The organism is Bradyrhizobium sp. WBOS07 (assembly GCF_024585165.1).
Taxonomy (GTDB): Bacteria; Pseudomonadota; Alphaproteobacteria; order Rhizobiales; family Xanthobacteraceae; genus Bradyrhizobium; species Bradyrhizobium japonicum_B.
This window is the reverse complement of record NZ_CP029008.1, coordinates 5,001,535-5,228,451: the sequence shown is the minus strand read 5'-3', so window position 1 is coordinate 5,228,451 and position 226,917 is coordinate 5,001,535. Positions and strand designations below refer to the sequence as shown.

218 protein-coding genes, 1 other RNA gene and 1 pseudogene (2 of these 220 cut by a window edge) are annotated in these 226,917 nt (G+C 65.2%); 82 read left to right on the top strand and 138 right to left on the bottom strand.

What is annotated here, in order from left to right; translation table 11 throughout:
- Positions 1-703: the 3' end of an iron ABC transporter permease gene (locus tag DCM79_RS24915; RefSeq protein ID WP_257176775.1), read on the top strand. The gene continues 947 nt to the left of window position 1, outside the view; only the last 703 of its 1,650 coding nucleotides appear in the window; its start codon lies off the left edge, out of view; its stop codon occupies positions 701-703.
- A gap of 43 nt (positions 704-746) precedes the next feature.
- On the opposite strand, the gene DCM79_RS24910 is transcribed toward DCM79_RS24915, so the two are convergent.
- From DCM79_RS24910 to DCM79_RS24900, 3 genes are all read right to left on the bottom strand, one after another.
- Positions 747-1,214, bottom strand: a complete 468-nt coding sequence (locus DCM79_RS24910) for an N-acetyltransferase (protein WP_257176774.1) — start codon at positions 1,212-1,214, stop codon at positions 747-749.
- A gap of 190 nt (positions 1,215-1,404) precedes the next feature.
- On the bottom strand, positions 1,405-2,055 hold the full coding sequence (locus DCM79_RS24905) for a CoA transferase subunit B (protein ID WP_257176773.1): 651 nt from the start codon (positions 2,053-2,055) through the stop codon (positions 1,405-1,407).
- An 18-nt stretch (positions 2,056-2,073) separates the two neighbouring features.
- A complete protein-coding gene (locus DCM79_RS24900; protein WP_011089830.1) occupies positions 2,074-2,781 on the bottom strand; it encodes a CoA transferase subunit A in 708 nt (235 codons plus the stop codon).
- Between the two features lie 286 nt (positions 2,782-3,067).
- Here DCM79_RS24900 and DCM79_RS24895 point away from each other — a divergent pair, with 286 nt between their 5' ends.
- From DCM79_RS24895 to DCM79_RS24880, 4 genes are all read left to right on the top strand, one after another.
- Positions 3,068-4,960, top strand: a complete 1,893-nt coding sequence (locus tag DCM79_RS24895) for an AsmA family protein (protein WP_257176772.1) — start codon at positions 3,068-3,070, stop codon at positions 4,958-4,960.
- Between the two features lie 208 nt (positions 4,961-5,168).
- Positions 5,169-6,554, top strand: a complete 1,386-nt coding sequence (locus tag DCM79_RS24890; RefSeq protein WP_028138352.1) for an ABC transporter substrate-binding protein — start codon at positions 5,169-5,171, stop codon at positions 6,552-6,554.
- A gap of 94 nt (positions 6,555-6,648) precedes the next feature.
- Positions 6,649-7,521 (top strand): carbohydrate ABC transporter permease, encoded by an 873-nt coding sequence (locus DCM79_RS24885; RefSeq protein WP_028138353.1) that lies wholly within the window; start codon positions 6,649-6,651, stop codon positions 7,519-7,521.
- Entirely contained in the window at positions 7,518-8,369 is an 852-nt protein-coding gene (locus DCM79_RS24880) for a carbohydrate ABC transporter permease (protein WP_257176771.1), read from the top strand. The genes DCM79_RS24885 and DCM79_RS24880 overlap by 4 nt, the downstream gene beginning before the upstream one ends.
- A gap of 103 nt (positions 8,370-8,472) precedes the next feature.
- Here the strand turns inward: DCM79_RS24880 and DCM79_RS24875 are convergent, their stop codons facing one another.
- Genes DCM79_RS24875 through DCM79_RS24865 form a run of 3 tightly spaced genes read right to left on the bottom strand, consistent with a single transcriptional unit; the run spans position 8,473 to position 11,370 of the window.
- Positions 8,473-9,285: an ABC transporter permease gene (locus DCM79_RS24875; protein WP_257176770.1), complete on the bottom strand. Its 813-nt coding sequence runs from the start codon at positions 9,283-9,285 to the stop codon at positions 8,473-8,475.
- Positions 9,286-9,289: 4 nt separating this feature from the next.
- Complete coding sequence (locus tag DCM79_RS24870; RefSeq protein WP_257176769.1) at positions 9,290-10,204, bottom strand: ABC transporter permease; 915 nt, start codon at positions 10,202-10,204, stop codon at positions 9,290-9,292.
- Complete coding sequence (locus DCM79_RS24865) at positions 10,201-11,370, bottom strand: ABC transporter ATP-binding protein (protein WP_257176768.1); 1,170 nt, start codon at positions 11,368-11,370, stop codon at positions 10,201-10,203. Before DCM79_RS24865 ends, DCM79_RS24870 begins: the two co-directional genes overlap by 4 nt.
- Before the next feature lie 123 nt (positions 11,371-11,493).
- Between DCM79_RS24865 and DCM79_RS24860 the strand changes: the two genes are divergently transcribed.
- Together DCM79_RS24860 and DCM79_RS24855 are read left to right on the top strand one after the other, a co-directional pair.
- Positions 11,494-11,724, top strand: coding sequence for a hypothetical protein (locus DCM79_RS24860; RefSeq protein WP_257176767.1), 231 nt, complete (start codon positions 11,494-11,496; stop codon positions 11,722-11,724).
- Entirely contained in the window at positions 11,621-12,022 is a 402-nt protein-coding gene (locus DCM79_RS24855; RefSeq protein WP_306556717.1) for a type II toxin-antitoxin system RelE/ParE family toxin, read from the top strand. The genes DCM79_RS24860 and DCM79_RS24855 overlap by 104 nt, the downstream gene beginning before the upstream one ends.
- Here the strand turns inward: DCM79_RS24855 and DCM79_RS24850 are convergent.
- Positions 11,971-13,474, bottom strand: a pseudogene (locus DCM79_RS24850) (glycerol-3-phosphate dehydrogenase). The gene DCM79_RS24855 and the pseudogene DCM79_RS24850 overlap by 52 nt on opposite strands.
- Positions 13,475-13,510: 36 nt before the next feature.
- Positions 13,511-16,198, bottom strand: coding sequence for an EAL domain-containing protein (locus DCM79_RS24845; RefSeq protein ID WP_257176766.1), 2,688 nt, complete (start codon positions 16,196-16,198; stop codon positions 13,511-13,513).
- A gap of 202 nt (positions 16,199-16,400) precedes the next feature.
- Between DCM79_RS24845 and DCM79_RS24840 the strand changes: the two genes are divergently transcribed.
- Entirely contained in the window at positions 16,401-17,504 is a 1,104-nt protein-coding gene (locus DCM79_RS24840; protein ID WP_257176765.1) for an NAD(P)/FAD-dependent oxidoreductase, read from the top strand.
- A 128-nt stretch (positions 17,505-17,632) separates the two neighbouring features.
- Here DCM79_RS24840 and DCM79_RS24835 read toward each other — a convergent pair whose 3' ends face one another.
- On the bottom strand, positions 17,633-17,812 hold the full coding sequence (locus DCM79_RS24835) for a YdcH family protein (RefSeq protein WP_028138361.1): 180 nt from the start codon (positions 17,810-17,812) through the stop codon (positions 17,633-17,635).
- Positions 17,813-18,142: 330 nt separating this feature from the next.
- On the opposite strand from DCM79_RS24835, the gene DCM79_RS24830 reads away from it, so the two are divergent.
- From DCM79_RS24830 to DCM79_RS24820, 3 genes are all read left to right on the top strand, one after another.
- Positions 18,143-18,349: a YdcH family protein gene (locus DCM79_RS24830; protein ID WP_008546179.1), complete on the top strand. Its 207-nt coding sequence runs from the start codon at positions 18,143-18,145 to the stop codon at positions 18,347-18,349.
- A 125-nt stretch (positions 18,350-18,474) separates the two neighbouring features.
- On the top strand, positions 18,475-18,693 hold the full coding sequence (locus DCM79_RS24825) for a hypothetical protein (protein WP_026201909.1): 219 nt from the start codon (positions 18,475-18,477) through the stop codon (positions 18,691-18,693).
- A gap of 21 nt (positions 18,694-18,714) precedes the next feature.
- Entirely contained in the window at positions 18,715-18,966 is a 252-nt protein-coding gene (locus tag DCM79_RS24820; RefSeq protein WP_028138362.1) for a hypothetical protein, read from the top strand.
- 3 nt (positions 18,967-18,969) lie between these two features.
- Here the strand turns inward: DCM79_RS24820 and DCM79_RS24815 are convergent, their stop codons facing one another.
- The gene (locus DCM79_RS24815; protein ID WP_257176764.1) at positions 18,970-19,692 is read right to left on the bottom strand and encodes a GGDEF domain-containing protein; all 723 of its coding nucleotides are present in this window, start codon (positions 19,690-19,692) and stop codon (positions 18,970-18,972) included.
- 141 nt (positions 19,693-19,833) lie between these two features.
- Here DCM79_RS24815 and purE point away from each other — a divergent pair, with 141 nt between their 5' ends.
- Complete coding sequence (gene purE / locus DCM79_RS24810) at positions 19,834-20,322, top strand: 5-(carboxyamino)imidazole ribonucleotide mutase (RefSeq protein WP_257176763.1); 489 nt, start codon at positions 19,834-19,836, stop codon at positions 20,320-20,322.
- Positions 20,319-21,425, top strand: a complete 1,107-nt coding sequence (locus tag DCM79_RS24805; protein ID WP_028138365.1) for a 5-(carboxyamino)imidazole ribonucleotide synthase — start codon at positions 20,319-20,321, stop codon at positions 21,423-21,425. The genes purE and DCM79_RS24805 overlap by 4 nt, the downstream gene beginning before the upstream one ends.
- A gap of 37 nt (positions 21,426-21,462) precedes the next feature.
- Here the strand turns inward: DCM79_RS24805 and aqpZ are convergent, their stop codons facing one another.
- Entirely contained in the window at positions 21,463-22,185 is a 723-nt protein-coding gene (gene aqpZ, locus DCM79_RS24800; protein WP_257176762.1) for an aquaporin Z, read from the bottom strand.
- A gap of 259 nt (positions 22,186-22,444) precedes the next feature.
- Between aqpZ and rpsU the strand changes: the two genes are divergently transcribed.
- Both rpsU and DCM79_RS24790 read left to right on the top strand, forming a co-directional pair.
- Positions 22,445-22,741: a 30S ribosomal protein S21 gene (rpsU, locus tag DCM79_RS24795; protein ID WP_008546194.1), complete on the top strand. Its 297-nt coding sequence runs from the start codon at positions 22,445-22,447 to the stop codon at positions 22,739-22,741.
- A 174-nt stretch (positions 22,742-22,915) separates the two neighbouring features.
- Positions 22,916-23,566, top strand: a complete 651-nt coding sequence (locus tag DCM79_RS24790; protein ID WP_306556716.1) for a tetratricopeptide repeat protein — start codon at positions 22,916-22,918, stop codon at positions 23,564-23,566.
- Between the two features lie 27 nt (positions 23,567-23,593).
- Here DCM79_RS24790 and DCM79_RS24785 read toward each other — a convergent pair whose 3' ends face one another.
- From DCM79_RS24785 to DCM79_RS24730, 12 genes are all read right to left on the bottom strand, one after another.
- Complete coding sequence (locus DCM79_RS24785; RefSeq protein WP_257176760.1) at positions 23,594-24,538, bottom strand: hypothetical protein; 945 nt, start codon at positions 24,536-24,538, stop codon at positions 23,594-23,596.
- Positions 24,539-24,630: 92 nt separating this feature from the next.
- Positions 24,631-24,915 (bottom strand): cupin domain-containing protein, encoded by a 285-nt coding sequence (locus tag DCM79_RS24780; protein WP_028138369.1) that lies wholly within the window; start codon positions 24,913-24,915, stop codon positions 24,631-24,633.
- 57 nt (positions 24,916-24,972) lie between these two features.
- The gene (locus DCM79_RS24775) at positions 24,973-26,070 is read right to left on the bottom strand and encodes a calcium:proton antiporter (RefSeq protein WP_257176759.1); all 1,098 of its coding nucleotides are present in this window, start codon (positions 26,068-26,070) and stop codon (positions 24,973-24,975) included.
- Between the two features lie 55 nt (positions 26,071-26,125).
- A complete protein-coding gene (locus DCM79_RS24770; RefSeq protein ID WP_257180839.1) occupies positions 26,126-27,454 on the bottom strand; it encodes a sodium:proton antiporter in 1,329 nt (442 codons plus the stop codon).
- Positions 27,455-27,551: 97 nt separating this feature from the next.
- The gene (locus DCM79_RS24765; RefSeq protein ID WP_257176758.1) at positions 27,552-28,352 is read right to left on the bottom strand and encodes an alpha/beta hydrolase; all 801 of its coding nucleotides are present in this window, start codon (positions 28,350-28,352) and stop codon (positions 27,552-27,554) included.
- A gap of 215 nt (positions 28,353-28,567) precedes the next feature.
- Complete coding sequence (locus DCM79_RS24760) at positions 28,568-29,965, bottom strand: NAD(P)(+) transhydrogenase (Re/Si-specific) subunit beta (RefSeq protein WP_028138373.1); 1,398 nt, start codon at positions 29,963-29,965, stop codon at positions 28,568-28,570.
- A gap of 39 nt (positions 29,966-30,004) precedes the next feature.
- A complete protein-coding gene (locus DCM79_RS24755; RefSeq protein WP_028138374.1) occupies positions 30,005-30,322 on the bottom strand; it encodes a proton-translocating transhydrogenase family protein in 318 nt (105 codons plus the stop codon).
- A gap of 12 nt (positions 30,323-30,334) precedes the next feature.
- Positions 30,335-31,462, bottom strand: a complete 1,128-nt coding sequence (locus tag DCM79_RS24750; protein WP_257176757.1) for a Re/Si-specific NAD(P)(+) transhydrogenase subunit alpha — start codon at positions 31,460-31,462, stop codon at positions 30,335-30,337.
- 138 nt (positions 31,463-31,600) lie between these two features.
- Complete coding sequence (locus DCM79_RS24745) at positions 31,601-31,753, bottom strand: aa3-type cytochrome c oxidase subunit IV (protein WP_018317799.1); 153 nt, start codon at positions 31,751-31,753, stop codon at positions 31,601-31,603.
- A gap of 97 nt (positions 31,754-31,850) precedes the next feature.
- On the bottom strand, positions 31,851-32,246 hold the full coding sequence (locus tag DCM79_RS24740; protein ID WP_257176756.1) for a type II toxin-antitoxin system death-on-curing family toxin: 396 nt from the start codon (positions 32,244-32,246) through the stop codon (positions 31,851-31,853).
- Positions 32,247-32,258: 12 nt separating this feature from the next.
- Positions 32,259-32,483 (bottom strand): AbrB family transcriptional regulator, encoded by a 225-nt coding sequence (locus tag DCM79_RS24735; RefSeq protein WP_035998672.1) that lies wholly within the window; start codon positions 32,481-32,483, stop codon positions 32,259-32,261.
- A gap of 90 nt (positions 32,484-32,573) precedes the next feature.
- Positions 32,574-34,496: a M3 family oligoendopeptidase gene (locus DCM79_RS24730; protein ID WP_257176755.1), complete on the bottom strand. Its 1,923-nt coding sequence runs from the start codon at positions 34,494-34,496 to the stop codon at positions 32,574-32,576.
- A 128-nt stretch (positions 34,497-34,624) separates the two neighbouring features.
- Here DCM79_RS24730 and DCM79_RS24725 point away from each other — a divergent pair, with 128 nt between their 5' ends.
- From DCM79_RS24725 to DCM79_RS24715, 3 genes are all read left to right on the top strand, one after another.
- Positions 34,625-36,121, top strand: coding sequence for a sigma-54 dependent transcriptional regulator (locus DCM79_RS24725; protein ID WP_257176754.1), 1,497 nt, complete (start codon positions 34,625-34,627; stop codon positions 36,119-36,121).
- A gap of 332 nt (positions 36,122-36,453) precedes the next feature.
- The gene (locus DCM79_RS24720) at positions 36,454-38,565 is read left to right on the top strand and encodes a murein L,D-transpeptidase (protein ID WP_257176753.1); all 2,112 of its coding nucleotides are present in this window, start codon (positions 36,454-36,456) and stop codon (positions 38,563-38,565) included.
- 268 nt (positions 38,566-38,833) lie between these two features.
- Positions 38,834-40,456 carry a DUF882 domain-containing protein gene (locus DCM79_RS24715; protein ID WP_257176752.1) on the top strand — a complete coding sequence of 541 codons (1,623 nt, stop codon included), beginning with the start codon at positions 38,834-38,836 and terminating at the stop codon, positions 40,454-40,456.
- Between the two features lie 116 nt (positions 40,457-40,572).
- Here the strand turns inward: DCM79_RS24715 and DCM79_RS24710 are convergent, their stop codons facing one another.
- From DCM79_RS24710 to DCM79_RS24700, 3 genes are all read right to left on the bottom strand, one after another.
- Complete coding sequence (locus tag DCM79_RS24710; protein WP_257176751.1) at positions 40,573-40,998, bottom strand: DUF1801 domain-containing protein; 426 nt, start codon at positions 40,996-40,998, stop codon at positions 40,573-40,575.
- Between the two features lie 155 nt (positions 40,999-41,153).
- Entirely contained in the window at positions 41,154-41,426 is a 273-nt protein-coding gene (locus tag DCM79_RS24705) for a DUF2312 domain-containing protein (protein WP_008546273.1), read from the bottom strand.
- Between the two features lie 190 nt (positions 41,427-41,616).
- Positions 41,617-41,922, bottom strand: coding sequence for a DUF1244 domain-containing protein (locus tag DCM79_RS24700; protein WP_257176750.1), 306 nt, complete (start codon positions 41,920-41,922; stop codon positions 41,617-41,619).
- Between the two features lie 174 nt (positions 41,923-42,096).
- Here DCM79_RS24700 and DCM79_RS24695 point away from each other — a divergent pair, with 174 nt between their 5' ends.
- Positions 42,097-42,678, top strand: a complete 582-nt coding sequence (locus DCM79_RS24695; RefSeq protein WP_257176749.1) for a DUF1036 domain-containing protein — start codon at positions 42,097-42,099, stop codon at positions 42,676-42,678.
- Positions 42,675-44,111, top strand: coding sequence for a pyruvate kinase (gene pyk / locus DCM79_RS24690; protein WP_257176748.1), 1,437 nt, complete (start codon positions 42,675-42,677; stop codon positions 44,109-44,111). The genes DCM79_RS24695 and pyk overlap by 4 nt, the downstream gene beginning before the upstream one ends.
- A 150-nt stretch (positions 44,112-44,261) precedes the next feature.
- Here the strand turns inward: pyk and DCM79_RS24685 are convergent, their stop codons facing one another.
- The gene (locus DCM79_RS24685) at positions 44,262-44,942 is read right to left on the bottom strand and encodes a TetR/AcrR family transcriptional regulator (protein ID WP_257176747.1); all 681 of its coding nucleotides are present in this window, start codon (positions 44,940-44,942) and stop codon (positions 44,262-44,264) included.
- 507 nt (positions 44,943-45,449) lie between these two features.
- Positions 45,450-45,614 (bottom strand): Flp family type IVb pilin, encoded by a 165-nt coding sequence (locus DCM79_RS24680; protein WP_126258786.1) that lies wholly within the window; start codon positions 45,612-45,614, stop codon positions 45,450-45,452.
- A 415-nt stretch (positions 45,615-46,029) separates the two neighbouring features.
- Here DCM79_RS24680 and DCM79_RS24675 point away from each other — a divergent pair, with 415 nt between their 5' ends.
- The 4 genes from DCM79_RS24675 (at position 46,030) to DCM79_RS24660 (ending at position 50,916) form a co-directional block, all read left to right on the top strand.
- Entirely contained in the window at positions 46,030-47,535 is a 1,506-nt protein-coding gene (locus DCM79_RS24675; RefSeq protein WP_257176746.1) for a hypothetical protein, read from the top strand.
- 32 nt (positions 47,536-47,567) lie between these two features.
- Positions 47,568-49,070 carry a hypothetical protein gene (locus tag DCM79_RS24670; protein ID WP_257176745.1) on the top strand — a complete coding sequence of 501 codons (1,503 nt, stop codon included), beginning with the start codon at positions 47,568-47,570 and terminating at the stop codon, positions 49,068-49,070.
- A 158-nt stretch (positions 49,071-49,228) separates the two neighbouring features.
- Entirely contained in the window at positions 49,229-50,224 is a 996-nt protein-coding gene (locus DCM79_RS24665) for a glycosyltransferase family 2 protein (protein ID WP_257176744.1), read from the top strand.
- An 8-nt stretch (positions 50,225-50,232) separates the two neighbouring features.
- A complete protein-coding gene (locus tag DCM79_RS24660) occupies positions 50,233-50,916 on the top strand; it encodes a class I SAM-dependent methyltransferase (RefSeq protein ID WP_257176743.1) in 684 nt (227 codons plus the stop codon).
- 2 nt (positions 50,917-50,918) lie between these two features.
- Here the strand turns inward: DCM79_RS24660 and DCM79_RS24655 are convergent, their stop codons facing one another.
- From DCM79_RS24655 to DCM79_RS24590, 14 genes are all read right to left on the bottom strand, one after another.
- A complete protein-coding gene (locus DCM79_RS24655) occupies positions 50,919-52,364 on the bottom strand; it encodes a hypothetical protein (protein WP_257176742.1) in 1,446 nt (481 codons plus the stop codon).
- 134 nt (positions 52,365-52,498) lie between these two features.
- The gene (locus DCM79_RS24650; RefSeq protein WP_257176741.1) at positions 52,499-53,731 is read right to left on the bottom strand and encodes an APC family permease; all 1,233 of its coding nucleotides are present in this window, start codon (positions 53,729-53,731) and stop codon (positions 52,499-52,501) included.
- Between the two features lie 9 nt (positions 53,732-53,740).
- Positions 53,741-54,580: a universal stress protein gene (locus DCM79_RS24645; RefSeq protein ID WP_257176740.1), complete on the bottom strand. Its 840-nt coding sequence runs from the start codon at positions 54,578-54,580 to the stop codon at positions 53,741-53,743.
- A gap of 258 nt (positions 54,581-54,838) precedes the next feature.
- A complete protein-coding gene (ftsH, locus tag DCM79_RS24640; RefSeq protein ID WP_097659839.1) occupies positions 54,839-56,764 on the bottom strand; it encodes an ATP-dependent zinc metalloprotease FtsH in 1,926 nt (641 codons plus the stop codon).
- 275 nt (positions 56,765-57,039) lie between these two features.
- Positions 57,040-58,098 carry a tRNA lysidine(34) synthetase TilS gene (gene tilS / locus DCM79_RS24635; RefSeq protein ID WP_257176739.1) on the bottom strand — a complete coding sequence of 353 codons (1,059 nt, stop codon included), beginning with the start codon at positions 58,096-58,098 and terminating at the stop codon, positions 57,040-57,042.
- An 82-nt stretch (positions 58,099-58,180) separates the two neighbouring features.
- Positions 58,181-59,275, bottom strand: a complete 1,095-nt coding sequence (gene ybgF / locus DCM79_RS24630) for a tol-pal system protein YbgF (protein ID WP_257176738.1) — start codon at positions 59,273-59,275, stop codon at positions 58,181-58,183.
- Positions 59,276-59,479: 204 nt separating this feature from the next.
- On the bottom strand, positions 59,480-59,968 hold the full coding sequence (gene pal / locus DCM79_RS24625) for a peptidoglycan-associated lipoprotein Pal (RefSeq protein ID WP_018317777.1): 489 nt from the start codon (positions 59,966-59,968) through the stop codon (positions 59,480-59,482).
- A 265-nt stretch (positions 59,969-60,233) separates the two neighbouring features.
- Positions 60,234-60,974: a hypothetical protein gene (locus DCM79_RS24620; protein WP_049820397.1), complete on the bottom strand. Its 741-nt coding sequence runs from the start codon at positions 60,972-60,974 to the stop codon at positions 60,234-60,236.
- Positions 60,975-61,117: 143 nt separating this feature from the next.
- Positions 61,118-63,448, bottom strand: a complete 2,331-nt coding sequence (locus DCM79_RS24615) for a bifunctional diguanylate cyclase/phosphodiesterase (protein WP_257176737.1) — start codon at positions 63,446-63,448, stop codon at positions 61,118-61,120.
- A 239-nt stretch (positions 63,449-63,687) separates the two neighbouring features.
- Positions 63,688-65,037, bottom strand: a complete 1,350-nt coding sequence (gene tolB, locus DCM79_RS24610) for a Tol-Pal system beta propeller repeat protein TolB (RefSeq protein WP_257180838.1) — start codon at positions 65,035-65,037, stop codon at positions 63,688-63,690.
- Between the two features lie 41 nt (positions 65,038-65,078).
- On the bottom strand, positions 65,079-66,038 hold the full coding sequence (locus tag DCM79_RS24605) for a hypothetical protein (protein ID WP_028138398.1): 960 nt from the start codon (positions 66,036-66,038) through the stop codon (positions 65,079-65,081).
- Between the two features lie 3 nt (positions 66,039-66,041).
- Positions 66,042-66,491: a protein TolR gene (tolR, locus tag DCM79_RS24600; protein WP_220008967.1), complete on the bottom strand. Its 450-nt coding sequence runs from the start codon at positions 66,489-66,491 to the stop codon at positions 66,042-66,044.
- A 43-nt stretch (positions 66,492-66,534) separates the two neighbouring features.
- On the bottom strand, positions 66,535-67,251 hold the full coding sequence (gene tolQ / locus DCM79_RS24595; protein WP_028138400.1) for a protein TolQ: 717 nt from the start codon (positions 67,249-67,251) through the stop codon (positions 66,535-66,537).
- Between the two features lie 599 nt (positions 67,252-67,850).
- Positions 67,851-68,618, bottom strand: a complete 768-nt coding sequence (locus tag DCM79_RS24590; protein WP_257176736.1) for a serine acetyltransferase — start codon at positions 68,616-68,618, stop codon at positions 67,851-67,853.
- A 305-nt stretch (positions 68,619-68,923) separates the two neighbouring features.
- On the opposite strand from DCM79_RS24590, the gene DCM79_RS24585 reads away from it, so the two are divergent.
- Positions 68,924-70,087 (top strand): acyl-CoA desaturase, encoded by a 1,164-nt coding sequence (locus tag DCM79_RS24585; RefSeq protein ID WP_257176735.1) that lies wholly within the window; start codon positions 68,924-68,926, stop codon positions 70,085-70,087.
- A gap of 161 nt (positions 70,088-70,248) precedes the next feature.
- On the opposite strand, the gene DCM79_RS24580 is transcribed toward DCM79_RS24585, so the two are convergent.
- The 4 genes from DCM79_RS24580 to DCM79_RS24565 all read right to left on the bottom strand — a co-directional run bounded on the left by DCM79_RS24580 (position 70,249) and on the right by DCM79_RS24565 (position 72,619).
- Entirely contained in the window at positions 70,249-70,740 is a 492-nt protein-coding gene (locus DCM79_RS24580; RefSeq protein ID WP_257176734.1) for a DUF2852 domain-containing protein, read from the bottom strand.
- A 120-nt stretch (positions 70,741-70,860) separates the two neighbouring features.
- Positions 70,861-71,601 (bottom strand): TetR/AcrR family transcriptional regulator, encoded by a 741-nt coding sequence (locus DCM79_RS24575; protein ID WP_028138405.1) that lies wholly within the window; start codon positions 71,599-71,601, stop codon positions 70,861-70,863.
- Positions 71,602-71,790: 189 nt separating this feature from the next.
- On the bottom strand, positions 71,791-72,156 hold the full coding sequence (locus DCM79_RS24570; protein ID WP_257176733.1) for a YciI family protein: 366 nt from the start codon (positions 72,154-72,156) through the stop codon (positions 71,791-71,793).
- Positions 72,157-72,214: 58 nt separating this feature from the next.
- Positions 72,215-72,619 (bottom strand): YciI family protein, encoded by a 405-nt coding sequence (locus tag DCM79_RS24565; protein WP_257176732.1) that lies wholly within the window; start codon positions 72,617-72,619, stop codon positions 72,215-72,217.
- A gap of 199 nt (positions 72,620-72,818) precedes the next feature.
- On the opposite strand from DCM79_RS24565, the gene DCM79_RS24560 reads away from it, so the two are divergent.
- The 3 genes from DCM79_RS24560 to DCM79_RS24550 all read left to right on the top strand — a co-directional run bounded on the left by DCM79_RS24560 (position 72,819) and on the right by DCM79_RS24550 (position 75,068).
- Entirely contained in the window at positions 72,819-73,607 is a 789-nt protein-coding gene (locus tag DCM79_RS24560; RefSeq protein ID WP_257176731.1) for an SDR family NAD(P)-dependent oxidoreductase, read from the top strand.
- A gap of 126 nt (positions 73,608-73,733) precedes the next feature.
- Entirely contained in the window at positions 73,734-74,168 is a 435-nt protein-coding gene (locus tag DCM79_RS24555; RefSeq protein ID WP_257176730.1) for a hypothetical protein, read from the top strand.
- Between the two features lie 540 nt (positions 74,169-74,708).
- On the top strand, positions 74,709-75,068 hold the full coding sequence (locus tag DCM79_RS24550; RefSeq protein WP_257180837.1) for a hypothetical protein: 360 nt from the start codon (positions 74,709-74,711) through the stop codon (positions 75,066-75,068).
- 106 nt (positions 75,069-75,174) lie between these two features.
- On the opposite strand, the gene DCM79_RS24545 is transcribed toward DCM79_RS24550, so the two are convergent.
- The 4 genes from DCM79_RS24545 to DCM79_RS24530 form a co-directional block, all read right to left on the bottom strand.
- The gene (locus tag DCM79_RS24545) at positions 75,175-75,585 is read right to left on the bottom strand and encodes a VOC family protein (protein ID WP_257176729.1); all 411 of its coding nucleotides are present in this window, start codon (positions 75,583-75,585) and stop codon (positions 75,175-75,177) included.
- Positions 75,586-75,615: 30 nt separating this feature from the next.
- Positions 75,616-76,155, bottom strand: a complete 540-nt coding sequence (locus DCM79_RS24540) for an SRPBCC family protein (protein ID WP_257176728.1) — start codon at positions 76,153-76,155, stop codon at positions 75,616-75,618.
- Between the two features lie 114 nt (positions 76,156-76,269).
- Positions 76,270-77,571, bottom strand: coding sequence for an RNA polymerase sigma factor (locus DCM79_RS24535; protein WP_257176727.1), 1,302 nt, complete (start codon positions 77,569-77,571; stop codon positions 76,270-76,272).
- Complete coding sequence (locus DCM79_RS24530; protein ID WP_028138414.1) at positions 77,568-77,936, bottom strand: YciI family protein; 369 nt, start codon at positions 77,934-77,936, stop codon at positions 77,568-77,570. Before DCM79_RS24530 ends, DCM79_RS24535 begins: the two co-directional genes overlap by 4 nt.
- A 141-nt stretch (positions 77,937-78,077) precedes the next feature.
- Between DCM79_RS24530 and DCM79_RS24525 the strand changes: the two genes are divergently transcribed.
- Positions 78,078-79,043, top strand: a complete 966-nt coding sequence (locus DCM79_RS24525; RefSeq protein ID WP_257176726.1) for a glyoxylate/hydroxypyruvate reductase A — start codon at positions 78,078-78,080, stop codon at positions 79,041-79,043.
- A 203-nt stretch (positions 79,044-79,246) separates the two neighbouring features.
- The gene (locus DCM79_RS24520; RefSeq protein WP_257176725.1) at positions 79,247-81,214 is read left to right on the top strand and encodes a methyl-accepting chemotaxis protein; all 1,968 of its coding nucleotides are present in this window, start codon (positions 79,247-79,249) and stop codon (positions 81,212-81,214) included.
- Between the two features lie 176 nt (positions 81,215-81,390).
- Here DCM79_RS24520 and DCM79_RS24515 read toward each other — a convergent pair whose 3' ends face one another.
- Complete coding sequence (locus DCM79_RS24515; RefSeq protein ID WP_257176724.1) at positions 81,391-82,035, bottom strand: TetR/AcrR family transcriptional regulator; 645 nt, start codon at positions 82,033-82,035, stop codon at positions 81,391-81,393.
- A 103-nt stretch (positions 82,036-82,138) separates the two neighbouring features.
- On the opposite strand from DCM79_RS24515, the gene DCM79_RS24510 reads away from it, so the two are divergent.
- Positions 82,139-82,783 (top strand): glutathione binding-like protein, encoded by a 645-nt coding sequence (locus DCM79_RS24510; protein ID WP_257176723.1) that lies wholly within the window; start codon positions 82,139-82,141, stop codon positions 82,781-82,783.
- A 115-nt stretch (positions 82,784-82,898) separates the two neighbouring features.
- On the opposite strand, the gene DCM79_RS24505 is transcribed toward DCM79_RS24510, so the two are convergent.
- From DCM79_RS24505 to DCM79_RS24410, 20 genes are all read right to left on the bottom strand, one after another.
- A complete protein-coding gene (locus tag DCM79_RS24505) occupies positions 82,899-85,049 on the bottom strand; it encodes a methyl-accepting chemotaxis protein (RefSeq protein WP_257176722.1) in 2,151 nt (716 codons plus the stop codon).
- A 1,091-nt stretch (positions 85,050-86,140) separates the two neighbouring features.
- On the bottom strand, positions 86,141-87,445 hold the full coding sequence (locus tag DCM79_RS24500) for a TRAP transporter large permease (RefSeq protein WP_257176721.1): 1,305 nt from the start codon (positions 87,443-87,445) through the stop codon (positions 86,141-86,143).
- 31 nt (positions 87,446-87,476) lie between these two features.
- Positions 87,477-88,070, bottom strand: a complete 594-nt coding sequence (locus tag DCM79_RS24495) for a TRAP transporter small permease subunit (protein ID WP_257176720.1) — start codon at positions 88,068-88,070, stop codon at positions 87,477-87,479.
- 10 nt (positions 88,071-88,080) lie between these two features.
- The gene (locus DCM79_RS24490; protein WP_257176719.1) at positions 88,081-89,082 is read right to left on the bottom strand and encodes a TRAP transporter substrate-binding protein; all 1,002 of its coding nucleotides are present in this window, start codon (positions 89,080-89,082) and stop codon (positions 88,081-88,083) included.
- A gap of 34 nt (positions 89,083-89,116) precedes the next feature.
- Positions 89,117-90,775 (bottom strand): hydantoinase B/oxoprolinase family protein, encoded by a 1,659-nt coding sequence (locus DCM79_RS24485; protein WP_257176718.1) that lies wholly within the window; start codon positions 90,773-90,775, stop codon positions 89,117-89,119.
- A 2-nt stretch (positions 90,776-90,777) separates the two neighbouring features.
- On the bottom strand, positions 90,778-92,862 hold the full coding sequence (locus DCM79_RS24480) for a hydantoinase/oxoprolinase family protein (protein ID WP_257176717.1): 2,085 nt from the start codon (positions 92,860-92,862) through the stop codon (positions 90,778-90,780).
- 139 nt (positions 92,863-93,001) lie between these two features.
- On the bottom strand, positions 93,002-93,808 hold the full coding sequence (locus DCM79_RS24475; protein WP_257176716.1) for an NAD-dependent protein deacetylase: 807 nt from the start codon (positions 93,806-93,808) through the stop codon (positions 93,002-93,004).
- 37 nt (positions 93,809-93,845) lie between these two features.
- On the bottom strand, positions 93,846-95,648 hold the full coding sequence (locus DCM79_RS24470) for a cation:proton antiporter (RefSeq protein ID WP_257176715.1): 1,803 nt from the start codon (positions 95,646-95,648) through the stop codon (positions 93,846-93,848).
- 118 nt (positions 95,649-95,766) lie between these two features.
- Entirely contained in the window at positions 95,767-96,603 is an 837-nt protein-coding gene (locus DCM79_RS24465) for an SDR family oxidoreductase (RefSeq protein WP_257176714.1), read from the bottom strand.
- Positions 96,604-96,668: 65 nt separating this feature from the next.
- Positions 96,669-97,988, bottom strand: coding sequence for a solute carrier family 23 protein (locus DCM79_RS24460; RefSeq protein WP_257176713.1), 1,320 nt, complete (start codon positions 97,986-97,988; stop codon positions 96,669-96,671).
- 420 nt (positions 97,989-98,408) lie between these two features.
- Complete coding sequence (locus tag DCM79_RS24455) at positions 98,409-100,022, bottom strand: ABC-F family ATP-binding cassette domain-containing protein (protein WP_257176712.1); 1,614 nt, start codon at positions 100,020-100,022, stop codon at positions 98,409-98,411.
- A 169-nt stretch (positions 100,023-100,191) separates the two neighbouring features.
- Complete coding sequence (locus DCM79_RS24450) at positions 100,192-100,539, bottom strand: RidA family protein (protein WP_028138431.1); 348 nt, start codon at positions 100,537-100,539, stop codon at positions 100,192-100,194.
- A gap of 223 nt (positions 100,540-100,762) precedes the next feature.
- Positions 100,763-101,890 carry an FAD-binding oxidoreductase gene (locus DCM79_RS24445; protein ID WP_257176711.1) on the bottom strand — a complete coding sequence of 376 codons (1,128 nt, stop codon included), beginning with the start codon at positions 101,888-101,890 and terminating at the stop codon, positions 100,763-100,765.
- The gene (locus DCM79_RS24440) at positions 101,887-103,305 is read right to left on the bottom strand and encodes an FAD-dependent oxidoreductase (protein ID WP_257176710.1); all 1,419 of its coding nucleotides are present in this window, start codon (positions 103,303-103,305) and stop codon (positions 101,887-101,889) included. The genes DCM79_RS24445 and DCM79_RS24440 overlap by 4 nt, the downstream gene beginning before the upstream one ends.
- Positions 103,302-103,598, bottom strand: a complete 297-nt coding sequence (locus tag DCM79_RS24435; protein ID WP_257176709.1) for a (2Fe-2S)-binding protein — start codon at positions 103,596-103,598, stop codon at positions 103,302-103,304. Before DCM79_RS24435 ends, DCM79_RS24440 begins: the two co-directional genes overlap by 4 nt.
- A 32-nt stretch (positions 103,599-103,630) precedes the next feature.
- A complete protein-coding gene (locus DCM79_RS24430) occupies positions 103,631-104,767 on the bottom strand; it encodes an FAD-binding oxidoreductase (RefSeq protein WP_257176708.1) in 1,137 nt (378 codons plus the stop codon).
- 8 nt (positions 104,768-104,775) lie between these two features.
- Positions 104,776-105,582: an ABC transporter permease gene (locus DCM79_RS24425; RefSeq protein WP_257176707.1), complete on the bottom strand. Its 807-nt coding sequence runs from the start codon at positions 105,580-105,582 to the stop codon at positions 104,776-104,778.
- The gene (locus tag DCM79_RS24420) at positions 105,579-106,454 is read right to left on the bottom strand and encodes an ABC transporter permease (RefSeq protein ID WP_257176706.1); all 876 of its coding nucleotides are present in this window, start codon (positions 106,452-106,454) and stop codon (positions 105,579-105,581) included. Before DCM79_RS24420 ends, DCM79_RS24425 begins: the two co-directional genes overlap by 4 nt.
- Positions 106,451-107,491 (bottom strand): ABC transporter ATP-binding protein, encoded by a 1,041-nt coding sequence (locus DCM79_RS24415; protein ID WP_257176705.1) that lies wholly within the window; start codon positions 107,489-107,491, stop codon positions 106,451-106,453. Before DCM79_RS24415 ends, DCM79_RS24420 begins: the two co-directional genes overlap by 4 nt.
- A 23-nt stretch (positions 107,492-107,514) precedes the next feature.
- Entirely contained in the window at positions 107,515-108,549 is a 1,035-nt protein-coding gene (locus DCM79_RS24410; RefSeq protein ID WP_257176704.1) for an ABC transporter substrate-binding protein, read from the bottom strand.
- A 271-nt stretch (positions 108,550-108,820) separates the two neighbouring features.
- Here DCM79_RS24410 and DCM79_RS24405 point away from each other — a divergent pair, with 271 nt between their 5' ends.
- Together DCM79_RS24405 and DCM79_RS24400 are read left to right on the top strand one after the other, a co-directional pair.
- Entirely contained in the window at positions 108,821-109,747 is a 927-nt protein-coding gene (locus DCM79_RS24405) for a LysR substrate-binding domain-containing protein (RefSeq protein WP_257176703.1), read from the top strand.
- 80 nt (positions 109,748-109,827) lie between these two features.
- Positions 109,828-110,541 carry a type 1 glutamine amidotransferase gene (locus tag DCM79_RS24400; RefSeq protein ID WP_257176702.1) on the top strand — a complete coding sequence of 238 codons (714 nt, stop codon included), beginning with the start codon at positions 109,828-109,830 and terminating at the stop codon, positions 110,539-110,541.
- Positions 110,542-110,743: 202 nt separating this feature from the next.
- Here the strand turns inward: DCM79_RS24400 and DCM79_RS24395 are convergent, their stop codons facing one another.
- The 7 genes from DCM79_RS24395 to DCM79_RS24365 all read right to left on the bottom strand — a co-directional run bounded on the left by DCM79_RS24395 (position 110,744) and on the right by DCM79_RS24365 (position 116,287).
- Positions 110,744-111,211, bottom strand: a complete 468-nt coding sequence (locus DCM79_RS24395; protein WP_257176701.1) for a nuclear transport factor 2 family protein — start codon at positions 111,209-111,211, stop codon at positions 110,744-110,746.
- Between the two features lie 78 nt (positions 111,212-111,289).
- Entirely contained in the window at positions 111,290-111,739 is a 450-nt protein-coding gene (ybgC, locus tag DCM79_RS24390) for a tol-pal system-associated acyl-CoA thioesterase (protein WP_257176700.1), read from the bottom strand.
- A 70-nt stretch (positions 111,740-111,809) separates the two neighbouring features.
- Positions 111,810-112,730 (bottom strand): metallophosphoesterase, encoded by a 921-nt coding sequence (locus DCM79_RS24385; protein WP_257176699.1) that lies wholly within the window; start codon positions 112,728-112,730, stop codon positions 111,810-111,812.
- 128 nt (positions 112,731-112,858) lie between these two features.
- Positions 112,859-113,893: a Holliday junction branch migration DNA helicase RuvB gene (gene ruvB, locus DCM79_RS24380; RefSeq protein WP_257180836.1), complete on the bottom strand. Its 1,035-nt coding sequence runs from the start codon at positions 113,891-113,893 to the stop codon at positions 112,859-112,861.
- 148 nt (positions 113,894-114,041) lie between these two features.
- Positions 114,042-114,659: a Holliday junction branch migration protein RuvA gene (gene ruvA, locus DCM79_RS24375; RefSeq protein WP_035998377.1), complete on the bottom strand. Its 618-nt coding sequence runs from the start codon at positions 114,657-114,659 to the stop codon at positions 114,042-114,044.
- 142 nt (positions 114,660-114,801) lie between these two features.
- The gene (ruvC, locus tag DCM79_RS24370; protein ID WP_257176698.1) at positions 114,802-115,329 is read right to left on the bottom strand and encodes a crossover junction endodeoxyribonuclease RuvC; all 528 of its coding nucleotides are present in this window, start codon (positions 115,327-115,329) and stop codon (positions 114,802-114,804) included.
- A 211-nt stretch (positions 115,330-115,540) separates the two neighbouring features.
- The gene (locus tag DCM79_RS24365) at positions 115,541-116,287 is read right to left on the bottom strand and encodes a YebC/PmpR family DNA-binding transcriptional regulator (protein WP_028138448.1); all 747 of its coding nucleotides are present in this window, start codon (positions 116,285-116,287) and stop codon (positions 115,541-115,543) included.
- 221 nt (positions 116,288-116,508) lie between these two features.
- On the opposite strand from DCM79_RS24365, the gene DCM79_RS24360 reads away from it, so the two are divergent.
- The 3 genes from DCM79_RS24360 (at position 116,509) to DCM79_RS24350 (ending at position 121,229) form a co-directional block, all read left to right on the top strand.
- Positions 116,509-118,257 carry a methyl-accepting chemotaxis protein gene (locus tag DCM79_RS24360; protein WP_257176697.1) on the top strand — a complete coding sequence of 583 codons (1,749 nt, stop codon included), beginning with the start codon at positions 116,509-116,511 and terminating at the stop codon, positions 118,255-118,257.
- A gap of 107 nt (positions 118,258-118,364) precedes the next feature.
- Positions 118,365-119,789, top strand: a complete 1,425-nt coding sequence (locus DCM79_RS24355; RefSeq protein ID WP_257176696.1) for a methyl-accepting chemotaxis protein — start codon at positions 118,365-118,367, stop codon at positions 119,787-119,789.
- A 303-nt stretch (positions 119,790-120,092) separates the two neighbouring features.
- On the top strand, positions 120,093-121,229 hold the full coding sequence (locus DCM79_RS24350; RefSeq protein ID WP_257176695.1) for a DSD1 family PLP-dependent enzyme: 1,137 nt from the start codon (positions 120,093-120,095) through the stop codon (positions 121,227-121,229).
- Positions 121,230-121,613: 384 nt separating this feature from the next.
- Here DCM79_RS24350 and DCM79_RS24345 read toward each other — a convergent pair whose 3' ends face one another.
- From DCM79_RS24345 to DCM79_RS24315, 7 genes are all read right to left on the bottom strand, one after another.
- Positions 121,614-122,294 carry a Fic family protein gene (locus tag DCM79_RS24345; RefSeq protein WP_257176694.1) on the bottom strand — a complete coding sequence of 227 codons (681 nt, stop codon included), beginning with the start codon at positions 122,292-122,294 and terminating at the stop codon, positions 121,614-121,616.
- Positions 122,295-122,301: 7 nt separating this feature from the next.
- Positions 122,302-122,475, bottom strand: coding sequence for a hypothetical protein (locus tag DCM79_RS24340; protein ID WP_257176693.1), 174 nt, complete (start codon positions 122,473-122,475; stop codon positions 122,302-122,304).
- Between the two features lie 279 nt (positions 122,476-122,754).
- On the bottom strand, positions 122,755-123,579 hold the full coding sequence (locus tag DCM79_RS24335) for a TIGR00282 family metallophosphoesterase (RefSeq protein ID WP_257176692.1): 825 nt from the start codon (positions 123,577-123,579) through the stop codon (positions 122,755-122,757).
- On the bottom strand, positions 123,557-124,153 hold the full coding sequence (locus DCM79_RS24330) for a 5-formyltetrahydrofolate cyclo-ligase (RefSeq protein WP_257176691.1): 597 nt from the start codon (positions 124,151-124,153) through the stop codon (positions 123,557-123,559). Before DCM79_RS24330 ends, DCM79_RS24335 begins: the two co-directional genes overlap by 23 nt.
- Before the next feature lie 190 nt (positions 124,154-124,343).
- Positions 124,344-124,504, bottom strand: a non-coding RNA gene (ssrS, locus tag DCM79_RS24325) — 6S RNA.
- A 238-nt stretch (positions 124,505-124,742) separates the two neighbouring features.
- A complete protein-coding gene (locus DCM79_RS24320; protein ID WP_028138455.1) occupies positions 124,743-125,126 on the bottom strand; it encodes a cell division protein ZapA in 384 nt (127 codons plus the stop codon).
- On the bottom strand, positions 125,123-125,443 hold the full coding sequence (locus DCM79_RS24315; RefSeq protein ID WP_257176690.1) for a DUF4164 domain-containing protein: 321 nt from the start codon (positions 125,441-125,443) through the stop codon (positions 125,123-125,125). Before DCM79_RS24315 ends, DCM79_RS24320 begins: the two co-directional genes overlap by 4 nt.
- Before the next feature lie 374 nt (positions 125,444-125,817).
- Here DCM79_RS24315 and tkt point away from each other — a divergent pair, with 374 nt between their 5' ends.
- From tkt to DCM79_RS24275, 8 genes are all read left to right on the top strand, one after another.
- Positions 125,818-127,803 (top strand): transketolase, encoded by a 1,986-nt coding sequence (gene tkt, locus DCM79_RS24310; RefSeq protein ID WP_257176689.1) that lies wholly within the window; start codon positions 125,818-125,820, stop codon positions 127,801-127,803.
- A gap of 148 nt (positions 127,804-127,951) precedes the next feature.
- Positions 127,952-128,959, top strand: coding sequence for a type I glyceraldehyde-3-phosphate dehydrogenase (gene gap, locus DCM79_RS24305; RefSeq protein ID WP_257176688.1), 1,008 nt, complete (start codon positions 127,952-127,954; stop codon positions 128,957-128,959).
- 156 nt (positions 128,960-129,115) lie between these two features.
- Entirely contained in the window at positions 129,116-130,312 is a 1,197-nt protein-coding gene (pgk, locus tag DCM79_RS24300; RefSeq protein ID WP_028138459.1) for a phosphoglycerate kinase, read from the top strand.
- 54 nt (positions 130,313-130,366) lie between these two features.
- Positions 130,367-131,434: a class II fructose-bisphosphate aldolase gene (fba, locus tag DCM79_RS24295; protein ID WP_257176687.1), complete on the top strand. Its 1,068-nt coding sequence runs from the start codon at positions 130,367-130,369 to the stop codon at positions 131,432-131,434.
- Positions 131,435-131,694: 260 nt separating this feature from the next.
- Complete coding sequence (locus DCM79_RS24290) at positions 131,695-132,720, top strand: class I fructose-bisphosphate aldolase (protein WP_257176686.1); 1,026 nt, start codon at positions 131,695-131,697, stop codon at positions 132,718-132,720.
- A 3-nt stretch (positions 132,721-132,723) separates the two neighbouring features.
- Positions 132,724-133,413, top strand: coding sequence for a thiamine phosphate synthase (locus DCM79_RS24285; protein WP_257176685.1), 690 nt, complete (start codon positions 132,724-132,726; stop codon positions 133,411-133,413).
- 8 nt (positions 133,414-133,421) lie between these two features.
- The gene (locus tag DCM79_RS24280; RefSeq protein WP_257176684.1) at positions 133,422-134,495 is read left to right on the top strand and encodes a tetratricopeptide repeat protein; all 1,074 of its coding nucleotides are present in this window, start codon (positions 133,422-133,424) and stop codon (positions 134,493-134,495) included.
- 129 nt (positions 134,496-134,624) lie between these two features.
- Complete coding sequence (locus DCM79_RS24275) at positions 134,625-135,416, top strand: inositol monophosphatase family protein (protein ID WP_028138464.1); 792 nt, start codon at positions 134,625-134,627, stop codon at positions 135,414-135,416.
- Positions 135,417-135,588: 172 nt separating this feature from the next.
- On the opposite strand, the gene DCM79_RS24270 is transcribed toward DCM79_RS24275, so the two are convergent.
- The 3 genes from DCM79_RS24270 to DCM79_RS24260 form a co-directional block, all read right to left on the bottom strand.
- The gene (locus DCM79_RS24270) at positions 135,589-138,750 is read right to left on the bottom strand and encodes a multidrug efflux RND transporter permease subunit (protein WP_257176683.1); all 3,162 of its coding nucleotides are present in this window, start codon (positions 138,748-138,750) and stop codon (positions 135,589-135,591) included.
- Between the two features lie 6 nt (positions 138,751-138,756).
- Positions 138,757-139,950, bottom strand: coding sequence for an efflux RND transporter periplasmic adaptor subunit (locus DCM79_RS24265; RefSeq protein WP_257176682.1), 1,194 nt, complete (start codon positions 139,948-139,950; stop codon positions 138,757-138,759).
- Positions 139,951-140,182: 232 nt separating this feature from the next.
- Complete coding sequence (locus DCM79_RS24260; RefSeq protein ID WP_257176681.1) at positions 140,183-141,202, bottom strand: cyclopropane-fatty-acyl-phospholipid synthase family protein; 1,020 nt, start codon at positions 141,200-141,202, stop codon at positions 140,183-140,185.
- 167 nt (positions 141,203-141,369) lie between these two features.
- Between DCM79_RS24260 and DCM79_RS24255 the strand changes: the two genes are divergently transcribed.
- The 3 genes from DCM79_RS24255 to DCM79_RS24245 all read left to right on the top strand — a co-directional run bounded on the left by DCM79_RS24255 (position 141,370) and on the right by DCM79_RS24245 (position 144,023).
- Positions 141,370-142,389, top strand: a complete 1,020-nt coding sequence (locus DCM79_RS24255) for a flagellar motor protein MotA (protein WP_257176680.1) — start codon at positions 141,370-141,372, stop codon at positions 142,387-142,389.
- Between the two features lie 159 nt (positions 142,390-142,548).
- Positions 142,549-143,577 (top strand): peptidoglycan -binding protein, encoded by a 1,029-nt coding sequence (locus DCM79_RS24250; RefSeq protein WP_257176679.1) that lies wholly within the window; start codon positions 142,549-142,551, stop codon positions 143,575-143,577.
- Positions 143,577-144,023, top strand: a complete 447-nt coding sequence (locus DCM79_RS24245; RefSeq protein ID WP_257176678.1) for a GNAT family N-acetyltransferase — start codon at positions 143,577-143,579, stop codon at positions 144,021-144,023. The genes DCM79_RS24250 and DCM79_RS24245 overlap by 1 nt, the downstream gene beginning before the upstream one ends.
- Before the next feature lie 166 nt (positions 144,024-144,189).
- On the opposite strand, the gene DCM79_RS24240 is transcribed toward DCM79_RS24245, so the two are convergent.
- Positions 144,190-146,040, bottom strand: a complete 1,851-nt coding sequence (locus tag DCM79_RS24240; protein WP_257176677.1) for an ABC transporter ATP-binding protein/permease — start codon at positions 146,038-146,040, stop codon at positions 144,190-144,192.
- Between the two features lie 197 nt (positions 146,041-146,237).
- Between DCM79_RS24240 and rpmE the strand changes: the two genes are divergently transcribed.
- The gene (gene rpmE, locus DCM79_RS24235) at positions 146,238-146,465 is read left to right on the top strand and encodes a 50S ribosomal protein L31 (RefSeq protein WP_011084323.1); all 228 of its coding nucleotides are present in this window, start codon (positions 146,238-146,240) and stop codon (positions 146,463-146,465) included.
- Positions 146,466-146,674: 209 nt separating this feature from the next.
- On the opposite strand, the gene DCM79_RS24230 is transcribed toward rpmE, so the two are convergent.
- Entirely contained in the window at positions 146,675-147,184 is a 510-nt protein-coding gene (locus tag DCM79_RS24230; protein WP_028138473.1) for a DUF1465 family protein, read from the bottom strand.
- A 591-nt stretch (positions 147,185-147,775) separates the two neighbouring features.
- A complete protein-coding gene (locus DCM79_RS24225) occupies positions 147,776-147,967 on the bottom strand; it encodes a DUF1192 domain-containing protein (RefSeq protein WP_257176676.1) in 192 nt (63 codons plus the stop codon).
- Between the two features lie 117 nt (positions 147,968-148,084).
- On the opposite strand from DCM79_RS24225, the gene DCM79_RS24220 reads away from it, so the two are divergent.
- Positions 148,085-149,083, top strand: a complete 999-nt coding sequence (locus DCM79_RS24220) for an NAD(P)H-quinone oxidoreductase (RefSeq protein ID WP_257176675.1) — start codon at positions 148,085-148,087, stop codon at positions 149,081-149,083.
- A 139-nt stretch (positions 149,084-149,222) separates the two neighbouring features.
- A complete protein-coding gene (locus tag DCM79_RS24215) occupies positions 149,223-152,099 on the top strand; it encodes an EAL domain-containing protein (protein WP_257176674.1) in 2,877 nt (958 codons plus the stop codon).
- 127 nt (positions 152,100-152,226) lie between these two features.
- Here the strand turns inward: DCM79_RS24215 and DCM79_RS24210 are convergent, their stop codons facing one another.
- Complete coding sequence (locus tag DCM79_RS24210; RefSeq protein ID WP_028138477.1) at positions 152,227-152,490, bottom strand: hypothetical protein; 264 nt, start codon at positions 152,488-152,490, stop codon at positions 152,227-152,229.
- 154 nt (positions 152,491-152,644) lie between these two features.
- Between DCM79_RS24210 and DCM79_RS24205 the strand changes: the two genes are divergently transcribed.
- Positions 152,645-154,141: a diguanylate cyclase gene (locus DCM79_RS24205; protein ID WP_257176673.1), complete on the top strand. Its 1,497-nt coding sequence runs from the start codon at positions 152,645-152,647 to the stop codon at positions 154,139-154,141.
- A gap of 211 nt (positions 154,142-154,352) precedes the next feature.
- On the opposite strand, the gene DCM79_RS24200 is transcribed toward DCM79_RS24205, so the two are convergent.
- The gene (locus DCM79_RS24200) at positions 154,353-155,228 is read right to left on the bottom strand and encodes a UTP--glucose-1-phosphate uridylyltransferase (RefSeq protein ID WP_257176672.1); all 876 of its coding nucleotides are present in this window, start codon (positions 155,226-155,228) and stop codon (positions 154,353-154,355) included.
- Between the two features lie 222 nt (positions 155,229-155,450).
- Here DCM79_RS24200 and DCM79_RS24195 point away from each other — a divergent pair, with 222 nt between their 5' ends.
- Positions 155,451-156,845 (top strand): lytic murein transglycosylase, encoded by a 1,395-nt coding sequence (locus DCM79_RS24195; RefSeq protein ID WP_257180835.1) that lies wholly within the window; start codon positions 155,451-155,453, stop codon positions 156,843-156,845.
- Positions 156,846-157,015: 170 nt separating this feature from the next.
- Positions 157,016-158,725, top strand: coding sequence for a DUF459 domain-containing protein (locus tag DCM79_RS24190; RefSeq protein ID WP_257176671.1), 1,710 nt, complete (start codon positions 157,016-157,018; stop codon positions 158,723-158,725).
- 174 nt (positions 158,726-158,899) lie between these two features.
- Here the strand turns inward: DCM79_RS24190 and DCM79_RS24185 are convergent, their stop codons facing one another.
- The gene (locus DCM79_RS24185; protein WP_028138482.1) at positions 158,900-159,268 is read right to left on the bottom strand and encodes a CsbD family protein; all 369 of its coding nucleotides are present in this window, start codon (positions 159,266-159,268) and stop codon (positions 158,900-158,902) included.
- Positions 159,269-159,351: 83 nt separating this feature from the next.
- Positions 159,352-160,089: an SDR family NAD(P)-dependent oxidoreductase gene (locus tag DCM79_RS24180; RefSeq protein ID WP_257176670.1), complete on the bottom strand. Its 738-nt coding sequence runs from the start codon at positions 160,087-160,089 to the stop codon at positions 159,352-159,354.
- Positions 160,090-160,185: 96 nt separating this feature from the next.
- On the opposite strand from DCM79_RS24180, the gene DCM79_RS24175 reads away from it, so the two are divergent.
- A complete protein-coding gene (locus DCM79_RS24175; RefSeq protein ID WP_257176669.1) occupies positions 160,186-160,965 on the top strand; it encodes an SDR family NAD(P)-dependent oxidoreductase in 780 nt (259 codons plus the stop codon).
- Between the two features lie 98 nt (positions 160,966-161,063).
- Positions 161,064-161,951, top strand: a complete 888-nt coding sequence (locus tag DCM79_RS24170; RefSeq protein WP_257176668.1) for a TauD/TfdA family dioxygenase — start codon at positions 161,064-161,066, stop codon at positions 161,949-161,951.
- 165 nt (positions 161,952-162,116) lie between these two features.
- Here DCM79_RS24170 and DCM79_RS24165 read toward each other — a convergent pair whose 3' ends face one another.
- A complete protein-coding gene (locus DCM79_RS24165) occupies positions 162,117-162,761 on the bottom strand; it encodes a YqgE/AlgH family protein (RefSeq protein WP_028138486.1) in 645 nt (214 codons plus the stop codon).
- 142 nt (positions 162,762-162,903) lie between these two features.
- Here DCM79_RS24165 and DCM79_RS24160 point away from each other — a divergent pair, with 142 nt between their 5' ends.
- From DCM79_RS24160 to DCM79_RS24150, 3 genes are all read left to right on the top strand, one after another.
- On the top strand, positions 162,904-163,743 hold the full coding sequence (locus DCM79_RS24160) for a protein-disulfide reductase DsbD domain-containing protein (protein ID WP_257176667.1): 840 nt from the start codon (positions 162,904-162,906) through the stop codon (positions 163,741-163,743).
- A gap of 116 nt (positions 163,744-163,859) precedes the next feature.
- Positions 163,860-165,227, top strand: coding sequence for a flippase (locus tag DCM79_RS24155; RefSeq protein ID WP_373568112.1), 1,368 nt, complete (start codon positions 163,860-163,862; stop codon positions 165,225-165,227).
- Positions 165,228-165,424: 197 nt separating this feature from the next.
- On the top strand, positions 165,425-166,249 hold the full coding sequence (locus DCM79_RS24150) for a sulfite exporter TauE/SafE family protein (RefSeq protein WP_257176664.1): 825 nt from the start codon (positions 165,425-165,427) through the stop codon (positions 166,247-166,249).
- Between the two features lie 133 nt (positions 166,250-166,382).
- On the opposite strand, the gene DCM79_RS24145 is transcribed toward DCM79_RS24150, so the two are convergent.
- The 12 genes from DCM79_RS24145 to cysG form a co-directional block, all read right to left on the bottom strand.
- Positions 166,383-167,171 (bottom strand): 3-hydroxybutyrate dehydrogenase, encoded by a 789-nt coding sequence (locus tag DCM79_RS24145; RefSeq protein ID WP_257176663.1) that lies wholly within the window; start codon positions 167,169-167,171, stop codon positions 166,383-166,385.
- Positions 167,164-168,348, bottom strand: a complete 1,185-nt coding sequence (locus DCM79_RS24140) for a patatin-like phospholipase family protein (protein ID WP_257176662.1) — start codon at positions 168,346-168,348, stop codon at positions 167,164-167,166. Before DCM79_RS24140 ends, DCM79_RS24145 begins: the two co-directional genes overlap by 8 nt.
- 77 nt (positions 168,349-168,425) lie before the next feature.
- Complete coding sequence (locus DCM79_RS24135) at positions 168,426-168,926, bottom strand: CAP domain-containing protein (RefSeq protein ID WP_257176661.1); 501 nt, start codon at positions 168,924-168,926, stop codon at positions 168,426-168,428.
- A gap of 123 nt (positions 168,927-169,049) precedes the next feature.
- Positions 169,050-170,084 (bottom strand): sulfate/molybdate ABC transporter ATP-binding protein, encoded by a 1,035-nt coding sequence (locus DCM79_RS24130; RefSeq protein ID WP_257176660.1) that lies wholly within the window; start codon positions 170,082-170,084, stop codon positions 169,050-169,052.
- Entirely contained in the window at positions 170,074-170,982 is a 909-nt protein-coding gene (cysW, locus tag DCM79_RS24125; protein WP_257176659.1) for a sulfate ABC transporter permease subunit CysW, read from the bottom strand. The genes DCM79_RS24130 and cysW overlap by 11 nt, the downstream gene beginning before the upstream one ends.
- Before the next feature lie 9 nt (positions 170,983-170,991).
- Complete coding sequence (cysT, locus tag DCM79_RS24120) at positions 170,992-171,828, bottom strand: sulfate ABC transporter permease subunit CysT (protein ID WP_257176658.1); 837 nt, start codon at positions 171,826-171,828, stop codon at positions 170,992-170,994.
- 38 nt (positions 171,829-171,866) lie between these two features.
- Positions 171,867-172,880: a sulfate ABC transporter substrate-binding protein gene (locus DCM79_RS24115; protein ID WP_257176657.1), complete on the bottom strand. Its 1,014-nt coding sequence runs from the start codon at positions 172,878-172,880 to the stop codon at positions 171,867-171,869.
- A gap of 108 nt (positions 172,881-172,988) precedes the next feature.
- Positions 172,989-173,720 (bottom strand): phosphoadenylyl-sulfate reductase, encoded by a 732-nt coding sequence (locus DCM79_RS24110; RefSeq protein ID WP_257176656.1) that lies wholly within the window; start codon positions 173,718-173,720, stop codon positions 172,989-172,991.
- Positions 173,717-174,232 (bottom strand): DUF934 domain-containing protein, encoded by a 516-nt coding sequence (locus DCM79_RS24105; protein ID WP_257176655.1) that lies wholly within the window; start codon positions 174,230-174,232, stop codon positions 173,717-173,719. The genes DCM79_RS24110 and DCM79_RS24105 overlap by 4 nt, the downstream gene beginning before the upstream one ends.
- Positions 174,219-175,874, bottom strand: a complete 1,656-nt coding sequence (locus DCM79_RS24100; protein WP_257176654.1) for a nitrite/sulfite reductase — start codon at positions 175,872-175,874, stop codon at positions 174,219-174,221. Before DCM79_RS24100 ends, DCM79_RS24105 begins: the two co-directional genes overlap by 14 nt.
- Positions 175,875-175,885: 11 nt before the next feature.
- Complete coding sequence (locus DCM79_RS24095; protein WP_257176653.1) at positions 175,886-176,203, bottom strand: DUF2849 domain-containing protein; 318 nt, start codon at positions 176,201-176,203, stop codon at positions 175,886-175,888.
- A complete protein-coding gene (cysG, locus tag DCM79_RS24090) occupies positions 176,200-177,624 on the bottom strand; it encodes a siroheme synthase CysG (protein WP_257176652.1) in 1,425 nt (474 codons plus the stop codon). Before cysG ends, DCM79_RS24095 begins: the two co-directional genes overlap by 4 nt.
- Before the next feature lie 245 nt (positions 177,625-177,869).
- Here cysG and cysD point away from each other — a divergent pair, with 245 nt between their 5' ends.
- The 4 genes from cysD to DCM79_RS24070 all read left to right on the top strand — a co-directional run bounded on the left by cysD (position 177,870) and on the right by DCM79_RS24070 (position 183,419).
- A complete protein-coding gene (cysD, locus tag DCM79_RS24085; RefSeq protein WP_028138502.1) occupies positions 177,870-178,664 on the top strand; it encodes a sulfate adenylyltransferase subunit CysD in 795 nt (264 codons plus the stop codon).
- A 21-nt stretch (positions 178,665-178,685) separates the two neighbouring features.
- Entirely contained in the window at positions 178,686-180,602 is a 1,917-nt protein-coding gene (cysC, locus tag DCM79_RS24080) for an adenylyl-sulfate kinase (RefSeq protein WP_257176651.1), read from the top strand.
- A gap of 290 nt (positions 180,603-180,892) precedes the next feature.
- Positions 180,893-183,058 carry a malate synthase G gene (locus DCM79_RS24075; RefSeq protein WP_257176650.1) on the top strand — a complete coding sequence of 722 codons (2,166 nt, stop codon included), beginning with the start codon at positions 180,893-180,895 and terminating at the stop codon, positions 183,056-183,058.
- Between the two features lie 160 nt (positions 183,059-183,218).
- Positions 183,219-183,419: a CsbD family protein gene (locus tag DCM79_RS24070; protein WP_164718867.1), complete on the top strand. Its 201-nt coding sequence runs from the start codon at positions 183,219-183,221 to the stop codon at positions 183,417-183,419.
- 67 nt (positions 183,420-183,486) lie between these two features.
- Here DCM79_RS24070 and DCM79_RS24065 read toward each other — a convergent pair whose 3' ends face one another.
- From DCM79_RS24065 to DCM79_RS24055, 3 genes are all read right to left on the bottom strand, one after another.
- Positions 183,487-183,642 carry a Thivi_2564 family membrane protein gene (locus DCM79_RS24065; RefSeq protein WP_008546817.1) on the bottom strand — a complete coding sequence of 52 codons (156 nt, stop codon included), beginning with the start codon at positions 183,640-183,642 and terminating at the stop codon, positions 183,487-183,489.
- A gap of 106 nt (positions 183,643-183,748) precedes the next feature.
- Positions 183,749-184,396 (bottom strand): DUF2865 domain-containing protein, encoded by a 648-nt coding sequence (locus tag DCM79_RS24060; protein WP_257176649.1) that lies wholly within the window; start codon positions 184,394-184,396, stop codon positions 183,749-183,751.
- Positions 184,397-184,413: 17 nt separating this feature from the next.
- Positions 184,414-185,193 (bottom strand): L,D-transpeptidase, encoded by a 780-nt coding sequence (locus DCM79_RS24055; protein WP_257176648.1) that lies wholly within the window; start codon positions 185,191-185,193, stop codon positions 184,414-184,416.
- A gap of 208 nt (positions 185,194-185,401) precedes the next feature.
- Between DCM79_RS24055 and DCM79_RS24050 the strand changes: the two genes are divergently transcribed.
- From DCM79_RS24050 to DCM79_RS24030, 5 genes are all read left to right on the top strand, one after another.
- Positions 185,402-186,514, top strand: coding sequence for an AI-2E family transporter (locus tag DCM79_RS24050; protein ID WP_257176647.1), 1,113 nt, complete (start codon positions 185,402-185,404; stop codon positions 186,512-186,514).
- 78 nt (positions 186,515-186,592) lie between these two features.
- A complete protein-coding gene (locus DCM79_RS24045; RefSeq protein WP_028138509.1) occupies positions 186,593-186,964 on the top strand; it encodes a YqjD family protein in 372 nt (123 codons plus the stop codon).
- Positions 186,965-187,056: 92 nt separating this feature from the next.
- Positions 187,057-187,512, top strand: coding sequence for a hypothetical protein (locus DCM79_RS24040; protein ID WP_257176646.1), 456 nt, complete (start codon positions 187,057-187,059; stop codon positions 187,510-187,512).
- Between the two features lie 166 nt (positions 187,513-187,678).
- Positions 187,679-188,851 (top strand): OpgC domain-containing protein, encoded by a 1,173-nt coding sequence (locus DCM79_RS24035; protein ID WP_257176645.1) that lies wholly within the window; start codon positions 187,679-187,681, stop codon positions 188,849-188,851.
- An 89-nt stretch (positions 188,852-188,940) separates the two neighbouring features.
- Positions 188,941-189,555, top strand: coding sequence for a TetR/AcrR family transcriptional regulator (locus DCM79_RS24030; protein ID WP_257176644.1), 615 nt, complete (start codon positions 188,941-188,943; stop codon positions 189,553-189,555).
- On the opposite strand, the gene DCM79_RS24025 is transcribed toward DCM79_RS24030, so the two are convergent.
- From DCM79_RS24025 to urtA, 16 genes are all read right to left on the bottom strand, one after another.
- Entirely contained in the window at positions 189,552-191,210 is a 1,659-nt protein-coding gene (locus DCM79_RS24025; protein WP_257176643.1) for an HWE histidine kinase domain-containing protein, read from the bottom strand. The genes DCM79_RS24030 and DCM79_RS24025 overlap by 4 nt on opposite strands.
- Before the next feature lie 288 nt (positions 191,211-191,498).
- The gene (ureG, locus tag DCM79_RS24020; RefSeq protein WP_257176642.1) at positions 191,499-192,122 is read right to left on the bottom strand and encodes an urease accessory protein UreG; all 624 of its coding nucleotides are present in this window, start codon (positions 192,120-192,122) and stop codon (positions 191,499-191,501) included.
- 40 nt (positions 192,123-192,162) lie between these two features.
- Complete coding sequence (locus DCM79_RS24015) at positions 192,163-192,891, bottom strand: urease accessory protein UreF (RefSeq protein ID WP_257180834.1); 729 nt, start codon at positions 192,889-192,891, stop codon at positions 192,163-192,165.
- Entirely contained in the window at positions 192,872-193,501 is a 630-nt protein-coding gene (locus DCM79_RS24010; protein WP_257176641.1) for an urease accessory protein UreE, read from the bottom strand. Before DCM79_RS24010 ends, DCM79_RS24015 begins: the two co-directional genes overlap by 20 nt.
- 11 nt (positions 193,502-193,512) lie before the next feature.
- Complete coding sequence (locus DCM79_RS24005; protein ID WP_257176640.1) at positions 193,513-193,812, bottom strand: putative quinol monooxygenase; 300 nt, start codon at positions 193,810-193,812, stop codon at positions 193,513-193,515.
- A 127-nt stretch (positions 193,813-193,939) separates the two neighbouring features.
- On the bottom strand, positions 193,940-195,655 hold the full coding sequence (ureC, locus tag DCM79_RS24000) for an urease subunit alpha (protein WP_257176639.1): 1,716 nt from the start codon (positions 195,653-195,655) through the stop codon (positions 193,940-193,942).
- A gap of 34 nt (positions 195,656-195,689) precedes the next feature.
- The gene (locus tag DCM79_RS23995) at positions 195,690-196,229 is read right to left on the bottom strand and encodes an HD domain-containing protein (RefSeq protein WP_257176638.1); all 540 of its coding nucleotides are present in this window, start codon (positions 196,227-196,229) and stop codon (positions 195,690-195,692) included.
- 64 nt (positions 196,230-196,293) lie between these two features.
- Positions 196,294-196,842, bottom strand: coding sequence for a hypothetical protein (locus DCM79_RS23990; protein ID WP_257176637.1), 549 nt, complete (start codon positions 196,840-196,842; stop codon positions 196,294-196,296).
- Positions 196,843-196,894: 52 nt separating this feature from the next.
- Entirely contained in the window at positions 196,895-197,200 is a 306-nt protein-coding gene (locus DCM79_RS23985) for an urease subunit beta (RefSeq protein WP_025576653.1), read from the bottom strand.
- A 131-nt stretch (positions 197,201-197,331) separates the two neighbouring features.
- Positions 197,332-197,634, bottom strand: coding sequence for an urease subunit gamma (locus DCM79_RS23980; RefSeq protein ID WP_007605424.1), 303 nt, complete (start codon positions 197,632-197,634; stop codon positions 197,332-197,334).
- A gap of 36 nt (positions 197,635-197,670) precedes the next feature.
- Positions 197,671-198,501, bottom strand: a complete 831-nt coding sequence (locus tag DCM79_RS23975) for an urease accessory protein UreD (RefSeq protein WP_257176636.1) — start codon at positions 198,499-198,501, stop codon at positions 197,671-197,673.
- A gap of 31 nt (positions 198,502-198,532) precedes the next feature.
- The gene (gene urtE / locus DCM79_RS23970; protein WP_257176635.1) at positions 198,533-199,228 is read right to left on the bottom strand and encodes an urea ABC transporter ATP-binding subunit UrtE; all 696 of its coding nucleotides are present in this window, start codon (positions 199,226-199,228) and stop codon (positions 198,533-198,535) included.
- A 3-nt stretch (positions 199,229-199,231) separates the two neighbouring features.
- On the bottom strand, positions 199,232-199,993 hold the full coding sequence (gene urtD / locus DCM79_RS23965) for an urea ABC transporter ATP-binding protein UrtD (protein ID WP_257176634.1): 762 nt from the start codon (positions 199,991-199,993) through the stop codon (positions 199,232-199,234).
- Between the two features lie 6 nt (positions 199,994-199,999).
- On the bottom strand, positions 200,000-201,169 hold the full coding sequence (gene urtC, locus DCM79_RS23960) for an urea ABC transporter permease subunit UrtC (RefSeq protein WP_257176633.1): 1,170 nt from the start codon (positions 201,167-201,169) through the stop codon (positions 200,000-200,002).
- A complete protein-coding gene (urtB, locus tag DCM79_RS23955; RefSeq protein ID WP_257176632.1) occupies positions 201,166-202,773 on the bottom strand; it encodes an urea ABC transporter permease subunit UrtB in 1,608 nt (535 codons plus the stop codon). Before urtB ends, urtC begins: the two co-directional genes overlap by 4 nt.
- 84 nt (positions 202,774-202,857) lie before the next feature.
- Positions 202,858-204,180 carry an urea ABC transporter substrate-binding protein gene (urtA, locus tag DCM79_RS23950; RefSeq protein WP_257176631.1) on the bottom strand — a complete coding sequence of 441 codons (1,323 nt, stop codon included), beginning with the start codon at positions 204,178-204,180 and terminating at the stop codon, positions 202,858-202,860.
- Positions 204,181-204,684: 504 nt separating this feature from the next.
- On the opposite strand from urtA, the gene DCM79_RS23945 reads away from it, so the two are divergent.
- Entirely contained in the window at positions 204,685-206,247 is a 1,563-nt protein-coding gene (locus DCM79_RS23945) for a DEAD/DEAH box helicase (protein WP_257176630.1), read from the top strand.
- Positions 206,248-206,271: 24 nt separating this feature from the next.
- Positions 206,272-206,559 carry a translation initiation factor IF-1 gene (gene infA / locus DCM79_RS23940; RefSeq protein WP_008131890.1) on the top strand — a complete coding sequence of 96 codons (288 nt, stop codon included), beginning with the start codon at positions 206,272-206,274 and terminating at the stop codon, positions 206,557-206,559.
- Here the strand turns inward: infA and DCM79_RS23935 are convergent.
- Positions 206,556-206,792 carry a hypothetical protein gene (locus tag DCM79_RS23935; RefSeq protein ID WP_257176629.1) on the bottom strand — a complete coding sequence of 79 codons (237 nt, stop codon included), beginning with the start codon at positions 206,790-206,792 and terminating at the stop codon, positions 206,556-206,558. The genes infA and DCM79_RS23935 overlap by 4 nt on opposite strands.
- A gap of 27 nt (positions 206,793-206,819) precedes the next feature.
- Here DCM79_RS23935 and DCM79_RS23930 point away from each other — a divergent pair, with 27 nt between their 5' ends.
- A complete protein-coding gene (locus DCM79_RS23930) occupies positions 206,820-207,032 on the top strand; it encodes a cold-shock protein (protein ID WP_028138527.1) in 213 nt (70 codons plus the stop codon).
- 92 nt (positions 207,033-207,124) lie between these two features.
- Here DCM79_RS23930 and DCM79_RS23925 read toward each other — a convergent pair whose 3' ends face one another.
- From DCM79_RS23925 to DCM79_RS23910, 4 genes are all read right to left on the bottom strand, one after another.
- Entirely contained in the window at positions 207,125-207,739 is a 615-nt protein-coding gene (locus DCM79_RS23925; protein ID WP_257176628.1) for a TadE/TadG family type IV pilus assembly protein, read from the bottom strand.
- A 23-nt stretch (positions 207,740-207,762) separates the two neighbouring features.
- Positions 207,763-208,338 carry a TadE/TadG family type IV pilus assembly protein gene (locus DCM79_RS23920; RefSeq protein WP_257176627.1) on the bottom strand — a complete coding sequence of 192 codons (576 nt, stop codon included), beginning with the start codon at positions 208,336-208,338 and terminating at the stop codon, positions 207,763-207,765.
- A 229-nt stretch (positions 208,339-208,567) separates the two neighbouring features.
- Positions 208,568-209,065, bottom strand: coding sequence for a pilus assembly protein N-terminal domain-containing protein (locus DCM79_RS23915; protein ID WP_028138530.1), 498 nt, complete (start codon positions 209,063-209,065; stop codon positions 208,568-208,570).
- A 156-nt stretch (positions 209,066-209,221) separates the two neighbouring features.
- Positions 209,222-210,049, bottom strand: a complete 828-nt coding sequence (locus tag DCM79_RS23910) for a sterol desaturase family protein (RefSeq protein ID WP_028138531.1) — start codon at positions 210,047-210,049, stop codon at positions 209,222-209,224.
- A 266-nt stretch (positions 210,050-210,315) separates the two neighbouring features.
- On the opposite strand from DCM79_RS23910, the gene DCM79_RS23905 reads away from it, so the two are divergent.
- From DCM79_RS23905 to DCM79_RS23860, 10 genes are all read left to right on the top strand, one after another.
- Positions 210,316-210,480: a Flp family type IVb pilin gene (locus DCM79_RS23905; RefSeq protein WP_028138532.1), complete on the top strand. Its 165-nt coding sequence runs from the start codon at positions 210,316-210,318 to the stop codon at positions 210,478-210,480.
- Between the two features lie 70 nt (positions 210,481-210,550).
- Complete coding sequence (locus tag DCM79_RS23900; protein ID WP_257176626.1) at positions 210,551-210,697, top strand: hypothetical protein; 147 nt, start codon at positions 210,551-210,553, stop codon at positions 210,695-210,697.
- 122 nt (positions 210,698-210,819) lie between these two features.
- On the top strand, positions 210,820-211,344 hold the full coding sequence (locus DCM79_RS23895; RefSeq protein ID WP_257176625.1) for a prepilin peptidase: 525 nt from the start codon (positions 210,820-210,822) through the stop codon (positions 211,342-211,344).
- Between the two features lie 128 nt (positions 211,345-211,472).
- Positions 211,473-212,270 carry a Flp pilus assembly protein CpaB gene (gene cpaB, locus DCM79_RS23890; RefSeq protein ID WP_257176624.1) on the top strand — a complete coding sequence of 266 codons (798 nt, stop codon included), beginning with the start codon at positions 211,473-211,475 and terminating at the stop codon, positions 212,268-212,270.
- Positions 212,271-212,281: 11 nt separating this feature from the next.
- Positions 212,282-213,757, top strand: coding sequence for a type II and III secretion system protein family protein (locus DCM79_RS23885; protein ID WP_257180833.1), 1,476 nt, complete (start codon positions 212,282-212,284; stop codon positions 213,755-213,757).
- Between the two features lie 20 nt (positions 213,758-213,777).
- A complete protein-coding gene (locus DCM79_RS23880; RefSeq protein ID WP_257176623.1) occupies positions 213,778-214,512 on the top strand; it encodes a CpaD family pilus assembly protein in 735 nt (244 codons plus the stop codon).
- Complete coding sequence (locus tag DCM79_RS23875; RefSeq protein ID WP_028138537.1) at positions 214,509-215,777, top strand: AAA family ATPase; 1,269 nt, start codon at positions 214,509-214,511, stop codon at positions 215,775-215,777. Before DCM79_RS23880 ends, DCM79_RS23875 begins: the two co-directional genes overlap by 4 nt.
- A gap of 20 nt (positions 215,778-215,797) precedes the next feature.
- Positions 215,798-217,267, top strand: a complete 1,470-nt coding sequence (locus DCM79_RS23870) for a CpaF family protein (RefSeq protein ID WP_028138538.1) — start codon at positions 215,798-215,800, stop codon at positions 217,265-217,267.
- A 16-nt stretch (positions 217,268-217,283) separates the two neighbouring features.
- The gene (locus DCM79_RS23865) at positions 217,284-218,261 is read left to right on the top strand and encodes a type II secretion system F family protein (RefSeq protein WP_257176622.1); all 978 of its coding nucleotides are present in this window, start codon (positions 217,284-217,286) and stop codon (positions 218,259-218,261) included.
- 9 nt (positions 218,262-218,270) lie between these two features.
- Positions 218,271-219,245: a type II secretion system F family protein gene (locus DCM79_RS23860; RefSeq protein ID WP_257176621.1), complete on the top strand. Its 975-nt coding sequence runs from the start codon at positions 218,271-218,273 to the stop codon at positions 219,243-219,245.
- Between the two features lie 60 nt (positions 219,246-219,305).
- Here the strand turns inward: DCM79_RS23860 and DCM79_RS23855 are convergent, their stop codons facing one another.
- Entirely contained in the window at positions 219,306-220,121 is an 816-nt protein-coding gene (locus tag DCM79_RS23855) for a tetratricopeptide repeat protein (RefSeq protein ID WP_257176620.1), read from the bottom strand.
- A 182-nt stretch (positions 220,122-220,303) separates the two neighbouring features.
- Positions 220,304-220,507 (bottom strand): hypothetical protein, encoded by a 204-nt coding sequence (locus DCM79_RS23850; protein WP_126259720.1) that lies wholly within the window; start codon positions 220,505-220,507, stop codon positions 220,304-220,306.
- Between the two features lie 200 nt (positions 220,508-220,707).
- Here DCM79_RS23850 and DCM79_RS23845 point away from each other — a divergent pair, with 200 nt between their 5' ends.
- Positions 220,708-222,081: a M17 family metallopeptidase gene (locus tag DCM79_RS23845; RefSeq protein WP_257176619.1), complete on the top strand. Its 1,374-nt coding sequence runs from the start codon at positions 220,708-220,710 to the stop codon at positions 222,079-222,081.
- Positions 222,074-222,916, top strand: coding sequence for a C40 family peptidase (locus tag DCM79_RS23840; RefSeq protein WP_257176618.1), 843 nt, complete (start codon positions 222,074-222,076; stop codon positions 222,914-222,916). Before DCM79_RS23845 ends, DCM79_RS23840 begins: the two co-directional genes overlap by 8 nt.
- Positions 222,917-222,921: 5 nt before the next feature.
- Here DCM79_RS23840 and DCM79_RS23835 read toward each other — a convergent pair whose 3' ends face one another.
- The 4 genes in view from DCM79_RS23835 to DCM79_RS23820 are tightly spaced (at most 4 nt apart) and all read right to left on the bottom strand, a layout consistent with a single transcriptional unit that may run on beyond the window.
- The gene (locus DCM79_RS23835) at positions 222,922-224,559 is read right to left on the bottom strand and encodes an ABC transporter ATP-binding protein (protein WP_257176617.1); all 1,638 of its coding nucleotides are present in this window, start codon (positions 224,557-224,559) and stop codon (positions 222,922-222,924) included.
- Positions 224,560-224,563: 4 nt separating this feature from the next.
- Positions 224,564-225,742: an ABC transporter permease gene (locus DCM79_RS23830; RefSeq protein WP_028138546.1), complete on the bottom strand. Its 1,179-nt coding sequence runs from the start codon at positions 225,740-225,742 to the stop codon at positions 224,564-224,566.
- The gene (locus DCM79_RS23825; RefSeq protein ID WP_028138547.1) at positions 225,742-226,851 is read right to left on the bottom strand and encodes a microcin C ABC transporter permease YejB; all 1,110 of its coding nucleotides are present in this window, start codon (positions 226,849-226,851) and stop codon (positions 225,742-225,744) included. The genes DCM79_RS23830 and DCM79_RS23825 overlap by 1 nt, the downstream gene beginning before the upstream one ends.
- A 2-nt stretch (positions 226,852-226,853) precedes the next feature.
- Positions 226,854-226,917, bottom strand: the end of a protein-coding gene (locus tag DCM79_RS23820) for an extracellular solute-binding protein (RefSeq protein ID WP_257176616.1). The gene runs 1,820 nt beyond the window's last position; 64 of the gene's 1,884 nt are visible here — the last part of the coding sequence; its start codon lies beyond the right edge, outside the window; it ends in the stop codon at positions 226,854-226,856.

Genomic DNA, 226,917 nt, shown 5'->3' with positions numbered 1-226,917 from the left:
CGGTCGCGGACTCCTTGCAAATTTCGACCCGCTGCTGTGGCGCCACACCTTCCATTCGTTTGCCTATGCAGCGCTCGCGACGCTGATGGCGCTGATGCTTGCGCTCGCCACGACGATCGCGCACCGCTTTCGGCCGGATCCCCTGAGATATCTGGCGATGAGCACCGCGCAGGCCGGGTACGCGCTGCCGGGTCTCGTGATTGCCCTCGGCCTGCTGACCCCCGTGCTGGCGGTCGACAGCGCGCTGAGCGCGGTCGCGACCTGGACGGGACTTTCGCTGCCCGGGCTGATCCTGGTCGGCTCGGGGACGGCTGTCGTCATCGCCTACACGATTCGTTTTCTGGCCGTGCCGGTCGGCATGATCAAGGCCGGGTTCGACAGCATTCCGCGCGACTATGACGAGAGCGCGCGCACGGTCGGCGCGGGCCAGGCGGTCATGTTGAGGCAGATCTATCTGCCGTTGCTCCGGCCCGCGATGCTTGGCGCCGTCATCATCATGTTCGTCGACTGCCTGAAGGAGCTGCCGGCAACGCTGCTGTTGCGGCCCCTCAACGTCGAAACGCTGTCGACGTCGATCTACCAGTTCGCAAGCCGCGGCAATTTCGAGGACGGCGCGCTCGCGGCCCTCCTGATCATCGCCGCCAGCATCGGCCCGGTGGTCTGGCTGACCCGGTTCTCCGAGGTGCCGAGCGGCCCCGCTTGAAGGCTCGGGCGCATCGTCTGCGCATTCAAGCCATCAGGGACAATCAAATCGCTCGCGCGAACATGCGAAAGCCGGGAGCGCCGATGATCGCCTCGAACGCGGGATCGCGCTTCTCTTCCACAAAGACAAAGCCAGCCTTGGCGTAGGCGCGCTCGGCGGGTTCGTTGCCGACCAGGAATGATATCGTCGCCCTGGCAAACCCAGCCGCCCGTCCCTTGTCCAGGGCCTGCGCAATCAGCGCCTGCACAAGCCCACGACCGCGATGAACCGGATCGGTCGCGACATGCTCGATCATCCAGTCGCCCTCGCCGCCCTGAACCCAGCAGGCGCGCGTGTAGGTGCCGCGTTTGCGGATCGCTTCCAGTTCCGGCGCGGCAAGCTCCGTCGCGGCCGCGACTTCCTCGATGGCGCGCCAGGCCGCAGGCCCGGTGCCCTCCGCCGGCAAGGCACAAAGCGCCGCCGCCGGCTTGCCGTCGATTTCGGCGACGAGAAATTGCGAGACATGCCACATCGACACCGCATCTGCGGTCGCGATGCGCGCGATGAAGTCAACGCATGGCTGTTCGGGCCAGCCTAGCGCTATATCGAACCAGCCGGATGGCCGGTGGCCTCGCATCGAGGACAAGATAGTCCTTGCGATGAATTCGGCGTCTCCGAGACGCGCAGACCGTATCGTCATGCGCGCCCCATTCTCGAAGACCTCAGGTGTTCTTCAAAGCGACGCGGAATTCGGCTTCGGTCTTGGACTTGACCTCGTCGAGCGAAACGCCGTCGGCGAGCTCGATCAGCGCCATGCCGCCATTGCCATGCTTGTCGATGGTGAAGACGGCGAGATCCGTCACGACCATGTCGACCACACGCTCGCCCGTCAGCGGCAGATTGCACTTCTTCAGCAGCTTCGGGCCGTCCTTGGCCGAATGCTCCATAACCACGATGACGCGCTTGACGCCGGCGACGAGGTCCATCGCGCCGCCCATGCCCTTGACCATCTTGCCGGGGATCATCCAGTTGGCGAGATCGCCGTTCTGGGCCACCTGCATGGCGCCAAGGATGGAGAGATCCATGTGGCCGCCGCGGATCATGCCGAAGGAATCGGCGCTCGAGAAATAGGAGGTCGAGGGCAGCTCGCTGACGGTCTGCTTGCCGGCGTTGATGAGATCGGGATCCTCTTCGCCCTCAAAGGGGAATGGACCCATGCCGAGCATGCCGTTCTCGCTCTGCAAGGAGACGTCCATGCCGTCGGGGATGTAATTCGAGACCAGCGTCGGGATGCCGATGCCGAGATTGACGTAATAACCGTCGCGCAATTCTTTCGCAGCGCGCGCGGCCATCTGTTCACGGGTCCAGGCCATGTGAGTCTCCTGATACGCCTAGGCGGCGGTGCGCGGGCGGGTGTTGCGGAACTCGATACGCTTCTTGGCCGTGCCGACCTCGACGATGCGCTTCACGAAGATGCCGGGCGTGTGGATGTGGTCGGGGTTGAGTTCACCCGCCGGAACCAGATGCTCGACCTCGGCCACCGTGATCTTGGCGGCGGTCGCCATCATCGGGTTAAAGTTGCGCGCGGTCTTGCGGTAGATGAGGTTGCCGGCGGTGTCGCCCTTCCAGGCATGCACGATGGCGAGGTCGGCGAACAGCCCGCGTTCCATCAGATACTTCTCGCCGTCGAATTCCTTCACTTCCTTGCCTTCGGCGATCAGCGTGCCGACGCCAGTCTTGGTGTAGAAGGCCGGAATGCCGGCGCCGCCGGCGCGGATGCGCTCGGCCAGCGTGCCCTGCGGATTGAATTCGAGTTCCAGCTCGCCGGCGAGGAATTGCTGGGCGAACAGCTTGTTCTCGCCGACATAGGACGAGATCATCTTCTTGATCTGCCGCGTTTCCAACAGGCGGCTGAGCCCGATGCCGTCGACGCCGGCATTGTTGGAGACCACCGTCAGGCCCTTGACGCCGGACTCGCGGATCGCATCCGACAGCTCCTCGGCGATGCCGCAGAGGCCGAAACCTCCCGACATGATCATCATGTTGTCTTTTAAGATGCCGTCGAGAGCCGACTTGGCGTCGGGATAGACCTTGTTCATACAAATACCTTCGACTGAACCTTCAGTTTGGAGGCGTCGCGCCGTATTGGCGGCGATTATTAGGCGAAATCCTCCAAAGCCGTCAATGATACGGGGTTCTCCGCACCGCGCCCGGGTGATAGAAGCTGCCCACGCCGTGGGCAGAACCGTCCACGGCCTTGAAAGCGACAAGAAAACCCATCAAGTTGCGGGACTTAACATCATAGGGCTTGGGCGTGGCCACGCAGGTTTTCCGACCCGCCCTTCCGGCTCCAACGACCAACCCGATCAGGACACGCCATTGACCATGGCCCAAGGAATGAAGCGCCTCGGGACGCCGATCGCGGCGCTGCTCGGCGTGGCGCTAATCGCCCTGATCGCGACCTCCTGGCTCATCAACCGCGACGCGCTGCGCAAGGCGGTCGAAGCGCAGATCCGCGACGTCACCGGGCTCGAGCTCAGCGTCGCAGGCAGCATCGACATCTCGGTGCTGCCGGCGAGCTACATCTCCTTCCACGACGTCGGCCTCAAGGGCGGCGGCACCACCGATTCCGCGCTGCACGTCGACGTGCTCACCGCCAATCTGCGGCTGCTGCCGCTCCTGCTGCAGCGGTTCGAGATCGCCGACCTGACGCTGTTGCGGCCGCGCATCCACGTCAGCCTGAAGCCGGACGGTGAGAGCAACTGGACGCCGTTCATCCAGACGATCGCGCGCACCATGAAGCCCGGGGCCGAGAATCAGGTCTCGTTCTCCGAAATCCGGATCCAGGATGGCGTGCTCGACTACGAGGACGCAGCCACCCACGCCACCGAGCGGCTCGGCGACATCGACCTATCGCTGGCCTGGCCCTCGATCTCGCGCTCCTTCGCCGCGACGGGACAGTTCGACTGGCGCGGCGAGCGTGTCGACGGCTCGATCAGCTTTTCCGATTTCGTCGCCGCCCTCTCCGGCGATCGCTCGGGGTTGAAGGCGCGGATCGCCAGCGCGCCGCTCAAGCTCGCATTCGACGGCAGCGTCGCCAACCGCACCAGCCCGATGATGGAGGGCACGCTGACGATCGACAGCCCCTCCTTGCGCAACGCGCTGCGCTGGACCGGGCAGCCGCAGCCCGCCAGCGGCGGCTTCGGCCGTTTCGCGCTGAAGGCGCGCGCCAACGTCGTCGGCCCCTCGATCGCGCTCACCAATGTCAATGTCGAGCTCGACGGCAACGCCGCCGAAGGCGTCATGACCTACGCCAATAACGGCCGGCAGACGCTGCAGGCGACGCTTGCCGCCGACGCGCTCGACTTCACGCCCTATATCTCGACCTTCCGCCTGCTCGCGAGCGGGGCGCGCGACTGGAACAGGCAGCTGTTCGATCTCCAGGGATTGTCGACCACCGACCTCGACATGCGCCTGTCGGCGGCCAAGCTGACGGTCGGGCCCACCAAGCTCGGCCGCACCGCGATCGGTGCCAATCTGCGCAACGGCACGCTGGCGCTCTCGGTCGGCGAGGCCCAGGTCTATGGCGGCATCGCCAAGGGCTCGTTCGGCATCGCGCGATCCGACACCGTCGCCGACATCAAGGCGCAGTTCCAGTTCACCGATGTCGATCTCCAGGCCTGCGCCACCGAATTGTTCGGCCTCAACAAGCTGTCCGGTCGCGGCAACATCAACGTGTCGCTGTTCGCCTCGGGCTCGAGCCCGTTCGGCCTCGTGCAGTCGCTCGACGGCAGTGCCACCGTCACCGGGCATGACGGCGCGATCTCGGGCTTCAACGCCGAGCAGCTCCTGAAGCGGCTGGAGCGGCGGCCGCTCTCGGGCGGCGGCAATTTCCGCAACGGTTCGACGCCGTACAACAATCTCACCATCGCGGTGAAATTCTCCGACGGGATCGCCACCGCGGAGGACATCCGCATCGAAGGGCCGGCGGCGAAGATCACGCTGACCGGCACCGCCTCGGTGCCGACGCGCGAATACGACATGAAGGGCGTGGCGAGCCTCAATACGGCGTCCGGCTTTCAATTGCCCTTCATGGTGCAGGGCCCGTGGGACGATCCGCTGATCTTCCCCGACCCTGAAAGCCTGATCCGGCAGTCGCCCGCGGCGTCGCCCTTCCTCGATCTGTTGAAACAGCGCATCACCGGGGGCGGCAAGCGCCCCGCGCAGGACGGATCGCCGACGGCGGAGAATGCCAAGGAGAATGCGAAGTCCAACTGAGGATCGCGCGATTCACCACCGCTGCCCGGACTTCGCGAATTGATCGGGGCGAATTGATGCGGCGATTGGATCGATGCGCGCGTTAAGCATCGCCCCAGAGCGACACCCGCGACCTAGGTCTGACAACATGCTGCGTTGATTGCGCTACCATCCTGCGCTAGTGTTTTTTCGACCGGTTAAAAACACCGGCCGTTTGAGGGAGAAAAACGTGAAATCCAAGGTTATTGGCGCAGTATCACTGGCGGTTGCTGCGGCCGGGCTGTTTGCAGCCGCTGCACCCGCATTTGCGCAGCAGAAGACGATCACGGTCTGGTGGGGCAAGGGCTTCTATCGCTCCGAAGACGACGCGCTGATCGAGACGATCAAGAAGTTCGAAGCCAAGACCGGCATCAAGGTCGAGCTGTCGCAATACGCGATCCAGGACATGATTCCGAAGACGGTCGCCGCGCTCGACGCCGGCACCGTGCCCGATGTCGCCTATTCCGATTCCTATGACGTCCAGGCGCAGGGCAAATGGGCCTATGAGGGCAAGCTCGAGGATCTCTCCGACGTCATGGAGCCGATCAAGGGCCGGTTCGTGCAGAACACGCTGGATGCCTCGATCCTCTACAACGACGTCGCCAAGAAGAAGGCCTATTACGGCTTTCCGCTGAAGCAGCAGAGCATGCACGTCCAGATCTGGAACGACATGCTGGAGAAGGCCGGCTTCAAGCTGGCCGATATCCCGAACGACTGGACGGGGTATTGGACGTTCTGGTGCGACAAGGTGCAGCCGGCGATCCGCAAGGCCACCGGTCAGCGCCTCTATGCCGTCGGACAGCCGATGGGCGTGGAATCCACCGATTCCTTCCAGTCGTTCTACACCTTCATGGACGCCTATCATGTCAAGCTGGTCGACGACGACGGCAAGCTCACGGTCGACGATCCCAAGGTTCGCGAGAACCTGATCAAGGCGATGAAGGATTACACCGACACCTACATCAAGGGCTGCACACCGCCGTCCTCCACGACCTGGAAGGATCCCGACAACAACGTCGCCTTCCATAACAAGACCATCGTGATGACCCACAACTTCACGATCTCGATCGCGGCGAAGTGGTTCGAGGACTCGCAGAACCAGGCGCTTACCCAGGAGCAGCGCGACGCCGGCAAGAAGGCCTACGAGCAGGACATCATCACGGCGTCCTTCCCCAAGGCGCCGGATGGTTCGACCATCAAGTACCGCTCCGACGTCAAGACCGGGCTGGTGTTCACCGCGGCCAAGAACAAGGCCGAGGCCAAGCAGTTCATCAGCTTCCTGCTCCAGGAAGAGAACGTCCGTCCCTACATCGAGGGCGCGCTCGGCCGCTGGTTCCCGGTGACCAAGGAAAGCCAGGAAAGCCCGTTCTGGCAGGCCGACAAGCACCGCAAGGCCGTCTATACGCAGTTCAAGGGCGGCACCTCTCAGTTCGACTTCACCAAGAACTGGAAGTTCACGATTCTCAACAACGAGAACATCTGGGCCAAGGCGATGAATCGCGTCGTCAGCGAGAAGGTTCCGGTCGAGAAGGCCGTCGACGAGATGATCGCCCGCATCAAGCAGGTCGCGGGTTGATGTCATCCTCACCTCTCCTCGCGTTGCGGGAAGAGGTGTAAGAACAACACCGGCCGCGTTTCGCGGCCGGCTTCTCTTTGATGAGTCCTAAAGAATGGCGATCACCCTCTCTGGCGATCAGGCTATGCCCGGCCCGCCCCTGTCGTCGCGGCTGACCCCGGCACAGGTCTGGGGCATCGTGCTGCTCGCGCCCTATCTGCTGGTTTTCCTCGCTTTCGTCGTCTATCCCGTCTGCTACGGGCTGTGGCTGGCGCGCGCGCCGGAAAACTACGTCGCGCTCTACAACGACCCGATCTTCGCGCGCGCCGCGATCAACACGCTGATTTTCCTGGTCATCGGCATCAACATCAAGATGCTGATCGCGCTGTTCCTGTCCGGCTTCTTCGTGCAGCAACGCACCTGGATCAAATGGCTGTCGGTGATCTTCATCCTGCCGTGGGCGGTGCCGTCGATCCCGACCATCCTGTCGGTGCGCTTCATGCTCAATCCCGAATGGGGCATGATCAACCACTACATCTTCTCCCTCACCGGCGATGACGGCCCGAACTGGCTGAACGATCCGACCGTCGCGCTCAGCATGGCGATCGCCGTGCATATCTGGAAGTCGCTGCCGTTCTGGACGCTGATCCTGATCACCGGGCGCCTTGCGATCTCGCACGATCTGTTCGAGGCCGCCGAGGTCGACGGTGCGAGCTGGTGGCAGAAGTTCCGCTACATCACATGGCCGTCGATGCAGACGCTCTACGTCACCTGCACGCTGCTCTCGATGATCTGGACGCTCGGCGACTTCAACAGCGTCTATCTGCTCACCGGCGGCGGCCCGGCCGACCTCACGCACGTGCTGGCGACGCTCGGCATCCGCTATCTCCGCCTCGACCAGCTCTCGCTGGCGATGGCATCCATCGTCTGCGCGATGCCGTTCGTCCTGCCGCTCGTGTACTTCATGATGAAACGGTTGTCGCGATGAAGCTCCCCTCTCTCCGTGATGTCGCGACCGAAGCGCGGCTGCTGCTGATCGGCGTTCCCGTCTTCCTGTGGACGATGATCCCGATCTATCACATGTTCCTGTTCGCGATCTCCCCGAAGGAGGACGCGTTCTCGGGCAAGCTGTGGCCGGATCACCCGACGCTGCACAACTTTCAGATCGTGTTCAAGCAGCAGCATTACTTCCTGCGCGACTTCTACATCCAGTTCTGGAATTCGACCGTGATCGCCGTCTCCGTCGGCGTGCTGACGCTGTTCATCGCGACATCCGCAGCGTTCGCGATCTCGCGATTGAAGGTGCCGGGCGGACGCACCGTGCTGAACCTTGCGCTGTTCACCTATTTCATTCCCGCGGCGTTCCTCGCCGTGCCGATGTACCGGACCATGGGCAATTACGGCCTGCTCAACAATCACTGGTCGCTGATCCTGGCGATGGTGACGATCGCCTCGCCCTACGCGATCTGGGTGCTGAAGCAGGCCTCGGACAAGCTGCCGGTCGAGCTGGACGAGGCCGCCGTAATGGACGGCGCGACGACGCTGCAGATCTTCCGCCTGGTCTATTTGCCGCTGATGATGCCCTCGCTGGTCGCGATCGGCACCTATGCGGTGCTGCTGGCCTGGAACGAATATCTCTACGCGTTCCTGCTGCTCTCCAACGACCGCGAGATCACCCTCCCCGTCGCGCTCGGCAACTTCCTCGCCGCCGACGATTCGCCATGGGAGCTGCTGATGACCACCGGCTTCATCTACGCGCTGCCGCCGGCCGCGGTCTACTACGCCTTCCGCCGCTACATGGTGGGCGGGCTGACGGCGGGTGCGGTGAAGTCGTAGACTTTTCCTTCGTCATTGCGAACGCAGCGAAGCAATCCGGACTATTCCGCAGAGACAGACTGGATTGCATCGTCGCAAGAGCTCCTCGCAATGATAGCAGAGGCTACAGCGGCGCTGCGCTCTCGCCCTGCGAGCTCGACATTTTCGAGGCGAGCGAGGCGATCACGATGACGACCGCGATCAGGGCGATCACCAGCGTGCAGATGGCGTTGATCTCCGGCTTCACACCCAGCCGCACCTCGGAATAGATCCGGATCGGCAGCGTCGCCGAGCCGGGACCGGTGGTGAAGCTCGCGATGACGAGATCGTCCAGCGACAGCGTGAAGGCGAGCATCCAGCCGGCGACGATCGCGGGTGCGATCAGCGGCAGCGTGACGGCCACGAACGCGCGGACCGGGTCGCAGCCGAGGTCCATCGCCGCCTCCTCCAGCGAACGATCGAGCGAGCCGAGGCGGGATTGCACCACCACGGCGACGAAGCACATCGTCAGCGTGGTATGGGCGATGGTCACGGTCCAGAAGCCGCGCTCGGCGTTGAGCGCCACGAACAGCAGCAGCAGCGACAATCCCGTGATCACCTCAGGCATCACCAGCGGCGCGTAGAGCATGCCGGAGAACAACGTGCGGCCGCGAAACCGCTCGCCGCGCGACAATGCGACCGCGGCGAGCGTGCCGAGCAGCGTGGCGATGGTGGCGCAGGAGACCGCGACCCGCAGGCTCATCCAGGCCGCCTCGATCATGGCGCGGTCATTGAAGAACTCGTGATACCAGCGCAGCGACCAGCCGCCCCAGACGGTCACCAGGCGCGAGGCGTTGAAGGAATAGATGACGAGGATGAGGATCGGCAGATAAAGGAACGCGAGCCCCAGCGCGAGCGAGGCGATATTGAAGCGGGAGAGGCGGGAGGCCTTGCGCATCGTCTCAGCGCCCTTGTTCCAGTTGCCGCTTCTGCAGCCGCTCATACAGCAACAGCGGCACCAGCAGCACGGCCAGCAGCACGATGGCCGCAGCAGAGGCGACCGGCCAATCTTTGTTGGTGAAGAATTCGAGCCAGAGGGTTTGGCCGATCATCAGCGAATTGGAGCCGGCCAGAAGGTCCGGGATGACGAACTCCCCGACGATGGGAATGAAGCACAAAAGCACACCGGCGCCGACGCCAGGCAGCGACAGCGGAAAGGTGACGAGCCAGAACACCTGCCATGGCGGCGCGCCGAGATCGCTGGCCGCCTCCTCCAGCGCCGGCTCCATCTTGGCGAGCGTGGCGTAGAGCGGCAGGATCATGAACGGCAAATAGGAATAGACGATGCCGATATACATCGCGCTGTCGGTGGAGAGCCAGACCACGGGCTGGCTGACCAGGTGCAGCGCCAGCAGGATCTGGTTGAGCAGGCCGTCATGCTGGAGGATGTTGATCCAGGCATAGATGCGGATCAGGAACGAGGTCCAGAACGGCACGATCACCAGCACCATCGCCACCGCCTGCCAGCGCTTCGGCAGCCGCGCCATGCCATAGGCGATGGGATAGCCGATCAGGAGCAACAGTGCGGTCGCCGTCACCGCAACGGTGAGGCTGCGCACATAGGCGAGCAGGTAGATGTCGTCGGAGGCGAGCAGCTTGAAGTTGTCGATCGATAGCGCAGCGAACGCAGCCCTGAGCGCATCCCATCCGGCCACGAGGTCGAACACCGGCTCGTAGGGCGGCTGCGCGATCGCCGTCTGCGACAGGCTTATCTTCAGCACAAAGGCGAACGGCACCAGGAAGAACAGCACCATCCAGACATAGGGAGCGATCGCGGCGAAACGCGCCGGCCTCGCGAAGATGCGGCGGGCGCTCATGATTGCAGCACCACGCAATCGTCGGGCGTGAACCAGGCGACGACATGCTGGTTCAGGCTATAGGCATCGACGTCGGTGCGCGCACTGTTGGCGACGGACGCCTGCACCGTTCCACCGGTGTCGAGCTTCACCTTGTAGGTGGTGGTGCCGCCGAGATAGCAGATGTCGGCGATCACGCCGTCGAGCCGGTTGATCGCCGTCTCACGTCCGGCCTCGCTTACCGGGCCATGCCGCGACAGCTTGACCTTCTCGGGGCGGACCGCCACCGCCAATTTGCCCACGCCGACCGGCTCGCGCGGCTCGGCCACCACCAGCGCTCCCGCATCGCGCGTGCCGATGACCAGACGATGACCGTCGCGCAATTTGGACTCGCCGTCGAACAGATTGACGTCGCCGACGAACTCCGCGATCCAGCGCGAGCGCGGCGCTTCGTAGAGCTCGCGCGGGCTCGCGACCTGAGCCAGGTTTCCGGCGTTCATCACGCCGATTCTATCAGCCATCGTCATCGCCTCCTCCTGGTCGTGGGTGACGATGATGAAGGTCATGCCGAGCCGGCGCTGCAGCTCCATCAGCTCGGCTTGCGTGCTCTCCCGCAGCTTCTTGTCGAGCGCCGCGAGCGGCTCGTCGAGCAGCAGCAATTGCGGGCGGCGTGCCAGCGCGCGGGCGAGCGCGACGCGCTGGCGCTGGCCGCCGGAGAGCTGGTCGGGCTTGCGCTTCTCGAGCCCTTCGAGCTTCACCAGTGCGACCATCTCGGCCACACGGGTGGCGATGTCCGCACGCGCCATGCCTGCGCGCTTCAAGCCGAAGGCGATGTTGTCGCGCACCGACAGATGCGGAAACAGCGCGTAGTTCTGGAACATCATGTTGATCGGCCGCTCATGCGGCAACGCCTGCGCGATGTCCTGCCCCCCGAGCAAAATGCGTCCCTCGTCCGGCGCCTCGAAGCCCGCGAGCATGCGCAGCAGCGTGGTCTTGCCGCAGCCGCTGGGCCCAAGCAGCGCGAAGAACTCGCCGGCCTTGATATCGAGCGAGACGCCATCCACGGCGCGGAACGTCCCAAATGTCTTGGCGACGGCCTCGATGCGCAGCAACGGCTGTCCGGCTGCGGCCGCGTCTCCATTGGCAGCACCTGTCGCGGCGTGCGTTTTCGGCAATTCGTCCGTCATGTTTCCTGCCAACCCCGATTCCGCCGCACGCTAGCGGCCGATCGGCGTTTGCTCAACCGGGTCGAGCGGTGTCGTCACAAATTGGCCTTCATGTGGGACGCCAAAAGGCGTATAGTTACGCATATGACCAAGTTGTTGGATCAGGCCCTGGAGCTCGCACGAAGTCTGCCGGCAGATGCGCGGGACGATATTGCCCGGATCGTCCTGCAACTCGCCGGCGCGGAGACGCCTGCTCACGTCATCCTCTCGGATGATGAGAGGTCAGCGATTGCCGCATCCAAGGAGGCGGCGAAACGAGGCGAATTCGCAACCGAAGCTCAAGTCCGCGCAACTTGGGCCAAGCACGGTCTGTGAAACTCCGCTACACGCTTCCGGCGATCGCCGACCTCGATTCCATCTTGACCCACATTGCGGAAGCGTCGCCTCAGGGAGCAGCGCGCGTCAAAAGCGCATTCATGACGTGATCGGTCTATTGCTGGTGCATCCTGAGATCGGTCTACGAACCGATGATCCGGACATTCGAAGGCTCGCTACGACGCCCTACCCCTTCCTCGTCTTCTACGAGGTCGGGAGCGAGGAGATTATCATCCACGCCGTCCGTCATGGCGCCCGTGATCCCGGCGGGATGCCGGGGACGCGCGGTTCAAGTTGATTCACACCCGCCATAAATGCGGCCAGCGCCTCACGATCCGCGGCCGGCATGGTCAGGCCGAGCTTGGAGCGGCGCCACAGCACATCATCCGGAAAGCGCGCCCATTCGCGGGTCATGAGATGGCACACCTCGGCCCCGGTCAGCTCGGGACCGAAGGCAGGCCCGAGTTCGCCGCGGGTCTTGGCCTCCCCCAGCACGGCGGCCAAGCGCGAACCATAGGCGGCGACCAGGCGCTGCGCCTGCGCTTCGGAGAGAAAGCGCCAGCGCTCGCGCGCAAGATCGACTTCGCTGTCGAAACGCTCCCAGGCGAAATCGCCGCCGGGCAGCGCCGCGCCTGCAGTCCAGGGCGGCGACATCGGATAGAACGGCGTCAGCTTCGTCACCGCCCGCTCGGCGCGCAGGCGCGAGGTGGTGACGTCGCCGCCGAACATCGTGATCAGCGGCGCCTTGCGCCGGCGCGCGTGGAACAAGGTCGTGCCGTCGCGGTGCGGACGCCGGCTTCAAATTGACGCCGGAGACCGTCCGGACCACGTCGGCCGTTTCGATGCGCTCGCGGAAATAGCGACTGGCTGCCTCGCAGAGATAGCTGACATCGGCCCCTCGCATCGTGACGATGGCGGGATCGCCGGTGAACTCGTTCGTGACGGTGCCGATCAGCGTGAACGCCCGCTCGAAAGGAGAGGCGAAGATGAGGCGTCCGTCGCTGTTCTGGAAGACGTAGACGTTGTCGGAATCGAACAGCCGGGGCACGATGATCTGGCTTATCTGCATGGGCACTGCGGCAGGTTGCGGCTGGCGCAGCACGGTCTCCGCGACAATCTCCGCCCACGCCCCGGTGGTGTTGGCCAGCGCCCGGGCCGTGATCGTACGGCGATGGCCGCGATCGACCACCGCGAGCCGCCAGACATCGGTTCTATCGGCCCGCACGCAGCGAGCGCCGGTCCGGATCGCAGCGCCGCGTTCGGCCGCATCCAGCGCCGTGAGCACCACCAGGCGGGAATCGTCGACGACGCAGTCCGAATATTCGAAGGCCGTGCCGAACGGGCGCTTCAGCGCGTTGCCGATCGGATGATGCGTGATGTCGATGGTGGCTGAAGGCGGCAGGCCGCCGCGGTTCGTGAGCACGTCGTAAACATACAGGCCGGCCCGCAGCAGCCAGGGCGGACGCTCGTCGGAATGCGCGGGGATCACGAAGCGCATCGGCCGGACCAGATGCGGCGCGATGGCGAGCCAGATCCGGCGCTCGGCCAGCGCCCGGCGCACCCGCCAGAACCCGCGCCGCTCCAGCACCGACAGATCGCCGTGGATCAGCCGCGGTGTCGCCGAGGATGCCGCGCCGCCGAGATCGCCCTGCTCGAACAGGACGACCCGCAGACCGCGGCCGGCCGCATCGCGCGCGAGGCTGACACCGTTCAGACCGCCGCCGATGATCGCAAGGTCGTAATCCGCCATGGGGCCGTCGAGAAGGAGCGAAGCGCCCCATCATCTCTAGCCGGTCTTGAGCGCAAGCTCCATGACCTCGGCGCGACCGACGAGGCCGGCATATTTGCCGATCGGCAACGGCTTGCCGAGCAGATAGCCTTGCACGCCGTCGCAGCCCTCCTTGGCGAGGAAGGCGAGCTGCTCGATCGTCTCGACGCCCTCGGCGATGATCGACATGTCGAGGCCGTGGCCGAGATCGATCACCGCACGGACGATCGCCGCCGATTGCGGATTGCGGCCGAGATTGACGATGAAGGCGCGGTCGATCTTGATCTTGTCGAACGGGAACGCCTGGAGGTAGCTCAGCGAGGAATATCCGCTGCCGAAATCGTCCATGGAGATGCGGACGCCGAGCGCCTTGAGGCGTCGCAGCAGCGCGAGGCCCCGGTCGAAATCCTCGATCAGCACGCCCTCGGTGATCTCAAGCTCGAGCCGGCCGGGCGCAAGGCCGGTCTCGAGCAGGATCGAATGGACGAGGCCAACCACGTCGCCGTGCATGAACTGCGCCGGCGACAGATTGACCGCGACCTGGAGCGGTTTCGGCCAGGACGCCGCCTCGCGGCAAGTCTCGCGCAGGATCCACTCGCCCATTTCGACGATCAGGCCGCTTTCCTCCGCGATCGGGATGAATTCGGCCGGCGAGACCTGGCCGCGCACCGGATGCTGCCAGCGCGCCAGTGCCTCGAAGCCGATGATCTCGCTCTCGGCGACGCTGTCGCCCGCGGCCCCCTGCGGCTGGAAGGCAAGCGAGAGCTCGCCGTTCTTGATCGCCATCGACAGGTCCTGGTGCAGCACGCGCCGATCGCGGATCTGCTGGTCCATCTCCGGCTGGTAGAGGCTGATCGTGCCGCGGGACTTCTGCTTGGCGCGGAACAGCGCCGCACCGGCATTGGCGAGCAGCGAGGCGCCATCGGTGCCATTGCGCGGGAAGACCGCCATGCCGGTGGTGGCGCCGGCACGAACCGCCCGGCCGTCGATCTGGAATTCCTTCGCAACGGCTTCGCCGAGGTGCTGCGCCAGCGCAAGGCCGGAATCCGGCTGCTTGCCGTCGATGATGAGGCCGAATTCATCGCCGGACAGGCGCGCGACCACGCCGCCGCGGGCGGAGTCCTGAAGCCGCTGGGCCACCTCGATCAGGAGCTTGTCGCCGAGTGCGTGACCGAAGACGTCGTTGACCTCCTTGAGGCCGTCGAGGTCGACGCAGAGGACGGCGAACTCCTCGTCGGTGCCTTCACAGGCCTCGATCATCTGGGTCAACGCCTGAAGGAAGGCCGCACGGTTCGGCAAGTCGGTGAGGCCGTCGTGATAGGCCATGTGGGCCATGCGCGACTCGGTCTGCCGGCGGTCGGTGACGTCCTCGTGGGTCTTGATCAGATATTGCGGCTCGCCGGTGTCGCCGAGCACGGTGGCGCGGCGCGTCAGGAACAGCCGCAGGCCGTCCTTGGTGGAGATCGGATGCTCCTCGGTGATCATCCCGCGTTTCTTGATCGCGGCCTCGTCGCGCGCGATGATCAGCTTGGCTTCCTTTGGGTTGAAGATGTCGGACGCCGTCAGGCCCGTGGCTTCCTCGCGCCGGCGATTGAGAATCGTCTCCGCGCTGCGGTTGGCGAGCAGATAGCGGCCATCCTTGACCTGCTCGACGATCAGGGCCACCGGGATGTTGTCGACCACCAGTTCGAGGAACCTCTTGGTGCTCTCCAGCTCCTTGGACAGCGAGCGACGGTCGGTGATGTCCTCGAACATGAGCATCAGGAATTCGGGCTTGTTGCTCTCGTTGCGGACCACGATCCGGATCGAGGCGACCATGCGCCGCTCGCCGCCGCGGTCGACCTCGAATTCGTTGCGGAACTGGCCGTCCGGCGAATCCAGCGCGGCCCGGTCCGTCGCCTCGATGCTGTCCGCCGAAGCGGATTCGAACAGCTCGCGCGCGTTCTTGCCGACGACGTGGTCGCGCGAGAAGCCCCAGAACCGTTCATAGGCGCTGTTGGCGAAGATATAGCGGCCGTCCTCGATGTTCTTCGCGGCCACGCAGGCCGGAACGTTGTCCAGCACCGTTTCGAGGAACTGCTTGGTCGAGGCCAGTTGCCGCGACAGCTTGCGCTGCTCGCTGACGTCGAGATGCGTCGCCACCGAACCGCCGTTCGGCAGCACGAAATATTTCACCAGGATGGCCCGCCCGTCCGGAAGCTCGGTGATCAGTCCGTTGGGACTGGCCGCCTTCTCATAGAACTCGTCGTCGGAGGCGACGCCGAGCACTCCGCGCTTGCGTCGCAGCTCGAGCAGCTCATAGCCGTTCATGTTGGCCCAGATATCCGAGCGCGTCAGGCCGTAGATCTCGAGATAGCGGTCGTTGCAGAAGATGATGCGACGCTGCGAATCCGTCATCACCACGCCCTGATTGAGATTGTTCATGGCGGAGGAGACGAAGGCGTTGCGCCGCAGCTGCAAGCGTCTGGTCCGGCGCAGCGAGGAATGAATCCACAGCGAGATCGCGACGAGGAAGGCACAGACGACGACGCCCGCGATCAGGGCTTCCCAGACCACGTTGGGATCGAGCTGATCAAAATAGCCCGGCGCGGCGAGGCCGTCCGTCAGCGCGAAGGCGCGCGCGGGCGCAACCGTGCCGGCGAGGCACACAACGGCCTGCACAGCAATCGGAAGCGTGCTGCCCTCGTGCCAGTTCTTCTCAGCCATCAGCCACCCGCGATTTCAACGTCGGATTGTCTGGCCTCACGGGTTTGGATCGGGTAAACGCCTGTACGCACAACAGAAAAATGTGACGTGAAATACGGCAATTGCCCTGACATGATAAATTCTTCCTTAACGGAAAACGCCCCCGCGCCGTCCTTTCCAGGTCTGATGCGACCGGCGCTCCCAACGGACATGCTGCACAACCATGGATAGGGTCGATTGCGTCGTCATCGGAGCCGGCGTGGTCGGGCTCGCGGTGGCCCGAAGGCTCGCGCAGGCCGGGCGCGAGGTCATCGTGCTCGAGGAGGCCGAGGCGATCGGCACCATCACCTCCTCGCGCAACAGTGAGGTGATCCATGCCGGCATCTACTACCGCGCCGGGAGCTGGATGGCGCGCATGTGCGTCGCCGGCAAGCACGCGCTCTACCGCTACTGTGCCGAGCGCGGCATCCCGCACAGGAATTGCGGCAAGCTGATCGTCGCGACCAGCCCGCAGGAGACCGCGAAGCTGCAATCGATCAAGGCGCATGCCGAGGCCAATGGCGTGCTCGACATGCAGTTGCTCGCGGGCGAGGCGGCACGCGCGCTGGAGCCGGCACTTGCCTGCGACGCCGCACTGCTGTCGCCCTCAACGGGCATCATCGACAGCCACGCCTACATGCTGTCGCTGCGCGGCGAAGCCGAGGACGCCGGCGCCGCCTTCGCGTTTCACACCCCGCTGATCCGCGCCAAGGCGGCTGGTGGCATCATCGAGATCGAGGCTGGCGGCGAGGCGCCGATGACGCTGCAATGCAGCCTGCTCGTCAACGCCGCCGGGCTGTCGGCGACGAATGTAGCGCGCAGCATCGAGGGCATGCCGCTGGACCGCATTCCGCCGGCCTATCTCGCCAAGGGAAACTACTTCAGCTGCAACGCCAAGGCGCCGTTCTCACGCCTGATCTACCCGGTGCCCGAACCCGGCGGTTTGGGGGTGCACCTGACGCTGGACATGGCCGGCCAGGCGCGGTTCGGGCCTGACGTCGAATGGATCGAGACGATCGATTACGAGGTCGATCCGTCACGCGCCGAGCGCTTCTATCCGGCGATCCGCAGATATTGGCCGACGTTGCCCGACGGCGCGCTGATGCCGAGCTATTCAGGCATCCGGCCGAAGATCGTCCCGCCCGCGGTGGCCACGCAGGACTTCCTGATGCAGGGACCGCGCGACCACGGCGTTGCAGGCCTTGTGAATTTGTTCGGGATCGAGTCGCCTGGACTGACGTCATCGCTCGCGATCGCAGATCACGTCGCCGAGCTCGCAGAGGTCTAGAGCGCAGGCAAATCCAAGCAGTGCGCAGACATCCTGCGCGATGCTTACCCCGCAGCAGGGACGAGGGCAAAGACTCTCATCCCTGCATGATGAAGGGTGCGATCAACTCTACGCTGTTATGGGGGTTACTAGTGGAGCGTGTCGCCGTGCTTCAGACGCTCGATCTGGTCCTTGACCATCAACTTCCGGCGCTTCAACTCAACAATTTGCAGGTCGTCTGTTGAAAGGTGCACGAGAGCGTCGTGCAATTCGTTTTCGAGAAGTTTGTGCTTCCGTTCCAATTCAACGAGATGTGCCTGAATTGTCATTCGAAACCTCCTCGGTAGGGTTGAACCTCAGGATTCGATCCGGACAACGAAGTCTACATCACCGATTCGTTCTGTCGATGGGTATCCGTCGTCGCAGCTTCATTTTTGAAAATTCATATGTAACGAAGCGTGAGTAAAGGAACCGCGCCGGAAAAATCCGTGATATCAATGCGCTTGCACGGCCGCTACGCCCCCGCAGGAAATATGTTGCGGGAGATCGGCGAGCAGAGGGCGCAGATCGCTTGCGATCACGCCGCGCAAGGACGATAATTTCCACAGGGCATCCACAGCCCAGAGTCTCACGCCTATCGGTTTTCGGCCACCGCAGACATGACCAATGAAGACGAGCGTGAGCTCGAAGCCGAGCTCACCCGGTTGCAGCAGGAACACCGAGATCTCGATGCGGCGATCGATGCACTGCATCAATCGCCCGCCCCCGACCTGTTGCGGTTGCAGCGGCTGAAGAAGCGCAAGCTGTTGTTGCGCGACCGCATCGCGTTCATCGAAGACCAGATCACGCCCGACATCATCGCCTGATCCACAGGCTGCGCGACAAAGCTCACCTGAGATCGAATCCGCTTGACTCGAAAAGAACAAAATAAGAACATTCGAGGTGCAGCAACGCCCCGAACGCCCCTAAGAACACACCCGAGGACACGCAGATGTCGACAGCAGCCCTTCTCGACAACAGCCACTATGAACAGGCGTGCGACCAGGCCATCGCAATGTGCGACGGCAATCTGCGCAGCACCATCAAGGCGCTGATCATGGCCAACGAATACCTGGAGGCCGAGCTGGAGGAATTGCAGGCGGCAATCTCCGCCGGCTGCATCCCCGAGACCTCACGCAGCAAGATGCGGAGCAAGAGCAGCGCCGCCTGAGTTCAACGTCGGAGCAACGCCATGTCGGACGTGACCTATTACGTTGCAATGCCCTTCTTGATCGATGCCGACGGCTCGCCTGTCGCAGGCGCAGCGGAAGAATGCCAGAGTTCGACGGCCGCGTTGCGGCGCGCCGAGGCCTTGTCGCGCGGCGCCGGCCACATCGGTGCCGTCGCGTTCAGCCGCAGCGGCGATCCCATGACCGGCGAGTTCGGGGACGCCACGCTGCTGCGCAGATTCGGCAACGTGCCGGAAGATCTCGCCACACTGTAGGAATCAGCTGCTGACCAGCCTGATCCGCGGCTCGTGCCGCCGATGCGCCTTGCGCACATACATGGCGGCATCCGCCTCCTCCAGGGCACGGCCTGCATCGGATTGCGCCCCCAGCAGCGCGACACCGGCGGAGGCCCCCGCGGTCACGTGCTGGCCGCGAAAGACGAAAGACAATTCGTCGATCGCCTGTTCGAAGGCGGCGGCCTTCGCCTTGGCATCGGTCTCGCTCAGGTTCCAGAGCAGCAGCGCGAACTCGTCGCCTCCGAGCCGCCCGACCACGTCGGAGGCACGGACCTGCCGCGTCAGCGCGGCGACAATCGACTTGAGCACCTCGTCGCCGGCGCCGTGACCAAACGAATCGTTGATCGGTTTCAGCCGATCGACGTCGAGCACGATCAGCGCCCCGCTGGCGCGGTAGCGCTTCATGTAGGCGATGGCGCGCGCAAGCTCGCGCTCGAAACCGCGCCGGTTGGGAATCCCGAGCAGGAAATCGGTATCGGCCGCAGCTTCCAGCTCGGCGACCCGGCGCTGCGCCTGCTTGAGCTTGGCCCGCAAGTCCCGGATCGTCGCCCTGACGGTTTCCTGGGCTTCATCGCCCAACGCGCCGCGCCGCGGCGGCTTCGCCGGACGCTTGGTCGGCCGCTTCGGGGCGGCTTTGGAACGGCCGACGCTGGTCTTCCGGCCCGCCTTGGCCTTCGCAGCACTCGCCCTTTTCGGTTTCTTCATGGGCATCCTGCTCAATGAAGGCTTGCGGGGTTTCACCAAGACAGGATAGTGGATTCCCTTCTCCTTGCCACCGCCTTGCGAGCCGCCGGCCGGAACCGATAATCTGGCCTATCCTTCTGTTTTTCGGGCACAATCAACGCCATGACCGCGCCGATCGCCATCATCATGGGAAGCCAGTCGGACTGGGACACGATGCGGCATGCCGCCGACACGCTCGCCGCGCTCGGCGTTGCAGTCGACAGCCGCATCGTTTCGGCCCACCGCACCCCCGACCGGCTGTTTGCTTTCGCCAAGGGCGCCAAGGCCGCGGGGTACAAGGTCATCATCGCCGGCGCTGGAGGCGCTGCGCACCTGCCAGGCATGGCGGCGGCGCTGACCGAGCTGCCGGTATTCGGCGTTCCCGTCGAATCCAAGACCCTCAAGGGCCTCGATTCGCTCTATTCGATCGTCCAGATGCCCGCCGGCATCCCGGTCGGCACCCTCGCCATCGGCAAGGCCGGCGCGACCAACGCCGCGCTGCTGGCAGCATCCGTCCTGGCACTGTCCGACCCGGCCTTGTCCGATCGCCTCGCCGCCTGGCGCAAGGCTCAGACCGAGGCGGTTGCTGAGCGCCCGGAGGGCAAGGCGTGACTGACACCCGGCACGTGAAGCTGAAGCCCGGTGACACCATCGGAATCCTCGGCGGCGGACAATTGGGCCGGATGCTGGCGATGGCTGCGGCGCGGCTCGGCCTGCGCTGCCAGGTATTCTCGCCCGATCCGGACTCGCCGGCTTTCGACGTCGTCTTGAACGCGACCTGCGCCGAATATGCCGATGTCGAAGCGCTCGAACTGTTCGCGGGCGACGTCGACGTCATCACCTACGAATTCGAGAACGTCCCCTCGGCCGCTGCGATGGTGCTGGATGCGCGCCGCCCGGTGCTGCCCAATCGCAAGATCCTCGAGACCACGCAGGACCGGCTCGCGGAGAAGGATTTTGTCACCCGCCTCGGGATCGGCACCGCAGCCTACGCCGACGTCACGTCCGTCGCCTCGTTGCGCGAGGCGATCGCCAGGATCGGCCTTCCGGCCGTGCTCAAGACCCGCCGCTTCGGTTATGACGGCAAGGGCCAGGCCATCATCCGCGAGGGCGACGACATCGCCAAGGTGTGGACCAGCCTCGCCACCAAATCGGCGATCCTGGAAGCCTTCGTGCCGTTCGAGCGCGAGATCTCCGTGATCGCCGCACGCTCGGTCACAGGCGAGGTCGAGTGTTTCGACGTCACCGAGAACGAGCACCGCGACCACATCCTGAAGATATCGCGCGCGCCGGCCCCGATCCCCGACGCGCTCGCCGAGGAAGCGCGCAGCATCGCCGGAAAGATCGCGAGCGCGCTCGACTATGTCGGCGTGCTCGCCGTCGAGATGTTCGTGCTGGCCAATGGCACCGGACCGAAGGTGCTGGTCAACGAGATCGCCCCGCGCGTGCATAATTCCGGGCACTGGACGCTCGACGGCGCGTCCGTCTCGCAGTTCGAGCAGCACATCCGCGCCATCGCCGGCTGGCCGCTCGGCAAGCCGGTGCGCCACGGTGAGGTCGTCACCATGACCAACCTGATCGGCGACGAGATCAACGACTACGAGAAGTGGCTGGCCGTGCCCGGCGCGACCGTCCACATCTATGGCAAGGGCGCGCCGCGCCCCGGCCGCAAGATGGGCCACGTCACCGAAGTGCGCCCCACCACAGGCAAGTAACGGGATCGCGGCTCCGACCTGCGATCCCGCCACGCGCTCAGGCCGTCTTCACGCCCGCGACAACGCCGGTGGGCTCCTCGCTCAGCCAGCGATAGATCACCCCGCCCAGCGCGCCGCCGATCAGCGGTGCGACCCAGAACAGCCAAAGCTGCGCGGTCGCCCAGCCGCCGACGAACAGCGCGGGGCCCGTGCTGCGCGCCGGGTTCACCGACGTGTTGGTGACGGGGATGCTGACGAGATGGATCATCACCAGCGCGAGCCCGATCGCGAGCGGTGCGAAGCCCGCGGGCGCGCGGCCATGGGTGGCGCCCATGATGATGAACAGGAACATCATGGTCATCACCACCTCGGTGAGGAAGCACACGATCATGCTGTACTGGCCGGGCGAATGCGCGTCATAGCCGTTGGATGCGAAGCCCTTGCCGACGTCGAATCCGGGAGCCCCGCTCGCGATGACATAGAGAAGCCATGCAGCCACGATGGCTCCGGCCACCTGGGCGATCACATAGGGCAGGATCTGCCCGGCGGGAAAACGGCCGCCGGCAGCAAGACCGACGGTGACCGCCGGGTTGAGATGGCAACCCGAGATATGGCCGATCGCATAGGCCATGGTGACGACGCTGAGTCCGAACGCGAGGGAGACACCAACCAGTCCGATTCCCACCTGCGGAAAGCCGGCGGCGATCACCGCACTCCCGCAGCCTGCGAATGTAAGCCAAAAGGTCCCGATGGCTTCTGCAGCGTATTTCTTGATATCCATGTGTAGTCCCCTGCTTTCAAGATTCCGGAACAAAGCCCCGGAAACGGCCCCATCATTGGCGTCAAATCTCCCAAATCAGGGCTGCAAGGAGATATTTTGCCTTATTTAATGGCTGAACTTGGCCCGAATCCCCGCTTGGCCGGTGGACATCCCGGGTTTTGTCTGATACATCCGCGCCCTCAAGGTTAAGGGCTTGCGCGTTTCGCCATCCCCTTCGTCTTACCAGAATTCAAATCCGATCCACTCAAGAGGATGCCGCGTGCAGGTTCTCGTTCGCGATAACAATGTCGATCAAGCCCTCAAGGCGCTGAAGAAGAAGATGCAGCGCGAGGGAATTTTCCGCGAGATGAAGCTCCGCGGTCACTACGAAAAGCCCTCCGAGAAGAAGGCCCGCGAAAAGGCCGAAGCCGTGCGCCGCGCGCGCAAGCTGGCCCGCAAGAAGCTGCAGCGCGAAGGTCTGCTGCCGATGAAGCCGAAGCCGGTGTTCGGCGCCGGTCCCGGCGGTGATCGCGGCGGCCGTGGCGGCCCCGGTGCAGGTCCGCGCGGACCGCGCTGATCTACTGGACCCCGCAAGACTTCAGTTTCCCAAGTCTTCAATTTTCGCAAGTCTTCAATTTCCCAAGACTTCAGTTTCCGATGACGCGGGCCCCTGGCCCGCGTTATTGTTTGTGAGCGGTGCCTTTCTGGGACGGGGCACTACCAGTGCGGCACGAGCGCGAGCGAACCGTAGATGGCTTCCCCTTGCCCCGAGCGCGGCTTGACGCGGCGACGCCTGATCTGGCGGCAGCCGTTCGCGCTGGCTTTGATGGGGATTGCGCTGTGCGGCTGCTCCTTCGATCTGGGATCGTTGATGCCGGAGAAGGATAAGCCGCAGGAGGCGCCGAAGGCGGCCGCACCCGCTGAGAGCGCGGTAAGCCCCGGCAACGTCGCCGAAGCTCAGGCCCATACCGCAAAAGCCCAATCCCTGGCGAAGTCAGGCGAGACCGCGGCAGCGCTCGAGGAGTTCAATCGCGCGGTCGGTCTCGATCCCTACAACGCGCAGGCGCTTTATGGCCGTGCCCTGATCTACCAGGCCAATCATCAGCACGACTCCGCGATCGCCGATTTCAGCGCCGCGAGCGGGCTCAACCCCCAGAAGGCCGAGCCGCTGCTCGGCCGCGCCACCAGCTATCTCGCCCTCGGCAAGATCAAGGAGGCCGCAGCCGATCTGGATGAGGCCTCCGAGGCGGATCCGCATAACCCGCAGGTCTGGACCACGCGCGGACAGGCCTATGAACGACTGGGCGACAAGGCCAAGGCGGCGGCCTCCTACACCAGGGCCGTCGCGCTTCGGCCACGCGACGACACCGCACGCAGCGGCCTTGCCCGCGTCGGCGGTTGACGGCTCGGGCGCAGCGCAGGCGCTGTCTCAGTCGGGGGTGGCGCCCTTCGGCAGAACGGAGTGGAACATCGACTTCATGCCCGACAGCATCTCGTCGGCCACATTCGTCTTCTTCGGCCGCGGCAGGGCGGCGCCGGCATCGGCGCGCAGATCGAGCGGCGGCGCGATCACCGGCACGGGAATGTCCGCCGGCGGCGTCATCCGATTCGGGTCGTCGTTGCCGACCGAGGCCGTATAGGACGGCGAGGAACCGCCATTGCCATAGCTCTCGGGCGAGGGCGTGGACACCGTGATCGGCGGTGGCAGCGGCCTGACCGCCGAGGGCTCCGTCGCGATGACACGCGGGGCCTCGGGGACGCGGGTAGCTTCGCGCACCGCGGGCTCGGGGGTCCGCTCGACCGGCTTGGTCTCGGCAGATTTGGCTTCGGCAGCTTTGGTCTCGGCAGACTTGGTCTCGGCAGCTTTGCCCTCAGGCGACTTGCGAAGACGCTCGATGGCGGCGCGCGCCAGATCGTTGGCGTCGGGAGTCGCAGCCTGGGACGCTCCGGCCGGCGCGGCACTGGCCTCCGCGACCGGGGCAGCGGCTGGCGGGGTCGCCTTCGCGGCGGCCTTCTCGCGCACAGGGGGACGGCCGTGCGAGGGGGCGTCGGCAGGCGCGATGTCTGCAGCCTTGGTCTCATGCTTGTCGGCGGGCTTCTCGGCCGCAGCTTTGTCCGCCGCAGCCTTGTCTGCCGCACCCTTGTCGGAAATGCTCTTCTCCGAGATGCCCCTGGCCTTGACGCCGGGCGCAGGAAGGTTGGCGGTGTCCGTCGGCTTGCCGTCGCTGCCGGCCTGGGAAGGGGCCACCACGGCCGCAGGGGCATCAGCCGCCGGCTTGGCGTTGATGTAGTGGTTAACGATGTACGCCCCGATGATCGTCGCGAGCACCGAGGGGAAAATATCCATCGAAATTTTAGCGAGGTATTTCAGCATTCCGGCCACTCCCCGCGCGATCTGATGCGGGAACTTTGGGGCATTGTAAGGGATCAACTGCGACGGATCGATGGCAAGTGTTAAGGCCGGACTTACGGCTTGAGCTCGATCTCAAGGAACACGATCTCAGTTGAGGTTTCGTTAAGTACGTCATGTTGGACGCCCGCCTTGCGGAAATAGGATTTCCCGGCCGCAAGCTGCGCCTTGGACCGCTCGCCGTTGGGCGCCACGATGGTCATTTCGCCGGCGACCACGGGAACAATCACGTAATCCATGCCGTGGGTGTGATGCCCGGTGGCGCTGCCCGGATCGAGCCGCCATTCGGTCACCCGCACCTGTTCGTTATCGACCTGAACCTCGGATCTGGCGGCAAGCATCGGGACTCTCCTGGGACGCGATCCGGCCCGTGAGGGCGGCGGATGCGCAAAATGGGTTCAGGGCACGAAAACCATGAAGACGTAGACGGCAAATACCACCATATGGACCAGCCCGAACAGGACGTTTGTTCTGCCCGTGCCGAAGGTCAGCATGCTCAGGAAGAAGGTCAGGAGCAGGAGCACGCTGCCCTGGGCGCTGAGGCCGAGCTCGAGCTCCTTGTCGAGCGCGTAGGTGGCAATGCCAACGGCCGGAATGGTCAGCCCGATGGTGGCGAGCGAGGAGCCCAGCGCGAGGTTGATGCTCTTCTGGAGGTCATTCTTGCGGGCCGCGGAGACGGCCGCAAGACCTTCCGGCATCAGAATCAGCAGCGCGACCAGAAGTCCGGTGAAGGCCGGCGGCGCGCCGATCCTGGCTGCGACGGCGTCGACCACCAGCGAGAATTTCTTGGCGAGCAGCACCACCGCCAGCAGCGCGACCAGCAGCAGCACGACGCTGAGCGCCAGCATCCTGCCCGACAGATGCGCCTCGCCGCTGCCGCCGTCTCCCCGATCATGAACGAAGTAGTCCTTGTGCAGCACCATCTGGGTGTAGAGAAACACCCCGTACAGCGCGAGCGTGACGACGTCGACGAAACCGAGCTGAGCTGCCGAATAGACCGGCCCCGGCGTGCTGGTCGTGTAGTTCGGCAGGATCAGCGTGATGGTCGCGAGCGCGAACAGGACGCTGAGATAGACGTTGGCGCCGGAGAGCTGAAAGCCCTGCTCCCGATAGCGCAGGCCGCCGATAAAGATGCAGAGCCCGACGAGGCCGTTGCAGACGATCATGACCACGGCGAACACGGTGTCGCGCGCCAGCGCCGGCGCGGGCTTGTCGCCGAGCATGATCGTGGTGATCAGCGCCACCTCGATGATGGTCACCGAGAGCGTCAGCACCAGCGTGCCATAGGGCTCGCCGACCCGTTCGGCGATCACTTCGGCATGATGAACCGCGGCGAACACCGTGCCGAACAGGATGACGAGCAGCACGGTCGCAAAGACGAGCCCGCCCAGCGACAGCGTGAACACGTAGTCCGTCGCGCTTACGGCTGCGAACAACAGCACGGCCAGCGCCGGAAAGATCCAGGCCGACCGGGGCATCGGGTTATGCGCGCTCATTCACCAATTCCATCTGCTCGGATGAGCAGTAGCAAATCAGGCGCGAGATTCAATGCTAGTGCAGGATCGGCGAGACCGGCAGCAGCGTCAGCAGCACGAACAGCGGGATCAACACTGCGCCGGCGCGCAAGAAATAGCCGAAGAAGCTCGGCATCTTGATGCCGTTCTCGCTGGCGATGCTGCTCACCATGAAGTTCGGTGCATTGCCGATATAGGTGAGCGCACCCATGTAGACCGCGCCCATGGAGATCGAGGCGAGCGTGCCCGAGAGCTGATTCATCAGCACCTGCGGGTCGCCGCCGGCGAGCTGGAAGAACAACAGATAGGTCGGCGCATTGTCGAGGAACGCGGACATCAGGCCGGTGAACCAGAAATAAGCGACCTCGCGCGGCGCTCCGTCCGCCCCCGTTACGGCCGACAGCAGCCAGGCGAAGGCGCCGTGATGGCCGGCGTTGAGCATGGCGATGACCGGAATGATGGCGACGAAGATGCCCGCGAACAGCTTTGCGACCTCGCGGATCGGCTCCCAGGTGAAGCCGTTGGCCAGCCTGTGCTCGTCCGGCGTCAGCCACACCGACAGCGCCGCAATGGCGAGCAGCGCCGAATTGCGCGCGAGATCCTCCAGCTCGACCTTCGTTCCGAGAACGTCGAAGGCGATGCCGGGCTTCCACATCGCCGACATCAGCAGGCAGGCGACGATGGCAGCTATCAGCACGAGATTGACGAGGCCGCGGATGCGGACCGGCTCGGCGGAAACGGCCTCCTCGCGCAAAGGCTCGCTGCGGAACCACCAGACGTCGATGGCGACGAAAATCGCGAGCAGCAATCCGGCGACGAGCGCGGTCTGCAGCCAGATGGTCCGTGTGGTCCAGAAGAAGTCGACGCCGTGCAGGAAACCGACGAACAGCGGCGGATCGCCGAGCGGGCTCAACGCGCCGCCGACATTGGCAACCAGGATGATGAAGAAGACGATGACGTGAGCGTTGTGGCGCCGCGGCCGGTTGGCTCGGATTAGCGGACGGATCAGGATCATCGCGGCGCCAGTGGTGCCGACGATGCTCGCCCCCAGCGTGCCGAGCGCGAGGATGCCGGCATTCATCGCCGGCGTGGCCTTGATGTCGCCGGTGATGAGAATGCCGCCGGCCACGACATAGAGAGAGAACAGCAGCACGATGAAGCCGAGATATTCGGCGAGCATGGCGTGCACGAGCGCCGCCAGCGTCGCCGTGCTGCCGGCAAAAATCACGAGCGAGACGAGCGCCAGGAGCGACCAGGCGGCGGTGATCTTGCCGTAATGATGATGCCAAATCTTCGGATACAGCAGCGGGCCGAGCGCGATCGACAGCAACAGACCGGCAAAGGGCAGCGCATAGGGCCAGCGCATCGCCGCACCATCGAGCCCGGTTGCGGCCCAGGCCGGCTGCGGCAACAAGGTGAGGATGACGAGCAGGAATGCGCCCCTGAGCCGCGTGACGGATCGTTCAATATCCAATGAAGCGCCTTGCCGTTTCGAGCGCACCGAAACTGTCGAGATTGTCATGTCCGCCGCCCGCAAAGCGCACGAACCGCTTCGGTTCATGCGCGAGCGCGAACAGACGCTCCCCGAACAGGATGGAAATGGCAAGATCATTGGTGCCATGCATCACCAGCAGCGGCACCGTGACGCGCGCGATCCGTTCGTCGGAGCGAAACTGGTCGCGCATGAGCAGGCGCACCGGCACGTACCGGAAGGCCAATGCTGCGACGTCGGCCGTCGAGGTATACGGCGCCTCCAGGATCAGCTTTCCGATGGCGTGTTCGGAGGCCAGCGCGACCGCCACGCCCGTCCCGAGCGAAAAGCCCCAGGCGACGATTCGTTCCGCCCCATAGCGCGCGCTGGTGAAAGTGTAGGCGGTGGCCGCGTCGCGCAGCAGGCCCTGCTCGCTCGGCGCGCCGCTCGAGCCGGCATAGCCGCGATAGGACAGCGCGACGAGACCGGTGCCGTCGGCAATCATGGCCTTGAAGCGATCGGTGCGGCCCGCGAGGAAATCGCCGTTGCCAGGGAAATACAGGATCACGGGCCGACCGGGCCTCGCCGGCACGTGCCAGACAATGATATTCTCGCCATCCGGGGTGGTCAGAACATGCTCTTCTGCCTCGGGCAGACCTGCCGCACCGGGTGCAGCGCGACCGACCGGCGGGATCGGAAACAGCATCTCGCGCTGCCGGACATACAGCACGACGAGACCGGCGAGATAGACGGTCACGAGCAGGATGACAGTCCACTTGGCGATGGCGATCATGGCGCGGCCGGCCCCGGTTTGAACTCAGGGCTTGCGACGGCTCCGCAGCAATTTCATGACGTCGGGCCGAAGGCTTGACGGTACGTCGCGACAGCCGCACGCTGCCTTGTGGGAGGCGTGCCACTCGACGCGCTGCCCGCGCGTGGCCTTGGGCGGCATGCGATGGGACCGGTGCCATTCCTTGTTGATGGCCACGGTCCGCTTCCTTCGCGCGCCTACATCGCCTTGACGATGTTCTCGGTGACCTTCTTGGCGTCGCCGAGCAGCATCATGGTGTTATCGCGGTAGAACAGCGGATTGTCGATGCCGGCGTAGCCGGAGGCCAGCGAGCGCTTGATGAACATCACGGTGCCGGCCTTCCAGACCTGCAGCACCGGCATGCCGTAGATCGGCGAGGTCTTGTCCTCCTCGGCCGCCGGGTTGGTGACGTCGTTGGCGCCGATCACGAAGGCGATGTCGGCCTGTGCGAATTCGGAGTTGATGTCCTCGAGCTCAAACACCTCGTCATAGGGCACGTTGGCTTCGGCGAGCAGCACGTTCATGTGGCCGGGCATACGGCCTGCCACCGGATGAATGGCGTATTTCACCTCGACGCCTTCCTTCTTCAGGATGTCGCCCATCTCGCGCAGCGCGTGCTGGGCCTGCGCCACCGCCATGCCGTAGCCGGGCACGATGATGACCTTCTGCGCGTTCTTCATGATGAAGGCGGCATCGTCCGCCGAGCCGAGCTTGGCGGGCTTCTGCTCGCCCGTCCCGCCGCCGGCCGCGGCGGTCTCGCCGCCGAAGCCGCCGAGGATGACCGAGATGAAGGACCGGTTCATCGCGTGGCACATGATGTAGGACAGGATCGCGCCGGATGAGCCGACCAGCGCGCCGGTGATGATCAGCGCGGAATTGCCCAGCGTGAAGCCAATGCCGGCCGCAGCCCAGCCCGAGTAGGAGTTCAGCATCGAGATCACGACCGGCATGTCGGCGCCGCCGATCGGGATGATCATGAGCACGCCGAGCGCCAGCGCCAGAATCGTGATCATCCAGAAGTCGAACGCCCCGCCGGTGAGGACGAGACGGACGATGAAGAACACCAGCGCCACGGCGAGCGCGATGTTGATGATGTGGCGGCCGGGCAGAATGATCGGCGCACCGCTCATGCGCGCGGACAGCTTCAGGAACGCGATCACCGAGCCGGTGAAGGTCAGTGCGCCGATGGCGACGCCGAGCGACATCTCGACCAGGCTCGATGCATGAATGGCGCCGGGCTTGCCGATGTCGAACGCCTCGGGCGCATAGAACGCGCCGGCGGCAACCAGCACCGCGGCCATGCCGACCAGCGAGTGGAAGGCGGCAACCAGTTCCGGCATCGAGGTCATCGGTACGCGGCGGGCGATCACCGCACCAATGCCGCCACCAATGGCGATACCAAGGATCACCAGGATCCAGGCGACGCCGTCCGCCGGCGGATGACTGGCGAGCGTGGTCGCGACCGCGATGCCCATGCCGATCATGCCGAACAAATTGCCCTGGCGCGACGTCGCCGGGCTCGACAGCCCGCGCAGCGACAGGATGAACAGCACCCCCGCCACGAGATACAAGAATGCAGAGAGATTGGCGCTCATCTCAGGTCCCCATTGATCCCTTCAGCCCGAGGTGGCCGCTTACTTGGCTTTCTTCTTGTACATCGCCAGCATGCGCTGGGTGACAAGGAAGCCGCCAAAGATGTTGACGCAGGCGAAGATGAGCGCGACGAAGCCGAAGCCGCGCGCCCAGCCCGAACCGCTCGAAACCATGCCGACGCCGACCGCGAGCAGCGCGCCGACCACGATCACCGAGGAGATCGCGTTGGTCACGCTCATCAGCGGGGTGTGCAGCGCCGGGGTCACCGACCACACCACGAAATAACCGACGAAGACGGCGAGGACGAAGATCGACAGCCGGAAGACGAAGGGGTCGACGACCTGTGCAACATGCTCCATGGCGATCTCTCCTTATGCCTTCGGCTGGAAGTTCGGGTGGATGACGGCGCCGTCTTTCGTGAGCGCGGTCGCCTTGACCAGCTCGTCGTCCCAGTTGACGGCGAGCTTCTTCTCTTTCTTGTCGACCATGGTCTCGATGAAGGAGAACAAATTGCGCGCGTAGAGGCTGGAGGCCGAGGCCGCGACGCGGCCGGCGACGTTGGTGTAGCCGACGATCTTGATGCCATCGAGGTCGACAACCTCGCCCGGCTTCGCGCCCTCGACATTGCCGCCGCGCTCGACGGCGAGATCGACCAGCACCGAGCCGGGCTTCATCGACTTCACCATCTCGGCACTGACCAGCTTCGGCGCCGGCCGGCCCGGGATCAGCGCGGTGGTGATCACGATGTCCTGCTTCTTGATGTGCTCGGCGGTGAGCGCGGCCTGCTTGGCCTGATATTCCTTGGACATTTCCTTGGCATAGCCGCCGGCGGTCTGCGCGTTCTTGAACTCCTCGTCCTCGACGGCGAGGAATTTTGCGCCGAGCGATTCGACCTGTTCCTTTGTGGCGGGACGCACGTCGGTCGCGGTCACGACGGCACCCAGGCGGCGCGCGGTCGCGATGGCCTGAAGGCCGGCGACGCCGACACCCATCACGAACACCTTGGCCGCGGGCACGGTGCCGGCCGCCGTCATCATCATCGGGAAGGCACGGCCAAAGGCCTCGGCGCCCTCGATCACGGCGCGATAACCGGCGAGGTTCGCCTGCGAAGACAACACGTCCATCACCTGTGCGCGGGTGATGCGCGGCATCAGCTCCATTGCGAAGGCGGAGACGCCGGCATCGGCGATCGTCTTCAGCGCGGTCTCGTTGCCGTAGGGATCCATGATGGCGATGACGAGCGCACCGCGCTTGTACTGCGACAGCTCCGAAGCCTCGGGGCGCTTCACCTTGATGATGATGTCGGCATCTTTCAGCGCGTCGGCGCTGACAATGGCACCTGCGGCGGTGAATTCGGAATCCGGCAGGCCCGACTTGAGGCCGGCGCCCGGCTCGACGGCGATCTCGGCGCCCAGCGCCTTGAACTTCTTCACCGTATCAGGCGAAGCGGCGACACGCGGCTCCGATGGATCGATTTCCTTGGCAACGGCGATCTTCATAGGTCCTCCGGCGGCGCGGGACAGCGCGCGCACAAACTTGAGCGTTACTCCCGCGGCGTTCGATACCGGTTTTGGCACCGGCTTGAATGCAAATATTCTGGGCAGCTGCTGCCGCTGGCGTGTGCAGCCGCCGATCGATCAGGTCAGGAAGATCGCCATCAGGATCACGATGAGCGCGACCGAGGCCGTGCCGTACTTCACCAGCTTGATGAAGCCCTCGTAGGTCTGCTCGTGAGCAACGTAGTCGTTGCCGTCGGCGGTGCTGTACGCAACTTCGCTATGGTCAGCCATGGAATGTCCCCAGTCGAAAGTTCAATTCTCGGGCTGGGATACCTTAAAGAATTGGACAGGGCAACGGCACCGAGGCGGGGTTTTCCCGCAAATCGGGTCATTTGGAATTCCAATTGTCCCGAATCCAGCGCGTCAGACTCTCCTCACTGACTTCGCCGGCGGCGAGAGAGAGGATGATCGTTGTCGCTTCCGCGGGATCGGGGCTGAAAGCTACGCCATTCTTGTGAAGAAAGACCATCATGGCCATGAAGGCGATGCGCTTGTTTCCGTCGACGAATGCATGATTTTTCGCAAGGCCGAATGCGTAGGCTGCGGCGAGTTCGTCCAACGGCGCCTGTTCGTAGCGCCATTTGTTGATCGGGCGCTCCAGCGCCGAGCGCAGCATGCCTTCGTCGCGCAACCCCGGCGCACCGCCGAAGCGCCGGAGCTGTCGACCGTGAATTGCTACAGCCTGCTCGTAGGTAACCCAGAGCGGCTCCTGAGGATCGCTCATGCGTATCGCCAACTATTTTGCGAGCGCGGCGAGCGTGTCGCGATACTTATCCATGATCTCGTCGGCTATCTCCATCGTCCGTTCGAAATCGGGGTCGTAGGGCAACAGCTGAAAACCACCACCAGGCAATTCCACCACATGCAATTGCTGGCCGCGCTTGAGATCGAGCCGCTGCATCAGTTCACGTGGCAGCAGCAAACCGTCCGAGTTGCCGATCTTCTTGATCTCGATTTTCATGGCTGACCTCCAGCATGTTATACACATGTATAACATCACAAGAAGGCTGGTTCAACGGATGTTTTACGCACCCCAAGGACGGCGAATGCCTCAGCCCATCGCCTCCAGCTCGTCGATCATCCCGGCGATGACCGAGAGGCCGCCATCCCAGAATTTGGGATCCTTGGCATCGAGCCCGAACGGTCGCAGCAGCTCGGAATAATGCTTGGTGCCGCCGGCGGCGAGCATGTCGAGGTAGCGCTCGGCAAAGCCCTCGTTCGCGTTCTCGTAGACGGCATAGAGCGAGTTCACGAGGCAATCGCCGAAGGCATAGGCGTAGACGTAGAACGGCGAGTGGATGAAGTGCGGGATGTACATCCAGTAGTTCTCGTAGCCCGCCTTGATCTCGATCGCCGGCCCGAGGCTCTCGCCCTGCACCGACAGCCAGATTTCGCCGAGCCGCGTCGCGGTGAGCTCGCCGTTCTTGCGCTCGGTGTGGACCGCGCGCTCGAAGGAATAGAACGCGATCTGCCGCACCACGGTGTTGATCATGTCCTCGACCTTGCCGGCGAGCAGCGCCTGGCGCTGCTTGGCGCTCTTGGTCTGCGCCAGCAGTCGCCGGAAGGTCAGCATCTCGCCGAACACGCTCGCGGTCTCCGCCAACGTCAGCGGCGTCGGCGCCATTAGCGCGCCGTTCTTCGCGGCCAGCACCTGGTGCACGCCGTGGCCGAGTTCGTGGGCGAGCGTCATCACGTCGCGCGGCTTGCCCTGGTAGTTCATGAGCACGTAGGGGTGCGCGGAAGGCGTGGTCGGATGCGAGAACGCACCCGGGGCCTTGCCCGGCCGCACCGGAGCGTCGATCCAGCGATCGGTGAAGAAGCGCTCGGCGATGTCAGCCATTTTTGGCGAGAAGCCGCGATAGGCCGTCAGCACCATGCTTCGGGCCTCCGGCCAGGCGATGACGTCGGTCGCGGCGAACGGCAGCGGCGCATTGCGGTCCCAATAGGCCAGCCGCTTCTTGCCGAACCACTTCGCCTTCAGCGCATAATAGCGATGCGACAGCTTCGGATAGGCCGCGCGCACCGAGGCGACCAGCGCGTCCACCACCTCGCGCTCGACCCGGTTGTTGAGGTGCCGGGAATCCGCGACGTCCTTGAAACCGCGCCAGCGGTCGGAGATGTCCTTGTCCTTGGCGAGCGTGTTGGTGATCAGCGCAAAGGTGCGCTCATTGGCCTTGAACGTCTTCGCCAGCGCTTCCGCCGCGCTCTTGCGCTTTGCGCCATCGCGGTCCTGCAGCAGGTTCAGCGTCGGCTCGATCGCGAGCTCCTTGGACCCGACCTTGAAACGCAGGCCGGAGATGGTCTGGTCGAACAGCCGGTTGAAGGCGGAATAGCCGGTCTGGGCTTTCTCCAGAAAAAGCTGCTCCAGCTTGTCGTCGAGCTGATACGGCTTCTCCTTGCGCAGATCCTCGATCCAAGGACGGTAGTACGCGAGCTCGGGAGCCTGCATGGCGCGGTTCAAAATATCGTCATCGACGCGATTGAGCTCGAGCGCGAAGAACAGAAGATGCGTCGATGCCGCCGTCAGCCGCTCGGAGACATCGCCGTAAAACTTTGAAATCTCAGGGTCCATGCTGTCGCCGGCATGGACGAGACCGGCATAGGAGCCGAGCCGGCCGGCGAGATCATCGATCGCCTCATAGCGTCGCACGGCCTCCGCGAGCCACTTTCCGCCATCTTCGTTTGCTGTCCCTGTCGCCAGCTTGCCCTTGTAGTCGGTCTCGAACGCGACGCAGTCGGCAGCCATCTTTTCGAGATCGCGCGTCACTTCCGGCGCATCGATCCCGGAATAGAGATCCGCCAGGTTCCACTCCGGAAGCTTGCCGGTCTTGCTCGCGGGCTTTGCGCGCGACGTCTTGGAGGGCTTTGCCTTGGCGGCGGATTTCTTGACGGAAGATGTCTTGGCGGCAGACGTCTTGGCGGCAGGCTTGCGGAGAGCAGGCTTCTTGAGAGCAGAGTTGGAGCGCGAATTCATTGTGTGGGAAACCTGTGTTCAACAATCGCGGCGGCGGGCGGGGGGCATCAAGGTTTAAGAGTGCGTTAATCGGCTTCGGCCAGAGTGCCCCGATTCGAGACAGATAGTAGTAGCGTGCGGGGAACACCATGGCTGCCAGTATTTTGATCGCCGACGACGACGCCGTAGCCCGCCGGCTGGTCGAGAACATGGTGCAGAAATGCGGCTATGAGACGGTCGTCGTGGATTCCGGCGATGCCGCGATCGCCGCCCTCACCGCTCCCGATGCTCCGGCCATCGACGGCGTTATCCTCGATCTCGTGATGCCCGGCCTCGACGGCATGGGCGTGCTGGCCAAGATGCGTGAAGCGGGCCTCAGCGTCCCCGTCATCGTGCAAACCGCGCATGGCGGCATCGACAACGTGATCTCGGCGATGCGCGCTGGTGCGGCCGACTTCGTGGTCAAGCCGGTCGGCCTGGAGCGACTTCAGGTTTCGCTGCGCAACGCTCTCAACGTCTCCGCGCTCAAGGGCGAATTGCAGCGCATCCGGCACAGCCGCGAGGGTCGGCTGACCTTTTCCGATATCATCACCCGCGCCGAGGCGATGGCCCCGGTCATGCGCGCCGCGCAGAAGGCGGCGAACTCCTCGATCCCGGTTCTGATCGAAGGCGAGTCCGGCGTCGGCAAGGAAATGTTCGCGCGCGCCATCCATGGCAGCGGCGAGCGCAAGGCAAAGCCGTTCGTCGCCGTCAATTGCGGCGCCATTCCCGACAACCTCGTCGAATCCATCCTGTTCGGCCATGAGAAGGGGGCCTTCACCGGCGCCACCGAGCGGCACATGGGCAAGTTCGTCGAGGCCCATGGCGGTACGCTGTTTCTGGACGAGGTCAGCGAGCTGCCGCTGACCGCTCAGGTCAAGCTCTTGCGCGCGCTCCAGGAGGGTGCCGTCGAGGCGGTCGGCGGCCGCAAGCCGGTCAAGGTCGACGTCCGCATCGTCTCGGCCACCAATCGCAAGCTGCTGGAGCGGGTGAAGCAGGGACACTTCCGGGAAGACCTGTTCTATCGTCTGCACGTGCTGCCGCTGACGATCCCCTCGCTCCGGGCCCGGCGCGAGGACATCCCGCATCTGCTCCGGCATTTCCTGGCGCGCTTTGCCGCCGAGGAGAATCGCCAGATCGCCGGCATCAGTGGCGAGGCGATGGCGCATCTGGCCCAGCTCGACTGGCCCGGCAACATCCGCCAGCTCGAGAACGCGGTCTACCGTGCCGTGGTGATGAGCGACGGCGACCAGCTCGGCCTCAGCGATTTCCCCCTGCTCGCTTCGCAGCCGCAGCCCATCACGGAGATTCCGACCGCCCCGCTGATGCTCGAGCCGGCAGCGACTCCTTCCGTCGTGTCGGGCAATGAAATACCAATCGCGCCGCTTCCGGCCGCCGGAACTCTCGCCATGCTGACCCCGACCGGCGAGGTCCGCCCGCTCGAGGACATGGAGAACGAGATCATCCGCTTCGCGATCTCGCATTATCGCGGCCAGATGTCCGAGGTGGCCCGCCGCCTCAGAATCGGCCGGTCCACCCTCTACCGCAAACTCGACGAAGCCGGGGTTCCCGGCCATGGCGGGAAAAGCGGCGAGGAGACGCACTGAGCCTCGCTGGGCAATGCGAGGGGCGGCTGTAAGCCGTTCCCACGACGACAGAATTCGACTGCTTGTTGAACCGTGACTTGGAAGTGACAGACACAGGGAAAAGCGCGTGGGGCCAGCGCACAATCCGTTGCCAAGAGGCTGCCTTGAAGTCAGTTTGGCGTGAATTGTCCCGGGTAGCGCTGGCTGCAAAACCGGGGCCTGTATATCGTCTGCGTGGGAATCGTTGCGTGCAGGCGTGCAACTTTCGAGAGGCCGGCGCGATTTAGCCGAAGCTCAATAGGCGATAACGAAGCTGTTCCATGAGGGACAGTTCACCCGAGGGGTGCGACACAATGCGGAACTGTTTGAACCACCGTGCGGGCTTTGACCGCGTCTTGATGACGGTCGCGGCCACCTTCCTCACGGTGTCGGCCAGCTCGGCCCTGGCGCAGGACCAGGCGCGCAGCAGCGCGGCCGAGCTCGCGATCGAAGCCGCGATCCCGCGGCCCGAGCCGGCCAACGTTCCGCCCCCGACCGCAGCCGACATCAAGCTCGACACCACCGCCACCGTTCAGGATTCCGCCAAGGAGCCGAAGGAGCCGGTGAAGGCTGACGTCGCCCCCGCGCCGGACAAGGTCGAGACCAAGCCTTCCGAGCTCGCCAACTCGCCCGCCACCGCAACGCCGGCTGCCGCTGCGGCTCCGGCCGCCGAACCGGTCAAGGCCGCGAGCAACGTTCCCGCCGCCGACCAGCCGGTCGCCGACAGGCTCAAGGATATCATCGGCGCCAAGACCTCGCGGCACTTTGACCGCAAGAACGAGCGCGCCGCGGTCGAGAAGTTCTACGGCGCACGCGATTTCGCGCCGGTCTGGACTCAAGGCGGCACTCTCACCGCGGCGGCCAAGGGCGTGATCGCGCGGCTCAAGGACGCCGGCTCCGACGGTCTCAATCCCGCCGATTATCCGGCGCCGGATTTTGCGGCCGCCACCACGCCCGATGCGCTGGCCGATGCCGAGCTCAAGCTCACTGCCAGCATGTTCGACTATGCGCGCCATGCCCAGAGCGGCCGCATGCACTGGTCGCAGGTCAGCGGCGACATTCTTTATCCCGAGCATCCGGTCGACCCCAACGAGGTACTCGCCAAGGTCACGACCGCGGCGGACGCTTCCGCAGCGCTCGACAGCTACAACCCGCCGCACAAGCTCTACAAGCAGCTGAAGGCCAAGCTCGCGGAGCTTCGCGGTCAGGGCAACGGCCCGGTGATCGAGATCGCCGACGGTCCGGCGCTGAAGTACACGGCGGCCACCAAGAAGCATGCCGAGATCGTCGTGGAAGATCCGCGCGTGCCGCAGCTGCGCGCCAAGCTTGGCCTCGCCGAGAATGCCAGCGACACTCGCTACGATGCCGCCGTCGCCGACGCGGTGCGCAAATTCCAGAGCAGCGCCGAGATGAAGCCGACCGGCATCCTCGACGACAAGACCGTCAGCGCGCTCAACACCCCGAAGCGCGACAAGCAGATCGACGTGGTGCTGGTGAACATGGAGCGCTGGCGCTGGCTGCCGCGCGACCTCGGCGCACCCGCGCTGGGCGATGCCTATGTCATCCTCAACATTCCCGATTTCACGCTGAAGGTGATGCAGCGCGGCCAGCAAGTCTGGACCACGCGCGTCGTCACCGGCAAGCCGGGCAAGCATGCAACCCCGCTGCTGACCGAGACGATGAAGTACATCACGGTCAATCCGACCTGGAACGTGCCTCCGTCGATCGTCTACAACGAATACCTGCCGGCCTTGCAGCAGGACCCGACCGTGCTTCAGCGCATGGGCCTCAGGCTCGAGCAGAACCGCGATGGCTCGGTGCACATCTCGCAGCCGCCCGGTGAAGCCAATGCGCTCGGCCGTGTCCGCTTCAACTTCCCGAACAAGTTCCTGGTCTATCAGCACGACACGCCGGACAAGCATTTGTTCGCCAAGGAAGAGCGCGCCTTCAGCCATGGCTGCATGCGGGTGCAGAATCCGGATCAGTACGCCTCCGTGCTGCTCAACATCGTCATGCCGAACGAGAAGTACACGCCCGAGCGCATCCGCAGCATGTACGGCAAGAGCGAGATCGACCTGAAATTCCCGACCCCGATCCCGGTGAACATCACCTATCAGACCGCCTTCGTGGATGACGCCGGCAAGCTGCAATTCCGCAAGGACATCTATGGCCGCGACGCGGCCATGATCAACGTCCTGAAGAACAACCGCGGCAAGGACCTCGAGGCCGTCGTGGCCCATTCCCAGCCCAGCTATTCGCGGCCGGCGACGACGCTGCCCTCAGGCGTGGCGGTGGCCAACAATGGCGGGGGCTTCGGCTCGTCCGGGCCGAATTTCTTCGAGCGGCTGTTCGGGGCGCCGACCCAGGCCGCGCCGCCGGCGCCGGTCGGGCGCCGGCCCCAGCAGCAGCGGGTGTTCACCCGCTGAGCCCGTTTCGGCGGCCTTTTTCGAATCCTGCAACGATATCAACGGCCCCGTCCCAGCGACGGGGCCGTTTAACGTTAACCATTCTCCACCTGCATCCTGGCAGCGGGCGTTTTTTTGCCACAGTCAACCGGTTAGGATCGTATTCTGACTTGGTTTGGGGGCGGGAAGGTCAACCTCGAATTAACCTTCTCGCTTTAAGAAAGCGTTCATCCTCTTTCGCACTGCTAACGGGGTTGGCGGGAGAGTCCATTGAACGCTCGTCGACTGGGTGGGCTCATACGTGCTGACTGGTCTCGCACGCCAATTCGCTGTGCTGTCGTTGTCCCATGCGGGAGTGAAGGCCGGTTCGCGGATCGGCCTCACTGCCGCATTGCTGCTTGCGGGCGCAGGCTCGGTTCATGACGCCGCCGCGCTGAACGAGACCAAGACGCTCTCCTTCCACCACACCCATTCCGGCGAAGACCTCACCGTCACCTTCAAGCGTGACGGGCGCTACGACGAAGCCGCGCTGAAGCAGCTCAACCACTTCCTGCGCGACTGGCGCACCCAGGAGGCGACGGTCATGGACCGCCGCCTGTTCGACATCCTCTGGGAAGTCTATCGCGACGTCGACGGCAAGCAGCCGATCCAGATCATCTCCTCCTATCGCTCGCCCGCCACCAACGCCATGCTCCGCCGCCGCTCCTCCGGCGTGGCGCGCTCCAGCCAGCATATGCTGGGACATGCGATGGACTTCTACATCCCAGGCGTGCCGCTGGAGCAGATCCGCTTCGCCGGCCTGCGCCTGCAGCGCGGCGGCGTCGGCTTCTATCCGACCTCCGGCTCGCCCTTCGTGCATCTGGACACCGGCAGCGTCCGGCACTGGCCGCGCATGACGCATGACCAGCTCGCCCGCGTCTTCCCGGACGGCAAGACCGTGCACCTGCCGACCGACGGCGTGCCGCTGAAGGGTTATGAGGTCGCCAAGGCCGAGATCGAGCGCCGCGGCAGCGGCGACGATTCCGGCAGCAAGCCGAGCTTCTTCGCCGCGCTGTTCAAGGGCAAGTCGGCAGCTCCGGCCGCCAGCGACGAGGATGACGAGGGCGCACCCACCCCGGCCGCGAAGCCGGCGGCACCGACCGTCGTCGCAGCCGCAGCCAAGCCCGCCGAGCCGGTGCCGACGCCGCGCGCGAAGCCGCAAATGGCCATGATCCAGCTCGCCTCGGCCGATGCGCAGCTCGTTGCGCCCCCCAAGCCGAAGCCCGCGCCAGTGGCTGACAAGCCCGCTGCCGCCAAATCCGTCGACGGCAAGCCGGAGACCCCGGCCGACATCATCAATGCCCGCGGCTTCTGGGATGATGTCCCGGCCACGCCGCAGCAGGCGACGCCGGCCCAGGTCGCCGCGCTGAAGGCTCGCCAGGCTCTTGCCGCCGCCACCGATCCGCAACCAACCGCGAGCCTGCCCAACACAGCTCTTCAGGCACTGGCTTACGCGCCGGCCGCCTCCCCGGTCGACCGCGCCAATGTCGTCGCCGCCTCCGCGCCGATCCCGCGTTCGGCCCGCCCCGCATCGCGCAGCCTTGCTCAGGCGACGGAAATCAACACGGTGGTCGGCAAGAGCATCGACGGTATGGTCGCGACCGCGACGCGCCTCTCCGCCGCCAAGGGCGAGAGCGTCTGGCTCAAGGTCGTGATGCTGTCGCCGAGTGCCAGCCATGCGATGTCGGTGACGCTGATGGGCGAGCTCGATACCGCGGCGCTGCGCGCCTATTTCGTCAAGCCGCGCGCCGTGATCGCGATGGGTTTTGCCGAGGATCCGATGCAGGGCCTGTCCTGCGATACGTTCTCCGGCAGCGCCACCGCGAAGCTCCAGACGACCTCATTCGTCGTGCGCACCGCCGCGCTGCGCTGAGCGCCGCTGCTGTTTCCAGAATTTCGCTCTCGTAGCCCGGAAGCGCAATCCGGGAATCATGCCGCATGCAACGACGGTCCGGATTTCTCTGCGCTACATCCGGGCTACGGATGGTGCTACCGCGCCTTCTTCCCCCGCCGGTCCCGATGATAGGTCAGCGCCAACGACAGACAGATCGATAGCTCCCGTTTCGGCAGCTTGCCCGACACCGGCAGCAACAGCGCCCTGGTCTGCCGATATTCGAACCGGTCGGGAAAGCGTTCGCGGAACGTGTCGATCAGGGTCGTCTTGCAGTTGAAGAGAATGGCGGCTGCATCAGAGTCCTTGACGCGGCCAAGCCGGATCGTCGATCCGCTGCCGGTCTCATCGGTCAGATAAGCCGGCTCGCCCCATTTCAGGGTCTCGGTAAGGCGGCCGATATGCTCGTCCGCAGCGGCAGTCGCGAAGATCAGGTCGCGCACCTGCAGCAGCCGCTTGCCGATCGGCGCCGGAAGAGCGCCGAAGGCACGGTTCAATTCGCGCGGCAGCGGTGGCGCAGTCACGGCAGTCTCCGTTCACAAACGAAGTGCAACACGCCAGCCTTGTAGCCCGGATGGAGCGCAAGCGTCATCCCGGGGAATGCGTCCTGCACTGCAAAAGCCCTGATTTCGCTTGCGCTCCATCCGGGCTAGGGCAGCAGGGCTCGAGGCGACACGCCTCAGATCATGCCGAGCGCCTGCATATAGGTCTCGAGGATCGTCTCGGCCTCGGCGCGCTCGTTGGGGTCCTGCTTACGCAGGCGCACGATGGTGCGCAGCGCCTTGACGTCGTAGCCGTTGCCCTTGCTCTCGGCATAAACGTCGCGGATGTCGTCGGAGATCGCCTTCTTCTCTTCCTCCAGCCGCTCGATGCGCTCGATGATGGACTTGAGCTGGTCCTTGGCAAATTTCGTCGCGGGCTCGTCGTCGCGGACGGCGGCGGAGGTGGCCATCTAGGTACTCCCAATGGAACTGGCAAAACGAGGTGACGCCGGCATCCTCACCGCGCGTGCTGGCTAGAACCCTTAGGGTCGGTGCCGACTGCGTTCAAGGCAGCATCGCGCTCGTCCACAGCGCGCCCACACCTTCCTGCTGCGGGGCGCAGAAAGCTGTTGTGTGGTGCGACTCAGGTGTTTCGCGAACTCAGTGGCCATGCGGATGGACCTTCTTCATCGTCTCGAGCTGCTGCGGCGTCGCCGTGCCCTGGTATTTCGCTTTCCAGGTCTCGTAGGGCATGCCGTAGACCGCCTCCCGGCTCTCGTCCTTGCTCAAGGCGACGCCTTGGGCGTCGGCGGCTTCCTTGAGCCAGTTGGACAGGCAGTTGCGGCAGAAGCCCGCCAGATTCATCAGGTCGATGTTCTGAACGTCGGTCCGCGTCTTCAGGTGATCGACCAGGCGCCGGAAAGCGGCCGCCTCGAGCTCGGTCCTGGTTTTGTCGTCGATTGCCATGGCTGTATCCCCTTGGGCCTGCCCCGATGGGGTCACCCTTACGGGATCAGGTGGGCGCTGTCACAGATTTTGCCATATCCCGGCGCAAACCGGCCCGAAGCTGGCCTGCCGCTCTTTGGGGCCGTTCCCGGCCCTACGCCAAATCGTCAATGATCTGGTATAGCTACCGCGACAATGATTGCCGAATCTCCCCGCCCCCCGCTTCGCCTGCTCGCCCGGTTGGTCCCGGTGCTGATGGTCGCCTGGCTGTGCCTTTGCGCCAGCCCGGCCGCCGCCGATTTCCGCCTCTGCAACAACACGTCGAGCCGGGTCGGCATTGCGCTCGGCTACAAGGACGCCGAGGGCTGGACCACCGAAGGCTGGTGGAACATCTCCTCCCGCTCCTGCGAGACCCTGCTGCGCGGAACGCTGGTGGCCCGTTACTATTACATCTACGCGATCGACTATGATCGCGGCGGCGAGTGGTCGGGGCAGGCCTTCATGTGCTCGCGCGACAAGGAGTTCACCATCCGCGGCACCGAGGATTGCCTCGCGCGCGGCTACGACCGGACCGGCTATTTCGAGGTCGACACCGGCGAGCAGCGGGCCTGGACGGTGCAGCTGACCGACGCTAACGAACAGCCGGCGCAACAGCGCGTGCCCGGCCTGCCCGGCCCGGTCGGCCCGGGCGGGGTTCCCGGTTTGCCCAATGGCCCTCCCGGTGCTACGCCCCCCGGCTCGCCCGGCCTGCCACCCCCGTCTGGAAATAAGCCATGAGGCGTCTTCGCCGTATCAAGATTCTCGCGACCCTGGGACCGGCGTCGTCAGACCTCGCCATGATCCGCCGCCTGTTCGAGGCCGGCGCCGACCTGTTTCGCATCAACATGAGCCACACCCCGCATGACAAGATGCGCGAGCTGGTGGCGACGATCCGCAACGTCGAGTCGAGCTACGGCCGGCCGATCGGCATCCTGGTCGATCTCCAGGGCCCGAAGCTCAGGCTGGGTGCCTTCGCCGAAGGCTCGGTCCAGCTCCAGAACGGCCAGACCTTCACGCTCGATTCCGACAAGGCGGCGGGCGATGCCACGCGCGTCCAATTGCCCCATCCCGAGATCCTGGCCGCGCTCAGGCCCGGCCACGCGCTGCTGCTCGACGACGGCAAGGTGCGCCTGATCGCGGAGGAGACCTCGAAGGAGCACGCGGTGACGCGTGTCGTGGTCGGCGGCAAGATGAGCGACCGCAAGGGCGTCAGCCTGCCCGACACCGACCTGCCGGTCTCGGCGATGACGCCGAAGGACCGCGCCGACCTCGAGGCGGCGCTCGTCACCGGCGTCGACTGGATCGCGCTGTCCTTCGTGCAGCGCGCCGACGACGTGCTCGAAGCCAAGAAGATGATCCGCGGCCGCGCCGCCGTGATGGCCAAGATCGAGAAGCCGCAGGCGATCGACCGCCTCGCCGACATCATCGAGGCCTCCGATGCGCTGATGGTCGCGCGCGGCGACCTCGGCGTCGAGCTGCCGCTGGAGCGCGTGCCGAGCCTTCAGAAGCAGATGACGCGCATGGCGCGCCGCGCCGGCAAGCCGGTGGTGATCGCGACCCAGATGCTGGAATCGATGATCCAGTCGCCGGTCCCGACCCGCGCCGAAGTCTCCGACGTCGCCACCGCCGTCTATGAAGGCGCCGACGCCATCATGCTGTCGGCGGAATCGGCCGCCGGAAAATTCCCGGTCGAAGCGGTCTCGACCATGAACCGCATCGGCGAGGAGGTCGAGCGCGACCCGACCTACCGGTCGGTGATCATGGCCCAGCGCCCGGCGCCGGAAGCCACCGCGGGCGATGCCATCGCCGATGCCGCGCGGCAGATCGCCGAGACGCTCGACCTGCCCGCCTTGATCTGCTGGACCTCGTCGGGCTCGACCGCGGTGCGCGTGGCGCGCGAGCGGCCGAAGCCGCCGATCGTGGCGATCACCCCGAACATCACCGCCGGCCGCCGGCTCGCTGTAGTCTGGGGCGTGCACTGCGTGGTGGCCGAGGACGCGCGCGATCAGGACGACATGGTCGCCCGCGCCGGCCAGATCGCGTTCCGCGACGGCTTCGTCCGCGCCGGCCAGCGCGTGATCATCGTCGCCGGCGTGCCGCTCGGCATCCCCGGCACCACCAACATGGTGCGCATCGCCTCGGTCGGCCCCGAGGGCGACGCGAACATGTAGGTCCGCTTGGGCCCGCCAAGCAAAAAATCGAAAAACAACCCCATGCACAGTAGCCGGAGCGTCCGGCGCACCTGCTGTGGTTTCACGAAAAGACTTGCCACGTCAGCGGCTTGAGCGGAATCAGGCCGCCGCCTGCCTCACGCGGCGATTTTACGCGCCAACCAGCGCCTTCGTCGTCGGAAGCAGCGTCTGCTGCACCACCAGGCCGCGGGCGCGGGCGTCCATGACGCCGACCGCGCGCAGCGCCAGCAGCGTCACGGTCTGCACCGCATCGCGCAACTTGGCGGGATCGTCGAGATTGTCGGGCGCCAGCGGCCCGACCAGCGCCTCATGCAGCGCGCCGAGCAAAGCGGTGGCGGCGAGCGCGGTGTCCTGCGCCGGCAGGTGACCGGCCCGCACCGCGGCATCGATGCGGGCGGCCATCTCGCCCGCGATCTCGCGCCGGCTGGCCAGGCGCGAGGCGCTGACATCGACATCGACCGGCTCGGCCAGGATGCCCCAGGCCAGCCTGCGCTGCGACAGGGTATGGACCGCCACGGTCGTCACGGCCGCGGCCAATGCCGAGGACGGGCCCGGGGCGGCGTCGGCCGCCCGCCGGATCGCCGCGAGCTCGTCGCGGGAGACCTCGGCAATGAGTTCAGAGATCAGCTCGGCCTTGGAGGGGAAGTAGCGGTAGACCGTCCCGGCGGCGACATTGGCCCGGATCGCGACCGGCGCGATCTGCACCGCCGCCATGCCGCCTTCCGCCGCGGTCTCCCGCGCCGCCGCCAGTATAGCGCTGCGCCGCGCCGCGAGGCGCTTCACCACTTGATGCGTCCGCCGATAAACCATGGCGCGCTTCCTGTCCCACACGCCAGCCGCACGCCCTGCGGCCGAACGCTTCGTCACGTCAAAGATGCAAATCGTCCCGCAAGGACTGAACAACTATTCAGGGGAGATGACAAGATGGGAAATGCGTGGAGCGTCATGGCGAGCGGACTGGAGCGCCAGCCCTGAAGGCGAAGGCTGATCAGGCCTTGCTCGCTCTACCTCGCTGCGGATCCTGCTTCCCGAAAGTAGCCAAGATGCAGCCCGCGGGCTCCCGGGGATTCGCAGGACGTGATGCCTGGCGCGACAGTCCGAAACAGACGCGTGGGACGTTCCCCAAGCGGCCGCCGCAAACAGATAAAAGGCCCGTGCAGGGTTGTCAGATCGATAACTGCACTCGTTACCGAGCTCATGAAGCGGGCTCGCAACAGTGCGAAGGCCATGCAACTGGCAGGCCCGACGGACAGCCCGCCAAAAAAGGAAGGAGCCCCGTCAAGGACAGGGCTCTCCGAAATTCCGAGGTCGTCCGGCTTACTTGAGGCCGGTCGAGATCGCGGTGAACTTGGTGTTCAGCGTGCTGCCGAGATTGTTGACGACGGTGATAATCGCCAGCGCGATGCCGGCGGCGATCAGGCCGTATTCAATGGCGGTGGCGCCGGATTCATCCTTCACGAAACGCGCAACGAGGTTCTTCATGGAGTGCTCCAAATGAGTACACGAGGCTTACAACTGATCTGGTCTTTCCGGCTTCCCAGCGCCGCCGACCATGAAACCGAACGTAGAGGCAAAGAATTGCGCCGCAGTTAATTCGACTGCGTAAACACCGGGCGGATTGCGTGTGTCGGCCGATGGTAAAATCAAATCTAAAACAATCTGTTAAATTGTCGGGACCTGAGACCGGCATGGCGCTGCGGATTTACCCGAAGTTATGACCGCCGTGATCCAATGCCACCCGCTCGAACTGAAGCGCGACGAGCCGAATCCTTCGTCGCGTTTCACCGTCGTTGCTCGGGCGTGATCTCTCGGAAAACCGCACCACACTTTGCGCGAACGCGGCGCTGCGGGTCCGGATCATGCTCGACCGACAAGGACAACAGGACGACGAGGCGGCATGTCCCTTTCCTTTGCCGACGGCATCGCGGTGCAGAGCCGCGCGAGGGCTCTGGTGCCGCTGTGCGCGGGTGCCGGCGCCTATCTGCTCTTCCTCTATCTCGGCGACACGCGGCTGCAGGATTCCGACACGTTCTGGCAGATCAAGATCGGGCAATGGATCCTCGATCACCGCGCCATGCCCACCATCGACCTCTATTCCTTCACGCGAACGGGCGCGCCGTGGATCTCGACGTCGTGGCTGTCGCAGGTGCTGTTCGCCTCCTCCTATGCGCAATGGGACTGGGCAGGCCCCGTCATCCTCACGGCGCTGGGCGTCGCGCTCGCGGTAGCGATCTTCGTCCATCTTCTCGGCACGCGGATCGAGGCCCCACGCGCCGTGCTGTTCGCGATGCTGGCGCTGCTGCTGTCGGCCCACCACGTGCTGGCGCGTCCGCATATCCTGGCGCTGCCCGTCATGGTGGCGTGGATCGGCCTGCTGATGGCGGCCGCCGACCGCAGGAGCGCGCCGTCCTGGTACTGGCTGCCGCTGATGGCACTCTGGGCCAATCTCCACGGCGGCTTCGTGCTGGGCCTGGCGCTGATCGGCCCGATCTCGCTCGAGGCGGTCGAGCATGCCGAGAAGGGACGACGGCTTCGACTATTCATGCGCTGGGTGCTGTTCGGAATCGGCGCGCTGATCGCGAGTTGCTGCACGCCCTACGGCTGGCGGACGCTCCAGGGCGCGACCAGCATCCTCGGCCTCGGCGAGCTGCTGTCGCTGATCTTCGAATGGATGCCGGCGAACTTCGCCACCTTCACCCCGTTCGAAGGCGCCCTGCTCGGCCTGATCGCGTTCGGCTATTATCGCGGTCTCGTGCTGTCGGCGCCCCGGATATTCCTGATCCTGTTCCTGACCTGGAGCGCGCTGACCCATGTCAGGAGCATCGAGGCATTTGCGTTCCTGGTGCCGCTGGTGCTGGCAAAGCCGCTCGGCGAGATGTTCCCGCGCACGGCGGCTGACGGCGCGGGCGCCGATCGCTGGCCGGCCCGCTATGTCACCGCGACAGCCGCGCTGATGATCGTGGCGGCCAGCTGGACCTCGACGTCGCTCTACATGGCGCACCACCGCTTCAGCTTCACGATGACGCACACCCCGGTTGCGGCGGTCGACCTGCTCGAGCAACGCAAGGTGCAGCGCATCTTCAATGCCTATCAGTTCGGCGGCTATCTGATCTCCCGCGATATTCCGGTCTTCGTCGACGGCCGCGCCGAGCTCTACGGCGAGAAATTCGTGGTGGACTTCTTCAAGGCGACGGAAGGCAAGAAGCCCGAATTGCTGCCGCGCCTGCTCGACGAGTACACCATCGACGCCACGCTCCTGGTCGCCGGTGCGCCGGGCCCGCAGATCCTCGACCAGCTCAAGGGCTGGAAGCGCATCTATGCGGACGATATTGCCGTGATTCATGTCCGAGACCATGCGGAGGCCGCGACCGCTGCGCCTCCGAATCCGACAGGCCGGCCTTGACCATTCCGGCTGCTCCCGGCTCGGACCGATCGGTGGCGATTGCCGTGCTTGCCATGCTGGCGGCCGTCTCGTTTCTTCCAGTGCTGCTGACCCCCATTCCCGCGATGGTCGATTATCCCAATCACCTCGCCCGCATGTACATTCTGAGCCAAAGCGGCACCGCCGATGCCAATCCGCATTACGAGGTGGCCTGGGCATTCTATCCCAACCTTGGCATGGATCTGCTGGTCCCGCAGATGGCGCGGCTGATCAGCGTCGAGAGCGCCACACGGCTATTTCTGCTGCTCAGCCAATTGCTGGTCGTTTCCGGCGCGCTGCTGCTCGAATGGGTCCGGAAGGGACGGGTTCAGCTTGCCGGCTTCGCTGCGCTGGCTTTCCTCTACTGCCTGCCGTTCAGCTGGGGCTTCGTGAACTTCGAGTTCGGCCTCGGCCTCGCACTCTGGGGCATCGCCGTTTATCTGATGCTGGCGGAAGGCCCATGGCCGGCGCGTTTTGTCGCCAATTTGATCTTCGTCGCTGCGCTCTATGTGGCGCATTTCTTTTCGCTCGGCATCTACGGCGCGACGCTTGGCCTTTTCGAGCTGTCGCGCATCCGCCAACGGCAGGTCGCCTATCCCGTCGCGGCCGCGCGGCTTGGCGCGCTGGCGCTCCCCGCGCTGGCGATGCTTGCGATCATGCACGTCGCTGCAGGTTCAGTTGGAAGCGAGGGCACGAGCTGGTTCCTGGGATTTAAGCCGGTCTGGCCGCTCCGCATCATGAACGGCTACAATCTGACGACGGCGGCAGCGACCGGGCTGGCGCTGGCAATCGGGGTGTTTGTCGCCGCAAGACGCGGCGTCCTCAGGCTCGAGCCTTCAGGGATCTGGCTCGCGTTCGGCTTTGCGCTGCTTTATTTCGTCATTCCTTCGAAGCTGTTCGGAACATCGTTCGTCGATCTTCGCGTGATTCCCGCCGCGGCTCTGATCCTGCCCGCCTTCTGCTCGCTGTCGCTGCCGAGCCGGGCGTGGAGGATGGCTGCGCTCGCCGGGATCAGCGGCATCATCCTGCTCAATCTCGCCGTCGTTCTGTCGGTGTGGCTGCCTTACCGCGCCGATTACGCGGCGATCATCGCCTCGTTCCAGAAGATCGATCGCGGCTCGCGCATCCTGGTCGGCAGCGCGGACGACCATGGAGACCCGCCCTTCGCCGACCTCACCTCGTATCCGATGTATTATGCGCCGACGCTGGCCGTGCACTACGCAGGCGCGTTCGTGCCCAACCTGTTCACCGAGGTGGGCAAGCAACCCGTGCGGCCGCGCGAGGCTTTGCGCAAGATTTCCATTCCCTATGGAGGGCCGGTGCCGGCGGGCCTGCTGGCCGCGATCGCGACGGGTCAGCCACCTGCGGACGTTCCGCCATTCGTCCGCACCTGGTACCGGGATTTCGACTACCTCTATGTGCTGGGATCGCCGGCCGCCAATCCGCTGCCGGAGCGGCTGGAGTTGCTGGAGACCTCGCAGCGATTTGCTCTCTACAGGATCCGCCGCAAACCCTAGAGCCGAGCCGGCGCCCCCAAGCGTGGTTAACCGGCTTCCGGCTCTCGGTCCGTCCTCCGCCGATGTCCAGGGCGCTAGACCCTTAACATTTGCGGCAAGGCGACCTTAACCACCGGCTTATAGACTCCCGCCCCTGCAACCCAGTCGGAATCCCTCGCATGGCGGCCAATTCCAGATCGATCCGCTACAGCCTCGTCATCCCCGTGTTCAACGAGGAAGCCGTGCTGCCGGTCCTGCTGCGCCGGCTCGACCAGGTCATGTTCCGGCTCGACGGGCCGGCAGAAGCGATCTTCGTCGACGACGGCAGCAGCGATTCCAGCTCGATCGTGCTGCGGGCGCTCGCCGCGCGCGACTCGCGCTTTCGCTACATCGGCCTGTCCAGGAATTTCGGCCATCAGATCGCGATCACCGCCGGCATGGACGCCGCGCAAGGCGACGCGATCATCGTCATGGATGCCGATCTGCAGGATCCGCCCGAAGTGATCGAGCAATTGATCGCGAAGTGGAAGGCGGGCAACGACATCGTCCACGCCCGCCGCCTGTCGCGCGAGGGCGAAAGCCGCTTCAAGCGTGCGACCGCGCATCTGTTCTACCGGATGCTCGGCAGGATGTCCTCCGTCGGCATCCCCGCCGATGTCGGCGACTTCCGCCTGATCGATCGCAAGGTGCTGGAGGCGCTTCGGCAGATGCCGGAGCAGGATCGCTTCGTGCGCGGCATGATCGCCTGGCTCGGCTTCCGACAGGCCGAGGTGGCCTTCCATCGCCTCGAGCGCGTCGCGGGCGAAACCAAATACCCGCTGTTCAAGATGGTCCGGCTGGCGGTGAACGCCGCGCTCGGCTTTTCGGATCTGCCCTTGCGGCTTGCCATCTGGTGCGGATTGACGGTGTCCGGGCTCGCGCTGCTCTACGGCGGCTGGGTTGTGCTGTTGTGGCTGGGCAAGGACAGTCATCTCGTGACCGGCTGGTCCTCCACGATCGTCGTCGTCTCGCTGCTGTGCGGCATCAACATGCTGATGACGGGCATCGTGGGGCTCTATGTCGGCCGCATCCATGCCGAGGTGAAACGCCGTCCGCTCTATGTGGTGCAGGCACGAATCGGCTTCGATCGCGACGAGACGGCAGCGACGCCGGCGATCCACGCCGTCAACGAGTAGTCCAGCACATGACCGAGCTCTTCGACGGCTATCACGACAATTACCGTGACGTGGTCCAGTCCTCGATCGACTTCTCGGGTCTGCCGCATGATTTCTTCATGCGCGCAAAGGCCGACCTGCTGCGCGATCTGATCACAGAGCGGCTGGACGTCGAGAAGCCCGACATGCTGGACGTCGGCTGCGGCGTCGGCAGCCTTCACCCGCTGCTGCACGGCATGGTCGGCCGCCTCAGCGGCATCGACGTCTCCTCGGCCAGCCTGGCGCAGGCGCGCGCCCGCAATGGCGGGGTCGACTACCGGGAGTATGACGGCCGCACTTTTCCGTTTGCCGATGCCAGCTTCGATCTGGTCACGGCCGTCTGCGTGATGCACCACATCGTGCCGGCGCAATGGGCGCAATTCATCGCCGAGATGCGCCGCGTGACGCGTCCCGGGGGACTCGTCTGCGTGATCGAGCACAATCCGTACAACCCGCTGACGCGGCTTGCCGTCGCGCGCTGTGAGTTCGACCGGGACGCCGTCTTGCTCGGGGCCGGCACGACCCGGAAGCTGATGGCGGCCAGCGGCCTGCGCGAGATAGGCGCGCGGCATTTCCTGCTGCTGCCCTGGGACAGCAAGCCGGCGCGGCGCCTCGAGGACGCCCTCAGCGGCGTCTGGCTCGGGGGCCAATACGCCGCCTTCGGGACTGCTTGAACCTAGCGCTGCGGCGTATCGCGCCGCTTGTGCACGACCGCCACATCGTCGCTGTAGACGCGCTGCCACTGCGGCAGCCTGTCGAGCAGCGCGACCGCCGGCGTACGCGGCGCGAGCAGCGTCGCGCCGATCTTGTACTCGTCGAGCAGCTTCAGAAAGTCGTCGAGGTCGATCAGCGCCAGGGCGCGATTGTAGCGGTTGATGAACGGCCCCCCGTACAATTCGCCGCGACCGTCGATGAAGGTGGGAATGCCGGCAAAGATCAGATAGCCGCCGAAGGAATAATCGTTGAGCACGGGCCCCGCCTCGGCGAGGTTGGCCTGGGCGACGGCGGCCTCGGGGGTGATAGCCGGAGCCGGCCGGACGTCGCGCGCCAAGGCCGCCCCGCTGACTGCGATCAACACACCGAGCCCAACCCAATTCAGGCCGCGCGGCGCGACCGTTGCACCATCCTCGGCCGCTCCGCCGAACCTGCGCCCCAGCGGCGCCGCCAGATAGAGCGGCGCCAGCATGGCCAGCAGATCCGCATTGCGGATTTGCGCCAGCGCGAAATGCAGCAGGCCGATCACCACCAAGGTCCGCACGACCGGCAGCGTGACGCCGCGCGAGAGCGCAAAGATGCCTGCGAGCAGCAGCAATTCGAAGCCACTGACGTGGCTGAAGTCCTGCGGCCGCCATTCTCCGATCCAGGCGAGCGCGGAGCCGAGGCCGAGCGTCGTCAGCGGCATCAGCAGCGGTTCCGGCCCATGCGGCGTCAGGCAGGACGCGGCGACGGCAAGGGCCACAAACGGCAGCCACCGCAGCAGCACGCGCGGCCGTTGGGTGCGCTCTTCGCGCAGCAATGCCTCGAGCACCGCCGGTCCAATCAGGCCAAGCGCCAGCACCACGCTGCCGTGCAGATTGCTCCACAGCACCAGAAGCGGCAGGGCCCAATATGGCGGAGGGCTGCGGCGATCCATGCAGCGGACCAGCGCAGCCGCCCAGGTCACCATCAGCGGCAGCACCAGGACATGTGGCCGTGCCAGCATGTGCGGCGCCAGCAGGACGACGGCCGCGATCACCATGAGCAGCGTCAGGGCCGGCGAAAGCTCGCGCAGCAGGAAGAACGTGAGAAGGCCGAAGGCGAGCGCGATCGCCGCCGCCGCGATGGCGACGACGCCTGGCCAGCCGGACAGCGCGTATATCCCGGCATAGACGACCTCGGACAGCCATTCGAACGTGATCCAGGGCGCGCCATGCCTGGAAAACGAAAACGGGTCGCTCGTCGGCAGGGTGCCGTGTGCGATGATCCAGCGTCCGAGCTCAATGTGAGAATAGCTGTCGGGGTCACCGAGCAGCCGCGGCCCGGCCACCAGCAGCATGGCATAGACGGCGAGCCCCACGACCCAAGGGAGCGCTGCACGTGCCGAAAGCGGTTGAACCGCGCTGTGGACGACCTGATCAGTCATGGCGGGCCAAAGTAGGCCGCAAGCGTTAAGTTCTTCTTGAGTGTTTCAGGCATTGCTCCAACGCACGGTCAGGAGCGCCACGCCTACCCCCGCTTCAGCCGTCGCGTACTTCGTTCGCCGAACCCAAGCGCGCACTATGCGAGGAGGTCGATCAGGAGCAATGCGGCGCTTGTGAACAGTCCTGCAATCGGCACCCAGATGGGCACGAGGAACACGCCGGCTGGAGGCTTTGATTCTCTCGTCTTGATGCGCAGGAGCGCGAGGTTGACCAGGACGAAAGCCCCGAGGGTCAGACGTGAGGTCCATTCGGCCAATCCGGTCAAGGGAATGCCGAGGGCGAGGATCAGGATGGCGCCCACGCCGAACAGGGTTGCAACCACCGGGGAGCCGCTTCTGGCGTTCACCCTGGCGAGAAAGGCGGGAAGGCTGCCTTGGTCCGCAAGCCCGTACAGCACGCGTCCGATCATCAGCATGTGAACGATGATTCCGTTGACCGTCGCAACGATCGCAATGACGCTCAACACCGAGAGCGGAAGACCGGTCAACCGCTGAAAGACCAGTGCAAGCGGAGCCGAGGAGTGCGCGAGCTCCGCCGGAGGCACCGCGACCACCGCAACCCAGGCGACGGTCATGTAGAGGAACGCCGTCACGCCCAAGGTGATGAAGAGCGCCCAAGGCAGAGTCCGGGACGGATTCTTCATTTCCTCGGAGATGTTCACGAGGTGCTCGAACCCGATGAATGCAAACACGGCGAGCAGCGACGTCTGTGCGATCCCGGACCACGCCGCTTTATCGCTCAGGGGAGCCAACAGTTCGGGCAGCCGGGACACCAGGGCGTCGCCCTGAAACAGCCCGGCGCCGACAATGAGCACCAATCCTCCGATCTCCACTACCGTCATCAAGCCGGCGAAGCTGATGGACTGAACCGCGGACAGGCAGGCGACCGCGCCCATCGCAAGCACGACGCCGGCGATGATCCAGCTGGCGGGCAGCGGCACGAACACGCTGATGTAGCCGGCGCTGCCAACGGTGATGGTCGCGCCGGAGATCGTCGCTGCGGCCACCACGAGCAGCCCCGTGGCACCGCTGAGCCATTTTCGATGAAACGCGGCCTGGACATAGGCGGCCTCGCTCGCCGCAACCGGCAGTCGCGTGCCAAGTTCGGCAAAGCTCCCGGCCGTCACGCCCATCACGACCGCCGCAGCGAGGAACGCCAGAGGTGCATGCATTCCGCTCCGCGCGGCGGCCGCTCCCACCAGGACGTAGATTCCGGCACCGATCGTCACGCCGAGCCCGTACAGCACCGCGTGCGTGAGCGTCAGCGATCTGATCAATCTTGTAGACCCGGGCGGCGCCATCTCCTGCATGACCAATCGTCAATGCGAGAACAGAATCGGGATCGGCGGCTTGGACAGCAGGCCCCTGGTCGCGCCGCCGAGCACGAACTCCCGCCATCTCGGCGTTCCGTACGCGCCCATCACGAGGACGTCGATGCCGTGGGATAGCACGTAAGACGTCAGGACCTCGTCGATCGGCTTGCTCTCGGCATCGATCTCGTCGCACACGACCTCGATGCCGTGACGAGCGAGGTTCTTTGCCAGCTCTTCGCCCGAATGTTTGGAATCCAGCGCCTTTTCGTTCGTGACGGTCACGACGCGCACACGTCCTGCGTTTTCGAGCAAAGGAAGCGCAGCGGACACCGCTCGCGCAGCGGTACGGCTGAAGTCCCAGGCCACGCAAACGGCATCGAGCTGGAATGGACGCGATCGGGGAGCGGCGGGCAGGATTAGCGTCGGCCTGCCGGATTCGAAGATCACCTCTTCTGCGTACCATCGATCATGGGAGTCCGGCACCGCCATGATCGTGAGATCGCGGAGCCTTGCATAATCTGCCAGCAGTGCGGCCTCGTTGGCGGATGCACATTGCTCGAAGATGGTCTCGTGCCGAACGCCGGACTTCGCCGCCGAGGCTTCGAATGCCGCGAGCAGCGCTTGCGCATTCTCGCGGCTCTTGGTTGCCTCGCGCGCAACAAGCGCGGGTATGTCCAGGATGACATCCCCGAGCAGGCTTGCGCGCACTTCCGCATGGACCTCGCAGGAAATGGCTGCGAGGTGCGCATCCAGGACGGCGGCTACCGAAACGGCATCGTCGATCACCGAAACCGGCGTCGGTTCCGGATAGCTCGCCAGGGTCAGCAGAATATCCTTGAAAGCCATGTATCCCTCCTTTGACGAGTCGGAGCCTAACGTCCCGGCGGCGCTCGTTATTGATCGACCGCAGCGATTCAGCCGGGATGGCTGTGGCAAAACGGCCTAGGCGAGGACGGCGACGACCGAAACAGAGCGCTCTGGTTCGGCGGTGCTCGCTTTGCCGGAAGCAGCCAGCAGGATGTGGGCTCGCGAACGCGCACTCAGAGAACAGAAAAAAACGCGGCGTTTCCGCCGCGTTTTTCAATTCGGTGTGCCGCTGCTCGATTACGCCTGCGGCTGCGGCTCCAAGCCGGGATCCGCATCGGGCCGCGGGCGCGGCGACTTGCCGGCCGGAGGCACCGCGGAGGCGCGCGGAGTGGTCGGCTCGAGCACGGATTCGCGGTTCGGCTTCTTGCCCTTGAGCAGATCGACGATCTCGTCGCCGCTCAGCGTCTCGAACTCGAGCAGACCCTTGGCCAGCGCCTCGAGGTCGGCATGCTTCTCGGTGAGGATGCGGGTCGCTTCCTTGTAGCCTTCCTCGACCAGACGGCGGATCTCGGAGTCGATCTTCTGCACCGTCGCCTCGGAGGCGTTCTGCGTGCGCGACACCGACATGCCCAGAAACACTTCGTCCTGGTTCTCGCCGTAGGAGACCGTGCCCAGCTCTTCCGACAGGCCCCAGCGCGTCACCATCATGCGAGCCAGCCGCGTGGCCTGCTCGATGTCGGAGGCGGCGCCCGAGGTCACCTTCTCGCGGCCGAAGATCAGCTCTTCGGCGACGCGGCCGCCCATCATGATGGCGAGGCGCGAGGTCATCTGCTCCAGAGACATCGACAGCTTGTCGCGCTCGGGCAGCTGCATGACCATGCCGAGCGCACGGCCGCGCGGGATGATGGTCGCCTTGTGGATCGGATCGGTCGCGGGCACGTTGAGGCCGACGATAGCGTGGCCGCCCTCGTGGTAGGCCGTCAAGAGCTTCTCTTCCTCGGTCATGACAAGCGACTTGCGCTCGGCGCCCATCATCACCTTGTCCTTGGCCTCCTCGAACTCTGCCTGCGTCACCATCCGCTTGTTGCGGCGGGCGGCGGTGAGCGCGGCCTCGTTGACGAGGTTCATCAGGTCGGCGCCGGAGAAGCCCGGGGTCCCGCGCGCGATGGTCTTGAGGTTGATATCCGGCGCCAAGGGCACCTTACGGACGTGAACCTTGAGGATCTGCTCGCGGCCGACGACGTCGGGATTGGGCACCACGACCTGGCGGTCGAAGCGGCCCGGACGCAGCAGCGCGGGATCGAGCACGTCGGGGCGGTTGGTCGCGGCGATCAGGATCACGCCCTCGTTCGCCTCGAAGCCGTCCATCTCGACTAGGAGCTGGTTCAGCGTCTGCTCGCGCTCGTCATTGCCGCCGCCGAGACCGGCACCGCGGTGACGGCCGACGGCGTCGATTTCGTCGATGAAGATGATGCAGGGCGCGTTCTTCTTGGCCTGCTCGAACATGTCGCGCACGCGAGAGGCGCCGACGCCGACGAACATCTCGACGAAGTCCGAACCCGAAATGGTGAAGAACGGCACGTTGGCTTCGCCCGCGACCGCGCGTGCGATCAGGGTCTTACCGGTGCCGGGAGGGCCGACCAGCAGCACGCCGCGCGGAATGCGGCCGCCGAGGCGCTGGAATTTGCCGGGATCGCGCAGGAATTCGACGATCTCCTGGAGGTCCTGCTTGGCCTCGTCGACGCCGGCGACGTCCTCGAAGGTGACGCGGCCATGCGCTTCGGTCAGCATCTTGGCGCGCGACTTGCCGAAGCCCATCGCCTTGCCGGCGCCGCCCTGCATCTGCCGCGACAGGAAGATCCACACGCCGATCAGCGCGATGAAGGGCAGCCAGGAGACCAGCAGCGAGACGAACCACGGCACGTTGTCGCCCGGCGGCTTCGCGGTGATCTGCACCTTGCTGTCGTACAGGCGCTTCACCAGCGTCGGGTCGTTCGGCGCATAGGTCTGGAAGCTGGAGCCGTTGGTGAAGGTGCCATGAATGTCCGGGCCCTGGATCACGACGTCGCGCACATTGCCGCGGTCAACCTCGCTCAGGAGCTGGGAGAAGGCGATGTCCTGCGAGGAGGCCCGCTGACCCGGATTCTGGAAGAGCGTGAACAACGCCAACAGCAGCAAAACAATGATGACCCAGAGGGCGAAATTGCGCAGATTGGCGTTCATCGATCTTCCTTCGTGGTCGCGCGGATCGCGGCCTGGTCCTTCAGGAGTTACTTGGGCGAGCTAGAGAAAATCCCCAAGGAATCCTCTCGGTTACGCATACAATCTAGGTGCCGCCCGGGTCGCTGCCAAGGGAATGAGATGGGACTATTTAGCCCATCTTAGAGCGATTCCCGCTGAAAAAATGGCGCCCGGAGCGGGGTTCTTCCTGCCTGGTTAAGGTGTCCTGACGGTGCGGGGCCGAAATGGCTGGTGTCATGATCCGCCCTCGCCCACGCCTATCCGTCCTTGCGGCGCCTCGCCGGCGCCGGTGCGATGTGGATACGCCCGCCGGCGAGGCTGATCAAGGCTCCTGCAAGCGTCTGCTTCAGGACCGGCTGGCGACTGGCGCGGGCGCGGAGACTTGCCGCAATGGCCTGATCCAGCACGGACATCAGGGTTTCGACCTTGCCGAGTTCCGCAGGCCCTTCATGCCCGAGCGCGTTGATGGCCCGCAGCAGGAGCCGCAGCCGGACTTCATCCGGCAGGGCGGCAAAGGCCGCAGCCTCGAAGCTTCGCGCTCCCGACTGCGGCGCTTCGCCGCGATCCCGCAAACGGAGGAAGCGCTCGGCGCCGTCGGCCAGCACCTCGACCGCCGCATTGGCCCGCGCCAGCCTGGCCGCAAGCCGCGCCAGATTCCTGCTGTCGCCGCCCTCGGCCGCCAGAAGCGGCAGCAGCGCGCGCAGCCGCGGCCGGGTGAAGGCGGTGTCGCGGTTGGTGGGGTCGTCGGCAAAGCCGATCTTGGCCCGCTTCAAGGTCGCGACCAGCTGCGACTTCGGGACGTCGAGCAGCGGCCGCGCCAGCACGATGCCGTCGCGCTCGCTAAGAGGGGCCATGGCCGACAGTCCCGCAAGTCCGCTGCCGCGCAACAGGCGCATCAACAGCGTCTCGGCCTGGTCGTCGCGGGTATGGGCAGTCAGCACGTGGCTCGCGCCGACGGCACGGGCGGCGTCGGCGAGCAGACGGTAGCGCGCCTCGCGCGCGGCCGCCGGCAGCCCCGTCTTCGGCTTGGCGCCACGCCAGCGCAGGGTCCGGTGCGGCAGTCCGAGCTCGGCGGCGAGCCGCTTGACCTCGCGTGCCTCGCGCCCCGCCTCTTGCCGCAGGCCGTGATCGACCGTGACGACCGTGAGCAGCGGCGCGCGCGGAAGGCTGCGCTGCCAGCGCGCCGCAAGCCACATCAGCGCGACCGAATCGGGGCCGCCGGAGACGGCGAGCACCAGCGCCGGCGCGCTCTTCAGGCCGGCGAAGAGGCGGCTCGCCTCGCGGGTGGAGATCGGAGAATTGTCATCGTCTGACATGGCGCGGCCCGGCAATCGCCAGCGAATGGCGAGCGCAATCTAGCGCAGCGCCATCCGCTTTGTCAGTGATCCGCGCGGTGGATCAGCACTTCACCCGCTTCTGCTCGCGGTCCACCGCCGCTTTGACGCCGGCGGAGGCGCGCGGATATTTGCGGCCGACCTCGCCGAAGGCGGCGCAGGCGGCCTCCTTCTCCTTCAGGGCGGCGAGCGACTGGCCGAGCCGGAGCAGCGCATCCGGGGCCTTGGCCGATTTTTCGTATTTGGTGGTGACGGCGAGGAAGGCTTCCGCGGAGTCGCGATATTGCTGGCGCTGGAAGTAGCTCTCGCCGAGCCAATATTGCGCGTCTCCGAGCAGCGGGTCGCTCGGATATTTCTGCGCAAAATTCTTCATGGTCTGCTCGGCGAGCGCATAGTCCTTGCGCTGCATGTAGCCGATGCCGAGGTCGAACTCGTCGCGCGGCGTGGCCGAGGGCGGCAGCGTGGTCAAACCGGGGGCGCCCGCAGGCGCCGGATAACCGGGCTGGGCCGCCGGGGGTGCTGCCTGCGGCTGATAGCGCGGGCTGGTGTTGGCGAGGTCGAGCGGCTCGCCGGCGCCGCGACCGCCGGGCGAGCCGATCTGGCCGCCGGGCGAGCCAATCTGGCCGCCGGGCGCTCCGACCTGGCTGCCTGCCGACATCGGTTGCTGCCCGCCGCCGAGCGCGCGCGGCGCGCCGGGCGCGTTCGGGTTCTGGTTGGGATCGAAGGCATCGCCGCGGCGGCGTGTGCCGGGGGCGCCGGGCGCCGGCTGTTCCTGAACGATCGGCGCGGGAGACGCGATCTGCGGCTGCCCGTAATTCGGCTGCGCGGCCTGCTGCTGCGGCTGGCGATAGCCCGGCGCGACCTGACTTGGTGCGATCTGGGCGGGCGGCATCGCCGCGGCGCTGGGCGCCTGTCCGGGCACGGCCTGCGCGCCGCCCTCGAACGCCCGCAGCCGCTCCTCGAGCTGGCGGTTGCGGTATTGCAGCTCTTCGTTCTGGCCGGTGAGCTGGCGCAGCTGGTTCTCCAGCCGCTCGATCCGCATCTCGGGATCGGCATCATCCGATTGCGCGAAGATCGACTGCGCAAGTGCGGGCGAGCACAAAGAGAGCAGCGCGGCGGTCGCCACGGTGCCGGTAATTGCCTTGAATTTCGATGACATCTTGCCCTGACGACGAAAGCGACGTGGCGCGCGGCGGACCATTCGCCGCGCCACACAATGAGAAAGGGAGTACGCCAAAACTGGGACTGCCACCAAGAGGTTTTAGGTCACGGATTGCTGATACGAAACCGGCGCCCGAGAGGGCGCCGGCATAATCGGTTTCTGAAGATGAACGGCGCCTGACCGACCGTCAGGATCTCGGCGTCAGGAGCTCGCGTTCAGCACGGTGACGGCGCGACGGTTCTGCGACCAGCACGAGATGTCGTTACAGACGGCGACCGGCCGCTCCTTGCCGTAGGAGATCGTGCGCATGCGGTTCGGATCGATGCCGCGCGAGGCGAGGAACGAACGCACCGACTGGGCACGGCGGGCGCCGAGCGCGATGTTGTATTCGCGGGTGCCACGCTCGTCGGCATGACCTTCGACGGTGAAGCTGTAGCGCGGATAGGTCTGGAGCCACTGCGCCTGCTTCTCCAGGGTCACGATCGCCTGCGGCGTCAGATCGGTCTGGTCGCTTTCGAAGAACACGCGGTCGCCGACGTTAACGACGAAATCCTGCTGGCTGCCGGGCGTCGCCGCATTGGCCATCGCATCCGTCGCGGCATTCTTGTTGGCGCAGGCGCCCATCGACAGCGCGACGGCGAGCACCGCGACCAGCTTCAATCCCTGGAGGATACGCATAGGATGTTTCATTCCGGAGCCTCCACGCTCACGTTAGTCCACTGCTGTCCGGTCTACAGGGGGTTGGTTAAGCGAACGTTCCGTCAACCTTGACGGAACCTTGCCTCAGCCGATCAAATGCCCCCAACCGGCGAAAAGCACCCGTCATGGTTAATGGGTTGTAAATGTGGCGCGAGGGTGAAGGCAAGCGTCCGAACCGGCGAAACCGGCCAAAATAAGCCCGGTCCGGGCCTGGCGCTGGACGGCAGCTCGGTTCGAGGGCAGGCCCCGACGGCTCTCAGGAATAGACGACCAGCTTTGGACGTTCGGAGGCCAGTTTGGGCGAGACGCCGCTCAGCGATGACGCACTGCTGGGCCCAAACAGCATGCGTCGCTCGAAGGCACTCGAGCGCATGATCGGAAAACGCGTTAACACTCTTTCCCGCACGGCGCGGAAGTCGGACGCCATCAACGCGACCTTTGCCAAGGCATTCGGGAACAAGCGCGGTTCTGCGATGGTCTCGTTGAGAAAGACGCGCCGATAGAACGCCTCGTGCGCGGGACGGACGAGCGCGAGCCCGGTATCGGCATTGAAATGCTCGCAGGCCAGGAAGACGAGCCGCACCGTCACATAAGGCAGCTCCGGAAAACACTTGGCTTTTTCCGGGCTTGCGACGAAGCGGGCCGGATCGATGAAGACTTCGCCGCGATCGAGGCGGGGGTGAAGAACGTCGCCGAACAAGTCGGTGGTGCAGGACGCCCGCTGTTCTGACGTCAGCACGTGAAGACGGATAGAGCTGCAGAGCTCTCCGTCGACATACACTCCGAAGATCCGGGCATTGGGTGCATCGTCGTAGCTATCGCTGTAGCGCTCGGACTCCGACGGCGGAATCAATCCGCCACGCGTATAGGCCCGATAGCGCATCTGATAGAGCTGATCTTTCTCCTCAGGAGTCTCGATGGATCGGTAGTCGACGCGGTCGAACAGCGCTCCCCCCCGCACAGAGAGCGAAGCGCGCGGTTCGGCTTCGGGCTTCATCCAACATTCCTCGACTGACAAACAACCCTCGCGGGTGGAATAGGATTAACACCTTCTTAACGCCGGTGCAATTGAAGCACCGGGTTAGGGTTAACCCTGCCGGTCGCCGAAAATCAGGGATTTCCCGCAGTTTTACGGAGGTGTCAGGCGATCGATCGCGAGGCGATGGTCAGCTGATCGTCGGGCGAGCGGCGGCCGTGCGAGGCATTCAGCAATTGCCGAACCCGAATGGCGGGCACCGGCCGGCTGAAAAGATAGCCCTGCCCTTCGGTGATGGTGCCGTCGGCGCTGATCAGCTCGAGCTGCTCGTTGGTCTCGATGCCTTCGACCACCACCGACATGCCGAGATCGGCGGCCAGCCGCGCCACCCCGCGCAACAGCGTCAGGGGCCGATCGGTATCGATGCCTTCGAGGAAGGAGCGGTCGATCTTCACCTTCTGCATCGGGAAATTGTGCAGATAGCTCAGGCTGGAATAGCCGGTGCCGAAATCGTCGAGCGAGATGCGCACGCCGAGCGCATGAAGCTGCGAGAGGATGTCGTGCGTGAGCTGGGTGTTGCGCAGCAGCGAGGACTCGGTGATCTCGATCTCCAGCCGATGCGTCGGCAGGCCCGAGACTTCAAGCGCATAGCGGATCTCGCTTAGCACGTCGCGCTGGTGGAATTGCTGAGGCGAGAAGTTGACCGCGACGCTAACGCCGTCCGGCCACTTCATGCACTCCATGCAGGCCCGCCGTAGAATCCAGCGGCCGAGATCGACGATCAGGCCCATGTCCTCGGCGACCGGGATGATGTCGACCGGCGAGACCGTGCCGCGCACCGGATGGTTCCAGCGCAGCAGCGCCTCGCAGGTGGTGATCTTGCCGGTCTTGAGGTTGACCAGCGGCTGATAGAACAGCTCGAATTCCTCGTTGGCGAGCGCCTTGCGCAAGTCCAGCTCCAGGATGCGGCGGGCCTCGACGGTCGCCGCCATCTCGTCGCGGAAGAAGCAGAAGGTGCCGCGGCCGTCGGCCTTGGCCCGGTACAGCGCCATGTCGGCGTTCTTGAGCAGCGTGTCGGCGCTGGCGCTGCCGTCCGGCGAGGTCAGCGCAATGCCGACGCTGGCGCCGATCTCGACGAGGTGATTGTCGATGCGATAGCGCTCGCTGAGGCGCTCGACGATGCGGCGGGCGAGGCTGGCGGCGTCCTCCGGCGAAGAGATGTTCTGCTGGAACACGACGAATTCGTCGCCGCCGAAGCGGGCGACGAAATCGTCGGGCCGCAGCATCTCGCGCAGGCGATTGGCAACCGCGCACAACAGCTGGTCGCCGCAGGGATGGCCAAGCGTGTCGTTGACCTGCTTGAACTGGTCGAGGTCGACGAACAGAAGTGCGGAGAGGCGCTCGGCATGATGCGAATTCGCCAGCAGCCGCTCGATCTCGTCGTGGAAGCTGACCCGGTTGGGCAAGGCCGTGAGCTCGTCGTAGCGGGCAAGATGGGTGATCCTCGCCTCGGCGTTCTTACGCTCGGTGATGTCCTCGATCAGCATGACCGTGCCGCCATCGGCCATTGGCTGGAAGGTCCACGACAGCGCGCGCCCACGCGCGATATCCGGATCCGAGGTCAGGAGCTCGCGGACCCGTCCGTCCTCGATCTCCCGGAGGATCAGGTTGCCGTTCTCGGCCGAGATGGAGCCGCCGCTGACGCAAGCCGCGATGATTTCAGACGCATTGGGGCCGCGCTGGACGAGATCGTCGGGCAAATTCATCATTTCGCTGAAACGATGATTCATCACCGCAAGCTGACCGTCGACACGGAACATGCACAGGCCATGGGGCATGTTGTTCAACGCGCTGTCGAACTGGCCCGCCAGGGCCGCTTCGCGTTCGCGCGCCACGAGCGCCCGCATGAATATCCTGTGCAGATTGGCCGAGATTTGTATGACGGCCACCAGAAACGCGGCGCACAGGACCGACATGACGATGTAATAGGGCGTGCCACGCCACGCCAGCGCGACCACCGTCGAACCGAAGCAAAGCGTAGCCTGCAGCTGGTATATCCATTGCCGTCCGTACGCCCGGCCTGCACCACCCGCCACGAAGCCCGTGGTCGTGGAGAGAGAGATCATATGGGCGACGGCATCGTCGCTGACCAACAGCGTGGTGGTGCTCCAGATGCCGACGGCGGCGGCCTGGATCATCGCCCCGATCTGATGCCGGTTCTTCCATCGCGCCGCTTCGTCGGTGGTCAGCGTCGACTTGCGCATCTGGTACCGCCGCAAGTCGAACGCCCGGATAGCGCCGGCGAGGATCAGGAGCGCCACACACGCCCAGATCAAAGGTTCTCCCGTCTTCAGCGCGGTCGCGGCCGCCGCAACGACGCCGAAGACAAGCCCCGTCAGCAAGGGAGCTGGCGTTTCGAACAGCGAATCGATCAGCGCGGCCGAAATCCTCGGCGACGCTGGCTCAGGTTCTCCGCTCTGGCTTGCGAACTGCATTGGTGTTTGTACGCGCGTCCTGTTTGGCGCGTACTTTTACCCGGCTCAGGTGAAGTCTTTCTGAGGGAACATCGTTAAAGTCGAGTTGTTTTTCGGTAATGCCGAACCAATTCCAGCTTAAAAATCAAGCAATTAGGCAAGCCTTGCCGGGCACAAGGTGAAGAAAGGCTTACCCGCCTGGTCGAAAGTGAGAAAATCGGCGCGATTTTCGAAAAGATCGCGCGTTCCAAACCCGCGTTCTATTGACCCGCCGTCGAGGACAGCAACGGCGACCAGGCCGGGTCGGAGGCGAAGCCCGGCGTCGGCACCTTGAGCTCGTTGCGACCGGAGATGTCGACGCTGTACAGCGAGGGCCCGCCATTGCCGCCGGGGTCGCGGAAGAACATCAGCACGCGGCCGTTCGGCGAGAAGGTCGGACCTTCGTTGTGGAAGCCGGAAGTCAGCAGCCGCTCGCCGGAGCCGTCGGGCTTCATGACACCGATCGCGAACTGCCCGCCGCCTTGCCTCGTGAAGGCGATGTAGTCGCCCTTCGGCGACCACACCGGGGTCGAATAGCTGGCGTTGGTGTCGTCCTTGGAGAAGGAGATCCGCTGCGCCTGCCCGCCGCCCGCCGCCATCACGTAGATCTGCGACCGGCCGCCGCGATCGGATTCGAAGCAGATGCGGGTGCCGTCCGGTGAATAAGACGGCGAGGTGTCGATCGCCGGCGTGTCGGTGAGGCGCGTGGTCGAGCGCGAGCGCAGGTCCATCACGAACAGGTTGGAATTGCCGCCCTGCTGCAGGCTCATGATGACGCGCTGGCCGTCCGGCGAGAAGCGCGGCGCGAAGGTCATGCCCGGGAAGTTGCCGACGATCTCGCGCTGGCCGGTCTCGATGTTGAAGAGATAGACCTTCGGATCGCCCTGGCCGAACTCCATGTAGGTGATCTCTTGCGAGTTCGGCGAGAAGCGCGGCGTCAGCACGAGGTCGGAGCCGCGGGTCAGATAGCGCACATTGGCGCCGTCCTGGTCCATCATCGCCAGCCGCTTGACGCGGCGTTCCTTCGGGCCGCTTTCGTCCACGAACACCACGCGACTGTCGAAATAGCCCTTCTCGCCGGTCATCCGCTCGTAGATCTGGTCGGAGATGATGTGGGCGATGCGGCGCCAATATTCCGGCGAGGTGAAATATTGCTGGCCGGCGAGTTGCTGGCCGGAGATGACGTCCCACAGGCGGAATTCGGCCTTCAGCCGGCCATCGGGCTGCCGCGTCATGCGGCCGGTGACGAGGGCCTGCGCGTTCAGCGTCTTCCAGTTCTGGAATTGCGGCGCGACGTCCATGTTGCTGATGCGCTCGATGAAGGCGGCCTGGTCGATCGGCGCGAACAGGCCCGAGCGCTTCAGATTGTTGGTGATGACCTGCGTGACGCCGTTACCGACGTCGCCGTCGGCGGGTGAGCCGGGCAGGAAGTTGGTGATCGCGATCGGAATCGGCTGGAATGCCGTGGGATCGATGCGCAGGCGCCCATCCTGCCCTTGAGCGAAGGCGCGTCCGCTCCCGAGCATCGCAAGCGTCGATCCGGTCAGCGTCATGAAGCGGCGGCGGTTCATCGATCGGACGTCATTCATTGGAAAATTCTTTTGTTCGGATGTCACAACATGTCTTTCAGGCCGAAAGTCATCGGAATGAGCTTCCAGCTCTCGTACTGCTGCTTCGGCATGAACGAATAGACCTGACACTGCACGATGGCGCGCTTGGCACTCTCGGCAATGGCCTGAGCAATCGAGCGGGACGGTCCACGTACGGCGACGACGATCGGCTCCGAAGCCAGCGATCCGTCGATCTTCATGGGAATGTCGATGTCGGCCTCGTACTGATCGGCATCCTGGCCGTTATAGGTGGGCGTGAAGCAGCGCTTGACTGCGCCCTGGAACGCACCGCGCCAGGTCGCGACATTGTTGGCGGCGGTCCCTGTCGCAGCTCCCAGCGAGGCCGATGCATTCAGCGCCGAGCCGGTCTGCTCGTGCCGGGTCGCGGCCCGCTTGTCGAGATCACGCTGGATCTGGGCCGGATCGAAGGTGCGCTCCTTCGGCTTCGGCTGCTGCTGCGGCTGCACCGCCGCGACCTTCTGCTCCACGGGCTTGGGCGGCGGCTTCTTGGTGTCCAGCTTCTTCTGCAGCTCGGCGATCGGATCTTCCTTGGCCGGATCAGGCTTTTTCTCCTGCGGCTTCGGCTCTTCCTTCGGCTTCGCCTCGGCCACGGGCTTCGGCGGCTCCGGCTTCTTCTCGACCGGCTTTTCGACGGGCTTTGGCGGCGGCTCGGGCTGCGAATTGGTCTTGATCAGCTCTTTCTTCTCGGTGACCTTGCCGACCGCGTCTTCCTCGGGCTTGGCTTCCGCGATCTTCTCGACCTTCGGCTTCGGCTCTTCCTTCTTGCCGGTCTTCTGCCCGGCCATCATCTTGGCGAGCTGATCGGTGGAGATGATGTCGACCGGCAGCGACTCCTCAGGCGCGATGTAGGCCTTGCTGCTGAAGGTGACGAGCCCCCATCCCAGCACGAGGACGTGGAGGGCAATCGACGCAACGAGTGTCTTGTCGACGTTCACCTTCACCGCTTACCCCTGATCCGCTTCCGTGACGAGGGCGAGCTTCTTGAATCCGGCGCCGGACAACAGGCCCATCACCTTGGCCACCGTGCCGTAATCCGCCTTCTTGTCGGCGCGCAGATAGATGCGTTCCTCGAGCCCGCCGCGCGCGTCCGTGATCGCCTTCAGCTTGGGAACCAGCTCGTTGATTGCGATCTCGGAATCGTTGATGAACACCTTGCCCTTGATGTCGACCGACATCTGGATCGGCTTCTGGTCGTTGTTCTCGAGGCTCTTGGCCTGGGTCTGCGGCAGGTCGAGCGGCACGCCGACCGTGAGCATCGGCGCCGACACCATGAAGATGATGAGCAGCACCAGCATCACGTCGACCATCGGGGTGACGTTGATCTCGGCCACGACGGGCTTGCGCCGGCCGCGGCGCCCGCCGCCGCCGGACGAACTCGCAACGTTCATCGCCATGATCGCGTGCCCAAATTGCCCTTCACACTATACATGCCGCCGGTCAGCCCCGCTCGTCGATCTGACGCGACAGAATGGCGGAAAATTCATCGGCGAAGCCTTCCAGCCGCTGGGCCTGCCGGTTCACCTCGGACGTGAACTTATTGTAGAAGATAGTGGCGGGAATGGCGGCGATAAGGCCGACGGCGGTCGCAAACAGCGCCTCCGCGATGCCCGGCGCCACCACCGCCAGAGAGGTATTTTTCGACGCCGCGATCGACTGGAAGCTCGACATGATGCCCCAGACCGTGCCGAACAGGCCGACGAAGGGGCCGGCGGAGCCGACGGTGGCGAGCACCAGCAGGCGGCGTTCCAGCCGCTCGACCTCGCGGGCGATCGAGACGTTCATGACCTTGTCGATGCGCATCTGCAGACCCGCGACCGAGCGGGCATGGCTCTCGAACGACCGTTTCCACTCGCGCATCGCCGCGACGAAGCACGCTGCCATCGAATGCGTCGGCTTGGCCGAGAGCGTGCGATAGAGCTCCTCGATCGATTCGCCGGACCAGAACGCCTGCTCGAAGCGGTCCATCGAGCGGCGGGTGCGGGCAAACAGGAAGATCTTGTCGATGGCGATGGCCCAGACCCAGACCGAGCAGGCCAGAAGCCCCAGCATCACCGCTTTCACGATCCAGTGAGCCTGCCAGAACAGCGCGATCAGCGACACGTCCGCGGAAGCGGCAACCGGAAGGGCTGACTGAGCCACGTCGGCCGGATTCATAAGCAGTATCCTCTCAAGGCGATCGTTACCCGATGTGCCGGCCAGCAAATGGCTGCCGGTTCCCCAATGACCGCGCTACAACCGGCGCGGCCGGCAAGCCCGCTCAAAGCCTTGTCTTTCGGGGGTGCAGGGGCTCGTCCAAAGCCGGCCCCCTGCATTCCCTGCCAAGATGTCAAAACTATGGGCCTTTGGCCCCGGGCCTTGACGGGCCTCGGCTTCGGGCTTTGGGCGCGACTGCCCGCCCTTACCAGAGCCCGGCGTTGGTTAATGCGAGGTTACCAGGGGTGAATTGGGCGGCGGGAAAGGCAGGCGGCGCAGGCCGTTGGCATCCGGACGAGCCCCGTCCGCCTCCCGGACGCACCGCAACGCCTCTGAATTGCGGTGCTGAACCCGGACCCAGAGGGAGATGGTCTACCGGCATCGCGTCGCGGTGCTGGATGCGCCGGACCAGACCAGCTCGGAGCTGGTCACGCCCCAGCACGGCGGCGAGTGCCGCCGCCGCGGGGCCTGAATCAACGACAAGTCGTCGGGGCAGACCTCGGCGACCATGCCTCGGCTCCGGTCGGGCCGCCCGCCACGCCGCTTGATGTGTTCGCGCCTCAAGCCGCCGGCGCGGGCTCGGGGCAGTTGGTCAATCGCGCGGGATTTCCAACCGCGGTGCAGCCAAAGGGAACGTCGGAGGTCACGACCGTGTCGGCGCCGATCCTGGCGCAATCGCCTATCCGGACATCGCCCAAAATGGTCGCGCCCGCACCGATGAACACGCCACGGCCGATGCGCGGCGAGCGTGGCGGCAGCTCATTGCTGCGGCCGATGCTGACATTCTGGAGGATGGTGACCTCGTCGCCGATCACGACGTTGGCGCCGATCACAATGCCAGTGGCATGATCGAGATAGACGGACGCGCCGATGCTGGCCGCCGGATGAATGCTGACCTGCAGGACGTTCGACGCCTCGTTCTGAAACAGCAGCGCCGCATCGCGCTGGTCGCGATGCCAGAGCCAGTTCGAGACGCGCCAGGCTTGCAGCGCGACATAGCCTTTGAAATGCAGCAGCGGCGCCAACAGGCCGGCGATGGCAGGATCGTTGCGTACGATGGCCTGCAAGTCGCGGCCGGCCGCTTCGATCAGCTCCGGCGAAAAGTGAAAAGCATCGCGGGAAAAGGCAGCGAAGCGCGCCTGCCCTGCGGGATTGCCGCCCAGCCTGCGCCCGATGAGATCGGCCAGAGCCGCCGCAAGACCGTCATGCGCGAGGACGGTCTCGGCGAGCGACCTGCCGAAGACCGGATCGGATGCAGCCGCACGCTGCGCCTCACCGCGAATCTGCTGCCACAGGCGATCGTTCGTCGCGGTCACAGCTGCCGTCATCGCCGCCTCCGGTCTGGGGCTTCCTTCAGGTCTCAAACATAGTCCGCGCGCCCCCTCCGCACCATGCCGCTGCAACCTGAGCAGCATGCCGCAGCTCCCCGTGAGGCTACGAGCTTGCATGCCAGGCATTCGCAACCATATAGTCAGTCGAATCGTCGGCCGATGCTGCCTTGGCCGAAATGTCCATGCAAAGCAGCTCGTGCAAGCCCCGCGGTGGTCCGCCATCCGCGGGTTTTTCGTATCCGGCGGCCCTCACTGCTGCCGACACGAATCCCGCATCCCAATACCTGAGGTCACGCCAAGACATGTCGCCCAACGCGCCCGCTGACGACCACCACGACGACATCATGTATCCCTCCGCCGTGCCGTTCCTGCTGGTCCATCTCGGCTGCGTTGCAGCGATCTGGTCGGGCGTCACATGGCAGGCCGTCGCAATCTGCGTCTCGTTGTACATCGCGCGGATGTTCGGCGTCTGCGCCGGCTACCATCGCTATTTCTCGCATCGGGCGTACGCGACCAGCCGGACGTTCCAGTTCATGCTGGCGTGCCTGGCGCAAAGCAGCGCGCAAAAGAGCGTGTTGTGGTGGGCGGCCAAGCACCGGCACCATCATCTGCATTCCGACACCGAGAGCGACGTGCATTCGCCGCGTCATCGCGGCTTCCTGTACAGCCATCTCGGCTGGATCTTCTACCGCCGGCACGATGCGACTGACCTCGTCAAGGTCGGCGATCTCGCGGCCTATCCCGAGCTGATGTGGCTGCATCGGCTCGAGCTGCTGCCGGCGATCGTGCTTGCGGCGCTCTGCTTCCTGGTCGCGGGATGGTCGGGTCTGGTGGTCGGCTTCCTGTGGAGCACGGTGCTGCTCTATCACGCCACCTTCTGCATCAATTCGCTCGCCCATGTGCATGGACGCAAGCGCTACGTGACCGGCGATGATTCCCGCAACAACTGGCTGCTGGCGCTGTTCACCCTGGGTGAAGGTTGGCACAACAATCACCACGCCTACCAGAGCAGCGTGCGTCAGGGCTTCCGCTGGTGGGAGATCGACATCACCTATTACGTCCTCAAAGTGCTGTCCTGGCTCGGAATCGTCTGGAACATGAAAGCGCCGCCCGAACAGGTGCTGCGCAACGAGCAGCCGCTCGGCGCCCGGGTCATCAAGCGGGCGGCCATCGAGCTCGCCGAACGGTTCGATGCCCAGAAGCTGGCGCATGCGATCTCCTCGGCGCGGCGTCGGGCCGATCTCGCCCAGCTGCAACTGCCGACGCTGCACGACATCCTCAATCGCGCGCATGACGGCGTGGACGCACTGACACACCTGCATCTGCCGAAGATACCGACCCGCGATGAGTTTCTCACTGAAGCCAGGGCGATCTTCGCGCGAACACGATCGCTCAACGAGATCGTGGATCACGCCTACGCGCACTTCCTGGCTTCGGTTCAAGCCCAGCTCGTGACAGTGCGCTGAACGCGCCGGGTCATGCGCCTTCGATCAAACGGATCGGGGCCCGTGCCCACGTTCCCAAAGCCAAACCGCCCGCCTGCGGGTTGCGCAGACGGGCGGCTCAGGGCCATCAGGACTTTGGGGGCATGCGCCTGAAGGCTTTGAGAGGTGTCAGGCCTTGAAGGTCAGCCCTGCTGCTGGTCGGTCGGCGGCGGGGTCGGACGGGTCTTGTGCTGCGCCATGAACTGGTCGAACTCTTCCTTGTCCTTGGCGTGACGCAGACGGTCGAGGAAGTTCCTGAACTCGACCTGCTCTTCCTCGAGCCGGCGCAGCGTTTCAGAGCGGTACTCATCGAAGGCGCGGTTGCCGGAGGACGGCGGGCCGAAGCCAAAGCCGAAGCCGCTGCGCTCCATGCGGCCGCGCATGCGGTCCATCTTGTACTGCATCCGCTCCATCTTGTTCTGCCAGCGATCCTGGTTGCTCCAGCACGACATTCTTCTGCTCCCGAGTGTGAAAAAGAGAAGGGCAAGTCCGATCGGCCACCAGATGATGAAGCCGAGGATGGTCACGGCGATCCAGCCGGGATGCCAGGGCGTATCGAGCATGCGGGGACGCTCGTACCGTTGGTATTGGTCCGAAGGGCCGCGCCAGCGATTGACGTCAGCGGTGTAGGCCATTTCCCATCTCCATCACGGCACCAGCGCCGTTGTGAATGTAAATAACATTTACATAGCTAAACCATCCCCCGATTTTGTCAAGCTGGGCGCCAGACACGCCCGCGTGATTATTGCGTCAGTCTATTTCGGCTTGCCCCAGGGCCCCCCGGGCGGCACTCCGGAACCGGAGGATGCCTCCGGTGGCACCGGTGGCGGCTCGGCGCCTTTCGCCGGTGGGCGGCGGTCGGTCGGGAAGCCGAGACCGCGCAGATAGATCAGCACCTCGGCCTCGAGCAGCTCGTCCGGAGACATCGGCAGTTTTCGCCGCGCCGCGTCGCCGCGGGAGAACAGCGAAGCCACGCCATGCGCCATGGTCCAGATGTGCAGCGCCATCATCATCGCCGGCGGCCGCGGCATGCCGGGCGGCGCAAGCGCTGCAAGCCGCTCGGCCGCGGCGCGAATGATGTTGAACGCCCGCTCGCTCGCCGCCTGCAGCGCCGGATTGGCGTCGACCGGCAGACCGGACTCGAACATCGCGTTGTAGAAGGCGGGCTCCTCGCGGGCAAAGGCAAGATAGGCCTTGCCGACGCGTTCGAACGCGGTGACCGTGTCGGGACGGCCGTCGTCCCAGGCCGCGGTCAGGCGCGCCTCGAATTGCTCGAAGCCGCGCTGGGCAATCGAGGACAGCAGCTCGTCACGGTCGCGGAAATGCCTGTAGGGCGCCGCCGCGCTGACGCCGGCCATGCGCGCGGCATCGGCGAAGGTGAAGCCGGCCGCGCCCTTCTCGGCGATCAGCCCGAGAGCGGCCTGCAACAAGGCCTCCTTCAGATTGCCGTGGTGATAGCCGCGCTCGGCGCGGCGCTGTTCCTTGCGCCAGCTCATGTGAACGAGCTTTACATGAGGCGGGCGCGAAGGTCACTAGCGGCGGCCGAGTTTGATAACCGTATCCTCCGCAGTCATTCCGGGGGCGATGCGCCAGCATCGAACTCCGGTGCGCGCTTGCGCAGCTGAGGATCTCGAGATTCCGGGTTCGGTCCTGCGGACCGCCCCGGAATGACGATCCACTCGAACCTACATCTGCGGAATCGGCAAGACGGGCATGACCTCGATCGCCTCGCCCGGGAAGATGGCAAAGTGCGGATGGTTCTCGAACAGCTTGGCAGCCTCCTCTTGCGAGGCAGCGCGCACCACCGTGAAGCCGGTCAGTGCGTTGCTGATCTCGGTGATGCCGCTTCCGTCGATCCTGCGGGTCTTGCCGAGCGGGCCGCCCAGCTCGACGATGACGTCCTTGTGCTTCTCGACCCAGCCATGCCAGGCGGCCATGCCCTCGCGCTCTCTGGCCTTCCGTTCGGCCTCGGGCATCGCGTGCCAGGCCTTCATCTTTTCGCCGCTCATGCTGCCGAGATAGACGGCGAGGAATTTGTGTTCGGTGCTCATCGGTCTCTCCTTTGTTGATACGTTGATGACAGCCGCGATCTGGTCGCGACCGCCGCCGCTATGTCTTCAGGTCGTCGAAACCGGCCGCGGCGGCCTGCACGTCGGGCGGAAAGTCGGCCAGCTCCTGCACCTGCCGGATCTCGATGATTTCGTTCGGCGAGGCCGGGCACTGCTTTGCCCAGGCAATCGCCTCGGCCCGCGAGGCAACCTCGATCATCCAATATCCGCCCAGGACTTCCTTGGCCTCGGCGAATGGGCCGTCGGTGACGATGGGCTCGCCGGTCGCAAACGAAACCCGTGCGCCCATCGACGGCGGATGCAGGCCGTCGAGCGTGATCAGCACGCCTGCGTCCTTCAGCGCCTCGTTGTAGCGCATCATCGCCGCGACCCGCTCGGGATCGAGCTGGACGTCCGGCGGCGCGGCTTCGTAACCGAGCGGGATCATCAACATCATGAATCGCATGGAATGTCCTTAACGCTTCTTCGTCATTTCCGGAGGCGCCGAACGGGGCCGCGCTCCCCTGCAAGACGAACGGTCCCAGTCGGAACCGACACCGGGACGGGAATAATTTTCGTCGGCCAGGTTCCTCATCGAGACCAAAGCGAAGTAAGAAGGGGCCCGCGCTCGCGCGAGCAATTCTCGACAAAGGACCGATCAGCCGATGCCCCCTGCCCTGCAAAAAGTCGCCCTCGTCACCGGAGCCGCGCGCGGCATCGGGGTCGCGACCGCGAAGAAGTTTCTGGCCGAGGGTTGGCGTGTGGCGCTGCTCGACATCGAGGGCGAGCTGCTCGGCCGGGCGGTCGCTGAGATCAACCAGAGCGAGGCGACGCTGGCGCTGACCTGCGACGTCTCGGACGCCGCCGCAGTGAGCGATGCGATGGCGGAGGTCGAGCGCCGGTTCGGCCGGCTCGATGCGCTCGTCAACAATGCCGGCATCGCGGTGTTCGCGCCGCTGATGGAAACATCCGAGGCCGATTGGCGCCGCGTCCTCGAGGTCAACCTCACCGGCCCCTTCGTCTGCACCAAGGCGGCCGTGCCCTTGATGCGCGAGGGCCATGGCGGGGCCATCGTCAACATCACCTCGATCTCGGCGGTGCGCGCCTCGACGCTGCGCTCGGCCTACGGCACCAGCAAGGCCGGGCTCGCGCATCTGACCAAGCAGCTCGCGGTCGAGCTTGCCTCGCTCAACATCCGCGTCAACGCGGTCGCGCCGGGGCCGGTCGACACGGCGATGGCGAAGCAGGTGCATACCAAGGAGATCCGCGCCGACTATCACGACGCCATTCCGCTCAACCGCTACGGCCTGGAGGAGGAGCTTGCGGAAGCGATCTACTTCCTGTGCTCGGCAAGTGCGAGCTACATCACCGGCCAAATTTTGGCCGTTGATGGCGGCTTCGATGCAGCCGGCATCGGCCTGCCGACGCTGCGCGGTCAGAGGCGGAACGGGTAGGTACAGATGTTGTATTTGTAGGGTGGGCAAAGGCGCGCGAGCGCCGTGCCCACCACATCACTGCGGTGGGCACGCTGCGCTTTGCCCACCCTACGGAACTACGAAACCGAGCTGTTGGAGTGCTCCATGCGACGCGCTTTCGTCAAAGCCCTGATGCTCGCATCGGCACTCCTTGCCATCACGCCCGCCGCCGCGGAAATCCGCATCATCCAGTCGCCGGGCGGACAAGTGGGGCCGTTCCTCGATTTGTTCGAGAAGGTGCGCGAGAGTGGCGAGCGCGTGGTGATCGACGGCCCTTGCCTGTCTGCCTGCACACTGGTGCTGAGCGTCGTGCCGGAAGAGCGCATCTGCGTCACCAAGCGCGCCGTGCTCGGCTTCCATGCGGCACGTTCGGTCGACCGGCGCGGGCGCCTTTATGCCGAACCGGAAGCATCGGTCGCGGTGCTTGCCGCCTATCCCGGCCCGGTCCGCGACTGGATCAGCCGCCGCGGCGGCCTCAGCTCGCGATTGCTTCTGCTCAAGGGCCGTGATCTCGCCGCGATCTATCCGCGCTGCCGCTGACGAATTCGCCAGCCGCACCCAGGCGACATGAATAAGTTCTTATGTGAACCGCGTCACATCAAAGGCATTTGGCGTGGCCGGCCCGAGGCCATACGGTGGGTTCCCTGTGCTCACACCCAAAGTGCGCACCGGGTCTCTACGCCATCACGCTTGGGCTGCCGTCAATAAAGCGTCTGAATCACCGGCCCCAGCTTCATGCTGACGCAGATAAGCATTCCCCACAGGGCAAAATTGATCTGTAGCGCCGCCGCCATCGGTCGCTCCCCTTCAAGTGACGTCCACCCCAGCTTTTTAGATTTTATGAATCACCAATAGCGATTCTGACGTGCAGATTACAGCCCAATATTGCGTCAATTGTTGTGCGATGCGGTTCGTCTGGTTTCACGAAGCGGCCTCACTGCTCGCGCAAAGTCATGCGAATCGTGAGTTCATTGCTCGGCCATGCCGGCCAACTCGTTTGCTTTAAGTTCCAATTGACCGACGCTGTGCGAGTCTCCTGCGCGGGGCTTGCGCATTGCGCGACGAAATCTGGGTCCGGCATTGATGCGAAACGGCTTCATCTTGCTCACTTTCTGCACAGCGCTGCTGGGATGTGCAGTCGCGCCGGCGCAGGAGCGTCGCCCGATCGCATGGGATGGCCTCGGCCAAGACCCGAACAAGAGCGCCAGACGCCCTCATATCGCGAAACCGCGCGCCACAAATCCCGCGCCCGCGGCAAGCGATCCCAATCAGGAGCGGCAACGTGTGCTCGACACCTTGCGGCCATACTCCGAGGCGTGGTGGGCGGTTCACGACGAGATCGAAGCGGAGAACGACAGGAAGCTCGGCACCAAGCTCGTGATCTGCCCCCGTTGTGTTCAGCCGCGGCAGGACGACGACGTGACCGGATCGACCCGCTGAGCGAGTTCACGACGGGTTCGATCGTGACGGGCCCGTGCGTCCCCTCTCCCGCACAGATGGAGAGAGGGGATCGCGGCTCAACCGATCATGCATGCGGTCGCGGGCGTCACATTTCTTCCGGACAATTCACCATCCAGGGAATGCCGAACTTGTCGACGCACATGCCGAAGCCCTTGGCCCAGAAGGTCTTGCTGAACGGCATGGTGACGGAGCCGCCCTCGGCGAGCGCGTTGAACTTGCGCTCGCCATCGGCGGGATCCTTGACCGTGAACGAGATCGAAAAGCCTTGCGGCTTGCTGAAATGCTCCGGCGGCACGTCGGACGCCATCAGCACGCTGCCGTCGGGCAGCGACATCCGTGCATGCATGATCATGTTCTCGCGGCCGGGCGCCGCGGGCATGTCCGGCGGCGCGTCCGACGAGCGCATCATCGCGTCGATCTTGCCGCCGAGAACCTTCGCGTAGTGATTGAACGCCGCTTCGCAAGTGTCCTGATAGAACAGATACGGATTGAGCATGGTTTCTCTCCTCTTCATTTGCGGTGAGGCTTAGTGCTTCTCGGTCAGCTGCTTCAGGCTGGCGAGACCGGCCTCGAAATCCTTGCCGATCATGCTGTCCATGTTGATGAAGACCTGCATGATCTTGGATATGAACGGAGCCGGACCGTACATCGCCCATGTGACCAGAGTGGCATCGCCTTGCGGCACAAAGGTGAACTCGGCGGTATTGTGCCCCTCGAACGGCCGTTCGAAATCGAGCTTGATGCGAAGCTTGGACGGCCCGTTCGCCTCGAGGATCTCCATACGGCCGGCGCCGACATTGTTGTTGCCGTCCCAGGCATAGGTCGCGCCCTTGCCTTCCGCAGGTCCACCGAAACTGCGCTTCATGGCGGGATCGCGGTTCTCATAGGGGGACCAGCCGGTCCAGCGGCGGAAATCGGCGACCTCCGGATAGATCGCACCGGCCGGCGCCTTCACCGCGAGGCTACGCTCGACGCGGAGGGTGTCGGGTTTCGTCAGCGCGAAGACGAGGACGCCCGCAAGTCCGGCGACGAGCAGGATGGCGATGATGGCAATGGCTTTCAGCATGAGGGGCTCCGTGGATACGGGCCTAGGACGAACGGGGGTGGCAAGGGCCGACAATTCGGAAACGGATTTTTTGGCAAAGTCCTCACCCCACGTCATGGCCGGAGGCAGATGCGCCTATGTCGCCTTCGCACCCTGCCTCGTGCCGCCGTTGGGTTGCTTCGGCTGGCTGTCCCGGATCAGGCGATCGAGATGCATGCGGATATGGGCGGCTTCCGCCGACGTGTTGGCCAGCGCAATGGCGCGGTCGAAGGCGATGCGGGCTTCGTCGTTGCGGCCGAGCTGCATCAGGAAGGCGCCGCGCACGCCGTAGAAATGGAAGTAATTGGCAAGCTTCGAAGCCAGCGGCTCGATCAGATCGAGCGCGGCTTGCGGCCCCCGCACCTTGGAGACCGCGACCGCGCGGTTGAGGGTGACCACGGGAGAGGGCTGCACGACTTCGAGCGCGCCATAGAGCAGGTCGATCTGCGCCCAGTCGGTCTGCTCCGGTGCCGACGCGCGGGCATGCAGCGCGGCGATCGCGGCCTGGATCTGGTAGGGCCCGCTGCGGCGATGGCGCATCGCCTTGTCGATCAAGGCAAGGCCCTCCGCGATCATGGTCCCGTTCCACAATGAACGGTCCTGATCGTCGAGCAGGATCAGCGTGCCGTCCCCGGCGAAGCGCGCGGCGCTGCGCGCATGCTGCAACAGGATGAGCGCGGTCAGCCCCATGATCTCCGGCTCGCTTGGAAACAACCGCAGCAGCAGCCGTGCCAGCCGGATCGCCTCCTCGCAGAGCGGCTTTCTGATCTCGGCGGTGTCGCCGCTCGCCGAATAGCCCTCGTTGAAGATCAAATAGATCATCGCCGCGACGCCGGCGAGGCGCTCTGAGCGCTCGACCGCGCCGGGCGCCTCGAACGGCGTCCCCGCCTCGGCGACCTTCGCCTTCGCACGGGTGATGCGCTGCTCCATCGCCGCCTCCGAGACCAGGAAGGCGCGCGCGATCTGCTTCACGGTCAGGCCCGAGACGATGCGCAGCGCCAGCGCGATCTGCTGCGTCGCCGGCAATTGCGGATGGCAGCAGATGAACATCAGCCGCAGGATGTCGTCGCGGTAGTGCGAGCCGTCGAGCCGCTCGGCCAGCGCACCCTCGGCGTCGTCGAGATCGGAGATCGCCTGGTCGTCCTCGGGCAGCGGCTGCTGCCTGCGCGTGCGTCGCACCTCGTCGATGGCGACGTTGCGGCCGACCATGATCAGCCAGGCCGCAGGATCGCGCGGCGGACCATTCTGCGGCCAGGTCTTCAGCGCGCGCAGACACGCGTTCTGGAAGGCCTCCTCGGCCGTGTCGAGGTCGCGGAAATAGCGCAGCAGCGCGCCGACCGCCTGGGGTCGCGCCGAGGTCAGCGCAGTCTCGATCCAGGCGGTGTCGGCCTCGCTCACGTCAGGTTTCCTCCGGGCCGGAATACGCCGACGGGGCGCACCTCATAGGCACCGCCGGGATTGGCGGCGCCGAGATCGCGCGCGACGTCGAGGGCCTCGTCGAGATTCTTGCAATCGACGATGTAGAAGCCGAGCAGCTGCTCCTTGGTCTCGGCATAGGGGCCGTCGAGCACCAAGGGCGGGTCCTCCTTGCGCAAGGTCGCCGCCGCCGTGGTCGGCAGCAGCCGCGCCACGGGCCCAAGCCGACCTTGGCTCGTGAGCTTCTCCTGCACCACGGCGAGCTTCTTCATCACGGCCTCGTCCTGCTCCTTGCTCCAGGAGCCGACGAAGTCCTCATCGTGATAGCAAAGGATGGCATAGAGCATGGGCGGCACTTTCCTCGTCTGTTCTGAAGACGCGCCAATATGCCCCGCTCCGACAGCACTGCGGAAAAAATTTGCAAGAAAAATCCGGCAGATCGTGGCAAGGAGGGCCTTCTTCAGCGGAACCTTGACGAGGCACTTCGAATGACCATGGGTACACTGGCCGTCCTGATCAACAGCACGCAGCAGAACTGGCTGCCGGAGCGTTGGAAGGCCCGGTTCGACACGGTCTGCGATGGTCGCCGCGTGGTGCTGCTGCCCGATGCCGGGCTCGATCCGGCCGAGGTGCACTATGCCGCGGTATGGAAGCCGGTGCCGGGCGATCTGGCCGCCTTCACCAATCTGCGGGCGATCTTCAACCTCGGCGCCGGCGTTGACGCGCTGATGGCGGACAAGAGCCTGCCTGACGTGCCGCTGGTCCGCGTCGCGGTGCCCGATCTCACCAACCGCATGACCGAATATGTCGTGCTGCATGTGCTGATGCACCACCGCCAGGAGCTCTATCTCCGGCAATCACAGCGCGAGAAGCGCTGGGAGCCGAAATATCAGTGGCCGGCGAGCGCAGTGACGGTCGGCGTCATGGGGCTGGGAACGCTGGGAGCCGACGCCGCCGACGTGCTGCGGCGGCTCGGCTTCCGTGTCGCCGGCTGGAGCCGCAGCCCGCGCACGATCGACGGTGTCGAATGCTTCCATGGCACTGCGGGCATGGATGCCTTCCTGCGCAAGACCGACATCCTGGTCTGCCTGCTGCCGCTGACGCCGGAGACGCACGGCATCCTCAACCGCGACGCCTTCGCAAAGCTCAACCGCAACAGCCCGCTCGGCGCGCCCGTGCTGATCAATGCCGGCCGCGGCGGCCTGCAGAACGAAGCCGACATCCTGGCCTGCCTCGATGACGGCACGCTGGGCGCCGCCTCGCTCGACGTCTTCGTGCAGGAGCCGCTCGCAGCGGACAGCCGGTTCTGGACCCACCCCAAGGTGGTGCTGACGCCGCACAACGCAGCCGACACCGATGCCGACGCGATCTCGGCCTATGTCGCCGAGCAGATCGCGCGGTTCGAGGCGGGCGGCGCTCTGGAGAACGTGGTGGACCGGGCGCGGGGATATTAGGCACTCGGGATTTTGCCAACGCTGGCGCGGCAAATTCTGTGTCATCCCCGCGCACGCGGGGACGACAGCGTTTGTGGGGCAGGCAGACTGGCGCTCTAACCTCCCTCCCCCACAACCTCCGCGCTCCGCCGGTATCCCGTTCACCCTCTCTTAGCGAGACGTTGATATGAGTCGTTAACCAACGCTCAAACAGCGAGCAGGACATGCGCACGCGCCTCGGCCTCAGGATGCGGATCACGGTTGCCCTCGCGGTGACGGCGGCGGCAACTGCCTTGTTTGCCGTGCTCGGGGCGATGTGGATCATCGCCGGGATCATCGATCGCGCCGATCAGCGCGAGCTGCGCAGCCATTATGATGCCCTTCAGTCGCGCATTGCCGAGGAATCCCGCCGCGCCGCCGCCATGAGCGCCGTCGTGGCCGCGATGCCGGCGACGCAGGACGCGATGGCCAAACAGGACCGCAACGCCCTGGTCGGCCTGTTCGGGCCGGTGTTTGCCGCCACCAAATCCGAGTACGGCGTCGATCAGTTCCAGTTTCATGTGGCGCCGGCGACATCGTTCCTGCGGGTGCATCAGCCAGCCAAATTCGGCGACGACCTCTCCGGCTTCCGCAAGACCGTTCTGCTCGCCAATCAGGAGCATAAGGTGGTAGTCGGGCTCGAAGGCGGCGTCGCCGGGCTCGGCATCCGCGGCGTGGTGCCGATCGCGCAAGGGGCCAAGCATCTCGGCACGGTCGAATTCGGCCTGACCTTCGGCCAATCCTTCCTCGACGATTTCAAGGCGAACCGCCGCGTCGACGTCGCCTTCCATCTTGCCGACGGCTCCGGCTTCAAATTGTTCGGTGGCACGCTGAAGGGCAAGAGCTTCTTCGACGCGGCCGATTATGGCCGCGCCGCCGCTGGCGACTTCACCGTGAGGCAGGCCAAGCTCGACAACACGCCGGTCGCGGCGCTGCTTGGGCCGATCAAGGACTTCTCCGGAAAGCCGCTCGGCGCCGTCGAGCTGGTGATGGACAATTCCGATTACGAAGCTTCGGCCGACCGCGCCTGGCTGCTCGCCATCGGCATCGCCGCGCTCGGCCTCGTGCTGGCCGCGATCGTCGGCTATCTCATCGCCCGCGGCATCTCGCGTCCGATCATCTCCATCACGTCCGTCATGCGCGAGCTGGCCGATGGACACCTCGACGTCGCCATTCCGGCCAGCAAGGCCAATGACGAGGTCGGCGCGATGGTGAAGGCGGTGGCGGTGTTCCGCGACAATGCACTGCGCTTCAACGAGCTTCAGGCCGAGCAGCTGAAGGCCAAGGAACAATCCGAAGCGGAGAAGCGGCGGACCTTCGCCGCGCTTGCCGACAATTTCGAGGCCAGCATCCGCGACGTCGTCACCACGGTGTCCTCGGCTGCGGTCGAGATGGAGCATACGGCGCGTTCGATGTCGGCCATCGTCGAGCAGTCCCGGCAGCAGACGCGCGCGGTGTCGTCGGCCTCGGCGCTGGCCTCGGAGAACGTGCAGACCGTCGCGGCCGCAGCGGAGGAGCTGTCCTCATCCATGACCGAGATCAGCCGCCGCCTCACCCATGCGACCGAGGTGGTCGGCAAGGCCGCCAGCGACGGTCGGCAGTCGAATGCACGCGTGCAGAGCCTGGCGGAAGCCGCACAGAAGATCGGCGACGTCGTCTCCTTCATCAACGGCATCGCCGGCCAGACCAATCTGCTGGCGCTGAACGCGACGATCGAAGCGGCGCGCGCGGGCGAAGCCGGCCGCGGCTTTGCCGTGGTCGCTTCCGAGGTCAAGGCGCTGGCGACGCAGACGGCGAAGGCGACCGAGGAGATCGGCGCTCAGGTCACCGCGGTGCAGGGCGAAACATCGGGCGCGGTGGATGGCATCCAGTCGATCTGCGCGACGATACAGCAGGTCGACGAGATCTCCGCGGCGATTGCCGCTGCCGTCGGCCAGCAGGGCACGGCGACGCAGGAGATCGCTCAGAACGTCCAGCAGGCGGCCGCCCGCACCGGCGAGGTCTCGCAGAACATCGCGGGCGTCACCGACGGCATCGCAGCCACCGGCACGGCGGCGGAGGAAGTGCTGGGTTCGGCGATCGAGCTGTCGAACCAATCGCAGCGGCTGCGGGACGAGGTGGATCGCTTCCTGGCACAAATCCGCGCGGCGTAATTGGACGAAGGCCGGCGCGGCATACTCACTGTCGTCCCCGCGAAGGCGGGGACCCATAATCACAGGAAGCGGTTGTAGCGCTAAGTGGTAACTCCGAGTCCTCGCCAAACTTCTGCTGCGGCGTATGGGTCCCGGATCTGCGCGCGCCTTTGGGCGCGCTTGTCCGGGACGACAGCCTACTCCTTGGCGCCCAGCATCAGATCGATAGCGCCCTTGACGATGGCCTCCAGCTCCTTGCGCGAGACGCGGGCGCGGGAACGGATGGCGATGCTGTGGACGGTGGCTGATGCGATCTGTGCCAGCACGAGCGGATCGGCATTTTCCGGCAGCTCGCCCTTCTCCTTGGCGCGGCGGAAGCAGCTCGCAAAGGCCTTGTCGAGCTCGCTGAGCCCGTCGAGCACCATGGCGCGGATCTCGGGATCGCCGACGGCTTCCGATGCCGCCGTCACCACCGTGAAGCAGCCGCGCGGGCCGGTCTCGCCGGACAGATAGATGTTCAGCGCCGAGGCGAAGATGCGCTCCAGCCGCTGGCGCACCGGCATTTCCTCGCGAAAGATCGCGGCCATGGATGCCCGCGCTTCCTCGCGGTAGCGCTGATAGCTCTTGATGTAGAGCTCCCGCTTGTCACCGAAGGCGCCATAGAGGCTCGGGCGGTTCATGCCGGTCGCTTCGCTCAAATCGTCGAGCGAGGTCGCGGCAAAACCTTGCCTGCGGAACAGGTCCAGCGCCTTGCCGAGCGCGACATCGGGCTCGTAGGCCCGCGGACGGCCGCGGCGCTTCGGCTTGTTGGTCGCAATCGGCGGCTCTGATTTTTGTACCATCTCGCAAAATAATCCTTGACCGGCCACATATTATGCAAGACAGTACAAAAATCAATCTGGCCAGGTTGAGCGAAACCTCAAGAATTGCCCAAGGAGGCTACAGATGGATCTCTATTTCTCGCCGCTCGCCTGCTCGATGGCGACGCGTGTCGCGCTGTACGAAGCCGGCGCCGAGGCGAACTATCTCGAGGTCGACCCGCCGACCAAGACCGTGCTGAGCGACGGCTCCGACTTCCGCACCGTCAATCCGATTGGCCTGGTGCCGACGCTGCGCACCGACGAGGGTCTGGTTCTGACCGAGAATGCGGCGATCCTGCAATACGTCGCCGACCGCTTCCCGCAATCCGGCCTCGGCGCAAGCGCCGGCATCGAGCGCACGCGGCTGCATCAATGGCTCTGCTTCATCGGCACCGAGCTGCACAAGGGTCTGTTCGTCACCCTGCTCGACCGCAAGGCGCCGCAGGACGCCAAGGCCTATGCCCTGGAGAAGAACCTGTCGCGGCTCGACTATCTCGACACTTACCTGAAGGGGCGCGACTTCCTGCTCGATCATTTCAGTGTGGCTGACGCCTATCTCGTCACCATCATCAACTGGACCATGGCGACGCCGCCGATCGAGCTGGCGAAATGGCCGAACGTGAAGGCCTATTACGAGCGCCTGCGCCAGCGCCCCTCGGTCGCAAAGGCGATCGCCGAGGAGTTCGAGCTGTACAAGGCCGAACTCGCACGGAAGAAGGCGGCGGCGTAGGTCGGACCGAACGCGGCATGGCCATGCCGATCGAGTCGTTGTCCCCACGAGGCGGGGACAACGACTGTTTTGATTTTGCCGCTTTTTCCCAGCGACCAGGAAGAGCTGCATTCGTTCAAGCGGCCCGAACGCTGTCGAGAAAGCGGCCGACCTCCGTTCGCAACCGATTGCTGTCGGTTGAAAGCGCTTGCGCCGCGCTGAGCACCTGCGTGGAGGCCGAGCCGGTTTCGGTCGCCCCGCGCTGGACGTCGGCGATGTTCGACGAGACCTGGTGCGTGCCTTGTGCAGCCTGCTGGACGTTGCGCGCAATCTCCTGGGTCGCGGCGCCCTGCTCCTCGACCGCCGCAGCGATGGTCGACGAGATCTCCGACAAGGACTTGATCGTGCTTCCGATCGTCTTGATGGCGTTGACCGAGTCCTGGGTCGCGCCCTGAATGCCGGAAATCTGCTGGGAGATCTCGCCGGTGGCCTTGGCGGTCTGCTCGGCCAGGGCCTTGACCTCGGAAGCGACCACGGCAAAGCCACGGCCGGCTTCGCCGGCCCGCGCGGCCTCGATCGTCGCGTTCAAGGCGAGCAGGTTGGTCTGGCCCGCGATCGTGGTGATGAGCTCGACGACGTCGCCGATCCGCGCCGCAGCCTTGGAAAGCTCGCCGACCTTCTGATCGGTGAGGCGCGCCTGCTCGACTGCTTCATTGGCCATCCGCGCGGATTCCTGGACCTGCCGGCCGATCTCGTTGACGGAGGACGACAGCTCCTCCGTCGCGCTCGCGACGGATTGCACGTTGGTGGAGGCCTCCTCGGAAGCCGTCGCAACCATCGTTGCGAGCTTCTCTCCGCGCTCAGCGGTCGAGGTCAGCGTGTTCGCCGAAGCCTCCAGCTCCGTCGAGGCCGACGAGACGGTCTCGATGATCTCGCCCACCGCGCTTTCGAAACTGCCGGCAAGCTTGTTCATCTCTATCTTGCGCTGGGCCGCCGCCCGCCTCTCGGTCGCCTTCAGCTCGTCGCGATCAAAACGAACGCTGGCCTGCAACGTCTGCAGATTTCGAAGAGCCACGCCGAGCTCGTCGTCTCGCTCGACGACGATGCGGTTGTCGAGCTTACCCTGGTTGATGCTGAGCATGGCATCGTTCAGGCGTTGAAGCGGGCGGACGATGGCACGGATGGTTTGCCGGCTGACGAGCCCGCCGATGGCAATGCTCGCTACCAGCAGCGCAAGCGCAGCGCCGACCAGCCAGCCATATTCGTACTCGGCCACATCGTATTCCGCCTTGGCTTCCTTGACCTGGATCGCCACAAGCCTGTCGAGGTCGGCCCTCGCCGCCTGGTACAGTTCGCGCGCCCGCCCGGCCAGCAGAATAGCGAGCTCATCATACTTGCGCTCGGCCGAGAGCGTCAGCGCCGGCTTCAGGCCTTGCTCGACGTAATTCACGCGCTTGGGCGTGAAGCTGTCGGCAACGCTCTTTTCTTCCGGCGTCAGATAGGTCGCCATGTATTCAGCCCAGGACTTTCCGACCTTCTCCAAGTTGGCATTGACCTTGGCTGCAATCTCCTCGACCGGCTTTCCGGCCCGCCCGTTGGCGGCCGCCTCGAACAGCAGCACCGTGTTGTCTCTCATCCGGTCATTGATCTCAAAGAGCTGGGCCAGCGGCACCGCACGGTCTTCGTAGATCGATTTCAGCCGCGAATTGCTCTGCCGCGTGCCCTGCAGGCCCATGACGCCGATCGCCAGCAGAAACAGCGAGAGGATGGTGACGAGCGTAACCAGGCGCGCGTTGAGTGTGCCGGTGAAGATGGCCAATCGATCGAGAAGGGAACGCCGGCGAAGCATGCCGGCATCCAGCCTGTAATCGTGCGGCTTGTTCTCGCGGATCATCGCATACACCTGCTCCGCCTCGGCGCGCTGGTCGGCGGGCAGCTTGGTGCGGATGGAGCTGTATCCGACGATCTGTCCGTCCTGCCGAATGGGAGAGGCGGTCGCCAACACCCAGTAGAAGTCGCCGTTCTTGCGCCGGTTCTTCACGGCGCCCGACCATGGCTTGCCTTGCTCAAGCGTGGCCCACAGATTTTCGAAGGCCACCGGCGGCATATCCGGATGGCGGATAATGTTGTGAGGCTGCCCCATCAACTCGGCTTCAGAAAATCCGGAGGCTTCGACGAACTGATCGTTGAAGTAGGTCAGCTTCCCTTTCGTATCGGTGTGAGAAACGATGAGGGTATCGTCGGTAACTGGATATTCGATGGCCGTGACCGGAAGATTGGTCCGCATGGGAGCCTCCAAATGGCATTCGCAAAAATCGAACCTGTAAACGTCAAGTAGGCTCCGAAGATTTAATTTGCCTAAATTTCCCGAACCGATCGCACGGTGAAATGATGCTGCAATAGATTATTTTCGGCAAAAGCGCATCCAATGCGGGAGACCGCAGAACGGCAGCAACCGCTGGATGGTCAAGGCCCGTCTCGCAAAGTCACGCGCGTTCGCAGTCGCGCGCCGGCAGCTTTTGATCGCATCGCTCGGCGGCGCTTCTGGTTCGCACTCGCAGTTGGCGCCCGCGGTATGATCGTGGGCAGCGCACCGTCGAAGGGACGCTGCGCTGCGTCCGGGGCACGAGACCGATTTATGGCGATGGACATGGCTGCTCATCCTCGCGGCTTGTTTCGCCCGAGCATTGCTGTCCGCTTCCGCCCTCTTCGAAAGCAAGGGCGCAGGGAAGGCCGGGCGCCGGCTGGCACCCGAAGTCCCGCGTGTGCGAGAGAACGCGCACGGGGTGGACGACAGGTGATGCCGGTCGCCCGGCCTTCCCTGCGCGATGGTTTTCACGGTGTCCTTCGTGCTCTCCTCGGGGAGCGTTGCACTATTGCCCCCGTCGCCATGCAGATGGCTGATGTGCGTGCCCGGTTGGGCCGCGAGCATCACCACATGACTTGACGCCAGAACCCCGGGCGTCAGGACCACACGACTTTTCCGTCCGCGCACATCCCCGTCCGCGTGCCCGACAGCTGGCGTGCGCTCACTGCCGAAACCGAACAAAGGACGCTGTCAGCGCCGTGTCGTATCGCGCCTGTCGCTGCTCACGGTTTCCCGCCCTGCAAGCCCCATCGCGCGCCGACGCCGTCGCGGCCACCGCATCCCGGCCCGCGTCTCGTGACGATCGCGAAACGCCCCTTGTGGCGGGCGGGATGTTCCGGCTTGTACGGCAAAACCGAACTTCTGTAAATTCGAATATTTTTGCCGCTCGCTCTGGACCCAGCACTGGCGTGTTTCGCCCGTCGGGCACCACAACGGATAGTGGGCGGGGTTCTCGAGCGCTGACGCCCCGCAGGGTCGGCTTTCCACCTCTCCCGAAGGGGGTGGAGGAGTTACCCGTACAGCACCCGCGGCAGGATCGTGACGATGCCGGGCCACAGCGTCAGCAGCAGCACGAAGCCGATCATGATCATCAGGTACGGCATCGTGACGCGCGCGATGTAGCCGAGGCCGTCGTCGGTCAGGCCCTGGATCACGAACAGGTTGAAGCCGACCGGCGGCGTGATCTGCGCCATCTCGACGGCGAGCACCAGGAACACGCCGAACCAGACCTCGTCGAAGCCGGCACCCTTGACGATCGGCAGCACGATCGGCAGCGTCATCACGATCATCGAGAAACCGTCGAGGAAGCAGCCGAGAACGAGATAGAAGACGATCAGCACCACGATCAGCATGAACGGCGACAGGCCGAGCCCCTTGACGAAGGCGGCGACCGCCTGCGGGATGCCGAGGAAGGCCGCGGCATTGCCGAGGATCGAGGCCCCCAGCACGATCAGCGCGATCATCGAGCAGGTGACGACCGAGCCGATCAGCACGTCGCGCATCACCTGCTGCGACATCGCGCCCTGCGCCCAGGCCACCAGCGCCGCGCCGAGCACGCCGACGGCGGCGGCTTCCGACGGCGTGGCGAGCCCGCCATACATCGAGCCGAGCACGCAGGCGATCAGGAACAGCGCCGGCGCGAGATCCTTCAACGCCGCGAAGCGCTCGCTCCAGGGCACCTGCGAAAGCTTGGCCTCGGTCTCCGGCACCATCGTGCGATTGAGGCTCGTGTGCAGCATCACCCAGGCCATGAAGGTGGCGGCGAGCAGGAAGCCCGGCAGCACACCGGCCGTGAACAGCTTCAGGATCGAGACGTCGCCGAGCACGCCGTAGATGATCATGATGTTGGACGGCGGAATCAGGAAGCCGAGCGTGCCGGCGCCGGCGAGCGAGCCGATCGCGATGTCGCGCGAATAGCCGCGGCGCAGCAGCTCGTTGAGCGACATGCGGCCGATCACCTGCGTGGTCGCGGCCGACGAGCCGGAGATCGCCGCAAAGATGGTGCAGCCGATCACGTTGACATGCAGCAGGCGGCCCGGCAGCAGGCCGGCCCAGGGCGCCAACCCCTGGAACAGCGAGCGCGACAGGCGGGTGCGAAACAGCAATTCGCCCATCAGGATGAACAGCGGCAGCGCCAGCAGCTCCTGCGTGGTCAGGATGTTCCAGGCGTATTGCGGCAGCAGCTTGTCGAGCGGGATCGAACGGAACATCGCGAGCAGCAGCGTCGCGGTGAGCGCAAGCGTCAGGCCGATCCAGACGCCGCACGCCAGCAGCGCAAACAGCATCGCGAACAGGGCAACGACTTCGATGGTCATGCGAGCTTGAATCCGGCTGCGGGCAAGGCGGTCATTCGACGGGCGAGGCCTTCATGCGGTGATCCTCCAGCGGCAGGCCAAGCGCGGCCTGGATCGCGCGCGCCAGGAACTGGAGCGTGAGCAGCAGCATGCCGAAGGTGACGACGGCTTCCGGAAACCACAGCGGCGTATCGCTGGAAGTCGAGACCTGGCCGCGCGTGTAGGCGGCAAAGGCAAACTTCGCCATGGCCGAGGTCAGGAACGCCATGAAGGCGAAGCCGGCCGCCGCCGAGAGAATCTCGAGCGCGCGCTGCACCGGAACCGGTGCGTTCTTCAGCAGCAGCACGACGCGGATATGGCCGCCGACACGTAGCGTCATGGCCGCGCCGAAGGTGAACGACGCCGCCATCAGATAAGACGAATATTCCCACGCGATCGAGATGCTGGGCGGGAAGAACGGCAGGAAGTTCGACAGGAAGCGGGTTGCGACCTCGCACAGCATCAGCAGGGTCAGCATCAGCAGGCAGAAGCCGCCGATCCAGCCGTCGAGCCGGCCGAGACGGTCGATGCCGTCGAGCAGGATGCGCAGCGGCGCTGGTGCCGCTGCGTTGAGGCTCTGCGGTGCTTCGGACGAAACGCTCACCACGTCTCCGCCCTCAGCCGCGCTTCATGTCGGCGAGATAGGCCCGCACCGGCTTGTCGGCCGCCGGCACGCGCTTGAGGAAGGCATCGAGCTGCGGCGCGGTCTTGGCGCGGATGTCCGTCATCATCGCGTTCGAGACCGGCACCACCTCCATGCCGCCCTCCTTGAGACGGTTGAGGCTGTCGACGTCGGCCTTGAGCGAGTTCGCCCAGAAGCCCGGCTCCATCTTCGCGGCGATGTCCGCGACGAGCTTCTGCTGATCGGCGGGAAGCGCCTTCCAGGATTCGAGGTTGACGGTGAGCATCTGCGACGACCAGACGTGGTTGGTCGGGTAGACGTATTTGAGGAATTCCCAGAACTTGCCGTCGACGCCCGACACCGACGAGGTGGAGACGCCGGCGACCGCGCCGGAGGCCAGCGCGGGAATGGTTTCGCCCCAGGGGATCATCACCGCCGCCATGCCGATCGCATTCAGCATCTCGACCGCATTCTTGTCGGGCACGCGGATCTTGATGTTCTTCAGGCCCTCGACGTCGGTGACCTTGGCCTTGAGGTGCAGATATTGCGTCGGCCACGGCACGATGTAGAGGATCTTCTGGTTGTTGCGCGCGGCGATCTTCTCGTATTCGGGCCGCACGTATTTGTGCAGCACCTTGAGCTCGTCCACCGAGCCGCACAGGAACGGGATGCTCTCGACGCCCATGAAGGGCTCGTCGCCGACCTGCTGGATGTTGAGGACGTCGGCGAGCGGCACCAGGCCGTCGCGCACGGCACGCAAATGCTCGGGCCCCTTGAAGCCGAGCTGGCCGCCGGCTTTCACGGTGATCGCGACCGCGCCGCCCGTCTGCTTCTTCACCTCCTCCGCGAAGGCCATCGCGTTCTGGGTATGGAAATTGCCGTCGGGCCAGACCGTCGACATGTCCCAGCTCGTCGTCGCCGCCCGCGCACGGGTCGAGATATGACCTGCTGCGAGCAGCGTCGCTGCGCCCGCGGTGAAGTTCCGTCGCGTGATCATTGCACCCCTCCGTTGATCCAAGCGCGCTGACACGTCAGCGCGTGTACCCATAAACTGCAGCCGCATTCGCGGCGGACACCAGCCCGCTTTCGATATCGTCCTTGACCGCCGCACGCTCGCGCGTCGCGGGATCGCCGATGCCGGCGCCGCCGGGCGTCAGCACCACCAGCCGGTCGTCCGGCGGCACCTGCTGGAAGCCCTTGCCACGCAGCTTCTTGCCGGACTTGAGGCCGACATAGCCGGCCTCGCCGTTCTTGCCGCCATCGCGGCCGCGCGGCGGATGATCGATGCGGTCGAATGCCGCCAGGATGTCGAACGGCGCGTCGACGCCGCTGCCGACCTCGATGATCTGGCCGAGACCGCCGCGGGTGCGCCCTGCCCCGCCGGAATCCGGCCGCAGCTCCTTGCGCCAGAAGATCAGCGGCGTCTGCGTCTCCGCGATCTCGACCGGGGTGCCGCGCACGCCGCTGGGATAAGCGGTCGCCGACAGGCCGTCCTTGCCGAAGCGCGCACCGGTGCCGCCATTGGAGGTCACCGCCATCGAGAACCCGTAATTGCCGCCGACGCCGCTGCGCGTCTGGCCGCGGACGTTGAGATTCCACAGGCACGAAGTGCCTTCCGCCGGCACGCGCTCCGGAATGATCTGGCGCAGGCAGCCGAACACCACGTCGGGCAGCATCTGGCCGATGATGTGGCGCGAGGCGACCGGCGCGGGCTTCGGCGCATTGAGGATCGCACCCGCCGGCGCCGACACCGTCAGCGGCGAAAGCGAGCCGGCATTGTTCGGAATCTGCGAGGCGACCACGCAGCCGAGGCCGAACACGGTGTAGGCGGTGGTGTAGGACAACGGCACGTTGATGCCGAACTTCGAGGCCGCGGACGTGCCGTCGAAATCGACGTGGATCCCCGCATCCGAGATCGTCAGCGTCGCCGCCAGCGTCACCGGGGCATCATAGCCATCGACCACCATGGTGTTGCGCCAGCTGCCCTTCGGCAGCTTGGCGATCTCGGCCAGCACGGCCTCGCGCGAGCGATCGCAGATATAGTCGCCGAGCTCGTCGAGCGTGTCGATGCCGAACTCGGTCATCATCTCGACAAGGCGCTCGCAGCCGACGTCGTTGCAGCCGGCGAGCGAATAGGTGTCGCCCTCGGTGTCGATCGGCAGCCGCGTGTTGGTGCGGATCATCGCCATCAGCGTTTCGTTGACGACGCCCTGGTCGATCAGCTTCAGCATGGGAATGTAGAGCCCTTCCATGAACACGTCGGTGGCGTCGGGGCCGAAGCCGATGCCGCCGATGTCCATGAGATGGCTGGTGCAGGAGAACAGCGCCACCGGCTTGCCGTCCTTGAAGCAGGGCGTGGTGACGACGAAGTCGTTGAGATGGCCGGTCCCCATCCAGGGATCGTTGGTGATATAGGCATCGCCCTCCTTCATCGTCTCGATCGGAAAGTGGACGATGAAGTGCTTGACCGATTCCGCCATCGAGTTGACGTGGCCGGGCGTGCCGGTCACCGCCTGCGCCAGCATGCGGCCCTGGAGATCGAACACGCCGGCCGAGAGGTCGCCGCATTCGCGCACGATCGGGCTGAAGGCGGTGCGGAGCAGCACCTGCGCCTGCTCCTCGACCACGGCGATCAGCCGGTGCCACATGATCTGAAGGTCGATCAGGCTCGCGCCATTTGCCTTGCTCATGATCAGGCCGCCTTTCGTTCCATGACGATGCTGCCGGCACCGTCGATATGGGCGTCAAAATTGGTGGAGACGAAGGTGGAGGTCTCGTCCTCCGCGATCACGGCCGGACCTGCGATGGTCGCACCCGGCGCCATGTCCTCGCGGCGATAGAGCGGAATCTCGATCACCGCGCCTGCCCGGCCGTCGAAGAACTTCCGGCTGCCGACGGCCTTGCCCGCCGGCTTGCGCGCGACGGCTGCGACCGCGGACGGATTGCGCGCCTCCGTGGTCGCGAGCACCGACCAGCTCAGCACCTCGATGGCGGCGCCCGGAATCGACCGCTCGAACATCGCCGCATAATCGGCCCCGAACTTCCGGCGCAGGCCGGCGAGATCGGCCGCCGTCAGCCGCCGGTTCGGCAGCTCGACGGAGATCTCATGGCCTTGACCGACATAGCGCATGAAGGCGGCCCGACGTTCGCGCACCGGCGCACCCGCCGCGCCAGGCTCGACCAGCGCGCGCGCTTCGGTCACCATGTCCTGCAATAGCTCGGAGACCGCCTCGGTGTCGAAATCGTCGAGCCGGACATGGCGGCTGCGCACCAGCTCATAGGCGATCGGCGCGGCGAGGAAGCCGACGGCCGAGCCGACGCCGGCATTCGACGGCACGATCACCCGGGAGACGCCGATCTTCTCGGCGACACGCGCCGCATGCAGCGGCGCAGCACCGCCGAAGGCGATCAACGTGTGCTGGCCGACGATCTCGCCGCGCTCGACCGCATGGACGCGCGCCGCACTCGCCATGTTCTCGCAGACGACCTCGTGCACCGCATAGGCCGCAGTTTCCGCGGACAGGCCGAGCGGCTCGCCGACATCGCGCAGCAGCGCCTGCTTCGAAAGCTCGGGGTCGAGCTTGATGGTGCCGGCCGCGAACGCGTCGGGATCGATCATGCCCAGCGCAACATCCGCATCCGTCACCGCCGGACGCTGGCCGCCACGGCCGTAACAGGCGGGGCCAGGCTCCGACGAAGCGCTCTCCGGGCCGACAGTGACGCGCTTCATGGCATCGACATGGGCGATCGAACCGCCGCCGGCGCCGATCTCGACCATCTCGATCACGGGAATGCGCACCGGCAGGCCGGAGCCCTTGAGAAAGCGCGCGGCGCGATCGACCTCGAACACGCGCGACGTCTCGGGCTGGTACTTCTCGATCAGACAGATCTTTGCGGTGGTGCCGCCCATGTCGAAGGACAGAACCTTGCTCTCGCCAAGCCTTGCCGCGATCTGCGCCGCGAAGATCGCGCCGCCGGCCGGGCCGGATTCGACGAGGCGCACCGGAAAGCGCCGCGCGGTCTCGATCGACGTGACGCCGCCACCGGAGGTGACGAGGTAGATCGCGCCGCGGAACTGCTCGACCTGCAAGGCATCGGCCATGCGGGCAAGATAGCCGTCGATCAGGGGTTGCACATAGGCATTTGCGACCGCAGTCGATGTGCGCTCATACTCGCGGATCTCGGGACAGACGGCGGAGGACACGGTCACGGAGACGCCGGGCATCTCCTCGCTGATGATCGCGGCCGCGCGGCGCTCGTGCTCGGGATTGGCGTAGGAGTGCAGGAAGGCGATCGCGACGCTCTCGACGCCGAGCTCGCGCAGCTTCGGCGCGAGTGCGCGCACTGACGCTTCGTCAAGCGCCAGGCGGACGGCGCCGTGGGCGTCGACCCGCTCGGGTACGGTAAAACGCAGGCTGCGCGGCGCCAGGGGCCTCGGCTTGTCGATGCTGAGATCGTACTGGTCGTAGCGGCTCTCGGTGCCGATATCGAGCACGTCGCGAAAGCCTTCGGTCGCGATCAACGCGGTCTTGGCACCGCGGCGCTCGATGATCGCGTTGGTCGCCAGCGTGGTGCCGTGAATGAAGACATCGATGTCGCTGATATGGGCACGCGCGTCGGCGAGAATGAGACGCATGCCGTCGAGCACCGCCTGCTCGGGCCGCTGCGGCGTCGTCAGCAGCTTGCGCGTCTTGCGGTCGTGACCCACGTCCAGCACGATATCCGTGAACGTCCCACCGATATCGACGGCAAGCCGCACCTCGGCTCCCTCAAGCATTCCAAATTCTCCGTGCTGGTCGTCAAAGATTGCGAGCGAAAACGCAGCAATTCCCGTGCCATGAGGCATGCAGGAACGCGCGCCCGCTATTCTGCGCGGCACCTATGCAATAGGCAAGGCGTGTTCGCCGCGCGTGAGATCAGAGCAGGAATGCAAGCGCCGTCTCGCAGCGCTCCTCGACCTTGAGCGTCAAGAGATCATCGGCGCGGGTGCGGCCGAGATTGACTGCCGCGATCGGAATGTTGCGCTGCGCTGCAGCCTGTACGAAGCGGAAGCCGGAATAGACCATCAGCGACGAGCCGACGATCAGCATGGCGTCGGCCTGCGCCAGATGATCCTGCGCGGTGGCGACGATTTCGCGCGGCACGTTCTCACCGAAAAACACGACGTCGGGCTTGAGGATGCTGCCGCAGGCTTCGCAGGGGGGCACCTGGAAGGACGAGAAATCCTCGTGCTCCAGATCGGCGTCACCATCGGGAGCATCGGCCGCATCGAGCGTCAGCCATTGCGCGTTGGCGCGGCCGAGCGCATCCTGGAATTCGCTCCGCGGCGTCTTGCGGCCGCAGCCCATGCAGCGGACCAGATCGAGCCGGCCGTGCAGGTCGATCACCTGCCGGTGGCCGGCGGATTGATGCAGCCGGTCGACATTCTGGGTCAGCAGCATCCCGCACCGCCCGTTCGCCTCGAGCCGGGCCAGCGCATGATGCGCGTCGTTCGGCTTGGCCTGGCCGAACCGCCGCCAGCCGATCAGGCTGCGTGCCCAATAGCGCCGCCGTGTCTGCTCGTCCGACATGAAAGACTGGAAGTTGACCGGCTGGGTCCGCTTCCAATTGCCATGGCTGTCGCGATAATCAGGAATGCCCGAATTGGTGCTGCAGCCGGCGCCGGTCAGCACGAACAGTCTTTCGTGCCGGTCGATGAAGTGCTGGAGCGGCGGGTTTGACATGGCCCCTATGTAGTCTGCGCGCCGCGGTCTTGCCAGATCAATGCCGCCGATCGTGGCGGCCTGCGATGGCGGATGGGCGGGATATCTCCGGGTCTGCCTTGCGCGCGGCCTGTTGCAGCGTCAGCCTGAACTCGTCCCGCTTCTCATGCACGGAGGCGATCGCATGCCCGACCGCAACGCCGAGGCCGACCAGCGCGGCTTCCGAGAGCTGCAGGCTCGCTTCGATGGTTTCCGGCACCGCATCGGTTGCGCCGATCGCGTAGAGGTGGCGGGCGTGCTCGGCGTCCCGCGCACGTGAGACGATCAGCACGTCCGGGCGCACCGCGCGGATCCGCTCGACGACGGCATCGATCGCCGGCCGCGACTGGATGGTGATGATCACGCCGGTCGTCTGCATCAGGCCGCAAGCTTCGAGGAAGCCCGGCTCCGTCGCATCGCCGAAATAGACCTTGTGGCCGTCGCGACGGTCGCGTGCCACGGCGACCGCCTCGTGATCGACCGCGATGTAGTTCAGGCCGTGGCCTGTCAGCAGCGAACAGACCACCTTGCCAACGCGGCCATAGCCGATCACGATCGCCTGCGCCCGGTCGCCGGGCGGGCGAACCGCCAGTTCAGGATCGGGCGTGCGCTCGCTGCTCAGCCTCGCGGCCAATCGTCGGCCAAGCATGCCCAGAAGCGGCGTCAGCGCCATCGTCACGGCGGTGACGGCCACGGCGAAGCTCGACACGCGGGGCTCGATCAGGCCTCCGGCCGCGGCCATTCCGATGCTGACGAAGGCGAATTCGCCGACTGGACTGAGCAGGAATCCGATCTCGATCGCCGCGGACCATGACAGCCTGAAGAGGCGGCCGAGGGCGATGAGCACGATCGCCTTGCCGACGAGAATACCGACAACGGCGGCCAGCAGCCAGCCGGGCTCGCGCAGGAACACGCGAAAGTCGATGGCCATGCCGACGGTGAAGAAGAAGATGCCGAGCAGCAGCCCCTTGAACGGCTCGACGGTGGCCTCGATGGCTTTGCCATACTCCGTTTCCGCCAGCATCAGTCCTGCAACGAAGGCTCCGAGCGCCATCGACAGGCCGGCCTGGTGCGCGGCCAATCCTGCGCCGACGATGACGAACAGGGTTGCGGCGACAAACAACTCGGTCGAATGGGTACCCGCAACCATCTGGAACAGCGGACGCATCAGCAGCCGTCCGAGCAGGATGAGGACGGTGACCGCCAGCGCGGCCTTCAGGATCGCGCTGGAGATGTGCGCCAGGACGGAGCCGCCGCTGTCTGCGCCGAGCACCGAGACGAAAACCAGAATGGGAACGACCGCGAGATCCTGGGCAATCAGCACCGCGAAGCTGGCGCGCCCGGTCGTGGTCGCAAGCCGCTTCTCACCGGATAGAAGCTCGAGCACGATCGCGGTAGAGGACAGCGCAAGACTGGCGCCGAGGACGACGGCCATATCGGAGCTCTGCCCGGAGAGAAGCGCCACGCCGGAAATCATCGCGGACGTCACCAGCACCTGCAGGCCACCGAGCCCGAACACCAGGCGCCGCATCGTGACGAGCCGCCGGAAAGACAGCTCGAGGCCGATCAGGAAGAGCAGGAAGACGATGCCGAGATTGGCGATACCCTCGACGTTCTGCGCGTCCGTCACCGTAAACCAGTACAGGAACGGGATTTCGCGAACCAGCGAGCCGAGCCCGAGCGGACCGAGAATGGCGCCGGCGCCGAGATAGCCCAGCACGGGATTGATGCCCCAATGGCGGACAATTGGCACCACGACGCCGGCGGTCCCGAGGACCACCAGTGCGTCGCTGTAGGCGTTGATGTTGATGGTTGTGGTCACGAGCCCTTCATGTGTCGGCACTCGCAATAGCGGTGGCGCCGTCGACGGTCGATAGCACATGGCGCCGCAGACCTCTATCCGGTCCCGATCACCATCCCGGATCGTTCGAAGCCGACGTTCAGCTTGCCCAATTATCCCGGAATTCGGGGAATAGTGTCAGGCCTCCGCACGCATAGAGGGTCTGTCCGGTGATGTAGCTCGCATCGTCCGAGGCGAGGAAGGCAAAAACGGCGGCGATCTCCTCCGGCGTGCCGACGCGGCCCATGGGGATGTGGCTGGTGACCACGCCGCGCTTATCGGGGTCGCCGGTCCAGGCCGCATTGATCGGCGTATCGATCGCGCCGGGGCCGACGGCATTGACGCGGATGCCGCGGCCGGCAAACTCGAGCGCCAGCGTGCGCGTCAAATTGGCCATGCCGCCCTTGCTGATCGAATAAGCGAGATAGAAGGGCTTCGGAATGATCTGGTGCACGCTGGAGCAGTTGATGATGCTGCCGCCGCCGCCGCGCTTGGCGAAATGCGCAAGTGCCTTCTGCGCGCAGAGCACGGCGCCGTTCAGATTGACGTCGATGATGCGGCGATAGGTTTCGACGTCGAGCGCCTCGCTCGGCGATTCCTGCTGAAAGCCGGCGTTGTTGACGAGACAATCCAGACGCTTCCAGCGCGAAAAGATCGCCTCGAACATCGCAGCAATGTCCCGCTCGTCGCCGACATTGGCCTTGACGATGCAGTGATCGGGCTCGCCGTGGCCGCGGTCGCTCGACGCTGCTCGCGCGAGCGCGAGCGTCTCCTCCGCCCGCTCGTCGTTCTCGAAATAGTTGATGGCCACGGTCGCACCTTCCTGCGCGAACCTGACGGCAACGGCGCGGCCGATGCCCTGTGAGGCGCCGGTCACCAGCGCATATTGGCCGACAAGGCGCGAGGGAAACGAAGTCGAGCGATCGGGTTGCGGCATGGGTTCTCTCCGGAATGCCTCATCATCGACGGGAGGCGCTTTTTGTTCCATCCCTACCGCGCATTTCATTCCGCACGGCGCGCGAGTGGCGAAGTCAGGATCTGGTAGAGGATGATGGCGCCGAAGGTTGCGGTGCCGATTCCGCCGATCGTGAACGCGCCGAATTTGAGCGTGAGATCGCCCGCGCCCGCGATCAATGCCACGGCAACGGTGATCAGGTTTGCAGGATTTGCAAAGTCGACCTTGTTCTCGACCCAGATCCGGCCCGCCATCGCCGCGATCAGTCCGAACAGCACGATCGAGAGGCCGCCGATGACGGGACCCGGGATCGACAGGATCAGCGCGCCGAATTTCGGCGAGAAGCCGAGCAGGATAGACACGAGGGCCGCGAAGGCGAACAGCAAGGTCGAATAGACCTTCGTCGCCGCCATGACGCCGATATTCTCGGCATAGGTGGTGACGCCGGTGCCGCCGCCGGAGGCGGCGACGATCGTCGCGAGGCTGTCGGCGAACAGGGCGCGGCCGAGATAGGCATCGAGACTGCGGCCCGTCATGGCGCCGACGGCCTTGATGTGGCCGAGGTTCTCGGCGACGAGGATGATCGCCACCGGCGCGATCAAGAAGATGGCATCGGCCTGGAACGTCGGCGCGGTGAAGTTCGGCAGGCCGAGCCAGGGTGCGGCCGAAAGCTGGGTGAAGTCGATCGGCTTGCCGAAGCCGAGCCCGTTCGCGAACAGCAGATATAAGACATATCCGCCGATCGCGCCGAGGATGATCGGCAGCCTTCGCCAAAGGCCTGGAGCTGCAACGGCCACCACGCCGATGATCAGAACGGTCGCGAGCCCGATTGCCGTGTCGAAGGCGCTGGCGCTCACCGACTTGACCGCAACGGGCGCGAGATTGAGGCCGATGGCGGCGACCACCGCGCCCGTGACGGCCGGCGGCATCAAGCGCTCGATCCAGCCGACGCCCGACCACATCACGATCAGCGCGATCACCCCGTACAGCACGCCGGCGCCGATGATGCCGCCGAGCGCGACCGAAATATTGGGATTCGGCCCCTGCCCGGCATAGCCGGTGGCGGCGATGACGACGGCGATGAACGCGAAGCTCGAGCCGAGATAGCTCGGCACGCGCCCTGCGACGATGACGAAGAAGATCAGCGTGCCGATGCCCGAGAACAGCACCGCAACATTGGGATCGAATCCCATCAGCAGCGGGGCGATGATCGTGGCGCCGGACATCGCGACGCAATGCTGGAGACCGGAGACAATGGTCTGCCCCCAGGCCAGCCGCTCCTCCGGCATGATCACGCCCGAGGTCTTGAGTTTCCACCGCGGAAAATAGCCCTGCGCTTGCCGGTCGAAGTCGGGTGCAGTCGCCATGTTCCCCCCAATTGCGGTGCAGCGATCGATCATCGTGCAAACAGGCAAGAATGTGATTGTCACTTCTTCGGCGGCCATCACATCGTGCAGGTCATGCAAGATCCAGATCCTGCAAGAATGCGTCCCGGGGCCACTCTATGACACAAGTCGCGATCCAGCCAGCCAGCGGCCGCCGGCACCAGCCCCGGTACCGGATTCTCTACGCGCCAGGTGCTGATCGCGATCGCCCGGCGACGCTGCTCTAGCGAAGACGACCGGTTCCCACGCGGTAGTTTCCCGGAGTAGAAAATTGGTGCGGCACGCGTCACAACAATCGCATTGAGATCACGGATTGATACTCATTTTTTCCACCCGACGCGCTGGGGGCAGGGCGTCGGGTTTTTGAGAATCCTACCAAATCCAGACCGCGCTCCGGCGGGATCAGACGATCCCGCCATCGATGGGCAGCGCCCTGGCGGCGACTTCGATCCGTCGTGTGATCGCGATCGCCTGCAGGAACGCTTCGTCATGACTGACGACGAGCAGCGCGCCATCGTAGGCCTGCAAGCCCGCTTCCACGGCTTCGATGGATTCGAGGTCGAGATGATTGGTCGGCTCGTCCAGGATCAGCAGCGACGGCGGGCTCGGCCCGCCGAGCACGCAGGCCAGGCCCGCACGAAACATCTGCCCGCCACTCAAACTTCCGACGACCTGCAAGGCGGCATCGGCGCGGAACATGAACCGGGCCAGTGCGGCGTGGCACTCGTTCGCACCTGCCTTCGGATTGAGACGGCGAAAATTATCCAGAATGGAGAGCCCCGGGTCGAGCAGACTGACTTTCTGATCGAACAGCGCGAAATCCGGCCTGACCCGCACGATCCCCGAGAGCGGACGCAGCTCGCCCGCGATGAGTTTCAGCACCGTCGTCTTGCCGGAGCCGTTGGGCCCGACCAGCGCGACACGCTCCGGTCCGACGACGGCGAACGAGAGACCGCGCAGGACCGGCCGCTCAGGTCGGTAGCCGGCGCTGACGCCCTCGAGCCAAAGCACCTCCCTGCCCGCCGGCAGGCCGGTCGCAGGCAGCTTGACGGAGAGCGGCTGAAGAATCTCGATGCGCCGGCGCGCCGCGGCGGCGGCCTCGAGCGCTTCCGCGCGCTGCCGCTCGGCGATCTGCGCGGTCTTGCCGCCACTATCCTCGCTGCGATCCTTCCGCGCGCCGGCCAGGATGCGCGGCATGTCGCCCTTGGCGCGCTTCTTTCGGCCGCCGCTGTCCTTGCGCGCTTTCCTCTCCGCCGCCTGCTGCGCGTTCCCGTCGATCTCGGACAGGCGCTTCTCGGCCTGCGCGAGATCGTGCCTGACCGCAGCAAGCTCGACGGCATTCTGTTCGCGAAACCTGCTCCAATTGCCGCCATATCGCGTGGCGCCAAGCGACGTCAGCTCGACGATCGCATCCATGGTCTCGAGCAGGCTCCGATCATGGCTGACCACGATCGCACCGCCGCGCCACGCGGCCAGGAGACCGGTCAGGGCCTCGCGTCCGGCCCAGTCGAGATTGTTGGTGGGCTCGTCCAGCAGCAGGAAGTCCGGTTCGGCGAAGACCAAGGCTGCGAGCCGGACCCTCGTGATCTGACCGCCGGACAGACGCGACAGCTCCGTATCGGGAGACAGATCGAAGCCGAGGCGCGCCAGCGCGGCCGCCAGCCGAGCTTCGAGCGTCCAGTCGATCGCGGCGAGATCGTCGATCGACGCGTCGCCCCGCTCGGCACGGCGCATCAGCTCGAGCGCCGGCCCGACGCCGAACAGATCGGCCACGCTCGCCCCTGCGGGCCATTGCGCATCCTGGCGCAGCAAGCCAATGCTGCCATTGACCAGAACGCGTCCGGAATGAGGAAGATGCTCCCCTGAGATCGACGCAAGCAGCGTCGTCTTCCCGACGCCGTTGCGGCCGACGAGACCGGTCCGCTCGGCCGCGAATGTCAGATCGAGATTGGAGACAAGAGAACGGCCGTCAGGCGTGGCCAGCGACAGGTTCGACAGGATGATGGAGGCTGGCATGGAAATCCCCGTGGGCAAGGCGGATGGGCTTTGCGGTCGGGGTCGAATCCATGGCTGCGAATTTCCTGTTTGAGAGCCCTCCAGATATTCCCTTTGAAGGGCGATATCAAGGCACGGCGCGAGGAGGCGACAGCGTGAGAGGCGCTGTCGTCCCCTTTGGCAAGCGCGATCAGCCCTTCAGCGCGGTGACCACGACCTCGATCAGCGCGCCGCCGCCGAGATCGGCGACGCCGACGGTGGCCCGGGTCGGCAGATTGTCGCCGAAGAACTCTGTCCAGGCCGCATCCATCTCCTTCTTCTTGGAGAGATCGGTGACGAAGATCGAGGCGCTGACGACGCGAGACTTGTCGGTGCCCGCCTCCTTCAGATAGCCGGCGATTTTGCCGAGGATATTGCGGGTCTGCTCGCCCATCGAGACCGAGGTGTCGTCGGCGATGGTGCCGCCGAGGAAGACGAAGCCATTGGCCTCGACGGCGCGGTGCATGATGGGCGTGCGGATGCTGCGGGTGATGCTCATGATGTCCTCTTGATGCTAGAGCGTGACGATATTCAGTAGGTCTGAATTGGCGAAGCCGGTGAGCCCCCTCTCCCGCTTGCGGGAGAGGGTCGGGGAGAGGGTGTCGCCACAATGGGGCACTCCCCGAGAGGAGGAAGCCCTCACCCGGCGCTTCGCGCCGACCTCTCCCGCAAGCGGGAGAGGTGGAGCGAGTTCGGAGCAACCGATCGGATTCGACAACATCTCATCCCTGGAGCGTGGAAGGATGGAAGCGGTCGATGCCGAGATCGCTGATCCGGGTCTGGGTGCCGCCGTTGACGATCAGCTCGGCCATCACGGCGCCGGCGCCGGGGCCGAGCTGGAAGCCGTGCAGCGAGAAGCCGAACTGGTGGTAGAGGCCCTTATGACGGCTGCTCGGACCGAACACGGGAATATCGTCCTTCATCTTCGCCTCGATGCCGGCCCAGGCGCGGACGATCGAGGCGCTGCGCATCACCGGAAACAGCTCGAACACGGTCTGCGCGCTGGTCGCGAGGCTCTTCCAGTCGAGCACCGTCTCGTTGCGGTCCTGATACGGCCTCGCCAGATGGCCGCCGCCGATCAGCACGGTGCCGTTCTTGAACTGCTTGAACGAAAGCTTGCGCCCGCGCAGGATCACGACGGGATCGATGAAGTGCGGCACGCGGGAGGTGATCATCAGCATCGGCGCGACGGTCTCGACCGGAACGGGCTCGCCGAGATCGGCGGCGATCTTGCCCGCCCAGGCGCCGGCGGCATTGACCAGCACCGGCGCGGCGAAGGTTTCAGGACCGACATCGACATGCCAGAGTCCGTCACGGTGCCGGATGTTGCCGGCCGCGACACCCTCGCGCACGGTCGCGCCCAGCCGCTCGGCCTTGCGGCGGAATGCGGTCGTGGTCTGCGCCGGATTGGCGGCGCCGTCACGGCGCGACACGATTCCGCCGGGGCAGGTCTCGGCAACCGCAGGCACCAGACGACGCAGTTCAGCAGCGCCGATCAGTTCCTCGTGCGTGAAGCCCAGCGCATTGAGCTCGGCGACGCGGGCGCGGCAGGCCGCCAGCTCCTCCTCGTTTTCCGCGACCAGCACCTGGCCGTAGCTTTCGAAGCTGCAATCGTCGTCGACGAGATCTGCGATCTTCTCCCAGATTCCCATCGAACGGATCGAGAGCGGAATCTCGGGGATGTGCCGTGCCAGCTGGCGAACGCCGCCGGCATTGACGCCCGAAGCGTGGCGGCCGGCATAGTCCTTCTCGATCAGCACCGGCTTCATGCCGGCGAGGCACAGATGCAGCGCAGTCGAGCATCCGTGGATGCCGCCGCCGACGACGATCGCATCCACGTTTTGGGTCATCCGCGAACCACGGCCTTGACGTCCGCCTCGCTCTTGGGAACGGCGGCGAGCTCGGCGAGCGTGATCGGCTTCACCGGCGCGCGCAGCCGGTAATAGCCGATCTCCTGCGGCGTCTTCCCGCGCGCCTGCGCCATCAACTCGGTGACGGTGAGGCCGCAGAGCCGCCCCTGGCACGGGCCCATGCCGGTGCGGCGATAGGCCTTGAGCTGGTTCGGCCCGGTCGCGCCGATCGCGACGGAATCGAGAACGTCCTTTGCGGTGACCTCCTCACAGCGGCAGACGATGGTGTCGCCCGAGGGAATCCGGAACTGCGGCGCCGGACGGAACAGCGTGTCGAGGAAGATGCGGCCGCGCTCGGCCCTGGCGAGATCGGCGCGAAGCGTTGCCATCGCTGGGAGCTTCGCCGCAGCCGCGGGCGACAAGGCCTCCACGGCCGCGCGCGCCGCGATCCGGCCGCGCACCACGGCGGCGCTCGCGCCGCCGATGCCGGCACCGTCGCCGGCGATCGCGATGCCGACGACCGACGAGCTGCCGCTCGCATCGAGCACCGGCGACCAGCACAGCTGCAGGTCGTCCCAGCGATGCTCGACGCCAGCTGCCATCGCCAGATTGACGTTGGGCACGACGCCTTGATGCAGCAGCAGCAGATCGGCGGGAATGGTTTCGCGCTTGCTGCCCGCGACATAGCTGACGCTGGCAAGCTGGCTCTCACCGGATGCCGAGAGCTCGGTGATGCCGGAGACAACCTGCACCTTCGCCTTGACCTCGCGCATCATGGCGAGGCCCTTGGCGAAATAGGGCGAGCTCAGGAAGGCAAAGGCATGCGGAAGCGCCGCGAAATAGTTGCTGCGCTCGGTAGTGTCGAGGATGCGGTCGATGCGGCCTCCGAGCCGCAGGATCTGCGCGGCGAGTAGCCAGAGCAGCGGGCCCTGCCCGGCGATTACCGTGCGGCCGTCGGGCACCAGCGCCGAGGACTTCAGCATGGTCTGCGCGGCGCCCGCGGTCATCACGCCCGGCAGCGTCCAGCCGGGAATCGGAAACGGCCGCTCCAGCGCGCCGGTCGCCAGGATCACGCGCTTCGCCTTGACGAAGGCGGATGCGCCGCCGACCGAGACGGCGATATCGAGGTTGCGATCGAGGCTCCAGACGATGGCACGGTGAATCACCTCGGCGCTGCTCGCGCGCAGCGCCTGCACGAGATCGGCACCGACCCAATAGTCAGCGCCGAGCTGGTTGCGGTCGGTCACGGGCGTGGATGCAATGGCGCGAAAGACCTGGCCGCCGGGACCCATGTTCTCGTCGAGCAGCAGCGTCGAGAGGCCGGCCTCGGCCGAGGTCGCGGCAGCAGCAAGGCCGGCGGGCCCGGCGCCGATCACCACGACGTCATAGTCCTCGCGCCTGGGAGCCACACTCATCTTCCGATCTCCCGCTTGCCCTTCTGGATCTCGATTTGCATGCCTTCGGCCACGGGCACCAGGCAGCCCTGACGGTTGCCGACGCCGTCGATGGTGACGAGGCAGTCGAAGCACACGCCCATCATGCAATAGGGCAGACGCGGTGCGCCGCTCACCGCGGTGGAGCGGCGTGCGTCGACGCCGGAGGCCAGCAGCGCGGCGGACACCGTGTCGCCCTGCCGCGCCGCGACCGCAACGCCGTCGACGAAGATCTGCACCGGTGGACGCTTGTCCTGTTCCGATCTCTTGAACATGGGGATGCCTCGTGGCTCCTTCCTGGGAATCTCTAGTAGCCGCTGTTGTTCGCCGCGCCCGCACCGCCAAAACGGCTGCCCGAGAACGCGCCGACCAGCTCGGGCTCGAGCGCGCCCTGCACCACCATGCGCGCGATCTCGAAAGCGTGGTTGGAGGCGAGCGTCACGCCGGAATGGCAGCAGGCGACGAAGGCGCCGGGATGCGTCTTCGACTGGTCGTAGATTGGAAAGCCGTCCTGCGGCATCACGCGGATGCCGGCCCAGCTCCTGACCACGTTGAGGCGCGACAGGTGCGGGAACATGCGCTGGGCGCGATCGGTCATCACCGCGCTGATCGAATGCTTCAGCGCGCGGTCGTCGAGCTCGTCCTCCTTGCTGTCGCCGATCATCACCGTGCCTTCGTCGGTCTGGCGGATCGTCGTCAGCGGGTGCGGCAGGAACGGCATGGTGCGCTCGGTCACCACGATCTGGCCGCGGGTCGGGCCCATCGGGGCATGGAGGCCGACCATCGGCGCCAGAGTCTGGTTGGCGTTGCCGGCGGCCAGCACCACCTTGGCGGCGCGCAGCTCGCCCTTCGGCGTGGTCAGGCGGAATTCGTTGCCGCTCTTGCCGATCGCGGAGACCGGCCGCTCCGGCAGATAGTCGATGCCGAACGCCTTGAAGCCGGTGTGGAAGGCGCGAAACGTGCGCAGCGAGTTCACATGTCCATCAAGGGGACAATAGCTGCCGCCGGAGACCTCGGGGCCGATCAGCGGCAGCGACTTCTTCACCTCGGACGCCGAGAGCATCTCCATCTTGTAGTCGGCCGCGCCCGTCTGGTTGTGCATGCGCGCGACCAGCTCGGTGCGCTGGCCGAATTCGTCCTCGCCGAGGGTGAGGTGAAAGCCGCCATTCTGCTGGAGGCAGACGTCGAGCCCGGTCTGCTGCTTCAGTTCGGACGCCAGCCGGCCCCAGGCCTGCGACGCCCGCACGGTCCACACCGTATAGGCGGGCATGCCGAGCCCCTTGCTCTGCACCCAGACCAGCGCGAAGTTCGCGCGCGAGGCGCGCTTGGTGATGTCGCCTTCGTCGAGCACGGCGACCGTCTTGCCGAGCCGGCCGAGGCCCCAGGCAATGGCGGAGCCGAGCAGTCCGCCGCCGACGACGGCGACGTCGTAGTCCGTTCGCATAGGTTCTCCTATCGCCCCGTATCGCCCTTACCGGCGAGCACGCGGTCGAGCCCGTAGAAGCGGTCGAGCAGAATCAGGGCGGTCATGGTGATCGCGATCACGCAGGCCGAGACCGACGTGACCAGCGGATCGATGTTGTCCTGGATGTAAAGGAACATGCGCACCGGCAATGTCTCGGTGCCGGGCGCGGCGAGGAAGACGGTCATGGTGAGATCGTCGAAGGACTGGATGAAGGCCAGTGCCCAACCACTGATGACGCCGGGCAGGATCAGCGGCAACGTCACGCGGCGGAACAGGGTCCAGCCGCCGGCGCCGAGCGAGACCGCGGCCATCTCGACCGTGCGGTCCATCCCCGTCGCCGCCGCGAGCGTCAACCGCAGCGCGAACGGAAACACGATGATGACATGGGCGATGATCAGCGCGGCAAAGCTGCCGCCAAGGCCGGCCGAGGTGAAGAAGCGCAGAAACGCGATGCCGAGCACGACATGCGGGATCATCAGCGGCGACAGGAACAGCGCCGCCAGCGCATCGCGGCCGCGGAAGCGATAGCGCGCGATCGCGAGCGCTGCGGGGACCGCGAACAACAGCGCCACCAAGGAGGACAGCGCACCGAGCCCGAGACTGACCCAGAAGGCGTGGATGAATTCGGGATAGTTCGCGATGGTCCTGAACCAGCGCAGCGAGAAGCCGTTGGTCGGCAGCGACAAATATCCCTCGGGCGTGAAGGCGACGAGGCAGACAACCAGGATCGGCGCCACCATGATGACGACGAAGATGGTGTGGAAGATCAACGCGAGGGGGCCGTTCCGTCTCATCGGAACACCTCCGCATAGCGGCGTTCGATCAGCGCGTTGCTGCCGACGACGATCAGCACCAGTGCAGCCAGCAACAGCGTTGCGACGGCGGCACCGAGCGGCCAGTTCAGCGTGTTGAGGAATTCGTCATAGGCCAGCGTCGCGGCAACCTTGAGCCGGCGGCCGCCGATGATCGCGGGCGTCGCAAAGGCGCTGGCCGAGAGCGAGAACACGATGATGGCCCCCGACAGCACGCCCGGCATGATCTGCGGCATGATGATGCGGCGGATGGTGGTGACGGGACCGGCGCCGAGCGACATCGCGGCGTTCTCGATCTGCGGATCGAGCCGCTGCAGCGCCGCCCACACCGACAGCACCATGAACGGCATCATGACATGCGCCAGCGCGATCACCATGCCGGTTTCGGTGAACATGAAGGGAATGGGGGAGCGCATCACCCCGAGCGACATCAGGAGCTTGTTGACGAGGCCGTTGTTGCCGCCGAACAGCAGCGCCCAGCCGAGCGTACGCGCCACCACGGAGATCAAGAGCGGCCCGAGAATGACCAGCAGGAAGAAGCTTTTCCAGCGGCCGCTCATGCGGTTGAGGATATAGGCTTCGGGCGCGCCCAACAGGGCAGTGAGGAGTGTCGTCAGGATCGCGACACGAAACGTCCGCCAGAACATTTCGGCGTAATAGGGGTCGGTCGCGATCTCGTGCCAGTTCTTGAGGATGAAGACCGGCTCGATGCCCTTGTACTGGCCCCAATCGTGGAACGACAGCATCACCGTCATCGCCAGCGGGATCAAGAGCACGCCGACGAACAGCATCAAGGCAGGCGCCGTCAGCGCCCACGGTGCGCGTACGCTGCGCTCCTCGGCGGCCATACTCATGCGGCAGTCCTCGCGCGCACGCTCATGTCCTCGGGCCGCCAGGTGAGACGAACGGCCTCGCCTTCGGCCGGTTGCGCCTTGCCGTCATTCTGGCGGATCACGATCGCCGGACCGCACTCGCTCTCGCACTGGAATAGCCAGTGATTGCCCTGGAAAATCCGCGTGATGATCTTTGCACCAAGACCGGCATCGCCGAAGCCGATCCTCTCGGGGCGAATGCTGACCGTCACGGGGCCGCTCAAGCCCACCGGCGCCGGCGCGCTCCAGGAGCCCGCCACCAGCTGCGCGGGCGCCGCGGTGCGGTCGATCGTCCCGGCAAAATCGTTGGTCTTGCCGAGGAACTGCGAGACGAAGGCGGAGGCCGGCTTCTCATAGGTCTCCTGCGGCGTGCCGATCTGCTCGATCTTGCCCTGGCTCATCACCACGATGCGGTCGGACAGCGACATCGCCTCGTTCTGGTCATGCGTGACCAGGATCGTCGTAGTGCCGACGGTGCGCTGGATCTGGCGCAGCTCGATCTGCATTTCCTCGCGCAGCTTGGCGTCGAGGTTCGACAGCGGCTCGTCGAGCAACAGCACGCTCGGCTTGATCACCAGCGCTCGCGCCAGCGCCACGCGCTGCTGCTGGCCGCCGGACATGCGGCGGGGATGACGATCCTCAAAGCCGGCAAGGCCGACCATCGCGAGCGCGGAGCGAACGCGCTCGGCCCGCTCATTGCGCGGAACGTTACGCATCTCGAGGCCGAAGGCGACGTTCTCCGCCGCGGTCATGTGCGGAAACAGCGCGTAGCTCTGGAACACGATGCCGAGGCCACGCTTGGCCGGATGGATCGCGGTCAGGTCCTTGCCTTCGAGGCGAATGGTGCCGCGCGTGGGATCAAGGAAGCCCGCGATCATCTGCAGCGTCGTGGTCTTGCCGCAGCCGGACGGGCCGAGAAAGGAGATGAACTCCCCCTTCCCGACCGACAGGCTGAAGTCGTCGACCACGGTCTGCGCGCCGAACTGCTTTGCGACCCGATCGAGCTCGAGATAGGCCATGACGCTGTCTCCGCCGCGACCGATCAGCGCTCGACCTCGCGATTCCAGCGCTTGGTCCACTCCTCGCGCTTCTCGTTGATGACGGTCCAGTCCGGATTGTAGAGCTTGGCCGCACGCTCGCCGATCGGCGCCATCTTGCCGAGTTCGGGCGGGATCACCAGCGATTTCAGCACCGGGCCGTAACCGTAGTCCTTCAGCAGCACGAGCTGGATCTTCGGATCGAGCAGCATCTTGACGAAGCTCGCTGCGAGCGGCGAGGCGTTGGGCTTGTTGATCGGACAGGCCGTGGTCAGCAGCGTCGCCGCGCCTTCCTTCGGGTAGACGAAGTCCACCGGGAAACCGGTATTGGCAAAGCTCTGGACACGGCCGGTGCCCCACACCGCGATGACGGCCTGGCCGGACTGGAACAGCTCGGTCATCTTGCCCGGCGACGGCTCGTAGGCGAGCACGTTCGGATTGATCTGCTCCTTGAAGATCTTGAAGCCGGACTCGACGTTGGTCTCGCCGCCGCCGTTCATCTTCGACAGCATCACCAGCGCCTCGAGGCCGTAGGTGTTGTTGATCGGCGGGATGACGAGCTGCTTGGCGTATTTGGTGTCCTTCAGATCATTCCACGAGGTCGGCGGCGCCCACCCCTTCTCCTTGAACACCTTGGTGTTGTACATCAGGCCGGTGGCGACGATGCCGATCGCGACCGCACGGTCGTCCTTGAAGCGGGCGGTATCGTAGAGATCGGCCGGCAGTCCCTCGAGCTTGCTGCAGAAGCCGAGCTGGATCGCCTGGTACATCGGGCCGTCATCGACGATGGCGACGTCGATCTGCTGGTTGCCCTTCTGCGCCTGGAGCTTGGCCAGCGTGTCGGTGGAGTTGCCGGCGACGTACTCGACCTTGACGCCGTTCTCCTTCTCGAAGGCCGGAATCACCTCGTCACGGATGGTCTTCTCGAACGAGCCGCCATAGCCGGCGATATAGAGCGTCTTTTGCTGGGCCGAGGCGGCTGACGGGGCGGCAATGAGCGCTGCGATGCTGACCGCGGTCAGAAGGCGAAAAGTCTTCATGTGGACCGATCTCCATACCGGAATGAGGTGACGTGCCGACAAATCCGGCTGGAGCGCCTTCCGCATTTCCTTCCGCGCAAATCCCCCTCAGATCAGGGCTCCGGCCCCTGTTCGGCGGGTTTTGGCGCGATTTGGAGGTTTGAACGCCTCCAATCTGCCGAAAAAGCGAGCTGGCTCCAGCTCTGATGAAAAAGATCGCAAACCTATACTTCCATCGTCCAATGAATAATGGCACCCTCTGCATGCCGAAATGTTATGATTGGATAATTGGATGGCGCGGATCAATTCGCGGCAGGTGGAGGCCTTCCGCGCGATGATGCTGACCGGCAGCGTCACCGAGGCTGCGAAGCTGATGGTGGTGACGCAGCCTGCGGTCAGCCGCTTGCTGCGCGACTTCCAGGCGCTGTTGAAGATGGAGCTGTTCGAGCGGCGCGGCACCGGCCTGGTGCCGACCGCGGCGGCGATGGCGCTCTACACCGAGGTCGAGCGCTCATTCGTCGGCCTCGAGCGCATCACGGCGGCAGCCGAGGAAATCCGCGGCCGCCGCACTGGCTCGCTGCGCATCGCCGCGCTGCCGGCGCTTGCGAACGGCTTTTTGCCGCGGCTGGCCGGGCACTTCCTGCAGGAGCGGCCGAACCTCAACCTCGCCTTCTTCGGCGTGATTTCGCCGATCGTGGTCGACTGGGTTCTGAACAATCAATGCGACATCGGCTTTGCCGAGGTGCCGATCGCCCATTCCGGCCTGCCGAGCCTGCGACTGCCGGCGCCGGCGCGCGTCGCGGTGCTGCCGACAGGTCATCGCCTCGCGGAGAAGGAAGTGCTGGAGCCGCGCGATTTCGAAGGCGAGACCTTCATCTCGCTGTCGGCGGGATCTTCGAGCCGGCATCTCGTCGACCAGGTCTTCAATCGTCACGAGGTCCGCCGCGTGCTCAGGGTCGAGACCACGTTGTCGGAGATCATGTGCGGCATGGTGTCGTCAGGGCTCGGCGTCGCGATCTGCGACCCCTTCACCGCGCGGGAATTCGCCACCCGCGGCGTGGTCGCGCGTCGCTTCCTGCCGCGCATCGACTTCGAATTCTCCGCCGTCTTTCCGGCACAGCGCAGCCCGTCGCCGGTGGCGCTGGATCTGGTCGAGACCATGCGCAAGGCGCTGGCGGAGTTCGAGGACGAGGTTGCGCAGGATGTTGCGAGCGGCTGACTTTTGCGAGCGGCTGACTTTCCGGCTGACTTGGACGCCGCGCAGCGCCTGCTGTATTCTCTCTGTCTTCGCGAGGGTACATGGCACGCATCACCATCATCGAGACCGGAGCGGTCCCGCAAGAGTACCGCGAGCGCCACGGTTCATTTCCCGAGATGTTCGAGCGCATGATCCGCTCCGAGGACCCCGCCGCCACGGTCGAGGTCGTCAGCATCCCGAACGGCGATGCGCTTCCCGATCCGGGCGAACTCGAGGCCGTCCTGATCACCGGCGCGGCTGCCGGCGTCTATGACGGGCTCGACTGGATCGCGCCGCTGGAAGATCTCGTGCGCAAGGCCCACGTCAACAAGACGCCGATGGTCGGCGTCTGCTTCGGCCATCAGCTGATCGCCCAGGCGCTCGGCGGCACCGTGCGCAAGTCGGAGAAGGGCTGGGGCATCGGCCGGCACGTCTATCGGGTGCTGCCGGAGAACGGGATCATCGAAGGCGAAGCGGTCGCGATCGCCGCCTCGCATCAGGACCAGGTGATCGAGCCCCCAAGCGATGCGCAGACGATCCTGTCGTCGGAGTTCACTCCGCACGCCGGCCTGCTGTACGACAACGGCACGACGCTGACCGTGCAGCCGCACCCCGAATTCGACGTCGCGTTCGCGCAAGTGTGCTGCGATCTGCGCGACGGCAAGGCGCCGGACGAAGTCGTCGCGACGGCACGGGCATCGCTGGCGGAGCCGATGGACAACGCGAAGCTCGGTGCGGCGATTACGAGGTTTCTGGCGCGGCGCGAAGCAACTTAGTCCGCAGCTCTCGCGGCAAGGAATCTTCCCTTCTCCCCTTGCGGGAGAAGGTGGCGCGAAGCGCCGGATGAGGGGTCTCTCTCAACGAGTTCAAGTGAGAGTGGAATCGCGGAGAGGTACCCCTCACCCGTCTCGCCGCTACGCGGCGAGCCACCCTCTCCCACAAGGGTGCAGCGTGCTTGCGGCGCGGTTTTGCAGACCCTCAGAACGGATCGCTTCCCAATCCCGGCACATCGGCCGGCCGCGGTCCCGGCGCTGCCCAGTGAAACCGGCGGTCCTTCTCGGCGATCATGATGTCGTTGATCGACGCCTCGCGCCGCTTCATCAGGCCATGCTCGTCGAACTCCCACTGCTCGTTGCCGTAGGAGCGATACCATTGGCCGCTCGCATCGTGCCACTCGTACTGGAAGCGCACCGCGATGCGGTTGCCGTCGAAGGCCCAGAGGTCCTTGATCAGGCGATAATCCTGCTCCTTCTCCCATTTGCGGGTCAGGAAGGCGACGATCGCCTCGCGCCCCTGAAACACCTCGGAACGATTGCGCCAGCGGCTGTCCTCGGTGTAGGCGAGCGACACGCGCACCGGATCGCGTGAATTCCAGGCATCTTCGGCCATGCGCGCTTTCTGCGCGGCGGCCTCACGGGTGAAGGGCGGAAGCGGCGGGCGCGACATGGTGGCCTCATCGGTTGATCGGGGCCGCAATCTATCGCCGCATTGGACGGAGTCGATAGGCCACAACCTATCGGGCGATCACGAAATCAAATCGGCCTTCATCAGCGCGCGGATCGATTTCGGGATCGGCTGGGCGCGACCGCCGCTGATGAAGGCGACGCGGACCTCGGCCTTCACCAGCACGTCTTCCCCGCGCCGCACCTCCTGCGCCAGCATGATCGAGGCGCCCTTCACCGCGACAGGCCAGGTCACGACGTCGAGCACGTCGTCCATCCGCGCGGGCTTGAGAAAGTCCAGATGCATGGAGCGCACCACGAAGGCGTAGCCTGTGCCTTCCGTCTCGGCCTGCTCGAACAGCGCCTGCTGCTCGGCGCCCATCAAGCGCAGATGATTGGTGCGTCCACGCTCCATGTAGCGCAGATAATTGGCGTGATAGACGATGCCGGAAAAATCGGTGTCCTCGTAATAGACCCGGACCTGCATGTGATGGCGGCCGTCGCGGATCTCGCCGTCGAGATGAGCTGTCACGTCGCGAGCCTCTTCGCTTGTCGGTAACCGGCCCGTTTTTGCGCAAAAACTGCCGGCGGCGCAAGCGGAGCTAGGACACAACCGGCCCTATCCTTCCCAGCGTCACCTCGACGATCTCGGGCGGCACGCCGACGCGGACCGGCATGATGCTGCAACCGAGGCCGCCTGAGACGATGAGATCGCATTTCAGCCTGATGTGGCCGTAGGCGAGCCGGATGCCCTGCTGCTTTGCGACGGCGGGCGACCAGCCGAGCAGGCGAACCTGGCCGCCATGGGTATGGCCGGACAGTTGCAGCGCGACGCGCGCGGGAACGCGCGGCGCGATGTTGGGCTCGTGCGCGAGCAGGATGATGGGCGCATCGTCAGTGACCTTGGCGAGCGTGGCGTTGAGATCGTCGGCGCCGAAGTGCGCCATGCTGCGCAACCGCCGCGCCGGCAGGAAGGCCAGCTGATCACCCAAGCCGGCGAGCCAGAATGGGCGGCCGTCCTTGGTGAGGCGCACCGCGTCGTTCTCGTAGACAGCAATGCCGGCGGCCTCGAGCGCACGATGCGCCATCGTCGGCCCGCGCCCCGTGCGCTGCACGGTCCTGTCGTCCCAATAATCGTGATTGCCCATGACGGCGTGGACGCCGAGCGGCGCCTTGAGGCCGGCGAGCACCCTCGCCCATTCCCTCGACGGAATGATGCGCGTGACATGGTGCAGACCGGCGACATAGTCGCCGAGCAGCACGACGATATCAGGCTTCAGCGCGTTGGTGCGCTCGACGATGCCTTCGATCCGCTCCAGCGACATCCAGGGATCGCAGGCATGGATGTCGGCGATGGCGGCGATCTTCAGCGAAAGATCCGCCGGCCACTGCCGCGGCCTCGGATGATAGCGGGTGACGCGGAGCCGCAGCACCGGCTCGACGCCGACGCCATAGGCCGCGGTGGAGACGCCGAGGGCGGACAGGGCGCCGATGGAACGGATGAAATGACGTCGCGTGATCATGAAAGCTCGATCGGGATGCGCTCTCCTGATGCGGTCCGATTGGAGCGGAATTGGGGTGTTCTCGTGCAGATCGCCTGCACGAGATCACCAGAAATTCATGACCGAGCAGCGCGCCGCGATTGCGCGGATCAGTCGTCGCTCTCGTCCGTCCCGAACAGGCCGAACTGCGCCGCCGCAGCGCGCGAGGGCTCGGCGATGCCGAGATGGCGGAAGGCGTGCGAGGTCAGCAGGCGGCCGCGGGGGGTGCGCTGGAGATAGCCGCACTGGATGAGATAGGGCTCGATGATATCCTCGATCGCGTCGCGCGGCTCGGACAGTGCCGCGGCCATGGTCTCGACGCCGACCGGGCCGCCGCCATAGTTGAGCGCGATGGTCGTGAGATAGCGGCGGTCCATTGCGTCGAGCCCAGCGGCATCGACCTCGAGCGCGCTCAGGGCGTGGTCCGCAATCTTGCGGTCGATCTTGTCTGCATCCGCCGCGGAGGCGAAGTCGCGCACGCGCCTGAGCAGCCGCCCGGCGATGCGAGGCGTGCCGCGGGCGCGGCGCGCGATCTCGTTGGCGCCGTCGGCGGTCATGCCGACATTGAGCACGCGCGCGCCACGGCTGACGATGCTCTCCAATTCCTCGATCGTGTAGAAGTTGAGCCGAACCGGAATGCCGAAGCGATCGCGCAGCGGATTGGTGAGCAGGCCGGCGCGCGTGGTGGCACCGACCAGCGTGAATTTCGACAGCTCGATCTTCACCGAGCGCGCGGCGGGCCCCTCACCGATGATGAGGTCGAGCTGAAAGTCCTCCATCGCGGGATAAAGCACCTCTTCCACCGCCGGGCTGAGGCGATGGATCTCGTCGATGAAGAGCACGTCGCGCTCTTCGAGATTGGTGAGGAGTGCCGCGAGATCGCCGGCCTTGGCGATGACAGGCCCCGAGGTGGCGCGAAAGCCGACGCCGAGCTCCTTGGCGACGATCTGAGCCAGCGTGGTCTTGCCGAGGCCGGGCGGGCCGACGAACAGCACGTGATCCAGCGCCTCGCCGCGCTTGCGTGCCGCCTCGATGAAGATCGAGAGGTTCTTGCGCGCCTGTGCCTGGCCGACGAAATCGGACAGCGATTGCGGACGCAGCGCGGTGTCGCCGACATCGTCGCTGCGGCGCTCGGGTGAGACCATGCGGCTGGCCTTGGGATCGCTCACTTCGCAAACTCCTCGTAGGGTGGGCAGAGCGAAGCGTGCCCACGTCTTTCGAGCGATCGGATGTCTGGTGGGCACGGCGCGAAGGGCGCCTTTGCCCACCCTACGGGACTGACCATTGTCGCGCTCACTTCGCCAATTCCTTCAGGCCGAGGCGGATGAGCTGCGCGGTCTCGGCGCCTTCACCGGCGCTGCGCGAGGCCGAAGCGATCGCCGCCGCCGCTTGCGGCTGGCCGTAGCCGAGATTGACCAGTGCGGAGATCGCATCCGCTACGGGCCGCGGCGCGCGCTGGTCGTCGACGGCACCGGCGAGATGCACCACGGCCGGGTCGACATTGGCGAAGGCCGGCGCCTTGTCCTTCAGTTCGGTGACGATGCGCTCGGCGACCTTGGGGCCGACGCCGGGCGTGCGCGCCACCGCAGCCTTGTCACGCAGCGCAATCGCATTGGCGAGATCGGCCGGCGACAGCGTGCCGAGCACGGCCAGTGCGACCTTGGCGCCGACGCCCTGCACGGTCTGGAGCAGGCGAAACCACTCGCGCTCCTGGTCGGTGCGGAAACCGAACAGCTTGATCTGGTCCTCGCGGACATAGGTCTCGATCGACAACACGGCGGCCTCGCCCGGCGATGGCAGATGCTGCAGCGTGCGCGAGGAGCAGTGCACCTGATAGCCGACGCCGCCGACGTCGAGGATGACGAAATCCTCGCCGTAGGAATCGATCAGGCCCTTGAGCTTGCCGATCATATCGATTCCTCGACTGCGGCCGGCACTTCTCTCTCGTCATGGCCCGGCTCGTCCCGGCCATCCACGGCCTTGGCCTCAGCGAGAAAGATCGTGGATGCCCGGGACAAGCCCGGGCATGACGGCGGCGACATATAGCGAGCGATCATATCCCGACGACCTTCAGCCGGAGCGCTGCGCTCTGGCGGTGATGGGCGTGGGTGATGGCGATGGCAAGCGCGTCGGCGGCGTCGGCTGAGGGCGGCGCGGCCTTCGGCAACAGAATCTTCAGCATCATCGCGATCTGGGCCTTCTCGGCATGACCGGCGCCGACCACGGTCTTCTTGACCTGGTTCGGCGCATATTCGGCGACCGGGATGCCGAACATTGCGGGCGCCAGCATGGCGACGCCACGGGCCTGGCCGAGCTTCAGCGTGGCAACGCCGTCCTTGTTGACGAAGGTCTGCTCGACCGCCGCTTCCATCGGCTGGTGGCTGGAGAGAACGGCCGCGAGCCCTTCATGGATCGCGAGCAGGCGGCTCGACAGCGGCAAATCGTCCGGCGGCTCCACCGAGCCGCAGGCGACGTAGATCAGCCGGTTGCCCTCGGCCTCGATCACGCCCCAGCCGGTGCGGCGCAGGCCGGGGTCGATGCCGATGATGCGGACGGGGCCACGAATCGGGAGCGCAGTCATGGGCCAGTGATAGCGGCTGGCCGCCGGAAGCGAAACAGAAACAGAACAGAAGTAACAGGGGAAAGCCGGTCTCGTGCCCCGGGCGTAGCGCGGCACGGAGTGCTGCGCTGCTGAACCGGGGCCGAGCAGGCGTCCGGACTCCGAGAACGATGGGTCCCGGCTCTGCGCAGCAGCGTTTCACGCTGCAGCGCGTCCGGGACACGGGAGTACCCTACCCGCCCATCTTCGCCATCAGCGCGTCCGACACCTCGAAATTGGCGTAGACGTTCTGAACGTCGTCGTGCTCGTTGAGCAGATCCATCAGCTTGAGCAGCTTCTCGCCGGTCTCGTCGTCGACCGCCACGGTGTTCTGCGGCTTCCAGATCAGCGCGGCCTTGCGCGGCTCGCCGAACTTGGCTTCCAGCGCCTTGGCGACGTCGCGATAGCCTTCGGTCGAGGCGTAGATCTCGTGGCCGCCCTCACCCGAGACGACGTCGTCGGCGCCGGCCTCGATCGCGGCATCCAGCACGGCGTCGTCGGAGGCGACGCTGCGGTCGTATTCGATGACGCCGGTGCGATCGAACATGAAGGAGACCGAGCCGGTTTCGCCGAGATTGCCGCCGGATTTGGTGAAGAAGGAGCGGATGTCGGAGGCGGCGCGGTTGCGGTTGTCGGTCAGCGCTTCGACGATGACGGCGACGCCGCCGGGGCCGTACCCCTCGTAACGGATCTCGTCATAATTCTCGCCGTCGCTACCGAGCGCCTTCTTGATGGCGCGCTCGATATTGTCCTTCGGCATGTTCTCCTGCCGCGCCGCGATCACGGCGGCGCGCAGACGGGGGTTCATGGCCGGGTCGGGCGTGCCGAGCTTGGCGGCGACCGTGATTTCCCGCGCCAGCTTGCCGAACAGCTTCGACTTCTGGGCATCCTGCCGCCCCTTGCGGTGCATGATGTTCTTGAATTGGGAATGTCCGGCCATGCGTGGTCTCTTGGGAAATCGTCAGCCAAAGGTGGAGCGTCGGAAGCGCGGCCTTATAGGCCGCCAACCCGCCGGAATCAAAGGGATCTCCTACTCCTAAGGTAGCACCCTAAAGGTAGCCCTGGGTACGGCCGGGTGCCCAAGGATCGGGCATTGTTAACCCTGATTTCATTCCGGACTGCGAAAATAGCGTCCGACCATTCCCCGACAAGAGAGAGCCGATGGCGTTCGGACTATTTCGGAAGCGTCTACCGGACCAGGCTGCGCCTGCGGCCGCCCCGGCCGCTCCGCAGCCGGCGGCCCATTCCGAGCCCGCTGCCGCGGCCGAGACTGATTCGGCGCGGGAAATCCTGGAGCTGCTGGAACTCGAGCTCGGTGCCATGATCCGGCAGCTCGAACGCGCCGCCAATTCGGTGGCCGGCGGCGCCGAGGCGACCGCGGCGACGCTTGCCGCCATCCGCGACCGCACCGACGCCCTGACCGGCCGGACCAACGCCGCGCAATCGACCGCCTCCACCTTCGCCCATGCCGCCGACAAGTTCACCCAGTCTGCGCTCGGAATCGGGGCGCAGGTTCGCGAGGCCGGCAAGCTCGCCGACGCCGCCAGTGCCGCGGCGCAGGAAGCCCGCGCCAATGTCGACCGCTTACGGGAATCCTCCGCCGCCATCGGCAACGTCGTCAACCTGATCGCGCAGATCGCGCGGCAGACGACGTTGCTCGCACTCAATTCGACCATCGAGGCCGCACGCGCGGGCGCAGCGGGAAAGGGCTTTGCGGTCGTCGCAACCGAGGTCAAGGCGCTGGCGGTGCAGACGCAAGGCGCGACCGAAGAGATCACGAAGAAGATCGACGCGCTGCAGCGCGACGCCGCCGGCTCTGCGGATGCCGTGCACCGCATTTCGCAGGCGATCGAGGCGATCCGCCCGGTGTTCGAGACCGTCAACGGGGCGGTCGCCGAACAGAACGCCACCACCAGCGAAGTCTCCGGCAATGCCGCGAGCGCCTCGGAGTTCATCGTCTCGGTCGGCGAGAGCGCCGCCGAGATCGACGCCGCGACCAAGGCGGCCGAGAGCCACGGCGAGAACGTCGCCAGCGCCGGCAAAGCCGTCACCACCTTCGCACAGAAGCTGAAGTCGCGTTGCGCCGTGCTGCTGCGCCAGAGCGAGCACGACGATCGCCGCAAGACCGAGCGGCTGCCCTGCCATCTCAACTTCGAGAGCGCGCGCGGCGCGATGCCGGTGTACGAGATCTCGATGGACGGCGTGCTGATCGGCGGCGCGGACGCCAGCCGGCTCGCACCGCAAGCGATGATCGAGGGCACCCTCGAAGACGTCGGCGCCTGTCGCCTGCGCGTGGTCGAGCAGTCCAAGGCCGGCGCCCGCGCGCAGTTCGCCAGCCCCAATGCCGAGCTCCGCGAAAAGATCGAGGACAAGCTCTGGTCGATCCACGAGGAGAACACGGAGTTCGTCACCCGCGCCATGGAGGCGGGCAACGCGCTGACCAAGATCTTCGAGCAGGCGGTGGCGCGCGGGGAGGTCAAGATCGACGACCTCTTCGACACCGACTATGCCGAGATCGCCGGAACCAATCCGCAGCAATACCGCACGAAATATCTCGATTGGGCCGACCGCGCCCTGCCGCCGTTCCAGGAAGCCTTTCTGGCAAAAGACAAGCGCATGGCGTTCTGCGCCATGGTCGACCGCAACGGCTTCCTGCCGGTGCACAACAAGATCTATTCGCATCCGCAGCGGCCGGGCGATGTCGCCTGGAATACGGCCAACAGCCGCAACCGGCGGATGTTCAACGATCCGGCGGGGCTCGCCGCCGCGCGCAACCTGCGATCGTACCTGGTCCAAACCTATGCGCGCGACATGGGCAACGGAAACACGGTGATGATGCGCGAGATCGACGTCCCGATCCGCGTGCAAGGCCGGCACTGGGGCGGATTCCGCACCGCCTACAAGCTCTAGTGCGCGCTCAGGCAAGACGCCGGCGGCGAATCATCCTCTAAGTCGCCGTTGGAATGGGAATGCCGCGGAGGGCCGGCGAACGGCCCTGATTGGAGGAAGCCCAGGACATGTCTGCCGCACAACTTGCCGTCATGGACACCGCATCCAACCGCACGCTCGCCGAACGGCTGATCGATCAGCTCGCCGACCGCATCGGCGGCCTCGGCGTGGAACTCGCTGATATTGCCGGCAACGTTCAGGAAGTCGCAAACCGCGTCGCCAACCAGTCGGAACGGTTCCATCATCTGCAGAAGACGGCCGAGACGATGGTCTCGGCCAACCACGACATCGCCAATGCATCGCAGGCGGTGCAAACCACGACGTCGGCTGCGGTCGGCGAGATCGCGCAGTCGCGCAGCGCCGTCGACACCGCGGTCAGCCACATCTCCGAGCTCGTCGCCGCGGTGGAGCGGATCGAGGCGCGCCTCAGCGCGGTCGGCTCGGCGCTGGCGCAGGTGGCGAAAGTGTCCGGCTCGATCGAGGCGATCGCCAAGCAGACCAATCTGCTGGCGCTGAACGCGACCATCGAGGCCGCCCGCGCCGGCAATGCCGGCCGCGGCTTCGCGGTGGTCGCAAGCGAAGTGAAGAACCTCGCCGAAGCCACCCGCCAGGCCACGCACGAGATTTCCGACACGGTGCGCGATCTCGACGGCCAGATCGAAGGCCTGATCGGCGAGAGCAGCGATGCCTCCCAGCGCGCCAAGACGGCGGGCGAAGGCGCGCAAGCGATCTCCGGCATCATCTCGCGCGTGCAGCAGGGTTTCGCATCCGTGGAAGCGGAGATCGGCAGCGTCACGCGCGCGGCGACCTCCAATCTCGGACATTGCGACACCGTCATCAGCGAGCTCAGCGAGCTCGCCAAGGGCGTCGACCTGTCCTCGCACGACCTCAAGAACGCCGACGAGCGGGTGGCCAAGCTGCTCGACACATCCGAAGGCCTGATCGCGCTGATCGCCGACAGCGGCGTGGAAACGTCGGACACGCCGCTGATCCGGATCGTGGTCGACACCGCGAAGCGGATCTCGGCCGAGTTCGAAGCCGCGATCGATCGCGGCGACATCACGCTCGACCAGCTGCTCGACGAGACCTATCGGGAAATTCCCGGCACCGATCCGAAGCAGTATCTCACCAACTACGTCGAGTTCACCGACCGCGTGCTGCCGGCGATCCAGGACCCGATCCAGAAATCGGATCCGCGCATCGTCTATTGCGTGGCCTGGGCGCGGAGCGGCTACCTGCCGACCCACAATCCGAACTACCGCCTGCCGCAGGGCAAGGACCCCGTCTGGAACAACGCCAATTGCCGCAATCGACGCCTGTTCAGCGACCGCACGGTGAAGAAGGTCGCAGGCAGCACCAAGCCGTTCCTGCTCCAGACCTACCGCCGCGACATGGGCGGCGGACAGTTCGTGCTGATGAAGGACCTGTCCTCGCCGATCATGATCCGCGGCAAGCACTGGGGCGCCTTCCGGATGGGATTCCGGCAGGGCTGACGGCGGCCCGCGGGGCAGCTCCTGCTAAAAAGCGCGAAAACAACCCCATGCACAGTAGACGGGGTCAATGAAATCAACGGCTTGCAATGGGGCAGAACGGCTTTGCGATGGGACGTCGGCGAGGCGATTTGGCTTGTCGGGCAAAACGGGGGTAGACTGCTAATATTCCGAACTGTGAGAGGCGTTGCCGTCTTCCCGGCTTTGGAGCTTTGAGCCGCCAACACTGGTGCCCGTGTCGTCGTTGCCATAGAAAGGCCGCCGCGCATTAGAGGCACGCCCCCGAACACAACAAGCTGGTTTTCGATGTCCTGTCCACCCGCCCAAATCGGCGTGCCGTTCGCCGAGATCGATACACCGGCGCTGATCATCGACCTCGACGCCTTCGAGCGCAATCTCGATACGATGGCGGCGGCTGTGAGCAAGCTCGGCGTTCGCCTGCGTCCGCACGCGAAGACCCACAAATCGCCGATCATTGCGGCCAAGCAGATCGCGCGCGGCGCAATCGGCCTATGCTGCCAGAAGGTCGCCGAGGCCGAGATCCTGGTGGCGGGCGGGGTCAGCGACGTGCTGGTCAGCAACGAGGTGGTGGGCCTGCGGAAGCTGGAACGGCTCGCCGCGCTGGCGCGCCATGCGCGCATCAGCGTGTGCGTCGACGATGCCCTGGGGGTCGAGCAACTGGCGCAGGCCGCGGAGCGGGCCGGCTCGCACATCGAAGTCCTGGTCGAGATCGACGTCGGCGCGGGTCGCTGCGGCGTCAGGCCGGGGCCGGCGGCGGCCACCTTGGCGCGGCAGGTCGCGGGGTCACGCTTCCTGTCGTTCGGCGGCTTGCAGGCCTATCACGGCTCGGCCCAGCATTTGCGCACGCCGGAGGAACGGCGCGCGGCCATCGCCGGCGCCGCGAACGCGACCGTGGAGACGCTGCGCGTCCTCAAGGAGGCCGGCTTTGAATGCCGGACGATTGGCGGCGCGGGCACCGGCACCTTCGAGCTCGAAGGCGCGAGCGGCATCTGGAACGAATTGCAGGCCGGCTCCTATATCTTCATGGACGCCGACTACGCCAAGAACTTCGCCGACGGAGCGCGCAACGCCAATCCGTTCGAGCATGCGCTGTTCGTGATCGCGACCGTGATGAGCACCGGCGCCGGCGAGCGCGCGGTCATCGATGCCGGCCACAAGGCGCTGTCGAACGACAGCGGATTTCCGGTCGTGCTCGGCCGGCCCGATTTGCGCTATCACCGGCCCTCCGACGAGCACGGCCTGCTCGATTTCGACGGCGCGTCGTCACGGCCTTCGGTCGGCGACAAGGTGACGCTGATCCCCGGCCATTGCGATCCGACCGTCAATCTCTACGACTGGTATGTCGGCGTGCGCGGCTTCAACACGCCGGATGCCCGCGTGGAGGCACTTTGGCCCGTCGCGGCGCGTGGCGCGGTCACCTGAGACAGGGTACCACGCACAAGGCAATGGCCTAAATCGCGGCGAAGAACCGTTCCAAATATCTCCGCTTCTGCATCCACTTCGCTCAAAAAGTTGTCCTGCTCCCAACGTCGCGTAGGTCGTGCTGTCAGGCGCCAAGTCCCGCACGCCGGACCGCACATTCTCCATGTCGGCCTTCAGCACGCGTATAACGAGATCGAGATCACGGCGCTGGCGAATTACTCCACGGCGCGGTTCGCGGGCGAAGAGTTCGAAGTAGACGGTCAAGGGTGTCGCAAAGCAAAGGGGACAAACGGTGGCGTCATCGCGTGGTAAGCGAAGAAGATCGTAGCTAGTACTGCCGTAGTTGCTGCCCCAAAATGTCGCGGCTTGTCGCCGTGCCACCGATCAGTGATAGTTGCGCGTCTCCGGGAGCGCGACTTCGCCGCTGGCCTGCTTCGCGGCGCTCAGCAGCTGCTTGGCCAGCATCGCGTTGAGCATGTCTTCCAGCTCGCTGACGTCGATCTTGCCCTCTTTGTAATGCTCATCAGCTTTTTCAAGCGCTGCATAGTAAGGCGCTTTGTTCGCGGAAATCTGCTCCGGAATAGTTGGCGCACCTGGCAAAAGGCTATCGAGCTTGGCGCTCATCACGACATAGGACACTGTACGCGCAGTGCGACCATTGCCATCCGCGAATGGATGAATCCAATTCAGCTTCCAAAGCACATAGGCACCGAGATGATCGGCGTTCCTTTCCCAGTTGCTGTTCACGTACTCGCACATATCCTGGATCTCGTCTGAGACGAAAGCGGCCTCCGGCGGGACGTGTTTGCTTTTCCCGATTGAGACCTTGGTATTACGCCATGTTCCGGCGAGCGGATGAATGCCGTCGAGTGCGGCTTGATGCAGCTGCAGTATCAGGTTTGCGCGCAGCCGAAACGGCCGCTCTTTGTCCTTGACAAAAGATCGAATCATCTCAACAGCGAGATCGAATTGACGAATGCCGTTTTCGGCTTCGCGCAGTGCGATCTCGTTTGGGTCATTAAGAATTGCAGCGGTTTCGGCAACACTGTGCCGATCATCGGTCACGGCGCGGCTACTCGCCTTGATGCAGTTTTTTGTCGAGGCTAGCGATCATCTCGCGGGTGATCAGCTCGTTCTCGATCTGGGTGTTACCATAAGCGAAGCTGCGGCGCTGCTCACCCAGCTCGGCTGGCGACATTTCGATTTGGCGAGCCCGCTCAATCAGTTCCTTGAGATCATTGGTCATGAGCTTCTCCCCTTGCAAGGCGATCATAGCGAACCGCCGAGCTTCCTGTAAAGTTCCTAATATCACGTGAAGGCACGAAGCTTGCGTTAGTCGACTCGCACCGCGATGTCGACCCGAAACGGCCCCATCCAAAGAATTGGATCGTCTAGGCGACCGGCGCGACGAGTTCTCAGGCCAGGCGGCAATCGATAATCGCTTTGGCCAGTTCGCCGGGGGACATTTACTCCATCGCTGGTTACTTGCGCAGCGTGCCACCGATGCCTGTCGCGCCGCGCTGCTTCAACTCAACCAGAACTTCGGCGTCGCCGGCTCCAGCCGGCCACCCATGCGCACCGGTGCAATCTTCAGCGCGAGCCCCGTCGCGTCGTCCGTCTCCACCGCGACGCCGCTCAGCGTGGCCGCGCCCGCCGCCGGCTCGAAGCGGCCGGACGGGATTCCCGAGGTGAACCGGCGCAGCGGCTCTTCCTTCTGCATGCCGATGATGGAATCGTAGTCGCCGGTCATGCCGGCATCGGTCATGTAGGCGGTGCCGCCGGACAGGATCTGGTGGTCGGCGGTCGGCACGTGGGTGTGGGTGCCGACGACGAGGCTGGCGCGGCCGTCGCAGAAGAAGCCGATGCCCTGCTTCTCGCTCGAGGCCTCGCAATGGAAATCGACGACGATGGCGTCGGCGGCAACGCCGAGCGGGCAGGCGCCGAGTTCGCGCTCCAGCGCGGCGAAGGGATCGTCGAACGGAGTCATGAAGACGCGGCCGAGCGCGTTGACGACGAGCGCGTGCTTGCCGTTCTTGGTCTCGACCAGCGCGGCGCCGCGGCCCGGCGTGCCGCGCGGATAGTTCGCCGGGCGCACCAGGCGGTCGGCGCGCTCGATGAACACCAGCGCCTCGCGCTGGTCCCAGGAATGGTTGCCGAGCGTCACCGCGTCGGCGCCGGCCTCGAGAAACTCCTGGTAGATCGCTTCCGTGATGCCGAAGCCGCCGGCGGAATTCTCGCCGTTGACGACGACGAGATCGAGCGACCAGTCCTTGACCATGCCGGGCAGATATTCGGCGACGGCCTCGCGCCCGCTGCGGCCGACCACATCACCCACGAACAGAATGCGCAACTTCAGAACTCCGGAAATCGAACACGTCCGATTCCGTTAGCACATAATCCAGCGCCACGTCGTGCGATAGTGCCGGAACCGCCTTGATCTCCTGCGCTGCGAAAGCAAGCCCGATGGCGACGATCTGTTTGGCTTTGCGCAAATGCGCGAAGGTGAAATCGTAATGCCCGGCACCGTAGCCGATGCGATGGCCGAGACGATCGAACGCCGCCAGCGGCGTCAGCATGACGTCCGGAATGACTTCGGCGGCCGCCGGCGACGGCTCGGGAATGCCGAGCGGGCCGAGCATCAGACGATCGTTCGGATGGAAAATGCGGAAGATCAGCGCCTGGCCGCGTGCGGTGACGCAAGGCAGCGCCAGCTTTACGCCCTGCTCCGCAAGCGCCTTCATCAGCGGCATCGGATCGATCTCGCTGCGGATCGGCGAATAGCCCGAGACGATGCTGCCGGGCAGCAGCTCGAACGGCAGCCCGCGCTTGGCGAGCTTTGCGGCGGCGGCGCTGCGCTTCTTCTCGCTCAGCGCGTCGCGCGCCGCCAGGGCTTTGGCGCGGAGCTCGGCTTTGGTGTTGGGCATGCGCGTTTTCTCCGAAGGCAAAGCTAGCTGCCGTCATCGTCCGCGAAGGCGGACGATCCAGTATTCCAGAGACGCAAGTGATCTAACATCGACGCCGCGGCGTACTGGATGCCCCGGTCAAGCCGGGGCATGACACTGCCGGTTCGTCGTAGACCCCACCCGACAAGAACGCACTGCAAGCAAACGAAAGTGCGAAGCCGCGTACGCCGTTGAAGCACTCGATCCCGGAGTTCCCTACGAAAGTAGGTGGGCACCATATGTCCGGGCCCACGGGCCCGGCCAGGGACAGTTCCCTAAAGGATCGATAAGGCCCCGGGGATATATGGCTCCTGACGCACGTCGCAGCCTCGCCGGGGCAATGTAACAACGATACTGACGAATCGCCAGTGCGGCGAAAGTGTCGGGCTTCGGTGTAGTGGAGCGGGCGGCGAGCCACGACGGAGGTGAACTCCCTCTCCTGCCTGCGGGAGAGGGTTGGGGAGAGGGCTCTCACCTCTCGGGGGTTCTCGCCCAGCGGAGACACCCTCTCCCCAACCCTCCCCCGCAAGCGGGGGAGGGAGCGCACTGGCCGCATGGCTACTATCGAGCTTCACCCGATCGCAATCCCATTCCCGACGGTGCGGTTCAGCACCTGGGTCGACTTCTCGATGCGCTCGGCGGCGGCGTTCAGCGCGTTGACCACGGCGGTCTGCGTCAGCCGGGCGCGCTCGACGGCGGCGTTGCGGAAATCCCTGAGCTCGGTCAGCTCCTGCTCCATGGTGCGAACACGGTTGCCGGCGTCGACCAGCTCGTCGCAGACGGTCAGCGCCGCCATCACGGTGAGGCGCGCATCGCCGATCTCGCCGAACTTTCCGCGCAGCGACTGGATGCGTGTCTCCAGGCTCTCGGCGAGCTTGAGCAGCCGCACCTCCTGGCCCTCCTCGCAGGCCATGCGGTATTGCCGGCCATTGATGGTGACGTTGATGTGGCTCATCCATCCTCTCCGGTATCGAGCACCGAGCGTATCGTGACGATGGCCGAATCCAGCCGGTCGGAGATCTCGCGGTTGGTGCGCTCGAGCTTGCGCGCCTTCACCAGCGCGCCATCGAGCTCGTCGGCAAGCCGCGAACGGTCCGTACCCAGCGCCTGAATGCGCGCCGCGAGCTCGTTCTCGTCGCGATCGGCATCGCGCCGCCGCTCCACCGCGCTTTCGAGCGCGTCGAGCGCCGCCGTCAGCCTGCGGGTCGCGATCTCGATCTCGACCGCGGAGGATTCCGTCATGGCGGCACTGTTGGACACGCGATCGTTCATGTAGTTAGCGGCGGAACCTGCGGCCTTTGCCCAGTGGCCTTTTCCTGGGGCTTGCCGCCCGGCAAAAGACTCGGTTCGGCAAGCGGTTAGAAGCAGAAATTTACGTGGCAAGCTAGCCAAGCGCAACGCCGCCGCGAAACTATGCACCGATCAATGGGGGACGGACGTCATCCCGATCCGTGAGTTCCGCCGCGAACGCATCCAGCGGAAAACCGATCTCCACAGAGGCAACTTTTGCGGCCAAATCGGCGTTTGACTGCCTTGGACTCCCGGAACCGAGGTGCTATCCCAGCCCCGACCTTCAGTGGCCGCCAGGCTCCTCCCGCGCGGGCGTACATCGCCTCCAAGCGCCTCATTTCAGACGGATTTCAGACATGACGCAGGTCGATCACACCCGTATGGCCAACGCGATCCGCGGCCTTTCGATGGACGCTGTCGAGAAGGCGAAATCGGGTCATCCCGGCCTGCCGATGGGTGCCGCCGACATCGCCACGGTGCTGTTCACGCAATTCCTGAAATTCGACGCCACGGCGCCGGCCTGGCCGGACCGCGACCGCTTCGTGCTGTCGGCCGGCCACGGCTCGATGCTGCTCTATTCACTGCTGTACTTGACCGGCAATGCCGAGATGACGCTGGACCAGATCAAGCAGTTCCGCCAGGTCGACTCGCTCACCCCCGGGCACCCGGAGAATTTCCGCACCAAGGGCATCGAGACCACGACCGGTCCGCTCGGCCAGGGCATCTCGACCGCGGTCGGCATGGCGCTGGCCGAGAAGATGCTCGCCGCCGAGTTCGGCAAGAAGATCGTCGATCACCACACCTACGTCCTCGCCTCCGACGGCGACCTGATGGAAGGCGTGTCGCAGGAAGCGATCGCGATGGCCGGGCACTGGAAGCTCAACAAGCTGATCGTGCTCTACGACGACAACGGCATCTCGATCGACGGTCCGACCTCGATCGCCGATTCCGTCGACCAGGTGAAGCGCTTCAAGTCGGCGGGCTGGGCCGCCGAGAAGATCGACGGCCATGACCAGGCGGCGATTGCCGACGCGATCACGCGCGCGAAGAAATCGAACAAGCCGACGCTGATCGCCTGCCGCACCACCATCGGCTTCGGCGCACCGACCAAGGCTGGCACCTCGAAGGTGCATGGCGAGGCGCTGGGCGCCGACGAGCTCAAGGCCGCCAAGGAGAAGCTCGGCCTCTCGCTCGAGCCGTTCGCAATCGCCGAGGACGTGCTGAAGGCGTGGCGCGCGGCCGGCAGCCGTGGCGCAGCGGCACGGCAGGAATGGGAAACGCGGCTCGGCGAGCTCGGCAGCCGCAAGCGCGCCGAGTTCGAGCGCCGTCTACGCCATGAGCGTCCCGCTTCTCTCGCCAAGGCCGTGCGCGCCTACAAGAAGGAGCTGCTGGAAAAGCCGATGACGGCGGCCACCCGGAAATCCTCGGAAGCCGTCATCGAAGTGATTGCCGGCGCGATGCCGATGGAATTCCTGGCAGGCTCGGCCGACCTCACCGGCTCGAACAACAACAAGGCGAAGTCGGCGACCGCGTTCTCGGCCAAGACGCCGAAGGGCCGCTTCATCCATTACGGCATCCGCGAGCACGGCATGGCCGCCGCGATGAACGGCATTTTCCTGCATGGCGGCTTCGCGCCGAACGGGGCGACCTTTCTGGTGTTCACCGACTACGCCCGTCCCGCGATGCGCCTCGCAGCGCTGATGGGCGCCGGGGTGGTCTATGTGATGACGCACGATTCCATCGGCCTCGGCGAAGACGGTCCGACCCATCAGCCGGTCGAGCACCTCGCCGCGCTGCGCGCCATTCCCAACATGCGCGTGTTCCGTCCCTGCGATGCCATGGAGGTCGCCGAGTGCTGGGAGCTCGCGCTCAACCGCGTGGACGGTCCGACCGTGCTGGCGCTGACGCGGCAGAACCTGCCGCAGCTGCGGACCACCGCACCGAATGACAATCCCTGTGCGGCCGGTGCCTACGAGCTGGTCGCCGCCCAAGGCGAAGCCAAGGCGACGCTGTTCGCCTCCGGCTCCGAAGTCGAGATCGCGGTCGCTGCCCAGAAGCAGCTCGCGGAACGCGGCATCGCGTCGCGCGTTGTCTCCGTTCCGTCACTGGAGCTGTTGTTAGCGCAACCAGAGGCCAAGCGCGCCGCCATCATCGGCAATGCGCCGGTGAAGGTGGCGATCGAGGCTGCCGTGCGCTGGGGCTGGGATGCCGTGATCGGCCAGGATGGTGAATTCATCGGCATGCATTCCTTCGGCGAAAGCGGCCCTGCAAAGGAGCTTTACAAGCACTTCGGTATTACCGCCGAGGCTGCGGTTAACGCTGTGCTGAAGCGCGTTACCTGAGAGTTGAGCTTGCCGCAAAAAAGGACTACGTAATCTCTCATATGATCAAGCACCGCCCGGCCGAACCGGGCGCCCGCCCCTAAAAAACCCTCGCAGGCGCGCACAGCGCGTTGTGCGGGATGACAACGGTCATTGAAGGAGACGAAACATGGCAGTCCGCGTCGGAATTAACGGCTTTGGCCGCATCGGCCGCAACATCCTGCGGGCTATCGCCGAGTCAGGCCGCAAGGACATCGAGGTCGTCGGCATCAACGACCTCGGTCCGGTCGAGACCAACGCCCATCTGCTCCGTTTCGACAGCGTCCATGGCCGCTTCCCCGGCACCGTCACCGTCGACGGCGACTCGATCAACCTCGGAGGCGGCAAGATCAAGGTGACCGCCGAGCGCGATCCCTCGAAGCTGCCCTGGAAGGATCTCGGCGTCGACATCGCGATGGAATGCACCGGCATCTTCACCTCGAAGGACAAGGCATCCGCGCATCTGACCGCCGGCGCCAAGCGCGTGCTGGTCTCCGCGCCCGCCGACGGCGCCGACGCCACCATCGTCTACGGCGTCAACCACGAAACGCTGACCCGGGATCACCTCGTCGTCTCCAACGGAAGCTGCACCACCAACTGCCTCGCGCCGGTCGCCAAGGTGCTGAACGACCTCGTCGGCATCGAGACCGGCTTCATGACCACGATCCACGCCTATACCGGCGACCAGCCGACGCTCGATACGATGCACAAGGATCTCTACCGCGGCCGCGCGGCCGCGATGTCGATGATCCCGACCTCGACCGGTGCGGCCAAGGCGATCGGCCTCGTGCTGCCCGAGCTGAAGGGCAAGCTCGACGGCGTCGCGATCCGCGTGCCGACCCCGAACGTCTCGGTGGTCGACCTCAAGATCGTCGCCAAGCGCGCCACCGACGCCAAGGAGATCAACGCGGCGATGAAGCGCGCCAGCGAGCAGCAGCTCAAGGGCATCCTCGGCTACACCAATGCGCCGAACGTCTCGATCGACTTCAACCACGACCCGCATTCCTCAACCTTCCACGAGGACCAGACCAAGGTGCAGAACGGCACGCTGGTGCGCGTGATGTCCTGGTACGACAACGAGTGGGGCTTCTCGAACCGCATGGCGGACACCGCCGCCGCGATGGCGAAGGTGATCTGAGCCACGGTCTCGTGTCCCGGACGCGGTGCAGCGCATAGCGCTGCTCCGCAGAGCCGGGACCCATTCAACCGCGGGACTCGCTTGTGATGCGGGTCCCGGTTCTGCAGCGCACCGCTCCGCGGCTAGCGCAGCGCCCGGGACAAGAGAGAGCGTCCGATGACCAATAAATTCCGCACCCTCGACGACGTCGACGTGAAGGGCAAGCGCGTGCTGCTGCGCGTCGATCTCAACGTGCCCATGGACAATGGCCGCGTCAGCGACGCGACCCGGCTCGAGCGCGTCGCGCCGACCATCGCCGAAATCTCGGACAAGGGCGGCAAGGTCATCCTGCTCGCGCATTTCGGCCGGCCGAAGGGGCGCGATGCCAAGGACTCGCTCAAGCCGGTCGCCGAGGCGCTGTCGAAGGTGGTGAAGAAGCCGGTCGCCTTCGCCGACGATTGCATCGGCGAGCCCGCGGCCAAGGCCGTCGCCGCCCTGAAGGACGGCGACATTCTCTGTCTCGAGAACACACGCTTCCACAAGGAAGAGGAAAAGAACGATCCAGCCTTCGTCGCGGAGCTGGCCAAGCTCGGCGACATCTGGGTCAACGACGCGTTCTCGGCCGCGCACCGCGCCCACGCCTCGACCGAAGGCCTCGGCCACAAGCTGCCGGCCTATGCCGGCCGCACCATGCAGGCCGAGCTCAACGCGCTGGAGAAGGCGCTGGGCTCGCCGACCAAGCCCGTCATCGCCATCATCGGCGGCGCCAAGGTCTCGACCAAGATCGACCTGCTCGAAAACCTCGTGACCAAGGTCGATGCGCTGGTGATCGGCGGCGGCATGGCCAACACCTTCCTGCACGCCCAGGGCGTTGCGGTCGGCAAGTCGCTGGCCGAGAAGGATCTGGCCGCCACCGCGCTGCGCATCATGGAGAAGGCGGACGCCGCCAATTGCGCCATCATCCTCCCCGTGGACGCCACCGTTGCCTATCACTTCGCCGCCAACGCGCCCTCGCACGCCTATGGGCTCGACGCGATCCCGGCCGACGGCATGATCCTCGACGTCGGCCCGCAATCGATCGCCCGCGTCCACGCCGCGATCGACGACGCCGCGACGCTGGTCTGGAACGGCCCCCTGGGCGCGTTCGAGATGCAGCCGTTCGACCGCGGCACGGTCGCGGCCGCCAAGCACGCTGCCGAGCGCACCAAGGCCAAGAAGCTGATCTCGATCGCGGGCGGCGGCGACACCGTCGCGGCGCTCAACCAGGCCCATGTGGCCGGTGACTTCACCTATGTCTCGACCGCCGGTGGCGCGTTCCTCGAGTGGATGGAAGGCAAGCCCCTGCCCGGCGTCGAGGTGCTGCGCGTCAAGTAACTCAAGTCGGCAAACATCGCGGCCTCGAAAGGCCCCAACGGGAGAAAAAGACAGATGGCTCGGATCACGTTACGTCAACTGCTCGACCACGCGGCGGAGAACGATTACGGCGTACCGGCCTTCAACATCAACAACATGGAGCAGGCGCTGGCGATCATGGACGCGGCCAACCAGGTCGACGCGCCCGTCATCATCCAGGCCTCGCGCGGCGCGCGCTCCTACGCCAACGACGTCATGCTCAAGCACATGATGGACGCGGTGACCGAGATCTATCCGCACATTCCGGTCTGCGTGCATCTCGACCACGGCAACGAGCCGGCGACCTGCATGACCGCGATCCAGGCCGGCTTCACCTCCGTCATGATGGACGGCTCGCTCAAGGCCGACGGCAAGACCCCCGGCGACTGGGCCTACAATGTCGACGTCACCAAGACCGTGACCGACATGGCCCATCTCGGCGGCATCTCGGTCGAGGGCGAGCTCGGGGTGCTCGGCTCGCTCGAGACCGGCATGGGCGACAAGGAAGACGGCCACGGCGCCGAAGGCAAGCTCAGCCACGACCAGCTCCTGACCAACCCGGACGAGGCTGTGAAGTTCGTCAAGGAGACCAAGGTCGACGCGCTCGCGATCGCGATGGGGACGTCCCACGGCGCCTACAAGTTTACCCGCAAGCCCGACGGCGACATCCTCGCCATGAACGTGATCGAGGAGATCCACCGCAAGCTGCCGAACACGCACCTCGTCATGCACGGTTCGTCCTCGGTGCCGCAGGATCTCCAGGACATCATCAACGCCTATGGCGGCAAGATGAAGCCGACCTGGGGCGTGCCCGTGAGCGAGATCCAGCGCGGTATCAAGAACGGCGTGCGCAAGATCAACATCGACACCGACAACCGCATGGCGATGACCGGCCAGATCCGCAAGGTGCTGAAGGACAGCCCGGAAGAGTTCGATCCGCGCAAGTACCTGAAGCCGGCGATGGAAGCCATGACCAAGCTGTGCAAGCAGCGCCTGCAGGAGTTCAACACCGCAGGCCAGGCCGCCAAGATCAAGCGCGTCCTGACCACCGCCGAAATGGCCAAGCGCTACGCCAAGGGCGAGCTGGATCCCAAGGTCGCGTAAGCGACGGCGAACGTGGCGTAAGTCCGAGATACTCTCTCCGTCATTCCGGGGCGCCGCAAAGCGGCGAGCCCGGAATCCATAACCACGGCCTGGGGTTATGGATTCCGGGCCTGCGCCTTTCGGCGCATCCCGGAATGACAGTTTTGTTGTGGCACGGTACTTCCTCCCCCCTACCCCTGCGACGAACGTTAACTCGGCAATTGCCCGAGAACGGTCTATTTTCACGGGCAAGGGCAGAATCGTTTTGGGAGGACCTCTCGATGAATCTGACTGAGCTCAACAGGATCGCGACCGCCATGGTGGCACCCGGCAAGGGTATCCTCGCCGCCGACGAATCCTCCGGCACCATCAAGAAACGCTTTGACGCGATCGGCGTCGCCTCGACCGAAGAGAACCGCCGCGACTATCGCGAGATGCTGTTCCGCGCCAAGGACGCCATGAGCCAGTACATCTCCGGCGTGATCCTCTATGACGAGACGATCTGGCAGAATGCTGCGGACGGCACGCCGCTGATCAAGCTGATCGAGAGCAGCGGCGCCATTCCCGGCATCAAGGTCGACGAGGGCACGCAGGCCCTGCCGATGTGTCCGGGCGAGCTCGTCACCGTCGGGCTCGACAAGCTCGCCGAGCGGCTGAAGAAATATTACGAGCGCGGCGCGCGCTTCGCCAAATGGCGCGCGGTGATCGACATCGGCAGCGGCATCCCCTCCATGACCGCGATCAGCGTCAACGCCCACGCGCTGGCGCGCTATGCCGCGCTGTGCCAGGCCGCACAGATCGTGCCGATCGTCGAGCCGGAGGTGCTGATGGATGGCGACCACGACATCGACCGCTGCTATGAGGTGACGGGACGGGTGCTCAACAAGACGTTCCAGGAATTGCGCGTCCAGCGCGTCGCGCTCGAAGGCATGGTGCTGAAGCCCAACATGGCGATCTCAGGCAAGAAATGCGCGAAGCAGGCCTCCGTCGAGGAGGTCGCGGAGAAGACGATCCGGCTGCTGAAGGCCTGCGTGCCGGCGGCCGTGCCCGGCATCGCCTTCCTCTCCGGCGGCCAGTCGGACGAGGAGGCAACCGCGCATCTCAACGCCATGCACAAGCTCGGTCCGCTACCCTGGGGCCTGACCTTCTCCTATGGCCGCGCGCTGCAGGCCGCGCCGCAAAAGGCCTGGTCCGGGAGGCCTGAGAATGTCGCGGCCGGCCAGCGCGCCTTCAGCCATCGCGCGCGAATGAACGGCCTTGCCGCCAAGGGTGAGTGGCAAAGCAGCCTGGAACAGAAGGCAGCCTAGATCTTGTCGAACAAACCGCCTCCGCCGCGCCCGGCGCCGCGCCTTTATCTCGCGACGCCTGTGGTCGATGATCCCGCTGCGCTTGTCGCCGAGCTCCCGGGCCTGCTCGCGGTCGCCGACATCGCGGCCGTGCTGCTGCGGCTGAAGGAGACCGACCACCGCACCATGATCTCGCGCATCAAGGCCTTAGCGCCGCCGGTGCAGAAGGCGGGCGCAGCGCTGCTGGTCGAGGGCCATGCCGAGCTGGTTGCGCGCGGCGGCGCTGACGGCGCGCACCTGCCCGGCATCGCCGCGCTGAAGGAGGCGCTGCCGTCGCTCAAGCCCGATCGCATCGCCGGCGTCGGCGGGCTGACGACGCGGCACCATTCCATGGATGCGGGCGAGATGGGCGCCGACTACGTGCTGTTCGGCGAGCCCGATGCGAAAGGCCAGCGTCCCCAGGCGCAGGCGATCGCCGAGCGGCTGGACTGGTGGGCCGAGCTGTTCGAGCCGCCCTGCGTCGGCCTTGCCACCTCGCTCGAGGAAGCCCACGACTTCGCCCTCAGCGGCGCCGATTTCGTGCTGGTCGGCGACTTCATCTGGTCCGATCCGCGCGGTCCCAAGGCCGCGCTGGTCGAGGCGGATGCCGCGATCAAGAAGGCGCACGCGACGGCGACGGCGAGCCAGAATGCTGCCGGCGACGAGCACGGCTAGCGCCCGACATGAAGCTCCCCTGCATCACCATGCTGGCTACGCTGCTGCTCACGGCACCGGCGGCCGCGCAGCTTCAGATCACCCCGCCGGCCACCATACCGAGCACGACGCCAGAGAAGCAGAAGCCCAAGCCCCCCGCGCCGGCCAAGAAGGAGGCTGCGCCGAAGCCTTTGGCCTCGCCTAAGCCCGCCCCCTCCGCCAAGCCGACGCCGGCCCCGACCGTGATCCCGGCGCCGCCGACCGACAATTCCAACGCCGATCTGGTGTACGGCGCCTATCAGCGCGGCCAGTACAAGACGGCGTTCGAGCTCGCCACCGCCCGCGCGCAAGCCGGCGATCCCAAGGCGATGACCATGCTGGGCGAGCTCTATTCCAACGCCATGGGCATTCGCCGCGACTATGCCAAGGCGGCCGAATGGTACAAGCGCGCGGCGGACGCCGGCGATCGCGAGGCGATGTTCGCGCTCGCCATGCTGCGCATTTCCGGCCGCGGCGGCCCGGTCGACAAGGGCGAGGCGGTCAAGCTAATGGCGTCAGCCGCCAAGCTCGGCGAGCCCAGGGCGGCCTATAACCTCGCTCTGCTCTATCTCGATGGTCAGACCCTGCCGCAGGACGTCAAGCGCTCGGCCGAGCTGCTGCGCCAGGCCGCCGATGCCGGCCTGCCCGAGGCGCAATACGCGCTCGCGACGTTCTACAAGGAAGGCACCGGCGTTCCGAAGGATCCGGAACGCGCGGTGCGGCTGCTGCAGGCCGCCTCGCTCGCCGACAATGTCGACGCCGAGGTCGAATATGCCATCGCCATGTTCAACGGCACCGGCACGCCGAAGAACCAGCCGGCCGCCGTCGCCCTGCTCCGCAAGGCCTCCCGCCAGGGCAGCGCGATCGCGCAGAACCGGCTGGCGTGGGTGCTGATCAACGGCGTCGGCACCACCATGGACAAGGTCGAGGGCTTCAAATGGCACCTGGTGGCCAAGACCGCCGGCAAGGGCGACCCCGAGCTCGACAAGCAATTGTCCGACCTACCCGCCGAGGAGCGGGCCAAGGCGGAGGCCGCCGCCAAGAAGTGGCTTGGCAACAAATGACTTGACCCCAAATAACCCGACCCCAAATGACCTGATCCAATGACTTGACGCCAGCGCCCCTGCAGGGCACCCAAGGCGTCAAACAGGCGCGATGTCCCGCCCTTCTCCCCCGATCAAGACCGAAAGCTCATGCTGTATTCCGCCACTATCAACGTCATGGTCAAGGCTGCGCGCCGTGCCGGCCGCAGCCTCAAGCGCGATCTCGGCGAGATCGAGCATCTCCAGGTCTCGCTGAAGGGGCCGGCGAATTTCGTCTCGCTTGCCGACAAGCGCGCCGAGGAGATGCTGTACCAGGACCTCGCCAAGGCCCGCCCCGGCTACGGCTTCATCGGCGAGGAAGGCGGCACGCGGGAAGGCAGCGACAAGAGCCATACCTGGATCGTCGATCCGCTCGACGGCACCACCAACTTCCTGCACGGCATCCCGCAATTTGCGATCTCGATCGGGCTGTCGCGCGAGGGCACCATCATCGCGGGCGTGATCTACAACCCCGCCAATGACGAGCTCTACATCGCCGAGCGTGGCAAGGGCGCCTTCCTCAACGACCAGCGCCTGCGGGTGGCCGGCCGCCGCCAGCTCAACGAATGCGTGGTGGCCTGCGGCCTGCCCCATATCGGCCGCGGCGATCACGAGGAATTCCGCCGCGAGATGACGGCGATCCAGGACCGCGTCGCAGGGCTACGCCGCTTCGGCGCCGCCTCGCTCGACCTCGCCTTCGTCGCCGCCGGCCGCCTCGACGGCTATTGGGAGCGCAATCTGCAATCCTGGGACATCGCCGCCGGCATGCTGATGGTGCGCGAAGCCGGCGGGACGGTCAGCGACATCAGCACGCCGGGCGATGCGCTGGTGACCGGGGACGTCGTGTGCGGCAACGAGTTCGTGCACGGCGAATTGGTGAAGATCTTGCGGAAGGCGGCGTAAGGCGGAAGCCCGCGCTTCACATTCAGCTGTCATTCCGGGGCGCGCCGCTTGGCGCGGGCCCGGAATCCATTCAGCCGCATCATTGTAGCCCGATGGATTCCCAGATGCGCAATTGCGCATCGTAGCTCGCGCGGCGCGCGCTACGCGCGTCCAGGAATGACGGAAGAACGCCTCAATGGCTCGTGCGCGCCCGCGCCGGCGGACCGTGGTGCTCGCGCTCCCGCGCCGCCGTCGGTTCCCGGTCCCCGCCCAGCACGCGCTGCACCGAGACGAAGAACACCGGCACCATCAACAGCGCCAGGATCACCACCGCGATCATGCCGCCCATCACGACCGAGCCGAGCGCCTGCTGGCTGGCGCCGCCGGCGCCGTGGGCGATCGCCATCGGCAGCACGCCGCAGATGAAGGCGAGGCCGGTCATCAGGATCGGGCGGAAGCGGAGGCGGCAGGCTTCGATGGTGGCTTCCACCAGCGGCTTGCCTTCTTTCCGCAGATCCTTGGCGAACTCGATGATCAGGATCGCGTCCTTGGCGGCAAGGCCGATGATGGTGATCAGGCCGACGGTGAAATAGACGTCGTTGGGCAGGCCGCGCAGCATCGCCGCGGTCACGGCGCCGACGATGCCGAGCGGCACGGTCAGCAGCACCGCGAGCGGAATGGTCCAGCTCTCGTAGAGCGCGGCGAGACACAGGAACACCACGAACACCGACAGCGCCAGCAGGAAAGGCGCCTGCGAGCCGGACAGCTTCTCCTGCAGCGACTGCCCGGTCCATTCATAGCCGAAGCCGCGCGGCAATCTGTCGGCAAGCTGCTCCATCTCGGCGATGGCGTCGCCCGAGGTGAAGCCGGGCTTGGCTTCGCCGGAGATGCGCACCGCCGGATAATAGTTGAAGCCGGCGATCTGCGTCGGCCCACGCGCCCATTCGACCGTGGCGAAGGACGAGAACGGCACCAGCTGGCCGCGGCTGTTCTTGACGTTGTAGTTGAGGATGTCCTCGGTCCGCATGCGGTCGCGGGCGTCCGCCTGCACCACGACGCGCTGCATGCGGCCGCGGTTCGGGAAGTCGTTGATGTAGTTCGAGCCGAGATTGGTCGAGATCGTGTTGTTGATGTCCTCGAAGGTGACGCCGAACGCGCCGGCCTTCTCGCGGTCGATCATGAGATTGACCACGCCTGCCTCGGGCAGGCCTTCGATATAGACCTTCTGGAGCACCGGGCTCGCATTGGCCGCCGCGATCAGCTGGTCGGCCGCGCGCATTAGGGCCGGATAGCCCTTCTGGCCGCGGTCCTGGAGACGGAACGAGAAACCGGAGGAGTTGCCGAGATTGTCGATCGGCGGCGGCTGCAGCGCCGAGATCTTCGCATCGCGGATCGACGAGCCGAGGTCGCGATTGACGTCGTTGACGATCGCGGCGGCGGAATCCTTCGGGCCGCGTTCCGACCAGTCCTTCAAGGTGATGAAGGCCTGCGCGGTATTCATGCCCTGGCCGGAGAAGCTGAAGCCGGTGAGGAAGGTGACGTTGTCGACGCCCGGCCGCGCGGCCAGATATTTCTCGACCTTCTCGATCACGGCCTCGGTGCGGGCATAGGACGAATCCGACGGCGTCTGCACGTCGGTGGTGATGAAGCCCTGGTCGTCGACGGGCAGGAAGCCGCCGGGCAGATTGATGAAGGCCCAGGACAGACCAACCAGCAGCGCGGCATAGACCAGCATCAGCCGGCCGGTGCGCTTCAGCGAAAAGCCGACGGTGCGCCCGTAGCGGAATCGCGCGGCCTCCAGCATGTGGTTGAACCGGCTGAACACGAAGTTGGTCGAATGGCCGTGCCCCTTGGCGATCGGCTTGAGCAGCGTCGCGCAAAGCGCCGGCGTCAGCGACAGCGCCAGGAACGCGGAGAAGCCGATCGCCGCGACCATGGTGACGGAGAACTGGCGGTAGATGATGCCGACCGAGCCCGGGAAGAACGCCATCGGCACGAACACTGCCATCAGCACCAGCGTGATGCCGATGATGGCGCCGGTGATCTGCGACATGGCCTTGCGCGTCGCTTCCTTCGGCGGCAGGCCTTCCTCGGCCATGATGCGCTCGACGTTCTCGACCACGACGATGGCGTCGTCGACGAGGATGCCGACCGCGAGCACCATGGCGAACATCGAGAGCATGTTGATGGAATAGCCGGCGAGCAGCAGCGCGGAACAGGCGCCGAGCAGCGCCACCGGCACCACGATGGTCGGAATGATGGTGTAGCGGATGTTCTGGAGGAACAGGAACATCACGACGAACACCAGCACCACGGCCTCGACCAGCGTCGTCAAAACCTTCTTGATCGAGGCTTCGACCACGGGCGTGATGTTGTAGGGGATCTCGTAGGTGATATTGGCCGGGAAGAAGCGCGACAGCTCCTTCATCTTGGCTTCGACCGCACTCGCGGTCGCCAGCGCATTGCCGGTCGGCGACATCAGCACGGACAGGCCGGCGGTCGGCTTGCCGTCGAGGCGGGTGTTGAACTGATAGCTGAGACCGCCGACCTCGACGCGCGCGACGTCGCGCAGGCGCACGGTCGAGCCGTCGGCATTGGCGCGCAGGATGATGGTGCCGAACTCGTCCGGCGAGGAGAGCTGGCCCTTGACCAGCACCAGCGCGGAGGTGCGCTGGTTCGAGGTCGAGGGCTCGGCGCCGATGCTGCCCGAGGCGACCTGCGCATTCTGCGCGGCAATGGCCTTGTTGACGTCGTCGGCGGTGAGCCCGTAGCCGACCAGCTTGGCCGGATCGACCCAGACGCGCAGACTTCGCTCGGTGGAGTACAGCGTGGCGCGGCCGACGCCGGGAATGCGGCGGATCTCGCCCAGCACGTTGCGGATCATGAAGTCGCCGAGTCCGACCTCGTCGAGGCTGCCGTCGGTCGAGTTCAGCGTGATGATCTGGAGCACTGCGCTGGAGGCTTCCTCGATCAGGATGCCCTGCTGCATCACCGCGCGCGGCAGGCGCGCCTCGACGCGCTTGATGCGGTTCTGCACCTCGACCGAGGCGGCGCTGGTATCGGTGCCCGGCTGGAAGTTGGCGATGATCTCGACCTGGCCGAGCGAATCGCTGGTCGATTCGAAATTGAGGATGTTGGCGGCGCCGTTGAGCTCCTCCTCGATCAGCCGCGTGACGCTGTTGTAGAGGTTCTCAGGCGAGGCGCCGGGATAGCTGGTCGAGACGGAGATCGAGGGCGGCGCGATGATCGGATATTGCGCGATCGGCAGCAGCGGCACGGCGATCGCACCGATCAAGCAGATGAATAGCGCGACCACCCAGGCGAAGATGGGCCTGTCGATGAAGAAACTCGCCATAGCGCGCTACCGCGTGAGCTGCTGGGCGTGCCGATTGTCCGCGGTCGCGTCCGCTTCCGACCAGGATTGCGGCTTGACCTTGTCGCCGGCCGCGAACTTCTGGAACCCTTCGACCACGACCTTGTCGCCGGCCTTCAGGCCTTCGGTGACAAACCAGAGTCCGTCCTGCACCGATCCGGTGCGCACCGCCTGCACCGCGATGTGGTTGTCGTCCTTGACGACGAACACCTCGCTGCCGCCGCCGCCGTTGCGCTGGACCGCCTGCTGCGGCACCGCGATCGCATCGGAATCGAGACCCTGGTCGATGCGGACCCGGACGTACATGCCCGGCAGCAATTCGCGCTTAGGATTGCGGAACTCGCCGCGCAACGTCACCTGCCCGGTGTGGGCGTCGACCTTGGCGTCGGAGAACAGCAGCTTGCCCTCGAGCGAATAGATGGTGTTGTCGTCGAGCACGAGGCGGACCTTGGCGGTGTCGGACGCAATACGCTCGAGATCACCGGTTTCGAAGGCGCGGCGAAGCTGGTTGAGTTCGTTCACCGACTGGGTGAAGTCGGCATAGATCGGGTCGAGCTGCTGGATGGTGGCGAGATTGGTCTCGTTCTGCACCGCGAGGGCGCCCTCGCTGACGAGGGCCGCTCCGACCACGCCGTCGATCGGCGCGCGCACGGTCGCGTAGTCGAGATTGAGTTTGGCCCGTGCGAGGTCGGCCTTGCGGCCTTCGACCTCGGCATGGGCCTGCCGTTCAGCCGCAATCGCCTTCTCGTTCTCGGCTTCCGGCGCGGCGCGATCCTTGGTGAGGGTGGCGATACGGTGCGCCTGCTGCTTCGCCTGCATCAACGCGGCCTCGGCCTTGGCAAGCGCAGCTTCGTTGGCCATCACCTCGACCTCGAACGGACGCGGATCGATGCGGTAGAGCGCATCGCCCGCCTTGACCTCGCTGCCCTGGCGGAACAGGCGCTCGACCACGATGCCGGACACGCGCGGCCGCACGTCGGAGACACGTGTCGGCGCGATGCGGCCCGGCAGCTCGCGGACCACGGCGCGCGGCTGCGGCTTGACGATGACGACGCTGACATCAGGGTGGGTCGACGGAGCGGTGGAGACGGCCGAGCTGGATTCCTCGCAAGCGCCCAACAGCGGCGCTAAGGCCGCGAGCATCATTGCAACGCATGCCGATCGCGCACGAAGTCCTGACATGAAGTGGGGTGCCCCGATATTGTTGAAACTGGTCACTTCCGCGCGGAGCCCGTTCTGGACCGTTTCGCGTGCGGGTGATGTCGACAAAATAGAAGGCCCCTGCTGCGATGCAACGCACAGAGCGGGCGGCTCATTGTCACACAGCGCAAGATATTGATTTAAGAAGGCTTTTTACGTGTCACCTGATTGTGAATCGTAGCCCATCAGCGCGTGCTGCGACGGAACGGCGCAATTACCCGGCGGCTTTCATCCGGTATTGGCTAACGCCCCACTCGGTTCCATCGGCGTAGCCGAACAGGCCCGACGTCGCGAGCAGGAACCAGCGCCAGCGCCGCAGCCAGAGTATGGTCTCCTCGCCATAGACCTTGCGCAACGACGCCTCGATCGCGTCGCGATGCGCGTCGAAATTGGCGAGCCAGTCGTTCGCGGTGCGCTGATAATGCGTGCCGCTCCAGCACCATTCCTTCTCCACCGTGAAGATGTCGTCGAACTGCCTGACGAGGTGATGGCTTGGCATCAGCCCGCCCGTGAAGACATGCTGCGCAATCCCTTCGTCACGATCGAGCCGGTCGAACAGCTGCGAGCCCGAGCGATGGGTGACGATTTGCATGAAGAACCGCCCCTCGGGGGCGAGCCATGACCGCAGACGAGTCATCAGCTTGCGCCAGTTCATCATCTGCTCGAACATCTCGACCGAGACGATGCGGTCGAACTGGCCGTCGGGCGCGAACACGTTCATGTCCGCGGTGACCACGCGCAGGTTCAGCAGGCCGCGCTGCCGCGCCTGCTCCTCGACATGGGCGCGCTCCGCCTGCGAGGTCGACACCGCCGTCACCTTGGCGTGCGGAAATTGCCGCGCCATCCACAGCGACAGCGAGCCCCAGCCGCAGCCGAGCTCGAGGATGGTCTGGCCATCGGCAAGGCCGGCATGCTCGACGGTCTGGCGCAGCGCCTCCTCCTCCGCCTCCTGCAAGGTGGTCGCGTCGGTCTTGTAGAAACAGCAGGAATATTTGCGGCTCGGGCCGAGCACGTCCGCGAAGAACGCCGCGGGCACCTCGTCGCGCCCGGCCGCGGCACCCTCGGCGATCGGCCGCAGCATCATCCGACCGGCGAAGGCGGCGTCAGTGGCCGCATCATGGCCGGCGAGGCGCGTTGCGGTGCGGGAGCACAGGCGCTGGATCGCGGCGCGGACCACGACGTCCGGCAGCGGCACGCGTTCGGCAGTCCCGATGATCGCGGAAACGACGCTCATGCGCCCCCCGAATAGCGAACTTCTGCAGATACCTGGCTATCAAAGCGCCGCTTCCGGCGCGGGTTCCCCGAGCCGTCCCCGAAATCGGCGTATCCGGCGCTTTTTTTGGGCCGGCGCTGTGCCATAGTGCGCCCCGCAAGCAAGCTTCGTAATGGATGATAATGGCCATGCCGTCAGGCACTTCGTCCCGCTCCACCATGGATATCGAGTACACCAAACTGTCCTCGCCCAGCGTCTTCCTGGTGCGGATGCTGGTCTTCCTGGTGCTGTGCACGCTGGTCGGCGTCGTGCTCTACAAGCAGATCATCCAGGCCTTCTTCGCCAATCCCGGCCTCAATGCCCTGATCGGCGGGGTGCTGTTCATCGGCATCATCCTGGCGTTCCGCCAGGTCATCCGGCTCTACCCCGAGGTCTCCTGGGTCAACAATTTCCGCATCGCCGATCCCGGCCTGGCGCCGGCCCGGCACCCGAAGCTGCTGGCGCCGATGGCGGCGATCCTCGGCGGCGAGCGCTCCGGGCGGATGACCATCACCCAGACCACCATGCGGCACCTGCTCGATTCGATCGCGACCCGCCTGGATGAAGCCCGCGACATCTCGCGCTACATGACCGGCCTTCTGGTCTTCCTCGGCCTGCTCGGCACCTTCTGGGGCCTGATCGAGACGGTCGGCTCGGTTGGCAAGGTGATCGACGGGCTCAAGGTCGGGAGCGATTCGGGGGCGCTGTTCGACACGCTGAAGGAAGGCCTCGCCGCCCCCCTCGGCGGCATGGGCATCTCGTTCTCGAGCTCCCTGTTCGGCCTCGCCGGCTCGCTGGTCCTCGGCTTCCTCGACCTGCAATCGAGCCAGGCCCAGAACCGCTTCTACACCGACCTGGAGGACTGGCTGGCCACCACCGTGCGCGAATATGGCAGCGGCGAGGTTGCGGTCGCCTCCGGCGGCGGCGGGGTCGCCAGCGGCGAGCTGCAGGCCGCGGTCGAACGCTTGCGCTCCGTGCTCGAGGAAGGCAGTGGCAGCCGCGGCACCACGGCGGCGATGGCGAGCCTTGCCGAAGCGATTCAGGCGCTGGTCTCGCACATGCGCACCGAGCAGCAGATGATCCGCGAATGGGCCGACGGCCAGGGCGAGCAGAACCGCGAGATCCGGCGCCTGCTGGAGCGCCTCGCGCGCCAGCCGGAGAAGAGTTGAGGACAGGACGAAAGGTTCGTGCCCCGGACGCGACGCAGCACGCAGTGATGCGTTGCTGAGCCGGGGCCCAGCACCTTCAGCGTTACAGAATGGGTCCCGGCTCTGCACCGCAACGCTGACGCGTTGCAGCTTGTCCGGGACACGGAAGTGGAGACGTAAATGGCTCTTGCCCGCGCCCGCCGCAGCGAAGGCGGCCTCAATTACTGGCCCGGCTTCGTCGACGCGCTGTCGACGCTGGTGCTGTCGATCGTATTCCTGCTGTCGGTGTTCCTGGTGGTGCAGTTCTTCCTGTCGCAGGAGGTCACCGGCAAGGACAAGGCGCTGGAGCAGCTCAACGCCAAGATCGCGCAGCTCAACGAGCTATTGTCGCTGGAGAAGCTCGGCAAGCTCACGCTCGACGACCAAGTCTCGTCGTTGAAAGCCGGGCTCGCCTCGGCCGAGAGCGAGCGCGACCGCATCAAGGGCCTCTATGACGGCCTCGCGGCCGCCGGCAACGACGCGCAAGGCAAGACCTCCGAGCTCGGCAAGGCGCTGGATTCGGAGAAGGCGGTCTCGGCGCGGGCGCTGGCGCAGATCGAGGTGCTGAACCAGCAGATCAGCGCGCTCCGGCGGCAATTGGCGGCGCTGGAAGAGGCGCTCGACGCGAGCGAGAAGCGCGACAAGGAATCGCAGAACCGCATTGCGGATCTGGGGTCGCGCCTGAACGTCGCCCTGGCGCAGCGGGTGCAGGAATTGTCGCGCTACCGCTCCGAATTCTTCGGCCGCCTGCGCGCCATCCTCGGCAACCGGCCCGACATTCGCATCGTCGGCGACCGGTTCGTGTTCCAGTCCGAAGTGTTCTTCGACACCGGACAGGCGATGCTGCTGCCCGAGGGCCGCGCCGAGCTCGACACGCTAGCGACCGCGCTGATCGAGCTCGACAAGAAGATCCCAAGCGAGATCCCCTGGGTGCTGCGTGTCGACGGCCATACCGACGTGCGGCCGGTGAGCGGCGCGAACTTCAAATCGAACTGGGACCTGTCGGCGGCACGCTCGATCTCGGTGGTGCAATATCTGGTCTCGCTCGGCGTGCCCGCGCAGCGGCTCGTCGCGGCCGGCTTCGGCGAATTCCAGCCGCTCGATCCCGGCAACACCGAGGAAGCCTACAAGCGCAACCGCCGCATCGAGCTGAAGCTGACGGAGCGGTAGTGAGCGCGCTTCACCTCCGCCCCTACGCGGCCTCCGACGAAGCCGCCGCGATCGAGCTCTGGCATCGCACCTGGCAAGCGGCCTATCCGCAGATCGACTTTTCGGCCCGGCTGGAATGGTGGCGCGGGCGCTGGCGCAAGGATCTGGTGCCCAAGGCCTCGATCGTGGTGGCGGAACGAGACGGCGCGCTGACCGGGTTCGTCACCATCGACGGCGAGGGCTATCTCGACCAGCTCGTGGTCGATCCCGCGCATTGGGGCTCTGATGCCGCGCGGCTGCTCGTCGACGAAGCCAAGCGCTTGTCACCCTCGGGCGTGACGCTGCTCGTCAACAAGGACAATGCCCGCGCCATCCGCTTCTACGAGCGCAACGGCTTTGCCCATGCCGGCGACGACGTGAACCCGACCTCGGGGCGGCCGGTGCTGAAGATGGTGTGGCGGGCGTGATCGCCTGAAATTCCGCTGTCATTCCCCGCGAAGGCGGGGAATCCAGTACGCCGTGGCTGATCGGTCAATCACGATCGTCTCGGAGTATTGGATCACCCGCTTGCGCGGGCGATGACACTGTGGGTGAGGCGGCGATGGCAGCGCTTCACGTCGATCGCGCTGCGCCTCACGCCCCCTCGAACTGCAGCCGCGCCAGCCGGGCGTAAAGCCCGTTCGCGGCGACGAGCTCGGCATGGGTGCCCTGCTCGACGATCCGGCCCTGGTCCATCACCAGGATGCGGTCGCAGGACAGCACGGTGGCGAGGCGGTGCGCGATCACCAGTGTGGTGCGGTGGCGCATCAGCTCTTCCAGCGCGGTCTGCACCAGCGTCTCGCTTTCGGCGTCGAGCGCGGAGGTGGCCTCGTCGAGCAGCAGCAACGGCGCATCGCGCAGGATGGCGCGCGCGATCGCGATGCGCTGGCGCTGGCCGCCTGACAGCGTCACGCCGCGCTCGCCGAGCGGGGTCTGGAAACCTTCGGGCAGGCGGCGGATGAATTCGGCGGCATGGGCGAGCTCGGCGGCGCGCTCGACCTCGGCATCGGTGGCATCGGGCCGGCCGAAGCGGATGTTCTCGCGCGCGCTCGCGGCGAACACCACGGATTCCTGCGGCACCAGTGCGATGCGCGCGCGGAAATCCCTGGGGTCGGCGGACTTGACCGGCACGCCGTCGAGCGAGATCGTGCCGCTGCGCGGGTCGTAGAAGCGCAGCAAGAGGTGAAAGATCGTGCTCTTGCCGGCGCCGGATGGGCCGACGATCGCGACCTTCTCGCCGGGGCGCACGGTGAACGACACGGCATCGAGCACCTTGACGTCGCGCCGCGCCGGATAGGCAAAGCTGACCTGATCGAACCCGACCTCGCCGCGTGCCGGCACCGGCAACGCGCGCACTGAGGCGGGCGCGGTGATGTCGGGCTTCACGTGCAGGATCTCGAACAGGCGCTCGGCCGCGCCGGATGCCGCAGAGACCTCGCCCCAGACCTCGCTGAGCTGGCCGAGGCCCGCTGCGGCGAACACCGCATACAGCACGAACTGACCGAGCCGGCCCGGCGAAATCGCGCCGGTGAGGACGTCATGCGAGCCGATCCAGAGGATCGCGACCACGCTGGCGAACACGATGAAGATGATGATGGCCGTGAGCACGGCGCGTGCCTGGGTCGAGGTGCGCGCGGCCTCATAGGCGTGCTCGACCTCGCCGCCGAAACGCTTCTCGGCGAACCCTTCGCTGGTATAGGCCTGCACGGTGCGGATCGCGCCGACCAGCTCGCCCGCATAGGCCGAGGCCTCGGCAAGCGTGTCCTGGGCGTTGCGCGACAGCCGCCGCACCCAGCGCCCGAAGGCAACCAGCGGCAGCACGATCAAGGGGATGGCGAGCAGCACGAAGCCCGACAGCTTCGGGCTCGTGATCACCATCATCGCCGTGGCGCCCAGGAACATCATCAGATTGCGCAGCGCGATCGACACCGAGGCGCCGACGGCCGATTTGAGCTGGGTAGTGTCGGCGGTGAGCCGCGAGATCAATTCGCCGCTGCGCGCGGAATCGAAGAAGGCGGGGGAGAGCGAGAGCAGATGAGCGAAGACGTCGCGCCTGAGGTCGGCGACGATGCGCTCGCCGATCGTCATCACGAGGTAGTAGCGCGCAGCGCTGGCGAGCGCGAGCACGCCGACCACCGCGAGCATCACCGAGAAGTAGCTGTTGATCAGCTCGATGCCCTCGGGCGTCAGGCCGAAATCGATCATCCGGCGCACCGCGATGGGCACCAACAGCGTGGTCAGGGCCGCGACCGTGAGCGCGACGAAGGCCAGCGCCGCCCGGCCGCGATAGCGGCCGACATAGGGCGCCAGCGCGAGCAGCGGCCGCAGCTTGGCGCGGCCCTTGGCCGGCGCTTCGATCAGCTCGGCTTCGATCGAGGTTGTGTCCGCGGCGTTCATTCCGGGCTGATCGACATATTGGTCATCAAGCCGTTCCACTGCGCTCATGAGATCTGGCCCATTGCATTCGTCTGCTCCCAATAGGCCGGTGCAAGGGTAGTGGCAAATCCGGGATGTCCCTTAGGGGCAAACCCGGTTCAGCCGCGCAAGCCCGCTTGTTTTGGCTGATATCGTGAGGTATAGAGCCGGCCAAATCCGTCATTCGCGAGCCACCAGAACAGGCGCCGGGCGCCGAGGAATTTGTCATGAAAGCCGAAATTCATCCGGATTATCATACGATTAAAGTCGTGATGACCGACGGAACCGAGTACCTGACCCGCTCCACCTGGGGCAAGGAAGGCGACACGCTGAACCTCGACATCGACCCGAAGTCGCACCCGGCCTGGACCGGCGGCAACGCCCAGATCATGGACCGCGGCGGCCGCGTCTCGCGCTTCCAGAAGAAGTTTTCGGGCTTCCTCAAGAAGGACTGATCCGGCCCGAAAGGGCTGGAGACGAAAAACGCCCCCGGGAAACCGGGGGCGTTTTTGTTTATCGCGCGCTGTCATTCCGGGGCGCCCGAAGGGCGAGCTACGATGCGCAATTGCGCATCTGAGAATCCATAACCACGATCGGGAGTATGGATTCCGGGCCCGCGCCAAGAGGCGCGTCCCGGAATGACGACCGAGATGGTTGATCGACCTTACCGCTCGAACGCGGCCTTCAGCGCGTTGAGGTGCGGCACCAGCGGATTGCCGATTGCGACGTGCTCGGCCGGCGGGGTGTGGATGGTGGTGTCGAGGCGGCGGACGCGGGTCTGCAGGCTCATCGAGCGATGGATCAGGTCCTGGAGCTGCGCGGGCAGCTTCTCGATGGTGTCGGCGGGGCCGGGATCGGCGGCGCTGAGCTTGACCTTGGTCTTCTCGCGATTGGCCTGAACAAGCGTCATCTCGCCTTCCTTCACCGCGCGGTGCAGCAGCAGCCACGAGGCGAGCTGCATCAGGCGGGTGGTGAGACGCATGCTCTCGGTCGCGTAGGTGAGGCTGACGGCACGGTCGAGCGCCTTGGCCTCGGTGCGTCCGGCGCCGTCGAGATAGGCGGCGGTTTCTTCGACCAGATCCATGCCCTCGCGGAACAGAACGCCGAACGCCGCGGAATTGGTGAACCGCTCGCTCAGTTGAACGAGAGCGCCGTCGGCCTGCAAACGTTCCATGGTTAACGCCTCTTACGCAACTGTTTGACTGTCCGGCTTCGGCGCCGGCTTTATGATGAACAAATCATTGCGCGGGCGAGACCCGGAGTCCAGTGACAAGCGCGGATATGGTTTCCGCGGGTCATTCCGAGGAATTCAACCGGGAATAGACGCAAAAAAAGAGCCGCCGGAGACCGGCGGCTTTGAAAGTTGATAACAGGGAGGCGTCAAACAGAGTGGACAGGAGCCACTCGGTGTCCAAACGAGGACAGTTCCAGTCATAAACCCGAAAGCTTAATCTGGAGTAAACGAGCGATTTTTTTGACGGTTCGTTAGCCATGTCGGCCAGTGGCCGAGTACGGTGCGATGGCGTCTCTCTCGCCGCCGTCATTCCGGGGCACGACGAAGTCGTGAGCCCGGAATCCATAGCCACAGCAACATGGAGTGGCCCGCCTGCCCGTTTCAGCGGCTTGGGGTTATGGATTCCGGGCTCGGCGCTACGCGCCGCCCCGGAATGACAATGGAGAGATCTACGGAGGGCATGGGTCCCGGCTCTGCGGAGCAGCGCTACGCGCTGCACCGCGCCCGGGACACGACAAGAGAGGCCCGCGACTACTTCTTGAAAAAATGATCCGCCGCATCGCGCGAGGCGCGCTTCTTGGTGGCGGCTTCCTCCAGTCTTGCGATCTCGGTCTTGAGCAAGGTCACGCGCTCGGTCAGTTCTTCGACCGACAACAGTGAGAGATCCTGTCCGATCTCGTGGCTGATCTTCGTGCGCGGGCGGTCGTCGTCTTCCGTCGCCATTCTCGCTCCTCCTTTCGTCCGCGGACCGGACCGCAACGCTGAGGCGGTTGCCAGTCCGGACTGCGCTGGCTAATCAAAGGCCTGGTTCATCCCCGCACCTTTGCTCAAGGACACATCATGGACAAGCTGCCCGCGCAAATGACCGTGGTCGCCATCTCCAAGCCCGGCGGACCGGAGGTGCTGATCCCGGAACAGCGCAGCCTGCCGCAGCCCGGCCCGGACGAGATCCTGGTCAAGGTGATGGCCGCCGGCGTCAACCGGCCCGACGTCGCACAGCGCTCCGGCGCCTATCCGCCGCCGCCCGGCGCCAGCGACCTGCCCGGCCTCGAGATCGCCGGTGAGGTGGTCGCGGTCGGCAGCAACGCCAGGCGGCACAAGGTCGGCGACAAGGTGATGTCGCTGGTCGCCGGCGGCGGCTATGCGCAGTACTGCATCGCCCAGGACGCCCAGGCCATGAGCGTGCCGCCGGCGCTGTCGATCAAGGAAGCCGGCGCGCTGCCGGAGACCCTGATGACGGTCTGGCACAACGTGTTCGAGCGCGGCGGCCTCAAGGCCGGCGAGACGCTGCTGATCCATGGCGGCTCCTCCGGCATCGGCACCATGGCGATCCAGCTGGCGAAGGCGTTCGGCGCCAAGGTGTTCGTCACCGTGGGATCGCAGGACAAGTGTGATGCCTGCCTCAAATTGGGCGCCGACCGCGCCATCAACTACAAGACCGAAGACTTCGTCGCCGTGGTCAAGGAAGAGACCAACAAGGAAGGCGTCAACCTGATCCTCGACATGGTCGCCGGCGACTATGTCGACCGCAACTACGACGCCGCCGCGGTCGATGGCCGGATCGTGCAGATCGCAACCCTCAACGGGCCCAAGGTCAGCGTCAACATCGCCAAGGTGATGGTCAAGCGCCTCACCCATACCGGCTCGACCCTGCGCCCCCGTACGAATGCGGATAAGGCGGCGATGGTGGCCGCAATCGAGCAGAAAGTGATGCCGCTCTTGCGCGAAGGCCGCGTCAAACCGCTGATGGACAGCACTTTCCCGCTGGAAAAGGCCGCCGACGCGCATCGGCGCATGGAAACCAGCGCACATATTGGCAAAATTGTGTTGGAGGTCTAGGCCGCTGACCCACAGGGCGGGCCGGAAACCCTTTGATTTTCCTCGCTTTCGTGGCATCTATCGCGACGCACCGGACCACTTCGGTCCGGTCTGAAATCAGCTCTTACTCAGAGTTTGCGTCGAACGCGGAGAACTGACCTTGCGTCTGATCAGGTGCCTCGCGCCCATCGCGCTGGGCCTCATGATTCTCGTCGCCGCGTATCCCGCGCGCGCGCTCGACGCCGTCAGCGTGCGCAGTGACGCGCCCGCGATCGACCTCACCGGCGTGCTCGAGCATCAGCGCAGCGATGCCGACCGCATCCAGGTCTCCACCGCGCCCGGCACCGACGGCATCGTCCGCCGCATCGAGGTGCGCGCCCGCGAAGGCGGCCAGAACTGGGTGGTGTTCGCGCTCGCCAACAACACCGACGACCAGCTCGACCGCCTGATCGTCGCCCCGCATTACCGCATCGTCTCCTCGGGGCTGCTGTGGCCGGACCTCGGCCTGTCGCGCATCGCGACCATCACGCCCTCGATTGGCGACCGGCCGGAGCGGCAGGAAAGCGCGACCGCGGACGTGTTCCGCATCACGCTCGATCCCGGCGCCGTCGTCACCTTCGTCGCGGAGCTACGCACCGACAAGCTGCCGCAGCTCTATCTGTGGGAGCCGGAAGCCTACAAGGACAAGGTCAACTCGTTCACGCTGTACCAGGGCATCGTGATCGGCATCTCCGGCTTGCTCGCACTGGTGCTGACCATTCTGTTCGTGGTCAAGGGCAGCATCATGTTCCCGGCCGCCGCGGCGCTGGCCTGGGCCGTGTTGGTCTATATCGGCGTTGATTTCGGCTTCTGGGGCAAGGTCCTCGACATGTCGAACAACGCCGAGCGCATCTGGCGCGCGGCGGGCGAGGCGATCCTGGCGGCCACGCTCCTGGTGTTCCTGTTCGCCTACCTCAATCTCAGCCGCTGGCATGTGCGCTATTCGCACATCACGATCGGCTGGCTCGCCTTCCTGGGATCGCTGGTGGCGCTCGCGCTGTTCGATCCGGCGGTGGCCTCCGGCATCGCGCGCATTTCGCTGGTGCTGATCGCCTTCGCGGGCTTTGCGCTGATCGTCTATCTCTCCACCCACGGCTTCGACCGCGCCGTGCTGCTGATCCCGACCTGGTTCCTGCTCGTCGTCTGGGTGGTCGCGGCCGGCATGACCGTCGCGGGCTCCGTCACCAACGACATCGTCGGCCCGGCCCTGCTCGGCGGCCTCGTGCTGATCGTGATGCTGATCGGCTTCACGGTGATGCAGCATGCCTTCGCCGGCGGCGGCGCCACCACCGGCGTCGTCTCCGACATCGAGCGGCGCGCGCTGGCGCTGGCCGGCTCGGGCGATCTGATCTGGGACTGGGATGTCTCCGCCGACAAGGTCTTCACCAGCCCCGAGACCGAGGCCCTGCTCGGCCTCAAGCGCGGCACGCTGGAAGGCCCGGCCGCGTCCTGGCTCGAAGTGCTGCATCCGCTCGACCAGGACCGTTTCCGCGCCGCGCTCGACAGCGTGCTCGACCAGCGCCGCGGCCGCCTGGTGCAGGATTTCCGCCTGCGCACCCCGGACGGCCATTTCATGTGGTTCGCGCTGAAAGCCCGCCCGGTGGTCGGCTCGGACGGCGAGGTCTCGCGCGTCGTCGGCACGCTCACCGACGTCACCGAGCTGCGCAACGCCGAGGAGCGCCTGCTGCACGATTCCGTGCACGACAACCTCACCGGCCTGCCCAACCGCAAGCTGTTCATGGACCGGCTGGGTGCGGTCGCCAACTTCGCCAAGACCATGCCGACGCTGCGGCCGACGCTGATGGTGATCGACCTCGACCGCTTCAAGCAGGTCAACGATTCCGTCGGCATCGCGGTCGGCGATTCCATCCTGCTCACCCTTGCCCGCCGCCTCACCCGCATCCTGAAGCCGCAGGACACGCTGGCCCGCATGGCCGGCGATCAGTTCGGCCTGATCCTGCTGTCGGAGCAGGACCCCGCCCGCATCACCGCCTTCGCCGAGACCATCCGCAAGACCATCCGCGCGCCGATCGCCTTCAACGACCGCGAGATCTTCCTCACGGCCTCGATCGGCCTCGCACTGTCCGATCCGCAGACGCAGCTGACGGACGAGATCATCAAGGACGCCGAGCTGGCGATGTATCATTCCAAGCGCATCGGCGGCGACCGCATCGACGTCTACAAGCCGGCGATGCGGGCGCGGAAGACCGATCGCCTGACGCTGGAGAGTGAGCTGCGCCGCGCCATCGAGCGCCAGGAGCTGACGATCCTGTACCAGCCGATCGTGCGGCTGGAGGATCGCTCGGTCGCCGGCTTCGAAGCGCTGGTGCGCTGGGATCACCCCAAGCTCGGCCGCATGGCGCCGTCGGAATTCATCAGCATCGCGGAAGAGACCGGCCTGATCGTCGACCTCGGCATGTTCGTGCTCGACCAGACCGCCAAGCAGCTCTCGGTGTGGCAGCGCGCGATGCGCTCGCGCGAGCCGATCTTCGCCTCCGTCAACGTCTCGTCGCGGCAATTGCTGCGCCACGACCTGATCCACGACATCCGCACCGTGCTCTCGCGCTCCTCGGTGGCGCGCGGCACGCTCAAGCTCGAATTGACGGAATCGCTGGTGATGGAGAACCCGGAGCACGCCGCGCAGATGCTGACGCGGATCCGCGAGCTCGGCACCGGGCTCTCGCTCGACGATTTCGGCACCGGCCATTCCTCGCTGGCCTATCTGCAGCGCTTCCCGTTCGACACCATCAAGATCGACCAGTCCTTCGTGCGCACCACCAACCGCGGCACCCGACCGGTGATCCTGAAGTCGATCATCGCGCTCGCGCACGACCTCGGCATGGACGTGGTGGCCGAGGGCGCCGAGACCGATTCGGACGCGGTCGAGCTCTACCAGATGGGCTGCGAATACGCCCAAGGCTTCGCCTTCGGCGAGCCGATGGACGCCGACGCCGCTATGCGGCTTTTGACGGAAGTGCGGCTGGAAGCGGCGAGCTGATCGCTCGCACCTCTGAAACCGGTATCGTAGGGTGGGCAAAGGCGCCCTGGCGCCGTGCCCACCGTTCAGAGGTGGTGGGCACGCTTTCGCTTTGCCCACCCTACGATACTGTTGGCATGCCGCTGCACTACCACCGCCTCTGCGACTTCTGCTTCCTGAACCGCACGCTCGCACCGTCAGGCATCCGTGTCGCGACGAAGCCCGCGGCGAGGCAGGCTTCGCGCTGCGGCATCTGGATGTCGGGGCTGCGCAGGCTGTCCCACCACGAGGCACGATTGGCCGCACGCGGCAGGGCCGCGCCGATGATCTCCTCGATCTGTTCGAAGCTCAGCACCAGCTCGTCCTGCTTCTGCCGCATCAGATAGTCGCGCAACGCGTCGTAGTCGTTCACAATCGTCCTCTCGTCCGAAAGCGGGTCTGCTCACACCGGATCTGCCCAAAACCGTGAGCTGCGTAAACCGATTCTTAACTCAGTACGGCAGCGCCGTCCCGCCTTAAACATCGCGCAAGCTTTCGGGCGCATCCACTTATGTCGGGAGCAAACGATGCTGTCTGGATGGCGCGACGCCATGGCCCGCCGGCCGTGGCGGATTTCGGCGAAACTGCTGATCATCTCGTCCATCGTGACGGTGATCGGCTTTTCCGCCGTTTGCGTCAACGTGATGCTCGACATGCGCCGCGGCGAGGAGGCGCTCGCCCGCCAGACGCTGGAGAACCTTGCAACCACCATCCAGTCCGACGTCAGCCGCAACGTCGAGATCTATGATTTGTCGCTGAAGGCGGTCGCCAGCAACATGCTGCTGCCCGAACTCGCGACGGTGTCGAAGCCGATCCGACACCTGATCCTGTTCGACCACGCCACGACGGCCAGGCATTTCGGCGCCATCCAGGTGTTCGATGCCGAGGGCCGGCTGACCATCGACGCCTCCACGCTCGATCCCCTGCCCGAGAACCGGAGCGAGGAGGATTACTTCAGGGTCCATCGCGACAATCCCGGCATCGGGCTGTTCATCAGCCGTCCCATGCTGTTTCGCGGCACTTACGCGATCGTGCTGAGCCGGCGCATCAGCGACACCGACGGCGGGTTCCTCGGCATCGTCGCCGGCTCGATCCGCTTCAGCTATTTCCACGAATTGTTCGAGCAGCTGAAGCTCGATCCTGAAGACACCATCACCGTCCTCAAGCGCGACCGCACCATCATGATGCGGCGGCCATTCGATCTCGACATCATCGGCACCAACCTGAACGATCGCCGCAGCTGGAGCGCCGACAACCTCCGAATCGGCGCCGCCTATTCGGGGCAGGGCCCGGTCGACCCGACGCCGCGGCTCTATGTCCGCAGCGGCGACAAAGGACCGCTGTTCGTGGTGGCGGGCAAACCCCTGACCGCCGTCTTCGCGCTCTGGGAGAAGGAGGCGTTCCGCATCGGCGCCGTGGTGCTGGCGCTCGCGCTGTTCGTGCTGGCGTCGACGCTCGTGCTGGCGCGCGAGATCGGCCGGCGTGCCGAGGCCGAGCGCAAGCTGGAGGAGATGGCGACGACCGACGCGCTCACCGGCCTCAAGAACCGCCGCAAGTTTGATTCCGTCATCGACGTCGAATGGCGGCGCGCCATGCGCCAGAAGGCGCCGATCGCGCTGGTGATGATCGATGCCGATCACTTCAAGGCCTACAACGATAGCTTCGGTCATCAGGCAGGGGACCAGGTGCTGGTCGGCATCGCCATTTGCATTTCCGATTCGGTGAGCCGGGCCGGCGACTGTGCCACGCGCTATGGCGGCGAGGAATTCGCCGTGCTGCTGCCGAATACGTCGCCCACCGACGCCTTCAAGGTCGCCGAGGCGATCCGGACCAAAGTGCAGGGCTGGTCCGATGAGCAGGTGATTTTGACGGTGTCCTGCGGCGTCGCCAGCCTGGTTCCCACCGCCGGCATGGACTGGTCGATCCTGGTCGCCGCCGCCGACAAGGCGCTCTACGCCGCGAAAGCCGGCGGCCGCAACCAGTCGGTGGTCGCGAGCCTGCCGAAGCTGTCGCTGGTGGCGTGAGCTTCGCCATCGTCGCTGGGCACGACGCAATCCGCCACGCCACAGCTGTCGTCCCCGCCTAGTGCGCAATTGCGCACGGGGCGCGGGGACCCATACCGCGGAATCTATCGATCGTCGCTGGTAGCAGTACCGGACTACGAATCTTCGCCAAACGACTCCCTGGGTTATGGGTCCCTGCGTTCGCAGGGACGACACCGGAGTTTGTGGCGCGTTACTGCCCCAGATACTTCTTCATCTCCGCGATCAGGCCGTCACGCAGCTCGGGGCGCTTCAGGCCGTAGGCGATGTTGGCGCGCAGGAAGCCGGGCTTGGAGCCGCAATCGTGGCGCTCGCCCTCGAACTCGACGCCGTAGAACTTCTGCGATCTGGCAAGGCCGATCATGGCGTCGGTGAGCTGGATCTCGCCGCCGGCGCCGCGCTCCTGCGTTTCCAGGATCTTGAAGATCTCGGGCTGCAGGATGTAGCGGCCGGTGATCGAGAGGTTCGAGGGCGCGGTGCCCTTGGCCGGCTTCTCGACCATGCCGTCGACCTCGAACATCTTGCCGCTGCGCTTGCCGACGCCGCAGATGCCGTATTGATGGGTGAGATGGTCGGGCACCGCCTCGACCGCGACCAGATTGGATTTCTCGCCGAGCGATGATGCCATCTCGATCATCTGCTTGAGGCAGCCGGGCGTGTTGAGCACGAGCTCGTCGGGCAGCACGACGGCGAACGGCTCGTTGCCGACGATGTCGCGCGCACACCAGACCGCGTGACCGAGGCCGAGCGGCGCCTGCTGGCGCGTGAAGCTGACGGCGCCCGCCTCGGGCTGGTTCTGCGCCAGGATGTCCTGCTCGGCCTTCTTGCCGCGCGCCGCAAGCGTCGCGTCGAGCTCGTACATCCGGTCGAAATGATCTTCGATGACGTTCTTGTTGCGGCCGGTGACGAAGACGAAGTGCTCGATGCCGGCCTCCCTCGCCTCGTCATAGACGTACTGGATCAGCGGCTTGTCGACGATGGTCAGCATTTCCTTCGGCATCGCCTTGGTGGCGGGCAGGACACGGGTGCCGAGGCCGGCGACGGGGAATACGGCTTTGCGAATTTTCATGTGATTGATCGAATACCTGAGAGCCCATGGGAACGGAGCTGGGAACGGAACAATGGCATTTGCTAACCTGTTTGCAGCCGCCAACAAAGGCGGATGTGGGGCCTCACCCGCGCAGAGTTAAGAAAAAGGCCGCCACCAAAATTTCACCTTTGTTAAGCTATTGGCAACCGTAACCAGGCCTCCTGATGGCGGATTTTTGAAATGCCCGATGGGTGGGACATGATGCGATCGGTGGCAGGACGGGCAAGACGGACGGTATCCGCGACCGGCGCGATGATGGTTGCAGCCGCTTTGCTGCTGCCCGCCGGCGCGCACGCTCAGGCGCAGAACGGCCTGTCCAACCTGTTCGGCGGCATCTTCTCCGGCTCCAACGCGGCGCCCTCTCAGCCTGCGCCGGGACCCGGCGGCGGTCAAACGGGAGCATTGCCCTGGACCGGCGAGGACGGCGCTTCCGGCCATCCCTTGATGACGGCGGCAGCGATCCGCGAGGCCGCCGGCAATTTCAACAATTGCGTCGCCGGGATGTGGCCCGATGCCTCACGGCGCGGCGTCACCCAGGAAAATTTCCAGCGCTTCACGGCCGGGCTCAGCCCCGATCTGCGCATCATGGACCTCATGGATTCGCAGCCCGAGTTCACCAAATCGATCTGGGCCTATCTCGACATCCTCGTGAACGACAACCGCCTCGCCAAGGGCCGCGAGATTCTCGCCACATACAAGGCGCAGTTCGACGCCACCGAGAAGGCCACCGGCGTCGATCGCTACATCATCGCCTCGATCTGGGGCATCGAGTCCAATTACTCGACGCAGATGGGCGACCGCAGCGTGCTGCAATCGACCGCGACGCTGGCCTGCATCGGCCGCCGCCAGGCCTATTTTAAGGACGAGTTCCTGTCGGCGCTGGAGATCCTCAACCGCGGCGACCTCAGGCCGGAGCAGATGCGCGGCTCCTGGGCCGGCGCCTTCGGCCCGACCCAGTTCATGCCGACCGCGTTCAAGCGCTTTGCCGTCGATGGCGACGGTGACGGACGGCGCGACGTCGTCGACAATCCCACCGATCTGATCGCATCGACCGCCAACAATCTGAAGAAGGATGGCTGGCAGCCGGGCCAGACCTGGGGCTATGAGGTCGTGGTGCCGCAAGGCTTCAACTACATGCTGGCCGACCGCGCCAAGGCGATGCCGATCACGCAATGGGAGAAGCTCGGGCTGAAGCGGGCGACGGGCCAGCCATTCCCGCATCCGGCGGAGAAGGCCTACCTGCTGGCGCCGGCAGGCGCGCAAGGACCCGGCTTCCTGATGCTGCAGAACTATCGCGTCATCATGAAGTACAATCCGGCCGAGGCCTATGCGCTGGCGATCGGCCATTTCGCCGACCGCCTGCGTGGCGGGCAGCCCTTCGTGCAGCCCTGGCCGCGCCAGGAGCGCGAGCTGTCGCGCACGGAGCGGCTGGAGCTGCAGCAGCTGCTGGCCCAGCGCGGCTTCTACAAGGGCACCCCGGACGGCCAGTTTGGCGGCCAGACGCGGGAGGCGCTGCGCAATTTCCAGGCCTCGATCGGGGTGCCCGCCGACGGATTTGCCTCCTCCGACGCGCTGGATCGGCTGCGCGGACGGTAGAATCGCCCCGAAAGTAACCCTGAACAGGGATTTTGCCCGCCGCGCTTGACGCAGGCGGCTGTTCCCCGGTGTATGGGGCAAGAATCTGCAACGGAATTTGCCCGTTTCGCGCCCGATTCCGTTACTATATTGAGCCACTTCCGATCCCCGTTGCGCGTGCCCGAGATCGCATGTCGAAGAAGTCCCTGTTCAAGGCACTGACCGAGACCGGCCCGTTGATCGCGCTGGGGACGGCGCTTGCGATCCTGGTGGTGATCGCAGGACCTGCCTCGGCGCAGTTCTTCAACTTCCCCGGCTTCGGCGGCCCGCCGCAGCGCTCGGCGCCACCGCCACCCCGAGGTGGTGGAGGCGGCGGCTGGTTCGGCGGCGACTTCTTCGCACCGTTCCAGCAGCAACAGCAGCAGGCGCCGCGGCAGGATTTTTCGCGCGCCCCGGCGCCGGCCAAGCGCGACACCATCCCCGAGAAGAACGCGCTGGTGCTCGGCGATGCCATGGCCGACTGGCTCGCTTACGGCCTGGAAGACGCCTATGCCGAGCAACCCGACATGGGCGTGATCCGCAAGCACAAGACCGTTTCCGGCCTGATCAGGTACCAGCCCAAGGGCGAGCCCTCGGACTGGGCGGCGGCGGCAAGGGGCATCCTCGAGACCGAAAAGCCCGACGTCATCGTCGTCATGCTCGGCCTCAACGACCGCGCCGCGATCCGCGAGCCTGTGGCGGAGAAGACGGACAAGCCCGCTGCGGACAAGGACAAGAAGAACGACAAGGGCGCGCGCGGCAAGCCACCGGCAAAGCCCGGCGAGACGAAGCCCGGCACCGACAGTGCTGCCAAGCCCGAGGACAAGCCGGCTGATGCCGACCTGCCGCAGGACGACGCCGACAACGCCGACACGCCTGCGGCCGCGCCGGAAAAGACCGCGCGCAATCCGAACGGCCTCTACGAATTCCGCGACGAGCGCTGGATCGAGCTCTACAGCAAGAAGATCGAGGAGCTCGCGGCCGTCCTCAAGTCCAAGGGCGTGCCGGTGCTGTGGGTCGGCCTGCCGGCGGTTCGCGGACCCAAGGGCACTGCGGATACGCTGTTCCTGGATTCGCTCTATCGCGAAGGCGCGGCCAAGGCCGGCATCACCTATGTCGACGTCTGGGACGGTTTCGTCGACGAAGCCGGCCGCTTCCTGCAGAAGGGCCCAGACTTCGAAGGCCAGATTCGCCAGCTGCGCAGCTCTGACGGCGTCTATTTCACCAAGGCCGGCGCGCGCAAGCTCGCGCATTATGTCGAGCGCGAGATCACGCGCCTGCTGGCCGGACGCTCCGGCCCGATCGCGCTGCCGAGCGAGCCCGCGACCCCCGACACCAGTGCCGAGCCCGGCAAGCCCGCGCCGCGGCCGCTGGCCGGGCCGATCGTGCCGCTGGTCGCGGCCTCGATCTCGACCGATCAATTGCTGGGCGGCCCGGGCTCGCGTCCCGCCGCCGTCGATGCGCTCGCTGCGCGGACGATGGTGAAGGGCGAGCCGCTGGCAGCGCCGGCCGGCCGCGCCGACGATTATGCCTGGCCGCGCCGCGAAGTCGGCCGCGAGCAGGCCAAGGGCGATACGCCGATGGCCGCGACGACGCCTGAGGGCAATGCCGCCAATCCCACCGCGGCTGGCGCCGCCGCCGCGATCGGGCCGCCGAAACTTGCGCCGAAGAAGCCGCCGGTGCCGCCGCAGCAGCCGGCGCAAGCGCCGCCCTCGTTCCGCGATTTCTTCGGCTTCGGCTCGCCGCAGCCAGGGCCGCCGCGTCAACTGGCGCCGGCACCCGGCCCGCGCAATCCAGCTCCCAATCCGGGGATTCCGCGTCCGCCGGGCAACGTCGGCCGCTCCGCCGAGATGTTCCGGTAAGCGAAGGTCTCGTGTCCCGGACGCGACGCAGCACCTCTTGGTGATGCGGCGCAGAGCCGGGACCCAGCTCCTCTCACGACATTCAAAAAAAAGAATGGGCCCCGGCTCAGCAGCGCACCACTGCGTGATGCGCTGCGTCCGGGGCACGAGAAACGTGAGCTCTTGGCCCAGCCGTTAATAGCGCCAGCGCGGCGGCGGGCGGCGGGCGGGGCGCGACATCAGCAGCGCGAGCGCAAAACCGATGCCGCCGGCCACCATCAGGGCGCCGAGCGGATTGTCCTGCACCTTCTTCGACAGCGCCTGCGTGCCGTCGCGGAAGGTGTCGCCGCTGTTCTCATAGGCGTCCTTGGCGTAGCTCGTCGCGGTGTCCGCGGCATCGCGCACGGCATCCTTGGCCTGGCCGTAGAGATTCTGCACCGTGCCCGCAGCCTCGCGCGCCTTGCCCGATGCCTGCGTCTTGGCATCGCCTGCCAGGTCTCCAATCGCGCCTTCCGCGCGCCCGGCATATTCCTTGGCCGATCCAACAATCCGATCCGTGTCCATGATGCTCCTCCTCGGGGGTCAGCCCAAGTAACCGATCAGGAGCAGCGCAGTTCCAAGCGATGACGAAAGTGTTGCCCGGCCGGCTACAAAATCAGCCCGCCATCGACGACCAAAGTCTGGCCGATGATGTAGGACGACAACGGCGAGGCCAGGAACAGCGCCGCGCCCGCCATGTCGGCCGGCGTGCCCAATCGCCGCAGCGGGATGCGCGCGAGCGCGCCTTCGAGCCGCTTGGGATTGTCGGTCGTCACCTTCGTCATCTTGGTGTCGACGAGGCCGGGTGCGATGCCGTTGACGCGGATGCCGTCCTCGGCCCAGGCCTCGCCGAGGGTTCGCGTCAATCCGACCGCGCCGGTCTTCGAGGCGTTATAGGCGGGATTGCCCATGGTGGAATGATAGGCCGCGGTCGATGACACCATGATCAACGCGCCCTTGCCATCCCGCAACATGGAATGAAACCGCGTCGCACAGGCCATCAGGCTCATCAGGTTGACCTCGACCACCTTGCGGAAGCCGGCCATCTCGAACTCGCCGCGGCGATAGAGCACCGCGCCTTGCGCCAGCACGAGCACGTCGAGCCTGTCGAAGGACGGCTTGAACGCCTCGATCGCACCGGGATTGCTGACGTCGAGCTGCGCGTAGGAAAGGCCCGTGAGATCGGAGCCTTCCTCGGCGGAATATTCCGCTGCGCGAGCCCGCGTGCCGCACACCGCGACCTGCGCGCCCCGCGTGCGAAAAGCCTGCGCGATGCCGTTGCCGATCCCGCTCGAGCCGCCGACGACCAGCACCTGCTTGCCTGAGAAATCGAGCTCGTTCGCCATGGCGGCCTCCCTTTTGTCTTGCTTGTTTGACCTGTCTGCGGATCGATGCCAGCCTTGTCAATCATAACAAGAAAAGCAGCGTTCCGAGGAAACAACATGTCCGAATTCAAAGAGCTCAGCCGGTCCGTCAAGGGCCTGACCGTTCTCGTCACCGGCGCGGCCAGCGGCATGGGGCGTGCCACCGCGCGCGTGTTCGCCGCCGAGGGCGCCAACGTCGCCGTCACCGATTACGACGCGCAGGGCGCGCAGGCGGTGGCCGCGGAGATCGCCGCGCGCGGTGGTGCAGGAAAAGCGTGGAAGCTCGACGTTGCCGACGGCGGCGAGATCAAGCGCGTGGTGAATGAGGTCGCGGCACATTTCGGCGGGCTCGACATCATCGTCAACAACGCCGGCATCTCCGTCCGCGTCGCGATCGACGACGAGAGCTATGAGGACGCCTGGGCAAGGGGCATCGCCGTGATGCTGACGGCGCATCCGCGCATCATCCGCGCCGCGCTGCCGCATCTGCGCAAGTCGCGGTGCCCGCGCATCGTCAACATCGCCTCGACCGAGGCGCTCGGAGCCACCGCGTTGCACAGCCCCTATTCGGCGGCAAAGGGCGGCGTTGCCAGCCTGACCCGCTCGCTCGCCGTGGAGCTGGGCCGCGAGGGCATCACCGTCAACTGCATCTGCCCTGGGCCGATCCGCACTGGGATCACCGACCGCATCTCCGAGGAGCACAAGACCATCTACGCCAAGCGCCGCACCGCACTCGGCCGTTACGGCGATCCCGAGGAGGTCGCGCATATGACCTTGAGCCTGTGCCTGCCGGCGGCGTCCTTCCTCACCGGCGCGGTGATCCCGGTCGATGGCGGGCTGATGGCACGAAACGCGTGAGAGGCATGCGCGCCGCGCGTTGACAAGTCCGAGCGCGGGAGTAGCTTTTTCGTCGACAGAGCGGGACCAACCGCTCGCGACACGCGGGAGAGAACGTCATGACGATCGCCATCCGGCAGCTGCAAAAACATTTCGTCGGCGAGGTGTCCGGCCTCGATCTGCGCAAGCCTCTCACCGAGGCCGAAGCACGCGAGGTCGAGGCCGCCATGGATAAATACGCGGTGCTGGTGTTCCACGACCAGGACATCACCGACGAGCAGCAGATGGCCTTCGCCCTGAACTTCGGCCAGCGCGAGGACGCCCGCGGCGGCAACATCACCAAGGCCGATGAATACCGCCTCACCTCGGGCCTCAACGACGTCTCCAACCTCGGCAAGGACGGCAAGCCGCTGCCGAAGGACAGCCGCGCCAATCTGTTCAATCTCGGCAATTGCCTGTGGCACTCCGACAGCTCGTTCCGCCCGATCCCGGCAAAGTTCTCGCTATTGTCGGCGCGCGTGGTGAACCCAAAGGGCGGCAACACCGAGTTCGCCGACATGCGCGCCGCCTATGACGCGCTCGACGACGAGACCAAGGCGGAGATCGAAGACCTCGTCTGCGAGCACTCGCTGATGTATTCGCGGGGGTCGCTCGGCTTCACCGAATACACCGACGAGGAGAAGGAGATGTTCAAGCCGGTGCTGCAGCGGCTGGTGCGGACCCATCCCGTGCACCGTCGCAAGTCGCTGTATCTGTCGTCGCATGCGGGCAAGATCGTCGGCATGAGCGTGCCTGAAGGGCGCTTGCTGCTGCGCGATCTCAACGAGCACGCGACGCAAGCAGAATTCGTCTACGTCCACAAATGGAAGCTGCATGACCTCGTGATGTGGGACAACCGCCAGACCATGCATCGCGTCCGCCGCTACGACCAGTCGCAGCCCCGCGACATGCGCCGCGCGACGGTGGCGGGGACGGAGCCGACGGTGCAGCAGCAGGCGGCGGAGTAATATAGTCTGCAACCGGTGTCATCGCCCGCGAAGGCGGGCGATCCAATATTCCAGAGGCCTGCGTTGAAGGAAGCGTTCTCACCACATCCGCTACGGCGTACTGGGTCGCCCGGTCAAGCCGGGCGACGACTGCGGTAAGTGGAACCAATATAGCGGACCCTGATGCTACGCGTGCCCTGCCTCGTTCGAGAGCATGCCGGGATCGATGCCGATCTTCTGCAAGGCGCGGGTGTATTTGTCGTCGACGTCGTCGCCGAAGATCAAATCCGCATCCGCATCGCAATGCAGCCAGCCGTTGCTCTGGATCTCGGTCTCGAGCTGGCCCGGCGCCCAGCCGGCATAGCCGAGCGCGAGAATGGCGTGCTTGGGGCCGGAGCCGCTGGCGATGGCGCGCAGGATGTCGACGGTCGCCGTAAGGCAGACGCCGTCGTCGATCCGCAGCGTCGCGTTCTCGATGTAGAAATCGCTGGAATGCAGCACGAAGCCGCGTCCGGTATCGACCGGGCCGCCGCGCAGTACCTTCATGCTTTCGGCATTCTCCGGCAGCTTGATGTGCTCGCCCTTCTTGATGATGCCGAGCTGCTGCAACAGCTCGGGGAAGTCGATGCTGCCGGCCGGGTGGTTCACGATGATGCCCATCGCCCCTTCCGCGGAATGGGCGCAGAGATAGATCACCGAGCGCTCGAAACGGGAATCGCCCATCACGGGCATCGCGATCAGCAGCCGGCCGTCGAGATAACCGGCCGAATTGGGAAGCGCCGGACCCGCGCGGCGGGTGCTTTCGCCCGTTCTCTTTCCTGTGGGAGCCATCGGTGAAGCACTCCGGTTTCAATTCCTATCCTGATGTCGGCCCGGGCCGCTGTCAAATCAAGCCTTGCAGGGACGCGATTCGGCTGCATCCATCACAAGCAATTCAATGGTTTGCCCCGGGGCGACCCTGTAAAGACGTGCCATGCTGACGAGAGTTCCCCTGCGTGCGGCGATTGGCGTCGCGACAACCCTGCTTGCGTCATCGCTGGCCATCGCAGCCCGCGCCGATGACGCTTCGCCGTGGCAGCGCGACGGACATTCCGCGGTGCGGCTATTGGCGGGATCGCGCAGCGGCGCCGTCCTGCTCGGCGGTATCGCCTTCCAACTCCAGCCTGGATGGAAGACCTACTGGCGTACCCCCGGCGATTCCGGCGTTCCGCCGCGGTTCGACTTCTCGAAGTCGGACAATGTCGAGGCGGTGACGGTGATGTGGCCGGCGCCGCAAAAATTCGCCGACGGCGCCGGCGGCCATTCGATCGGCTATCGTGACCAGATCGTGCTGCCTTTGCGCATCGTCGCCAAGGCGGCCGACAAGCCCGTGACCTTGCGCGCCGAGATCAATTACGCCGTGTGCGAGAAGCTCTGCATTCCGGTCGAGGCCAAGGCCGAGCTCGGCTTCAACAGCGTCGCCTCGACAGAGGACGCCAATTTGCGCGCCGCGCTCGACACCGTGCCCAAGCCCGCCAATATCGGCGATCCCAATCCGCTCACCATCCGCGACGTCAAGCGCGACGGGCCCAAGAACGTCGTCGTCGACGTGATCACGCCCGACAGCCGCAACGTCAATCTGTTCGTGGAAGGCCCGACGCCCGATTGGGCGCTGCCGATTCCGGCGCCGGTGCAGCACGGCCCGCCCGGTGTGATGCGGTTTTCCTTCGAGCTCGACGGTCTGCCGCCGGGCGCCAAGCCGGATGGTGCGGCGCTGAAATTCACGCTGGTCGGGCCGGAGAAGGCCTACGAGTTCAATACGAACTTGGAATGAGTGGCGCGCTGTCCGGGACGACACCGAGGATGGAACGCCACCCAACCCAATCTTAACGAATGGTTGCTAATCCCTCACCTGCCGCAGCATGCCGGGCGATCTGAGGGACCTTCGAATTGGCCGTGATGGATGCAGAACCCGCAACGACCGGACCGGCCGGGCTGATCGCGCGGCTGCGGGCCAGGCTGACGGGCGGGCCCAGCGAGGCCTCGCTGACGCGGCGGCTCGCCGGCACCATCTTCATCATCCGCGTCATCAGCGCCGGCCTCGCTTATGTCTCGCAGGTGCTGCTGGCGCGCTGGATGGGCACGTCCGATTACGGCGTCTATGTCTATGTCTGGACCTGGGTGCTGCTGCTCGGCAGCATGATGGATTTCGGCATCTCGGCTTCGGCACAGAAGATCATTCCGGAATATCGCGCCAGCAACGAGCAGGCGCTGCTGCGCGGCTTTCTCTCCGGCAGTCGCTGGCTGACTTTTGCCGTGTCGACACTGGTGTCGCTCGGCCTCGCCGGCATCGTCAGGCTGCTGTCGCCCTGGATCGATCCAGCCGAGCAACTGCCGCTCTATATCGGCTGCATGACCCTGCCCGCCTTCGTGGTCGCCAACACCCAGGACGGCATCGCGCGCTCGCATGACTGGATGCAGCTCGGGCTGATGCCGCAATTCATCATCCGCCAGGCGCTGATCATAGGCATTACGGGCGCGGCCTTCCTGCTCGGCTATCATCTCGGTGCCGTCGCCGCGATGGTTGCGAGCGCAGGCGCGGTGTGGATCGCGATGACCGGGCAGATGGTGGCGCTGAACCGCAAGCTCGCCGATCACATCGAGCCCGGTCCCAGCGCTTACGACATCCGCGGCTGGCTTGCCGTCTCGCTGCCGATCCTCCTGGTCGAGAGCTTCTATTTGCTGCTGTCCTACACCGACGTGCTGGTGCTGCAGCAGTTCCGTCCCTCCGATGAGGTCGGCGTCTACTTTGCGGTGGTGAAGACGCTGGCGCTGGTCTCCTTCATCCATTACGCGATGTCGGCGACGACGGCGCATCGCTTCGCCGAATACAACGCAAGCGGCGACAAGGCCCGGCTGTCGGCCTACGTGGCGCATGCGATCAACTGGACGTTCTGGCCGTCGCTGGCGGCGACCATCGTGCTGCTCGCGCTCGGCAAGCCGCTGCTCTGGTTGTTCGGGCCGCAATTCGTGGTCGGCTACGACATCATGTTCGTCGCCGCGATCGGGCTCGTGGTGCGCGCCGCGATCGGGCCGGTCGAGCGGCTGCTCAACATGCTCGGTCAGCAGAAGATCTGCGCGCTCGCTTACGCGCTGGCCTTCGTGATGAACCTCGTGCTCTGCATCGCGCTGGTACCGCGCTATGGCGGCCACGGCGCTGCCGCTGCGACCTCGATCTCCCTCACCTTCGAGACGGTGCTGTTGTTCTGGATCGTGCGGCAGCGCCTTGGCCTGCACGTGCTGGCGTTCGGGAAATAGGCGCTGCACGCCTCGATGCCTGCTGCTTTGTCGGGGAACGGCACTGTCAGCGCACGCACGCGAACGAGGCAAAACGCCTCCGCTTTTTCAACGCGAGGCAATATTTTTCTTATTCTGCCGAGGTGGTTGCGCATCAGGGGAACCTTATCCTACGTCGTATTGCCTAACCGACCAGATCAACCTAAGATTATTCTGATATGCTCGATCCACTCTACGTCGCCTCTGGCTTCGGCGTCGGCCTCCTTGTCGGGATGACCGGCGTGGGCGGCGGCTCGTTGATGACGCCGCTCTTGATCCTGCTGTTCGGTGTTCATCCCTCCACGGCGGTCGGAACCGACCTGCTCTATGCCGCCGCGACCAAGGCCGGCGGCAGCGTGGTGCATGGCTGGTCGCGCAGCGTGCACTGGCCGGCGGTGCTGCGGCTCGCCTGCGGCAGCATTCCCGCGAGCGCGCTGACGCTGCTGGTGCTGTGGAAGCTCGACCTCAAGAACGATTCCGAGCGCAGCCTGGTCAATCTGGTGCTGTGCTTCGCGCTGCTGCTGACCGCGACCTCGCTGATCTTCCGCAAGTCGATCATGGAGCGCTATCGCAGCCGGCTGGAGCGCGTCGACGATCGCACCACCGCGATCGCGACCGTCGTCACCGGCATCGTGCTCGGCGTGCTGGTCTCGATCTCGTCGGTCGGCGCCGGTGCGGTCGGCGTCACCGTGCTGCTGCTGCTTTATCCGCGCCTGCCGATGGTGACCATCGTCGGCTCCGACATCGCCCACGCGGTGCCGCTGACGCTGGTCGCCGGCATGGGGCACTGGGCGCTCGGCGACGTGGATTGGGCCTTGATGGGCGTGCTGCTGATGGGCTCGCTGCCCGGCATCATAGTCGGCAGCTACAGCGCGACGCGCGTGCCCGAGACGGTGTTGCGGCTGACGCTTGCCAGCGTATTGGTCGTCGTCTCCGGCAAGATCATGTTTGCCGAGCTGAACCTGTCCTCGGCGTTCGTCACCGCCCTGGCCTGGACGCATTGAGCGGGAAGCTGCCGCCTCGCTCTCAATTTCGTAGGGTGGGCAAAGCGAAGCGTGCCCACGTTCTTTTCCAATCATCGAGTGACGGTGGGCACGGCGCTGACGCGCCTTTGCCCACCCTACAATACTGAGCGCGTTACGCGGCGGTCCAGCCGCCGTCGATCGAGAGATTGGTGCCGGTGATCTGGGCGGCGTCGTCGCTGCACAGGAACAGTGCCAGCGCTGCGACCTGCTCGGAGGTGACGAATTCCTTGGTCGGCTGCGCCGCGAGCAGCACGTCGTTGATGACCTGCTCGCGCGTCAGATTGCGTGCCTTCATCGTGTCGGGGATCTGCTTCTCCACCAGCGGCGTCCAGACATAGCCGGGGCTGATGCAGTTGCAGGTGATCTTGTGGGTCGCGACCTCCAGCGCCACGGTCTTGGTGAGACCGGCGATGCCGTGCTTGGCCGAGACATAGGCCGACTTGAAGGGCGAGGCCACCAGCGAGTGTGCGGATGCCGTGTTGATGATGCGGCCCCAGCCCTTCTTCTTCATGCCGGGCACCGCGGCGCGGATGCCGTGGAAGGCGGAGGACAGGTTGATCGCGATGATCTGGTCCCACTTCTCGATCGGAAACTCCTCGACCGGCGAGACGAACTGGATGCCGGCATTGTTGACGAGGATGTCGACCGAGCCGAAGGTCGTCTCGCCGAGCGCGATCATCCCGGCGATCTCGGCGGGCTTGGTCATATCGGCGGGCGAATAGATCGCCTTCACCTTGAACTCCTGCTCGATCCTGGCGCGTTCCTTCTCGATGTCCTCCGGCGTGCCGAAGCCGTTGATGACGACGTTGGCGCCGGCGCCGGCGAACGCACGCGCATAGGCGAGCCCGATGCCGCTGGTGGATCCGGTCACGACGGCGTTCTTGCCTGACAGACTACCCATTCTGTTCGCTCCTTTTTGCCGGGGGCGCGGAGACGTCCCCCGTGAGATCGTAAGTCACCATGGTCTCGCCGGACTGCGGCCGCTCGAGCCAGTCCTTGTGGCGCATCGACAGGTGCACGTCGTTCACGCCGGCCTCCCAATGCTCGACCATGGCGACGTGAGAGAAATCGTAATCCTTCGACGAGGATTCGTAGTTCTTGCTGCGGTAGATCAGATGCACCACGGTGACGGTGCTTTCGCGCGACACTTTCGCGAGGAATTCGACGGAGGGGTCGTTCTTCAGGTAGTCCGGCAATTTGCCGATCAGGTCGCGCACGGCCTTGCGGGCGTTGTGCAGCTGCTTGTTCTTGTCGGTGTTCATCCGCGTGCGGCTGGAATAGCGGATGTCCTTCTCGCGCTCGGCGGCCTCCAGCAGCGAGGTCGGCAGATCGCCACGCGCCGAAAACAGGTCGACCTGGAAGATCAGCATGTCGCGATCGAGCTCGGCATCGAGCACGTAGTCGAGCGGGGTGTTGGAGGCGATGCCGCCGTCCCAATAATGCTCGCCGTCGATGATCACCGAGGGAAAGCCGGGCGGCAGCGCGCCGGAGGCCATGATGTGCTCCGGGCCGATTTTCTTGCCAAGCTTCTTGAGCTCGTAATTGTCGAAATATTTGAAATTGCCGGAGGTGACGCCGACCGCGCCGACCGACAGGCGGGTCTTCAGGTCGTTGATGCGGTCGAAATCGACCAGGCGCTCCAGCGTCTTCTTCAAGGGCGCCGTGTCGTAATAGCTCTGGGCTTCGGGATGCCCCGGCGGCCACAGCGGCGCCGGCGGGACGCGGGGGACGAAGAAGCCGGGCACGCCGAAGGTGGCGATCAGCGCGGCACTGGTCGAGTTGAACAGCTCACGGCTGTGATCGCTCTTGCCGATCGGCTTCCACGGCACCGGCGCGGAGACCATCTCCCAGAATTCCTTGAGCCGCTTGACACGGGCCGGCCCCTCGTTGCCGGCGATGATGGCGGCGTTGACCGCGCCGATCGAGATGCCGGCGACCCATTCCGGCTCGAAGCCGGCGCCACACAGCGCCTGATAGGCCCCCGCCTGGTAAGAGCCGAGCGCGCCGCCGCCCTGCAGGACCAGGACGCGTTGCGCATGCGCGGGGATGCGGGCGGATTCCGGGCTACGATCTGTCATCGGGGAACATTAGCAATGGCGCGCCACCGTGGCGACACTTCGCGACGGCGTCAATGCATGCCGGGATCAAGTCTGGCTCATCGCTCCGTCGAGGCCAGGATCATGGTCCAGAACACCTTGTACTTGGTGCCGGGGGCATAGCTCGCCGCGATGCCCAATTTTGTGACACCGTTCTTGAGCATGTTGGCGCGGTGCGGAGGCGAGTCGCGCCAGCCCGAAAAGGCTTCCGCCAGCGTATGATAGCCGGCCGAGATGTTCTCGACCGCGACGGTGGCAGGATAGCCGCCGGCGGCGAGGCGCTTGGCCAGGGGCGCGCGGACGTCATGGTCCATCTTGTTGGCGGCGGCCATGGCCTGGGACTGGGATTCCGCAAGCCGCATCAGATCGGGGTCGACCACGACCGTGCCGAGCATGTTGTTCTGGCGGTATTGCGAGATCATGATCGCGGCCGCCTGCGCATCGAGCTTGGAGCCCGGCACCGCCATGTCGGTATACATCGACGGCTGCTGGACCGGCGCCTCGTTGCCGGCACAGCCGGCGAGCAGCAAAGTGATGAGAATTGCGGCCGCAGCGCGCATGAAGGTGCCCCCGAATGAGGGGCCGTTGTTGCATATCAACAATGGCTGAAAGGTGAATTTTGAGGAAAATTTGAGCCGTCATTCCCCGGCGATGCGAAGCATCGAACCCGCAATCACGGGGCCTTAACCCGCAAATATCCGGTAACGGCGCGGTTCGAGGCCGATCATGTCGCCGGCGCGCAGTTCCTTGTCGCGGGGGGCATCGATCTCGATGGTCTTGCCGCCTGACAATGCGACCTCGGCCCGCTGCACGGGGCCGAAATTGCGGACATGCTGCACCGAACCCTCGAAAGCGCCGCTGCCGGGCGGGCCGACCACCATGTCATGTCGGCGCACGAACAGTCTTGACGCGCCGGGCGCGAGCCCGTCCGCCGCAAGGGCGAGCGGCCGGTCGCCGAGCCTGACGACGCCGCCCTCGACCTGCACCGGCAACTCGATGGATTCGCCGATGAAGCCGTGGACGAAGGCGCTTGCCGGGCTGTCGTAGACGTCGTCGGGCGAGCCGATCTGCTCGATCCTGCCCTTGTCCATGACCACGACGCGGTTGGCGACTTCCAGCGCCTCTTCCTGGTCGTGGGTGACGAAGATCGAGGTGACGTTGATCTCGTGGTGGAGCGAGCGCAGCCACCTGCGCAGCTCCTTGCGCACCTTGGCGTCGAGCGCGCCGAACGGCTCGTCGAGCAGCAGGATGCGCGGCTCGATCGCGAGCGCGCGGGCGAGCGCGATGCGCTGGCGCTGGCCGCCGGAAAGCTGGCTCGGGTAGCGATCGGCGAGCCAATCAAGCTGTACGAGGTCGAGCAGCTCCTTGACCCGGGCGCGGATGGTCGCTTCGTCCTTGCGGACCGCGCGCGGCTGCACGCGCAAGCCGAAGGCGACATTCTCGAACACCGTCATGTGGCGGAACAGCGCGTAATGCTGGAACACGAAGCCGACATGCCGCTCGCGCGCGCCCTGCGCCAGCGCGTCCTCGCCGTTGATGAGGACTTCACCGGCATCGGGCCAATCGAGGCCGGCGACGATCCTGAGCAGCGTGGTCTTTCCCGATCCTGACGGTCCGAGCAGCGCCACCAGCTCGCCGCCGTCGACCTTGAGGTCGACGCCGTCGAGGGCCTTGAAGCTGCCGAACGTCTTGACGAGATTTCTGACTTCAATGGTCACTTGCCTGTCCCTGGTCCAGATGGCGTTCCAGTACCGTCTTGGCGATCAGCGTAATCAGCGCCAGCATCGCGAGCAAGGAGGCAATCGCGAAGGCGGCGACGAAGTGGTATTCGTTGTAGAGGATCTCGACCAGCAGCGGCATCGTGTTGGTCTCGCCGCGGATATGGCCGGAGACGACCGAGACCGCGCCGAACTCGCCCATCGCCCGCGCGTTGCAGAGCAGGACGCCATAGAGCACGCCCCATTTGATGTTGGGCAGCGTGACGCGGAAGAAGGTCTGCAGGCCCGAGGCGCCGAGGGAGATCGCGGCCTCCTCCTCCTGCGTGCCCTGCTCCTGCATCAGGGGAATCAGCGCACGCGCCACGAACGGGAAGGTCACGAAGGTAGTGGCGAGCGCGATGCCTGGCACCGCGAACAGGATCTGGATGTCGTGATCCCTCAGCCAGCTGCCGAAATAGCCCTGCGCGCCGAACAGCAGCACGAAGACGAGGCCGGAGATCACCGGGCTCACCGAGAACGGCAGGTCGATCAGCGTGATCAGGAACGTCTTACCCGGGAAGTCAAATTTGGCGATGGCCCAGGCGGCGACGAGGCCGAACACCAGATTGAGGCCCACGGAGATCGCTGCGACCAGCAACGTCAGCCTGATCGCGGCCAGCGCCTCCGGATCGGCCAGCGCTGCAAAATAGGCGGCGATTCCCTTCGAAAACGCATGCGCGAACACCACCACCAGCGGCAGCACGACGAAGATGCCGAGAAACGCGACCGCGACAACGATGATGACAATGCGCACTGCCTTCGGCTCGGTGCGAAGATTGTCCCGCGCGAGGGCTTCACGTGCACGGGCCTTCTCGTCGGACGAGGTGACGGGACCTGAATGGGCGATCTGCATCGTCATGGTCCGCCCTCAGCGCGCCGGGATCCGGCTCTGCGCCCAGCGCTGGAGCCGGTTGACGGCCAGGATCACGACAAAGGAGACGACGAGCATGACCACCGCAATGGCGGTCGCGTCGGCATAGCGGAATTCGGACAGGCGGATCACGATCAGGAGCGGCGCGATCTCGGACACGTTGGGCAGATTGCCGGCGATGAAGATCACCGAGCCGTATTCGCCGACCGCGCGGGCGAAGGCGAGCGCGAGCCCGGTGAGCAGCGCCGGCGCCAGCGAGGGCAGGATCACGCGCGTGATGGTCTGCCAGCGGTTGGCCCCCAGGCTGCCCGCGGCCTCCTCGATCTCGGGATCGAGATCCTGCAGCACCGGCTGCACCGTGCGCACCACGAAGGGAATACCGATGAAGATCATGGCGACGAAGATGCCGACCGGCGTGAACGCCACCTTGATGCCGAGCGCTGCAAGCGGCGCCCCCAGCCAGCCCTGCTCGGCGAACAGCGCGGTCAGCGCGACGCCCGCCACCGCCGTCGGCAGCGCGAAGGGCACGTCGACGATGGCATCGAACAGCCGGCGGCCGGGAAAGCGGTAGCGCACCAGCGCCCAGACGATGATGCTGCCCATGACGAGATTGACACAGGCCGCGGCGAAGGCGAGGCCGAAGGAGACGCGCAGGGCATTCAGGGTGCGGCGGCTGGAGAGGATATTCCAAAATTGTTCGGGACTGAGCTCGAGCGATTTCAGGAACAGCCCGGCGAGCGGAATGAGGATGATGACGGACAGCCAGGACAGCGTCAGTCCCATCGTGAGACCGAAGCCCGGCAATGTCCGGCGTCGTGCTGCGATTGCGCTCACCAGGCCCCCTGCAAAAAGCCTCTTAAGACAGCAGCCGATCAGTTCTTGTAGATCTGGTCAAAGATGCCGCCGTCGGCGAAATGTTCCTTCTGCGCCTTGGTCCAACCACCGAAAACGTCGTCGATCGTAAATAGTTCGAGCTTGGCGAAGGCGTTTTCATATTTCTTTGCGATCTCGGCATCGCGCGGGCGGTAGAAGTTGCGCGCGGCGATCTCCTGACCCTCCCTGGTGTACCAATATTGCAGGTACGCGTCGGCGGCGTTGCGCGTGCCCTTCCTGTCGGCCACCTTGTCGACGATGGCGACCGGCGGCTCGGCCAGGATCGACTGCGGCGGCGCCACGATCTCGAACTTGTTCGCGCCGAACTCCTTCAGCGCGAGGAACGCCTCGTTCTCCCAGGCGAGCAGCACGTCGCCGACGCCGCGCTCGACGAAGGTCACGGTGGCGCCGCGGGCGCCGGTATCCAGTACCGGCACCTGCTGGTAGAGCTTTCCGATGAAATCCTTGGCCTTGTCAGCCGACCCGTATTTCTTCTGCGCAAAACCCCAGGCCGCAAGATAATTCCAGCGCGCACCGCCCGATGTCTTCGGGTTCGGCGTGATCACCGCGACGCCCGGCTTGACCAGATCGTCCCAGTCCTTGACGGCCTTTGGATTGCCCTTGCGCACCAGGAATACGATGGTCGAGGTGTACGGTGATGAATTCTGTGGCAGCCGCTTCTGCCAGTCGACCGCGGTAAGGCGCTTGGCTGCGATTGCATCGATGTCGTATGCGAGCGCGAGCGTCACCACGTCGGCCTGCAAGCCGTCGATCACGGCGCGGGCCTGCGAGCCGCTGCCGCCATGCGACTGCTTGATCTCGACACTCTTGCCGGTCTCCTTTTGATAGGCATTCGCAAATGCCTTGTTGAACTCGGCATAGAGCTCGCGGGTCGGATCGTACGACACGTTCAACAGGTTGATGTCAGCGGCGGGAGCCGCGCTTGCCAAGAAACCCGTCAAGACGAGACCTGCAGCGAGCGGAACGATACGGCGCATCATGTCCATCTCCATTCACTTCACTGACATCGGTGTCGGCGAAGGCAGGCGAAACTCGCGGCGAAACGCGCTCAAGTCAACGAAACCGGATTTCCTTGTTTGCAGCGTGGCAATGTCGCTGTGCTACGAAGTCTTCATCGTGTGGATGCCGCATTCTGTCTTGGCTCGGCCGCGCCAGCGACCGGCGCGTTCATCCTCGCCTTCGGCCGTTCTGCTCGTGCAAGGCATACACCCGACCGACCGGAAACCGGAGGCAACCAGGGGATGACGCGGCAATTTGGCGCGGACGAAGATCGCCTCGAGGTCCTCGCGTGAGACGTTGGCGAACGGATTGAACTTCAATCGCACACCGTCGTCCTCGACGACCGGAATGTCGGTGCGCGCATTGCCCTGGAAACGCTTGCGGCCGTTGAGCCAGGCATCAAAGGGCTTCAGCGCGCGCGCCAGCGGCTCCACCTTGCGGATGCGGCAGCAGGCGTCGGGATCGGAGAACCAGAGATCGCGGTCGGGATCCTCGCGCGACAGGGTCTCCTCGGCCGGCTTGATCGAGCGGACATCCTTCAGACCCAGCGTCGCGATCAACGTGTCGCGATAGGCCAGCGTCTCCTCGAACAGCCAGCCGGTGTCGAGGAAGATCACGGGGATCGCCGGGTCGACATCCGCCATGACCTTCAGCAGCGTCGCCGATTCGGTGCCGAAGGACGACACCAGCGCCAGCTTCTCGCGCCCGACCGTCTTCAGCGCCGCGGCAACGATCTCCGCGGGCGAGGCATCGCGCAAGGCGCGATCGAGCTCCTGCGCGGAAGGCAGCGCAGAAACGGAGAGCTGGGCGAGCTGAGAGGGAACGACGTTCACGTGCCGACACCCTCGGAATGACGCAGCTGCATGCGCCGGTGCAGCGCGGTGATACGGCCGTCGCCGGTCGGCTGGTAGAACACCGAATAGCGCTTGGCGGTCTCCATGAAGGCTTCCGCGTCGGCCTGCTTCTTGACCTCGAAGGCGTCGAAGCCGGCGCGCAGCATGAACACGAACTGGTCGCGCAAGACCTGGCCAGTCGCACGCAGCTCGCCGCGATAATCGTAGCGCTCGCGCAGCAGGCGGGCCTGGCTGTAGGCGCGGCCGTCGCGGAAGGTGGGGAAAACCAGCGCGACGGCGGCGACCTTGCCGAGATAGGGCACGAGCTCGCTGATGTCGCGGCTGTTGGGCCAGATCACGCCGACCTTGCCCGAACGGTTGAGGAGCGTGTCGACCTCGCCCAGGAAGCGCTCGGCCGGCACCAGGATGTCGCCGCCCTCGGGCAGCGGCGTGTCGACGGCGAGCTTGGCGAAGCTGTCGGCCGTGATCTTTCCGCCTTTAACGAGTGGCATAGACGCGCTCCTTGAAAGGTTCGACGCCGAGGCGCTTCACGGTGTCCATGAACAGCTCTTCGGGCCGCTCGCGCAGCGCCAGATAGGCTTCCACGATGTCCTCGACGACGTCGGCGACCTCGTCGAACTTGACGCCCGGCCCGATCAAAGTGCCGAGCGCGGCGCTCTCGTCGGCACGGCCGCCGATGGTGATCTGGTAGACCTCCTCGCCGTTCTTCTCGACACCGAGAATGCCGATATGGCCGACATGGTGATGGCCGCAGGCATTGATGCAGCCGGAGATGTTGATGTGGAGCCGGCCGATCAGATTGGCGAGCTCGTGATTGGCGAAGCGCCGCGTCAGTTCCTGCGCGATCGGGATCGAGCGCGCATTCGCCAGCGAGCAATAATCGAGCCCGGGGCAGGCGATGATGTCGGTGATCAGGTTGACGTTGGGCGTCGCGAGCCCGAGCTTGTCGAGTGCCTTCCACAGCGCCGGCAGGTCGCGCTTGGCGACATGCGGCAGCGCCAGGTTCTGCTCATGGCCGACGCGAATCTCGCCGAAGGAATATTTGTCGGCGAGATCGGCGAGTGCGTCCATCTGCTCGGCAGTGGCATCGCCCGGAGGCCCGCCGGTCGGCTTCAGAGAGATGGTGACGATGGAATAGCCCTGCACCTTGTGCGGAGCCACGGAGTTCTTGCGCCACGCCTCGAAATCAGGATCGGCCGCGGCCTGGCGCAGCTCGTCCGGCATGTGCGGCAGTTTCTCGTAAGCCGGATAGGTGAAGCGCGAGCGGATGTCCTCGATCACTTCGTCGTCGATCTCAAGCGAGGAGTTGCGGATGTGCTGCCACTCGTCCTCGACCTCGCGCGAGAACTTCTCGATGCCGAGCTCGTGCACCAGGATCTTGATGCGCGCCTTGTAGATGTTGTCGCGGCGGCCGTACTGGTTGTAGACGCGCAGGATGGCCTCGATATAGCTGAGGATGTCGCGGCCGTGCACGAAATGCTTGATGGTCTTGGCGATGAACGGCGTGCGGCCGAGACCGCCGCCGACCAGCACCTCGAAGCCGGTCTCGCCCTTCTCGTTCTTGATCAGGCGCAGGCCGATGTCGTGGATCTTGATCGCGGCGCGGTCATGGTCCGATGCGGTGATCGCGATCTTGAACTTGCGCGGCAGGAATGAGAATTCCGGATGCAGCGTGGTGTGCTGGCGGATCAGCTCCGACCAGATGCGCGGGTCCTCGATCTCGCCGGGCGCGACGCCGGCCCATTGGTCCGAGGTGACGTTGCGCATGTTGTTGCCGGAGGTCTGCATCGCATGGATGCCGACCTTGGCGAGGTCTTCCAGCGCGTCCGGCAATTCGGCGAGCTTGATCCAGTTGAACTGGATGTTCTGCCGCGTCGTGAAATGGCCGTAGCCGCGGTCGTATTTCCGCGCGACATGGGCGAGCGCCCGCAGCTGGTTGGTCGCCAGCGTGCCGTAGGGGATCGCCACGCGGAACATGTAGGCGTGCAATTGCAGATAGACGCCGTTCTGCAGGCGCAGGATCTTGAACTCGTCCTCGGTGAGCTCGCCGGAGAGGCGCCGCTTCACCTGGTCGCGGAACTCCGAGACGCGCTCGTTGACGAGCGTGCGGTCGATTTCGTCGTAAGCATACATAAGAAGATGCCTTAAGCCTGGGCCGATTGTCCGATGGTCACACCGGTACGGCGAATCTGTTCGCGCAGATTGCCGGGTTCGATCTTGCCGTCGGCGCCGACCTGCACCGGAGCGATATAGGGGCCGATCGCGCCGACGTCATCGGCGATGGACTCCGCAAGCAACGCCTTGGCCTCGTCGGAGTTGCGCACGATCGCGGCTTCCGAGAGGTCCGCGGACCAGCTCTTGGCGGTGGTGCGGTACACCACGATGCCGTCCCAGGTGCGATTGGCGGTCACGATCGAGGGGCCGGCGATCTTGATCTTCTTCTGTTCGAGCGGAGAGGTCATTCGGCTGCATCCAATAGGTCAGAGATGATTTGGTTGGGCGTCTGCCGGCGGAGCGAACCGGCATGCCGGACCACCTCGCCGATGATGAGAATGGCCGGACCGCCATCGGCTCTCCGCGCGAGCTCGGGAAGTTCGCGAAGCGTGCCGATCGCGCCTTGCGCGTCGGGACGCGTGACGCGGGCGAACACGCCGACCGGCGTCTCCGGCGAACGGCCCGCAGCGAGCAGGCCCGCGCGCACGGTCGCTGCCGCGGACACGCCCATGTAGACGACGACGGTCATCCTGGTGTCGATCAGCGCCGACCAGTCCACCACTTCCGCATCGCGCGCCTTGTGCGCGGTGAGGAAGGTGATGCGGGTCGCTTCATGACGGTAGGTGAGCGGCACCTCGAAATCGGCGGCGCCGCCGAGGCCTGCGGTGATGCCGGGAACGACAGAATAGGGAACGCCTGCGGCGCGCAGCGCTTCGATCTCTTCGCCGCCGCGCCCGAACACGAAGGGATCGCCGCCCTTCAGCCGCACCACCCGCTGGCCGGCCTGCGCGGCCTCGATCATGCGCTTGTTGATGGCGTCCTGGCCGATGCCGGGCTTGCCGACGCGGCGGCCGACGGCAACGCGCGTGGTGTCGCGGCGGATGCGGTCGAGAATTTCGTCCGAGACCAGTTCGTCATGGAAGACGATGTCGGCGTCCTGCAACGCGCGCAGCGCCTTGATGGTGAGAAGATCGGGATCGCCGGGACCGGCGCCGACCAGCGCGACCGAGCCTTGCGGCTGGTCCGCGCGCGCGAATTCGGAAGGATCGGAAATGGCCTTGAGCGCCGCGTCAGCTTCGCTTTTGCGGCCGGCGAGCACGGCGGCACCGATCGGACCGTCGATCACCCGCTCCCAGAAGCGGCGGCGCAGCGGAAACTCGGCGATACGTTCGTTGATGGATTTGCGGAAGCTGCCGATGAACTCGGCGAGTTCGCCGATGCGCGCCGGAAGCAGCGCCTCGATCTTCTCGCGCACGCGCCGTGCCACCACCGGGGATGTGCCGCCGGTGCCGACCGCGACCACGACGTTGCCGCGATCGACGATCGCCGGAAAGATGAAGCTGGAATGCTCGAGATCGTCCATGACGTTGACGGGGAGCCCAAGCGCCTTGGCGCGAATCGACATCGCCACCCCGACATCGCCCGCGCCTGCGCAGACGACGGCGATGACGCCGGCGAGATCGGCGGTGAGCGGATCGCCCGTCCGGACTTCGATACGCGCCGCGTCTTCCGCGCGGAGGCCGAGATCCTGATTGCCGTCGATCGCGTGCACACGGATGCGCGCGCCGGCCGCAGCGAGCACGCGCAGCTTGGCGCGCAAAAGCTCGCCTGCGCCGATGAGAACCACCGGACCGGCCTTGAGATCGAGGAATACCGGCAAGAACCGCATACGATACTCGCTTCCCCCACTTCCGGGGTTGACTGGAATTATTTTCTATATATGTGTCGTTTCGAGCGCGCAAAGAGAAAATTTTTTCTTCTCTTCTGCATCGCAACTATAGAATTTTCGCCTCCAAACGCAAAGTGGCAGAGATGCATCTTCTCAAGGACAATTCCGCTTCGGTCGGAGTGAGCAGCAGAGCCCCCCTCGCACGCCCGGGCTCGCAAGAATTTTCTGCCGATGTTGCGCCGAGCATGGACCATCTCGACCAGCTCGAGGCGCAGAGCATCTACATCTTCCGCGAGGCCTTCGCCCGGCTGAAGAAGATCGCCCTGCTGTGGTCGCTCGGCAAGGATTCCAACGTCATGATCTGGCTGGCGCGCAAAGCGTTCTTCGGCAAGATGCCGTTCCCGGCCCTTCATGTCGACACCGGCAAGAAGTTTCCGGAGATGTATCGCTTCCGCGATCATTACGGCAAGGAGTGGGATCTCGATCTGCGCGTCGAGCCCTGCCCGCCCATCGATGCCGTCGATCCGACATTGCCGCCGGCCGCCCGCTCCGCCGCGCGCAAGACCGAAGGCCTCAAGATGGCGCTCGCCAAGTATGGCTTCGACGGCCTGATCGCCGGCATCCGCCGCGACGAGGAAGCGACCCGCGCCAAGGAACGCGTGTTCTCGCCGCGCGGCCTTGAAGGCAATTGGGACGTGCGCGACCAGCCGCCGGAGTTCTGGGATCATTTCAACGCCTCGCCGCCGCAAGGCGCGCATTTGCGCATCCATCCGATCCTGCATTGGACCGAGGCCGATATCTGGGCCTACACCAAGCGTGAGAACATCCCGATCATCCCGCTCTATCTGGCGAAAGACGGCAAGCGCTACCGCTCGCTGGGCGATCAGGACATCACCAACCCCGTGAATTCGACGGCGTCGACCATCGACGAGATCCTGATCGAGCTCGAGCAGACCAAGGTCCCGGAGCGCTCGGGGCGCGCGCTCGACCACGAGACCGAGGACGCCTTCGAGCGCCTTCGTGTCGCCGGCTATCTCTGACCCCAAGGACGCATCGCGGTCATGAACATGCTCGTCACCCCCGCTTCGCCTGCGACCCCGAACGGCACCACCCGTCCGCAAGTACGCATCGTCATCGTCGGCCATGTCGACCACGGCAAGTCGACGCTGGTCGGCCGCCTCTTGCACGAGACCGGCAGCCTGCCCGACGGCAAGCTGGACATGCTGAAAGCCGTCAGCGCGCGGCGCGGCATGCCGTTCGAATGGTCGTTCCTGCTCGATGCGCTGCAGACCGAGCGCGACCAGGGCATCACCATCGACACCACGCAGATCCGCTTCCGCACCAACTCGCGCGACATCGTGCTGATCGACGCGCCCGGCCACGCCGAATTCCTGCGCAACATGATCACCGGCGCCTCGCAGGCCGACGGCGCGGTGCTGATCATCGACGCGCTGGAAGGCGTGCGCGACCAGACACGGCGGCACGGCTACCTGCTGCATCTGCTCGGCGTGAAGCAGGTCGCGATCGTCGTCAACAAGATGGACCGCGTCGACTTCTCCGCCGATCGCTTCAAGGAGATCAGCGACGAGATTTCCGCGCATCTGAGCGGCCTCGGCGTGACGCCCACGGCCGTGATTCCGATTTCCGCCCGCGACGGCGACGGTGTCGCCGAGCGGACCGGCCGGATCGGCTGGTACAAGGGTCCAACCGTGGTCGAGGCGCTCGACAGGCTCGAGCCGGCGCGGGCGCTGGAAGCGCTGGCGCTGCGGCTGCCGGTGCAGGCGATCTACAAGTTCGACGACCGCCGCATCGTGGCGGGCCGCATCGAATCCGGCAGCCTCAAGGCCGGCGACGAGATCGTGATCATGCCCGCCGGCAAGATCGCCCGGATCAGGACGGTCGAGAGCTGGCCGGCGACGCCGGTCGCGGGGCGGCAAGGCGCCGGCCGTTCGGTCGGCATCACGCTCGACCGCGAATTGTTCATCGAGCGCGGCGACATCGTCGCGCATGCCGGCAGCGCTCCGCGCGAGACGCGGCGCCTGCGTGCACGCATCTTCTGGCTGCATGACAAGCCGCTCGCCAAGGGCGACCAGCTGCTGGTTCGCTGCGGACCGAAGGAAAGCCGCGCCACCGTGGTGGCGATCGAGAAGGCGGTCGATCCAGGCGAGCTCGAAAGCAGCGAGAACAAGGCGATCGGCCGCAACCATGTCGGCGAGATCGATATCTCTCTTTCGAATCCGATTGCCACCGATCCCTACACCGAGAACCCGCGTACCGGCCGGCTCGTGATCGAGGTGTCCGGACGCATCGCCGGCGGCGGCCTGGTGCTGTCCGTCGATGCCGGCCAGCGTGCCGTGCCTGTCGACATCGTACCGGTGGAATCGGCCCTGCGTCCGGACGAACGCTCCGCGCGCTATCGGCACAACGGTGCCGTGGTCTGGCTCACCGGCCTGCCCGCTTCCGGCAAATCGACGCTCGCCAAGGCATTGGAGCGGCGGCTGTTCAGCAACGGCGGCTCGCCGATCCTGCTCGACGGCGACACGCTGCGCGCCGGCCTCAACAGCGATCTCGGCTTCTCCGCCGCGGACCGCAGCGAGAACATCCGGCGCCTCGCCGAAGTCGCGACGCATCTCGCCCGCAACGGCCACATCGCCATCGTCGCCGCGGTCTCGCCGGCCCGCGAGGACCGCGCGAGTGCGCGCCGCATCGCCGACACCGTGTTCCGCGAGATCCACGTCGCGACGCCTGCCGAAATATGCGAGGAGCGCGATCCCAAGGGCCATTACAAGAAGGCGCGCGCCGGCGCGCTGGCCTCGTTCACCGGCATCGGCAACGACTACGAAGCGCCGCAAGCGGCCGAGCTCGTGATCGACACCTCGACTCGGACGGTCGCCGAGGCCGCCGACGAGATCGAGCGCATGCTGAAGACGACTGGCGTGTTGTTCGACGAGGCCGTGGACCTCGCGGCGAATATTTGAAGGCGCCCCACCCCCGCTGTCGTCGCCCGGCTTGACCGGGCGACCCAGTATTCCAGAGACAGCGTTGGGATACGGAAAAGCCGCGGTGTACTGGATTCCCCGCCTTCGCGGGGAATGACAGCGGTGCCTGGGCCCCACCTCTGCTTGACATTTTGACAACTTATGGAGGTCTTCTCACCGCCCCGGTTTTGGGGCTAATAGGGCCCCGAAAGCCGCCCCTCGTGGGCGCATTTTGCTGCTGTCGGGTCAAAAGCAGCCAAAAACAGCCATTTCCAACAAGAAAGCCCATCATGAAACGCGTCGACGCCCACGGATTGAAGATCGCCCCTGTTCTGTTTGATTTCATCGCCAAGGAAGCGGCCCCGAAAACGGGGATCGCACCGGATGCGTTCTGGGCCGGGGTTGCGGCCATCGTCAGGGACCTGGGGCCGAAGAACCGTGCGCTGCTGGCTTTCCGCGACACGCTGCAGGCCAAGATCGACGACTGGCACCGTGCCAACAAGGGCAAGGCGTTCGACCTCAACGCCTATACCGCCTTCCTGAAGGAGATCGGCTATCTCGTCCCGGAGCCCGCGACCCAGAAGGTTGAGACCGCCAATGTCGACGAGGAGATCGGCAAGATCTGCGGCCCGCAGCTCGTCGTGCCGCTCACCAATGCGCGCTACGCGCTGAACGCGGCAAACGCGCGCTGGGGCTCGCTCTATGACGCCTTCTACGGCACCGACGCGATCCCGCACGATCCGTCCGAAAGCGGCAAGGGCTACAACAAGGCGCGCGGCGACAAGGTGATCGCCAAGGCCAAGGCGTTCCTCGATGCCGCCGTGCCGCTCGCGACCGGCAGCCACACCGACGTCACCGCCTACAGCGTCGTCGCGGGCCAGCTCGCGGTGAAGCTGAAGAGCGGCAACGCCACCGCGCTGAAGAACGCCGCGCAGTTCGCCGGCTTCCAGGGCGATGCGGCTTCCCCGAGCGCGGTGCTGCTCGTCAACAACGGCCTGCATGTCGAGGTCAAGATCGACCGCAGCAGCGCGATCGGCAAGGACGATCCGGCCGGCGTCGCCGACATGATCATGGAGGCCGCCGTCTCAACCATCCTCGACATGGAGGACTCGGTTGCCGCGGTCGATGCCGAGGACAAGGTGCTGGTCTACCGCAACACGCTGGGCCTGATGAATGGCACGCTGTCGGCCGACTTCGAGAAGGGCGGCAAGACGCTGACGCGCTCGCTCAACGCCGACCGCCTCTACAAGACACCCGACGGCAAGGGTGAGCTCAAGCTGCACGGCCGCAGCCTGCTGTTGATGCGCAATTGCGGTCACCACATGTTCACCGACGCGGTGCTGGACGAGAAGGGCGAGGAGATTCCCGAAGGGCTGCTCGATGCCGCCGTCTCCGGCCTGCTCGCCATCCACGACCTCAAGGGCAATTCCAAGGTCAAGAACAGCCGCACCGGCTCGGCCTATATCGTCAAGCCGAAGATGCACGGCCCGGACGAGGTGTCGCTGACTTGCGAGATCTTCGACCGCGTCGAGAAGATGCTGGGCCTGCCCGAGAACACGATCAAGGTCGGCATCATGGACGAGGAGCGGCGCACCACTGTCAACCTCAAGGCCTGCATCCAGCGCGCCTCCAAGCGCATCATGTTCATCAACACCGGCTTCCTCGACCGCACTGGCGATGAGATCCACACCTCGATGGAAGCGGGCCCGATGATCCGCAAGAACGAGATGAAGGCGCAGGCTTGGATCAAGTCCTATGAGGATTGGAACGTCGACATGGGCCTGACCTGCGGCCTGCCCGGCCACGCCCAGATCGGCAAGGGCATGTGGGCCGCCCCCGACAAGATGGCGGACATGCTGGCACAGAAGCTCGGTCATCCGCAGGCCGGCGCCACCACCGCCTGGGTGCCCTCTCCGACCGCGGCGACGCTGCACGCGCTGCACTACCACCAGGTCAACGTGACCGCGCGGCAAGAGGAGCTCGCCAAGGGCGGGCCACGCGCCAAGCTCTCGGACATCCTCACCATTCCGGTGTCGAAGTCGAACTGGGCGCCTGACGACGTCAAGCAGGAGATCGACAACAACTGCCAGGGCATTCTCGGTTACGTCGTGCGCTGGATCGACCAGGGCGTCGGCTGCTCCAAGGTCCCCGACATCCACGATGTCGGCCTGATGGAGGACCGCGCCACCTTGCGCATCTCGAGCCAGCATCTCGCCAATTGGCTGCACCAGGGCGTCATCACCGAGGCGCAGGTGATGGAATCGCTGAAGCGCATGGCAGTCGTCGTCGACAAGCAGAACGCCGGCGATCCGATCTACAGGCCGATGGCGCCCGCCTTCGACGGCGTCGCCTTCAAAGCCGCATGCGATCTTATCTTCAAGGGGCGCGAGCAGCCGAACGGCTACACCGAATACATCCTCACCGCGCGCCGCCGCGAGGCCAAGGCCCTTAGATAAAGAGGCCCTTGGATAAAGGGGCGCTGGCCTGAGCACGATCAGTTGAATGACAAAAGCCCCGGCGTGAGCCGGGGCTTCTTCGTTGGGCGAAACGCCGCGGCAGGCGGAACAGGCCGCGCGGCGCTTGCGTTGTCAGGCCATCAACCCACGGGAGATGGTCATGGATTGGAATCGAATCGAAGGCAACTGGAAGCAGTTCAAGGGCTCGGCCAAGGAGAAATGGGGCAAGCTCACTGACGATGACCTCAGCTTGATCGAGGGCCGTCGCGAGCAGCTCGAGGGCCGGCTCCAGGAACGCTACGGCAAGGCCAAGGACCAGGTTCGGCAGGACGTCGACGACTGGCTCAAATCGCTGCACTGAAGCGGACGCAAAAGAAGCCCCGGCTCACGCCGGGGCTTCTGCTTTGAGGTGTAGCCCGTACCCTGGGCTAGAATACCGCGAGATATTTCAACAAGGACACGATGCCGATGATGATGACGATCACACGCGCGATCTGCTTGGCGCGACCATCCATCGGCAGCATGTTGATGAGATAAAGGACGAGAATGACGACGAGAAAAGTGACGAGCACGCCCACCAGCATCGCGGGACCCCCTTCAGACAAATTGCGACCGCTATCCTAACGCCTGACGGTTGCGCTGGTTCCAGTGCTGCAACCCATTGCCATTTCGAGCAAATACGCGCTCCGCTTACTCCTTCGCCACAACCGGCACCTGGCGGAATCTGGCGCGCACCGAGTCCGGCAGCGGCGAGAAGTTCATCGCGACGCCGCCGCGGCGGTCGTTGGCATTGCGGCTGGCAACCACAAGACCATCGGCGCCGGCAACGATGTCGCCCTTGCGCAGCGTCGGATCGTCCTCGACCTTGACCTGCGCCAGCCCGACGGAATCCTTGCCGTTGCAGGTGCAGCCCGAGACGATCTCGTTGCGATAGCGGTAGGCATTGGGCAATTCGGAATAGGATTTTCCCTTGTCGGTGGTGGCGTCGTCGATGTTGCCGCCATACACCAGCGAGGTCTCGGACGCCGGGCAGAAGCTCTTGCAGGATTGCGCCTTGCTCTCGGCATCATTGCCTTGCGCCGGGAAGTAGCGGCCATCGCAACCGCGCACGCAATAGGCCGTGCCGCCACCATAGGCGGCGCGCTGGCGCGGGGCTTCATACCGCATGTCGTCGTTGGGGAACGGCATCCGGATCTCGGGCGGCGGCCGTCGGAAGCCACCGAACAGGGCCGAGAAGAAATCCTCCGCATGCGCCGCTGGGGTTTGCGCCACGCCGCCGGCAGCAACCACCAGGATTGCCAGACCGGCAGCGAGCTTGCCGTTCATACCTCTGCTCATGTCGCCTCACTCAAACCCTAGTTCACGGCCGACGACGCCGAGATATTCAGCGCGTGCCTGCCCGAAGGCAGCGTCGTCACGGCCGGGCGCTTGCGCACGGGGTCGCCGTCCCTGGCCATCAGCGGCGCATTCTTCGGCAGCACCACGACCTTGGCGCCGACATTGACGCGGCCGAACAGGTCGACGACGTCCTCGTTGGTCATGCGGATGCAGCCGGAGGAGACGAACTTGCCGATCGTGGAGGGATCGTTGGTGCCGTGGATGCGGTATTGGCTGGAGCCGAGATACATCGCACGCGCGCCAAGCGGGTTGCCTGGGCCGCCGGCGACGAAGCGCGGCAGATAGGGCTGACGCGCGATCATCTCCGCCGGCGGGTGCCAGTCCGGCCACTCCGCCTTGCGGCTGACGCTCTGCACGCCGGACCAGGTAAAACCTTCGCGGCCGACGCCGACGCCGTAGCGAATGGCGCGGCCGTTGCCGAGCACGTAGTAGAGATAGGTGTTGTTGGTGTCGATCACGATGGTGCCGGCGGGCTCGCTGCGGTCGAAGCCGACGATCTGCCTGCGCAGGCGATCGGGCAGCTGAGCATCTTCGTCCTCGGCCGCCTGCGGCGCCTCGTTCACGTAGCCCTGCGAGTAGCCTTGATCCTGCGGGTAGGATTGCGGCTGCATCGGGCTGTAACCGTACGTTTGCGCGCTCGCGCCGCCGAACGGCACCCCGAGCAGGAACGTTGCGAAGGCGAATGCGGTGACGACGCGCGGCGACGAGCTGCGACGGACTGCAGAGAACTTTGTCATGTGCTGCCCCGTGGGATGTGTGCATCAGGGTGATGCGCTGTCCCATGAACTCCGCGGGGGCGATCCAGGTTCCGACACGGCGCGCGGCTTCCCTGTCACAGTCAAGCGAGCAGCACTTCACGAAGCCGCGATGGAACCGCGGTCCGGCTCGCGCATTATCCGTCACCAATGGGCGCGCGGTGCGAGGCTTCCGTGCGGGAGAGAGATTGTGCGCGTCCTTCCAAGCGAGAGTTTGATTCCCGGCAACAGCGCAGGCGACCCGCTTCCCGACAGCCGTGTCGAGCTGCCGCCGGTGATCCGCCGCACCGAGTTCGTCGCCTTTGCTCTCGCCGGCCTGTTGCTGATTGCCGTCGTCACCGTGCTCTACGTCGGAAGGGCCTTCTTCCTGCCTGTGGTGATGGCCTTCGTCACCGGCACCATGCTGTCGCCCGCGGCGGGCTTCCTGGAGCGGTACAAGGTCCCGCGCGCGGTCGGGGCCGTTCTGATCGTGGCTGCCGGGACCGCCGTGGTCGCCTTCGTCGTGGCGCTGATCGCCTCGCCGGCAATCGAGTGGAGCACGCGCCTGCCGGAGCTCGGCGCGCGGTTGAAGGACAAGCTGCACGTGTTCGACCGGCCGCTTTCGCTGTGGCGGGAGACGCAAGCCATGCTCGGCGGCTCCGAAGGATTGCCGAGCATCCACATGCCGAAGGTCGAGTGGGTGCAGCCGACGCTGGAATTCCTGTCACCGACCTTCACCGAATTCCTGCTGTTCTTCGTCACCCTGATCCTCTTCATCGCCAGCTGGCGCGACCTGCGGCGCGCCATGATCATGAACTTCGGCGGCCATGACGCACGGCTTCGCACGCTCCGGATCCTCAACGAGATCGAGGAGCATCTCGGCAATTATCTCCTGACAGTGACGCTCATCAACGTCGGCGTCGGCGTCGCCACCGGTCTCATCTGCGCGCTCACCGGCATGCCCAATCCGGCCGGGCTCGGTGCGCTCGCAGCGACGCTCAACTTCATCCCGATCATCGGGCCGGTCGCCATGTTCGTCGTGCTGGTCGTGGTCGGGTTAGTTGCCTTTCCGACCATCAGCGGCGGCCTGATGGCGGCCCTGGCCTTCGGCGGTCTCACCTTTCTGGAAGGGCACTTCATCACCCCGACCATCATCGGCAGGCGGCTGGCGCTGAATGCCCTTGCTGTCCTGCTTGCGCTGGCCTTCTGGACCTGGATGTGGGGTCCGATGGGCGCGTTCCTGTCGTCGCCGCTCCTGATCGTGGCGCTGATCCTCAAGGAGCACCTGTTGCCGGCGGATTCGCCGCAGCTGCCGCGGGACTGACCGGTTTCCGTGAACGGAACTTCCCCGGTGACGAAACGTTTTCCGGCTATCGCAGCCGTCAACAGTTCGGAGCTCCCGATGTCCACGACCAGTGCCGAAGCCGGGATGAAAGACTGGACCGACAAAGCCACCAGAGAACGCCTCGAAAAGGATGTAGCAGCCGTGAAAAGCGATATCGCCGCCCTGACCGACCAGATCACCGACGCGCTCAACACCTTCGCCAATTCCACCAGCAAGCAGGCCCGCCGCGGCTACCGCCAGGCGCGCGAGAATGTCGACACCGCGATGGACGACATGTCGGAGCGCGGCAGTGCGATGATGGGCGCGGCCCAGGAGGCCTATGGATCGATCGAGGAGACGCTCGAAGACGCGATCACGCAGCGGCCGCTTGCGACCGTCGGACTCGCGCTCGGGATCGGCTTCCTGATCGGAGCCGCCTGGCGCCGGTAAAACACGCGAGCGCACATGGAACGGCGGCGTTACCGCGCCGCCGATGCCGGCTTGTGGACGGACAGGCTGTTGGGGATTTGAGGAGCAAGGCCATGTTTCAGCGCATCATCGACGGGATCAGTGCATCCACCGGCACGACCGTGCGGCTGACCTCCCTGGCCGTGGGTGCGGCGTTCGCGCTGTTCATCACCACGTGCTTCCTGTGCGCGGCTGCATTCATCTCCGTGCTCAACAATTACGGTCCGGTGCAAGCCTGCCTCGCAGGAGCCGGCGTTTTCTTCCTCCTGACCCTGGCCGCAGCACTGAGCTACTGGGCCTACAAGCGCGAATTGCGCAAGCAAGCCCAGATCGCGGCCGAGCGCGCCGCGAAGACGGCGGCCTCGAGCATGTTCGCGGACCCCATGCTGCTCGCCACCGGGCTCCAGATCGTTCGCGCCATCGGCGTCAAGCGGCTGTTGCCGATCCTGGCGATCGGCGGCGTCGCCCTCGGCATCCTCGCGAGCCGCGCCGGCATGCCCGACGAGGCGGCGGCCGAACCGGCCGAGTAAGGACGGCACACGTCAAAATTTCGCGGGGGGCGAGCCCGCGGCGGCGTTCAATCGCCTAATCTTGCATCGTTTTGAGCGCCCGACCATCACTCACGCAAACGCTACTCGGACGAGCCGCTGGTTGCCGCTAAAAGCGTCACCCTGATTCTCAAAGCTAATTTACTCAATGAAACCGTCCGTCCAGGCAAATCTTGCCGCATTCCGTCATGACGCCAGGTTGTATTTGACGCTCGGCATCGCCAATTGGTCGGTTTTCGTCGACCACATCCCGAACAACATCGTCAACCTGCTGACGCTGCGCAACTTCGGTTTCAGCGGCGCCGCCGACCTGTTCGTCTTCGTGGTCGGTTATGGCGTCGCGGTCATCTACGGCCGGATCGCGCTGGAGCGCGGCTATCTCGTCGCTGCAACACGCATCTTCCGTCGCGTCTGGCGGCTTTATGCGGCCTATGTCGTGCTGTTCGTGATCTACATCGCCACCATCGCCTACGTTGCCTCGCAGTCGATGGCGCCGGAAATCATCCACCAATACAACATCTCGGGAATCCTCGAGCACCCGCTGCGCATCCTGGTCCGCGGCCTCGTGCTCCAGGAGGAGCCGCTGAACCTCGATCTCCTGCAATTGATGATCCCGCTGATGGCCTTCTTTCCCTTGGCCCTGTGGGGGCTGTTGCGGAGGCCGAACGTGACGCTGGCGGCATCGGTCGCGCTGTATCTTGCCGCGCGCTGGTTCGACTGGAATTTCCGGGTCTCTCCGGATCAGGAATGGACCTTCAACCCGCTGTGCTGGCAGATGCTGATGGTGCTCGGAGGCTGGTTCGCCGTGACTGGTGCATCGAGGCGGGCGCTACGCGACATGCCCTGGCTACGGATACTCGCCGCGACCTATCTGATATTCGCGATGGCCGTCACCTTGCTGCGCCATTCGCCGCAATTGTCCCATTACTTGCCGGACCTTCTCCTCGCCGGCATCGCGCCGACCGACAAGGAAAATCTCGCGCCCTATCGCGTGGTTCACTTCCTCGCACTCGCCTTCCTCGCGACCCATCTCATTCCGGCCGATCACCCCGGCCTGAGTTTGAAGCCGCTCCAGGCGGTCATCAGATCTGGCGAGGAATGGCTTGCGGTGTTCTGCGTCGGAGTATTCCTGTCCTTTGCCGGGCATCTCATCCTGATCACCAGCGCCAATCTGGTGGCGATGCAGATCGTGGTGAGCCTCGCCGGATTCGCCGCAATGACCGCGGTGGCCTATTACGTCGCCTGGTCGAAGTGGCAGGATCTGCCCGAGGCGTTGCGGCAGGGGGGCTTAGACTATGATCCGCAAAAGCGCGCAGCCTGATCGCATCGCGCTTTAGCGCGATTTCCCTAGGCCGGCCGCCGCGGCTGCGCTATCCCGGAGCAAGAGCGGGGTGCGCGAGGAGACCAAGTGTGGTGACGGCGAATGGCGGGGGTGACGGGGCCGACAGCGCCCCCCGGCGCGGCCGGCCGCGATCGATCGAGACCAGCAACGCCATTCTCGAAAGCGCCTATGCGTTGATGGCGTCCACCGGCCTTGCGGCCACCACCATCGACGCCGTCGCCCGCCATTCCGGCGTCTCCAAGATGACGATCTACAAATGGTGGCCGTCCCGCGAGGCGCTCGTGATCGACGCCTTTCTTCGACATGCGGCGCAGATGCTGCCGCTGCCCCCGGCGAGCTCCGGCAGCCCCGCCGCCCGCGCGCGCCGTCACGCCGCGGCCTATGCCGAGGCGCTCCAGGGCGAGTTCGGCAAGGTGCAGCTCGCCGTCATCTCCGAATGCATTTCCAAGACCGGCTCCGCCGAACTGTTCTACGCCCGCTATCTGCAATTCCGTCGCGACGCGCTGGTGGAGATGATCGCTTTGGGCCAGCACGACGGCAGCATCCTGGCCGAAGGCCCGGCTGAGGACCTCTACGACGCGATCTACGGCAGCCTGTTCTACCGCTACGTCTTCGGCATCGCGCCGATCACGCCCGGCTACGCGCGCAATCTGGTCGATCTGATCTTGCGGCCGAAAGCTTAGCCGCGCGCAGGCCGCACCGGAGCCGAGATCTTGTCCGTGCGGTCGCGTTCGGTCATGTCGACCACCGTCTCCATCGGAGCGGTCAGCTCATAGACGTAGGAGACGTCGGTGAAATAGCGCTTGGCGGTGCCGCCGAGCGCCTCGGGGGCGACACGGTCGAGCAGGATCAGGCCGAAATCGGAATCGGGGCGGCGGGTCGCTTCGCTGGTGTTGAACTCCTCCCAGCGAAAATTGAAGATCTCCTCGCTGCCCTCGCCCGTCACCGTCCAATTCGCAGTGATGTGCGGATGCTTTCCAACCAGCGACAGACCTTCGTCGGAATGCGAGGCGAGCTCGAAGAACAGCAGCGACAGGCTCTGCGCCGCGCGCGCGCTGACCGCGATATCGGGACCGGTGACGGCGATGCGGTCGGCATGCGGGATCGCACGCGCCTCGAACAGGCCCTTGAGCTTCACGCCCTGCCACTGGCTCTCGCTGAGCAGCGAGACCACGTTGGACATGGCGTGGATGCGCCCGATCAGGAGCTCGCGGGCGACGTCGATGTCCGCGCCATGGCGCAAGGTGCGCGTCACGATCGACTGGATCACCGCCAGGATGTTCTTGACCCGGTGGTTGAGCTCGTCGATCACCGCGGTCAACCGGCGCTCGAAGCCGATCCTGACCTGAATTTCCCGACTGAGCCGCAGATTGTTGTAGGCAACATAGCCGAACAGACCGCACACCATCGCAGTGATCGCAAAGCCGATGGCCGCCACGATGATCGCGGTCTGCTCGGCACGGCGCACCGAGTTGGTCTTGGCGTAATAGCCGAGCTGCCAATCGCGGCCACCGAAGCTCACCGTGCGCATCGCCGACGGTGCCGGTCCGTCCGCCACGCTGCGCGTCGAGACCACGCCTTGGTCGTTGGAGATCAGCTCGCCGCCTTCCTTGCGCGGATCCCTGAGTGCGACCGAGAACAACGACATGTCGTCGTTGGTCAACATCAGCGTGGCCAGCTCGTAGGAGAACGTGATGAAACCGGCCGGCTCGGTCGCCCCTTCGGGAATGACGGGCGCAGCCACAATGACGCCCACGGGCCCGTTCGCGTGCAACAGCGGAACCGGGTCCGAAGCCACAGACTTCTTCTCGGTCCTGGCGCGCGTCAGCATGGCGCTGCGAACCGGGTCCTGGTCGTAACTGCGGCCCGGCAGGGCCTTGGTCTCGTCACTGCGCGGCTCGAGATCCAGCAGCACGTCGATCGGCGAGGTGATCTCGGCCGGATTGATCGGCTTGTCGTCAAAGCTGCGGATTTTCGGATTCGGGAAGCCGGCGCCCGCAATGGCATCCTGCGCCGCGGTCAGCTCGTCCGGCTTCAGCCGCGCGATCCAGCCGGCCACGACGAAATCCGTCTTGAAGGCGTAGATGGCCGAGCGCAGCGGCTCCAGCATGTTCGGATTGATCACGGACGGCCTGCGGAACAGGCCCGAGGCAACGCGCGCGAGCAGCTCGCGCTCGGTGAGCCGGTCCTGGACCAGGCTGGCATGAACGTCGATCGCGCGCGCGAGCGCGATCCGGTCCAGCGCCAATTCCTGGTCGTGGACGCGATAGGCTGCAAGCCCGGAGAGCAGGGCTCCAAGCAGCGCGATGAAACCGATGATGAAACCCAGCCGGACCACGCGACTACTCAGGCCAATGCAGGAGGTCGGCAACAAACAGGGAGCATATGAACGCCGATCGAACGGCCATGTGCCGAAACAGGATGGACTCCAGTGGCGGAGATAATGAAGGAGGAGACATCGGTACGCAACGTAGGTCGCCTGAAAAGCTTAATCCGTCCGGTCCGGCCATGACGGACTGCCCGGGGCGCCGGAGGTAATCAATCGCCGTGTCCGAAATTTGTTCCGTCGTTGCGGCTCGACGGCGAGGTTAACGGCGAAATAAGCGTACGCCAAGTGGTCGCGCCGTCAGCCTGCCCGTTTCAAGCCGCCCTTGGCCTCGATGAAGCCGACGATGCGCTCGAGCCCCTGGCTCTTCTTCAGGTTGGTCATGACGAAAGGACGCTCGCCGCGCATGCGCCTGGCGTCCGTGTCCATCTTCTCCAGGGAGGCGCCGACATGGGGGGCGAGGTCGATCTTGTTGATGACCAGAAGATCGGACCGGGTGATGCCGGGGCCGCCCTTGGAGGGGATCTTGTCCCCGGCGGCGACGTCGATCACGTAAATGGTGAGGTCGGCGAGCTCCGGGGAAAAGGTGGCAGCGAGATTGTCGCCGCCGGACTCGATCAGCACGAGATCGAGCCCGGGAAATTTGGCGCGCATGTCAGCGACAGCAGCCAGATTCATCGAGGCATCCTCGCGGATCGCGGTGTGCGGACAGCCGCCGGTCTCGACGCCGGCGATGCGGTCCGGCGTCAGCGAGCCCGAGCGCACCAGGAATTCCGCATCCCATTTGGTGTAAATGTCGTTGGTGATCGCGGCGATGTCATAGCGCTCGCGCATGGCCTTGCAGAGCAGGTCCATCAGCTGGGTCTTGCCCGATCCGACTGGACCGCCGACGCCGACTCGCAACGGGCCGTGAGATTTCGACATGCAACTCGCTCTCTCTCGAAGGGTTAAAGGCGCGGCGCGCTCACGACCGGAACAGCCGCGTATATTGTGTCTCGTGCCGCAAGCTGGCGAGGTCGGCGCGGAAGGTCGCGCTGCCGAGGTCGTCCAAGGTCGCGTTCAGCGCCCGATTCGCAGTCGCGGCCACGGCGGCTTCCAGTCGCACCAGCACGCGCTGGCTGTCGGTCTGGCCGAGCGGGACGAGACGGCTGGCCGCGGAAATCCAGTTCGAGACCAGCGCATGCAGGAACGCGTGCAGCGTCGGCGCCAGCGGAACGCCGTGCTGAGCCGCGACGACGCCGACGGCGACAGGATAGACCATCGGCGTGCGGCATGCCGCAACCATGGCATCCAGCCCGTCGGCATCCCACGCGGCGCGGGCGATGTCGATGAAGGCACGGCCTTGCGAGCTCGTCTCCAGCTGTCGCTCACGCGAGGGGACGAAGGCCGCGGCCAGCTCGGCGATGTCGTTCAAAGCGGCCTTCTCATCCGCCTCCGCGGCGCGATAGGCATGGACCAGGAACGTCGCATCGCAAAAGCCGGAGCCGTCACCAAGCATCGCGTCGAGCCAGTCGGCCAGCGTTGCGGTATCGACGATGTCGCCCGCCTCGACCGCCCATTCGATGCCGCTGGAATAGGAAAAGCCGCCGACCGGGAATGCCGGCGACAGCCAGGTCATCAGCCGATACAGCGCCGCCGCCTCGGCCTCGTCGAGGCCCCCGGCGCTGATCGGCTCATTTGTGGTCATGAGCATGCTTGTGGCCGTGGTGTTCAGGATGGTCGCAATGCTCGTCGTGGTGATGGTGGTGGTCGTGACCGTGGTCATGTGAGGCATGACCATGGTGGCCGTGGTGATCATGGTGATCGTGGCCATGATCATGATGATGGCCGTGATCGTGATGCGCGTGGTCGTCGTGACCATGCGCGTGACCGGCATCGGCGTAGGCACCGCCTTCGGGATCGAACGGCGCTTCGATCTCGATCACACGCGCGCCGAGGCCCTTCACCATGGCCTCGATGACGTGATCGCGGCGAATGCGCAAAGCTTTCGCCATGATCTGGGTCGGCAGATGGCGGTTGCCGAGATGCCAGCCGACACGAATGAGGTGATGCGGATCGCGGCCGCGGATTTCCAGCAGCGGCTCGGGCGCTGCGACCACCTCGACCAGGCGGCCGTCCTCGAGCACCAGCGCATCGCCGCCGCGGAGCGCTGTGGCGTGCTCGAGGTCGAGCAGGAATTCGAGCCCCCGCGTGCCCGTCATCGCCATGCGACGGCGGTGCCGATCATCGAAATCGAGCACGACCGTATCCGCCGGCGCTTCCGTGAAGCGGTGCTGTCCCCAAACCTGCGTCGCCCGGATCATGCTCTACCTCTTTACCGTGTCTCGACCTTCTCGGGCGTGATCACCTCGATCTTCGGCGGCGCCGTGAAGCACTTCACCGCGACGCGGCCGAACGTCTTCATATGCTCCATGCCACGATGCGGCACCAGCGCCTCGGCGTTCTCCCACTGCTCGACGAACACCATCTTGGCAGGATCGGTGACGCTCTCGTGCATATCGTAGGCGATATTGCCGGGCTCCTTCCGCGTCTCCTTGATGCAGGCGGTGGCCGCTGCAATGAATTCGGCGCGCGTCTCGGGCTTGATGGTCAGGGTGGCGACGACATAGATCACGAGAAATCCTCCCGGCTTTTCTTTTGGGGTTCAATACCGGGCGGACATTAGACCAGGCGGGACCGAACGCAAAACCGCAAAAAGCGGTCCCCGGACACCCGCCGGGGACATGCGTCGAGGCGCTATTTCAGTACATGAAATAACGCTGTGCCATGGGCAGCACCTCGGCGGGTGCACAGGTGAGCAGCTCGCCGTCGGCGCGCACCTCGTAGGTCTCCGGATCGACCTCGATGTCGGGCGTGGCGTCGTTGTGGATCATGCTCTTCTTGGAGATCCTGCCACGGGTGTTCTGGACGGCATAGAGCTTCTTCTCGATGCCGAGCTTTCGCGCCAGACCACCGGTAATTGCGGCTTTCGAGGTGAACACCACCGACGAGGCCGTGCGCGCCTTGCCGAAGGCGCCGAACATCGGCTGGTAGTGCACCGGCTGCGGCGTCGGGATCGAGGCGTTGGGATCGCCCATCGGAGCAGCGACGATCGTGCCGCCCTTGACGATGCAGTCCGGCTTGACGCCGAAGAAGGCCGGCGACCACAGCACGAGATCGGCGAGCTTGCCCTTCTCGATCGATCCGATCAGCTTCGACACGCCGTGGGCGATCGCCGGATTGATCGTGTATTTGGCGATGTAGCGCTTGACGCGGAAATTATCGTTGTCCTTGCCCTTGTCCTGCGGCAGGGACCCGCGCTGCTTCTTCATTTTGTCGGCGGTCTGCCAGGTCCGGATGATGACCTCGCCGAGGCGGCCCATCGCCTGCGAGTCCGAGGACATCATCGAGAGCGCGCCGAGATCGTGCAGGATGTCCTCGGCTGCGATGGTCTCTTTCCGGATGCGGCTTTCGGCGAAGGCCAGGTCTTCCGCAATCGAGGGATCGAGATGGTGGCACACCATCAGCATGTCCAGATGCTCGTCGATGGTGTTGCGGGTGAAGGGGCGCGTCGGGTTGGTCGAGGACGGCAGCACGTTCTTCAGCCCGGCGACCTTGATGATGTCAGGCGCATGGCCGCCGCCGGCGCCTTCGGTGTGGAAGGCGTGGATGGTGCGGCCCTTGAAGGCCTTGATGGTATCCTCGACGAAGCCGGATTCATTCAGCGTGTCGGTGTGGATCATCACCTGGATGTCGTGCGCGTCGGCAACCGACAGGCAATTGTCGATCGCAGCCGGCGTCGTGCCCCAGTCCTCGTGCAGCTTGAGCGCGCAGGCGCCGGCCTTGATCATCTCGACCAGCGCTGCGGGCCGCGAGGCGTTGCCCTTGCCGGAGATGCCGAGATTGACCGGGAAGGCGTCGAACGACTGGATCATCCGAGCGATATGCCACGGTCCCGGCGTGCAGGTGGTGGCGAAGGTGCCGTGCGAGGGACCGGTGCCGCCGCCCAGCATCGAGGTGACGCCACTCATCAGCGCGTGTTCGATCTGCTGCGGACAGATGAAATGGATGTGACTGTCGAAGCCGCCGGCGGTGAGGATCTTTCCTTCGCCCGCGATCACGTCGGTGCCGGGACCGATGATGATGGTGACGCCGGGCTGGATATCGGGATTGCCGGCCTTGCCGATGCCTGCGATCATCCCGTCCTTGATGGCGACGTCGGCCTTGACGATGCCCCAATGATCGACGATCAACGCATTGGTGATGACGGTATCGGCCGCGCCCTGTTTGTTGGTGACCTGTGACTGGCCCATGCCGTCGCGGATCACCTTGCCGCCGCCGAACTTCACCTCCTCGCCATAGGTGGTGAAATCCTTCTCGACCTCGATGATGAGGTCGGTGTCGGCGAGCCGCACCCTGTCGCCGGTGGTCGGGCCGAACATGTCGGCATAGACGGAACGCTTCATCTTGACGGACATCACGAGCCCCGCTTGCTTTTGAATGTTTGGGTGGTCACAGCAACGCCCTCGCTGCTTTGACGGCATCATCGAATCTTTCGTCGAGCCACGCATTGTCCCCGCGGCAGCCCGCCACGACCTGCGTCGCCCATTCGATGTAGTCGGCGAGATCCGCGCGCTCCGCGGCACTCGGGTCGGTTTGAATGCGCGCGCCCGTATTGCTGATCTTGTCGGCGATCTTGATCAGCCTGGCGCCCGGCGATTTGTGCGGCGCGTCCTCGATCTGCTTCTGCCGCCGCTTCGCTTTCGGCAAGCTCATGTCGTCGGTGCATTCGGCGACGAGCGAGGCGGTGCGCTCGGAAAATCTCTGCGCGAGCTCCTCGCGCGTGGTGTCGGTGTCCTCGATGGTGTCGTGCAGCCAGCCGGCTGCCACGAGCTCCGCGTCGGCACCATCAGTTGCGGTTGCAAGCAGGTTCGCGACCTCGGCGAGATGATTGATGTAGGGCTCGTTGCCACGCCCCTTGCGCGCCATGCCGTTGTGGCGCTGCGCGGCGAACTCGGCAGCTTCGGAGATGAGGCGAACGGCAGACAGCATATTCAGTCCTCCCGATTACAGTAGAACGCCTTGGCTGCTGCACGAGCACGATGGTCTTTAAAGGTCATCGTTGAGCTTTTGTCTCCTCTGAGGTGCCGGACCTCAGGCACTGTGCCTGAAACTCAGCAACCTTCTTCAGGCCGGACCTTGCGATCGGATCCTTTCCATAGTCCGCCACCCCTGATCCAAGCTTGTATCCGATCCGGCCAGTTTGCTTGAACTTGTTGAACCATGCACCGTCTGCTTTAACCCGGAAACGATACTCCCAGCCGCCAGCCTCCGAAAACAACGGCTCGACGATCGATGCTTCACCTTCGAGCTGCACCTTTGGATAGGTGTTCGATCGAATGAAGTCGGCAAGGACCTTGCGCTCGCTATCATTGGCGGCTTTGAAAACTTCGATAGAACCGGATGCCGGCTGACAGTAGAACCACACAGATCCCAACTCGTCAGTCGCCTCGGTTTCTGTGAAAGCAAGCAACAATCGTCCGTCGCTTATCTTGTTCACGCGCCACTGCCAGCCGTCTTCGCCATAGCCGGTGGAGGGGAAAGAAAGACAGAGGAGAATGGCAGCAAGGCCTCGGTGGACCGGCCAAGCGAACGTCCGGCTCACCGCCGTTGGCGAAACTCGTCCTCGGGGCTCCGCAGACATCGAAAGCATCGCTTCACAGCTTCCCCATCACATCGCCGCGGAAGCCGTAGATGGTCTTCTTTCCCGCCAAGGCGACGAGTTGCACGTCGCGGGTCTGGCCGGGCTCGAAGCGGACGGCGGTGCCGGCCGCGATGTCGAGGCGCATGCCGCGCGCCTTCTTGCGGTCGAATTTCAGCGCCGGGTTGGTCTCGAAGAAATGGTAGTGCGAGCCGACCTGGATCGGGCGGTCGCCGGTATTGGCCACCGTCAGCGTCACGGTCTTGCGGCCGGCATTGAGCTCGATCTCGCCGTCCTGGATGAAGAGTTCGCCGGGGATCATGTGCTACCTCGTCTTGCTCTGCTGCGTCATGGCCGGGCTTGTCCCGGCCATCCACGTGGAGCCACCTGGTTCGAAGGTCGTGGATGCCCGGGACGAGCCCGGGCATGACGGTGTTGATATAGCGTCGTGTCTCAACGGATCGGCTCGTGCACGGTGACGAGCTTGGTGCCGTCAGGAAACGTCGCCTCGACCTGGATGTCGTGGATCATCTCGGGGATTCCGGGCATCACCTGATCGCGGGTGAGCACCTGCGCGCCGGATTGCATCAGCTCGGCCACGGTGCGGCCGTCGCGCGCGCCTTCGAGGATGAAGTCGGATATGATGGCGATCGCCTCGGGATGGTTGAGCTTGACGCCGCGGTCCAGCCGGCGGCGCGCCACGATGGCCGCCATCGAGATCAGAAGCTTGTCCTTTTCGCGGGGAGACAGGTTCATGCAGAATCTCTTCCGTTCAACTCGTCAGTTCAGCATTCAATTCAGCCAGAGCCGCGGCAGGGCCGCGCCGGTGCGCGCCAGCACAGCCATCATGTCGGCGCGCAAACGCGCCGCATCTTGGGCACAGAACCGCGCCATTGCAAAGCCATTCCAGGCCGAGATTCCGACCTCGCCGGCGAAGGATTCCGACGCTTCGCGGATACGCTCGACCAGGATCTCGTCGCCGGGAACGATCAGGGCCGTCCCGATCGCGGCGCCGCCTTTGGCAATGGCCGATCGCGCGAGCTTGGCGCCGATGTTGCCGTCGAGCCGGACCGTCTCGGCGAATACCAGCTTGCCGCCATGCCTCAGCCGCCAGCGATCGACGAACTCGCCCTGCTCCATCCGCTCGCCCATGGCAGTGCGGCCGAACACGACGATCTCGCAGAGCAGGAGCGAGGCGGCCTCGTCGAGCGCGATGTCGAAACGGCGCTGCACCCGGGCGCGGTCGAACAGGATGGTTTCCTGCGGTAGCCAGGACAGATGCGCCCCTGCGCCGACCTGCAAAGCGATGTTGAGCTGCGCCGTCGGCCCCGGTGCGCGATAGACCTTTTCGGCGGCCGCGGTGGTCAAGGTCAGGCGCGAGCCTTGGCCTGCCGTGACGTCGATATCGAAACTGTCGCCGCCGGCAACCCCGCCGGCCGTGTTGACGAACACGCCGGACAGGCCCTGATCCTCCGGCGAGGGAAAGCGGACGCGGAGCGAGCCGGATTCATGCAAGGCGCCGCGCCGCGTCACGCCCTCGCGGGCGTGCACGTCGAAGCGCACGGCACCGCGGGCGCGGTTGGCCTCGAACACAGAAGATGTCGCCAAAGCGTCGCTGCGCATCCGTCCCCCCAGCCGGTCGCGGCAGGATCGTCTACAGTGCCATCTGGCGGCTGATCTCGCTCGCGTCGAGGTTGGCGCGGTCGCAGGTGAACTTCACCGCGCCGCGATCCATCACCGCGAAACTGTCGCCGAGTTCGCAGGCAAAGTCGAGATATTGTTCGACCAGCACGATGGCGATGTTGCCGAGGTTGCGCAGATACGAGATGGCGCGGCCGATGTCCTTGATGATCGAGGGCTGGATGCCTTCGGTCGGCTCGTCCAGCAGCAGCAGCTTCGGCCGCATCACCAGCGCGCGGCCGATCGCGAGCTGCTGCTGCTGGCCGCCGGAGAGATCGCCGCCCCGCCGGCCCAGCATCGATTGCAGCACCGGAAACAGCGAGAACACGTCGTCCGGAATGTGCCTGTCCTCGCGCTTGAGCGGGCCGAAGCCGGTCTTGAGGTTCTCCTCGACCGTCAGCAGCGGGAAAATCTCGCGGCCCTGCGGCACGAAGCCGATGCCCTTGCGGGCGCGCTCATAGGGCTTCAGGCCCGTGATGTCGCTGCCGTCGAGCACGATGGCACCCGACGAGATCGGATATTGCCCGACCATGGCACGCAGCAGCGAGGTCTTGCCGACGCCGTTGCGTCCGAGCACGCAGGTGACCTTGCCCGGCTCGGCCGAGATCGAGACGCCGCGCAGCGCCTGGGCGGCGCCGTAGAACAGGTTGATGTTCTTAACCTCAAGCATCGCTCAGCGCCCCAGATAGACTTCGATGACCCGCTCGTTGGACGAGACCTGGTCGATGGTTCCTTCTGCCAGCACTGTGCCCTCGTGCAGGCAGGTGACCTTGACGCCGAGCTCGCGCACGAAGGTCATGTCGTGCTCGACCACCATCACGGTGTGGGTCTTGTTGATCTCTTTCAGCAGCTCGGCGGTCAGATGCGTCTCGACGTCGGTCATCCCCGCGACGGGCTCGTCGACGAGCAGCAGCTTGGGATCCTGCGCCAGCAGCATGCCGATCTCCAGCCATTGCTTCTGGCCGTGGCTGAGGCTGCCGGCAAGGCGGTTGCGGGCGTCGGTAAGGCGGATCGTCTCCAGAACCTTGTCGATGCGCTCGGACTCGGCCTTGCTGCCGCGCCAGAACAGCGTGCCCTTGACGCTGTGGTCGACGTTGAGCGCCAGCAGCAGGTTGTCGTGCACCGTCTGGCTCTCGAACACGGTCGGTTTCTGGAATTTGCGGCCGATGCCGAGCTCGGCGATGCGGGTCTCGTCCAGCCGCGTCAGATCCGTGACGCCGTCGAACAGAACCGTCCCCTCGTCAGGCTTGGTCTTGCCGGTGATGATGTCCATCATCGTGGTCTTGCCGGCGCCGTTCGGACCGATGATGGCGCGCATCTCGCCGGGCTCGAGCGTCAGCGACAGATTGTTGATGGCGTGGAAGCCGTCGAACGAGACGTGCACGCCGTCGAGATAGAGCATTGCGGATGTGGTGCGGCTGTCCATGACGTTCATGTGCGCCTACTCCGCCATCTTGGGTTCGGTGACGCCGTCCTCGGCCGCGGCGCTCGCCATGGTCGCGGCGTTGCGCTTTTCCTTGGACTGGTCCCACCAGGCGTTGAAAGTGCCGACGATGCCCTTGGGCAGCAGCAGCGTCACCAGGATGAACAACGCGCCCAGCATGAACAGCCAGTACGGCGCCAGCACGCCCGAGGTGAAGAACGTCTTGGCGTAGTTGACGACGACGGCGCCGAGCGCGGCGCCGACCAGCGTGCCGCGGCCGCCGACCGCGACCCAGATCACCGCCTCGATCGAATTGCCCGGCGCGAACTCGGATGGATTGATGATGCCGACCTGCGGGACGTACAGCGCGCCGGCGACGCCGGCCATGCAGGCCGACACCGTGAACACGAACAGCTTGTAGGATTCGACCCGGTAGCCGAGGAAGCGCGTCCGCGATTCCGCGTCACGCACCGCGATCAGCACCTTGCCGAGCTTCGATGAGACGATGGCGCGGCAGATCAGGAAGCCGGCGATCAACGCCAGGCAGCTCAACGCAAACAAGGCAGCTCGCGTCCCCTCGGCCTGGACGTTGAAACCGAGGATGTCCTTGAAGTCGGTCAGGCCGTTGTTGCCGCCGAAGCCGAAATCGTTGCGGAAGAAGGCGAGCAGCAGCGCATAGGTCATCGCCTGCGTGATGATCGACAGATACACGCCGGTGACGCGGGAACGGAAGGCGAGCCAGCCGAAGCAGAAGGCGAGCAGCCCCGGCACGACCAGCACCATCAGGGCCGCGAACCAGAACATGTCGAAGCCGTACCAGTACCAGGGCAGCTTCGAATAGTTCAGGAACACCATGAAATCGGGCAGGATCGGGTTGCCGTAGACGCCACGGGTGCCGATCTGCCGCATCAGGTACATGCCCATCGCATAGCCGCCGAGCGCAAAGAACGCGCCGTGACCGAGCGATAGGATGCCGCAATAGCCCCAGATCAGGTCGATCGACAGCGCCAGGATCGCGTAGCAGACATACTTGCCCCAGAGCGCGACCAGATAGGTCGGCACCTGCAGGAACGAGCCCGCGGGCAGCAGCAGGTTGGACAGCGGGATGAGGATGCCGCAGGCCGCGACGACGGCAAGGAAGATCGTCGCGCTGCGGTCCAGCGATCGCGTCAGCATGTGAGGGGTCATGCTTCCACCGCACGGCCCTTGAGCGCGAACAGGCCGCGCGGCCGCTTTTGAATGAACAGGATGATGAGGACCAGGATGGCGATCTTGCCGAGCACGGCGCCGGCGACCGGCTCCAGGAACTTGTTGGCGATGCCGAGCGTGAAGGCGCCGACCAGCGTGCCCCAGAGATTGCCGACCCCGCCGAACACCACGACCATGAAGCTGTCGATGATGTAGCTCTGGCCGAGATTGGGGCTGACATTGTCGATCTGCGACAGCGCCACGCCGGCGATGCCGGCAATGCCCGAACCGAGACCGAAGGTCAGTGCGTCGACGCGCGAGGTCGCGATGCCCATCGAGGCCGCCATGCGTCGGTTCTGCGTCACCGCGCGCATCTCGAGGCCGAGCGCGGTGTAGCGCAGCATCGCGAGCAGGATCGCGAACACGGCAAGCGTGAAGAGCAGGATCCAGAGCCGATTATAGGTGATGGTGATCTGGCCGAGCTCGAACGCGCCGCTCATCCAGGAGGGATTGCCGACCTCGCGGTTGGTCGGGCCGAACATGGTGCGCACCGCCTGCTGCAGCACCAGCGAGAGACCCCAGGTCGCCAGCAGCGTCTCCAGCGGACGGCCGTAGAGGAAGCGAATGATGCTGCGCTCGATCAAGACGCCGATTGCGCCGGCGACGAGGAAGGCGAGCGGCACGGCGATCAGCAGCGAATAGTCGAACAGGCCGGGATAGCGGGTGCGGATCACCTCCTGCACCACGAAGGTGGTGTAGGCCCCGAGCATCACCATCTCGCCATGCGCCATGTTGATCACGCCCATCACGCCGAAGGTGATGGCGAGCCCGATCGCGGCGAGCAGCAACACCGAGCCGAGCGAGAGGCCGTACCAGGCGTTCTGCACCATGGACCAGACCGCGAGCGAACTCTGGATCGAGCCGATCGCGCTCGCGGCCGCCTTGGTCACCGAGGCCGGCTGGTCGCCCATGCCGGTGAGCAGCGCCAGCGCGTCCTGGTCGCCGCGCGCCTTGAGCGTGGCCACGGCCTCGAGCTTCTCGACTTCGGTCGCATCGGACTTGAACAGCAGGATGGCGGCGCGGGCCTCACCGAGGGCCGTCTTGACCGCTCTGTTGCCTTCCTTGGCGAGCGCGGCATCGACCGCATCGAGCGCCGTCTCCTCGTGCGACTTGAAGACCGATTGCGCGGCCTGCAGGCGCGTTCCGACATCCGGCGATTGCAGCGTCAGGCTGCCGATCGCGGCATCGACGCTGCGGCGCAGACGGTTGTTGAGGCGCACCGCGCTCGCACTATCGGGAACGCTGGCCACCGCCTCGCCGGTCGCGGCGTCGATCGACTTGCCGTCGGTACCGGTGACGTAAACCTTCTTGCTGTCCGGATCGGCCATCAACCGGCCGTCCTGGAGCGCGCTGATGATGGGGAAGGCCAGCTTGTTGCCGCTGCCCGCGACCGTGCCGATCGCCTCTTCCGTGTCGGAGAAATCGTCATTGGCGAATTTGGCGACTCCGTCCTCGAACGGACCGGCGAAGGCCGGCAGCGCAAACGCGATCAGCAATAGCGAGAGCGCAAGCGAGCAGAGGCGCGCGGACAAATAGGCTGGCACTGTGAATGACCCCGGCAGAAATGGGTGGAGAGGGCGGCGGGATCGCCGCCTTCTCCGGTCGCGCAATGGCGTGTCAGATCCGGATCAGGAGCCGGAACCGAGGCACTTGTTGGTCTTGGTATTGAAGTTGCCGCACTTCTTGCCGACCCAGTCGCCGATCAGGTCCTTGGAGCCATCGAGCTCCTTCGACCAGGCATCGCCCGCGACGAGGCTCGGGGTCTTCCAGACCACGTCGAACTGGCCGTTGCCCTTGATCTCGCCGATGAACACTGGCTTGGTGATGTGGTGGTTCGGGAGCATCTTGGAGGTGCCGCCGGTCAGGTTCTTGGCTTCGATGCCCGGGAGAGCGTCGATGACCTTGTCGGGATCGGTCGACTTCACCTTCTCGACCGCCTTGACCCACATGTCGAAGCCGATCACGTGCGCTTCCATCGGATCGTTGGTCACGCGCTTCGGATTTTTGGTGTAGGCCTGCCACGCCTTGATGAACTTCTCGTTCTCCGGCGACTTGATCGACTGGAAGTAGTTCCAGGCGGCGAGATGGCCGACCAGCGGCTTGGTGTCGATGCCGGCGAGCTCTTCCTCACCGACCGAGAACGCCACCACCGGGATGTCCTTCGCCTTGATGCCCTGGTTGCCGAGCTCCTTGTAGAAGGGAACGTTGGCGTCGCCGTTGATGGTCGAGACTACCGCGGTCTTCTTGCCGGCCGAGCCGAACTTCTTGATGTCGGCCACGATCGTCTGCCAGTCGGAGTGACCGAACGGCGTGTAGTTGATCATGATGTCTTCCTGGGCGACACCCTTGGACTTGAGATAGGCCTCCAGGATCTTGTTGGTGGTGCGCGGATAGACGTAGTCGGTGCCCGCGAGCACCCAGCGCTTCACCTTCTCTTCCTTCATCAGGTAGTCGACGGCGGGGATCGCCTGCTGGTTCGGCGCCGCACCCGTATAGAACACGTTGCGCTCGCTCTCCTCGCCCTCGTACTGCACGGGGTAGAACAGGATGCTGTTGAGCTCCTTGAACACCGGAAGCACCGACTTGCGCGACACCGAGGTCCAGCAGCCGAACACGACCGAGACCTTGTCCTTGGTGATCAGCTCGCGCGCCTTCTCGGCGAACAGCGGCCAGTTCGACGCGGGGTCGACCACGACGGCTTCGAGCTTCTTGCCGAGAACGCCGCCCTTCTTGTTCTGCTCGTCGATCAGGAAGAGGATGGTGTCCTTCAGCGTGGTTTCGCTGATCGCCATGGTGCCGGACAGAGAGTGCAGCACGCCGACCTTGATGGTGTCGTCCGCGGCCTTCGCGCCAGTCAATGAAGCCAGACCGAGCACCAGTCCAGCGGTCGCGGCGAGCACGCCGCGGCGGCTAAATGATGCCGCTATATCGTGAGTAGATTTGCTAAGCATGAGTGTCTCATCTCCCTGACGCAGACGTGAAAAACGCTGCGAAACGGCCCCACGGCCGCCTGCGATTAACGGATTCGCAAGAACCGTGCCATGGGCTGAACACCATTCAAATTATTGATTTTACTGTAAAAATTCTGAGAAAACGGAGTCTTGGGGCGAAGGGACCGCTCAAATCTTGAGCAATGAGAATGTATGCCAAAGCGGCATGTTGGTCATTCCTTGAGCAAATTCTTTGGTCTGGCTAAATTTCCGGCATAACTATTTCTGCACTGCAATCGCCATTTCGCGCCAGCTTGCCTTGAAAGCGCCCCTTGGATGTTCCATATGAGCAGCCGAGACCTCTTGCGAATCAAGAGGTCGTTGCGAGCCGCGTGTTCTTAAGCCCCTCCGGGCCTCTGGCTTGCCCCATATCTCCCAAGCCATCCGACACCCTAAACACGCAGGTGTCTTCTCGACACCCTTTTGCGCGCGCCGCGCCGATTGCGCCGGGCGTCCGCTTTTGACATGGAAAGAACCCATCTTTTGACTTCGTTTCAGGATTTCGGCCTCGCCGAACCGATCGCGCGTGCTCTCGCCGAAGAGAACTACGTCACTCCCACCCCCATCCAGGCCCAGACCATCCCGATCGCGCTGACCGGGCGCGACGTCGTCGGCATCGCCCAGACCGGCACCGGCAAGACCGCCTCGTTCGCGCTTCCGATCCTGCACCGCCTGCTCGAGCATCGCATCAAGCCGCAGCCCAAGACCTGCCGGGTGCTGGTGCTGTCGCCCACCCGCGAGCTGTCCGGCCAGATCCTCGACAGCTTCAACGCCTATGGCCGCCACCTGCGCCTCGCCTCGACGCTGGCCATCGGCGGCGTGCCGATGGGCCGCCAGGTCCGCGCCCTGATGCAGGGCGTTGATGTGCTGGTCGCCACCCCCGGCCGCTTGCTCGACCTCGTGCAGAGCAACGGTTTGAAGCTCTCGAGCGTCGAGTTCCTCGTGCTCGACGAGGCCGACCGCATGCTCGACATGGGCTTCATCAACGACATCCGCAAAATCGTCGCCAAGCTCCCGATCAAGCGGCAGACGCTGTTCTTCTCGGCCACCATGCCGAAGGACATCGCCGAGCTCGCCGACGCCATGCTGCGCGACCCCGCGCGGGTCGCGGTGACCCCGGTGTCCTCGACCGCCGAGCGGATCAACCAGCGCATCGTCCAGGTCGACTTCTCCGCCAAGCCCGCCTTCCTGACCAAGCTTCTGAAGGATGAGCCGGTCAACCGCGCCCTGGTCTTCACCCGCACCAAGCACGGCGCCGACAAGGTGGTGAAGTCGCTCGAGAAGGCCGGCATCCCTGCCAGCGCCATCCACGGCAACAAGTCGCAGAACCATCGCGAGCGCACGCTGGCCCAGTTCCGCTCGGGCGAGATCCGCACCCTGGTCGCCACCGATATCGCCGCCCGCGGCATCGACGTCGACGGCATCAGCCACGTCATCAATTTCGACCTGCCCAACGTGCCGGAAACCTACGTCCACCGCATCGGCCGCACCGCGCGCGCCGGCGCCGACGGCACCGCGATCTCGCTGGTGGCCGGCGGCGAGGAGCTCAGCTACCTCCGCGACATCGAGCGGCTGATCCGCGTGGCGTTGCCGCGCGAAGACCACCGCACCGATGCGGGCCGCCGCGACGCCGGCCCTCCCCCGCCGCAGCAACGGCAGGGCCGGCCGGGTGGCCGCCCGGGCCAGCGTCCCCAGGGCGCCCGGCACGGCGACGGACGGCGTGGCGACGAACGGCATGCTGACGGACGTCATCACAGCGCCGGCAGGCCGGCCGACGGACGGCCCGGCGAAGGACGGCATGGCGAGGGCAGACCTGTTGATGGCAGGCCCGGAGAAGGCCACAAGGCCTCCAAGGGGTCTCGCCGCCGCCGTGGTCCTGGTGGTAAGATGAATTCCTCACCCGCCGATCGGTCGGAACAGCGTCCCGCGCATAGCGCCGGCAAGCCTGATGGAATACAAGGCGTTGCCTTTTTGCGTCGCGAGAGTCGCCCCAACGGCCGACCGAACCGCAATCCTCATTCGAACTAACAGTCTACGACTGGAGACACCCACATGGCTAAGGAAGAGCTGATCCAGTTCGAAGGACTGGTCACCGAAATCCTCCCCGACGCCCGCTACCGCGTGCAGCTCGATGCCGGACACGAGATCGTCGCCTATACCGCCGGCAAGATGAAGAAGAACCGCATCAAGACTCTGGCGGGCGACCGCGTGACGGTGGAGATGTCGCCCTATGACCTCGAGAAGGGCCGGCTGATTTTCCGCCACAAGGACGAACGCCCCAGCGGCGTGGGCGGACCGCCTCGTCCCGGACAGCGCGGCGGCCAGTTCCGTCGTCGCTAGTCGGCGACGGCGCGGCAGTAAGATTCCGAGCTTTCCATTGGTCCGCCGTGATCACCACGGCGGATCAAAAAATCGTGCGCGGCTGGATTGTTTTGACGCTCGAATTCCGATAAAAGGAATTTATCGATTTTCGGCCGGACGACATTAGCATCCACCGGTACAGCCGGTTCAGACACGCTGACGACCCTTCCAAAAATTCGATCTAACTGGCCTGCGCGAGCAGGCTGCCACATAGTGTTATCTGAGAAGGGACTACCCCCGTGAGCATGGGAACCGTGAAGTGGTTTAACGCGACCAAAGGCTTCGGCTTCATTCAGCCCGACGATGGCGGCCAGGACGTGTTCGTCCACATCAGCGCTGTGGAACGTGCGGGCCTCGGCACGCTGCGTGAAGGTCAGAAGATCTCCTACGAGATCGTGGCCGACCGCCGTTCCGGCAAGTCGGCTGCGGACAACCTCCGCGCCGCAGGCTGAACCCGCCGGGCCTCGCCCGATCGGCTCGCAAGAAGCAAGAAGGCCGTGCGCAACGCACGGCCTTTTTCATTTCCAGGCCCCCCTCGGGAGCGTCAGCACGAGGACGGCACGTTGTTGTATTGAACGCAAGTGGCCTGCCGCGGCCGCGTGTAGGACAGATCCTTCAGCGGAATGTTCGACTTCAACACGTAGCCCACCGACGGCGTGTAAGTGTAGCTCGCCTCGCTGAGGATGAGATAGGTCGACGGAATCAGCAGCGTCGGCGGAATCTCGTTGGTCACCTTGTCGCCGGCCTTCCGGCCCGAGGTCGCCAGCGTCGCTTGCGTCGCGCCGCTCGCGATGGTTCCGGCCTTGCTCCACTGCACCGTGGCAATGCTGTCCGCATCGATATAGATCTGGGAGATCGAGCCCTTCACGAGCGTAGCGTCGTAAGGCATGACGATCGAGATGCTCGCCGTGAACGTGTTCTGCATGTCGGCATCGGCAAGCGTCGTCGATTGCGAAGTCAGATCGGACAGCGTCCGTGCAATCAACGTGACCTTGCGATCAATCGCCACCGCCGACGAGAATTCGACGGTCCCGAAGAACATCACCAGCATCAGCGGGACGATGACCGCGAATTCGGTCGCCGCGAGCGCGCGCGTGTCGGCGACGAAGTCACGCGCCGAGCAGCGGGCATTCCCCAGTAAGTTCGCAATCGCCTGCATTGGCCCGCCCAGATCCATCTGCCTCAGAAAGGTTCGTTCTTGAAGGCTGCGGTCGCCACCAGCAGCCGCTTGTTGCTGCAGCCGATGTTGTAGCCGAGGCCGGTGACGAAGAGCGGCCATTGATAGAATAGCCGCACCACGACGACCTGGCTGGAGCTGCCGGGATTGTATTGCACGCCGGCCGGATTGAAGGTGCAGGAATCGCCGTAATTGGTGAGGCTCAGCGTCGTGAAGGAGCTGGTGCTGACCACGTCGACGTAAAGCTTGTTGCAATCGAACAGCGCCGGGATCTGGGTGCAGACATAGGCCTTGAACGTGGTCTGATTGCATGCCGAGACCGCGTTGGGCACCATCTGACAGGCCGCCACCGAGCCACCCTGTGCTTGCGCCTGACCGGTCAGGATCGCACGCGCCGAATTCTGGGTGATGGTCTCGAGCACCTGCCCCGCGAAGAACACCAACGCGGTCTCGATGATGGCGAACAGCAGTCCGAAGAAGACCGGAGCGACCAGCGCGAACTCGACCGCGGCGGAGCCGCGGCGGCTGCCTCGAAACCGGCATAGCGCTTTCCGGAGCGTGAATCTCGTAGGCGCAGGCATCGCGTCAAATTCCCCAGCAGCGGCGATCATCTGCTTCGTTCAATAGCTAAAACTGATTGTTTAAGTGTTGCAGGCGATTCACGCTGCGCGAAGCGGTCGGTTAAGGATGCGTTAACCCCGCGCGCCGGCGGCGGCCAAGGATGACGCGCAGAGGGACGTCGCTGGCATGCAGAAGCGGCGGGGCAGAATTATGCGATCCACCCCGGCGCGAACCCGCCAATCGCTCCGGCTAGTTGGACTTGGTGGCCGCACCGGCGTTGCCGCTGGCACTGCTGCTCAGCGAACCGGCCTGGTTCATGGTGTTGTTGAAGTAGGTGTCGCTGTCCCCAAGCGTCACCCGACGCTGGCAGAGCGGCATGCAGCTGTAGGACTCGCGCTCGATACCGCGATAGACGGTGACGAGCCGGTCGCTCGGGCCTTCGACCTGAATCTGACGGTCGACCAGAATCTCGCCGCCCCGGTCGAGCGCAATGAAATTGGTGGCACCGTAGCCCTTGCCGGTCACGACGATCATGCCGCCGGGCTGGAGCGTGACGTCGGCGATCAGGGGATTTCCGACCACGATGGTCGCCACCTTGCCGGGCAGCCGCACCAGCTTGGCCTGGTCGACGTTGACGGCGATGGTGTCGGCGGTCGGTTCGGCGAGCCCGGCAGCCGGCGATGCCAGCACTGCGGCAGCAACCAGAAGACAGACCCGCGCATGACGGCGCAGCAATTCCTTACGCATACTCATACTCCCGGGACGTCACAAACCGGCAGAAGCGAACAGCTAACAGCGGAGCCGGTGCCCGACCCGGCTAACCTGCCCTTAATTTGTGAACGTTCCGCAAACTCGTCGACGATTGTTTGAACGTAGTCGAGATTTGCCGCCGATTTTCCCACCCTACTGGCGGAACGGATAGGCCAATTGGCCCCCGATCTCCTTCGGTATGGCCGCTTCGTCCTTGCCGTAATCCTGCGGCAGCCGCCCCTCCGGCATGCGGAACGTGCCGAACAGCACGTCCCAGACCGGGAACGTCCCGGCGAAATTCGTGTTGCCGCCTTCGTCGAGCGACGTGTGGTGCCAGCGGTGGAACACCGGCGTTGCCAGCAGATATTTGAACGGTCCGAAGGTCCAGTTCAGATTGGCGTGCACGAACGCCGAATGGAAGGTGGTGAACGGGCCGACCCAGAGCATGATGTTCGGGGAAATGCCGGCCATCAGCAACACGACGTCGACGCTGATCGTCCCGAGCAGGAGATTGATGGGATGGAAGCGGGCCGCCGAAATCCACCCGATTTCCTCGGACGAATGGTGGATGGCGTGGTACTTCCAGAAACCGCCGTCATGGAAGAAGCGGTGGATCCAGTACAGCATGAAATCGGACAGCACCAGGAACAGCAGGGCCTGCACCCACAGAGGCAGCTGCGCCAGCGGCCCATGGCCGTTGTCGTAGAAGGCGATGAGCTCGTCGGCGTCGTGGATGTTGAAGACGACGGCGGCGCCGACGATCAGAAGTCCGATCCGCATGGTGCGGGCGAACACCGGAACGAAGAACCAATAGCAAATGTCGGTGATGATCTCCCGCTTGCGCCACCACGGGGCGCCGGGGTTGCAGGCCCAGAAATGCTCGAGCACGGTGAAGACCGCCGCGAGCACGAAGGTAACGGGGAGCAACTTCGCGATGGTCTCGCCGAGCATCAGGGCGACTTGCATGGGCAGGCTCGACATCATCGCCTCTCTCCGCGAATTCCGGTCCTCGCTTACGCCTACTCCGTGAGATTTAAGGGAGGGTGAAGCGGCCGCCGTGCCGGCGACGCATCTGGAACCGAAATTGAGGCCGCGGCTTTAAGGCGAAATTCACTCTGGACGAAAGCATCGCGCCGGACGCGGGTTTACGCGATCGGATTAACTCTACCGAAAGAGCTCGGCTTACATGGTCATCGGGTCAAAGACAGCGCCGAACGAGGCGATCTCACCCGAATGGAGTTTTGTTCATGAAGAGCTTGATTGCGCGTTTCGCAAAGGATGAATCCGGCGCAACCGCCATCGAATACGGTCTGATCGCCGCCGGTATCGCGCTGGCCATCATCACCGTCGTCAACAGCCTCGGCAGCACGCTCAACACCAAGTTCACCTCGATCAGCACCGGGCTGAAGTAAGCAACAGACGAACGACGGCAAAAGCCCCGGACCTCCGGGGCCTTTGTTTTTCCAAGGACGGCGAGTTCCAGTGGCGTTGCGAGAGTCCAGAACCGGTGCCGCGGTCGCGGCAGACGAGGCAGCTGCGGCGCAGGCCGGCTCGCCGGTCTATTGGGTCTGCCTTGCGCTGCTGCTTGCGACAGTTGCGCTCGCCGCGCGCATTGCCAGCCTCTGGTAGCACCCGTTCCGCAGCTACGGCCTTGCATGACCCTCGCGGCCGTTGTCGGTTTGTTTAGCACTGCCGGCTAGAATCCGGCGACGCCAGTTTCCCCGGCAAACCCAGGCCTCAAGACGCAGCCCATGATCCTCGACCTTGCGCGCCTTCTGCTCTTCCCTGCCCTGATGGCGTTCGCCGCCGCGAGCGATCTGTTCACGATGACGATCTCCAATCGCGTGTCGCTGGCGCTGGTCGCAGGCTTCTTCGCGCTCGCCCTCGCCGGCGGCATGGCACCCTACGAGATGCTGAGCCATGTCGGCGCCGGCGCGCTCCTGCTCGTCATAGCCTTCGCCTGCTTTGCGATGGGCTGGGTCGGCGGCGGAGATGCCAAGGTCGCGGCCTCCGTCGCGCTCTGGTTCGGATTCGCGCAGCTGATGAACTTCCTGCTCTACGCCTCGCTGTTCGGCGGCGCGCTGACGCTGCTCCTGCTCCAGTTCCGGCAATGGCCGCTGCCCTACGGGCTGGCGGGTCAGGCCTGGCTCGCGCGGCTGCACGCCAAGGAGAGCGGCATCCCCTACGGCATCGCGCTCGCGCTGAGCGCGCTGATGGTCTACCCCGAGACCGAATGGGTGAAGGCGATCGACCTCGCTCACCTCGCACTGCGCTGAACGCACCGGGTAAACCCGGCGTTAAGGCGATTTAGATACGCCTCATTAACCATGCTTTGACGAATAGCTGGTCAACTGCCGATTACGGCGGCGGCAGCGTCGCGGCGTCTTGTTGGAAAGTGAAGCGTATGAATAGGGCACGCATTGTCGTCCTGGCGGTCGCCATCAGCGCCGGCGGCGTCGCCGCGTACCTGGCGAGCGGCTCGGACCAAACTGCGCCGCCTCCGGCTCCGGTCGCCCAGCTTCCGACCGTCGACGTCCTCGTGGCCAAGAACGACATCGGCCTCGGCCAGACCGTGAAGCCGGAAGACGTGCAATGGCAGACCTGGCCGGCCGCGACCGCCAGCGCCACCTTCATCCGCCGCAACGAGCGTCCCGAAGGCGCGACCCAGGTCACCGGTTCGATCGCGCGCGCCCCGTTCATTCAAGGTGAGCCGATCCGCGACCAGAAGCTGGTCAAGGCCGAAGGCTCCGGTTTCATGGCTGCAATCCTGCCCACCGGCATGCGGGCAATCTCGACCGAGATCTCGCCGGAGACCGGCGCAGGCGGCTTCATCCTGCCCAACGATCGGGTCGACGTCCTCTTGACCCGCCGGCTGAAGAACCCGGACCAGAACAACGGCGCCCCCGACATCGTCACCTCCGAGATCATCCTGGCCAATATCCGGGTCCTCGCCATCGACCAGGCGCCAAAGGAAAAGGACGGCCAGAACGCGGTGGTCGGCAAGACCGTCACCCTCGAGCTCAATCCGGCGCAGACCGCAACACTCTCCGCGGCCCGCCAGAGCGGCACGCTGTCGCTGGCGCTGCGCAGCATCGTCGACGTCAAGATGAGCGAAATCACGCTCGATGATTCCGCGCAGAAGCGGGACGGTGTTTCGATCATTCGCTACGGCATTCCAAGTCAGACGGCGAAAGTACGATGAAGACAGTCGATATGAGACGCAGGGTGGATTTGGCGACGATGCGAACCTCGGCGGTTCGCGCCCTGTCGTTTTCGGCCGCTCTGGCGTTGGCGCTCAACCCGGTGCTGACCCCCGCGGTCGCCGCCGATTACCGTCCCGGGGCCCTGGCCGCGGCGGATGGCCAGATGAACGCGCGCTTCCTCTCGCTCGGCGTCGGCAAATCCGTCGTCATCGACCTGCCGCGCGACATCAAGGACGTGCTGGTTGCCGATCCCAAGATCGCCAACGCGGTGGTCCGCTCGGCCCAGCGCGCCTATATCATCGGCGCCACGGTCGGCCAGACCAATATCGTGTTCTTCGATTCCGCCGGCCAGCAGATCGCGGCCTATGATATCGCGGTCAAGCGCGACCTCAACGGCGTGCGGGCCGCGCTGAAGCAGATTCTGCCCAATTCGGACATTCAGATCGACGGGCTCGGCGACGGCATTGTCCTGACCGGCACGGCGGCGAATCCGATGGAAGCGCAGCAGGCCAACGAGCTCGCCGCACGCCTGGCCGGCGGCGTCGACAAGGTGGTGAACTCGATCGTGGTGCGCGGCCGCGACCAGGTCATGCTCAAGGTGACGGTGGCCGAGGTCCAGCGCACCATCGTCAAGCAGCTCGGCATCGACCTGAGTGCCAGCCTCAACTACGGCACGTCGGTGGTGAGCTTCACCAACTCCAATCCGTTCACCGCGCTCGGCAAGAACCTCGTGGACGGCAACAATTTGACGACGAAGTTCGGCGGCTCGTCGTCGGTGCAGGCCACCCTGCGCGCGATGGAGACCGCGGGCGTGATCCGCACGCTGGCCGAACCGAACCTGACCGCAATCTCCGGTGAATCGGCCACGTTCATCGCCGGCGGCGAATTCCCGGTCCCGGCAGGCTATGCGTGCGATCCCACCACCCATGTCTGTACCACCCAGATCAGCTTCAAGAAGTTCGGCATCTCGCTCAACTTCACCCCCGTGGTGCTGAGCGAAGGCAAGATCAGCCTGCGCGTGATGACGGAGGTCTCGGAGCTCTCGAACGAAAACGCGATCACGCTGTCGCAGGCCGTGACCTCGACCTCGGTGAACTCGCTGACGGTGCCCTCGATCAGGACCCGCCGCGCGGAGACCTCGCTGGAAATTCCCTCCGGCGGCGCGATGGCGATGGCCGGCCTGATCCAGCAGCAGACCAAGCAGGCCATCAGCGGCCTGCCGGGGCTGATGCAGCTCCCGATCCTCGGCACGCTGTTCCGCAGCCGCGACTTCGTCAACAACGCCACCGAGCTGGTCGTGATCGTGACGCCCTATGTCGTTCGCGCGGTGGCGCCAAAGGACCTGTCGCGGCCGGATGACGGCTTCGCCCCGCCCGCGGATCCACAGGCCCAGCTGCTCGGCAACATCAACCGTATCTACGGCGTGCCCGGCCGGACCGAACCGGCCAAGAACTACCGCGGCACCTACGGCTTCATTACCGACTGAGGCGGAACGGGGACTTCACGATGATCACAAGACCACCCCAGCTTCGCAAGCGCGCCATCCATCTCGGTGGCGCGCTGGTCGCAATGGCGCTCGCGCTCAGTGGCTGCCAGCACGACGAGGTCGTCACCGCCTCGATTCCGACCGACTACAAGCAGCGCCACCCGATCGCGATCGAGGAGCAGAACCGCTCGATCGTCGTCTTCGTCGGCCATGCCCGCGGCGGATTGACCGCGGCCCAGCGCGCCGACGTGATGGGCGTCGCCTCGGCATGGCTGCGCGAAGGCACCGGCGCCATCCGCATCGACGTGCCGTCCGGCACGCCCAATGCGCGACCGGTGGCGGACACGATGCGCGAAATCCAGGCGATGCTGGCCGCGGCGGGCGTTCCGCCGCGGGGTGTCAACGTTCGCCCCTACCAGCCCGAGGACAGGCGCTTCCTGCCGCCGATCCGTCTCACCTATTCCAAGATCGCAGCGATCGCAGGCCCCTGCGGCCTGTGGCCGGACGACATCGGCCCTTCGATCAAGAACAAGAGCTGGTTCGAGAACAAGGAATATTACAATTACGGCTGCGCCTATCAGCGCAACCTCGCCGCGATGGTCGACAATCCGTCGGACCTCGAGCAGCCGCGGCCTGAAACGCCGTCCTACACCCCCCGGCGCATCACCGGTCTCGAGAAGTATCGCAAGGGACTGACGAGCGCGACCACCTATCCCGAAGCCGACAAGGCCAAACTCAGCGACACCGGCAAATGATCAGCTACGCTCGCCAGACCCACGAAGAGCAGCCGGAAGCCCCGCCTCCGCCGGTCGAGGAGCATATCGCGCCCTCGCCGCGCGTCTCGGTCCAGGCCTTCTGCGAGACGGTCGAGACCGCGGCCGCGGTGCAGTCGGCCGGCGAGGATCGTCGCCTCGGCAAAGCCCATCTGAAGATCCAGATGGGCGGCATGGCGGCCGCGATCGAAGCTTACCGCTCGGCTCCCACGCCGAACGTGATCGTGCTCGAGAGCGACGGCCGCAACGACCTCCTGGGCGGGCTCGACCAGCTCGCCACCGTCTGCGATGCCGGCACCCGCGTGGTCGTGATCGGCCGCATCAACGACGTCACGCTCTACCGCGAACTGGTGCGCCGCGGCGTCAGCGACTATGTGCTCGCGCCGGTCGGCGCGATCGACGTCGTACGATCGATCTGCAACCTGTTCTCGGCGCCGGAAGCCAAGGCGGTCGGCCGCATCATCGCCGTGGTCGGCGCCAAGGGGGGCGTCGGGGCTTCCACCATCTCGCACAACGTCGCCTGGGCGATCGCGCGCGACCTTGCAATGGATGCCGTCGTCGCCGATCTCGACCTGGCCTTCGGGACCGCCGGGCTCGACTACAACCAGGATCCGCCGCAGGGCATTGCCGACGCCGTGTTCTCGCCCGATCGCGTCGACACCGCCTTTATCGACCGCCTGCTGTCGAAATGCACCGACCATCTCAGCCTGCTGGCGGCGCCGGCGACGCTGGACCGGGTCTATGATTTCGGCACCGACGCTTTCGACTCCGTGTTCGACACGCTGCGCTCCACCATGCCGTGCATCGTGCTCGACATTCCGCACCAATGGTCCGGCTGGACCAAGCGCGCCTTGATCGGAGCAGACGACATTCTGATCGTGGCCGCCCCCGACCTTGCCAATCTGCGCAATACCAAGAACCTGTTCGACCTGCTGAAGGCCGCGCGCCCCAACGACCGGCCGCCGCTCTACTGCCTGAATCAGGTCGGCGTGCCGAAAAGGCCCGAAATCGCCGCCGCGGAGTTCGCCAAGGCGATCGAGAGCCAGCCGATCGTCTCGATCCCGTTCGAGCCGCAGATCTTCGGCTCGGCGGCCAACAACGGCCAGATGATCGCGGAGATCTCCGCCAACCACAAGTCGATCGAGATGTTCCTTCAGATCGCCCAGCGCCTGACCGGCCGCAGCGAAACCAAGAAGCAAAAGTCGTCCCTGTTTTCACCCCTGATTGACAAGTTGCGGGGAAAATAGCCGCCGCATGGAGTTGTTAAGTGTTCGGTAAGCGTAGCGGAACAGACACCGACCTTCGGGCGCCCAAGCCCGGCGCCGTGTCGCTCGAGCCTGCCCAGGCTCCGGCGCCGACGGTGTCGCGCGCCCCGCCGCCGCCGGCCGTCGCCTCGCCGCCGCTTGCTCCCGCCAAGGCTCCGCCGCCCCCGGCCATGGAGAGCCGGCGTTCCGACAATTATTACGAGGTCAAGGCGACCATCTTCGGCGCGCTGATCGAAGCGATCGACCTCGCCCAGCTGGCCAAGCTGGATTCGGAATCCGCCCGCGAGGAAATCCGCGACATCGTCAACGAGATCATCGCGATCAAGAACATCGTGATGTCGATCGCCGAGCAGGAGGAACTGCTCGACGACATCTGCAACGACGTTCTCGGCTACGGCCCGCTCGAGCCGCTGCTGTCGCGCGACGATATCGCCGACATCATGGTCAACGGCGCCAACACCGTCTACATCGAGGTCGCCGGCAAGATCCAGCGCACCGGCATCCGCTTTCGCGACAACCAGCAGCTCCTCAACATCTGCCAGCGCATCGTCAGCCAGGTCGGCCGGCGCGTTGACGAATCCTCGCCGATCTGCGACGCGCGTCTTGCCGACGGCTCCCGCGTCAACGCCATCGTGCCGCCGCTGTCGATCGACGGCCCGACGCTCACCATCCGCAAGTTCAAGAAGGACAAGCTGACGCTGGATCAGCTCGTCAAGTTCGGCGCGATCTCGCCGGAGGGCGCCGAGATCCTCCAGATCATCGGCCGCGTCCGCTGCAACGTGCTGATCTCCGGCGGTACCGGCTCGGGCAAGACGACGCTGCTCAACTGCCTGACCAATTACATCGAGCACGACGAGCGCGTCATCACCTGCGAGGACGCCGCCGAGCTCCAGCTCCAGCAGCCCCATGTGGTGCGGCTGGAGACCCGTCCGCCCAACATCGAGGGCGAGGGCCAGGTCACCATGCGCGAATTGGTGCGCAACTGCCTGCGTATGCGGCCCGAACGCATCATCGTCGGCGAAGTCCGCGGACCCGAGGCGTTCGACCTGCTCCAGGCCATGAACACCGGCCATGACGGGTCGATGGGCACGCTGCATGCCAACAATCCGCGCGAAGCGCTGTCGCGCTGCGAATCCATGATCACGATGGGCGGCTTTTCGCTGCCCTCGCGAACGATCCGCGAGATGATCTGCGCCTCGATCGACGTCATCGTCCAGGCCGCGCGCCTGCGCGACGGCTCGCGCCGCATCACCCACATCACCGAGGTGATGGGCATGGAAGGCGACACCATCATCACCCAGGACATCTTCCTCTACGACATGATCGGCGAGGACGCCAACGGCAAGATCATCGGCCGCCACCGCTCGACCGGCATCGGCCGTCCAAAGTTCTGGGAACGCGCCCGCTATTACGGCGAGGAGAAGCGCCTTGCCGCGGCTCTCGACGCCGCGGAAGTGGCGCCGACGACGTGAGCAGGTCAGCGACGCCATGAACATACAGGTCCTCGCCCTCGCATTTCTGGCCACAGCCGCGGTCGGCGGCATCGCCTGGGTTTTCCTCTATCCGCTGCTCTCCGGGGAACGGAAGGCGGAAAGCCGGCGCGCCTCGATCTCGCGCGCCGACGCGCCGATGGCCAAGCAGAGCGAAAAGAGCCAGCGATCGCGCCGCGAGCAGGTCGAAACGTCGCTGAAGGATCTTGAGGCACGGCGTCAGCAGGAGAAGAGCGTTCCGCTCAATATCCGCCTCTCCCAGGCTGGACTGGACTGGACGCCGCAGAAATTCTGGATCGTGTCCGCCGTCGTGGCGGGCGTCTTGTTCGCGGCGGCCCTGTTCGTCGGCGGCGGCCTGCTCGGCGCCGCCGGTCTCGCCTTTGCCGGAGGTTTTGGCCTGCCGCGCTGGGCCCTCGGCTTCTTGAAGAAGCGCCGGGAGGACAAGTTCCTGAAGGCACTGCCCGACGCGGTCGACGTCATCGTCCGCGGCATCAAGGCCGGCCTGCCGCTGTTCGAATCAATCAAGGTCGTCGCGGCCGATTCGCCAGAGCCGCTGCGCAGCGAATTCCTCGCCATCATCGAGACGCAGGCGATCGGCATGCCGCTGGGCGAGGCTTGCTCCCGCCTCTATGAGCGCATGCCGCTGCCCGAAGCCAACTTCTTCGGCATCGTCATCTCGATCCAGCAGAAGTCGGGCGGCAACCTCTCCGAAGCGCTGGGCAACCTCTCCAAGGTGCTGCGCGACCGCAAGAAGATGAAAGAGAAGATCCAGGCGATGTCGATGGAAGCCAAGGCCTCCGCCGGCATCATCGGCTCGTTGCCGCCGATCGTGATGTTCCTCGTCTATCTCACGACGCCGCACTATATCTCGCTGCTTTGGACTCATCCCACCGGCCAGCTGATGCTGGTCGGCTGCGTCATCTGGATGTCGATCGGCATCATGGTGATGAAGAAGATGATCAATTTCGACTTCTGACGGTGATGCATGGTCGAGTTCCTCGTTTCGAAACTGCATGACGTCCGCTTCATGACGATGCTGCTGGCGGCCATCGCCGCCAGCGCCACCGTCTATACGCTGGTGATGCCGCTGTTCGCCGGCGAGGGACTCTCCAAGCGCATGAAGGCGGTCGCGAGCGAGCGTGAGCGCATTCGGCAGCGCGAGCGAGAGCGCCTTCACAAGAACGAAAAGGTCTCGCTGCGTCAGACGCCAAAGCAGCTCGTCTCCAAGGTCGTGGAGGACTTCAACCTCACGAAATGGCTGGCGCAAGAGGCGGCGCGGGACAAGCTGATCATGGCCGGTTACCGCGGCCAGGCGCCCTATATCACCTTCCTGTTTGCCCGCCTGGTCACGCCGATCGTGCTCTTCGTCGGCTCGCTTCTCTACGTCTTCGTGATCGCGCACATGGACAAGCCGGTGCCGATCAAGATCGGCATCTGCATCGGCGCGGCCTATCTCGGCCTCCAGGCGCCGATGCTGTTCCTGAAGAATGCGATCTCCAAGCGCCAGCTCTCGATCAAGCGCGCCTTTCCCGATGCGCTCGACCTGCTCCTGATCTGTATCGAATCCGGCATGTCGGTCGAAATGGCGTTCCGGAAGGTCGCCACCGAAATCGTGGGACAGTCGATCGCGCTGTCGGAGGAGTTCACGCTGACCACGGCCGAGTTGTCCTACCTGCAGGACCGCAAGGTCGCCTATGAGAACTTGGCACGACGCACCGGGCTCGACGGCGTCAAGTCGGTCTGTCTCGCGCTTCAGCAGGCGGAACGCTACGGCACCCCGCTCGGTCAGTCCCTGCGCGTCATGGCCCAGGAAAACCGCGACATGCGGATGACCGAGGCCGAGAAGAAGGCCGCGGCGTTGCCGCCGAAGCTGACGGTGCCGATGATCCTGTTCTTCCTGCCAGTGCTGTTCGTCGTCATTCTCGGACCGACCGGCATCAAGATCACTGAGATGCAGTGACACGAGCCGTCGTCCGCGCGGTCCGCGGGACGGCTGCGAATGCTGAAGATCAGAGCCTGATCAGTCGGGCTGGTTGAGCGCGGCGACCGGGGTCCGCTTCGGCCCGCCGCGATGATGGTCGCTGCGGTTCAGCATGTCCTTGAGATAGGCGACATTGGCCGCGGCCTGATCCGGCGGCAGATCCGCCTTCACGATGGTCTCGGCCTCGGCGAAGCGGCCCTGCAGACCGACGACGAGGCCGAGATTTTGCCGCACCCGGCTGCTGGCGCGCGGCGAAGCGTAGGCTTGCCGCAACGCCTCTTCGGCCTTGGGCAGATCCTTCGACAGCATGTAGGACAGGCCGAGATTGGAAAGCACGCCGGGATCACCCGGCGCGATCTTGAGCGCGCTCGCATAATAGGAGCGCGCCTCGCCGTGACGACCCATCTGGTCCAGCGCGGTGCCCTGCACCGAGAGCAGGCGCCAGTCCGGATTATCAGGCGAATGCGCTTTCGACAGGACGTCGTAGGCCTGCTGAAAATTGCCGTTGTCGGCGAGGGCGCGGCCATACTGCGCGAGCAGCGCCTTGTTACCGGGATTGGCGATGGTCGCCTGCTCCAGCACCGCGGCGGCCTGGGCGCGTTGGCCGTTGGCGCGCAAGGCCTGGCCATAGGCCAGCGCCGCCTCGGCGTCCCTGGGATTGGCACGGTAGCGTTCGCCGTAGACCTCGACGGCGCGCGCGGGATCGGTGGGCGCCGCTTCTGCCCGTGGTCCGCCGAGCGAGCCTGTCACGTCGGAGAGCTTCGACATGCCCGTGCAGCCGCCGAGGCCCATGGCCACCGCCGCGACCAGCGAGGTGGACGCAAGAAGCCGGGCGAGACTGAACCGTTGACGCATGACGCCTTGACTCTCGAGCCGATTGATCGAGCCGAACGCGTCAGCAATAGGCTGTTAACCCTAACGGCGGGTTAACGCCGCTTCGCAGGGCCATCTCACCCCCGCCTGCCGTGGCACCTCTGCCAAGGTCGGGATGGAGGCCGAGCGCCTGCCGGTCCGGATCCCTCTGCAATGGCCGCCGCTCAATATTCGATCGCAAGCCGCTTGCGGATTTCGTCGACGCGCTTGTCGAGTGCATCGAACCGCGCGTGGACCGAGCGGTCGTGGAGATAGAACACATAACCGCCGGCAAGGAGCGCGAAGATCCAATGGTGGTGCTCGACATAGCCAAAGATCGCCTCGACGGCATGGCCGATGAACGTGACCACGCTCCACACAAATTCCATTGCATGTCCTCCCGGCGCGTTTGTCGTCGGCCGCCCGATCTCCAGCCCTGGCGACCCTTGCCGGAACCTAGCATGGCCCCCTTGCCGCGAGTAGCGCCTCGCCGAAACGGTGCCCGCAAAGCCGATTGCAGCCGCGGCGAAACTCTGCGAAGTCTCGTCCGTTCGCATCACCCGTTTGATCCGACGATCCGGACCTGCCAATGCCTTCTGTCTTCGAGACGTCATCCACTGCCATCCCGATCACGTTCGTCACGAAATCGAGCTGGGATCAGGTCGCCGAGGCGCTGCCGCCGCCGCAACGCCAGTTCGCCACCTCGTGCGCCTTTGCGGCCAAGCCCGGCGGTTATCTCGCCCTGCCCGCGCCCGATGGCGCGATTGCACAGGTGCTGTTCGGCCTCGAGGATGAGGGTGCAAGATCGCGCGACCTGTTCCGGCCCGGCGCGCTGCCCGGCCTCTTGCCGCCGGGCATCTATCGCTTTGCCAATGCGCCGCACGATACACGGCTGGCGGCGCTCGCCTTCGCGCTCGGCAGCTACCGCTTCGCGCGCTACCGCAGGGCTGACAGGCCCGAGGTCCGGCTGGTGCCGCCTGACGGCGTCGACCCGGCCGAGATCGAGCGGATTGCCGATGCCGCAATTCTCGCGCGCGACCTCATCAACACGCCGTCCAACGACATGGGGCCGGACGAGCTCGCCGCCGCCGCGCAAGCCCTCGCCGCCGAGTTCGGCGCGAGCTTCGCCTGCACCATCGGCGAGGAGTTGGAGAAGCAGTTCCCGCTGATCCACGCCGTCGGCATGGCTTCCAGCCGCGCGCCGCGGCTGATCGACATCGGCTGGGGTGATCCCGATCATCCCAAGGTGACGCTGGTCGGCAAGGGCGTCTGCTTCGACACCGGCGGGCTCGACCTGAAGCCGTCGAGCGGCATGCTGATCATGAAGAAGGACATGGGCGGCGCCGCCAACGTGCTGGCGCTGGCGCGCATGGTGATGGATGCGAAGCTGAAGGTGCGCCTGCGCGTGCTGATTCCGGCGGTGGAGAACGCGGTCGCCGGCAATGCCTTCCGCCCACTCGATATCTTCACCTCGCGCAAGGGCATCACGGTCGAGATCGGAAACACCGACGCCGAGGGACGCCTGGTGCTCGCCGACGCGCTGGCGCTGGCCGACGAGGAAAAGCCGGACCTGCTGATCGACCTGGGCACGCTGACCGGCGCGGCGCGTGTCGCGCTCGGGCCGGATCTGCCGCCCTTCTACACCAATGACGAGACCCTCGCCGCCGACCTTGCGCGCTGCGCGGTGAAGGAGAACGATCCGTTGTGGCGCATGCCGCTGTGGCCGCCTTACGATCAGTGGCTGGACTCCAAGACGGCCACGATCACCAACGCGCCATCGGGCGGCTTTGCCGGCTCGATCACCTGCGCGCTGTTCCTGCAACGCTTCGTCGAGCACGCCGGGAGCTGGCTGCACGTCGACATCTACGGCTGGACCCCGTCGGCCAAGCCGGCACGCCCCGAAGGCGGCGAGTGCCAGGCCGCGCGCGCCATCTACAGCTTGCTGAGCGAGCGCTATGCATGATCCGCGAATAACACCGGCACGGGGCGACCTCGCCGCGAAATATCTCGAAGGCAAGGTGCAGGCGGATCGCTTCGTCGCGGGCGAGGAGTTCGAGGTGGTCGAACCGGTCGCGCCGGTGCGCGAGCAGCCGTCCTCGAGCGCGATGCTGATGACGGAGGCCCTGCGCGGTGAGCGCGTCACGGTCTACGATCGCAACGGCGAGGGTTGGGCGTGGGGCCAGCTCAATGGCGATGGCTATGTCGGCTGGCTGCCGGATGCGGCGCTGGTGAAGCCGTCGGCCGGCCCGACCCACGTGGTCAGCGCATTGCGGACGTTTGCCTTCCCCGGCCCGTCGATCAAGCTGCCGCCGGCCGAGACGCTCGTGATGGGATCCAGGCTCGCCGTGGCGCGCGAGGACGGCAGCTTTGCCGTGACGCACGACGGCAGGTATCTGCCGAAAACGCATCTCGCTGCGCTCGATCATCGCGAGCCGGATTTCGTCGCAATCGCCGAGCGCTTCGTCGGCACGCCCTATCTCTGGGGCGGCAAGAGCAGTCTCGGCATCGACTGCTCCGGCCTCGTCCAGGTCTCGCTGACGGCAGCGGGGATCGGCTGCCCGCGCGACAGCGACATGCAGCTCGCCGGTCTCGGCCGCGCAGTGGAGCCGCATGAGCGAAGCCGCTTGCAGCGCGGCGATCTGATCTTCTGGAAGGGCCACGTCGCGATCGCCCGCGACGGCAGCACCATGGTTCACGCCAACGCGTATCACATGGCGACCGTGATCGAGCCGATCGAGCCGGCGATCGCGCGAATCAGGCAGGCCGGCAGCGAGATCGTTGCGATCAAGCGGCTCTGACGGACTTACGTCGCCACCGAGCCATTCCCCGACGTCTCAAGGCGGAAGGCCGCCGCGAACAGCGCGCGCGTGTAATCCGTCTTCGGGTTCTTGAACAGCTCGGCGGCCTGTCCCTCTTCGACGACCTTGCCGCCGCGCATCACGATGAGATGGCTGGCGAGAGAGGCGACGACGCGCAGATCGTGCGAGATGAACATGTAGGTGAGCTCGCGCTTGCGCTGCAGCTCGCGCAACAGATCGACCATCTGGGCCTGGAACAGCATGTCGAGCGCGCTGGTCGGCTCGTCCAGCACGACGAAGTCCGGCTCCAGCACCACCGCGCGTGCGATGCTGATGCGCTGGCGCTGGCCACCTGAGAATTCGTGGGGATAGCGGAAGCGGGTATCGGGCTTCAGCCCGACGTCTTCCAGCGCCTTGACGACGCGCGCCTCACGCTCCTCACGCGACAGCTTCGGCTGATGCACGGAGAGGCCTTCGGCGATGATGTCGGCGATCGACATGCGCGGCGAGAGCGAGCCGAACGGGTCCTGAAACACGATCTGCATGTCGCGCCGGAACGGACGCATCTCCTTGAAGCGCAGGCCCTGGATATCCTTGCCCAGGAACACGATGCGTCCGTTCGAGGAGATCAGCCGCAGCAGCGCCAGGCCCAGCGTGGTCTTGCCCGAGCCGGATTCGCCGACCACACCGAGCGTCTCGCCCTTGCGCACGGCGACGCTGACACCGTCGACCGCCTTGATGTGGCCGACCGTCTTGCGCATCAGGCCGCGCTTGATCGGAAACCACACTTTCAGATCGTTGACCGACATCACCACCGGTGCGTCCGGCTGCGGCGGCGCAGGATCCGGCTTCGGCTCCGCGGCGAGCAGGTCGCGCGTATAGGGATGCTTCGGCGTCCTGAAGACCTGCTCGACCGGCCCCTGCTCGACGATCTCGCCGTTCTTCATGACACAGACCGTGTCGGCGATGCGGCGCACGATGCCGAGATCGTGGGTGATGAAGAGCAGGCTCATGCCGAGCCGCGAGCGGATGTCGGCGAGCAGCGCCAGGATCTGCGCCTGCACGGTGACGTCGAGCGCCGTGGTCGGCTCGTCCGCGATCAGCAGATCCGGTTCGTTGGCGAGCGCCATCGCGATCATCACGCGCTGGCGCTGGCCGCCGGAAAGCTGGTGCGGATAGCTGTTCAGCCGCGTCTCGGGCTCGGGAATGCCGACCTGCGTCAGCAGCTCCAGCGTCCGCCTGCGGGCCTCCGCATTGCTGGTCGGGTTGTGCAGCTGGATGATCTCGCCGATCTGCGCCTCGATCGTGTGCAGCGGATTGAGCGAGGTCATCGGCTCCTGGAAGATGATGGAGATATCGCTGCCACGAATCTCCCGCATCTGCTGCTCAGAGCGGTCGATCAGCTCCTGCCCCTTGAAGCGAATGCTGCCCGAGGGATGCGAGGCATTCGGATAGGGCAGCAGCTTCAGGATCGAGAGCGCGCTGACCGACTTGCCGGAGCCGGATTCGCCGACCAGCGCCAGGCATTCGCCGCGCTTGATCTGGAACGAGACCTTGTCGACCGCGAGCGTGGTGGCGCCGCCCTGGTGGAAAGTCACCGAGAGGTCGCGAACGGCAAGCAGGGGCTGGTTGATCGCGTCCATGACCTTACCTGAACGTCTTGCGCGGATCGAAGGCGTCGCGCACCGCTTCGCCGATGAAGATCAGGAGCGATAGCATGATCGCGACCGAGAAGAAGCCGGAGAAGCCGAGCCAGGGCGCCTGCACGTTGGACTTGGCCTGCGACAGCAATTCGCCGAGCGAAGGCGATCCGGGCGGCAGGCCGAAGCCCAGGAAATCGAGCGCCGTCAGCGTCATCACCGAGCTCGACACGATGAAGGGCAGGAACGTCATGGTCGCCACCATCGCATTCGGCAGCAGGTGGCGGAACATGATGACCGGGTTGGACACGCCGAGCGCCCGCGCCGCCTGGATGTATTCGAAGTTGCGCCCGCGCAGGAACTCGGCCCGCACGAGACCGACCAGCGAGACCCAGGAGAACAGCAGGAGGATGCCGAGCAGCACGAAGAAACCGGGCACGAGCACCGAGGACAGGATCAGGAGAAGATAGAGCGAGGGAATCGCCGTCCAGATCTCGATGAAGCGCTGGAAGATCAGATCGACCCGACCGCCGAAATATCCCTGCACCGCGCCCGCGGCGATGCCGATGACGGACGAGATGATGGTGAGGCAAAGGCCGAACAGCACCGAGATGCGGAACCCATAGATCAGCCGCGCGACGACGTCGCGGCCCTGATCGTCCGTGCCGAGCCAGTTGTATTCGAGGTCGCGGCAGCTCTTCAGCCCCTTCTTCTCCACCACCGGCTGGCACTGCTTCTCGGTCAGCATCCAGGTCGGCGGCGACGGCGCCGGCGTCGGCAGGTCGAGATTGTGAGTATCGTAGGAATAGCGGATCAGCGGCCAGACGATGCTGCCGTTCTTGTCCTTGATCAGCTTCTGCAAGTACGGGTCGCGATAGTCGGCCGCCGTCTCGAAATCGCCGCCGAAGGTGGTTTCCGAATAGGTCACGAAAGCGGGCCAATAGAGCCGGCCGTCGAACTTGATCAGGAAGGGGCGGTCGTTGGCGATCAGCTCGGCGAACAGCGAGACCACGAACAAGGCGATGAAGATCCAGAACGACCAGTAGCCGCGGCGATTGGCCTTGAAGTTCTGCCAGCGCCGCCGGTTGAGCGGCGAAGGCGCAAACGGCTTGCGCGTGATCGGAACGGCGTCGCCAAGGGGCGACTTCGCTGTGGTTTCGATCGGCGTCGGCGCGGTCAGCGTCATCAGACCTCCCGCGCCTCGAAGTCGATCCGGGGGTCGATCCACATATAGGTGAGGTCGGAGACCAGGTTGATCACGAGGCCGACCAGCGAAAAGATGTAGAGCGTGCCGAACACCACGGGATAGTCGCGGTTGAGCACGCTCTCGAAGCTGAGCAGGCCCAGCCCGTCCAGCGAGAAGATGGTCTCGATCAGCAGCGAGCCCGAAAAGAAGGCGTGGATGAAGGTGCCGGGGAAGCCCGCGATCACGATCAGCATCGCGTTGCGAAAGACGTGTCCGTAAAGCACCCGGCCCTCGCTGCAACCCTTGGCGCGCGCAGTCATGACGTATTGCTTGCGGATCTCGTCCAGGAACGAGTTCTTGGTCAGGAACGTCATGGTGGTGAACGCGCCCAATCCCATCGCGATCAGCGGCAGCGTCAGATGCCAGAAATAATCGATGATCTTCCAGTACCAGGGAAACTGCGACCAGCCGTCCGAGGTCAGTCCGCGCAGCGGGAACCAGTTGAAGAAGGAGCCGCCGGCGAACAGGATGATGAGCAGGATCGCAAACAGAAAGCCGGGAATCGCATAGCCCAGCACGAGAATGGTCGACGTCCAGGTGTCGAAGCGCGTGCCGTCCTTGACCGCCTTGCGGATGCCGAGCGGGATCGAGATCAGGTAGGTGATCAGCGTCAGCCAGATCCCGAGCGAGATCGAGACCGGCAGCTTTTCCTTGATGAGCTGGAGCACGCTGACGTCGCGGAAATAGCTCTTGCCGAAATCGAAGCGGGCGAAATTCCACACCATCAGCGCGAAGCGTTCCGGGGCCGGCTTGTCGAAGCCGAACTGTGCCTCGAGCTTCTTGATGAAATCGGGATCGAGGCCCTGCGCGCCGCGGTATTTCGAGTTGATGGCATCGCCGCCGGCGCCGACTTGTCCCGGCGCGCGCTGTGCAAAGTCACTGCCGCCCGAAATGCGCGAGGTGCCGCCGGTATCGGCCCCCGAAAGTTGCGCGATCACGCGCTCGACCGGGCCGCCCGGCGCGAACTGCACGACGACGAAGGAGACGAAGAGGATGCCGAGCAGGGTCGGAATCATCAGGAGGAGACGGCGGGCAATATAGGCGCTCATGATTATTTCGCCTGCTCCAGCTTGGCGGCCTTGGCCGGTTCATGCCACCAGATATCGGGCGCGCCC

Excerpts from the sequence above, each read along its gene's own strand:
- DCM79_RS24820 (WP_028138362.1), top strand. The coding sequence starts at position 18,715 with ATGTCGGACGTGACCTATTACGTTGCAATGCCCTTCTTGATCGATGCC.
- DCM79_RS24775 (WP_257176759.1), bottom strand. The coding sequence starts at position 26,070 with ATGAGCGCGCATAACCCGATGCCCCGGTCGGCCTGGATCTTTCCGGCG.
- DCM79_RS24585 (WP_257176735.1), top strand. The coding sequence starts at position 68,924 with ATGTCGCCCAACGCGCCCGCTGACGACCACCACGACGACATCATGTAT.
- DCM79_RS24100 (WP_257176654.1), bottom strand. The coding sequence starts at position 175,874 with ATGTATGCTTACGACGAAATCGACCGCACGCTCGTCAACGAGCGCGTC.
- DCM79_RS24140 (WP_257176662.1), bottom strand. The coding sequence starts at position 168,348 with ATGACAGATCGTAGCCCGGAATCCGCCCGCATCCCCGCGCATGCGCAA.
- DCM79_RS24530 (WP_028138414.1), bottom strand. The coding sequence starts at position 77,936 with ATGCTCTATGCCATCCTTTGCTATCACGATGAGGACTTCGTCGGCTCC.
- DCM79_RS23915 (WP_028138530.1), bottom strand. The coding sequence starts at position 209,065 with ATGCGTAAGGAATTGCTGCGCCGTCATGCGCGGGTCTGTCTTCTGGTT.
- DCM79_RS24750 (WP_257176757.1), bottom strand. The coding sequence starts at position 31,462 with ATGAAGATCGCCGTTGCCAAGGAAATCGATCCATCGGAGCCGCGTGTC.
- DCM79_RS24895 (WP_257176772.1), top strand. The coding sequence starts at position 3,068 with ATGGCCCAAGGAATGAAGCGCCTCGGGACGCCGATCGCGGCGCTGCTC.
- DCM79_RS24420 (WP_257176706.1), bottom strand. The coding sequence starts at position 106,454 with ATGAGTATGGCCGCCGAGGAGCGCAGCGTACGCGCACCGTGGGCGCTG.
- DCM79_RS24510 (WP_257176723.1), top strand. The coding sequence starts at position 82,139 with ATGGATCTCTATTTCTCGCCGCTCGCCTGCTCGATGGCGACGCGTGTC.
- DCM79_RS23840 (WP_257176618.1), top strand. The coding sequence starts at position 222,074 with ATGCATGATCCGCGAATAACACCGGCACGGGGCGACCTCGCCGCGAAA.
- DCM79_RS24755 (WP_028138374.1), bottom strand. The coding sequence starts at position 30,322 with ATGGAGCATGTTGCACAGGTCGTCGACCCCTTCGTCTTCCGGCTGTCG.
- DCM79_RS24770 (WP_257180839.1), bottom strand. The coding sequence starts at position 27,454 with ATGCGCTGGCCCTATGCGCTGCCCTTTGCCGGTCTGTTGCTGTCGATC.
- DCM79_RS24425 (WP_257176707.1), bottom strand. The coding sequence starts at position 105,582 with ATGAGACGGAACGGCCCCCTCGCGTTGATCTTCCACACCATCTTCGTC.
- DCM79_RS23925 (WP_257176628.1), bottom strand. The coding sequence starts at position 207,739 with ATGCAGGCGATTGCGAACTTACTGGGGAATGCCCGCTGCTCGGCGCGT.
- DCM79_RS24160 (WP_257176667.1), top strand. The coding sequence starts at position 162,904 with ATGCTGACGAGAGTTCCCCTGCGTGCGGCGATTGGCGTCGCGACAACC.
- purE (WP_257176763.1), top strand. The coding sequence starts at position 19,834 with ATGACCGCGCCGATCGCCATCATCATGGGAAGCCAGTCGGACTGGGAC.
- urtE (WP_257176635.1), bottom strand. The coding sequence starts at position 199,228 with ATGCTTGAGGTTAAGAACATCAACCTGTTCTACGGCGCCGCCCAGGCG.
- DCM79_RS24060 (WP_257176649.1), bottom strand. The coding sequence starts at position 184,396 with ATGAGCAGAGGTATGAACGGCAAGCTCGCTGCCGGTCTGGCAATCCTG.
- DCM79_RS24545 (WP_257176729.1), bottom strand. The coding sequence starts at position 75,585 with ATGCTCAATCCGTATCTGTTCTATCAGGACACTTGCGAAGCGGCGTTC.
- urtD (WP_257176634.1), bottom strand. The coding sequence starts at position 199,993 with ATGAACGTCATGGACAGCCGCACCACATCCGCAATGCTCTATCTCGAC.
- DCM79_RS24170 (WP_257176668.1), top strand. The coding sequence starts at position 161,064 with ATGACGATCGCCATCCGGCAGCTGCAAAAACATTTCGTCGGCGAGGTG.
- DCM79_RS24355 (WP_257176696.1), top strand. The coding sequence starts at position 118,365 with ATGTCTGCCGCACAACTTGCCGTCATGGACACCGCATCCAACCGCACG.
- DCM79_RS23935 (WP_257176629.1), bottom strand. The coding sequence starts at position 206,792 with ATGTGGCAGCCTGCTCGCGCAGGCCAGTTAGATCGAATTTTTGGAAGG.
- DCM79_RS24440 (WP_257176710.1), bottom strand. The coding sequence starts at position 103,305 with ATGAGTGTGGCTCCCAGGCGCGAGGACTATGACGTCGTGGTGATCGGC.
- DCM79_RS23980 (WP_007605424.1), bottom strand. The coding sequence starts at position 197,634 with ATGAACCTGTCTCCCCGCGAAAAGGACAAGCTTCTGATCTCGATGGCG.
- DCM79_RS24055 (WP_257176648.1), bottom strand. The coding sequence starts at position 185,193 with ATGACAAAGTTCTCTGCAGTCCGTCGCAGCTCGTCGCCGCGCGTCGTC.
- DCM79_RS24685 (WP_257176747.1), bottom strand. The coding sequence starts at position 44,942 with ATGGTTTATCGGCGGACGCATCAAGTGGTGAAGCGCCTCGCGGCGCGG.
- DCM79_RS24250 (WP_257176679.1), top strand. The coding sequence starts at position 142,549 with ATGGCTCTTGCCCGCGCCCGCCGCAGCGAAGGCGGCCTCAATTACTGG.
- tolB (WP_257180838.1), bottom strand. The coding sequence starts at position 65,037 with ATGAACCGCCGCCGCTTCATGACGCTGACCGGATCGACGCTTGCGATG.
- DCM79_RS24720 (WP_257176753.1), top strand. The coding sequence starts at position 36,454 with ATGCGGAACTGTTTGAACCACCGTGCGGGCTTTGACCGCGTCTTGATG.
- DCM79_RS24660 (WP_257176743.1), top strand. The coding sequence starts at position 50,233 with ATGACCGAGCTCTTCGACGGCTATCACGACAATTACCGTGACGTGGTC.
- DCM79_RS24070 (WP_164718867.1), top strand. The coding sequence starts at position 183,219 with ATGGATTGGAATCGAATCGAAGGCAACTGGAAGCAGTTCAAGGGCTCG.
- DCM79_RS24105 (WP_257176655.1), bottom strand. The coding sequence starts at position 174,232 with ATGCCACTCGTTAAAGGCGGAAAGATCACGGCCGACAGCTTCGCCAAG.
- DCM79_RS24575 (WP_028138405.1), bottom strand. The coding sequence starts at position 71,601 with ATGAGCTGGCGCAAGGAACAGCGCCGCGCCGAGCGCGGCTATCACCAC.
- DCM79_RS24045 (WP_028138509.1), top strand. The coding sequence starts at position 186,593 with ATGTCCACGACCAGTGCCGAAGCCGGGATGAAAGACTGGACCGACAAA.
- DCM79_RS24220 (WP_257176675.1), top strand. The coding sequence starts at position 148,085 with ATGGACAAGCTGCCCGCGCAAATGACCGTGGTCGCCATCTCCAAGCCC.
- DCM79_RS24905 (WP_257176773.1), bottom strand. The coding sequence starts at position 2,055 with ATGGCCTGGACCCGTGAACAGATGGCCGCGCGCGCTGCGAAAGAATTG.
- DCM79_RS23835 (WP_257176617.1), bottom strand. The coding sequence starts at position 224,559 with ATGGACGCGATCAACCAGCCCCTGCTTGCCGTTCGCGACCTCTCGGTG.
- DCM79_RS23865 (WP_257176622.1), top strand. The coding sequence starts at position 217,284 with ATGAACATACAGGTCCTCGCCCTCGCATTTCTGGCCACAGCCGCGGTC.
- DCM79_RS23910 (WP_028138531.1), bottom strand. The coding sequence starts at position 210,049 with ATGTCGAGCCTGCCCATGCAAGTCGCCCTGATGCTCGGCGAGACCATC.
- DCM79_RS24475 (WP_257176716.1), bottom strand. The coding sequence starts at position 93,808 with ATGTCAAACCCGCCGCTCCAGCACTTCATCGACCGGCACGAAAGACTG.
- DCM79_RS24230 (WP_028138473.1), bottom strand. The coding sequence starts at position 147,184 with ATGGAACGTTTGCAGGCCGACGGCGCTCTCGTTCAACTGAGCGAGCGG.
- DCM79_RS24675 (WP_257176746.1), top strand. The coding sequence starts at position 46,030 with ATGTCCCTTTCCTTTGCCGACGGCATCGCGGTGCAGAGCCGCGCGAGG.
- tilS (WP_257176739.1), bottom strand. The coding sequence starts at position 58,098 with ATGTCAGACGATGACAATTCTCCGATCTCCACCCGCGAGGCGAGCCGC.
- DCM79_RS24035 (WP_257176645.1), top strand. The coding sequence starts at position 187,679 with ATGAAACCGTCCGTCCAGGCAAATCTTGCCGCATTCCGTCATGACGCC.
- DCM79_RS24735 (WP_035998672.1), bottom strand. The coding sequence starts at position 32,483 with ATGAAAATCGAGATCAAGAAGATCGGCAACTCGGACGGTTTGCTGCTG.
- urtA (WP_257176631.1), bottom strand. The coding sequence starts at position 204,180 with ATGCTTAGCAAATCTACTCACGATATAGCGGCATCATTTAGCCGCCGC.
- DCM79_RS23995 (WP_257176638.1), bottom strand. The coding sequence starts at position 196,229 with ATGCTGTCTGCCGTTCGCCTCATCTCCGAAGCTGCCGAGTTCGCCGCG.
- pyk (WP_257176748.1), top strand. The coding sequence starts at position 42,675 with ATGAGGCGTCTTCGCCGTATCAAGATTCTCGCGACCCTGGGACCGGCG.
- DCM79_RS24180 (WP_257176670.1), bottom strand. The coding sequence starts at position 160,089 with ATGGCGAACGAGCTCGATTTCTCAGGCAAGCAGGTGCTGGTCGTCGGC.
- DCM79_RS23895 (WP_257176625.1), top strand. The coding sequence starts at position 210,820 with ATGATCCTCGACCTTGCGCGCCTTCTGCTCTTCCCTGCCCTGATGGCG.
- DCM79_RS24165 (WP_028138486.1), bottom strand. The coding sequence starts at position 162,761 with ATGGCTCCCACAGGAAAGAGAACGGGCGAAAGCACCCGCCGCGCGGGT.
- DCM79_RS24430 (WP_257176708.1), bottom strand. The coding sequence starts at position 104,767 with ATGCGAACGGACTACGACGTCGCCGTCGTCGGCGGCGGACTGCTCGGC.
- DCM79_RS24860 (WP_257176767.1), top strand. The coding sequence starts at position 11,494 with ATGACCAAGTTGTTGGATCAGGCCCTGGAGCTCGCACGAAGTCTGCCG.
- DCM79_RS24445 (WP_257176711.1), bottom strand. The coding sequence starts at position 101,890 with ATGACCCAAAACGTGGATGCGATCGTCGTCGGCGGCGGCATCCACGGA.
- DCM79_RS24740 (WP_257176756.1), bottom strand. The coding sequence starts at position 32,246 with ATGAGCGATCCTCAGGAGCCGCTCTGGGTTACCTACGAGCAGGCTGTA.
- DCM79_RS24415 (WP_257176705.1), bottom strand. The coding sequence starts at position 107,491 with ATGGCCTATCTCGAGCTCGATCGGGTCGCAAAGCAGTTCGGCGCGCAG.
- DCM79_RS24265 (WP_257176682.1), bottom strand. The coding sequence starts at position 139,950 with ATGTCAGGACTTCGTGCGCGATCGGCATGCGTTGCAATGATGCTCGCG.
- DCM79_RS24075 (WP_257176650.1), top strand. The coding sequence starts at position 180,893 with ATGAAACGCGTCGACGCCCACGGATTGAAGATCGCCCCTGTTCTGTTT.
- DCM79_RS24570 (WP_257176733.1), bottom strand. The coding sequence starts at position 72,156 with ATGAGCACCGAACACAAATTCCTCGCCGTCTATCTCGGCAGCATGAGC.
- DCM79_RS23830 (WP_028138546.1), bottom strand. The coding sequence starts at position 225,742 with ATGACGCTGACCGCGCCGACGCCGATCGAAACCACAGCGAAGTCGCCC.
- DCM79_RS24885 (WP_028138353.1), top strand. The coding sequence starts at position 6,649 with ATGGCGATCACCCTCTCTGGCGATCAGGCTATGCCCGGCCCGCCCCTG.
- DCM79_RS24725 (WP_257176754.1), top strand. The coding sequence starts at position 34,625 with ATGGCTGCCAGTATTTTGATCGCCGACGACGACGCCGTAGCCCGCCGG.
- DCM79_RS23860 (WP_257176621.1), top strand. The coding sequence starts at position 218,271 with ATGGTCGAGTTCCTCGTTTCGAAACTGCATGACGTCCGCTTCATGACG.
- aqpZ (WP_257176762.1), bottom strand. The coding sequence starts at position 22,185 with ATGGATATCAAGAAATACGCTGCAGAAGCCATCGGGACCTTTTGGCTT.
- DCM79_RS24225 (WP_257176676.1), bottom strand. The coding sequence starts at position 147,967 with ATGGCGACGGAAGACGACGACCGCCCGCGCACGAAGATCAGCCACGAG.
- DCM79_RS23920 (WP_257176627.1), bottom strand. The coding sequence starts at position 208,338 with ATGCCTGCGCCTACGAGATTCACGCTCCGGAAAGCGCTATGCCGGTTT.
- DCM79_RS24115 (WP_257176657.1), bottom strand. The coding sequence starts at position 172,880 with ATGGAGATGGACATGATGCGCCGTATCGTTCCGCTCGCTGCAGGTCTC.
- DCM79_RS24525 (WP_257176726.1), top strand. The coding sequence starts at position 78,078 with ATGACCATGGGTACACTGGCCGTCCTGATCAACAGCACGCAGCAGAAC.
- DCM79_RS24485 (WP_257176718.1), bottom strand. The coding sequence starts at position 90,775 with ATGAGCAAGGCAAATGGCGCGAGCCTGATCGACCTTCAGATCATGTGG.
- DCM79_RS23855 (WP_257176620.1), bottom strand. The coding sequence starts at position 220,121 with ATGCGTCAACGGTTCAGTCTCGCCCGGCTTCTTGCGTCCACCTCGCTG.
- pgk (WP_028138459.1), top strand. The coding sequence starts at position 129,116 with ATGACCAATAAATTCCGCACCCTCGACGACGTCGACGTGAAGGGCAAG.
- ruvB (WP_257180836.1), bottom strand. The coding sequence starts at position 113,893 with ATGGTCTCACCCGAGCGCCGCAGCGACGATGTCGGCGACACCGCGCTG.
- DCM79_RS24145 (WP_257176663.1), bottom strand. The coding sequence starts at position 167,171 with ATGGGTAGTCTGTCAGGCAAGAACGCCGTCGTGACCGGATCCACCAGC.
- DCM79_RS24695 (WP_257176749.1), top strand. The coding sequence starts at position 42,097 with ATGATTGCCGAATCTCCCCGCCCCCCGCTTCGCCTGCTCGCCCGGTTG.
- tolR (WP_220008967.1), bottom strand. The coding sequence starts at position 66,491 with ATGGCGATGAACGTTGCGAGTTCGTCCGGCGGCGGCGGGCGCCGCGGC.
- DCM79_RS24435 (WP_257176709.1), bottom strand. The coding sequence starts at position 103,598 with ATGTTCAAGAGATCGGAACAGGACAAGCGTCCACCGGTGCAGATCTTC.
- DCM79_RS24330 (WP_257176691.1), bottom strand. The coding sequence starts at position 124,153 with ATGCCCAACACCAAAGCCGAGCTCCGCGCCAAAGCCCTGGCGGCGCGC.
- DCM79_RS24790 (WP_306556716.1), top strand. The coding sequence starts at position 22,916 with ATGGCTTCCCCTTGCCCCGAGCGCGGCTTGACGCGGCGACGCCTGATC.
- DCM79_RS24275 (WP_028138464.1), top strand. The coding sequence starts at position 134,625 with ATGCTGTATTCCGCCACTATCAACGTCATGGTCAAGGCTGCGCGCCGT.
- DCM79_RS24830 (WP_008546179.1), top strand. The coding sequence starts at position 18,143 with ATGACCAATGAAGACGAGCGTGAGCTCGAAGCCGAGCTCACCCGGTTG.
- DCM79_RS24465 (WP_257176714.1), bottom strand. The coding sequence starts at position 96,603 with ATGCCGCAACCCGATCGCTCGACTTCGTTTCCCTCGCGCCTTGTCGGC.
- DCM79_RS24255 (WP_257176680.1), top strand. The coding sequence starts at position 141,370 with ATGCCGTCAGGCACTTCGTCCCGCTCCACCATGGATATCGAGTACACC.
- cysD (WP_028138502.1), top strand. The coding sequence starts at position 177,870 with ATGGACCATCTCGACCAGCTCGAGGCGCAGAGCATCTACATCTTCCGC.
- DCM79_RS24240 (WP_257176677.1), bottom strand. The coding sequence starts at position 146,040 with ATGAGCGCAGTGGAACGGCTTGATGACCAATATGTCGATCAGCCCGGA.
- DCM79_RS24175 (WP_257176669.1), top strand. The coding sequence starts at position 160,186 with ATGTCCGAATTCAAAGAGCTCAGCCGGTCCGTCAAGGGCCTGACCGTT.
- DCM79_RS24730 (WP_257176755.1), bottom strand. The coding sequence starts at position 34,496 with ATGAATTCGCGCTCCAACTCTGCTCTCAAGAAGCCTGCTCTCCGCAAG.
- tolQ (WP_028138400.1), bottom strand. The coding sequence starts at position 67,251 with ATGAATCCGGCCGACGTGGCTCAGTCAGCCCTTCCGGTTGCCGCTTCC.
- DCM79_RS24065 (WP_008546817.1), bottom strand. The coding sequence starts at position 183,642 with ATGCTGGTGGGCGTGCTCGTCACTTTTCTCGTCGTCATTCTCGTCCTT.
- DCM79_RS24785 (WP_257176760.1), bottom strand. The coding sequence starts at position 24,538 with ATGCTGAAATACCTCGCTAAAATTTCGATGGATATTTTCCCCTCGGTG.
- DCM79_RS24700 (WP_257176750.1), bottom strand. The coding sequence starts at position 41,922 with ATGGCAATCGACGACAAAACCAGGACCGAGCTCGAGGCGGCCGCTTTC.
- DCM79_RS24565 (WP_257176732.1), bottom strand. The coding sequence starts at position 72,619 with ATGCGATTCATGATGTTGATGATCCCGCTCGGTTACGAAGCCGCGCCG.
- DCM79_RS24280 (WP_257176684.1), top strand. The coding sequence starts at position 133,422 with ATGAAGCTCCCCTGCATCACCATGCTGGCTACGCTGCTGCTCACGGCA.
- cysW (WP_257176659.1), bottom strand. The coding sequence starts at position 170,982 with ATGACGATGCAGATCGCCCATTCAGGTCCCGTCACCTCGTCCGACGAG.
- DCM79_RS24490 (WP_257176719.1), bottom strand. The coding sequence starts at position 89,082 with ATGATCACGCGACGGAACTTCACCGCGGGCGCAGCGACGCTGCTCGCA.
- tkt (WP_257176689.1), top strand. The coding sequence starts at position 125,818 with ATGACGCAGGTCGATCACACCCGTATGGCCAACGCGATCCGCGGCCTT.
- DCM79_RS24590 (WP_257176736.1), bottom strand. The coding sequence starts at position 68,618 with ATGACGGCAGCTGTGACCGCGACGAACGATCGCCTGTGGCAGCAGATT.
- DCM79_RS24580 (WP_257176734.1), bottom strand. The coding sequence starts at position 70,740 with ATGGCCTACACCGCTGACGTCAATCGCTGGCGCGGCCCTTCGGACCAA.
- DCM79_RS23850 (WP_126259720.1), bottom strand. The coding sequence starts at position 220,507 with ATGGAATTTGTGTGGAGCGTGGTCACGTTCATCGGCCATGCCGTCGAG.
- DCM79_RS24555 (WP_257176730.1), top strand. The coding sequence starts at position 73,734 with ATGCGACGCGCTTTCGTCAAAGCCCTGATGCTCGCATCGGCACTCCTT.
- ruvC (WP_257176698.1), bottom strand. The coding sequence starts at position 115,329 with ATGACTGCGCTCCCGATTCGTGGCCCCGTCCGCATCATCGGCATCGAC.
- ftsH (WP_097659839.1), bottom strand. The coding sequence starts at position 56,764 with ATGAACGCCAATCTGCGCAATTTCGCCCTCTGGGTCATCATTGTTTTG.
- DCM79_RS24410 (WP_257176704.1), bottom strand. The coding sequence starts at position 108,549 with ATGAAGACTTTTCGCCTTCTGACCGCGGTCAGCATCGCAGCGCTCATT.
- DCM79_RS23825 (WP_028138547.1), bottom strand. The coding sequence starts at position 226,851 with ATGAGCGCCTATATTGCCCGCCGTCTCCTCCTGATGATTCCGACCCTG.
- DCM79_RS24200 (WP_257176672.1), bottom strand. The coding sequence starts at position 155,228 with ATGAAAATTCGCAAAGCCGTATTCCCCGTCGCCGGCCTCGGCACCCGT.
- DCM79_RS24405 (WP_257176703.1), top strand. The coding sequence starts at position 108,821 with ATGGCGCGGATCAATTCGCGGCAGGTGGAGGCCTTCCGCGCGATGATG.
- DCM79_RS24880 (WP_257176771.1), top strand. The coding sequence starts at position 7,518 with ATGAAGCTCCCCTCTCTCCGTGATGTCGCGACCGAAGCGCGGCTGCTG.
- DCM79_RS24360 (WP_257176697.1), top strand. The coding sequence starts at position 116,509 with ATGGCGTTCGGACTATTTCGGAAGCGTCTACCGGACCAGGCTGCGCCT.
- DCM79_RS23845 (WP_257176619.1), top strand. The coding sequence starts at position 220,708 with ATGCCTTCTGTCTTCGAGACGTCATCCACTGCCATCCCGATCACGTTC.
- cysC (WP_257176651.1), top strand. The coding sequence starts at position 178,686 with ATGAACATGCTCGTCACCCCCGCTTCGCCTGCGACCCCGAACGGCACC.
- DCM79_RS23945 (WP_257176630.1), top strand. The coding sequence starts at position 204,685 with ATGGAAAGAACCCATCTTTTGACTTCGTTTCAGGATTTCGGCCTCGCC.
- DCM79_RS24460 (WP_257176713.1), bottom strand. The coding sequence starts at position 97,988 with ATGGCGACTGCACCCGACTTCGACCGGCAAGCGCAGGGCTATTTTCCG.
- DCM79_RS24455 (WP_257176712.1), bottom strand. The coding sequence starts at position 100,022 with ATGCCAGCCTCCATCATCCTGTCGAACCTGTCGCTGGCCACGCCTGAC.
- DCM79_RS24910 (WP_257176774.1), bottom strand. The coding sequence starts at position 1,214 with ATGTGGCATGTCTCGCAATTTCTCGTCGCCGAAATCGACGGCAAGCCG.
- DCM79_RS24815 (WP_257176764.1), bottom strand. The coding sequence starts at position 19,692 with ATGAAGAAACCGAAAAGGGCGAGTGCTGCGAAGGCCAAGGCGGGCCGG.
- DCM79_RS24615 (WP_257176737.1), bottom strand. The coding sequence starts at position 63,448 with ATGCAGTTCGCAAGCCAGAGCGGAGAACCTGAGCCAGCGTCGCCGAGG.
- DCM79_RS24150 (WP_257176664.1), top strand. The coding sequence starts at position 165,425 with ATGCTCGATCCACTCTACGTCGCCTCTGGCTTCGGCGTCGGCCTCCTT.
- DCM79_RS24395 (WP_257176701.1), bottom strand. The coding sequence starts at position 111,211 with ATGTCGCGCCCGCCGCTTCCGCCCTTCACCCGTGAGGCCGCCGCGCAG.
- DCM79_RS24835 (WP_028138361.1), bottom strand. The coding sequence starts at position 17,812 with ATGACAATTCAGGCACATCTCGTTGAATTGGAACGGAAGCACAAACTT.
- DCM79_RS24650 (WP_257176741.1), bottom strand. The coding sequence starts at position 53,731 with ATGCAGGAGATGGCGCCGCCCGGGTCTACAAGATTGATCAGATCGCTG.
- DCM79_RS24185 (WP_028138482.1), bottom strand. The coding sequence starts at position 159,268 with ATGGACACGGATCGGATTGTTGGATCGGCCAAGGAATATGCCGGGCGC.
- DCM79_RS24500 (WP_257176721.1), bottom strand. The coding sequence starts at position 87,445 with ATGACCATCGAAGTCGTTGCCCTGTTCGCGATGCTGTTTGCGCTGCTG.
- DCM79_RS23905 (WP_028138532.1), top strand. The coding sequence starts at position 210,316 with ATGAAGAGCTTGATTGCGCGTTTCGCAAAGGATGAATCCGGCGCAACC.
- DCM79_RS24340 (WP_257176693.1), bottom strand. The coding sequence starts at position 122,475 with ATGACCAATGATCTCAAGGAACTGATTGAGCGGGCTCGCCAAATCGAA.
- ybgF (WP_257176738.1), bottom strand. The coding sequence starts at position 59,275 with ATGTCATCGAAATTCAAGGCAATTACCGGCACCGTGGCGACCGCCGCG.
- DCM79_RS24840 (WP_257176765.1), top strand. The coding sequence starts at position 16,401 with ATGGATAGGGTCGATTGCGTCGTCATCGGAGCCGGCGTGGTCGGGCTC.
- DCM79_RS24505 (WP_257176722.1), bottom strand. The coding sequence starts at position 85,049 with ATGCGGACCAATCTTCCGGTCACGGCCATCGAATATCCAGTTACCGAC.
- DCM79_RS24385 (WP_257176699.1), bottom strand. The coding sequence starts at position 112,730 with ATGATCACGCGACGTCATTTCATCCGTTCCATCGGCGCCCTGTCCGCC.
- DCM79_RS24705 (WP_008546273.1), bottom strand. The coding sequence starts at position 41,426 with ATGGCCACCTCCGCCGCCGTCCGCGACGACGAGCCCGCGACGAAATTT.
- DCM79_RS23975 (WP_257176636.1), bottom strand. The coding sequence starts at position 198,501 with ATGCGCAGCGACGCTTTGGCGACATCTTCTGTGTTCGAGGCCAACCGC.
- DCM79_RS24400 (WP_257176702.1), top strand. The coding sequence starts at position 109,828 with ATGGCACGCATCACCATCATCGAGACCGGAGCGGTCCCGCAAGAGTAC.
- DCM79_RS24015 (WP_257180834.1), bottom strand. The coding sequence starts at position 192,891 with ATGCTCATGACCACAAATGAGCCGATCAGCGCCGGGGGCCTCGACGAG.
- DCM79_RS24875 (WP_257176770.1), bottom strand. The coding sequence starts at position 9,285 with ATGCGCAAGGCCTCCCGCCTCTCCCGCTTCAATATCGCCTCGCTCGCG.
- DCM79_RS24095 (WP_257176653.1), bottom strand. The coding sequence starts at position 176,203 with ATGACCTCTCCGCTCGAACAGAAGAAGATCAAGATCGCCGGCCCCTCG.
- DCM79_RS24765 (WP_257176758.1), bottom strand. The coding sequence starts at position 28,352 with ATGATCGCCATCGCCAAGTGGACTGTCATCCTGCTCGTGACCGTCTAT.
- DCM79_RS24350 (WP_257176695.1), top strand. The coding sequence starts at position 120,093 with ATGTCCTGTCCACCCGCCCAAATCGGCGTGCCGTTCGCCGAGATCGAT.
- DCM79_RS24870 (WP_257176769.1), bottom strand. The coding sequence starts at position 10,204 with ATGAGCGCCCGCCGCATCTTCGCGAGGCCGGCGCGTTTCGCCGCGATC.
- cpaB (WP_257176624.1), top strand. The coding sequence starts at position 211,473 with ATGAATAGGGCACGCATTGTCGTCCTGGCGGTCGCCATCAGCGCCGGC.
- cysG (WP_257176652.1), bottom strand. The coding sequence starts at position 177,624 with ATGCGGTTCTTGCCGGTATTCCTCGATCTCAAGGCCGGTCCGGTGGTT.
- ureG (WP_257176642.1), bottom strand. The coding sequence starts at position 192,122 with ATGTCGAAATCTCACGGCCCGTTGCGAGTCGGCGTCGGCGGTCCAGTC.
- DCM79_RS24620 (WP_049820397.1), bottom strand. The coding sequence starts at position 60,974 with ATGAAGCCCGAAGCCGAACCGCGCGCTTCGCTCTCTGTGCGGGGGGGA.
- DCM79_RS23885 (WP_257180833.1), top strand. The coding sequence starts at position 212,282 with ATGAGACGCAGGGTGGATTTGGCGACGATGCGAACCTCGGCGGTTCGC.
- DCM79_RS24680 (WP_126258786.1), bottom strand. The coding sequence starts at position 45,614 with ATGAAGAACCTCGTTGCGCGTTTCGTGAAGGATGAATCCGGCGCCACC.
- DCM79_RS24205 (WP_257176673.1), top strand. The coding sequence starts at position 152,645 with ATGCTGTCTGGATGGCGCGACGCCATGGCCCGCCGGCCGTGGCGGATT.
- DCM79_RS24195 (WP_257180835.1), top strand. The coding sequence starts at position 155,451 with ATGCGATCGGTGGCAGGACGGGCAAGACGGACGGTATCCGCGACCGGC.
- DCM79_RS24520 (WP_257176725.1), top strand. The coding sequence starts at position 79,247 with ATGCGCACGCGCCTCGGCCTCAGGATGCGGATCACGGTTGCCCTCGCG.
- DCM79_RS24865 (WP_257176768.1), bottom strand. The coding sequence starts at position 11,370 with ATGACGGACGAATTGCCGAAAACGCACGCCGCGACAGGTGCTGCCAAT.
- DCM79_RS24315 (WP_257176690.1), bottom strand. The coding sequence starts at position 125,443 with ATGAACGATCGCGTGTCCAACAGTGCCGCCATGACGGAATCCTCCGCG.
- DCM79_RS24480 (WP_257176717.1), bottom strand. The coding sequence starts at position 92,862 with ATGCTTGAGGGAGCCGAGGTGCGGCTTGCCGTCGATATCGGTGGGACG.
- pal (WP_018317777.1), bottom strand. The coding sequence starts at position 59,968 with ATGAAACATCCTATGCGTATCCTCCAGGGATTGAAGCTGGTCGCGGTG.
- DCM79_RS24665 (WP_257176744.1), top strand. The coding sequence starts at position 49,229 with ATGGCGGCCAATTCCAGATCGATCCGCTACAGCCTCGTCATCCCCGTG.
- DCM79_RS24745 (WP_018317799.1), bottom strand. The coding sequence starts at position 31,753 with ATGGCTGACCATAGCGAAGTTGCGTACAGCACCGCCGACGGCAACGAC.
- gap (WP_257176688.1), top strand. The coding sequence starts at position 127,952 with ATGGCAGTCCGCGTCGGAATTAACGGCTTTGGCCGCATCGGCCGCAAC.
- DCM79_RS24845 (WP_257176766.1), bottom strand. The coding sequence starts at position 16,198 with ATGGCTGAGAAGAACTGGCACGAGGGCAGCACGCTTCCGATTGCTGTG.
- ureC (WP_257176639.1), bottom strand. The coding sequence starts at position 195,655 with ATGTCCGTCAAGATGAAGCGTTCCGTCTATGCCGACATGTTCGGCCCG.
- DCM79_RS24270 (WP_257176683.1), bottom strand. The coding sequence starts at position 138,750 with ATGGCGAGTTTCTTCATCGACAGGCCCATCTTCGCCTGGGTGGTCGCG.
- ruvA (WP_035998377.1), bottom strand. The coding sequence starts at position 114,659 with ATGATCGGCAAGCTCAAGGGCCTGATCGATTCCTACGGCGAGGATTTC.
- DCM79_RS24760 (WP_028138373.1), bottom strand. The coding sequence starts at position 29,965 with ATGAGCGCCAATCTCTCTGCATTCTTGTATCTCGTGGCGGGGGTGCTG.
- DCM79_RS24780 (WP_028138369.1), bottom strand. The coding sequence starts at position 24,915 with ATGCTTGCCGCCAGATCCGAGGTTCAGGTCGATAACGAACAGGTGCGG.
- DCM79_RS24010 (WP_257176641.1), bottom strand. The coding sequence starts at position 193,501 with ATGATCCGGGCGACGCAGGTTTGGGGACAGCACCGCTTCACGGAAGCG.
- DCM79_RS24540 (WP_257176728.1), bottom strand. The coding sequence starts at position 76,155 with ATGCTGAAAGCCATTGCCATCATCGCCATCCTGCTCGTCGCCGGACTT.
- DCM79_RS24190 (WP_257176671.1), top strand. The coding sequence starts at position 157,016 with ATGTCGAAGAAGTCCCTGTTCAAGGCACTGACCGAGACCGGCCCGTTG.
- rpmE (WP_011084323.1), top strand. The coding sequence starts at position 146,238 with ATGAAAGCCGAAATTCATCCGGATTATCATACGATTAAAGTCGTGATG.
- DCM79_RS24855 (WP_306556717.1), top strand. The coding sequence starts at position 11,621 with ATGATGAGAGGTCAGCGATTGCCGCATCCAAGGAGGCGGCGAAACGAG.
- DCM79_RS24900 (WP_011089830.1), bottom strand. The coding sequence starts at position 2,781 with ATGAACAAGGTCTATCCCGACGCCAAGTCGGCTCTCGACGGCATCTTA.
- DCM79_RS24560 (WP_257176731.1), top strand. The coding sequence starts at position 72,819 with ATGCCCCCTGCCCTGCAAAAAGTCGCCCTCGTCACCGGAGCCGCGCGC.
- DCM79_RS24825 (WP_026201909.1), top strand. The coding sequence starts at position 18,475 with ATGTCGACAGCAGCCCTTCTCGACAACAGCCACTATGAACAGGCGTGC.
- DCM79_RS24290 (WP_257176686.1), top strand. The coding sequence starts at position 131,695 with ATGAATCTGACTGAGCTCAACAGGATCGCGACCGCCATGGTGGCACCC.
- infA (WP_008131890.1), top strand. The coding sequence starts at position 206,272 with ATGGCTAAGGAAGAGCTGATCCAGTTCGAAGGACTGGTCACCGAAATC.
- DCM79_RS24655 (WP_257176742.1), bottom strand. The coding sequence starts at position 52,364 with ATGACTGATCAGGTCGTCCACAGCGCGGTTCAACCGCTTTCGGCACGT.
- DCM79_RS23985 (WP_025576653.1), bottom strand. The coding sequence starts at position 197,200 with ATGATCCCCGGCGAACTCTTCATCCAGGACGGCGAGATCGAGCTCAAT.
- DCM79_RS23880 (WP_257176623.1), top strand. The coding sequence starts at position 213,778 with ATGATCACAAGACCACCCCAGCTTCGCAAGCGCGCCATCCATCTCGGT.
- DCM79_RS24040 (WP_257176646.1), top strand. The coding sequence starts at position 187,057 with ATGTTTCAGCGCATCATCGACGGGATCAGTGCATCCACCGGCACGACC.
- DCM79_RS24515 (WP_257176724.1), bottom strand. The coding sequence starts at position 82,035 with ATGGTACAAAAATCAGAGCCGCCGATTGCGACCAACAAGCCGAAGCGC.
- DCM79_RS24365 (WP_028138448.1), bottom strand. The coding sequence starts at position 116,287 with ATGGCCGGACATTCCCAATTCAAGAACATCATGCACCGCAAGGGGCGG.
- DCM79_RS24320 (WP_028138455.1), bottom strand. The coding sequence starts at position 125,126 with ATGAGCCACATCAACGTCACCATCAATGGCCGGCAATACCGCATGGCC.
- DCM79_RS24645 (WP_257176740.1), bottom strand. The coding sequence starts at position 54,580 with ATGGCTTTCAAGGATATTCTGCTGACCCTGGCGAGCTATCCGGAACCG.
- fba (WP_257176687.1), top strand. The coding sequence starts at position 130,367 with ATGGCTCGGATCACGTTACGTCAACTGCTCGACCACGCGGCGGAGAAC.
- urtC (WP_257176633.1), bottom strand. The coding sequence starts at position 201,169 with ATGACCCCTCACATGCTGACGCGATCGCTGGACCGCAGCGCGACGATC.
- DCM79_RS24260 (WP_257176681.1), bottom strand. The coding sequence starts at position 141,202 with ATGAGCGTCGTTTCCGCGATCATCGGGACTGCCGAACGCGTGCCGCTG.
- DCM79_RS23875 (WP_028138537.1), top strand. The coding sequence starts at position 214,509 with ATGATCAGCTACGCTCGCCAGACCCACGAAGAGCAGCCGGAAGCCCCG.
- DCM79_RS24135 (WP_257176661.1), bottom strand. The coding sequence starts at position 168,926 with ATGCGCGCTGCGGCCGCAATTCTCATCACTTTGCTGCTCGCCGGCTGT.
- DCM79_RS24450 (WP_028138431.1), bottom strand. The coding sequence starts at position 100,539 with ATGAGCATCACCCGCAGCATCCGCACGCCCATCATGCACCGCGCCGTC.